Source organism: Paenibacillus rhizovicinus (assembly GCF_010365285.1).
GTDB lineage: Bacteria > Bacillota > Bacilli > Paenibacillales > Paenibacillaceae > Paenibacillus_Z > Paenibacillus_Z rhizovicinus.
The window spans coordinates 1,964,045-2,194,730 of sequence record NZ_CP048286.1 but is presented as its reverse complement, the minus strand read 5'-3'; the positions used below and the strand labels follow the sequence as shown (position 1 = coordinate 2,194,730).

The following is a 230,686-nucleotide window of genomic DNA, read 5'->3' as shown; positions in this document are numbered from 1 at the left end:
CTCGGCTTTGACTGCATTGCGCTGACCGACCACAATACGATGACCGGCTTGAAGGACAGGGAGAGCATCGAGCAAGAGACCGGCATGACGATCATTTCGGGCATGGAATGGACGACGTTCTACGGGCATATGGTCACGATCGGACTGACCGAGTTCGTGGACTGGCGTCCTGCAGGCCCGGGGGATATCGACAGGGGCATCGAACAGGTGCACGCGCACGGCGGGATCGCCGGCATGGCGCATCCGTATCGCATCGGAAGTCCGATGTGCACGGGCTGCTTCTGGGAGTTCGAGATCCAAGATTGGAACAAGCTCGATTATATCGAGGTATGGTCAGGTACGTTTCCGTCGATCAAGACGGACAATGCCCGCGCGTTCCGTCTATGGACCGAGCGGTTGAACGAAGGCTTCCGGATCGCGGCGACATCCGGACGGGATTGGCATGTGCAGGAGCAGACGGAAACTCCGCTGTCCGTTACGTATTTGCTGCTCGACGAAGCGGAAGGCAGCGTGACGGAACAAGCGGTGCGCGCGCTGGCCGCAGGCAGGGCATCGGTGACGATGGGGCCGCTTGTGACAGTGGAGCTGCGATCGGCGTCGGCGGCGTATGGCATTGGAGATTGCGTGCCGGAGCAGGATCGAACCGAGCGTTATGAAGCTGTCGTAAACATTGATTTTCATGTTCGGGCAGGCTTGTGGGAGTATCCGGAAGCAGGTTATACCCTTGTTCTCATGAGCAATTCAGGTAGTATTGGCGAACAGCAGGCAAGCTTGGCGCAGTCGGATTATCGCTTCGCTATTCCCGGCGATGCATGGAGATGGGTTCGAGCGGAGCTTAAGGGAACCGTGCGCGGCGTACGCACGATGATCGCCTTCACGAATGCGATATACGCGTCAGCGGAATAAGAACGGCTGCTCGACTAAACGTTCAGGAGTGTGAATGGAATGACGCGAAGTTTTCCATTGATTACGGCTCACGCCGGAAGCATGAACACCGCGGCGCATACGCTGCGTTCGATTCGAATCGGAATCGAGCTCGGCGCCGATGTGGTGGAAGAGGATATCCGGGTGACCAGGGACGGCGTCCCGGTACTGGCCCATGACGATGAATGTCTAACCGTGGAACGGTTGAATGTGAATATAGCGGACATGACGTATGCGGAATTAAGCGAACTGCGATTCGAAACGGAGCGCGGCGAAACGGCCGGCATCCTCAGGCTGGAAGACATGCTGCCATTCGTGGAAGCTTCCGGCGTCATCGTGAATTTGGACTTGAAGGTCGATGCGGCCATCGAGCCTGCCGCGGCGCTGGTACGCAAATTCGGCTTGTCGAACCAAGCCTTCTTCTCGGGCTGCGATCCGGAACGGGCGCTGCTGGCCGAGCGGCTGCAGCCGGAGATGTCCAAGCTGCTGAACACGGATGTCGAGCCGTTCAAGTCCTTGCCCTACCGGGAGGCGATGATTCAAACATGCGAGGCTGCCCGCGCTGCCTCTTGCTTCGGCATTAATATCTATCATGGCATCCTGCAGCAGGAATTCGTGGCGTATGCCGGGGAGCTCGGGCTGCCCGTCTACGTGTGGACGGTCGAGGAAGAGGCGCTCATGAACCGATACGCCGATTGGGGCGTGCATTCGATCACGTCCCGCAACGTGGCGGCCTTAATGCAAGTGAAGCAGGAACGGGAACGGCTTCGCATAGAGCGTTAACTGGTAATCGGTAAGGCAGACAAGGCAAGAAAGCTAGAAAAGGCAGAAAAGAACCGAATAAACGCAAACGGCCGTCAACGATCTCATCGTCGACGGCCGTTTGCGTTTCGTTTGACGTACTTGTACCCGCTGCCGGGCATCGAACAAACGCATTCGCGGCGAGCCAGGAATTAAAGGATATTTTCGACTCATATCGAAATGTAAACAATGAAAACGCTTGTATGCCGCATCTCCGGTCCGAACGCGAACCGTTCCAATACGGTTCGTAAGGATAAACCTTGATCGAAACGATCATTGACGGTTCATGTTGGATTGTTTATAATTCAAACAAAGTACGAATAGAAACGTTTCGATTGGTTTCGATTCAACAGGTTAAGAAGATAAAAGGTTGGATAATGGAAGATAGGGAGTGAATGAAGTGGCTACGATTAAGGATATTGCTAAACAAGCCGGGGTCTCGATCTCTACTGTCTCTTATGCGCTTAACGGCAGCCCTAAGGTGACTCCCGAGACGACGGAACGAATACTGGCTATCGCGAAAGAATTGAACTATATTCCGAACGCTGCTGCTAGATCGCTCAAGACAAGGGAAACGAAGATCATCGGTATCTTCCTTACGGATTTCAGCGGCGCATTCTATGGCGATCTCCTGCAAGGAACGAAGGAGACATTGACTCGCAAAGGCTACGAGCTCATCGTATGCAGCGGCAAGCAGTCCCATTGGATGCTGCCCGAGCGCATGATAGACGGCGCTATTATCTTGGACGTGACCTTCGACAGCGAGGATCTGATTCGCTACGCGGACCGCGGGCATAAGCTGGTCGTACTGGACCGGGAGCTGGCGCATCCGAACATCAACCAAGTGCTGCTGGACAACAAAGCGGGAGCTACGCTCGCAACCGAATATCTGATCGAAGAAGGACACCGGGAGATTTACGCGGTAACGGGACCGGGCAGCTCCTATGATTCGAAGCAGCGCCTGCAAGCGGTCATGCAAGTCGTAGAGCGGACTGCCGGCGTTCAACTGCACGTTATTGAAGGCGATTTCAACAAGGAAGGCGGAGAACTCGCCGCCAAGGCAATCATGGCAGGCAGACGGGACGGGCAGGCCGCCGCGGCCGTGTTTTGTTTCAATGACGAGATGGCGATCGGCATGATGAATTACATCGCGGAGCATCACTCGGATATACAGGTCGGGGAGCACATACATATCATTGGTTTCGATAATATGGAACTGGCTTCGTATTCCCAGCCGCGTTTATCCACGATCGATTATTCGAAGCGCAAATGGGGCGCGCTTGCCGCGGAACAGCTGGTGAAGCTTATCAATAGCGATGCGGTGGAGAATGAAAGGATCTATGTAACCCTATTGAAGGGGAAATCAGTCGGGACATCCAAGTAGCGCAAGGCGAGGGCGAAAATCCTGGCCTTGATCAGGCATTCCTATGCGCGGAAAAAAGGGCTCAATTCGCCCGAAAATCGAAACGTTTCTCCGGATGATGCGGTTCTTGCTTGTATGCATGGGAATTGATCAGGACCGGGGATTTTTCTGACGCGTTTTTTTCGTGATTTCAAGAAAAAACGCAAAATTTGGGAGCGAATACATCCCAAAAAAAGGATTGATTTCGATGAAATCATGGTGTAATATTCGATTTAGAGAAACGTTTCAACGACGCATTAAACAGTGTAACTGGTAATGATGAGAGTTCTTAACGGTTTTTCTTCGATTTTCCTGTTTCCAAGAGGAAATAGGCAATAAGTATTATCGAAAATCGAAACGTTTCTAGTGTTGTAAGCGCAATCTTAAGCATTAGGAAGAACGTTACCATAATGGAGGTAGGCTGCATGCAGGTCATCAGTAGAGTCAAGCTTCATAGCCGTAATGTACTGCAGGAGATTTGGAAGAACAAAGTGATGTTCCTTATGCTTTTGCCCATCATCGTATACTTTGTTGTTTTTCACTATTTGGTCATGCCGGGGGCTTATGTCGCGTTTGTCGACTTTAATATCCGGAACGGCATCTTCGGCAGCAAATTCGTCGGACTGGACAATTTTCAATTCCTGTTCAAGAACGGCGATCTGTGGAACATCACGAAGAACACGCTGCTTTACAACTTTGTATTTCTCGCGCTGGGCAACGTTATCCAAATCGTCTTTGCCGTAATGCTCGCCGAAATTTCGGGCAAATGGTTCAAGAAGATTACGCAATCCGTTCTCCTGCTTCCATACTTCATCTCGATGGTTATCGTCGGCGTATTTGCCTACAACATGTTCAATTACGACTCCGGCTTCGTCAATACGGTCCTGACCTCGCTCGGCTTCGAGCGCTACGAGTTCTATTCCAACCCTGACATTTGGAAGTACATCATCGTCGCGTTCAAGATTTGGAGCGCAACCGGTTACGGCATGATCGTCTACCTGGCCACGATTACGGGCATCAGCAATGAGCTCTATGAAGCGGCATACATGGATGGGGCCAGCAAATGGCAGCGCATCCGCCACATGACCTTGCCGATGCTGAAACCGACGTTCATTCTGCTGCTGCTGTTCGGACTTGGCGGCATTCTCAAAGGCTCGTTCGATCTGTTCTACAACTTGATCGGCACCAACTCGGTGCTCTATCCGCAAACGGATATCATCGATACGTACGTCTTCCGCAGCCTCGTCGGGCAGTTCAACTTCTCCATGGGCGCGGCAGTCGGATTCTATCAATCGATCTTCGGTTTGGTCATCGTATTGGTCGTTAATTTAATCGTTCGCAAAATCGAGCCGGATAGCGCTTTATTCTAGGAGGAGGTTAAGACAATGGGTACCAAAACGGTGGGGAAAGAGGATTTCAGCAGCTTTCTCATTAAAGCGATCAGTTATGTATGCATCTTTTGCTTCGCTCTGGCTTGTGCGTTTCCGTTCGTCCTGATGATTTCTTCCTCCTTCATGAATGAGCAGGAAATCGTTCGCGAAGGCTACAAGCTCATTCCGAACCATTTTTCCCTGAAGGCTTACGAGCTGCTGTTCCGTAACTCGACGGTATTATCCAAGGCCTACGGCGTCACGATCTTCATTACGGTTATCGGTACCGTTGCCGGATTGCTGATGATGTCGATGGCAGGGTTCGTGCTGAACCGGAAGGACTTCAAGTATCGTCACTTCTTCTCCTTCATGATCTACTTTACGACGCTCTTCGCCGGCGGCTTAATTCCGAGTTATATCCTCATGGTCAAATATTTGCATCTGAAGGACAGCCTGTTCGCGATGATCTTGCCGGGCGTCGTCGGCGCATGGTCGATCTTCCTGATGCGGAATTTCATGAAGTCGATTCCCGATTCCTTGTATGAATCAGCCACCATTGACGGGGCGGGCGATTTCCGGATCTACTGGCAAATCTTCATGCCGCTGGCGATTCCGGCGCTTGCGACCATCGGTCTGTTCTCGGCCCTTGGCTTCTGGAACGAATGGTACAACGGCATGCTGTATATCCAGACGCCGGACAAGTTTCCGTTGCAATACGTCTTGCAGCGCATGATTAATCAGACGAACGTGCAAGCGCTTATAAATCAGGGCGCGGTCATCAATTCGGCGGACTTGCCGTCGCAATCCATTAAGATGGCTACTGCGGTCATGGCTACGGGTCCGATCATCCTGTTGTATCCGTTTGCTCAGCGTTATTTTGTATCGGGTCTTACGATTGGCGCGGTTAAGGGCTAATACATGTTCCTCTCCAAAAAGGACATCTATTATAGAAAGCTTTGCAACCATAATAGGGAGGCGAGAAAATGAGAAACAAGAGCAAGAAAGTTTCAGGCATTTTACTGGCGTTTACGATGATGGGCGGCCTGCTGGCCGGGTGTGGGTCATCCAATGATGACAACAACACTTCGTCCGCGGAGTCCAATGGGTCGAATGCGGCGAATGCGACGAATGCATCCGCGAACACCGCGGGCGGCGTAGACATTTCCAAAGAGGTTAAGCTGGTTTATTATTTGTGGGGTTCTGAAGGCGTTGCCAATAAAGACATTCTAGCTGAGATCAACAAAAAGCTGAAACAAGATATTAATGCGACGATCGAAGTCAAATACATCGATTGGCCGGATGTTGCGACCAAGTATCCGCTGCTGTTCGCTTCCGGCGAGAAGTTCGACATGTCCCACGTATCGCCGGGCGCACCGGTATCGTATTTCTCGCTTGCCAACCAGGGAGCGCTCGTCGATATTACGGATATGCTGGATAAAGTTGCGCCTAAGCTGAAAGCGGAAATTCCTGCGTCCACTTGGGAAGCGACCAAGGTTAACGGCAAAATCTACGGCGTGCCATCGTTGTATAGCGAATTTACGCCGACAGGTTATGCTTACCGCACCGATCTGCTGAAGAAGTACGGCATGGAGAAGATCAGCAGCATTGCGGACATGGAGAAGTACATGGACAACGTCGTGAAGAACGAGTCCTATCCGCCGATCAAAGGCAATGCCGACGATGCTTTCAACATGTTCAGAATGCTGGTCGACACGACGGGCATGTGGCTGAACGCGCCGGGCATCAATACGTCCGAGCTTAATCTCGTGACGAAGAGTCCGGCAGACTACAAGACCGTCTTCCACCCTGCCTTCACGCAAGAGTTTGAGGATTGGGCTGTGAAAATGCGCGAGTGGGCAGACAAAGGCTACTGGTCGAAGGACATCATGTCCTCGAAGGTCGATGCCGGTACGAACTTCAGAGCGGCGAACTCCGCGGGCTACCTGACGCATGCGCAGGACTGGATCGGCAAGTACGGCATGGACACGAAAGCGCAACCGGACGCGAATCTTGATTTCTATACGTTCGCGGAAGCGAATCATAAGATCAAACGTAAACTGGGCGTCGAGAACTCCACGGGCATTAGCACGACTTCCGATAATCCGGAACGTTCGCTGATGGCCATCGAGAAATTCATGACCGATCCGAGCTATTATAACTTGATTCAATACGGTATCGAAGGCCGTCAATATACGATCGAGAACGGCATGAAGAAAACGCCTGCGAACTTCGACGAGAAAAAAGACGGCGGCGGTTTCTCCGCATGGTCCCTGCGGAACGACAAATACAACTTGCCGATGGATACGGAGAATCCGATTCGCGCAAGCCTGTATGAGCAATGGAACAAAGAAGCCATCAATGATCCATACATGGGCTTCAGCTTCGATCCGAAGAACGTGTCGACTGAACTTGCTGCGATCTCCAACGTGAATCAACAGCTGGGCATGCAGCTGATGCTCGGAAAAACGAAAAAAGATCCAAAAGAAGCGGTTGCCGATTACAGAAAACAACTGACGGCGGCAGGAATCGATAAGGTTATCGCCGAAGTAGAAAAACAGCTTGCGAACTTTGTACCTGTTCAATAATTCAAATAAGAACCGATGCGAGAGCTATGTTCATAGGATGACGCCTATGTTCATAGCTCCCTCGTTATAAGGAGAGGATTCAGCAGTGAATACGCCATTATATCGAATCGCTTTTATCGGCTGCGGCCGCCGCGCGCATGAGCATGCGGCAGGGGTGAAGGCCGACGGCAGGTGCGAGGTCGTCGCCTTGTCCGATCTTTCGACCGAATCGTCCGAAAGGCTGAATGCCGAGTTCGGCTTTACGGGGAACATCTACACGGACCATAAGGAAATGCTGGCGAAGGAGAAGCCGGACGTCGTGCTGATCTGTCTGTGGACGCCGCTGCATTTGCCGGTATTCCGCGACTGCGCGGAAGCAGGGGTCAAGGCCGTGCTGTGCGAGAAGCCGATGTCGGCAACCTGGGGCGAATGCCAGGAGATGGGCCGGATTGCGGAAGCGAACGGCTGCCAGCTGACCTTCTCGCTTCAGCGCCGTTTTGCCAAAGGGAATCAAACCGTACGCCGCCTTATTAAGGAAGGAAAAATCGGACAGGTGGTCCGGATGGACCTGTATTCGCCGCCGAACCTGCTGGATTGCGGCATTCATACCTTCGACCAGGCGATCAGTTACATGGATGAAACGCCGGCGAAATGGGTGCTTGGAGCGGTGGATACGACCGAAACGTATAACTGGTTCAATGTTCCGTCCGAGTGCGGCGCCTCCGGGCGAATCGTATTCGCCAACGGCGTGCAAGCCAATCTCGTCTCGGGCGAAATGGATACATGGGACCCGGCTGCGGGGGATGCAACGAAGACCTGGGCCGGCGTTCGCGTGCACGGCACCGAGGGCTTCATCGAGGTCATGTGGGACGGGCAGATCATCAGAGGCGTGAATTATAAGGATCCGTCCTGGACGCCGGAGATGGAATTGTCCTCGATGACCGATCAGATGGAAGGCTATGTCCGCCATGCCATCGATTGCTTAGGGACAGGCGAAGAGCCTGAAGTGTCGCATGCCAAAGCGCTTCGCGCTTCGGAAATTATCTTCGCCGTGTATGAGTCGGTGCGCCGGAACGCGCGCGTGGAGCTGCCGCTTGCGGACGTAACGGACAGTCCGTTTATTACGATGCTGGAGAATGGCCAATTCGCCAAATAGGGAGCGTGAACATGACGATGTCGAGACCGAAATTAGGTTTGATTGGAATCGTTAACGAGGAAGCGAAGCAGGATTTCTGGGGGACGATGCAGCGCGTTGCCGATATTGGCTATGCGGGCGTCGAAGGCGGAGGCGCGCTGCTTGACGGCGATGCCAAGGCCAATGTAGCGCGGTTCCGCGAGATGGGACTCGAAGTCGCGACGCACAGCGTCAGCAAGGAACAGCTGCGCGACCCGAAGGCGCTCGATCAAGTGATTCAAGAGGCGCATCTCTTGCAAACGAAGGATGTCACCTTCTGGTGGGACGTGGTCGACACGCGGGAGCAGCTGCTGCGCGATGCGGAATTGTATAATGCCGCAGGCGCCAGATTGAAGGCGGAAGGTCTGAGATTCTGCTACCACAACCACGCGCATGAGTTCCAGAACGTATTCAACGGCGTGTATTCTTTGGATATTCTAGCCGAGCATACCGATCCCGCGAACCTCTATTTCCGTCTGGACGTCGCTTGGATCACGCTCGGCGGTGCCGACCCGGCACATATCCTGCGCAAGATGGCGGGGCGCGTACCGGCTATTCACTTGAAGGATGTCTACGGAACCGATGAGGTGGGCAAGTGGACAGCGGTCGGTACGGGCGTGGTGAACATCAAGGCATCCATTGAAGCGGCCACGGAAATCGGCGTGGAATGGATGACGGTCGAGCAGGACCAGCTTCGGAATCTTACGGGGCTCGAGACGGCGACGGTCAGCTATCTGAACTTGAAGGAGCAGGGCTTGCTCTAAGCAGCCGCTGCGCGAGCCTGTCATGAAAGCCCAGTCCGGATAAGGACTGGGCTTTTTTGGCGAGCGGGGGATACGATATCGGCGGGCGGCTGGATGCAGCTATGGCGCGCGAAAAATGCTTATACGCGACAATTGGTGGTTGCCTGCTGCGCGTCTATGAGGTTAACTAGTAGGTATATGCAGCGTCTGGTGGAGGCGCGCCGGGAAAGAGTAAGCAAAAGAAAGAGTAAAAGAATAAAAGAGTAAAAGAGATAGAGGAAGGAGCTTGTTCATGTTGCTTGAAGTTATCGCTTTGACGCCCGAAGATGCCCGGGCTGCGGCTGAACACGGCGCCGACCGGATTGAGTTCGTCTCGGTGATCGAGGAAGGCGGGCTTACGCCTTCGCTGGCCTTGATTGAAGAAACGGCAGCGGCGTGCAGCCTTCCCATTCATGTGATGATTCGTCCGCATAGCAAGTCGTTCATGTATGCGGAGGCGGACATGGAGCAGATGATCCGCGACATGGGTTCGCTTCGGAAGGCTGGCGCGAACGCATTCGTGCTGGGCGCGCTGACGCCCGAGCGGACCGTCGACGAGGAGAAGCTGAAGCGGCTGCTCGATGCGGCGGACGGTCTGCCCGTCACCTTCCACCGGGCATTCGACGAAGCCCGTCATCTGGAAGAAGCGTTCGAGACGCTGACGCGCTATCCGCAGGTCCGTACGATTCTGACATCGGGCGGCAAGCCGAGCGTACTGGATGCGGCGGACGAGATCGCCAGGCTGGTAAGCCTGAGCCGCGGGACGGGGATTGAAATCATGGCGGGAAGCGGCCTTACCCCGGCATCGGCGGCCGGCTTCGCGAGCGCGACGGGCGTTCGTTCCGTGCATTTCGGCTCGGGGGTTCGCGTGAACGGTTCGCAGACGGCTCCGATCGATCCTGTTCGGCTGTCGGCCGTGCGGGCAGCGCTGGATGGGGTTTAATCGCACTGCGGCTGAACGGGTGACGGAGTCACAACGGAAGCGGATGAGTCCGACACCGAGCAGTCCCGATTCTGCAAGGCTATGAATGGATTTTAGAAGAACGGCGTCATTCCGTTCCGAATACGCGTGCGGGTCCCTTCGATTGAACCCTCGCAGCGCGTTGCGGAGCTTGAATACGCCGTTTTTTGCGTTTTAACGCGTAGCATAGGGCGATTCGCGTCCCGGACTACGCTTTTTTCGCCATGAGGCGCTGCTGCGAAAATCGCGAAGTGCCTGCGAATGCGGGGAAAAAGGTGTACTATTCGAAAAAATCCCGTTGAGCGCGCCAAACGCCGCGTTTATCCTAAGGATTACGAACGATTCATGGAAGGAGTGGAGATATGGGCGTCTTAACGATAGAAAACGGCATATTCGCGGATGACGGGAAACCCGTTCGCCTGCTCTCCGGGGCGATGCATTATTTTCGAATCGTGCCGGAGTACTGGCGGGATCGCCTGCTGAAGCTGAAAGCTTGCGGGCTGAATACGGTGGAAACCTACGTGGCCTGGAACGTTCACGAGCCGAAGGAAGGCGAATTCCGGTTCGACGGCATGGCCGACGTCTGTTCCTTTATTGCGCTTGCGGGCAGTCTGGGTCTGCATGTCATCGTTCGCCCGAGTCCGTACATATGCGCGGAGTTTGAATTCGGCGGCCTGCCCGCTTGGCTGCTCTCCGATTCCGATATGCAGCTGAGATGCAGCCATCCGGCCTTTCTGCGGAAGGTCGACGCTTATTACGACGAACTTATCCCGCGGTTGAAGCCGCTGTTACGCACGAATGGCGGACCGATTATCGCCGTTCAAATCGAGAACGAATACGGCAGCTACGGCAACGATGCGAATTATCTCGCTTATTTGAAAGAGGCGTTGATCGTGCTCGGTATCGACGTGCAGCTGTTCACGTCCGACGGACCGACCGATGCGCTTCTGCAAGGCGGATCCGTTCCCGGCGTGCTCGCGACGGTCAATTTCGGCTCGCACCCGACTTCGTCCTTCGCCAAGCTCAAGGAGTACCAGCCGAATGCGCCTCTGATGTGCATGGAGTATTGGATCGGCTGGTTCGACCATTGGGGCAAGCCGCATCATATGCGGGACGGGGCCGAGACGGCGGTAATTCTAGAAGAGATGCTGGCGGCAGGCGCGTCGGTGAACTTCTATATGTTCCACGGCGGCACGAATTTCGGCTTCTATAACGGCGCGAACGGCCAAGAGCCGAATCTCTATGAGCCGACGGTCACGAGCTATGATTATGACGCGCTGCTGGACGAAACGGGCGAACCGACGGATAAGTACTACGCCGCGCGCGAAGTGATCGCGCGGTATATAGAGCCGGCGGATCTACCAGTGATCCCGCCCTCCGCGCCTCTGCAGGCATACGGCCGAGTAGAACTGGCGGAGCAAGCAGCGCTGTTCGAGCAGCTGGACGAGCTGTCCGATCCCATTGAACGGATTACGCCGCTTCCGATGGAGAAGCTCGGGCAGCAGTACGGTTTTATTCTATACACGACCCGAGTTTCCGGTCCGAGACCGGAGGAGCGCCTCTTCATCCAGGAGGTTCGCGACAGGGCGATGGTCTTCCTGGACGGCGAGTACAAAGGCACGATTGAACGGGCGCAGACGCTCCAGTCCTTGCCGATCGCCATCCCGGCAGGAGGCGCAAGGCTCGATATTCTGGTGGAGAACATGGGCAGGATCAACTACGGTCCGTATCTCCGGGACGCGAAGGGCATCACCGAAGGCGTGCGGCTCGGCTTCCAGTTCCTGTTCAATTGGACGGTTCGGCCGCTGCCGCTGGACGAGTTATCCAAGCTGATCTATTCCCGCCGTCCTGCGGATGAGGGACCGCGCTTCTACAGAGGGACATTCCAGGCGGCCGCATGCGCCGATACGTTCCTGGACATGCAGGGCTGGACGAAAGGCGCCGTCTTCATCAACGGCTTCAATCTCGGCCGTTATTGGGACCGGGGTCCGCAGCGGACCTTGTACGTACCTGCGCCGCTCCTGCGGGAGGGCGGCAATGAAATCGTCATTTTCGAGCTGCATCGGACGCGGGAAGCCGCGGTCGTCTTTACGGATACGCACATACGAGGAGGAGTTAGCGATGAGTGAGAATACGAACGAGACGCTTATTGAGGTTGAGCATGAGCATGAGCATGAGCATGAGCATGAGCATGAGGTGGAAGTCGAGAATGGCGTCCATAATTACAGCAGCGAATCAGACTGGGTAAAGCCGGACAACCCGATCACGCTGGAGCGGCTGGAATGGTTCAAGGATCAGAAGCTGGCCTTGATGATGCACTGGGGGCCGTATTCGCAGATCGGCATGGTGGAATCGTGGATTCTGAGCGACGATGACGGCGACTGGGCAAGAAACGACGTCGACTGGACGAATGACTATGAAGAGATGAAGCGGGAATATTTCGATCTGGGCAAGACGTTCAACCCGATCCGTTTCGAGCCGGAGAAATGGGCGGAGGCCGCGGCCGAAGGCGGGTTCAAATATTTGATCTTCACGACCAAGCACCATGACGGCTTCTGCATGTGGGATACGCAGACGACGGATTACCGCATCACGGGCAGCGAGACGCCGTTCCGTTCGCACCGCTACGCCGACGTATGCAAGAACCTCTTCGACGCCTTCCGCGACAAAGGACTTGCGATCTCCGCATACTTCTCCAAGGCGGATTGGCATACGCCGACTTACTGGGCGCCGGACATGGAGCGCGGCACCCATACATGGCGCGGGCCGTCGTACGATCCGCAGGTGCATCCGGAGCTGTGGGAGAAATTCGTATCGTTCACGCACGAGCAAATCATGGAGCTGATGACCCGCTACGGCCGCATCGATATTCTATGGCTCGATGCCGGCTGGGTAAGGGAAGGCGGCCGGGTGAGCCAGGATATCCGGCTTGGCGAAGTGGTCGAGCGCGCGCGTCGGACGCAGCCGTGGCTGCTGTCCGCCGACCGCACGGTGGGCGGTCCGTACGAGAACTACGTCACGCCGGAACAAACCATTCCGGATCGTCCGCTGAACGTGCCTTGGGAGAGCTGCATCACGCTCGGCACCTCGTTCTCGTTCGGGTTCGAAGACCGCTACAAATCCGCGCGTCAATTGGTGCAAATCCTGATGGAGGTCGTGGCCAAAGGCGGCAATCTGGCATTGAACGTCGGACCGCAGCCGGACGGCAGACTGCCGAAGGGCGCGCTGAAGAGCATGAAGGCGCTCGGCGCATGGTTGAAGATCCATGGGGAAGCGGTATACGGCACCCGCATCTGCGCACCGTATTACACCGGAGCATGCGCTTTTACGCGCAAAGGCGAGACTGTCTACTGCACCTACTTGTACGAGAGCGAGGATGCGCCGGTCAACGAACGGATCGCCATTCCTTACACGGAAGCGGTCACGGCTATCGAGCTCGTCGGAACCGGCGAAACCGTTGCTTTTACGCGGGACGGGGCAGGACTTACGCTGCAGCTTCCGGCAAGCCAGCTGGGCGGGAAGGCGCCGATCGCGCATGTATTCCGTATTCGTCCATAAGCTTGAGCACGATACGAGGGCGGCCGCAACGGTAGAATTGAATCTATGTATGGTGTAAAATAATAGGCTGAGAAATTAACTACAAGTGACGCCGATGAAACGGCGAACGTCAGGGGAGGCCTCATGAACAGCAGCTGGTTTCGGAAATTGCTCTTATCCTATCTTCCCGTGTTCGTCGTGGTCGTCACGATTCTGTTCCTCGTCTTCTTCCAGTCGCTCAGCGAGCAGAATCGCAAGCAAGCGCTGAAAGCGGACGAGTTCCTTACCGAGCAGGCCGTCCGCATGACGGACAGTTCCTTGAAAGCGCTCGATTATCAAATTTTACGCGATACGCTGTCGTCCGACGATCTGAAGCGTTTCTTCCGCACGGACAGCGAGGACGTGTACGGCAACATCGTAGCCAACCAGCGGATGGACGACTGGAAGCTGAACTACGGCATTATCGACTCCGTTTATCTCATTCGGCTGAAAGATCATTTCGTCCTGGGGGACGGATCGGGCCTGCTGTCGGATTTTCAAGATCAATCGTTTATAGCGCCTTATATCGAGCAGCGCGCTTTAGCCGGCAAATGGTCGGGGAAGCGCGGCTACAAGCCGTATGAATCGTCTGACCCGTCGGACGTCATTACGCTGGTGCAAGGGTACCCGCAATTGACGTCGGTGAAGAGCGGGTATATCGTCGTCAACGTCAGCTTGTCGAAGCTGAAAACAACGATAGCCCCGATGTACAATCCGGATTTGACGTTCATTCGGTTTAGCGACACCCAAGGCGGCATTCTGATGGATGACGGCACCGACAAGCACGAGCAGAGCAGCGTGCTGACCCGTTATGTGTCTCCGTATACCGGCTGGGTGGTCGAGAGCGGTCCGGCCAGCGGCAGCCTATCCCGGATCGTGCTTAATTTCTACAGCATTTGGGTCATCATCGCTCTTGCGGTCGTGCTGCTCGGCGTCGCCTGGGTCGTGCATGTTACGCGCCGCAATTACAAGCCGATCAGCCAGCTCGTCTCGCTCATTCGAACGAGCGCGCTGATCAAGCCCGAAATCGGCCATCTAGGCCAGCCTGGCGGCAATGAATTCGGCTTCATCCAAGGCGCGCTGGAGCATCTGATGGAGGAAACGACGCGAACGAGGCAGAAGGACAAGGAAACGATCATCCTGCAGAAGAAGCACCGGTTCCAAGAAGCGGTCGAGGGAACGGTTTCGGTTCGCGAAACGGAATGGCAGACGGATTTGCTTGCCTTTCACGTGAATCCGGCGGGGCCGCTGGCCTTCATGCTGGAGTTGGAAATCGACCGCTATTCGCAGTTTGCCGACCGTTACCAGCCTCAGGACCAATCGGTGCTGAAGTTCGTCGTCTCGAGCGTCACGCAAGAGATCGCCGGTCTGAGCAGCGCCTCGACATGGGCGGAATGGGTCACGGACCGCAGATTGTCCGCCATCGTGTGGGTGCCGGCCGGCGCGGACGGTCCCTCGCTCAGCCTCGCGATCGGCGGGCAAATCGTAGCGTGGGTGCGCAGCAACTTAAGCTTCACCGTCACGATCGGCGTGCACGGCATGGCGGCGAATCTCGAGGAAATCAGGCGTTCGCACGAAATCGCGCGCAATCTGCTGCAATATAAAGCGGTGCTCGGCATGGGATGTCTGCTCGATGCGGCGAGGCTGGACGGGTCGGAATATCGCGCGCATGATTATTTCGGCACGATCCATGCGCTGGCGCAGGCCATCCGGCTTGCCGAGAGCGGCTGGCGCAGGCATATGGACGAGCTGTTCGAGCAGATTACGGATTCCGTCTCGTCGCGGAAGGAAATCGAAAGCTTCATGCAGTTTCTGCACCAGCAGCTGAACCGGGTCTTCCTGGAATTGTCCAAGGATTATCGCAACGTCTGGAAGGATATAGGCGCGGAATTGCTGGAGCTGCTCGCCGCTTGGGAGTCGCTGGCCGATTTGCAGCAGGGATGCACGCTGATCTTCGAGGCGGCGACCGTCAAGTTGCTCGTCTTGAAGGACTCGCAGCGGACGCGGGCCGTCATCGGCGATATTCGGGCCTATATCGAGGAGAATTATCCGAACCCGGAGCTGTCGCTCGATCATTTAAGCGATAAGTTCGCCATCCATGCCAAGAACATCAGCAAGCTGTTCAAGGAGGAAGCCGGCTGCAATTTCGTCGATTTCCTGATCGGACTGCGGATGGACAAGGCGAAGCAGCTGCTGATCTCGACGAGCAAGTCGCTTCAGGAGATCAGCGCGGAGGTCGGCTATTTCAACTACAATTCCTTTAACCGGGCCTTTAAGAACGTGGCCGGATTCTCGCCGAGCGATTATCGCAAACAGCAAGCGGACCGCTAACCTGAAGAGCCTTGAATTTGCCGACGCACGGCGGATTCAAGGTTTTTTTGCATGCAGGCATGCGGAATCGGATCGTAACGGAATTTAAGCGGATAGCCGCCGAGCTTAAGCGGACCTCAGCAGATCTCATCAGATCCCAGCGGATCTCAGCGTTCACGCGCGTTGCACCGCTTTCGCCGGCGAAAAAAACGCAATGTAGAATAATGGGGAGCACGCATAATTCCACTGCATATCGCGCAAGGATATGCGCTTCGGCGAAAATTGCATCTTTGCGGAATCTTACGAATTGCCGCTGGCCGCGGCAGCGGGCTAGAATCGAGCTATCGAACCGAGCCGGTCTTGGTAGGGAAAGAAGCGGACCGGCGCTTCGGCATCAAGAATCGATTCTGACAGAAGGAGTAATGCGGATGCAACAGACATGGACGAGAGTGAGGCGGAGCTGGGAGCTGTATCTCCTTGTTCTACTTCCGGTGCTATATCTACTTATCTTCCAATATATCCCGATGTTCGGGGTAATCATCGCATTCAAGGATTTCAATATCATTAAAGGGATCTTGGGCAGCCCGTGGGTCGGCTTCAAGCATTTCACCGATCTGTTCCAATCGCCGAACTTCCCGCTGCTGATCAAGAATACGCTGCTGATCAGCCTGTATTCCTTGCTGGCGGGCTTCCCGATTCCGATTCTGCTGGCGCTGGCGCTGAACGAAATCCGGACGGGCTTCTTCAAACGTTCCGTGCAGATGATCACGTACGCGCCCCATTTCATCTCGACCGTCGTCATGGTGTCGATCATCATCCTGATGCTTTCGCCGCATGTCGGCGTCGTGGACCGGTTGTTCTCGTTCCTCGGCTGGTCGGACACGAACTTCATGGGCGAACCGAAGTTGTTCAAATCCATCTACGTCTGGTCCGGTGTCTGGCAGGAGATGGGGTATGCCTCCATTATCTACATCGCCGCATTGTCCGGCGTCGATCCTTCGCTCTACGAAGCGGCGCGCATGGACGGCGCGTCCCGATTGAAGAAGATTCTCTATATTGATTTGCCGTCGCTGCTTCCGATCGCGGTTACGATGCTGATCCTCAGTTTGGGCAGCGTCATGGGAGTCGGGTTTGAAAAAATCTACTTGATGCAAAATTCGCTCAACGTGAGCACGTCAGAGGTTATTTCCACCTACGTCTACAAGGTCGGTCTCCTCGGAGCCAACTTCAGCTTCTCCTCCGCGGTGGGGTTATTCAATTCCATCATCAATTTGGTGCTGCTCGTCAGCGTCAATGCCATTGCTCGCAGAGTTTCAGAAAACAGCTTGTGGTAGAAAGGCGGCCGTCTATGTTGACCAAAACGAAAATCCGGGAACCGTTCGGCGACCGCGTCCTGCTCGTCACGATTTACGTGCTGCTCGGCGCGCTGACGCTGACGGTGCTGTACCCGCTGCTTTATATTCTCAGCTCGTCGCTCAGCTCGCCGAACGCCGTCGTGTCCGGGCAAATATGGCTGTATCCGGTCGAGTTCTCGCTGAAAGCCTACAAGTCGATTTTTCAAAGCTCGCAGCTGATGCGCGGCTACTACAACAGCATCGTATACACGGTGATCGGCACGTTCATCAACGTCGCCTTTACCGTCTTGATGGCATTCCCGCTGTCGCAGCGTGCGATGGCAGGGCGCAAGTACATCATGATTCTGATGATGATCACGATGTTCTTCAGCGGCGGACTTATTCCTACTTACCTGCTGGTCAAAAACCTGCATTTGCTCGATACCCGCTGGGCGTTATGGCTTCCGAGCGCATTCTCCGTCTTCCAGGTCATTATCGCCAGAACCTTCTTCATGTCGTCGATTCCGATGGAACTGCAGGAGGCTTCCCAGATTGACGGCTGCCGGGATACCCGCTATCTATGGAGCATCGTGCTGCCGTTGTCGAAGCCGATTCTCGCCGTAATGACGCTGATGTACGCGGTCGGTCACTGGAACGCTTACTTCGATGCGCTGATATACTTGCGGTCCGAAGCGCTGTTCCCGCTGCAGTACGTCCTTCGCAACATGCTGATCCTGAATGCGGCCGATCCGGAGATGCTGGCGAATACGGCCCAGAAGCTGCGGGACCAAGGCTTCGAGCAAGTGCTCAAATATGCGCTGATCGTCGTGGCCTGCATACCGGTGCTCATCATGTACCCGTTCGTGCAGAAGCATTTTGTCAAAGGCGTCATGATCGGTTCCTTGAAGGGCTAATCCGTTGATCGTTCTTCGTTCGTTAATCTTCGATCGTTCATCTTCGGTTGTCGATCGTCGGTCGTCGGTCGAAGACTACGCTTCGTGAATTATTGCTGGAGGTGAGGCGGCAGTCGATTCCATGCATGGTTAGGAAATAATAGTTGGGGGAACTGCACCGGCAGTCGCAGCGGCGAGGGCAGGAGCAGACAAGAACTTATACGATCCAAGGAGGAATCAGCGTTTTGAAAAAGTCCATTTGGGTATCGCTTATGCTTGTATTGATCAGCAGTGTCGTACTGTCCGCTTGCGGCAGCAGCACGAAGGAAGACAACGCCGGCGCGGCGAACGCGGGAGCCGGGGCGGCGGACGCTTCGTCCAAGCCGGTGAGCATCGGATTCTTCGCTCCGCAGGGCAAGGCGCCGCTCGAAGACAACGACTACACGAAATACATCGAACAGAAATTCAACGTGAACATTAAATGGGATCTGGCGCCGACGGATGCGCTCGTCGACCGCAGACAGCTGCTGCTTGCAAGCGGCGACTACCCGGAAGTGTTCCTGGAAGGCAAATTCACCAACTCGGACCTGATGACGTACGGCAAACAAGGCGTGCTTGTTCCGCTGAACGATCTGATCGATAAATACGCGCCGAACTTGAAGGCGCTGATGGACAAGACGCCGTACCTGAAAGAAGCGATGACGGCGCCGGACGGCAACATTTACGGCATTCCGCGCTACAACGAATGCTACCACTGCACGTTCTCCCAGAAGTATTGGATGAATAAAGAATGGCTCGACAAGGTCGGACTTGGCGTGCCGACGACGACGGACGAGCTGTACAACGTCCTGAAAGCGTTCAAGACGAAGGACCCGAACGGCAACGGCAAAGCGGACGAAATTCCGATGACCGGCGCACCGAACAAATACGTGTGGAACGGCAACATCGATTCGTTCCTGATGAATGCGTTCATTTATAACGATAACGACAAGTACTTGACCGTGACGGACGGCAAAGTCGATTTCGCGGCGAACAAGCCGGAGTGGAAAGAAGGCCTGGCTTACATGCACAAGCTGTACAGCGAAGGCTTGATCGACAAAGCGTCCTTCACGCAGAACGACCAAGCGGTCAGCCAGCTCGGCAACCGCGAAGGCGACGAGATCGTCGGCTCCATCACGACGGCGCTGCTCAGCTATCTGGTCAATACGTACGACGACAAGATCACGCGCAATCAGCATTGGGTGATCGTGCCGCCGCTTAAAGGGCCGGAAGGCGTTCAGCTTGCGGGCATGTCGCAGGGCTTCGGCGAATTCGCGATGGCCATTACGAACAAAGCGAGCGAAGCGCAGCAAATCGCGGCAATCAAAATCGCCGATTATGCATTCACCGAAGAAGGCGCGCTGTTCAGCGAATACGGCGTGAAAGAAGGCATCGGCTGGAAGAAGGCCAATGCGGACGAGAAGAATATCGACGGCAAGCCTGCCAAATACAGCTTCGACAACCTGACGCCGCTCGACCCGAATGTCGTTCGCAACGACAGCTGGTCGCTGCTGGGACCGAAGGATCTCTCGAAAAACTTCCGCGACCTGTTCGCGACGGCCCAAAATCCGCTGACCGCAGCCGGCTACGAGAAGCGCCTTGCGGACGCGACGAGCGCTTACGCGCCTTACGCGCCGAAAGAAACGTACCCGTCCAGCGCATTCGTGCGTCCGGAGGATACGGATACGATGGCGCAATTGGCCACGTCGATCAAAGACTACGTCCAGTCCAACATGTCGCAATTCATCATCGGCGACAAGAACCTCGACAAGGATTGGGATGCTTACGTGAAAGGGTTCGACGGTCTGAACCTGTCGCAGTACATCCAAATCTACCAGTCGGCCATAGAGAAAAAATAATCAGGAAAAATAAGCAGAAAAAATTAAGTAGAAACAATAAGCAGGGCATACAAACGGGAAGTATTCCTTCGGGCATACTTCCCTCTGCTCGTCTTGGAAAAGGAAGGGGGATCGTGGAGCCTTAGAACGACGAGCATGCCGATGCCGTCATCGAAAAAAGGACGTCGGACGGCTTCCGATCTATTATAATGGGAAGCGGAGCCGTTCCAAGCGATAATATTGTCACGATCGGCAGCAATTCGGAAGAAGGAATCGGCGCAGCATGGACTGTGTGGGAAGAGAGGTAACACATGAATCGGATTCATCGATTTATTCGTACGTTGTCGGAGCGCCAATGGGCGGAGACGCAGCCTCTGCGGGACTGGCATATTAGGAAGACCCGCTATGGGTTGCCGGGGGAATACGACACGCTTCCCGGCGGCGAGGGAAGCACGCAAACGGATATTCAGCTCGATGGCGAGTATGGGATTACATACTTCCTGACCAAGCAGATTTCGATCCCGCAGCATTGGGAACCGGGTACGGCCGGCCTGACCGTCAACGGCGGCGGAGAGGGCCTGCTTCGCGTAAACGGAGCGTCCTATCAGGGCGTCGACCGTAATCATAACGTCGTGCCATTATATTTGGAAGGAGCTGGACTCGATCCGCTGCTGGAATTCGAACTGTTCGATCCGATTCCGGAGCCGGTCGATCCGCTGAACAATCAAGCGCCGGTCAACCCGCCCGTGACGAAGCTGGACGTGAAGCTTGTCCGTTTCAATAAACCGGTGCAGCAATTGCTTTACAGCGTGCAGGCCGTCTATGAAACGATACAGCTGCTGCCCGAGCAGGACAGCAACCGCGGTCGTCAGCTCGACGTCTTGTATGAAGCGATGCAGGCTTGCGAACGCTTGACCGAAGAAGAATGGCTGGATGGCGTGCAGGCGACGGATATCGAGCGCCGTCTCGCGGATCGGATCGTATCCCTATTCCCGACTGCTCCAACGCAAGGAAAGATGCACTTGGTCGGCCAATCGCATATCGATATCGCCTGGTTATGGCCCGTGCGCGAGACGGTTCGCAAAGTAAGCCGCACCTTCTCCACGATGACGTCGCTGATGGAGGAATATCCGGACTTCAACTATTCCCAAAGCCAGCCGCTCTTGTACGCCTTCGTGAAGGAACATGATCCCGCGCTGTATGCGAAAATCAAGCAGGCGGTCGCCGATGGCCGTTGGGAGCTCGTCGGCGGCATGTGGGTGGAACCGGATTTGAACATTCCGAGCGGCGAGTCGCTCGTCCGCCAAATCCTCCACGGCCAGCAGTTCTACAGAGACGAATTCGGGAAAGGCTCGGCGATCGAATGGCTGCCCGATACGTTCGGCTATTGCGCCTCGCTGCCGCAGATTCTGAAGCTGGCCGGCGTCGATTACTTCATGACGACCAAGCTGAATTGGAACGATACGAACAAATTCCCGCATGAATTGTTCCGCTGGGTCGGCATCGACGGCACGCCGATCGTCTCCTACCTCAGCTACGCGCTGAACGAGAACACGCGGCCGAAGAACGTGAATACTTCGTGGCAGGCTTACCGGCAGAAGGACAAGCTGAACGAGCTGATGCTGCTGTACGGGCACGGCGACGGCGGCGGCGGCGTGACGCGCGACATGATCGAGTTCGCGCAGCGCAGCGAGCTGATGCCGGGCCTCCCTGCCGGCAGCTTCAGCACGGCTGGCGCCTTCTTCGACGAAGTCGGCAAAGTCGCGCAGACATTGCCGGAATGGCATGGCGATCTGTATCTGGAGCTGCACCGCGGCACCTTGACGACGCATGGGCGGAACAAGCGCAGCAACCGGAAGGCGGAAGTGCTGTATCGCGAAGCGGAAATTTGGGGCTCGCTCGCCCGTGCTTATACGGGCGCGGCCGTGAATGCCGAAGCCATGAACGAAGGCTGGAAGCTGATGCTGCTCAATCAGTTTCATGACATCATTCCGGGTACGGCCATTACGGAGACGTACCAGACGTCGGCTGCGGAATACGAGGACGTATTCACCCTCGGCGGCAGGGAGCTGGATCATGCGCTGCTTGCGCTGGCCGGAGGGATTAATGCGGCTGGCGAGGGCACGCCTTATGTCGTCTTCAACAGTCTCGGCTGGGAGCGGGACGAAACGATCCTCGTTTCGGGAGGAGCGGAGCTGGCGGCGGTCTGCGCTTATGACGAAGCGGGCATCCGGCTGCCAAGCGACTGGCTGGCGGACGATGCGTCCGCGGATAAAGCCGGGCTGACGCAAGGCGGCTTGCTCGTGACGGTTCCGGCGATTCCTGCCTTCGGCTACAAGACGATCTGGCTGAGGAAGCCGGTTGGCGAGGCCGCGCCGAAGAGAGCTGCAGCAGCGGACACGGCTGATCTGGATGCGTGGGAGACGGTGCATTACCGGCTGGAATTCAATGACCGCGGCGAAATCGTCCGCTGGCTGGACAAGGCGGCGCAGCGCGAGCTTCTTCTGCCGGGCGCCAAAGCGAACGAGCTGCAGTTCTTCCATGACAAGCCGACGTACTGGGATGCTTGGGATATCGATCCCAAGTACGAACAGCAGCCGGCAAGCAAGGCCGAATTGATCGGGAAACGGGTCATCTCGTCCGGCGATGCCGCCGATATTATCCGTTTCGAGTGGCGTCTTGGCGAATCGAGCATTACGCAGGATATGATTCTCTATCCGCATCAGAAACGGGTGGATTTCAAAACTCGCGTGGATTGGCGGGAAAGCCATAAATTGTTGAAGGTGGCGTTCCCGATCGACATCGTATCCACCAAAGCGGCGTATGAAATCCCGTTCGGCGCCCTGGAGCGTCCGACCCACCGGAATACGAGCTGGGAGCAAGCGCAGTATGAAGTGTGCGGGCATCGCTGGGCGGATATTTCGGAAGGCAGCTATGGGGTCAGCCTCATGAACGACTGCAAATACGGCTATGACATCAAGGACGGCGTTCTTCGCCTTTCCCTGCTGCGCGCGCCGAAGTGGCCGGATGCGACAGCGGATCAAGGCGAGCATGAATTCACGTATTCGCTGCTTCCGCACGAGCAGGATTGGCGGCATGCCGAGGTCGTTCGCCGGGCGGCGGAATTGAACCAACCGGCTGTCGCTCTTCGGGTGCCGGCTGGAAGCGGGGAAGGCAAGGAGCAGCTGCCGGCGACGAATACCCTCCTGCGATTGGACAGCCGCACGGTCGTGCTGGATACCGTCAAGCCCGCGGAACGCGGCGAAGGCATCGTTCTTCGTTTCTATGAATCGACCGGCAGCCGAGACCGGATCGTATTCCAACTGCCTCCATCCGTGAAGCAGGCGACCGTGGTCAATTTGCTGGAAGACGAACTGGAAGCCTGCAGCGTCGGAGCGGATGGCACAGTAACGCTCGCGTTCAAGCCGTTTGAAATCAAATCGATCCACTTGTCATAATCCCATCATTCCAGAAGAAAAGGCGGTATTCGCGATGAAAATCGGTTTAAGCACATATAGCTTGTTAGGGGCGCTCAAATCCGGAGAAATGACCGTGTTGGATGCCATTACTTGGATTGCGGAGAATGGCGGCGAGCATATGGAAATCGTGCCGTACGGCTTTACGCTCGTCGACAATCCGGAATTGGCCGATGCCGTGCGCGAGAAGGCGAAGGAAGCGGGCATCGAGCTCTCCAACTACTCCATGCCGGCGAATTTCGTGCAGCCGGACGAGGCATCGTTCGAAGCGGAGATGGCTCGCATGAAGGAGCATGTCGATCTCGTTCACAGGCTTGGCATGAAGCATATGCGCCATGACGTGACGGCGTTTACGATCGAGAAGGAGCAAATGACGATCGCCTGGTTCGAGGAGAGCCTGCCGCTCATCGTCAAGGGCAGCCGGATCATTGCCGATTACGCGGCGCAGTACGGCATTACGACGACGATCGAGAATCACGGCTTCAGCGTGCAGGCGAGCGACCGGGTGCAGCGCGTGCTGCAGGCGGTGGACCGTCCGAATTTCAAGACGACGCTCGACGTCGGCAACTTCATGTGCGTGGACGAGAATCCGGTCATCGGCGTGATGAAGAACCTGCCTTACGCTTCCCTGGTTCATTTCAAAGATTTCTATTTCCGTTCGTTCGACGAGAATCCGGGCGGCGGCGACTGGTTCCGCACCAGCAACGGCAACTATCTTCGCGGCGCCATCGTCGGCCACGGCGAGATTCCGCTCCGCCGCATCATCAAGCTGATCAAGGGCTACGGCTACGACGGGAACATTACGGTCGAATTCGAAGGCATGGAAGAGTGCAAGTCGGCGTCGCGGATCGCGATGGACAATCTCCGCGCGCTCTGGCAGGAAGCATAACCAAATCCGTATAACCGGGAAGGCGGGCAAAGGATGCAAACGGACAAGGACGTACAGGCCGCTGAAGGGGCAAAAACGCGCATCGTACCTACGGCTAAGCAGCTGGCTTATCAGGATTGGGAATTTGGCTTGTTTCTGCATTTCGGATTGCGAACATTCTATGAGGGGTATGCCGATTTCGACGAGCGCCCCATGACGCCCGCCGATTTCAATCCGTCCCGGCTCGATTGCGAGCAGTGGATTCGCACGGCCAAGGAAGCAGGGATGGAATATGCGGTTCTGACGGCGAAGCATCACGACGGCTTCTCCAACTGGCCGTCCAAGTACAGCCGCTTCACGGTCGAGCATTCGCCGTGGAAGGACGGCAAAGGCGACGTCGTACGCGAATACGTCGACGCCTGTCGCAAGTACGGCATGAAGGCGGGACTCTATTACTCGCCTTATGACGGTTCGGCCGATTTCTACTCGCAGGACGCCCAGGCGTACGACGATTATTTCGTGAATCAAATTACGGAGCTGCTCGGCGATTACGGCGACATCGACATTCTCTGGTTCGACGGCTGCGGCTCCGAGAACCATACGTACGACTGGAACCGGATCATCGGCACGATTCGCCGGCTGCAGCCGAATATCCTGATCTTCAATATGGGCGATCCGGATTTCCGCTGGATCGGCAACGAGGACGGCATCGCGCCGATTCCTTGCTGGAACGTGGCCGATGCCACCGATTTCTCGATCTTCACCGAGGAGAAGGAACAGCTCGGAGACCGGCTGTGGCTCCCTGCGGAATGCGACGTGCAAATGCGGAAGAACGGCAGCACCTGGTTCTACAGCGACGAAGACGAGCACTTGGTCAAGAGCGTCGACGAGCTGATGGGACTCTATTATCTATCCGTCGGCCGCGGCACCAATCTGCTGCTCAATATCGGCCCGAACCGCGAAGGGCTGCTGCCTGCCAAGGATACGGCGCATCTCACGGCAACCGGGAACGAGATTCGCCGCCGCTTCGGGCAGCCGATCGCGACGCTGGAGGCCTGCAAGCAGGAAGGGCGTACGTGGCGGTATGACGCGAAGGCTTCGCATTTGATCGATCATATCATCCTCCAGGAGGATTTGACGGACGGCGAGCACGTGCATGCATTCACGGTCTCGGTTATATCGGCCAAGTCTCACCGGATCGTTGCCGTCTACGAAGGCAGAAATATCGGCCATAAGGCGATTATCCGCATTCCGGCGGTTCAAGCCGCGGGCGTTATCGTGGAAGTGACCGCGCACAGCGGCGACCGCGAGCCCGTACTTCGCGAGCTGTCGGTTCATTATGCGGGGGATACGGCGAGCGCATCGTAACGGAAAGTTTCATACGAGCTAACAGGCATTATTGAACGGGCCGGTCGGATCATATCATGATCTGGCCGGCTTTTTGCCATGTCGCAAGATTGGTGTGTCGACGATGAAGGCGCGGTGGTATGATGAACGAGTCATCATACACGAATCCTTGTGCGAAGGAGATTGTATCCGAATGAAAGAGATTCAGCAGCATATGCAAGCGTTTCTCGAACGGATGGTGGGCGAGGGACGAGAGCGGGGCGTTCAGCTCGCGGCGTATTACGAAGGCGAGCTGGTCGTTGACGCATGGGCGGGAATCGCGGATAACCGGAGCGGCAGAGCGGTAGACGCATCGACGCTGTTCCCCGTCTTCTCGACGACCAAAGGCATCGCCTCGACGGTGCTCCATCTTGCGGTCGAACGGCTGGGCATCGACTACGATATGCGGATCAGCGAGCTGTGGCCGGAGTTCGGCGCGAACGGCAAAGCGGATGCGACGATCCGTCACGCGCTGTCCCATACGACCGGCATTCCGCATATGCCGGAAGCGGCGGGACCTGCCGAGGTGCTCGATTGGAGCCGGATGCGCGATGAAGTGGCCAAGCTCGTTCCGCAATGGACGCCGGGAACGCGCATGGAATACCATGCCATTACATTCGGCTGGATCATCGGGGAGATCGCCCGGCGTTTGGACGGCAGGTCTTTTGCGCGCATGTTGAAAGAGGATATCTGCGATCCGCTGGGCATCGGGGGTGAACTGTACGTGGGGATTCCTGAGGAAGCCGACGCGCGCGTGGCTTTTCTGGAGGAGCCGGAATTCGACCCGGCGATGTTCCCGGCGACCGGACTGCAGCCTATACCGGCGTGGATCTGTCCGCTCTCGGACTGGATGAACCGCCCCGAAGCGAGACGAGCCTGCGTTCCCGCGAGCAACGGCATCATGACGGCGAAAGGGATTGCCAAACATTACGCGTCCCTGCTGCCGGACGGCGCGGACGGCATTCGCCTGCTGCCGCAGTCCCGCGTGCGGCTGGCGACGGAGCTGCAGGATCTTCTGCATCAGGAGCCGCAATTCAGAGCGCTGGGCTACCAGCTTGGCTCGCCGGGATCCATCATGGGCGGACGCGCAACCGTATTCGGCCATGGCGGATATGGCGGTTCCGTCGGTTTCGCAGATCCGGATCAGCGGCTGGCAGTCGGCTTCGTGAACAACCTCTATTCCGGCGCAAGCGCAGGGTTTGATAGCATTCGGGAGTTGAAGAAGGAACTCGGACTTCGAATGAATTAAGTTAGACAGAGACAGTGACAGTGACAGTGACAGTGACAGTGACAGTGACAGTGACAGTGACAGTGACAGTGACAGTGACAGTGAACAGTGACAGTGACAGTGACAGTGACAGTGACAGTGACAGTGACAGCCAAACGGGCGGCTTTCCAATGCTGGCAACAGCAAAGGAAAGCCGCCCGTTTCGGTTAGCCGGGTCTATGGATGGCTCATATAAGTACGGTCGAAGTGATGAATGATTCGATTATTCTGTCACTGTAGGAGAGGCCGTCACGATCACTTGCAGGCGATCTTGCAGGTTCTCCGTGCATACGCCGCCATGGTAGACGATGGCGGATTCGAGCTCGAGCGCTTGAAATTTCGTGATGGATTGGATCGCCGTTTCTTTGTCCGGCGTGAAAGCCGGATTGAACGAGTGGAGCACGCCGTTATCCGCCGTCAGCGCATCGCCGGAAATCAGCGTTTTGCTCGGAATATGGTACAGGGAAATGTGATCCGGCGTATGGCCCGGCGTGAATACGACTTGAAGGCCGCCAGCGAACGGGAGCACGTCGCCATCCTGCAGGACGACGTCGACTTTCACCGGCGTGGCAAGCGCTTTGCTCTTGACGAGGGGCACTTCTCCTGCCAGGTACGGCACGGCGACTTCATGAGCGAGGACTTGCACCCGATCACCGAATTCCTGCACGATTTCCGGCAAGCCGCCGATATGATCCATATCTTGATGGGTAATGATTATTTTCGTCAGCTTCTCCCAGGGAATCGCTGCCTCTTGGAACGCGGCGCGGAGCACCTCCACTTGTCCGGGGAGGCCGGTGTCCACGAGAATAACGTCCTGGTCGTCCCACAGCAGAGTAGGATGAATCACGAACGTATTGCCTCGCAAATCCATACTTAGTCGAATCGGTTGAATACCTGTTCTCGTTTGAGCCAATACAAACACCGCCTATAGAAAGAATGAATTGCATACGATCTTATTATTCCTCTTCTCCAGTCGGAAAAGCAAGCGCCTTCGGTCGGATACCGCTGCAAGCTGCACAAGACACGCAAGCCGTGCAAGACACGCAAGACACGCAAGACACGCAAGACACGCAAGACACGCAAGACACGCAAGACACGCAAGACACGCCGCAAGAAGAAGACACGCAAGACACGGCATCCGTTTGACATCTCTACGTGGTTAGGCTATACATAAGTTGTATGTACACCGAACACTCATCTCAAGGAGGCTTCAGGATGAATAACCCGATCAACGACGTACCCGCCGATCAGGCCGATGACTCGTTCCTCCGCATGTGCCTGTTCTTCAATGCGAACCGGCTAAGCCGGGCCGTTACGAAAATGGCCGAAGAAGAATTCGCTCAAACCGGCCTGTCGCCGATGTACGGCTATTTGATCCGGATCGTGAACGGCACGCCGGGAATCACTCAGAAGCTGCTCGCGGAGAAGCTCTACATTACGCCTTCGACGCTAACGCGGTTTATCGATAAATTGGAAACGAAGAAGCTCGTGGAACGTAAGGTACAGGGGAAGACGGTGCTAGTGTATCCGACGGAGAAGGGGCTTGTCCTGGAACCGCAAATCCGAGCCGCCTCGAAACAATTCAAGGCGAAATACGAGGAACTGCTGGGCCAAGCGGCCGCGGCGCTGCTGTCCGTGGAGCTGGAGAAGACGAGCTCGCTGTTGGAAGAACAGTAACCGGGGCCGAAATCCGGAGCATGAACGGTGAACGGGTACCAGTAACCGAAGGCAAGAACTGAACCCGTGGACCGGGGCAAGAACCGATGGCCTCAACCGAGGTCAAGTACCGGAAGCCATGAACCGGGGGCATGAAACAAACCTATGAAACAAACCTATGAAACAAACCCATGAACCGAGGGCTTGAACCGAAAACATGAGCCGAGGGCAAGAACCGAACCCATGAACCGAACCTATGAACCGAACCCATGAACCTGCGTGAACAATGCTTAGGACAAGCTGAGAACAAAGCCACCAGGCACCACATCGAAGCCCCGACGCCATGAGAAGCCGCTTTACTACAAACCCGGCGTTTCCTGGAACGCTTGGTTTGTTTATTTATGAAGGCGGCGTAAGTCCTAACGAATCGCACGCACCTTATTTGGATGAAATAAACGCTTTATAATGGTTAACGAATCGTACTTATCTTATTCCGGTGAAAATGGCCTCATACAGCGTTTTTTCGGCCCAATAGCGTCGCTGGGGTTCGTTACGCAGCAATAGGCAGGGAATAAGTCCAAATTGCGTTGACTGAGTTCGTTAGCGTCGATAACTTGCGACTTAGACGCAGTTTGCGCGACGCATTGGTCCGGTCAGCCTTGGTCTTGGTCCCAGCTTCGGTCTTGGTCCCAGCCTTGGTCTAGGTCTCAGCCTTGTCTTGGTCTTGGTCCAGGCCTCAGTCTTTGTCTCAGCCTGTCTCGGTCTTGTAATACAAGGCAGGGAGAAGTCGTACAACTCCCGACTTCCTGCCAATTTAACTCGACTCAACTAAATTCAACTTACTTAACCAACTCGACTCTACTTACTTACTCAACTTAACTTATTTAGGAGGTCTATATGGGCTCTTTTCATTTTATTGGCATTAAAGGCAGCGGCATGAGCGCATTGGCGCAGGTCCTTTTCGATTTAAATCATGAGGTGCAGGGCGAAGACATGGAAGCGGTTCTTTTTACGCAGCAGGCGCTTGAAGCGCGGAATATTCCGCTGTACCCGTTCGGCGAAGCGCCGTTATCCCCGGACATGACGGTCATTGTCTCCAATGCATTCGATGAGCAGCATCCGTCCGTTCTCAAATGCAGGCAGCTGGGGCTCGAGGTACAGCGTTATCACCGCTTCCTTGGCGAGCTGATCCAAGGCTATACCAGCATTGCCGTAACCGGCGCCCACGGAAAAACGACGACGACCGGCATGCTGGTCCATGCGTTCCAAACCGACAATCCGCCTTGCAGTCTCATCGGGGATGGAACGGGTAAGGGGGAGCCGCGGGCGACGCAATTTATCTTTGAAAGCTGCGAATACAAGCGTCATTTCTTAGCGTATCGGCCGAATATCGCCGTCGTTACGAATATCGATTTTGACCATCCGGATTACTTCAAGGATATCGATGACGTTAGACATGCATTCGAGGAAATGGCCGCGTTAACGTCCGGATCGCTCGTGGCCTGCGGTGACGACCCGCAAGTGCGATTGCTGCAAACCGGCACGAATACGCTGTTTTATGGATTTAACGAGAATAATAAGTTGAGAGCTTCGAATATTACCGTAGAGCGCAATGCTACGTTCTTCGACGTTCATTACGGGGATTTGCAGATCGAGCGGTTCAGCATCCCGTCTTTCGGTAAACATAATGTACTGAACGCGCTGGCAGTAATCGGAGTTGCCCTGCTGCTAGATCGTGATTTGGCTGCCGTAAGATCCCAATTGGCGACCTTCTCGGGCGTTAAACGCAGATTCTCGGAAAAGCCATGGGGGAGCAATATCATCATTGATGACTACGCGCACCATCCGTCCGAAATTAAAGCGACGCTGGAAGCGGCAAGAAGCAAATACCCGGAACGGCAAATCGTTGCCGTATTTCAGCCGCACACCTACAGCAGGTTGGAGAAGCTGATCGATGATTTCGCAGACTCATTGACTGGCGCCGACGAGGTCTACCTCTGTCCGATATTCGGGTCGGCAAGAGAAGCGGCCGGAAGCGTCTCGATCCACGATTTAGAGGCGCGCATTCCGAATGCCCATCTAGTAACCGACACTTTTGCAGCTGACATGTCCGCCTATAGCGACGCGATCCTGATCTTCATGGGAGCCGGGGATATTCAGAAGTATCAGGAGCAGCTGATTTGAACCAGTATGCAAAATGTGTGCGGCCGAGTTGAATAGCGCCGGGCTGAATTCATAAGAATCCCGCTTGCCCGCAAAGCCGACAAGCATAAGCGTACGGCTCGCAAGCTCAGAAGCGTTCGCGTTGGTCTTGTCGCAAGCGTCTAGAAATTCCAACAAGCATCGGTCAGGTGACCGATGCTTGTTGCTGTTGGGACTGTCCTCGCGGAGCTGCCGGAAGAGAATGAGGGGTCCCGATAAGGCAGGATCAAGCTTCCCATGCGCAGGAATGAATGCTGTCCGCCTAACTCCGTCCAGTCGAAGCCGGCGGACATCGTGTGCAGATGCTCGAGCGTAATGTCCTGTTTACGGCAATCGCGATCCGAGGACAGCTGCGGATAGTAGGCCGCAAGCGGCGGCGTGGATGCCTAGGTTTATGATGTCCGTCCGCTTGTTAAGATGGATGCTGTGAGCCGGGCAGCAGATGGCGATGAATTATTCTTCGAGATTAAGTATGAACAAGATCTGAGTGACGAAGCTGTAATAAAGCCCAGAATTAAGGGATTTGATACGCGACAAGGCGACACATTCAGTAAAGTATATTCATAAGCAATTTGATACAAAGTGCAAAGAGCTTGGTATTATGCCTAGTCAATATCCTAGAAATACGGCTGACAACGGGAGACGCTCTTTATGAGATATGTAAAAGATTTAAAAGTAAGGCATTTCGGGATTGAGCATGTTTTCGGTCAGACTGCTGCAATGATTGCTAAAACCGTACGTAGAGAGGAAAAAAATCACACAACAAATTTCAGACTGTTCTCAGGCGCAAAAACGGTGACTGATTTCCAAATCTGCCTTAAAGGCTACGATACGATCGAATATCCTGAAGGGAGCGGATGGTCGTATGCAAGATATTATTATCCTGAAGCTTCAGATTAAGTGGATTACTGCTTTCCCTGACCGATTTAAATATACAAGTTCTGATAAGTTCTTTCGACTGCGAAGAGGAGATTGCTAAATTTGCGGGTATATTTACTCTGATTTTCTAAGGGGATATCCCTCAAATAATTTGTTATACTTAGGAACGGCAAAAGGAAAAATGAGAGGAGAGATAAAGATTGTTGAATCCGATCGCTTTTTCAATTGGAGCCCTTTCCGTTCATTGGTATGGCATTATTATTGGCTGCGGAGCCATGCTGGGATTATGGCTTGCAATTAGAGAAGGAAAACGGTTTAACCTACCAACGGATTTCTTTATGGATCTCGTCTTAATTGGAATCCCATCCGCTCTGGTTGGTGCAAGAATGTATTATGTCGCGTTTGAGTGGCATTCGTATCAAGATCACCCTCTGGAAATGATTGCGATCTGGCATGGCGGTATCGCTATCTATGGCGCTTTGATTGGCGCGATCATCGCTGCAGTCATCTATACGAGACGTAAAGAGTACAACTTCTGGCGAATCGCGGATATTTGTGCGCCTGGGCTCATAACGGGGCAAATGATCGGCCGTTGGGGGAATTTCATGAATCAGGAAGCTCATGGAGGCCCTGTAACGGAGCGCTTTCTTCGAGATACGCTTCATTTGCCTGATTGGATCGTTAATCAAATGCATATACAAGGGGTCTATTATCATCCGACGTTCCTGTATGAGTCATTGTGGAGCTTTACCGGACTCATTCTGTTAATCATCATCCGCCGAGCACCTAGATTGAGGTCAGGTGAGTTGTTTATGGGCTATTTAATGTGGTACTCGCTGGGTCGTTTCTTTGTTGAAGGAGTACGTACGGATAGCTTGGCATTCGCAGGTCCCGGTTGGTTGGCGGCTTTTCTCAAAAACCTCTGGACCCCAATGAATTTCTTTGGATGGGGAACGATGGAGGCAGGTAAGAATATTCGCGTATCGCAATTACTTGCTATTACAATCATCGCTGCCGCTTTATTATTGATTATCTACCGTAGAACTCGCTTGAGAGTTTCCGAATATTCGGACCCCATCATACCGAGACTACGGCAATCTGTGAAATTGACTGACCAACACCATGCCAAATAAATGCTTGTTCGAGCTTTGTAGCGTAATCCTTGTTGGACGAAGGAGGAAGCGACCATACTCCAGCCCTCTCGTTTACTCGCCCTTCCTTCGCTTGTCTCTCAGCCCCATGTCTCCATGGCGAAGGTGGAATGGATATGGATCAGGCTGGTTTACCTTTATCCTAGCATCACTGGTTATTCCGTTTGGCAGACTTGCGGATATGCTAGGACGCAAATGGATGTATGCCTCGGGATTAATGGTTTTCTTGATCAGTTCTTTGCATGCGGAATGGCACTAACATTCAACGTCTTGTTGGCGGCTCTTATCTTCTAAGCGGTCGGCGCGGCAATGCTGCAGGCCAACAGCGTGGCCATCATCATATTGGACTTTCGGAAACTGATGCATCGAATATTCAGTGATTGCATGCCGTCATCCAAGACTTAAGTTCCTGGTACACTCAACGGCATTCTAATGCAGTTTCGGATCGATTGCCGAAGAATGGCCACCATTTCGAACTTCGTCAAAGATGGAGTTCGAGGGATTCTGAGGTAGCCGAATGCCGAGGAGACGTTCCAAATCACCTAGCGTCACCGGTCTCGCTTGCGGCGTTAGTTCGTAGCCGATTTGTCCGTTTTGTCCGATGGTGGCACTTTTCACGTCTTCAAACCGAGTGATGCCTTGCTGTCGCAATAAAGCCTCTAATTGATCAACTGTCATTCGAATCGATCTTAATTTTTCAGGTTGAATTTGACCATCCTGGATGACAAGTACGGCTCTGCCTGTAAGTAAGCCCTCTATCCAGTTAAACTTGTATTCGAGTACTTCCACGATGAGCAGTACGACGATGAAGACTGCGGCCGATCCCGTTGCTTTGGACATGTGTTGGTCGGCGATCGGCTGTACGATCGTTGTTCCGATAGAGATCATAATAACGGTCGTGGCGACGGTCATTTGCGAGATGGACTTTCTGCCGGCGATTCGCAACAACACGATTCCGACGAGGACAAGCACAATCGATTTCCAGATCCAATCCATGCTTGCGGCACGCTCCTTTTTCTTAGTTGGCTGATCCAGCAAAAGATCATCGAATCAGTCCAGTGCTCTCGATCTTAATTCTCGTGGTCACGACGAATTTGACGTCAGGATATATCTTCTTCCAATAACTCCAATCCTTATCATCCCCGAAGTATTGCGCCAAATAATGCAATCCAAACCCATATGGATCAATGTTTGCGTCCCGGATTTTAATCAACAACTGTTCCCCAGTTCGATTAACATTCTCCTGCAGAAGAAGTTGTACTTCTTTGAGGGACTGAGGGGTTAATGTTACTGGACTCTGCTCTACGAGACCGGAAATCTTGAGTTTTAAATGAACGGTTGGCACGGCTCCTTTTGTGATCGACACATTCGTTGAAGCTCGTGAAACATAGAAAGCGAGCCGTTTGCCTTTGTAATCGATTGGAATTCCTGATTTAGCAAAAGCATTGGCTGTCAAATTATAGAGTTTGGTTTCTCTCGGGTTCAATACGAGCTTCTCATTCTTCTTGTCCAGAAGAGATAATCGTTGGACGACATAGGAGTCGCCGTCGAAAAAAACAACAGGGAAATAGGGATCAAGCCCTTTCTCGGAAAATCGGCGGAAACTATCAAACAATTGTTCGGTAACTGTATAGGGGGATACGGTACCTTCTTTGCCAAACGTAAGGAAGAACGAATTCCCCGCCAATCGTTCAGAAGCCGGCTTTGCCTTAAGCAGTGTGTTCGCGTTCGGTTTCGCAAGTGCCATATAGGAGATAAGCTGAATGTCTCGCCGTCTGTTAAGCCAGTTTAAAGGTTCCTCAAGTGATTGTTTGACCAGGGAATCGCCAAAAACAAACATTTTGCACTGTCCAAAATCGATTTCCTTGTCGACATGAGATTTTAAAATTCTTACGGCTTCGGCAATGCTCTTTGCTTCGGTTTGCTCGATTTGGCTCTCAGCAAGGCCTTCTCCGATTTTAGAAGTAGGAATCGCCAAGCGGAGTGTGATCAGATAAGGATGATCTTTCTTTCCGGTCCAATCGATCCCCATGGCCACAACGAAGAAGCGTTTGTCGATGTCCTTAAAACCGCACCCGGGTAAAGTGGCACAAATAAAGAGTACTACAATCTTTTTGAAAAGAACTTTTACGCGCATGGTTGCTCCTTTCTGCTTCTCCAGGCAAAATAGAGCATCGAGATCATGATAAGGATCTCGGCAATAAATCTTGAGACGAGCCATATTTCGGAAAACAACTGATTGCGTTCCGTATCAACAAACCTCATGTAAAGAAACGTTAAGGCAGCAGCGACAACCGCCAGCAAAATATTTATGCGAGCGGAAGGGTGTTCGTCAGCCTGATTGAACCGGTTCACGGATTGTCGAATAAACAATATTGACGTATGCCATGCATTGATTACGAAAACGAGCGATAAACCGGAGAACAGCAACAAGAACACGTAAAGCACCCGGTTAATAAAACCGTATTCCATTTGCATGGAGTCGGCTGTCATGCTCCAGAGATAAACATAATCTTGTACGCCGACCGACCCATGGAACCCGATCGGAATGAAGAAGGTTACGATTAGAAAAAAGATACCGAAAAGCGGTATCATCCACTTGTACCGGAATTTAAATCCCTTTGTATACAAGCGGTTGAAAACGACTAAATTCATCGTACCGCTAAATAGAAAAGTCGCCGCGATAAAAGCCATTATGGATGGCGGACGATCTACATAACCTGCAACGTAAAGGATGGAGTCCAGTCGCAATTTATCATTCAAGATCGCCTTCACCAAGAACATAATGAGTAATGGAGAACATAGTATGACGATAATCTCGAGAGAAAACTGAACGGTGCGCGTAGAGCGTGAACAGCCCCAAACAGCAGCAGACGCCATAAGGAGCAAGTTTATATACGGATTCATGTCCGGGTAAAAGAACATCCGAATCGTTTCTGAATACGAGTAGATCACGATCACACCGGCTGGATACCATAACAGCACGCCGGCAATAAAGTTGTTCATCACGGTTATCCATCTTGGCAGATAACGATCGCAAAGCTCCGGAAAGCCAAGTCCGGCAAATCGTTCGAAACACTTCATCGTAATAAGGGTCTGTGTTATGCCGTAACAAATGGCAAGTAGCATACTGGAAATCGCTCCGTTAAAACGATCATTAATGAGTAAAGTAGGCACGAACAGCATAATATTAATCATGCCTACATAGAGCACGTGGTAGAAATTATACCTGTTCATGATTATCGTTCCTCTCTGTGATGGTGAGCGGCGGCTTCATTCTTTGGTATGAATAGTGCCAAGTAAGGCTGTCCGAAGCTGCGGAGATTGCACCAATAAATAATAAGCGCGACGAAACAGATAACGACTCCAATCAGGCCGTAGAATATGGAAATGAATACAAAAATATATTTGATGAATCGGATGGAATTTCCGAAACCGTTGTTTGGGATAACAAAGTTCGAGATGGCTACGGCGGAGGTAACGATAATCATGATAGAGCTGACCAATCCTGCTTGCTGTATGGCTTGGCCCAGAATTAGCCCTCCGACGGTTGTCGCCGTAGAACCGATGTAGCGAGGCAGGCGCAAACTTGCTTCGTATAACGCTTCGATCATGAACATCATGACGAATACCTCAATGAAAGATGGATAAGGCACAACCACTCTGCTGCCAGCAATCGACAGTGTCAATTGAACGCGGAGTACCTCGGGGTTATAGGAAACGAAAGCGATGTAGAGCGACGGCAGCGTCACGGACAGGCACATGGCGAAATAACGCAAGAGGATCAGGAATTTACTCATCCAATACACATCGTAATCATCGTCCATCGCATGCATGAAGTCGAACAGTCTAACAGGCAATATAAGCGCGAAACGACTGCCGTCCATTAGAAGGGCGATTTTGCCTCGTTCAATCATTGTCGCGATCCTATCGGGTCTTTCGGTTTGCAGTATGGTGGGAAACAGCCGATGTTTCCGTTCAGATAGTTCCTGCGAGAGCTGTCCAGCAGCGCGAAGTATTTTGAGCGTTACATGTGGCAGGCGACTATACAGGAGCCGCAGTACGTTCGAGTTCACAAGGTTTTTATCGTAGAGTACGGTAATTCTAGTTTTGGATGCCTGACCGATAATATGCTGTTCTACGCATAGCGTGGGCTCATTGTAACGGAGCCGGCATAGACTAATATTCATATCCAAATCCTCGGTCAGCGCGGATTGCGGACCTTGGAGCGAGGCTTCTATCTGATTGGTGTCCGGCTTATCTTGCCATTTTTTCTGAACCCCATAACGGTAGACCTGGTCATGAATCTTGAAGAGGAGTGTGCCCTTAAGCAATAGCTCTGTCCACAACTCGGGTTGATCCGCCTTGCTGAAGGCGGGGTTAGAATTGATCATCCGTTCAAATTCCACAGGGTCGAACCGATAAGTGAAAGGGACTAGCAGTCCGTCTTTAATCAGTTGCTGATCGCATAAGGATGGAAAATAGCAAAGTTCCATCGTAATCAAGTCGTTATTGAGAGTCTCGCCATATAAGTCAGAAGGATGATTCAACTGTTCACGAATGGATTCGAGCATTTTTGCACCTCCTTGATTTTCCATTTCTTATTAAGATGCCCGTTTACCGCCAAGTACATGCAAGAGCTTATTTATCCATAAGGGAAAGATCTGTTCTTGTAGACAATATGAAAGTGATTTTGTATAATGAGTGTCAAAGAATAGTATCTTCCCGGAGGAGCCTGTCACAATAGGCTCCTTTTTGTCATTTTCTTGTACATTGAGTGGACGATGAAAGGTGCACATTACGATTGAGAAAATAATGGATGTAATTAAACCTTGTATTTCATACGGTTCAAGCACATCCAGTCCGATCGCTGGGCTATCAAGGGAATATGAGGTACGAGCTCATTCGAGAAAAAATGGAGACATGCGATGCACTTCTATTGCTCGGCGGCGTGTATCCGCACTATAACGATTGGATCAGCAAAGAAATCATGGCTTGCAAGAAGGAAGGCGATAAGCCGTTAATTGTCGTCCACAAGGATCAAACACTGCAAATTTCACCTGTCGTTAGAAGATATGCGGATCGTTTCGTACAGTGGAACAAGGATGAGTTAGTTGCCGCTTTTCGCGATCTCTTGCAATAACCGAGCTCTGATGAAGAACGCTTGCATTCGGATAGGATATCCGGAAGCAGGCGTTTTCTTTTTGGTAAGAACAAGATGGCATGTCGCAGAAAGAGCTCGGATATTCGGCCGACAAAGATAAGACTACAATTACGCGCATTATCGATAGCCTGGAACAACGGAATGCGATTAAGCGTCATAAACATCCGTCTGACCGCCGCTCTTTTCGAATCTATTTAACACAGGAAGGAAGAGAGCTGATCCAGGAACTGCAGCCTATTCCGGACAAGGTGAACAAGTCTGCATGCATCGGGCTTTCGGAGAATGAAGTGCTATCATTTAAACAAACACTTCAAACTTTGCAAAACCAAATCATCGATGAAACAGACCGATTTAAGCTGTCGTCAACAGAATGAATTAATGGTTTTGTAATCTTTCCGTCTAACCGGATACGTTATAATCACATCAAGACAGCTATTCATTAGCGACGACGGAGGGCTTGATTTTGTCCATCAAAATATTGATTGCAGATGACGAATCCAATATCAGAGACGTTTGTACCCGATATCTGGAGCGAGAGGGATATGAAGTAATCACAGCGGGTGACGGCGAAGAAGCACTTCGAATCTGGGCGCAATCGTCGCCCGATCTCCTGATTCTTGACGTGATGATGCCGAAAGCAAACGGCTTCCAAGTGTGCGAGGACATTCGCAACAAGCATGATGTACCCATTATTCTGCTTACCGCACGAGGCGAGGAGAACGATCGCATCATTGGGCTTACAATGGGGGCGGACGATTATATAACGAAACCTTTCAGCCCCAGGGAATTGGTGCTTAGGGTCAAGTCCATTCTTCGCAGGCTGCATACCAATAAGTCCACTATGAACGAAGCCCAAATGGAGAAAGAAACGATTTCATTTCCGGGACTCATTATTCATTTGCCCAGCAGAACCGTGGAAACGGATGGGGTTAAGATTGATTTAACCGTGAAAGAGTTCGAGCTGCTTACGTTACTCGCCACGCATCCAGAACAAGCGTTCTCGCGCAGCCAACTGCTGAACAAGGTGTGGGATGTCGATTATTATGGGGATATGACCACGGTAACCGTTCATATACGGCGCCTTCGGGAAAAGATCGAAGCTAATCCTTCCGAGCCGACCTTTATTAAAACGGTTTGGGGCATTGGCTACAAATTCGAAGGGCGTGAATCGAAGTGAAACCGAAACTGCGATTTCGGACTTATTTATTGCTCCTAAACGGGATCAGCATAACGATCATACTCGTTAGCGTGTTTGTCATCTATCGTTACATGCTGTTATCTTGGAACGAATATCGAATTATAACCTGCATCACAATTGGGGCGGCTGCCATTTCGTTCGTTGTACACTTTCTTCTGACACGGCCGCTGGCCCAATGGCTTCGAGTATTGGCGACCGGTACGGAGCGCGTCGCCAGTGGTGATTTCAATATCGACGTGCCGCAAATCGGACCGCAGGAGTTTCAACAATTAGCCGATCAATTTAATCAAATGTCCGGCAGGCTGCGCGACATGTTCGAAAAGCTGCGCGTTTCCGAAGAAGCTCGATCAGAGCTCGTTGCGAACGTGTCACATGACCTGCGTACCCCGATGGCATCCATTCAATCGTTCGTAGAGGCATTGCAGGATGATGTCATTCAAGACCAGGAGACATTCAATCGCTATCTGCAGACCATCCGTCTCGAAACGCGTAAATTGAATGGGTTGATCGAGGACTTGTTTCAGCTGTCTCGGCTTCATGCTGGAGCAATTGAACTTCATCAGCACACCGTTGCGGTGGATAGCCTATTCGTGGAAGTTTTGCATAGCCATTATATGCTGTTGAGGGAGACAGGTCTTGAGGTCGAAGTACGAGTGCCTGACGACATCGGAAGTATATGGATCGATGAATTCGAAATCAAACGGGCGCTTGGCAATTTGCTTCAAAACGCCATTCAGTACGCGCCAGTCGCTTCGACGATTCTGTTTGAGGCCAGACCATCAACCGGTGATTTCGTGGAGCTTTCGTTACGGGATGAAGGACCAGGCATTGATGAGAATGATTTGAAACGCGTGTTTGATCGATTTTATCGTTCAGACCCGTCGCGAGGCAGGGAAGGCGGCGGTGCAGGACTCGGCCTTGCGATCGTTCAATCAATCGTTGAGCGTCATGGCGGGAAAGTCGGCGTAGACAGCCGAATTGGTGAAGGAAGCCGATTTTGGTTTACGGTTCCTCTGAACAGACACGGATTAAGTTAATTCTTTTGTAAGCATTACGTTATTCTTCCTTAAGTGCCTTTCGGTATAGTGAATACCGAAGAAGCAAGTAAACCTAAGGAGGATGTTATCAATGGTAAAAATGAAAAAAGCACTCGCTGTATCCGTTCTTTCCGTGGCACTTCTTATTCCAGGCATTGCCCAAGCCCAGGAAATGGGGTCGATGGAACCAAAGTCGGACACAATGATGGAGCAAAGCGCAATGATGGATATGAAAGAACTCGTGCCTTTGAGGATGTTTGCCGATACCCTTGGCTATTCGATCATGTGGAACAAGGATGATCGATCCATCACGTTAACGTACATGGGCATGAACATGGGGATGAGTAGTATGATGGGAGCGGTCGAAGATATGCAAATGTCCAATCAACCTCAAATGTCGATGGATGATAGGTATACGATTAAATTGATGCTGGATTCCAAAGTAATCATGGTCGGGATGGACAAGAAGATGCTGAAACAGAGTCCAATGCTAATGCACGGAAGCGTGTATATAAGCAAAGACATTGTAACCTCGTATTTGCTTGCTCCCTTTATGATGAAGTAAACCCGTTAGTCTTGTGCCAAATGGGCCGTATGAAATAACATAGAGAAAAACAGCTGCGGAACCCTTGATCGGGTTCCGCTATTTTGTTTGGAGATAAAGCTCCGTTGAGCGTAAGGTGGGCTTTTATTGATTGAAGATACAAAATGAATAGAGCCGAATACAGAATCGAATAATATTAGAAAATCCGAGAGGTGATCAAATTGAAGCAACTGTTCATTTTCGCTTTATTATTTCTTCTCGTCTATGCCCTCGAAACTTGGCTGGATCTTCTTCAAGGGCTCAGCGTTTCCGAAACCTTGCATGCATTAATTAAAATCAGACATAGAGCCGACGTAGAAGACTATTTTTTAAGTGTTGTTTTTTTTCTGCCGCTCCTGATTTCAGCTTGTGCCAAACGTGTGAATCGGAAAAAATCCTAATCAGCCTTGAATCAGTTTATGTCTTTTGTCTGATCCAGCCGATAATCAGTAATAGGACCGGAACTGCGATTTGCAGAGGAAGATGCAAATAGTAGGGCACGATCTTAACCCCTTCGTAGATGTGATGAATATACGTAGGCGCAATGATAAGCGAGCTGATTAGTACCGACACCCCGATTGGATAAATCGTTTTCTTTCGATCTTTCATCTTGAACAATTGAGCTGTGCCGATCATTGCGCAGTAGAAATAGACCGCGATTTTCACGAATCCCAAAATGACCATGCAGATAATCACCACGATATCAAGCCGTTGTACGAAATGAGAAATATCGATGTAGCCTCCAGCGGTCAAGAAAGGGAAAGCCGACCGTTCGATCACGTTGGCGCCTAGAATGGCAATGTTCATAATCGTAAATAATGTCAGGAATAGTCCGCTCAAAGCAATTGCAATCAGGCCCGCCTTCTTGGCCCGATCCTGTTTGTTCAGGGAAGGCAATAGCATCGTAAAGGCTATCAATTCTCCGAACGGAAACGTCAACGTACTTGGAAATACGCTTTTGAAAACGGGGCGCCAGCCATGTTCTAATACCGGGAGAAAATGATGCCATTTCATAATTTGGCTTGCTATTTCAAAAATCACCAAGGAAAGCAGCATGAACACAATGATAAAAAAACAAAGCTCCGCTATGCGGAAAAAAACTTCCAGTCCTTGATAGGCCGCATACATGACACAAATCACCATAATGATGCCGATGGTCAAGAGAGTGCTCGACCGATAATCGGTAATCACGAGCAGTTCCTCGAAGTCGCGCAAGACGCGGGATGCGATGTAAATGAAATAAACGACGTATGCAAGACCGATCAACCAGCCTGGAAACGTACCAAGAATGCTTTGTAGATATTGAATCAAATTCTTTGAGGGGTACATACGTGCCAGCTTCGTATACACCAAATACAGGATACAGCCCAAACCCGTTGCCAATATAACCGACATCCAAGCGTCCTGTTGAGCGTCTGCGGCCAATCCGACCAGAATGGCGCTTCCAAGCTCGAATAAAAATATGACACTAAACAACTGAAACCCATTTATTTTTTCCTGATTCATCTTGCTTATCCGGCCCCTTAATCAATAGGGATATGGCTTGACTCTCATTCCTACCCCTTCGATATCGATACTCGCGTGAACGGTTACATTCGCCTGCGAAAATACCTCATTCCATTGCTCACTGTGGTCGTTCCATTTGCGGAGATGGGAATAGTGCAGGATTTCTCCAAAGCCGAACACGTCACTCTTCATTCTTTGCGCTGCCCTAATGCCTTCTTTGATTTCCAGCTCCAGCTCCTGAGCTGCCTTGTCTTCATATTCCTCAAGCACTTCGCGCTTGCTTATGTCCTTGTTACAAAGCAATTCGCTGATAAATCCGTAAGCCTTGACCTCAACGGAAATTTCGGTATGATTATTCGTGATATCGACACGAGAACGACTGCGAAGCCGATTAATGACAACCGTGTTATAGTGCTTCTTGTCACATGGAATCCTCAGGAATGTTTTCTTTATTTTGTTGCCTATGATTTGCAGCGACTTTGTTTTCTGCCCATCCATCCATCCGACGAGTATTCCCTTTCTAAAGACTCCAATTCCGTTTAGCGCGACGTAGGTCTTCTCCATGCTTTCCAAGTTCTTTTTGGTAATGCCGGTCTTTTTGTTGCCGACGACGGTTATCCCGCTTATGGCCGGTTCGGAGCCCAAGTTCGTCAGGTCCTCAATGACATCGTAGATTTTGGTGTCGCCATGTTCCCCTAGAATGAGGGAAGCGTTCTCCAATTTGCCCTCCAGTGTGCGAACGGGGATTTTATCGATGGAGACAAGGGTATCCAAGAGGGTTTTCACATTCGAATTCCGGGCGACCAAAACCGGAATATTCACTTTCACATTGGCATCCCGCTCAAAGATATCGAATATGAAGTTTAAACTTTCCTTTCTCGCCAATTCCTCGCCAATTACGACGACTTGAACGTGAGAATAAATATTTCTCCTCGAAAAAACATTTGCATGATTAAATGCCGCTTCGGACAACGTCTTTCCGGTCGTTGTAAAATCGATGACGGGCGTAGTTCCAGAGCCCGTACTTTTTGCGGCATTCTCGATCGGATTCACCACCTGGTACGTGACCTCATACATGTCTTTATCGGGAAGATAATCAATTCCTAAACCAAGGACAATGGAAAGTTCATTTAATTCTTTGTAATTCGAGCACCCTGTGATGGTGGCGAACAATACCATCATGATCATGAACCTTAACATTGTTCTCACTCACGTTCACCCGCTTTATTCGTTGTGTTTACTATTAAGGTCAGGTGCCGACAGGCTTTGAATCGGGAAGCGCAGCAGCATGTCCTTCTGTTCGCGAAGTCTGAATGGAGCCATGGGAGCGAGGTAAGGAACGCCGAACGACCGAAGACCGCACATGTGCATGCTCGCGATAAGCGTCACGATCAAGAGACCGTACAGGCCGCAATAGGATGCGACGACTAGAAGCAGGAAACGGAGCATGCGCGCCGTGATGCCGATATTGTAGTAGGGGAGTGCGAAGCTGGCGATGGCGGTGATTGCAACGATGATCACCATCGCCGCTGAAACGAATCCCGCATCTACGGCTGCTTGTCCCAAGATGAGTGCTCCGACAATGGAGAGAGCCGGACCAACGGCTCTCGGCATGCGAATTCCGGCTTCCCGCAACACCTCAAAGGTGACTTCCATAATTAGCGCTTCTACAATCGCCGGAAAAGGCACGGCCTCCTTTTGCGCAGCGATGCTGACCAATAAAACGGTTGGCACGAGCGCCTGGTGAAATGTAATCATGGCGACATATAAAGAAGGTGCGTAAAGCGCGAGAAGGAACGCCACTAGACGTAAAAACCTCAGCATGCTTCCTATATATGGATTCTGGTAATAATCCTCCGGGGACTGAAAGAACTGCGTAAACGTAACGGGTACGATGAGCACGAAAGGCGTACCGCTAATAAAAAGAGCGATGCGTCCTTCAAGCAAATTACCAGCCACGATATCCGGACGCTCCGTATTTAGCACGGTCGGAAAAGGTGATCGTTGTCCGTCTTGGATCATGCTTTCGATGTATGCCGATTCAAGCACGCCGTCGATATTGATTTTTTGAAGCCTCTGCCTGACTTCCTTGACGATGGCTTCGTCCGCAATCTCTTTCACGTACATAATTTCGACGGCCGTCTGCGTCACGTTCCCGATCCTCATCTGTTCAAGCCGAAGTTTCGGACTTTGAATACGCGCCCGCACCAAGGATGTATTGGTCCTGAGATTCTCAGTAAAGCAGTCTTTGGGGCCGCGTATGACCGTTTGCGTGGTCGGTTCGGAGATGCTGCGTGATTCAATTTGTTTGGTATCCAGGATAAGAGCATTTGAATCGCCATCAATCACAATCACAGTTTTTCCGGATACAAGGGAGAAAAGGATTGCCTGTAAAGTATTCGTTTCCTGCATATTCGAAATCGCGATGACCTGCTTCAAATGAAGGTTTAGCGTTTCGGTAGTCGAGTCGGATTTGGATGTGGATGTGGAAAGGGGTTCCAATATATGCTCGTTAATCTGTTGCGATTTCGACATTCCGTCGATATAGATTAATGCCAGCGCACTCGGGAGACCAGAGTGATTAATGATGTGAACGATCAAATCAGAGCTATTGTCTAGAGCCTCTTGGATTTTAGAGACATTGTTATGAAGCTTGGTATCGAGCGGCGCTTCGGGAGGCAAGGAATTAATTTGACTATGATCGGGAGTATCATCTTTTTTTTTCGGCATCTCGACCCACCACCCATTCATCTCTTACATAAAAATCATGGATATTATTTACTATAGAACGGTAAATTATGCAAAATAGAAAGATATCGAAAAAGCTACTTGGTAGGTTCAGACGACAATAAAGCCGATCCTTTATGAACTTTTATTTCGTTACTCAATGAACTTGCTAATTACATTTCGCAAATGAATAATGTGTACGAGAAGGCGAATGGAGTCCGGAAGCATTAATTTGAGGAATAGCATTGACAATGAACAGTTGCAGGTCATATATTTGTTGTACATACAAAATATAAATCCATTAAACGGTTTTCAATCTTTCCTGAAACGGAGCGTGCCCTCATGCAATCATCTGCCCAATCCCCATCCAAGCTCTATTACGGCTGGATCGTCGTACTGGTGGCGTTCGTGACGCTGCTTGTCTCCGCGGGCATCCGGTCCATGCCGAGCATCTTCATGGTCCCGTTCGAAACGGAATTCGGCTGGGAACGCAGCGGAATATCCGGCGTCATCTCGGTCGGCATCTTCCTCTACGGCTTGGTCGGGCCGTTCTCGGCGGCGCTGCTGGCGAAGTTCGGCATCCGCAGGATGATGGTCATCTCGCTGATCATTTTGGCGGGCAGCCTGGCGGTCACGCCGCTGATGACGCAGCTCTGGCAATACCAGCTGCTCTGGGGCGTCGTGTCCGGACTGGCCACGGGCATGATGGCGAACGTGCTCGGCGTCACCGTCGCCAGCCGCTGGTTCGTGCAGCGCAGAGGCTTGGTCGTGGGCGTTCTGACCGCAAGCGCGGCGACCGGCCAGCTGCTCTTCCTGCCGCTGCTGGCTCGGATTACGGTCCATGAAGGCTGGCGCTACGCGGTATACACGGCTGTCGCCGTCGTTCTTGCCTTGGCTGTCGTCGTGGCGATCTTCATGCGCAACCATCCGTATGACGTAGGCGCAGCCGCCTACGGAACGGAGGAGGTCGTGAAGCCGGATCCGTTCCGGGGCAGCATTTTCTTAACGCCGCTCCTGACGCTTCGCGATGCGATGAAGAACAAAACCTTCTGGCTGCTGGCCGGAACGTTCTTCTTCTGCGGGTTCTCGACGAACGGTCTCATCGGCACGCATTTGATCGCCGCCTGCGGCGACCATGGCATCGAAGAAGTGACGGCTGCCGGGTTGCTCGCGTTCATGGGGATCTTCGATTTGTTCGGCACGACGATGTCGGGCTGGTTCACGGACCGTTTCGACTCCCGCAAGCTGCTCTTCTGGTACTACGGGCTGCGCGGTTTATCGCTTATCTTCCTGCCTTACGCGCTCAATGCGACGCCAACGATGCTCATCGTATTCTCGGTGTTCTACGGGTTGGATTGGATCGCGACCGTGCCGCCGACCGTCAAACTCGCGGCTCAGGAATTCGGCAAAGAGCGGGCGGGCATGGTGTTCGGCTGGGTCGTCGTATTCCATCAGATCGGCGCATCGACGGCGGCGTACGGCGCAGGATTGGTCCGGCAAATAACCGGCACGTATTCCACGACGTTCGTGACGGCCGGCTTCATCTGCCTGATCGCCGCGCTCATGGCGCTGCGGATCGCGAAGAAAGCCGCGGTTGTGCGGGCGCAGGCTTGATCCATAACAGGCAAAAACCGGCGAGATACGATCTCGGCCGGTTTTTTTGCGTCGGCTCCGCGAACAGCGAAGATACGAGGCATGGTGCTGGGAAAAGTCCCGACGCATCCGCGCTATATCCGGTTCTGCCTGCGGTATTCGGAGGGGCGGGCGCCATCCAGACTATTGAAAATCCGGCTAAGATAAGAGCCGCTGTCATAGCCGCACAGTCCGGCGATATGATCGAGCGTGTAGTCCGTATGAATGAGCAGCTGCTTGGCCCGGCTTAGCCGCAGCGCATTCACATGCTGCTGCGGCGTCATCCCGTAAGCCGACTTGAACCGCTTGGTCATGACGGTACGGCTCATATTCGCCGCGGCGGCAATGTCCTGCAGCCGGCCATCTTCGAAGGCGCGGGCTTCGATCTCCCGGCGTATGGCCTGCATGGCGGAATCGGGCGGAGCGGCGGCAGCTTGCAGCCGGTCTTCGAGCTCTTCCTGGAGCTGAAGCCACAGATCGCTCAGGCCGTGGCATAGCCGCAGCGCGGACATGCCGTCCCGCCTGCCGGAGACCGCCGCGATACGGCGCAGGTTGGCATAGTGGCGCGAGGTGTCCCGGATTGCGAAGCGATACGGACCGCCGTTGCCATTCAGGTGCAGCGACGGGAACACGGCTTCCTCGGACGTTAATCGCACGCCCGCGTAATGGAGCGCGAGCGGGGCGAGCGCCTCCCGCCTGACGTCGGTGCCCGGCGGACAGACGAGCACATCGCCTGGAACGGCGGTCCCGTCGAAGCCTCCGATCCGATAACGGAAATGCCCGTGGGCGAGGGCGAAGAGCAGCCAATGGTCGTCATCCCGCCCGATCGGCAGAACGAAGCGGGATTTGTTGACCGAGTAATGGTAAAAGCCGACCTGCAGCGGGTAATCCATCGGGATCGCTCCTTGTATGTGGGCCAATTGCGGGCTCGTAATTGAAAGAACCGCAGAATACGCCGTTGAATGCAACATCGCGTCCGGACAACGAAATCCGGCATCAGCTTCAGTATATAACAAGGGGGCGGAGCGGTCACCGAACCATTGGAACAAATGTGCATCGAATGAGCGATTTTCTGCATCGTGACTGGATTTCACAGCGTGTATAATAGGCGCAAACCTTCAGGAGGCGATGAAAAAATGAAATCCGATCCGTATTACGAGATCGTCGTATATGGCGCAACGCCGGGAGGCATCGGTGCTGCCATTGCCGCCGCGCGAAGAGGCAGACGCACGCTGCTGCTTGAACCTTCGCCGTATATCGGCGGCATGATGACGAGCGGGCTCGGCCGCACGGATATCGACTGGCTCGAAGCGTCCGGCGCCATCTACCGCGAGTTCGCCGGGCGCGTGGAAGCCCATTATGCAGGGAAATATGGAACCGCTTCCGCGGAAGCGGAAGCTTGCAACAGGGGCATGTTTTTCGAACCGTCGCTAGCCCGCGCGATTCTGGAGGACATGCTGGCGGAGGAGCGCTTCCTGACCGTGGTGAGGTGCGCGGAGCTGCTGTCTGCGGACGTAGAAGAAGGCCGACTGACCCGGATTTTGATCGAGAAGGAAGCGGGGGACTGGCAGGGGCGGCGTTTCCTGTCTGCGGAAGTGTTCATCGACGGGACGTATGAAGGCGATCTTGCCGCGCTGGCCGGCGTGCCCTATGAGGTCGGACGCGAATCGAGGGACGAGTGGAACGAAGAATTCGCCGGCGTCCTGTATATGAACTTCGATCCGTCCAAAGAGGTGCTTCCGGGGAGCACCGGCGAGGGCGACGACCGCATTCAAGCGTACAATTACCGATTGTGCATCACCGACGTCCCGGAGAACCGCGTTGCGGTGTCCAAGCCTGCAGCGTATAACCGAGAAGAATACGCAAGCCTCGCGATCGATGCGGCGGAAGGCCGAATTCGGTCGATTCGCGACGTGCTGAATATTCTGCCGGTACCCGGAGGGAAGACGGACACGAACAACCATCACTACTGTATGTGCTCGAGCGATCTTCCGGAGGAGAACGGAACGTACCTGGACGGCAGCCGCGAGGAGCGTCAGCGGGTTAGAGACCGGCATCGGCATTATCTGCAGGGGCTGCTTTGGTTTCTGCAGCATGACGAATCGCTGCCGCTTGCTTTCCGCGAAGAGTCGTTGCGCTGGGGCTATGCGGCGGATGAGTTTACGGATACGGAGCATTTTCCGCCGCAGCTGTACGTGCGGGAAGGAAGGCGGATTCTCGGCGAATACCGGTTCACGGAGAATGACGCCCGCTTGGCGCCGGGCTTCGGCCGTACGCCGATTCATGCGGACAGCGTCGCGGTCGGAGCCTACGCGATCGATTCCCATGCCACGCGCAAGCGCGAAGCCGCCGGGCAAAATGCGGCGCTCGAAGGCTTCCTCGGTCTTGGCTGGCTGACGGAAGTGTACCAAATTCCATACGGTGTCATGCTGCCGCTGGGCGTTGAAGGTCTGCTCGTGCCTGTGGCCGTGTCGGCAACGCATATGGGTTTGGGCACGATTCGGATGGAACCGTGCTGGATGCAGCTCGGTTATGCCGCAGGCGCGGCCGCGGATCTGGCGATCCGATCCGCGGCGTCGCCGCGCGGCATCTCCATCGATGCGCTGCAGGATGAGCTGCTCGCCGCCGATCAGCTGATCGGGTTCTACCGCGATACCGATGCCTCCGGATTGATGGGCAAAGCCATTCAATATTTCGGCGCGAAAGGCGCCTTCCGCTCATACGAAGCCGAGCCGGATCAGGCCGTCACGGTCGAGCAGGCTTCGGCGCTTCTTGCGCTGGCCCGCCTGCTGCCCGGCGGGGCCCGATTCCCGGCGCTGCCTGCCGCCGGCACGATCCTGCCCGCGGGAACGGACATGGGGCCGCGCCTGCCGCGGGAAGAACCGTCGCCCGCCGCGTATTGGCAGCAGCATCCGCTGCTGGCGCAAGGGCATGCCGGCCGCTGGCTGCAGGCAGCCGGCAGGGCGCTTGCCGGCGGAGCGGCCCGGAGCGGCGCGGCGCTTGCGAGCCACCCGGCGGCGGCCGATTGGCTCCGCACGGACAGCGCGGCTTCGGCCGAAGACAGGCCGTCCCCGATGGGCAGCCGCACCGGGGAGGCCGCCGCGGCCGTCACGGTCGGAGAGTGGTGCGGCCTCTTGTACGGCTTGCTGCTCGAATCGCGGCGGCAAGCCGGAGCCCGCGCAGGCGGGCGGTAAGCGGAGCAAGCCGGGCCGGCCGCGGAGTGGGCTGCGGTCAGCCAGCTCCGCAAGGCGCGGCTGGCGGCGCGCATGGCTTGCAGCATGCGACCGCTAGCCGCTGTCGCAGCGGGAGCCGCAAGCCTTGGCGCATTGCGCATAGCCGCTTGCAGCGGATTCACCCCAAGAGTTGCACCCAGTACACTACATGGGCGGAAAACCGTCCAATTCGCCGTAAGAGTTGTACCCCGTACACTACATTGGCGGAAACCCGGCGGATTCGCCGCAAGAGTTGTACCCAGTACACTACATTGGCGGAAAACCGGCGGGTTCGCCGCAAGAGTTGTACCCAGTACACTACATTGGCGGAAAACCGGCGGGTTCGCCCCAAGAGTTGTACCCAGTACACTACATGGGCGGAAACCCGCCCAATTCCCCCAAGAGCCGCACCAGGTACCTGCATCCCGATTCTTCCGCCGCCGGGATGTCCCCGAGACAATCCCGGCCCGCCAAGCCGCCCGAATCAAATTCGGGCGGCTTTTTCACGCGGAACTGTTTCAAACTCCGCGCGAACGGGTAATGACCACGGTTAATGCCGCGTAAGCAGCATGCTTGACCTCCGAGCCCGGATATGGTTCACTCGATCCAGGCTTGAATTCCCCCGCGAAAGCCGCAGAGCAGCCTGCTTGCGGCGATGCCGGTTTATCTGGTTGACCTTGGCTAAATTGTGCCAATTCCTTGACCGGGCAGGATCGGGCCTGCCGATCTCGAATAAAGAATACGCCCCATTTTATCAACGGTTCAAAGGAGTGCTGGCATGAGAGAGCAAGAAGACCCCAAGAGCAAGGAAAACCGCAAACGAAATGCGTTCACGCTGCGCTTGAATATGTTTTTCGGCATGACCTTTATCGTATTCAGCATTTTAATCGTACGGCTCGCGATTTTGCAGTTTGTCGACGCCCCTAAATTCCAGGCGGAATTGGACGATAACGGCACAAGGTCGGTGAAGATCCCGCCGATCCGCGGAAATATTTTGGATTCCCAAGGAAAACCGCTGGCGTATTCCACCTCGACGCAATCCCTGTACTACACGATTCAGGCGGGACTGAAGGATGCGGATGCAGACAAGCTGGCACAGAAGCTGTTCGATATTTTCACCAAGATCGGCACGCCGGATCAGAAGCTAACCGTCAAAGAAATCAAGAAACGGATGGACCTTGCGCATATTCAGAATACATATGCGGTCCCGCGCCGAATCAAGATGGGCCTGTCCGAAGCGGAAATCGCCTACTTCTCCGAGAACCGCGAGCAGTACCCGGGATTCGATATCGTGGAGGAGAGCGTCCGCAACTACGACAAGGATGACGTTGCCGTGCAGCTGGTCGGGTACCTGAAGAAGTACCGCGGCGTTCGGGAATCCATGAGCAAATACAAGAACATTGCCGATCAAGAAGACGCCAAGCAGCAATATCTGGACGATGAGGATGTCGGTGTCGACGGTCTCGAATATATGTACCAAGACGTGCTTCGCGGCGAGAACGGACTGAAGGATTATCCCGTCAACGCGAAGGAAACGATCATCGGACCTCCCGTGGTTACGGTGCCAGTCAAAGGAGACAATCTGTTCCTCACGATCGACAAACGCGTTCAACTGCTGACGCAGCAGGCGATCACGGATCATCTCGCGTACATGAAGACAGCCTCGGGCTATTATAAGGACGGCGCGGACGCGACAACGGGTTATGCCGTTGCCATGGAAGTCAATACGGGAAAAGTCGTCGCCATGGCCAGCATGCCGGATTATGATCCGAGCGTTTGGGAAGGCGGTTCGATCAGTCCGGAGGACTGGGACGCAACGACGTATTTCCAAGCGAACGGCACGATCCGCCAAGCGTATCCGCCTTACGCCGACGAGAAGGAACGCAACCGCCATCCGTCCTCGATCGTACCGCTCGGCTCCACGCAGAAGCCGCTTTCCGTGCTCATCGGACTGAACGAGAAATTGTTTACGACGCATGACGTATTTAACGATACAGGCGTGTTCCTCTTCGGTAAATCGAAGCCGCAGGTCGCGATTCACGATTCGCAAGGCCATGCATACGGTCATATCGACGCCGCGGGCGCGATCCAGCATTCGTCCAATACGTTCATGGCCGCGATGGTCGGGAATAAGCTGTACCAGAAGTACAAAGGCGCTAAGGGCGTAGATGTCTGGGATAACTACGTCAAGCAGTTCGGCCTCGGGGTTTCCACCGAAAGCGGACTGCCGGGCGAAAGCAAAGGCGTTATCGATTATTATCACGAATCCGAAACCGCGAGCTCGCAGTCGGCGCTCATTCGGGCGTCCTTCGGCCAGCAGGCCAAATACACGACGCTGCAGCTGGCGCAATACGCGGCGATGCTCGGTAATGAGGGCAAGCGGATGCAGCCGCAGTTCGTCAATAAAGTCGTCGACCAGGACGGCAAAGTCGTGCAGGGCTTCACGCCGAAAGTATTGAATACCGTATCGTTCCCGCAAGAGTATTGGGACGAAATTTACGCTGGCATGAGCAAGGTTTCCGTGCAGGGCTTCGACGACTTCAAGTACAATTTCCTTCGCAAAACGGGTACGTCCGAGCAGGACGTCGGCGACCGGAAGAAGGTCGAGAACTCCGTGTTCATCGCCCTCGCGCCGGCAGAGCACCCTGTTCTCGCCGTGGCGGTCGTCGTGCCGGACGGCGGGTTCGGCGCCTACGGCGCCGCGCCGATCGCGCGTAAAATCTTCGACGCGTACGACGAGTACGTCGGCCTGGACGGCACGCCGCATCCGCCGCCGACGAATACGGCAGCCGGAACAACCAACACGACAGGCGGCACGGCTGCAAACGGACAAACGGCAGCACATTAATGGCAAGTAGCTGCATGCGTTATATGCGTTGAACGAAGCGAGGCTCGAAGGCCTCCGGTTAGATCGAGAAGCAACTACAGTTCAACATATACTCTGACCTCGGGGCAGCCCCCCGGGGTCTTTTTTGCGTTCAGGCGTCCGCTTAACCGGAGATCCAGACAACTGGCTAACAAAAGACGATCGATGTTCAGAGAGTAATATATAACCGCGAAAAGCAATGAATTATGATTTGTACATAAGAGAAAGGCCATGCAGCAGCGCTTGCTTATCGCCGCCGCAAGTCGGCTGGCGCGGGAAATTCGCATGCCGAAGATGCAAACAGCTCGGTTCCCGTCTGCTTTCATCGGATATTATGATCGCGCTTACAACGGGAAAATAGGCTGCATTTTACGAATGCGAATCACCGCATGAGGCGGCTGTCCGGGAAGGATGTGATGAACGACCAAGCGAGTGCCGGCACGAATGCATCGGCAATCAAGAACGATGCGGGCTGCGGACCGCAGACGGAAACGAACGGAAGAAACGGCTGTACCGTAAGGATTCGACGACAATTTAATGTGGGGGAATGACAATGAACCGATCGTTAAAGTTCAAATCGCTCGTGCTTATGGCCAGTATATCCTTGGCAGCCTTGACGGCTTGCAGCAACTCGAATAACGGCGGGGACAACGCAGCCGGCAACGGAAACACGGCAGCGGCCGGTAACGACGGCACGAAAGCGACGAACGGCAATGCGGCAGCAAGCGGCGGCAACGCGGCTAACAACGGCGCGAACAACGCGGAAGACGACGATGTCACGACGATGAGCAAAGTATCGGGCATGACCATTCGGATCGCCGCCAACTGGGACGGCACGCCGACGCCGGATACGCCGATGGGCGCGAAGCGTCTCGAGCTGCAGAAAGCGGTCGAAGCGAAATACAACGTGAAGATCCAATACTTGAACATTCCGAACGAAGAGTTCCAGAACAAAATGAAGGCCTCGATTCTGAACGGCAGCCCTGCCGCCGAAATTTGGTACATGGGCAGTTCGGATGTCGTGCCCGGCCTCGCCAAGGAAGGGCTGTTCCTGCCGATCGACGATTTAATCTCGCTTTCGGACGAGAAGCAAATTCCGGTCGACGATTTCCGCAAGTACACGGGCTATAACGGGAAGATTTACGGCTTCAATACGGAAGCGAGCGTCGATCAAATCGGTATTTTCTATAACCGGGCGCTGTTCGAGAAGAACGGCTTGCCTGATCCGCATACGTGGGTCGAAAGCAAAGAATGGACCTGGGATAAGTTCAGGGAAGTGGCGAAGCAGCTGACCAAGGATACGAACGGGGACGGCAAACCGGATCAATGGGGACTGACGGGCTATGCGGGTGACTGGGTCTGGTTCCAGGCCTTGGCGAACGGCGGCCATCTCTTCGATCTGGAGACGGGCAAGCAGACGCTTGACGATCCGAAGACGCAAGAAGCGATGGACTTCATGGCGAAGCTGTTCACGGAAGACAAAGTGGTCGCGGATTCGACTTGGGGCTTCCTCGATTCGTTCCCGAAAGGAAATATCGGGATGACGCCGAGCTTCTCGTGGACGGGCGGCACTTGGAAAGCGAACATGAAGCAGGACGGCTACGGATTCCTGCCGATGCCGCTCGGACCGGGACAGACGGATTACGTGAACCCGTCCAGACAAACGAACTCGAACTTCATCGCGAAGGGCACGAAATACCCGGAAGCCGTCATGCAAATTTGGAAAGAGCTGCAGGTTTGGGATACCGAAGCGCATGCCGACGAGTATTACAATGCGCAATACGACCACGACGACGATATCGAAGTGGCCAAAATGCTGAGCAAAAACGTCAATTTCGACTTCTTCAACACGATCAACGGCGGCCTCATCGACCAAATCGGCAACGAGCTGGCAACGGGCGCCACGACCGCGGCGCAGGCGGCTCAGAAGTACGGCCCGATGCTCCAGGATAAAGCGGACATCTTGCTGAAGCAATAGCATCCGCATCCGCAATGGAAATCGCGAACAGTCGCACCCGGAATTCCCGCCTGGTCTTCCCTGAAGGCTCAGGCAGGAAACGGAATTCCGGGGCGATTGTTTCCGGCATTGCGGGGACGTTGAAAGGAGGGACGGCGAGTGCCTTACGGACGTTGGAGAAGGCCGGCCATATATGGGCTGTCGGCTATTGTGGCGATAGCTGTCGCCGTGCCGTTGTACAGGGCGGTTCAGCAAGGAAAGTCAGACCGCGTGTTCGCCGCGGGCGATGCCTCCGTCATGGACGAAGCGTTGGCCGGCAAGCCGCAGAAGGGGAGCTACGCAGCCTACCTCGCGGCATTCAAGGATGAACCTAAGCCGGAAGCGGGCGTAACGATTCCCGCCGGCGACTATGCCTCCGCGAACGATATGAAGGCGAAGGTCATGCCGCAGTACGAAGGCGCGCAGGGCGAGGCGGTATGGACGGACGAATCCGGTTCGATCGCCTGGAACGTGGACGTACCGGCAACGGGCTTGTATAACATGGCGGTCGACTACTTTCCGATTGAAGGCAAGAGCGCGGCCATCGAACGACAGATTCTGATCGACGGCCAGGCGCCGTTCACCGAGGCGGGAAGCATCGTCTTCTCCCGCGTATGGGGGAGCGCGTCCGCGATCGCCAAACGCGACGATAACGGCAACGACATCCGGCCGCAGGAAATCGAGAAGCCGGTGTGGCAGCAAGCGATCGTCAAAGATGCGGAAGGCTCTTACGAGCAGCCGTTTTATTTTCACTTATCCGCAGGCAAGCATACCATTACGTTCGTCTCGCTGCGGGAGCCGATGGTCATCGGGGACATCAGGCTGATGCAGCAGCCGGCAACGCCGACGTACGCGGAAGCAAGCCAAGCGTATGCGTCGGAAGGCCTGAAGCCGGTCAAGGACGCGCTCGTCAAAGTGCAGGGGGAGCAAGCGGTCCGCGTCTCCGACCCGACGCTGTATCCTTCGAACGACCGCTCAAGCCCGGCAACGGAGCCGTACGACGTATCGAAAATCCGGATGAACATGATCGGCGGACACAACTGGCGCATGCCCGGCCAATGGATCGAATGGGATGTCGAGGCGCCGGAGGACGGCTTGTACCGGATCGCGTTCAAGAGCCGTCAGAACGAGCTGCGCGGCTTGTACGCCACTCGGAAATTGACGATCGACGGGACGATTCCGTTCCAGGAAGCGAAAGAAATCCGATTTCTGTACGACCGGGACTGGAGCATGGGCATTCTCGGCGGAAGCAAGGACCCGTATCTGTTCAAGCTTGCGAAGGGCAAGCATACGATTCGTTTGGAAGTTTCGCTCGGCGACGTGGCACCGATGATCCGCGCCGTGCAGAACGCAGTGCTGGAGTTGAACGCGCTGTACCGGGACATCATCAAAATTACCGGCTCGACGCCCGACCCGAACCGTGACTATCACCTCGATCGCCAAGTTCCCGGACTGGTATCGAGATTCAATGCGCAGAGCAAGCTGCTGTACGGCATCGGAGACGCACTGGAGCAATTGACCGGCGAGAAGAGCGAACAGGTAGCGGCGCTGTACCGGACGGCTTATCAACTGGAAGACATGGCGAAGCGCCCGGATACGATTCAAGACCGGCTGGATACGTACAAAGTAAACGTCGGCAGCTTAGGCACTTGGCTGCTTACGGTCCGCGAACAGCCGCTCGATATCGATTATTTGCTGCTTGCGGGCACGGACGTTACGCTGCCGAAGGCGAACGCTTCGTGGCTGGCCAAGGTGAAGCACGAGAGCCAGGCATTCTTGTATTCCTTCTTCGAGGATTACAACAGCCTCGGCGACGTGTCCTCCGGCGACGGCAAGCAAGGCGGGACGGTTACGGTATGGATCGGCACGGGCCGCGATCAGGCGCAGGCGCTGAAGTCGATGATCGACGACACGTTCACGCCGGAAACCGGCATCAAAGTCGACCTGAAGCTGGTGCAGATGGGCAATCTGCTGCCTGCGACGCTGGCAGGCGAAGGGCCGGACGTAGCGATGCAGATCGATAACCAGACGCCGGTTAACTTCGCGATGCGCAATGCCGCGCAGGATCTGACCGTATTTAAGGATTTCGCCCAAGTGGCCTCGCGCTTCCGCGACAGCGCCATGGTGCCTTACCGGTACGGCGACAACGTCTACGCGCTGCCGGAGCAGCAATCGTTCGGCATGCTGTTTTACCGGAAGGACGTGCTCGATGAACTGGGGCTGAAGGTGCCGCAAACGTGGGACGATGTGTACGACATGATCCCGGTGCTGCAGAAGAACAATATGCAATTCGAGCTGCCGTTGGAGCAGAACTTTGCCCGGATGCCGTCGATGGCGCCGAACGCGATCTATACGTCGCTGCTGTTCCAGTCGAATGGCCGGCTGTACGCGAATGGCGGCAAGCGGAGCGATCTGGATTCCGAGGCGTCGATGCGTTCGTTCCGGCAGTGGACGGAGTTTTATACGAATTACAGAATGCCGCTTACGTTCGACTTCCCTAACAGGTTCCGGACCGGCGAGATGCCGATCGGGATCGCCGATTACACGCTGTACAACAATTTGACCGTATCCGCGCCTGAAATTCGCGGGTTGTGGGATTTCGCGCCGATTCCGGGCACGAAGGCGGCAAGCGGCGAAATCCGGCGGGACGAGGGCAGCAGCGGCACGTCGGTCATGATGCCCGGCAACGCGGCGCACAAAGATAACGCGTGGTCGTTCATGAAATGGTGGACGAGTACGGATACGCAGGTCCGGTTCGGCCGGGAAATGGAAGGCCTGATGGGGGCCGCGGCGCGTTATCCGACCGCGAATACCGAAGCGCTGGCCGAGCTGCCTTGGCCGGTGAAGGATTACCGCAGTTTGCAGGAGCAGTGGGAGTGGGTGCAGGGGATTCCGGAGGTGCCGGGAGGCTATTACACCGGCCGCCAGATCGACAACGCTTTCCGTAAGGTCGTCAACGAGAACGCCAACGCCCGTGAAACCCTGTACGATTACACGCGTTCCATTAACGACGAAATCAGTTTGAAGCGCAGCGAATTCAAGCTGCCGGACTAGGGGGGAAACCGTTTGTTCGCAAAAGCCGCGGCCGAGTTCAATCGCAGCAAGCATGCCTATGTGATGCTCGCCCCCTATTTGCTGCTGTTCGTTCTGTTTACGGTTGTGCCCGTCGCCATCTCGCTGGTTATCAGCTTCACGTATTTCAACATGCTGGAATTTCCGCGATGGGTCGGCTGGCACAATTACCAGCAGCTGTTCCTGGAGGACGACGTCTTCCTGATCGCGATCAAGAACACGTTCATCTTCGCCGTCATCACAGGCCCTCTCAGCTACATGGCCTGCTTCCTGTTCGCGTGGCTGATTAACGGGCTGCAGCCGAAAGTACGCGCATTGTTCACGCTGCTCTTCTATGCGCCGTCGATTTCCGGAAATATCTACTTCATGTGGCAGCTGCTGTTCTCCGGCGATTCGTACGGCTACATCAATGGCTTCCTGATGAAGCTCGGCGTCATCGTCGAGCCGATTCAGTGGCTGACCGACCCGAAATACATTTTGCCGATCATCATTCTCGTCCAGCTGTGGCTCAGCCTCGGCACCAGCTTTCTCGCTTTTATCGCCGGTCTGCAGAACATCGACAAGACGCTGTTCGAAGCGGGAGCGGTCGACGGCGTCAGCAACCGCTGGCAGGAGCTGTGGTATATCACGCTGCCGGCGATGCGGCCGATGCTGATGTTCGGCGCCGTCATCCAAATCACGAGCTCGTTCGCCGTGGCCGACGTCGCGATCAATCTGGCCGGATTTCCGAGCGTCAACTACGCGGCGCACACGATTGTCACCCATCTGATGGACTATGGAACAGTACGTTTCGAGATGGGCTATTCGTCGGCGATCGCCACGGTGCTGTTCATTATGATGATCACGATGAATGTACTCACGCAGAAACTGCTGCGAAGAATAGGAGAGTGACGCATGAGCGAAACGATGCTGGAGCGGGCGCCGAAGGCCGGAAAAGCCGCTTCCGCGGCAGGCCGGCCCAACCTGTTCAGGCTGTTCAGGCTGCGGCGCGCAAAGAGGGTCAACCATTCCTGGTGGGGCAATGCCATCGCCTTTCTCGTGCTCTGCGCCGTAGCCGCATTCATGGCGTTGCCGCTCGTTTTCTCGATTAACAACGCCTTTAAGCCGCTGGACGAAATCTTCGTCTTTCCGCCGAGATTTCTCGTGCGCAATCCGACGCTGACCAATTTCGGAGATCTGTTCTCCCTGCTCTCCAATTCTTGGGTGCCGTTCTCGCGCTACGTCTTCAATACGGTGTTCATAACGCTGGCCGGTACAGTGGGCCATGTCATTCTGGCCTCGGCGGCCGCGTTCGTGCTTGCCAAGTATCAATTCAAAGGGAAGAACTTGATCTTCACGATGATCGTGCTGTCGCTGATGTTCTCCGGGCAAGTGACGATGATTCCGAACTACATGACGATGGCCTGGCTTGGGTGGATCGACTCGTATGCATCGATTATCGTGCCGGCGTTCGCGTACCCGCTCGGTCTCTACCTGATGAAGCAGTTCATGGAGATGATTCCCGACTCGCTGCTCGAAGCGGCGAAGATCGACGGCGCAAGCGACTACCGCATCTTCTGGCAGATCGTCATGCCGCTCGTCAAGCCGGCCTGGATGACCCTTACGATTCTGTTGTTCCAGATGCTGTGGGGCACCGACGGCGGCAATTTCGTCTACAGCGAGCAGCTCAAGACGCTTCATTACGCGGTGACGCAGATCGTTCTCGGCGGTATCGCCCGTACGGGAGCCGCCGCGGCCGTGTCGCTGCTGCTCATGAGCGTGCCGATTCTATTCTTTCTATTTTCGCAGAGCAAAATTATCCAAACGATGGCCACTTCAGGGATGAAGGATTGAGCGGCCGGCGTCTTCGGAGCGCACGGGATGCGGATGGAACGGCCATCCGCCGCCGCTAAACCGCGCTTTCGAAGAAATCGCTAGGGGGGAGACCGATTGAGAACGATCGTACTGAAGGCCAGGTCCCTGCTTATCGGCATCGGCGCTGCCGCGCTGCTCGTCGCCAGCCCGGCTGCTGCTGCAGCGGACCAGCCGTATGAAGGCTATAACTACTCGTACTGGCAGAAGTCGGTTCCATCGCCCAACGCCTACTTGCCGTCCTCGGTAATCGACGGCGTGTCGCTCGGGGCGGGGGCGCTCAAACTGCCGGGAGATCTGTTCGTCGGCAAGGACAACCGCATTTACGTGCTGGACAGCGGCAACAACCGCATCCTCGTGCTGAACGAGCAGTTCAAGCTCGAGCACGAAATCAAAGGCTTCGCGAACGGCGGAAAGCAGGATACGTTCAACAATCCGCAGGGCATCTTCGTGACGAGCTCCGGCCATATCTATGTCGCGGACACGGACAACGGGCGTATTGTCGAGCTGGACGGGGCTGGCATGCTCGTCCGCGTCATCGGGCCGCCCAAATCCGAAATCCTGCCGGCGGACTTCCGCTATGCGCCGATCAAGGTAGCGCTCGACCGGGCGAATCGGATGTACGTCATCGGCCGCGGCGTGACCGACGGGATGATGGAATTCGATATGACCGGTACCTTCAATGCGTTCATGGGCGCGCCGCGAGTGTCGTTTAATCCGGTGGATTTGTTCTGGAAGGAAGTGTCGACGAAGGCGCAGCGGGACAAAATGATTCAGTTTATTCCGACGGAATTCAACAACCTCGAAATCGACGGGAACGGTTTTATCTACGTGACGACCCAAACCAAGTCGGCCGCGCCGATTCAGAAGCTGAATCCGACGGGCATTAATATTTTGAAAGCGAACGGCGCCGTGCCGCCGATCGGGGACGTCCAGCACCGGGTAGACGAAGAATCGCAATTCACGGACATCTCGGCCGGCGAACATGGCATCTACCATGCGCTGGATACGCGCAAAGGCCGGATTTTCACCTATGACGAGGAAGGGCATCTGCTCTATGTCTTCGGTCAGCGGGGGGAGCAGGCCGGAACGTTCCGGACGCCGGCGGCGATCGATTCCTTGGGCGACGACATTCTGGTGCTGGACCGCGATCAGTCGCTGATTACGCTGTTCAAGCCGACGCCGTTCGGCGAAGCCGTCAATAAGGCGGTCGCGCTGCATGACGACGGCAAGGAGGAAGAAGCGCGCGGCTGGTGGAACCAAGTGCTGCGCGTGGACGGCAACTACGAGCTGGCCTATGACGGCATCGGCAAGTCGTTTCTGCGGGAAGGCAACTATCGGGATGCGATGCGGTATTTCAAGCTCGGCATGGATCGTACCTATTATTCGAAAGCGTTTCAGTTGGAGCGCAAACAGCAGGCCCGCCGCTATTTCACGCCGGTCATGTCGGTTCTCGTTCCGCTGCTCGTCCTGCTCTGGCTCGGGCCGAAGGTGCTGCGCTACGGGAAGAGGAAATGGCGCAGAAGCGACGGGAAAGGGGGTATCGGGTTAGATGGTTAAGGAGCAGCTGGGTTTCGCGTTCTATGTCATCTTCCATCCGTTCAAGGGCTTCTGGGATATGAAATACGAGGGCCAAGGCCGCACGTCGGCCGCACTCTCGGTACTGGCGCTGCTCGTTATCGCCGTGATCGTCAAAATGCAGTTCGCCGGCTTCCTCGTCAACGGGAACAAGCTGGATGAATTGAACAGCATGGATCAGCTGCGGAACGTCGTGCTGCCGTTCTTCCTCTGGTGCGTCGCCAATTGGTCGACGACCACCTTGATGGAAGGCGAGGGCAAGTTCGTCGAGATCATCCGGGCGGTCGGCTACGCGCTGCTGCCGATGGCGCTGCTCTACTTCGTGCAGACGGCGTTCAGCAATATCGTGACGCTGCAGGAGAGCGCCTTTTATTATTTCTTCGACGGCCTGGCCGTCGCTTGGATCGTCTGGCTGCTCTTCATCGGCACGATGACGGTGCATCAGTATTCCGTCAGCAAAACCATCGTGACGATGGGGCTGTCGCTGATCGTCTGCGGCATCATCATCTTCATCGGCATGCTGTTCTTCAACTTGCTGCAGCAAATGTTCGGCTTCGTTTACACGATTTACAGGGAACTCGCGTTTCGGTCGTAAACCGCGCTTGCGGCGGTTGGACGGAACGCTCTCGGGAGGGCGCATATGAGGAAGAAGATACTGTTGCTAGTGTGCGCGTCGCTCGCGATCGCTGCCGTCTCGCTCACGGTTGTCCGCTCGGGCGCGGCGGTTACGCAAGCCGCGGAGACGCAGGCGGCGGAGAAGGCGGACCCCGCTCCGGCCAGAGCGGCAGCCGCAACGACAACCGCAACGACGGCCGCGGCGGACACGGCGGACACGGCGGTTTCGTCCGCGAAGGCCGCGCTGCCGCAGGACGGGAGCGTGCCGGGCATGGAGCTGGCGGCGCAGAACGACCGGCTGTCGTTGTACGTGAATCGGAAGACGACGGAGGTCGCGGTCAAAGTTCGCGACAGCGGCGACATCTGGTATTCGAATCCGCCGGGGAGACAGGAAGATCCGCTCGCCGAGGCATTCGTCAAGGGAAGGCTCGGCTCGCAACTATCCATGAATTATTACACCGGCGACGGGAAGGTCGGCTTTATCGACAATTACAACGAGAGCATCGCCAGGAATCAGTTCGATATTCAGATCGCGGACGGGAAAGTGACCGTCGATTACGTGATCGGCGATGTTTCCGCAGAGCTGGCTGCGCCGAAACGATTCGGGATCAGCCGGTTCGAGAAGGAGATTCTGCCAAAGATCGCCGATGAGGCCGTACGGAAGAAATTCAATGAAGCCTACCGCCTCGTCAAGGAAGCGGGTTATTACGAGCTGTGGAACAACTTGTCTAAGGACCGCGTGAAATCGATGCTCGAGACGCTGGTCGGCATCGGGTACACGGCGGACGACTTTGACCGGGATAACCGCGACAACGGGGTAATCATTCCGCCGAAGGTCGCTTTCAAGGCGACGCTTCAGTATTCGCTCGACGGAGATAATCTGCTCGTGACGATGCCGTTGTCGAAGATGACCCAGACGAAGGAATTCCCGATTCAGAAAGTATCGCTGCTAGAATTCTTCGGCGCCGCAGATTCGAAAGCGCAGGGCTATATGCTGGTGCCGGACGGTTCGGGCGCGCTGATCGATCTGAACAACCGGAAGACGTCCGCCGCTCCGTTCGCGACGCCGATCTACGGCAGCGACATGACGTTCGACGAGCGAAGCGAGGGACCCCACTCGGCGCAGGCGCGGATGCCGGTATTCGGCATGAAGCAGGGCGACATGGCGATGCTCGGCATCGTCGAGCAGGGGGACGCGATGGCGAACGTGGAAGCGGACGTCGGCGGCAGGCAGCATTCCTATAATCAAGTGCATGCCAGCTTCACGGCGATGGCGATGGATGAGATCAGCCTGACCGCAGGCTGGTTCTCGAACAGCATTCCCGTCTTCCAGTCGAAGATGAATCAGGGCGACGTCGTCATCCGCTATGCGTTCATGTCGGGGGCCGACGCGACGTATTCCGGCATGGCCAGCCGGTACCGGCAGTACCTGATCGACCAGGCAGGCATGAAGCCGCTCGCCGATAACGGCCATACGCCGTTCTTCCTGGAGCTGCTCGGCTCGGTGCCGAAGAAGGCCTCGTTCCTCGGCATCCGTTACCGCAAATCGGAGCCGCTCACGACCTTCGATCAGGCGCAGGAGATCGTGCAGAAGCTGAAAGCCGTCAACGTGGACGACATCAAGCTTCGCTATGTCGGCTGGTTTAACGGCGGCATGCTGCAGAAGGCGCCGACCTCGATCAAGCCGGATAAGGCTGCCGGCGGGAAGAGCGGCTTCAATGCGCTGGCCGCGTATTTGAAGGAACAGCATGTCGCGTTCTACCCGGACGTCTCGCTGCTTCATGCATATGGCGACAAGGGCCTGTTCGGCCAGAACCGGAATGCATCCTTGTTCCTGAATCAGAAGACGGCGGAGCGCTATCCGTACGTAAGAGCGACGGGCAGACAGAACGGCAATGCGTCGCCTTATTACATCGTGACGCCTGCGAAGCTGCCTGGCATCGTGACCCGGTTCGCCAATGCTTATGCCGATTACGGGGTGACCGGACTGTCTGCCGGCGATCTGGGCGACTTGATCAACTCCGACTTCCGCAAGTCGAACATGGTCGACCGTCAGGAAGCCGCGACCGTCATCCGGACGCAGGCGCAGACGCTGGCCAAAGAGTTCCCCGATCTGCTGGTCGAAGGCGGCAATGCCGCGCTGGTGCCGTATTTCAAGAGCGTCGTCGGCGCGCCTACGAGCAGCAGCGGCTACCAAATTACCGATCGCAGCGTTCCTTTCTACGAGATGGCGCTGCATGGCTACGTCGATTATGCCGGGGATCCGGCCAACATGACGCTTGGCGGAGATTTGCGCAAGTACGAGCTGAAGCTGCTGGAAACGGGCGCAAACGTCTATTTCCAATGGTCGTATTCGCCGCCGTCGAAAGTGAAGGATACGGAGTTCGATCACTATTACGCGACGCTGTATTCCGATTGGCTGAAGGAGGCGGCGGAGATGTACCGCGAAGTAACGGCGGTGCTGGGCGACGTACGGACGCTTCCGATTACGGACCATCGGCAATTGGCTGAAGGCGTGTTCCGGACGACGTACGGTAACGGAAAGCATGTAACAGTCAACTACAACGATGCGCCGGCGACCGTGGATGGCACGACCATTCCGGCCCAAGGCTACGTGACGGGCGGTGAACGGCCATGATGCGCAAACAGCTGTCCTTCGAGCAGCAGAAGAAATGGTACGGCGTCCTCTTCCTATCGCCGTGGATGCTTGGCTTCCTGCTGCTGTTCGCCATCCCGCTCATCGCCTCCTTCCGGTTCAGCCTCGGGAAACTGGAGATGCTGGCCGCGGGCGGATATAAAGTCATGTACGGCGGCTTCGGCAATTACAAGTACGCGCTGACCGAGCATGCCGAATTTAACCGCGTGCTGACCGAATCGGTCGTGAACATGGCGGTTAACGTGCCGCTCATTCTGTTCTTCAGTCTGTTTGCGGCGACGCTGCTGAACCAGAAGTTTCGCGGCCGGGCGATTGCCAGAGCGGTGTTCTTCCTGCCCGTCATTCTGGCGTCCGGCATTATCCACGACATCTCGACGCAGAGCATCATGTCCACCGTGATGAACGGGATGACGTACGGCACGAATCTCGATCCGGAAGTTACCGGACTGTCCGGCTCCGGGCTGTCGCAAAGCCTCGAGCTGAAGGGCATGCTGGTCGATGCCGGGATGAGCCAGGCGCTCACCGATTATCTATCGAACGCCGTTGACCGCATCTACGAGATTATCAGCTCGTCCGGCGTGCAAATCTTGATTTTCCTGGCCGGCTTGCAGTCCATATCCCCGTCCTTGTACGAAGCGTCGAAGATCGAAGGCGCGACGGGTTACGAGATCTTCTGGAAAGTGACGTTTCCGATGGTGAGCCCGCTGATCCTGACCAATGTCATCTATACGGTCATCGACAGCTTCGCGGACAACAGCCTGACCAAGCTGGCTTATAAAACGGCGTTCACGGACATGAATTTCGGCCTGAGCGCGGCGATGTCCTGGATGTATTTTATCGTGGAGGGCCTCATGCTGCTCCTCATCGCTTATACCGTTTCCAAGCGCGTGTTCTATTACGACTAACGCAAAGGAGTGAAGGCTGCCATGAATGCGCATCGGCTGCAGCTGCTCATGAACCGGCTCAAGGATTGGCTATGGGTCGCCGTTCGCAACGTGCTGATCACCGGACTGTCGTTCGTTATCGTGTATCCGATTTTGCAGAAAGCGAGCGAGCTGTTCAAAGACCCGGTCGACATCTATAACATGAACGTCGTCTGGGTTCCGGAGCATTACACGATGATGAACATCAGAATCGTCATGAACGTGCTCGATTATTGGCATACGCTGCTGAATTCCATCCTGCTGTCGGGGGGCGTAATGGTCATCCAGACCTGTATTTGCGCCCTCGCAGGATATGCCTTCGCGAAGCTGAAGTTCAGAGGGATCAATGTCCTCTTCTCGTTCGTCATCTTCACGATTCTCGTGCCGCCGCAGACGATCATGGTGCCGCTCTACATGCAGTTCAAGAGCTTCGACCTGTTCGGCCTCTTCCATCTGCTGTCCGGGCACAGCGGCATCAACATGCTCGACACCTACTGGCCGCTCATCATCTCTTCGTTTACGGGGATGGGCTTGAAATCCGGCTTGTTCATTTACATCTTCCGCCAGTTCTTCCGCAGCCTGCCGAAGGAACTGGAAGAGGCCGCTTTCGTCGACGGAGCGGGAATCGGCCGTACGTTTCTGCAGATCGGGCTGCCGAACGCGATCCCGGCGCTCATTACCGTCATGCTGTTTACGTTCGTCTGGCAGTGGAACGACACGTTCTTCACGAACATGTACATGGGCAACATGGATCTGCTGTCCATTAAGCTCGGCAGAATCGATCCGTACATCCAGAAGGTGCTGATCGGCGACGCCAACCTGCTCGGCTTCGATCCGTACCAGGTGTCGATGCTGAAGGACGTCGCGGTCTTGTTCGTCATGCTGCCGCTTATCGTCATGTATTTGTTCGTGCAAAAATATTTCGTGGAAAGCGTCGAGCGCACCGGCCTGATCGGCTGACGCCTGCATCGATTTCGGGGAGGAACCATACGAGATGACATATTCCGGTTATTTTACGGTAAGCCAGCAGAACGGCCGTTGGCAGCTTGTCGACGGGAACGGCGCACCGTTCTATTCGCTGGGGGTGAATTGCTTCAATCACGGAATCGGCATCCCGATGGAGGAGAAGCTGAGCGGAAAATACGGCGGAGAGGGCTGGCATGCGCGCTGGGCCGAAGAGAAGCGGGAGGAAGTGTGGGAGCTCGGCTTCAACACGATGGCCGCTTGGCATGACCGGTATTTCTTCGATACAGGGCTGCCGCGCACCTATGAGGTCCGCTGCTCGCGATACGCCAAGATGGCCAATAACGGCTGGGGCGGATACGGGTTTCCCGACGTATTCGATCCGAGCTTCCGCGACTCCTGCGAACGGGCGGCCGCCGAAGCTTTCGGCGACGCAGCGCTGAATCTCGCCGAGGACCGGTCGGTGATCGGCTTGTATACCGATAACGAGCTCCATTGGTGGGGCAGCGGCGGACAATGGGGCATGGACGATCCCGGCCAAGGAACGAACAGGACGAATCTCGTGGAGGATTATATCAAGCTGCCTCCCGACGCTTGCGGCAAACAGGCCTGGATTGCCTTTCTGGAAGAGCGATATAAGACGATTGAATCGTTGAACGAAGGGTGGGGAGCGGAGTACGGCAGTTTCGGGGAGCTGAGCTGGCTGAAGCAGTACCGGGCGGCCGAGGCCGTCTATCTCGCGGATAAGACGGCTTTCCTGGCGATCATCGCCGAGCTGTATTTCAGTACGACGACGGAAGCGCTGCGGAAGTACGACCGGCATCATCTGATCCTCGGCTGCCGCGTCGTCGGCACGAGCACGCCGGATACGGTGCTGAAGGCAATGGGGAAATACGCAGACGTCATGTCGATCAATTTCTATGCCTTCGAGCTGCCGGTCCAATGGCTGCAGCGGGCGCACGAGATGACGGGCAAGCCGATGATGGTGACGGAATTCAGCTTCTGCTGCGGGCAGAGCGCCGGATTCGACCTCGTGACGAACGGCGCGCAGCTCGTCAACGTCCGCGACCAGAAGCGGCGGGGCGAGTGCTACCGCGCCTTCGTTACCCAAGCGGCCGAGCTGCCGTACATGGTCGGCACGCACTGGTTTTCTTTATATGATTTCTGGGACCGTCAAGGCTTGATCGGCAACTACGGCTTATACGATAAGGAAGACCGGCCGTGGACGGAATTTACGGAAGCGGTGCGCGACACGCACCGTGCTATTCTGGCAGAGAAGCTGCAGGGGAAGCTGTAATAGAGGCAGAGACAGCGGAATTCGAATCGGGGAGTGGATAGCGACATGAGTAACGGTATTTTGTTCGGGGCTTGTTATTATCCGGAGCATTGGCCGGAGGAGCGTTGGCCGAAGGATGCGCGGTTGATGCGGGAAGCGCATATCAATATCGTCCGGATGGCGGAGTTTGCCTGGATGCGGCTCGAACCGCGCGAAGGCGAATACGATTTCTCCTGGCTGGACAAAGCAGTCGATCTGATGCAGGCGAACGGCATCCGCGTGATGCTGGGCACGCCGACCGCGGCGCCGCCCAAATGGCTCGTCGACCAATACCCGGATATCTACCAGCGCGATCTGTTCGGGCGGGCGAAGGGCTTCGGCACGCGCAGGCATTACTGCTACGACAACGTCAATTATCAGCGTTACGTCCGGCGGATCGTGACGGCGATGGCGGAGCATTACAAGGACCATCCGAACGTCGTCGCCTGGCAGATCGACAACGAGTTCGGCGTAGCCGATACGACGCGGGGTTATAACGACGAGACGCTGGCCGGCTTCCAACAATGGCTGGAGGCCCGGTACGGGACGATCGACGCGCTGAACGAGGCGTGGGGGACGATCTTCTCCAGCCAAACTTTCCAATCGTGGGAGCAGGTTCATCTGCCGGCCTATTCGACTCACCAGCTGCACAATCCGTCGCTGAAGCTGGATTATTATCGCTACTGCTCGGAGTCGATTCGCGGCTTCCAGAAGCTGCAGGTCGATATCATCCGCGGCATCGCGCCGCATCAGCCGATATCGACGAACGAAATGGGCGAGTTCAACGAGATCGATTATTACGACTTGTCCGCCGACCTCGATTTCGTCTCGCTGGACGTGTATCCGAACTTCCCGCCGGACAACCGGATTACGAGCGCCTATCCGGCGCTGCATTTCGATATTTCGCGCGGAGCCAAAATGCGCAATTTCTGGGTAACGGAGCTGCAGAGCGGCACCCCGGGCGGGAATGTCCTGAAACGGACGCCGAAGCCAGGCGAGCTGCGCAGATGGACGTTCCAGGCGCTGGCGCACGGCGCGGACGCGTTGATCTATTTCCGCTGGCGGACGCTGACGTTCGCGCTGGAGGAATTCTGGCACGGCATTCTGCAGCATCACGGCGAGCCGGGACGGAAATACGCCGAGGTGCGGCAAACGGGCGAGGAGCTGGCGCGGATCGGCTCGCTGCTCGCGGGTACCGTCAACCGGCCGGATGTCGCGATCGTCCGCTGCTACGACAACGACTGGGTGTTCGATATCCAGCCGCAAATGGAAGGGTACAGCTACCTGCAGCATTTGAAAGCCTATTACCGGTTCTTTCACGAGCATTCGATCGAGACGGATCTGATCTCTCCGAACGCGGATTTCTCCCGTTACAAGCTGGTCGTGCTGCCGAATCTGATGATGTCGAACGAGCATGTCCAGGAGAAAATTTACGCCTACGTGCGCTCCGGCGGCCGCGTCGTTATGGACTATCGCGCAGGCGCGAAGCACTGGGACAACCGCATGCTGGCGACGAAGCTGCCCGGCCCGTACAAGGAGCTGCTCGGCATCGAAATCGAGGATTACGGCGTGCTTATGGCGGGCGAAGAGAATCATGTCCGCTTCGTGGAGGCGGCGGGTGTAGGGGCAGGCGTAGGAGCTGGTGCTAGTGCTAGTATAGGTGCGAGTGCAAGCACGGGTGCAGGTGTAGGTGTAGGTGTAGGTGTAGGTGCAAGTGTAAGTGCAGGTGCGAGTGTAGGCGCAAGTGCAGGTGCAAGTGTAAGTGCAGGTGTGGAAGCAGGGGCAGGCTCGAGCGCGGGCGAAGATACAGGAGTGAGAGCGAACGAAAGTGCTGCCGAATATCGTGCCTCCGCCTGGTATGATGTAATCGAATTGAACGAGGCGAAGCCGCTGCTGCTGTTCGAGGACGACTATTACGCCGGCAGCGCCGCGGCGACCGTGAACGATTACGGCAGCGGGCGCGCCTATTACCTCGGCACCGAGCCGGATGCGAACGCGCTCCGCCTGCTGCTGTCGGGCATATGCGAAGACAGCGGCGTACGTGCGCCGTTCGGCATCATCGATGCCGGCGTCGAAGTCGTTACCCGCGGGGGAGAGGCTGGTCAATATCGTTTCGTGATTAATCATAACGCGCATGAAGCCGGGCTGGTGCTGGATGACGCGTACGAGGATCTGCTCTCGGGCGAAGCCAAGCAGGGACGCGTTACGCTGCAGCCTAACGCGGTGCTGGTGCTGAAGTAAAATTACCAGCCGCCTGCAGGCGCAAGAAAGAGGACCTCAATTCCACGGATACGTGGATGAGGTCCTCTTTCAACTGCCGGAAAATATTCTACCTGAATCAGAGGGTGACGCTTCACGATGCGGCCTATGGAGAATGTTATTTTGCCGAGCTATAGAACGTAACGAACTCAGATGGCGTTATTCTGGCGTTTCTGCAGCAGTTCCCAGGCTAACGAATCCAGGAGCGCTTATGGATGCGGAAGAACGTGAAAATAGGCGAGAATCGGTTAGAATGAAGCAGATAGCGTCATTAGGATTCGATAGCGCTCGAAATGACCGTTTTTAACGCGTATAAGGCTGCTGGGATTCGTTACGCTGATAACGCACGCAATAATGCTTCACGATACTCCGGATCCTTCTCGAACCATTCGACTTTCTTGTTAGGGAGATCAATATTGAGGTAGCACTCGGCATAATTCTCTTCAGTTTCATCATTATAGAAAAGTTTAATCTTGGAGGACTTGCTGTTACCTTCGAGAACGACGCTGGTGAACGTAATTTCTTGTTTCATCCTAGAAGAAGTGCCTTCAATTCCATATAATTCGCTTAAAGCATGTACAAAATGATCTGATTCGTTTCCGATGCTCTGGATGATGATTCGATCCGAATTGTTTTGAGGTTCTGTCCCTTAACCTTCACGATTAAGTAGAAAAGAGCGAATAGGCCAATGACGGCAAGAATGCCATAAAAATAAAGTTTACTCATGCAGGGATCCCCGTTTCAACATGAACTACATTGCAATAGAAGCCACAAACTATCGAAATTCCTAGTAGAAGTGTACAGCAAGATCGTCCGATTGGCACCGTGAATTGTAAAAAATATCCTGCGATATGCCCTGGTGACAACCCAGACCCTGTTCATGCGCCTCCACTTAGCCCTTTCTCTAGTAAATATGCCGGCAGGAATAGCATTCGATAGATTTGCTGCATATTTTATAGAGAGTCCAAGACAGGGAGTTGATTGGTATGGCTTGTAACGATTCGCAGGGCAGCAAAGGCTCGCATGGCAGCAAAGGTTCGCGCAGCAGTCACGGCTCGCGTGGTAACCAGGCTGCGTATGGCAACAGCGGATGGTATAACAATAGTGATGGCTGGTGGCAATGGCAAGGCAGCAATGGCTCGAACGGCAGCAACGGCTCGCGCGGCACCGGCGGCGCGCCAGGAAGAACCGACCCGCAAAGCGGCGGCGGCCAGCCAGGAAGAGATGACCCGCAAGGCAGCAACGGCTCGCGCGGCAGCAACGGTTCGCGCGGCAGCAATGGCTCGCGTGGCAGCAACGGCTCGCGCGGCAGCAACGGCTCGCGCGGCAGCAACGGCTCGCGCGGCAGCAATGGTTCACGTGGATAACAAATCGCTCTGAATTATGTTTCTAAGAGGCCTGCTCCGCAGGTCTGTTGACCCTTTTCTATCAGCGGCAACCAGGCGCCGCCCTTGAACTACGCGAAAGAACCTCAGGCATCCGCTGCTTTAGCGGAACCTGAGGTTCTTGTCATTTTAACAGCCGGCACTCGCGTGCGTTGACCGGCAACAAACCGACCGTAACCGCTGCGGAGGCGGCTACTTCTCAATCGTCATCGTCAAGGCGCGGACGCCGTTTCGGCCAGGGGTTCTCTCGGACAGCACGACGCGATAGACCTGTTCGCCCCAGTTGCCCTTCAAGCGATCGTCCTCCAGTACGATGACTTCGCTGCGGGCTTCGAGGGCGGCATCGTACGCGATAACGACGCGTTTATGATCCGCATAGCCAAGCTCGATTCGACCCGGCTCCGACAGATCCGGACGGCAAGGGGTTATCAGGCTGTAGTCGATTCCGCCGGGCTCCTGCTCGAACGCGTAATCATCGATGATTTCCACGCGGGCGCCGGATCCCCGAACGAGCCTGCAAGTACGCCGCCAGGAAGCGATGCCGGCTTCCGCCGGATAAGCGCCGGCAATGTCGAGCGCAAGCTCGGCCGTCTCGTCGGTCAATCTGCTGGAAACGCCGCTTGCGCGGTACGCCTCGCCGGCCCGTTGAACGATCCCGTCGATGGTAGGGAGATTGTGATAGGACGATTTCAAATACCACAATTCATAGCGTTCGGCACTGAAGGTCTGCGCTTTGTAATTCTCCGTGCCCAGATCGATCAAGACGGGCCGCCCGTCCGCATAAACGATAAAATTGCCGACATCGTTATGGTTATGCGGTTCGTGGTTGCTTCCGCCTTTGGCCGCGATGAACAGTCCTTCGGCCGTGCCGTCCGTCTCGCGCGCCGTCAAGACTTGGCTGTACGGCAGCCAAGCTTCCCGCACATGGGATGCCGGTACCGCCGAAGCAGGCGCTGCCGATGCCGGCTTGTCCGCCGGCGTAAACAATTCGGACAAGGCCGGATAGGCGCCGAACCAGTTAAGCAGCCGCGGCACGGCGGGCTCGGCCATGCGGCCAAGGTTCTCCAGGCGGGCATCGCCGATCCGCTGTCCGAAGCCGAGCGGCGCGACGCCGACGGAAACCTTGGCATCGCCGTCCGCGAAATCGACGAAATAATTGCCGTCGATATGCACCTTGTATATAAACCGGCCGATATCCTGCACGAGCGGTTCATCGAAGATGTCAATGGCGCCGCCCGAAGCCATGTACAGCATGTCCAGGCATTGGAACAAGCCGCCTCCGGAAGCTCCCCAATACATAGGTCCTTCTTCGCAGCAGCCGTCCTGCGGATAACGTTTCAGAAACTCGTCGAGGCTGCGCATGATTTTGCGGATTCCCTGGTTTCTCGTCTCGGGATCATCCTCCAGCAGCAGAAACACGGGCAGCATGTTGTTGTTGCACCACGGATTCCAGTTGTTGACGTGGGCGGCTTTCGCAAAACCCATCCACCAGTAATCGTCCCGATCCAGATACGGACGAACGAGCCGTTCGCGCACCTCGCGCCGGATGCGTTCGCCGATGCGCACGCTTATGCCGTCCAGCCGCTCGCCGAGCAGGTACCAGGTCCATGCCAGCAGCGCGCCGGTCTGGGAACTGGCCAGCTCCACTTCATGGTCGGCGTTATCGTGCAATATCTCCTGCTCGTTGTGCCTGATATGCGAATTGTGATGCGGCACGACCCAGGTCGTTTCTTCGCAGATTGCGAATATCCCGTCCAGGATGCGGTCCAGGTAGCGTCCTTGGCCTTCCAAACATTCGGCCAGCACGTAAGCGCCCAGAATGCTTCTGCGCTCCCAGTGCAGGTTCAAGTAGGCGAGCAGATCGCCTTCGCGCTTGAACGCCGCGTATTTGGCCGCCGGCAATGAGGGCCAGCTATAGTCGCCGTGCAAAGCCGCGAATTGGATCCACTTCTCGGATAAGGCTTCCGGAACGCTCGACCATCGCTCCCGGTCCTGCGCCGAAGGAATGGGGCTGAATGCCGCTGGAGCAAGAAGCACGCCCTGCGCAACAAGCCCGTCGAATTTCTGGGATAGCATGAAGCAGCCTCCTTAATTAGGTTTGGAATGAATTATAGCGGAGGAGGAGACGGGGAGATAGACGAATATTTTATCTTCCGTTGTCATTTGATATCCACTTTACGCGGTTGAACGCGGACTGCGCCGGGAGGTGAAAGAAGCTAAGGAAAGACAATAAAGATTGAAATTTTGCAATATGTTGTCCAGGAGGCTTCCTTGATAATGGGGATAATTACATTTTTTTACCTGGCGAATGACGAAGAGAAAGAAGCCCCGGCTCGATTCCAGAGGTTCTTGATTGCAACCATCACCCGCATAATGGAAGGTTACGGTAATTTCGAAGGGGGAACCGAAATGAAGGCTGACTGGAGAAGACCATTCGTGTCCGTGATGCTTGCCCTGCTGCTGACGGGAGCGACCGCGGCTTGCAGCCAGGAAACGGAAGGACCGGGCGGCATCGCAGCGGACGGCGGCGGCAGCAATGCCGAAGACGCGCCTGGGAAGCTCGCGATGAAAGACGGCAAATACAAGCCCGAAGTGACGATGACGGTCGTCAAATCGCTCGACGATTCGGTGAAATTCAAGAACGGCGAAACGATCGAAGATAATGTATTCACCCGATGGGCGAAGGAGCGGCTGGGCATCAACATTCGTTATTTGTGGACGACGCCGACAACGAACGACGCCTACCGGACGAAGCTGATGCTGGCGCTCACGGCTAACGAGCCGCTTCCCGACGTCTTGGAGGTGTCAGGGGAGCTGGCCCAGGATCTGATCGACTCCGGCAAATTCCGGGCGGTAGGCGAATTATTCGATGACTACGCCTCCGACACGTACAAGAAGGCGATGGACGAAGCGCCCGGCGCCTGGCTGCCCTATATTAGGAACGGCAAACCCTACGGCATCCCCAGCATTCAATATACGATGCAGCATGACGACGCGCTCTGGATCCGCCAGGACTGGCTCGATAAGCTGCATTTGCGCGCTCCGTCCACGATCGATGAACTGGAACGGGTGATGGATGCCTTCGTCAATGAGGATCCCGACGGGAACGGTGAGAAAGATACGTACGGTTTAGCGCTATCGCTTCGTTCGAATTATAACGCCTGGATCGGTGCCGGACCGCTGTTCGGCGCCTTCGGGGCCATCCCCCAAACCTGGGAGAGAGACGAGCTTGGCAATATCGTCTACGGCTCCGTACGCCCGGAGATCAAAGGAGCGCTGGCGAAGTTCAAGGAATGGATCGGCAAAGGCTATTTCCATCAAGAAGTGGCGCTCCATGACGAGATGAAGGCCGCGGAGCTGTTCGTCTCCGGCAAGGCGGGGATGGCCATGGGACCGACCTGGCTGTACGACTGGCCGCTTCAGGATGTGAAGAAGCTGTCGCCGAACGCCGTCGTCAAGCCGTACCCGCTGCCGACCGGACCGGGCGGCAAGCTGATGCAGAAGAGCGAAGGCACCCACACGATGGTAACGCTGATCAGCAAGAACATGAAGCATCCCGAAATTTACTTTACAATGGAAAACTATCTCTACGATCAGCTTAACGACCCGAAGGAAGGCGACGAGTTCCAATACGGGTTCGCGAACGGCTACGACTATGCCATGATCGACGGGCAGCCGGTTTACGAGTCGGACCGCATTCCCGGCGGGTATGTGGATCCGCTGAAATATTTCCCGACGATGCCGCCGCGTATCCCATCGGCATTCATTCCGACGCTTGCCGAGCTCTATAACGGCAAGAAACCGACGACGCCGTTCGAGAAATTGCTGAGCCACAGTTCGATGAACCAGATGGAGGCAGCCAGCATCGTCGTCAGCCAGCACGAGCATACGATCGACGAATTGTTTACGGGCGCGCCGACACCTACGATGAAGGACAAGTGGCAGAATCTGGCCAAGATGGAGCAGACCGCGTTCACGAAGATTATGTACGGCGACGTTCCGCTCAGCGCCTTCGACGATTTCGTGAACAACTGGTACGAGTCGGGCGGCGCCCAAATCACGAGCGAAGTCAGACAGTGGTACAAATCCGTCACGGAAACGTCGAGCGGGGACAAATGAATCCGATGCGCCTGACCATCTTCCACAAAATCGCGCTCGTTATCCTGCTGCTGCTCGTGCCCATCCTGATGCTTTACAGCTATTCCAATCGCGTCTCGGAGAACGTCGTCAAGGATGAAATTCGCAAATCGTTGATCAGTCGCCTGACGTACTTGCAAAATCGGCTCAATACGCAAGTGATCCACTTGTCGCTTAGCGCAATGCGCCTCAGCGGCGATCCGTCGCTCGCTACGCTCAACTCGCCGGACAGCTTCAAATCGCATTTCGACATGCTCCAGTTCAAGAGCGAACTGCAGGAGCGGATCGCCGTGCAGAGCAATACGACGGAATGGCCGACCGACCTGGCCGTCTATTTCCCCGCGAGCGGGCAAGTCGTTTCGCCTGGTCCTGAAATCGCTTTCGACGGCCGCTATATTGCGAACCGGGTCGACAAGCTATGGAAAGCGTGGCCGAAGTCGGGAGCAATCGGCAGCGGTTACGATTTCTATTATTACGCCGTCAGTCCTTACTCGGCTTACGCGAATCCGCTGCAGGCGAACAATATCGTGGAAATCCGGTTCTCGAGCTCCAATCTCGTCCGGATGCTGGACGAATACAAGGGAGCGGGAAGAAGCGATCCGTTTCTGTCCGACGGCAAGAACGGGCTCATCGCCAACAGCACGGTGGACCAAGGGCTGGCCTACGATGTCATGCGCGAGCTGTCGAACCGGCCGGCGCAGGATCAGCTCTCGTTCCAATTCGATATCGGCGGCCGCTCGTATCTGGTCAACAGCATCCGCAACGCGGCCCTTGGCTGGACGCTCGTCGATTACGTTCCGATGGAGCAGGTGCTCCGTCCTATCAAGACGAGCAACCGGATGTTCTACATCTCCAGCGGCCTGCTGCTCTTATTGGCTATTGCCGCCGTATTCCTGCTGTACCGCAATGTGCAAATTCCGATGAAGGAGCTGATGCGCAGCTTGCAGCGAATCAAACGCGGCGATTTCTCGGCACGCATCGAAATCCGGTCCGGGACGGAATTCGAGTTTTTGTTCCAACGGTTTAACGAAATGTCGTCTCAGATCGGGGATTTGATCCAGCACGTGTATCGCGAGCAGTTAACCGCCCGGGATGCGCAGTTCAAGCAGCTCCAATCGCAAATCAATCCACATTTTCTCTATAACTGCCTGTATTTTATCGTCAATATGGTCCGGCTGGGCAAGGACGAGGCGGCAGAGCAGATGGCGGTCAGCCTCGGCGATTATTTCAAATACACGACCCGTCTGGAGCGATCGGACGCCACGCTGTCGGAAGAGATCGGCTTGATCGAGAATTACTTGAACATACAGACCTTGCGGATGCGCCGGATTCAATTCGTCATCGATATTCCGGAGGCGATGCACGAGCTGGAAATTCCCCGTCTGCTGCTCCAGCCGATCGTGGAGAACTCCGTCATCCATGGCATCGAGCCGAAGCTCGGCGGCGGCGAGATCCGGATTACGGGCAGTCTGACGGGAAGCACGGCGAGAATTGCCGTTGAAGACAGCGGCGTCGGGCTGACGGCGGAACGGATGGCGGAGCTGACCCGCAGGCTGTCGGAACCGGTCACGAGCGGAACCGGGTACGGCGTTTGGAACGTCAACCAGCGGCTGATGCTTAAATTCGGCGCGGGTGCCGGCGTAACGTATGAACACGCGGAATCGGGCGGCCTGCGGGTCGTGCTGACTTGGAAGTACGCGTAAACGATGTAACGAAATCTAGCACGAGGAGGAATGAGTCATGTTTCAGCTTCTGATCGTGGACGATGAACTATCCGTGCTGGACGGCCTGGAGCTAACGATTCCTTGGCGGGAACTGGATGTGGAGAACATCTACCGGGCGGAGAACGGGTTCGAGGCGCTGGAAATTCTGAAGCGGCATCCGATCGATATCGTCATTTCCGATATTCGCATGCCTGGCATGAGCGGGCTGGAGCTGATTCAGGAAATCAAGCGCCGCTGGAGCGGCGTGAAGACGGTCATTTTGTCCGGACACGGGGAGTTTCAGTATGCGCAGGATGCGATCAGGGCCGAGGCGGAGGATTTTCTGCTGAAGCCGGTTAGCGGAGATACGGTGATGCGGACGGTGCGCAAGATTCAGGAGCGGCTGCGGCAGGAATGGGACGGCGTCAATTCCGCTCAGAAGATGAAGGAGACGCTGCGCGAGCATTTGCCGCTTCTCCGCAACAATGCGCTGTACGATTTGCTGATCGGCAAATATGCGGACCGCAGCCGCCTGGAAGAGAAGCTGAAGCATCTTGAAATTCCGTTCGCGGAAGGGGATGCGTTGTTTCTCATGCTCATCCGCATCGAGGAAGGGTTCGCGGCGTACGACCCCGGCAGCCTCAGTCTGTTCGAATTCGCCATCGGCAATATGACCGCGGAAATCTTCGGCAAGCAATTCTGCACATGGATGACTTCCGATCCGAACGATTATCTCGTGGTGGCGCTGAAACCGCTGCGAACCGGCGAGACCGATATGCCGGCGGCGGTCGCGATTTCGAATGCAGCCGTGCCGAAGCGCTTAACGGACGAACAGCTCGTAATGGAGCGCTTGGCCAACCAACTGCAGAAGAACGTCTTGTCCTACCTGAAAGGAAAAATCTCCATCATCGTCAGCAGGCCCGGCCGGTTTCCCGCGGACATTCGCGGGCTGCACGAGACGAATTTGACGCTCATGCGCCATCGGGCGGGCAGCGACCAAGGCATTCTGTTCGCCATGGGAGGCGGGAGCGACGAGGTGGCGTCGATCGAGACCGGTTCGCTCGATCATTTGTACCGCACGCCGAATCTGATGCAGCTGCTCGAAGCGGGCAAATGGGACGATGCCGAGGAGAAGCTGGCTCTGATCTTCGATGAGGTGCAGCGCCAGTTTGCCGAATCGCGGGAGCATGTCGCGGAGGTGTATCACAGCTTATCCGCCTCGTTCGCATACGTATCGCATAAGAACGGGCGGCTGCTCGCCGGCTTGCTGAGCCGCCATCCGGAGCTGCCGGCCTCGAAGCAGGACGAGTATCCTTCGCTTGCGCAGCTGAAGCATTGGGCGGAAGGCGTGCTGCGCATCATGCGCTCGGACATGGAGAAGCAGATCCGCACCGCGCGGGCTTCCATCATCGCCAAGGTGCATCATTATATTTTCGAACATCTGTCGGATGACGTGTCCTTACAGACGCTTGCCGATCACGTTCATCTTCACCCGGTGTATCTGTCCAAGATCTACAAGCTGGAAACCGACGAGACGCTGACCGAATATTTGCACCGGGTGCGGATGGATAAAGCGGCGGCGATGCTGAAGCAAACCAGCGAGAAAATATACAAAGTCGCGCGTCTGATCGGGTTCGAGAATACGTATTTCACCAAAGTGTTCAAGAAGCACTTTGGCCTGACGCCGCAGGAGTACCGGGATCGCTAGTCGTATGTTAGCGGGTGCGCAGTTTGGTAGGCGACGGCCGTTTCGTGGTATACTAGAGTAGAGAGAGACAGCCCGACGATAGGATAAAGGAGACGATTATTATGACACGCTATCTGTTCGAATACGAAGTACCGTCCACGGGGAAGCAGGCAACGTTCAGTTGGATCGGCAAGAGCGAAGAAGAAGCGCGCGCCGCCGTTCACGCGAAGGTCGCAGATTTTGAATTCATGGAACTGAGCGATATCGTAATCGGCAAGGTGCTTGAAGCGAAGGAAACGACAGGCAATCAATACTACGAATGCGAAGGCTGCAGCGCGTAAGCGAACGGCGCCGTAAGGATTCGACAAGCAAAGCGTCCGGCGATCTGCCGGGCGCTTTGTTTTGTTATTGCCGGGGGCGGAAGCGCGGCTTATTGCACCACAGGGCTGCAACCTTCTTCCTTCGGGTACCGTCAGAGGAAAAGACAAGCCGGACGTTCCAAAGTCTGCCATGTCCAACATGCTGGAGGGAGTGCAATGGATTGATGATAATGAAACGAAAGGCTGTGGCGGGTTTGATTTTGGGAACCGTGCTGGCGGGATGCACGGGAATGACTGCTTTGGCGGAGAGCGCCCCGCCTTCCACCATTGCGGATTTTGCTGCCGAATCATTGATAAAGTCAGACGGAACGTATTGGATATGGGGAGGTAACCATCCAGTGCCGACGCAGGTACCCGGCCTGAGCGACGTGATCGCATCGTTCGACGACGGTATCGTCATGAAGAAGGATTTATCGGTCTGGCATTGGACATTCACGAATACAGCCGTCGCGACATCAGCAGTGATTCCGAAGCTGCGCGAGCTGTCCGCGGTTTTCGATACGGGCCATGAATTGCTAGCCTTGGAGCAGGACGGAGATGTTTACGCCATTCCTCGGACCGATGAAGGTCAATTGGATTGGGAGGCGATTGCGCCTGTGGATAATCTTCGGAATGTCGTCGCCGTGACGTCTTACTACTCCAATTCGGACGGTAATCAGGTGCTGCTCTTCTTGAAGAATGACGGCACGCTGTGGTCAAGCGACCGGGATTTGGAGTCCATCTCCGCCGTGAAGACCGCAGGCAAAGTAAAGTCGGCTGCCGGTAATTACGCGCTGCTGGCAGACGGCACGGTGCAAGTCTTCCCGGCGAGCGAGAATGCAAGCTGGGCGTCGTCCGACCCTGCGGCGGTCACCTTGATGCAGCCGCTGAAGGACATTCAGCTCATTCGGACGGACGGCTATTCGAACGCGGCGGTCGACAAGCGGGGCAGAGTATGGTTTTGGGGGGATACACGGACCGGGTTCTCGGATGGAACGGTGCTGCATGAGCAGAAAACGCCTGTGCTCCTGAATGGCGTCGGCCATGTCAAAGAGGTCTTCTTGGTGGAACGTTCGCTAATCGCGTGGACCGAGAACGGAGAGATTTATGAAACTTCCATCGACCGGGAATCGCTTCCGGCCGATGCCAAATTCAGGCTTCTCGCCGAGAATATCGTCAAGGTCGAAGCCGGCAGCCGGCATATCATCATGCAGCGGAATAACGGCGCGATGCTGGGCTGGGGCATTAATAAGCTGGCCGAACAAGGAACGGGCGGCTACGATTACATGCATGATGCGCCGATCGCGATGCAGCCGCCGGTAACGGTGCAATTGAACGGCCAAACCGTGGCGCTGAGCAATGGGGTCATCATACGAAATGCGCAGGCGTTCATCCCGATGCGATCTATATTCGAGCAATTGGGAGCGAAAGTAACGTGGGATGCGAATATCAAGACAGTCACCATGAAGCGGCAGACCGGTGCAGCAGACGATGCGGCCGCGACGATTGCGGTGGATTTCAACAAAGGGACGACGACCGTGGGAGGAAAAACCGCCCAACTTGAAACGGAGCCATTTATTCTAAGCGATACGGCTTACGTACCGTTGCGCGTCATCAGCGAATCGCTTGGCGCGCATGTCGAATGGATCAAGGAGGATAATCGGATCGCGATTACGAAATAAACGCGGCGGCGGAATTGACGGCTGGCTGGCCCGGAGCAGCCTAAAAGCTGTCGCCGCGACAGGAATTTGGCGCCAAAGCAGCCCGAAGCGGCCGAAAAGCTGTCGCAGCGACAGAAATCTGGCGCCAAGCAGCCCGAGGCGCCTGAAAAGCTGTCGCCGCGACAGGAACCTGGCGCCAACCCAGCCCGAGGCGCCCGAAAACTTGTCGCCAAGACAGAGCAATTAAGCGTCCATCGTCCGAAGGACGCCATAGACAAACGAAGGTCCTGCCGATGCATGTCGGACAGGACCTTCGTTTCATTCACTTCCCAATCGCGCCCGCCGTCAGCGTATAGCGCAAGCTCCAGCTGTTCGGCTGAACGGGCATCACGCTGTATCCGAGCAGCTCGGCCAGCTGCAGCAGCGGGACATGCGTCTTGCCGCCGGCGAGCGTAGGCGGATAGGACAGCTCGATGTTGCCGCTGTCTTTTACGGCCGCCATCGCCTTATTGAGCTGCATGGTGATGCGGGTATTCCCGCGCGCCATGACGAGCGTCTTCGCCTCTTGGTTCCAGTCGAACGTCGCGCCGAGCGCGGCCGCGGCTTCCTTGGCGGGAACGAGCACCTCGCCGTCGCCCGGAATGACGCGGTTGCTGAATTCGGCTTCTTTCGCGACTGCGGCTTCGCCCCCGCTGCCGACGAACACCTGAACGATCTTCGGGTCGCCGTCCGCAGTCATCGTCAGCGTTCGAACTTGCTCGGTCAGTTCATCCGACAACGCCTGCGCGTTCGCCTCGGTCATCCGATAGCGGGGATCGTCCTTGCCGATGGCTTCGGCAATTTGCGTATTTACCGCTTGGTTATGGTGCGAGAGGTCTTTGTACAGATCGAGATTATACGTCCAATCGCCTGCGGTTTGGAAATCGTATACTTTGGCATTCGGCAGCGCATTGAATTGTTGGAACATCCAGACGTCCATGGCCAGCTGATTCCGGTAACGCTCCTCGTTGGTCGCAGACCAAACGGCCTCGCGGAGCACGCTGTACGGCGGGTAGTAGAAAATAAAGTCCACGTCCGGATTGGCCTTCACGAGCGACAGCACCTGGGCATTGAAATGATCCTTGATTACATCGAGCGGTTCCTCGTTCAATCCGAAATACGCTTCCTCATTGGCGGCCTTCCGATAATCCGCCAGCACGAGACGTTTGCCGAATAGCACGCTGTCGTTCCAGTTGTACAGCTTCTCCAGGCTTTGAGGCGCCGTGCCCTCCAGCTGCTTGAAGATCCCTTTGAACAACTGGCCATAGACGCTGTAATTCAGCAAATACCGATAATCGTTCCAGTGGTTGTCGTCATAGAGGTAATCGGGAAAAGGTCCTGCCGCTTCCTGGTCGCCGGTCTTGAGCGCAAAATAATCGAGTCCCCACAGGACCCGCTTCACCTTGCCGGTCTTGATCGCGAGCTGCGCGATCTTGTACTGCTCGTCCGCCGTCGAACCTCGGATCGACAGCTTCAGCGTCTTGCCGCCGAGCGCCTTATCGACTTCGGAAGGCAGGAAGTTCTCCGTCATCGAGGTACCGATGATGATCGTATCGTAATCGTAATGAAGGGCGAGCCCCGGGTTCTGGTAGCGCTGTTCGGACGAGAAAACCGGCTTGTAGCCGAACGGCTTATGATAGAACTGCAGCGGATCCACCGCGTAGGTGATCAGCGATGCCAGCAGCGCGAAGAGGACGGCGAGCAGTGCGGTCCGGGCGAGCATGCGCTTGGCGGCCCGGGCCGTTACCCGGGTTGGCCGCGGCGAAGGCCGGGAAGCCGGGGCGGACGCAGGCTGCGTGCCAGGCGGGCGTTGATTGGGAATGGGAGCAGGAGTCTGCACGGACGTTCACCGGCCTCTCTAAAAGTTGAAATACAGAAACTCGCTGATGCGGTTGAAGTAGAGCAGCGAGAAGACGAAGAGCATCGCGATGGCGGCGGCCGTGCGCCAAGTCGGACGGAAGGCGTCGTTCAGCTGCGACGAATTGTTGAACGCCAGCACGATCGGCAGGAAGAGCGCGAGCAGAAGAAGCGTCGGTGCGAGCGTCTTCAAATCGACGAGCGAAATGCCCTGCAGTCCGGCCATGCCTTTCAGAATGCGCAGCGCCTGTCCCCAGCTGTCGGCGCGGAAGAACACCCACGTGACATTGATGAACATGAACGTGACGAACCAAGCGAGCCAGACCGGCAGCGGTCGGCCGAGCTTGCCCCAGAAGCGGTGAACGACTTGTCCGACTCCATGCAGCAAGCCCCAGAAAATAAACGTCCAGCCCGCCCCGTGCCATAAGCCCCCGAGCAGGAACGTGATGACGAGATTGCGCAGCATGACCGCTTCGCCGCGCCGGTTGCCGCCAAGCGGAATATAGATGTAATCCCGCAGGAAGCGGCTCAGCGTCATATGCCAGCGCCGCCAGAAGTCCTGGATGCTGGTCGCTTTGTACGGCGAATTGAAATTTTGCGGCAGCTTGATGTTGAACAGGAGCGCCGCGCCGATCGCCATGTCGGTATAGCCGCTGAAGTCAAAATACAGCTGGAACGTATACGACAGCGATGCGGTCCAGGTGGCGAAGAAATGCGTCGCGCTCGCGAAGCCGTCGTTCGCCGCTTCGGCGAAGGTGTCGGCGATAACGACCTTCTTGTATAGGCCGATGCAGAAGATGTACACGCCCCGGGATGCATTGCCCCACTGCCAGACTTTGTTGCGCAGCCGGTCGAACTGCGGCATCATCTCGCTGTGATGCAGAATCGGTCCGGCGATGAGATGGGGGTAGAACGTCACGAACAGCATGTAGCTGACGAGGTTGTATTCGCTCGCTTTGCCTCTGTAGGCGTCCACGAGATAAGCGATTTGCGTGAAGGTGAAGAAGCTGATGCCGAGCGGCAGAATGAGATGGAGCACCGGGAAAGCATGTCCGGTCAAGTCCGACAGGCTGCCAAGGAAGAAGTCGGCATACTTGTAGTACCCGAGCAGCAGCAGATTGCCGCCGATGCCGGCGATGAGCAGCGGTTTGCCCCGCTTCGTCCCGGACCGGGCTTGAATAAGCCTGCCGAAGGTGTAGTTGAACGCGATCGAGCCTAGAATGAGCGGCAGATAGAGCGCGTTCCACCAGCTGTAGAAGAAGAGCGAGGAGAGCGTCAGCGAGCATTTGGCGGCCAGGGTGAAGCGGAATCGGTTCAGAAGGAAATAGACGGCCACGGTAACGGGCCAGAAGGCGAATATAAATACGTATGTATTGAACAGCATTGAAACGGCACGCTCCCTGCAACTCGGTTGTAAGACTGCAGAACCTTCTATCTGGCAGTACTAATCCTTAAGAACGCAAAAATTGGATAATAAGTTGCATGCCCGTCCTGCTGCGCACTGCCTAATGCGTACTGCCTACTGCCGATCGACATTGTACAGCCGCTTGCGATATTCGCTCGGCGTCGATCCGGTCCACTTCTTGAACACCTTGCTGAAATATTTCTCGTCCTGGAAGCCCGCCATTTCCGCGATTTTGGTGATTTTGAGATGCGGGCTCGCGAGCAGCATCTTCGCCCGGTCGATCCGGCAGGTCGTCATGTAGTCCGAAACGTTCTGGTTCAGCTCCTGCTTGAATTTGCGCGAAATATATTCGCGGCTCAGGCGGAATCGGTCCGAAATGGATTGCAGCGTCAGATCCTCATGCGCGAACTGGGCGATATAAGCGGCGATGTCGCGGATCGTGCTTCCTTTCCCGCCGCCTTCTTGCAGCCTCTTCGCGGTTTCGATGGCCTCGCGAACGAATGTCTCCTTCCATGCCCCGTAGTCAAAGCCGCCGTTCGCATCGAAGGGAATCGGTTCTTCGGCCTGATCCGGATAGGGCCTTGCCGTATCTGCCAGCTGCGCGGCGCCTTCCCAGATTGCCGTCGCCAGCCGGAATTCCTGCCGCCATAAGAGCAGATGCTCCGGCGTCAGCTTGGCCTTGACGTCCAAGGCGTCGAACCAGAGCTGCAGCGCTTTGCGAATGGCGTCCATGTCGCCGCTCTGCACGGCGAGCCGGATGCGTTCCTCGTACGCGCTGAAGAACAGGGCGGGATCCGCATCCCCGGCGGCTTCCGGGGCGAAGAGGTGGATATGCTTGCCTTTCTGCAGCAGGTTCCGCTTCAGCAGAGCCGTTCTCGCTTGGCGGTAGGAAGCCGCCAGCCCTTGAGGAAAGGGCGCCGGCAGCCCGGCTCCGAAGGCAAAGCGGGCTTTGAACGCCGCATGCAGCGCATCGTTGATTTCGACCAGCAGCCCGCAGACGTCGTCCATTCCGCTCCAGAACAGCAGCGCGATCTCCTGATGGGCGTGGGTGCTGTGGCGGAACGCCTGACCGCAGCCGCGCGCGCCGAGCAGCTCGTTCGCGATGTTCGCCGCGGCGAAGGCGAGCAGGTCGCCGCCGTCTTGGCCGAACTTGGCCGTAAGCGCCGGGGGAGCGGAATCGAGCGCAAGCACCGCGATCCGGATGTCCGCGAGCGGAGCCTCGGCCGCGCGTCCGCGAAGCGAGGCGGCGAATTCCTGCGCCGAGCCCGCGCCTTTCAACAGCGCGCCGAATTGCTGCTCCGCATATACGGGCTTCAGCCGATTCAGCTCCATGTCGATGCCGCGGGAGCGGGAGCGGTCCCGTTCCTCCGCACGCCAGCTGTCCACGGCCCGCGCGACCGCATTGTTCAACTGATCGGGATCGATCGGCTTCAGAATATAGTCCATTCCCCCGTATTGAACGGCCGTTCGCACGTAAGCGAAGTTGTCATGCCCGCTGATGACGATCACCTTGCTGGCGGGCGCATGCTCCGCGACCCACGCCATCAGCTGCTCGCCTCCGAGCACCGGCATCATCATGTCGGTGAACACGAGCGCCGGCCGTTCGTCTTGGATGAGCGAGATGCCGGTCTGTCCGTTGTCGGCCTCCAATACCGTATCGATGCCGTATTCAGACCAGTTGACGAGCAGCGAAACGGCTTCCCTCACATGCCGTTCGTCGTCGATGATGATGGCTTTCATCGTTGTTCCTCCTCCTGGGCGTGCGGAATATGGAGCGTAACCGAGAAACCGTGCGGATGCAGCTGCTGCACGGTCAGCGAAGCATCCTTCCTGAACGATAGGCGAAGCCGCGACAAAATATTGCGCAGGCCGATGCCGGAACCGGTCTCTTCCGCCTCTTCCTCCGCCCGGAATTCCTGCGTAATCGCGGCGTTGAGCGCGGCGATCTCCCGCGGCGCCATGCCGCTGCCATTATCCGAGACCACGATGGTCAGCGCGCCTTCGTCGCTCAGCGAGCTGGCGATGACGAGCCGGGCAGGCCGGTCCCCCGGCGAGAAACCGTGCTTGAAGAAGTTCTCTACGAGCGGCTGCACGATCATCTTCGGCATCCGAATCGACCGCGTCCGTTCATCGATCATCAGGATGACGTCGAGCGAGGCGTCGAACCGTTCTTTCTGCAAATCCAGATACGCCTGCACGTAATCCAGTTCCTGGCTGAGCTCGACCTCGGCGTCCGCCATGTTCATCTGGTAGCGCATCATTTTGCCGAGCGAGGCTATGAGACCGTACACGTTCTTGTTGCCCTGCTGCAGCGCGACGGTACCGACGGATTGCAGCGCGTTGTAGAGGAAATGCGGGTTGACCTGCGCTTGCAGCGCCTTCAGCTGGATGGTCTTGTTGGCGAGCTCGAGCCGGTATTCCTTCAGGATCAGGTTGTTGATCGTCTGCATCATGGAGCGGAACCGTTTCGCCAGCAGCCCGATCTCGTCGTTGCTGCGGATATCGATTTGGACGCCGAGGTTGCCGGAATCGATCTTGTTGACGTAGCCGATCAGCTTCAGCAGCGGTTTCGTGAACCGGTACGAGATAATGAGCGTTGCGATGACCGCGACCGCAAGGCAGAGCGCGCCGACCCACATGTTCAATAAAGCGGTTTCATTTGCGGTCGCGTAGAGATGGCTGTCGGGCGTTTGCTTGATCAGATACCAATTCATATAGTTCGTCTTGACCTGCTGATAGAAAATCATGCCGTTGAAGCCGCCGCCGTTCCATTTGAAGTGGCCCTGTTCCGCGTTGGAGGTTGGAGCTGTGACCGTGTGAAACCAGTCGTTAACTAGACGTTTGCCGATAAAGTCGGGCTCCGACGACAGCACGATCGCGCCGTCGCTGTTCACGATATAGAATTTCTCGTTGCCCGCGTCGTACAGCTGCCTGTTCAAATCGTTCAGCACGCCGACCTTGACGTCGATCGTCAGCTCCGCGAGCTGCGTGTCGCTGGGGGCCAGGAAGATGGGCCGATGGAGCGAGAAGACAGGCTCTTCGTTGACCGGCGATTTGATAGGGAGGCCGTAGTTATGGCTGATATGCGTAGGCTCGATATAGGTTTTGGGCGCCATGGCAATCGTGCCCGGTTCATGCTTGCCGACCTTGATGTCGTCGTTCCAGAGCAGGTAGCTCGTGTTCTGCGAGGCGACGTAGAGGCGGATTTTATAAAATTCCTTCATGCTCTGGTAGATGTTGTACAGGTGGTCCTTCAAGAGATTCCGGTTCTCGATGACGTCGCTGATGCCGTTCGGGAACGCTTCGTCTTCCAGATTGTGCTCCAGCAAGTAGTAAAGCGAGCGCGGCACGTTCATCGAGTTATAGACGGCAAGCGATTTTTGGTTGATGTTGTTCATGTAGTTGACGATGTTCGCGCTGCCGAGCGAGAGCAGGCGATTGTTCTTCGATATGGCTTCTTTCGTAATGGACGAGCGCGTTTCATGATAGGAAATGGCGATGGATGCGGCGATAGGCACGATCGTCGCAATGAGGAAGAGCAGCATCATTTTTTTGCGAATGGTGGCGTTTCGAAAGAGAGTTCGGGCGGTCATCGGTCGCTCCTCCTTCGGCGAATGAGGGATTTCAGCTATAAACATACGTCATGAACGGACAGCTGGTCAATATATTCCACTTTCCTGTTCACGATCTTCTGTCGAAGGGGGAGCGGTTCGCGGCTATACTAGTTCCATGATCGAAGAGAGGGGACATCATCGTGCATAATGCGAGAAGCCGATTGAAATGGAACGACTGGCTGCAGCAGACGGTTTTCGTCGGACCAGGGCTGCTTATTTTTATGATCATCGTCGCCGTGCCTTTCGCGATGGGATTTTATTATACGTTCACGGAGTGGAACGGGCTGGATCTGAACGCCGCCAAGTGGACGGGGATGGACAATCTGAAGCGGATCTTCACGGATGACAGCCGGTTCTGGACGGCGTTCTGGTTTACGGCGCGATTCACCGTCGCCGCCGTCATCGTTACCAACATGCTGGCGCTTGCGCTCGGCATGCTGCTGACCCGGCATCTGAAGGGGAGCAGCCTCTTGCGGGTCATCTTCTTCCTGCCGAATGTGATCGGCGGCTTGCTGCTCGGCTATATCTGGTATTTTATTTACGTTCGCGGGTTCGCGGCCATCGGCGAAGCGACCGGCTGGCATCTGTTCAACCTGCCCTGGCTGGGGACGCCGGGCACGGCGTTCTGGGGCATCGTCGGCGTGTTCGTCTGGCAGACGTCCGGCTATATGATGGTGATTTATATCGCGGCCATCATCGGCGTGCCGAAGGATCTGTCCGAAGCGGCGCGCATCGACGGCGCTTCGGCTTGGCAGACGTTCCGGAGCGTCACGTTCCCGCTCATCATGCCGGCCATTACGATCTGCCTGTTCCTGACGACGTCCAACGCGTTCCGGATGTTCGACTTGAACTTGTCGCTGACCGGCGGCGGTCCGGGATACGCATCGGAATCGATCGCGCTCAACATTTACCGCGAGGCGTTGACCAATAACAGGTACGGTCTCGGCACGGCGAAGGCGATGATCTTCTTCTTTGCCGTCGCGCTCATTACGGTCACCCAGGTTTGGGCGACGAAGAAGAGGGAGGTGGAAGCTTAGGATGGAAACCAAACCGCGCTATACGCCGCTGCTGTTCGGGCTTGAACTGCTTTGCTTCCTGCTCGGCTTGGCGTTCTTGATGCCGTTTTATTTTCTGATCATCAACGCGTTCAAGAAGCTTGGCGCCATTCTGCTGAATGCGGCGTCGCTTCCGGAAAGCTGGGGCTTCGGCAACTTCAAGAAGGCTTGGACGGCGATCGATTTCCCCGTCGTCTTCATGCATTCGTTCGTCGTTACGGCGCTCAGCGTCGGGTGTCTGGTCGTAGCGGCGAGCATGACGGCGTACCGCCTCGTGCGCAAGCCGACGACGTTCAACAAACTGCTGTTCACGGTCTACGTGGCGGCGATGATCATTCCATTCCAGTCCGTCATGCTGCCGCTCATGCGCATTACGTCGCTGTTCGAGCTGCGCGGACATGTGTACGGCATCGTGATTTGCTATATCGGCTTCGGCATCTCGCTGTCGGTGTTTCTGTTCCACGGCTTCATTAAATCGGTCCCGCTCGAGATCGAGGAAGCGGCTGTCGTTGACGGCTGTTCGCCGTATGGTTTATACTGGCGGATCGTATTCCCTCTGCTCAAGCCGATCTCCGTCACGGTCATTATCTTGAACGTGCTCTGGATTTGGAACGATTACCTGCTGCCGGTGCTCGTCATCAACGATGCGTTCACGACGATTCCGCTCGCGGTGCAGAAGTTCTTCGGCCAATATTTGCGCAAATGGGACTTGGCCATGGCGTCGCTGACGCTGAGCACGCTGCCGGTCGTTGTTTTCTTCCTTTTTCTGCAAAAATATATTATCGAAGGTATTACTGCCGGATCCGTGAAGGGATAATTATTTACTTTAAATTCCTTATTCCATTGTTTAATCAAAATATTACACCTTGGAGTTCAATTTATTCGGTGTTTATGACGAAATATTCCCCATATAATCAACCGTGTAAACAACATTAACAGGGAGGTTACCCATGAAGAAGATTCTGGCTCTTACGTTCGCAACGGCATTGATCGCAAGCGGCTGTTCCAGCAAGGGGGATAACGCGAACGACGCGGCGAACGGCACCAACGCCGACACGGGCACCGAGGCAAGCACGAATGCGGATACGACCGCCAACACGACAGCAAACGCAGGCACGAATACTAGTACGGCGACAGATACAAACAAGCCGAAAGAGAACGTGACGATCAAAGTCTTTCAATTCAAAGTCGAAATTTCCAACGCGCTGGCCCAAATGGCCGAAGCGTACGAGAAAGAAACCGGCGTGAAAGTAGAGGTCGAGACGCATGGCGGCGGCGAGGATTACAGCGCGCTGCTCAAGGCGGAGCTGGCTGCCGGCGAAGAGCCGGAGATCATTACGTCCAGCGGCTGGTCGGGCTTCGACCCTTACGTGGACCGGGCGGTGGATCTGTCGAACGAACCGTGGGCGAAGGATCTGGTCGAGGCTTCCCGCGCTCAAATCACCCGCGACGGCAAGCTGCTCGGCATGCCGATGAACCTCGAGGCGTACGGCATTACGTATAACAAAGATCTGTTCGCGAAAGCCGGCATTACGGCATTGCCGCAAACGCTGGATGAGCTGGAAGCGGATTGCAAGAAGCTGAAGGATGCCGGCATCACGCCGTTCGCGCTGACGAACGAATGGTGGTCGCTCGGCATTCATACGCTGAACATCGCGAACGCGACGCAGGCCGATCCCGCCGCCTTCATCGACGCCGTCAAAGCCGGCACGAAAACGTTCAAGGACGATCAGCACACGAAGGACTGGGTCCGCTTGGTGGACATCATGTTCGCGAACGGCCAGAAAGCCGCGCTGACGACGGATTATAACACGCAAGTAGCCGAATTCGCCGCGGGCAAATACGCGATGATCCAGCACGGCAACTGGATCCAAGGCATGGTCGACGAAGTCAATCCCGATCTGAACCTTGGCCTGATGCCGGTGCCGCTGAGCGATGGCAGTCCGAACGTATTCACGGGCGTGCCGAGCAACTGGGTCGTCAACAACAAATCGGCGCATCCGGACGAAGCGAAGGCCTTCCTGAATTGGATGGCGACGTCCGAAACCGGCAAGAAATTCGTGGCGACGGACTTCAAATTCATTCCGTCCATCACCTCGATCCCGGCCGACCCGGCCGCAATCGGTAAAATCGGCGCGGACTTCGCCGCATTCTCCGCCGCGCATCCGGACCAAGTGAAAGGCTGGCAGTGGGACCGCTTCCCTGACGGCATCACGCAGCAATTCGGGGCGGCCATGCAAGAATACATGGGGAAACGGATCAAGGCTGACGAGCTGTTGGGACGATTGGATAAAGCCGTGGCCGATATAATGAAGAAATAAATGCGAAGAGGTAATGAGAAGAGAAAATGAGAAGGGCATGACCTGCGGTCGGTATGGGTCTCCACGCTTATGCTTTCGAAGCAGGTTTTCTCACGAAAACCCTGAGCTGTTGTAGATCGGATATCCTGAATGGTAAAACCTCACAAGGTTGATATCCGACTACAAAGGCGACCGCTGACGCTGTTCCGACTCCATACCGACCTCCGGTCACTCTTACTCTTCGCCTTGATTTGGGGAGAGAACAAAAGCCGCCTGACCCTATCTTGCTTGGGGTCAGGCGGCTTGTTTTGTTGTGAAGCTGTAACAGATTAAGGATTCGAATTATTCGTAGACGAATTCTTATCTTGAGGGACATTTCCCGGTCCGGGCTCCGGGGATTCCGTTTTCTCGAACTCCTTGAGCTTGATGACGTACGCCTCTAATTGGTCTGGCGTCATCTTGTGCGGTTCGAACAGTTTGCCGGAACGCGTTTCTCCGAGCAGCTGCAGGAGCCATTCCCGTTCCGTCTCGCCGAATTTAATGAAGCCTTCGAGCATGAGCGTCGAGCCTCGGGGGATCAAGTCCCCTTTGAGCTCAATGATGGCGTTCATGCGGGCGATTCGGGCTTCGCAGTCCTCCACCTGTTTCAGCACCAGCTCTTCGATGATGTCGCTGTTGCCGTGCCGGACGAACGGCATGGCCAGAAACAACGGATGCTGCGGGTAAGAGGTTAGCTTGAACTGCTCTTGCAGAAGCAGGAGGAACGCTTCGCGCCCGCTCTCCGTGATTCTGTAGATCGTCTTGTCCGGCCGGTTGTCGCCGGGGACCGAGACGACTTCCGCCGCCTCGATCAAGCCGTCCTCGCGAAGCTGGTCGACGGCGTAGTACAGCGACCCGTCCCGGAGCTTGAAGCATTCATTCCAATTGCGCAGCTTGATCGTCTGCCGGATTTCATAGGGATGCCGTTCGCGCTCCATCAACAGCCCTAGAATCAAGAGCCTCATGGACATCGTGGATTATCTCCCTTGGTAGGAAGGATTGGACTTGGCTGCTTCGCCCTGCTGGCCCGGTTTTCCCGGAGCGCCAGGAGCGCCTTGCTGTCCGCCCTTGTTCAATTCCAGACGGGCGCGGCCCATCAGGAGAACGAAGATAACCGCGACAGCCGGAAGGATGACCGCCCATTGGAAAATCGCGATGACGGAATCCGCGAAGTGGCCGAGCAGCTGGTTGACGACATCGGCCGGCAAGCCCATTTGCTTCTGAATATCGGGATCCAGGAGCGCTTGGCCGCCTTTGATTTTCTCGGCTAGCTGCGGGCTCAGGTTCGGCACTTCGGAAATGCTGGATTGGAACGATGACTTCTGAATCGCGCCGAACACGGCAATACCGAGCGCGGAGCCGATCGTCCGGAAGAACGTGATCAGCGACGACGACGTGCCTTTGTATTGCGGCGGCACGGCATTCAGCGTCGAGATGTTAAGCAGCGAGAACGATACGCCCATGCCGAGGCCGACGACGACCGTAAACAGCGAGATGATCAGACGGCTCGAATCGTTCGTCATCGCGAAGCCCAGCAGGGAAGTACCGATGATCAGCATGAGCGCGGATACGATCATGACGTCGCGGTAACGGAATTTGCTGACGACGCGTCCGCCGACTTGGCTGCTGAGCACGACGCCGAGCATCATCGGTATCATGACGGTACTCGTTTGCGTAGCCGTCTTATGGAAGACGCCTTGAATGAAGAGCGGAATATACGATGCGGCCGCGATCATGACGCCGCCGTACAGCAGGCTGATGGCCATGCTGCTCGTAACGATTTTGTTCTTGAACAAGGAGAGCTTGATGATCGGTTCTTTCACTTTGAGTTCGACGTACAGGAACGCGATCAGGAAGAGTGCGGAGGCGACGAACAGCATGATCGTCTTGCCTGCGCTCCACGCCCAGCCATCCGTGCCGCCGAGTTCCAGGCCGAACATAAGGAAGAGCACGAAGCCAGTCAGCATGACGGCGCCAAGCCAGTCGATGACCTGCTTGCGGGTGTTCTTCGTTTCATGGTAAGCCTTCATGATGAACAGCACCGCGACGATTCCGAGCGGTACATTGATGTAGAAAATCCAGCGCCAGCTGATATTGTCCGTGATCAAGCCGCCGAGGATCGGGCCGAACACGCTGGAGATGCCGAACACGGCGCCGAAGAGACCCATCATTTTGCCGCGTTTCTCGGCCGGGAAGAGATCGAAAATAATCGTGAACACGATCGGCATGATCGCGCCGCCGCCTATCCCTTGGATGGCGCGGTAAATGATCAGCTGCTCCATGTTCGTTGCCGTGCCGCAAAGGATGGAACCGAGCATGAAGAGAATGAGGCCGGTGAGGTAAAATTTCTTGCGTCCGTACATGTCGGAGAGCTTGCCGAAAATCGGCGTCGCGACGACCATTGCGATCATGTAAGCGGAATATACCCAGACGAATTTATCCAAGCCGCCGAGTTTCTTGATAATCGTGCCCATTGCAGTGGAAACGATCGTTTGGTCGAGCGCGGCGATGAATAAGCCGAGCAGCAGACCTGCAATGACGAGATTAACGTTGCTGCGTTTTGCGTCCAATATTGTCATCCCTTTCGTTTTGAGACCTTACTCAAATTTGAATACCCTTAGTTATTATACTCAAATTTGAGTGGGCGACAATAGTTATTTTTGTAAAAGCTTGTATGTAGTATTTCCCGGAGTCGTTCCGGCTATGGGATGCCGTGCAAAAAAAACGGCCGATCATCCGCGCAAGGCAGAAGATCGGCCGCTATCGTATATGCGCCCTGGCAAAGTGTTATTCGTTCTCGACGACGCGGGCAACCGGTCTGCCGCAGGTCCGGCACTTGCCGGTCAGCAGCAGCGCGTATTTCTCTTCCTTGATGCTGTAATCGATGATTTCCACCGCTCCGCCGCAATTGCCGCAGAAGACGTTGCGCACCAGCTTGTCCCGGTACTGCTGCGGGATCGCCTTCCATTGCTGAAGCGCTTTGAAGGAGGTCACATTTTCCGGCCGGCTCATCTTCACTCACTCCCCATGCGTCTGAATTTGCTTATTCCCGTGACATTAACCCTCGATTACGGCATGTTCTTGTTAGAACAGCAGCGCAAGCCATTCCTGCCGGTCCACCGGCCCGAAATATACCGTCAAATCGACGTCTTGCAGCGCGGCGGCGATGGCAGCGGCATCGTATTTCACGCCGGCCAGCTTGTCCGTGACGTCGGACACTTCGCCGGTGCCGAAGAAATCGCCGAAGACGGAAGCTTCCGTGATGACGCCGCCTTCCACGAGCAGACGCACGTCGTACGTACCGGCGGACAGCCGCTTCACTTGGCGGACGTTGAATTTCGGCGAGTTGCCATAGTTCCAATCCCAGCTGCGGTAACGTTCGTCCGCGAGCTTCTGAACGGCGGCCAGATCCGCTTCCGTCAACCGGTATTCCGGAACTTCCTCCGCGCTGCCGAAGATCGACTCCAGAATGAAAGCGCGGAATTGCGCCATCGTCATCGGTTCGTTCAAGAATTCCGCAATGTTCGCGACCCGGCTGCGTACGGACTTCGTCGCCTTGGATTCGAACTTCGCCGGATTGACGTTCAGCGCGGAGACGATCGCATCCACCTCGGAGTCGAACAGCAGCGTGCCGTGGCTGAACATGACTCCTTTGGAAGCGAACTGCGCGTTGCCGGAAATTTTGCGTTCGCCGACCTGAAGATCGTTGCGGCCCGACAGTTCGGCATTCACGCCGAGCTTGCGCAGCGCTGCGACGACCGGCTCCGTGAACTTGCGGAAGTTATGGAACGACTTGCCGTCGTCCTTCGTGATGAAGCTGAAGTTGAGGTTTCCGAGGTCATGGTAGACCGCGCCGCCGCCGGATAAACGACGGACGACGTGAATGCCGTTCCGTTCGACGAATTCGGCATTGACCTCCTCGGCGGTATTCTGATTCTTGCCGATGATGATGGAAGGTTCATTAATATAGAAAAGCAGAAAGTCCTGTTCGCCCGCCAAATTGCGCAGCGCGTATTCTTCCAGCGCCAAATTCCAGGAAGGGTCGGTACAGTTGCCGTTATCGATGAATCGCATGGCGATGCCTCCAGTAATTAATGTTCGGCGCCCCAAGCGGACTTGCGAAGCTCCGTCGGAGTACTGCCTGTCTGTTCTTTCACGAGACGCGAGAGATGGAACGCGGATTTGAACCCGCAGCGCGAAGCGATTTCGCCCACGGTCAGGCCGGATAGCGTCAGCAGCTCCGTCGCTTTCACCACGCGGTATTGCCAGAGATAGCGAATCGGCGTCGGATGCTGACCTGCATGGAACAGCCGAACGAGATGCTCCGGCGTTACGCCGGCATGCGCCGCCATTGTTTGCAGCGACACGTCGTTCGCATAATGCTGGCGAATATAGCCGAGCGCGGCCAAGACGCTGGGATGCTCCTGCTGTTTCTTCGCGTGCGAACTCCCCGAAGCGGCGAAGAGGTTCAGAGCGGCGTAGCCGAGACTGCGTACCGGATCGTCCGTCCAACTGAACTCGCCTCGAACGGACAGCATCAGGTCGGTAATAGCATTCAACGATTCCGGAATCGGCATGCGAAAAGGAAGTCCGTCCAGATAAGCGAGTTCCTGTTCCGTCAGCGTTCCCGTCGACAGCGTGATCCAGCGATGCCAGGACTCCTGATGCTTGGCGAAAACGAAATATTCGTTATGCCGCGGCTTCAGCAGGACGGCTTGGCCGGGCTTCACCGCATGCGGAATGCCGTCGATATGGATATCGAGCTCGCCGGAATGCAGCAGCACGAGCTGTACGTCATGCTGCATCCGGGGGCCGTACGTGCCTTTGGGCGGGTAGACGATCGTGCCCGCGTAGGCGGAAGTGATTTTATCGTAGGGCAATGGCTGCCGCATGGTTGTCCAGCTCCTTAGCTTCTATTATAGCGCTGCGGAGCATACAGGAACAGCCCGGCGAAGCCGCCGGGCTGTTTCATCATGAGTGAAAGGATTCACCTTGTATAAGTTCGAGCTGGCACACTGTTTCGTGCGTCTCGCTCTGTACCGAATTAACTTAAAAGCTTTTCCTGTAAGCTTCTTAATAAAGCGGGAATTTCTTCTGCAGATCCTTGCGCGTCGTCGTCGCATCCTCGCGGATGTAGTGGCACACGTAGGAACGGCGCCAGCGGTCCGTGCTGCGGTTGCGGTTCGACGAATGGATGAGCAGCTCGTGGAAGAAGAGGATGTCGCCTTTCTCCATTTCGACGGGAACCTGCGTATGGAGGTCAATACCTTCCGTCTCGTCCGTCCAGGCTTCGTGTTCATCGAGATTCTTGACGGCGCCGTGCGGCAGCAGGCCGAGACGATGCGATTTCGGGATGACCCAGAGGCAGCCGTTCTCCACGTCGATTTTCTCTTCCATCGCGATCCATGCCGCGATCATCGTCATGGGATCGTTCTTGATATAGTAGTAGTCTTGATGGGCGGCTTGTCCCGGCGCACCCGGTTCTTTGTAGAAGAACATGCTTTGGACGCAATTGGCTTCCCGTCCCATCAGCTGGGCGAGTGTGCCGCGAATGATCGGCAGCTTCATCACTTGGCGCGAGAAGCCGTCGTGCAGATGCGGGTTGAACAGACGGATGGAGTATTTCTTGCTCTCGTCTACCGCGGCCCACTCCGGCATCGGATCTTCATTGCGCAGGTCATAAATATGGTTGTTGAATGCATCGATCAGATCCGCCGAGCAGCCGCCTTTAATGAGCAGGTACCCTTGATCATGAAATTGATCGACAAGCGCTTGCGTGATCGGCTTCGTCAGCGCCGGAATCGTGTTCTTCATCGGTCGTTTCCCCTCTCGAATAGCGATGGTTTCATCTTACTTCGAGAGAGGCGCGGGTCCAATGGCTGACATTATCCGTTTCCTATCTGAAATTGATATTTGGATTATCGGACCGGATAATCGACGACGACGACGCTCTCCAGGATGCCGGACAGCCCGCTCACGAAATCTTGATGGAGCGGATGCGGACCGTACGCGCGCAGCGCTTCTTGGCTCTCGAAGGTGACGCGAAGGCCGAGCGTATAGCCATGGATGTTGTCCGTTTCTTCCGTGACGTTGATGCCCGCGGAGATATCGACGATGCCGGGAATGCGTCCTTTGAACGCCAGCAGTTTATTCAGTAATTCCTGCTCGCGCTCGGGTGTAATGGCTGCGTTGAATTTGAAAATGACAAGATGTTCGAACAAAGGGGACACGCTCCTTATGGGATAGTTGGATAAGCTTGCTTTTATTATAGCGCTAACCAGCCCAAATGCGTATAAATCGCCAATGAAAACGGGATATGATCATCCGGGACGATAACTTGACCGATTCGAAAGGGATCGGCCGGCATTAAGGTTTGATCAACGCGTAAACATTCGTATCGTGGGCAACGCCATTTTGAACCATATATTTGCGAAGAACGCCTTCTTGTTCAAAACCGAGTTTCGCCAATAACGCCTGCGATGCGATATTTTCGATGAAAACGACGGCTCCGATACGCGTCAATCCCAGTTCGCCGAAGCCATGCGCAATGACTGCAGTGACCGCTTCCGCGGCATATCCTTGTCTCCAATGATCCGGATGAAGCTCATAGCCGATCTCAGCTCGCTTATGCTTGGCGAACCATGCGTTGAAGCCGATCGTTCCAATAATGCCTTGTCGGCCTTTGATTTCAATTCCCCATCGGATGCCGCGTTTCTCCTGAAGATTCTTCGCGAAAACATCTACGAATTGTTGGGCTTGCCCGATATTCGTAAAAGGCTCCAGCCCATAATACCGGGTCAATTCCGGATTCGAAAAGCAGTCGAATAGATCGCGGGCATCGGCGATCTCGATCTCTCGCAAACGGAGTCTCTCCGTTTCTAATACTGGGAACATGCCGTCACTCTCTTCCTAGCGATTAATGGAATGCTGCTTGTATTTATATACCGTGAACGAAACCAAGCCAAGCATAATAGACCATCGAAATAAATTCGCGGATTGATTATACACGGCGAACAATGCAGCGAATATCATCAGATGATAAAATACTTATTAACTAGACTCGAATTAGTGGAAGAAGTTGTGCGCGGCTTGCTTACTGCGTATTCAATAAAAGGAGGAATCAGGCATGACGTACGATTGCGCGATTATCGGCGGAGGACCGGCAGGCCTCAATGCCGCGCTCGTGCTTGGCCGGGCAAGGAAATCCGTTGCGGTCATTGATGAAGGGCGGCCGCGCAACGGGGTTACGCGGGAGACGCATGGATTTCTGACGAGGGACGGGATCAGTCCAAGCGAATTTCGGCGCATTGCGCAGGAAGAGATCAAGGCCTATCCGTCGGTTGATTTTGCAGCGGATACGGTAGCATCGATTGCGGGGACGGATGGACAGTTTCAAATCACGACCGTTCGCGGCGCGGCTTATCGGAGCAAGAAGCTGCTCTTCGCCTCCGGCAAGAAAGACGTCCTCCCGGCTATTGACGGGCTGACGGCCGTATACGGCAAGAGTGCTTTTGTCTGTCCTTATTGCGATGGCTGGGAGCTCAGAGATCAGCCGCTCGTCTTGATCGGCAAGGGGGCGAGGGTGCTCCATTTGGCCAAAATGATTGCCGGCTGGACAAGCAAGTTTACGATCTGCACCGATGGCCAAGGCGGGCTGCTGGACACGGAACGGGAGGAGCTTGCGCGGCATCGGGTGCCCGTATGCGACTCGGCGATCCGGACGATCGAATCGATCGACGGCATGGTTCGGCGGGTCGTACTGGCGGACGGCACGGCAATCTCGTGCACGGGCATCTTCTTCGGACCGCAGCTGATCGCCGGATCCGATCTGCCGCAAGCGCTCGGCTGCCGGGTTACGGAAGCGGGAACGGTCGTCGCCGACCCGTTCGGCAAGACGAACGTACCGGGAATCTACAGCGCGGGCGATGCAGCAACGGAGCTGTACCAAGCCATTACTGCCGCGTCGCTGGGTTCATTGGCCGCCGTAGGCATCAACAACGAACTCCTCATGGAGGCTTGGAACGGATCTGCTGTCGACTAGCCGGCTGCTGGCGAATGATGCGAATGCGAGGCGCGGCCTGCCCTTTATGACAAAATCTAGAATCCGCCCGGAGATTTTGCGAGATTTCCGTGTATAGGAATAGGCATTGCAGGCATTTAACGGTATAATACCCGTTAGGGAACCTAAAAACTATTTTGTAAGGAGTATACTCATGTCAAAAACATTGATTTTCGGACACAAAAACCCGGATACGGACACAATCTGCTCGGCAATCGCTTACGCGGATCTGAAAACGAAGCTCGGTCAAGAAGTGGAAGCGGTACGTCTGGGCGAAGTGAGCGGCGAAACGCAATTCGCGCTCGATACGTTCAAAGCAGCAGCTCCCCGCTTGGTTGAAACGGTTTCGAACGAAGCCGAGACAGTCATTCTGGTTGACCATAACGAGCGCCAACAAAGCGCCAGCGATATCGATAAAGTACGCGTGCTTGAAGTTATCGACCACCACCGCATCGCGAACTTCGAGACGGCTCACCCGCTGTACTACCGCTGCGAGCCGGTAGGCTGCACGGCAACGATCCTGAACAAAATGTACAAAGAGAACGGCATCGCGATCGAAAGCGGCATCGCAGGCTTGATGCTCTCCGCAATCGTTTCCGATTCCCTGCTGTTCAAATCGCCGACTTGCACGCCGGAAGACGTTGCGGCGGCTCGCGAGCTTGCGGCAATCGCAGGCGTGGACGCAGACAAGTACGGCCTGGACATGCTGAAAGCCGGCGCCGACCTGAGCCAAAAAACGATCGCGCAGCTGATCTCCCTGGATTCCAAAGAATTCTCGATGGGCAGCAGCAAAGTCGAAATCGCTCAAGTGAACGCGGTTGACGTGAACGACGTTCTGTCCCGCCAATCGGAAGTCGAAGCGGCGCTGAACGCGATCATCGCGGACAAAGGTCTCGACCTGTTCGTATTCGTAGTTACGGACATCCTTAACAACGATTCCGTCGCGCTGGCGCTCGGCAACAAAGCCGGTGCCGTAGAGCAAGCGTACAACGTGAAGCTCGACGACAACAAAGCGGTGCTGAAAGGCGTCGTTTCCCGCAAATTGCAAATCGTTCCGGTTCTGACGGAAACGCTGAGCAAATAAGAAATAATTGAATGACGAATACCCCGTACGGCCATTGGCTGTACGGGGTGTTTGTGTTTGTGTTGCTTACCGCATGGGGAACCGCGCTATCGTTTCATACATCGGCCGCTGGTGCATATGGGTGCGATACAAGACGATCTCGTTCACCTGCCAGGCCGGCGGAGCATCGGTTCGAAGGAGCTGGGGCAAGGAGAACGAGGCCGTTCCCGTGCTGCTCCGGGCGATCGTGAGATGCGGACTGTAAGGGCGTTCCTCCGCCTGGAAGCCGAGCGGGGCCGTCGCTTCGACGATCGTTCGCTGCAGGCCGCGCAGCGCATCCAGCTCGCCGCCGATGCCCGCCCAGAGCACTCGCGGCTGCTCGGGTCTGCCGAAGGTGCCCATGCCCTGAAGCACTAGGCGAAAAGGTTCGATCCTGCCGATCGCAGCGGCCAACGCGGCCTGCAATGCAGGTAGCCGGTTCGGCTCCGTATCGCCGAGAAACTGAAGCGTGACATGCAGATCCGCTTCCTCGGTCCATTTGCGGAACGGGGACGAAGCGCGGAGCTCCCGCGACCATGCGCCAAGCGCGCTTTTCAACCTATCCGGCAGCGGTACGGCGACGAACAGGCGCTGTGCTTCCTTCGCGTAATTATTCGTGAACGCGGTCATGAATCGTTGTGTCCTCCTTGCGAGCTCAATGTGCAGACGAATTTCTCTTCTTATTGTAGCCAAGATTTCATGCGGCAGCTTCCTTGTTCCGGGAAAGTCGAAAACCGCTGCGCCTGCGGGAGAGATATAAGTAGCAATAACCGAGCGTCACCAGCATGCATATCACGATGTCGGCGCCGATAAGCGCTTGATAATCGTGAAAATAATCGAAGGAAAGACCGCCGACCAACGAGCCGAGTATGCCGCCTCCTTGATGAAAAAGCAGCAGCCAGCCGGTATGTTTGCCCTTGCCACCGGCATATTCGTTCACGATCAGCAGCCCGCCGGGCACCGCGCTTAAATAGGTGAAGCCGAACGCCATCGCGAAGGACGCGGGAGACCAAGCAAGATGGAGGAAAAGCAGACTGAAGCCGACGACCCGTATGCCGTATAGAAGGGTTAGCATGGCCAGCTTATTGAGGCGGTCCAGCATAAAGCCGACGACGAGCGAGCCCGCGATTTCCATCACGCCGAGCAGGCTCATCGACAGCGCGATCATGCCCGGCGGCACGCTCGCCAGCTGGTGGATGGCAACGAGATTCATCTCGACGGTTCCCATGTTGAAGCCGCAGGCGAATAAAGCGCAGGCAACGATGCCGTAAATGGCGAGATGCGCCGAAATGCTTTGAAATACCCGCTTGCGATTCGGCTTCGGCACATCTGCCGACAGCTCGGGCGTTTCCGCCATCCCCGCGGAAGAGTCGGCAGCTTCGCCTCCGCTTGCCGTCCGCGGCCCCTTGATTCCGAAGAGAATCGTAGGCAAAGTGACGACGAGGCCAAGGGTGAAAGAGACGATGAAGGCGTCGTGCCAGGTCAGCGAACGGAAGGCAACGAAAATCGGCGTGCTGATCGCCAGTCCCAAGGAAGACGCGCTCGCGAGCAGTCCGGTCGCTTTGGCCCGATGATGCCGAAACCAATCGAAGATCAACATGTACGTGGTCGTCGTCCCGATACCGGCAAGCCCGCAGATGACGCCGTAGCCCAGGAAGAAGACGGCCGGATGATGACCGAATACGACGGTGCCCGTTCCCGCGGTGCTCAGCAGCGCGCTGATCAGCAAGACTCGCTTCGGGCCATAGCGGTCAGCGAGCCATCCTCCGAAAGGCGCGCATAACGCAGCAAGCAGCAAATTCGTCGACCAAGCCATGGAAATAAACCCTCTGCCGATCCCCAAATCGTCAGAAATTTGAACTTGAAAGAAAGCCATGATGAACCGCATCAGCGCGCCGACGAAACCGATCGTCCAGAGCGAGCCTAATCCAATCCAGGCATACCTCGGTTCCTTGAACCACGTCTTCTCCAATGAGCATTCCTCCCCTGCATGTGAACCATTGACATAAAAGATACCGATCGGTATCTTTACTTTAACACATCGCGTTGCGCTTCGAAAGCCTAAATGGATTTGCTATAATAAAAAAACCATTACCATCCAAGGGAGCAGTTATCCTCATGCCTAAGGGAGAAAATACCCGCAATCATATTATCGCGAAGTCCGCGGAACTGTTTAACCAGAAAGGGTACGCCGGCTCGTCGTTGTCGGACATTACGGAGTCGACCGGCATCAAGAAGGGCGGCATTTATCGGTATTTTGCCAGCAAGGACGAGATTGCCATGGAAGCCTACCAATACGCGGGCAGTGTCGTAGTCGGGAAGTTGAAGGCGGCGATCGAGCTGGAGGATACGGCGATCGGGAAGCTGCTCGTCTATCTGCGCGTGTACGAGAACGTCGTCGAAGCGCCTCCTTTTATCGGTGGTTGTCCATTGCTCAATTTGGCTACCGAGAGCGATGACGGCAATCCGCAGTTGCGGGAAATCGCCCGGAAGGGGCTCGCGGGGACGCTGGATACGATGAAAGCGATCATCGCGGGGGGAGTGGAATCCGGCGAATTCAAGGCGGACCTCGACATCGAAGCGCTGGCGACATTTACCTTGTCCGTCATGGAGGGCGGCATCATGATCAGCAAGCTGGAAGGCGACAACCGGCATGTCCGGATGAATATCGAGTCGCTTATGGCATATATGAGAACGCTGTGCTTGCGCTGATCGCATGAACCGGGAACGGCGAAGCAAGCACAACGGATAACGGAAGGGATGATCATGCGTGGGAAGCGTTATCGATACCGTGAATTGGATGGATAAGAACGAAAGGCTGGACGAATTACTGGGCCGACAAGACGCCGTAACGGTGCATCCGATGGAACAAGGCTTCGAAGCCGAAGTCATGTTGATTCGCTCGGCCGAAGAGCGCTACGTGCTGAAAGTATGGAACAAGAGCTCCAAGCCCGATATTCGCTTCCAGTATTGTTTGTTGAATGCCCTCTTCGAGAGAGGCATCTCCGTCTCGAGGCCGCTCGGCTGGGGTACAGATCCGAATGGACATCAAGTGCTGCTGACGACCTTCGACGGCAAGTCCGTTAACAAAGCGAACAAGCGGAAAATGACCGATATCGCCCGCCTGTTATCCAGCCTGCATCGAATCGATGTCGAAGACCTTGGAGACATCCGTCTTCCGCGTTTCGATTTCATCGACTACTTCTTCCCGGGAGCGAGCGAACACGCGGACATCGCGGAAGCATTGTCTTCCATCGTTCGCAAGACCCCCATGAAACAAGAGCGGCTGATTCACGGCGATTTTCACCTCAACAATCTTGTAGAAGACGAAAACGGCCGCTGCGCGGTCATCGATTGGACGAACGGACAATTAGGAGATCCGCGATACGATTTTGCATGGTCGGTTACGTTGAAATCCATCTATGTCTCGGACCGTCTTGCCGCTGCCTTCCGTTCCGCGTACCTATCCGCCAACGAGCTCGAGCCCGAGGAGCTTGCGGCCTTCGAAGCGTTGGCTTGTCTCCGTTGGATTCTGCTGTATCGAAGCGGAGGAGCGCCCGGCGGACCCGAACAAGTCGCGAAGGTCAATCGCCTGATGGCGAACAATGCTTGGCTGAACGCCTATCGATTCTCCATTGCATAACACAGAAGGGAGCCTGCGCGCCGCAGGCTCCTTTCGTCTTCATAAAAAACTTTTGCGATAGTAAAAACCGTTTGCGAGTTTGGCGCAGTCTAATCTCATAGAACAGGTAACGGGGGAGGCGCCATGGACGACGAAGAGGAGTATCAAGCGTTGATGAGGCTTGCCCGGGCGGGAGACGGGGAATCGCTGCTTCAGCTGATCGCGGGGCAGCAGGCGAGGCTGTACCGCATCGCGCGCGCTTACTTGAAGGATGACCAGGATGCGCTGGATGCGCTGCAGGAAACGACGTTCCGCGCTTATCAAGGAATCGCCAAGCTGAAGGATGCCGCCTTGTTCCAGACGTGGCTGACGCGGATTCTGCTCAACTGCTGCAATGACGAATATCGGCGCCGCAGCAAGCGGGAGTGGCTGGCGCAATGGAAGCAATGGGGCGCAAGCCAGCCTTCGTTCGCGAGCGGAAGCGATCTGAAGGTGACGCTCGAAGATGCGGTGAGGGACCTGCCGACGCGGCAGAAGGAAATTATTATTTTGAAGTATACGCAGCAATATACGTTGACCGAGATCGCGGTCATCCTGGGCTGTCCCGAAGGAACGGTCAAGACCGGGCTGCACAAAGCGTTAGGGAGATTGCGCGGCTTATTGGGAAGGGAGGTGCTTGCCAGTGAATAACAAGCGGACAGGACAACCGGGCAGTACGGAAGAGACGGCCGGACAGGATTGGCTGGAGGCGGAATTGCAGCGCTGGGGAGATGAAGCGGGCAGACTCGCGGTGCCGGCAGAGGCCGGGCAGGCGCTGCGTTCAGGGCTGGATCCTTCCTCTGCGTCCGCTCGAATCAAGCGGTCGTCAAGGAGACGAAGAAGAAGCGGCTACGCGGCTGCGGTTGCGATGCTGCTTGCCTGCATCTTGATGACGGCAAGCGTCTCGCCTGCGTTCGCTTCGGCGCTGCAGCACATTCCGGGGATGTCGCGCATTCTGAGCTTGATCGGCAGCGACCCCGGGTTGCATGACGCGATCGACCATGATTATATGCAGCCGGTAGGGCTGAGCGATAAGCACGGCGGCAACGAATTCACCGTGGAGGGTATCGTCGTCGACCAGGTTCGGATGAATGTGTTCTTCACGGTCAAGCTGGCTAAACCGAAGGATACTGTCTATTTCGGCGATATGAAAGTGCGGGACGGAGCGACGATGCAGGAGGTTGCGGCCTTGTCCAGCTACAGCATGCAGGCAGAGCAAGATGGCATCTATCGGGGCGTGATCGATCTCCAGATGGGCGATGGCGAGCCGGTGCCGGATTCGTTAAGCATCTCGTTCTCGCCGGACAGCAACGATCAGCAGCTGGTGGTGCAGTTCCCGGTCGACAAGACGAAATCGGCAGGCATGGAGGAAGTGCTCGAGGTTCATCAAACGGTGTCGGTTGGCGGGCAGAAGCTGACGATCGAACGCGCGCATATCTATCCTACCCGGCTGATCGTCGACATCTCGTTCGATGAGGCCAACAGCAAGCAGATCTTCGAGCTCGGCGACCTGAGCATCGTGGGCGAGAAGGGCGAGGTACTTCAGAACAAAGGGGCTTTTCTCGGCGATAAGGAGCAGACGCTGCAATTCGACAGCAGCTTCTTCCATACGCCCAAACATTTGACGCTGAAGGTTGGCCGCATCATGGCGCTCGATAAAGACAAAAGGAACTTGGTCATCGACTTGGGCGCGAAGAAAATCGTGCAGGCGCCCGACGATCAAGTCGGCTTAACGAGCGTCAGCCGGCAGCCGAACGGCAATTACGAGCTTCAGCTGAGCGTCCAGGGGCCGACCATTCCGACGGATCACTTTGGATATACGCTTGGCAGCGAGCTGACGGATGCTAACGGCAAAGCATACCAAGCCAACTTGAAACGTTCTGGATGGGGCGCGAACGAAGACAAAGTAACAATTGACTTTAAAATTCCAGCCGATCAACAGCTGCAAAACCCGGTTTCGCTCAAAATCGACAATTACCCGGCGTGGATCGACGAGCCTTTCGAGGTGAAGCTGAAATAATACGGAGCGCGTTATGATCCTGTAACAGGATTGACATCTGATTTTCAGCTTATCTTAATGATCGGGGACTATACTAAATCTCGACCCCCTTATTAATATACACTTTAGACCCGCAGCCCGTTGCTGCGGGTCTCTTTTTGTAGATTGAAGGCCGACGCATGAAGGACAATTTAGCGCAACGCACAAATGAGCGCAGCAATGAAGAGGCCTTCCTTGACGTCGAAAAGGGCCTGTGCTATAAACAAAGTGAGTGATCACTTACTTCTTGTTCAAGGAGCGTGGGCAGATGGATATTCAGGTGTCGCATGTCAGTAAAAGCTTTGATCGTAAGCAAGTCATCAAAGACGTCGCGTTCACGATCCCTTCCGGAGAAATCTGCTGTTTTCTTGGACCTTCGGGATCGGGGAAAACAACCTTGATCAGACTCATGATCGGGGCTATCGGCGCGGATAGCGGAACCATCCGCTTCGGCGACGTGCAGATGCCTAACTTGGGTATGTTAAGCAAGATCGGTTTCATGCCGCAAAATGATGCGCTGTACGACGACCTTTCCGCGGAATCCAACCTGAGGTTCTTCGGGGGACTTTATCAGATGAATCCGGGGCAACTGAAACAACGCATGAACGAGGTTCTCGCTTTGGTCAACTTATCGGAGCATCGGAAGAAGCTGGTAAGACATTTCTCCGGCGGAATGAAGAAGCGTCTCTCGCTTGCGGCGTCCATCCTGCATCAGCCTGAAGTGCTGTTCTTGGATGAACCGACAGTCGGGATTGATCCGGTTCTGCGCCGCACGATCTGGGATCAATTTCATGAGATCAAGAAGTCCGGCACTACGATAGTCGTCTCCACCCATGTCATGGATGAAGTAACGGAGTGCGATAAAGCCGCTTTGATTTACAACGGCGCTCTAATCGAATACGATGCCGTGGACCGGCTGCTCGAGATAACCGACAACGGCAAGGTGGAAGAGTTATTCATTCTCGCCTCCGGAAGAACGCAAGGCGGTGCCGCCGTATGATCAATTTAGCCAAACGCGTCTTCCTGCAAACCTTGAACGACAAGCGAAGCCTTGCAATGATTTTATTCGCGCCGCTCCTGATCTTGACTTTCATTTACTTGCTGCTCGGAAACAACGATTACGTGCCGACCGTCGGCATCGACAAGGGCGCATTGCCCGCGCCGATCGTCGCGCAATTGGATAAGCAGAAACTGAACGTGGTCGAATTATCGACAGACGAGGCAGCGAACGCGAAGCAATATCTGAAGGACCATCGCGACGTGGACGTCGTCTTCGGCATCTCCCAGGCCTCCGGTGCGAGTATGACGCTTTATGAGCCTTCGAGCAAAGGCACGAAGGCCATGAACGAAATCCAACAAGCGATCGCGGCCTCTAACCCGTCGGCCAAGGTAAACATCGCCTTCGTGTTCGGGCAAGAGGGCCAATCCACGTTCGATTCGCTAGGCTATGTGTTCCTATCTCTATTCTCGTTCTTCTTGGTGTTTATCATTTCAGGCATGTCTCTTGTGAGAGAGCGAAGCGGCGGCACGCTGGAACGATTGCTGATGACCCCGGTCAAGCGCGGGGAAGTCATTCTGGGGTATACGCTCGGATATGGCGTATTCGCAATTATTCAGGCAATTCTCATCGTGCTCTATACGGTTTTCGTGCTGGGTTTAAGCTCGGAAGGATTCATCGGTTGGATTTTGCTGACGATGGTTTTACTGGCCGTCACGGCAGTCTCGTTCGGAGCTATGATCTCCGTGTTCGCGAGTTCGGAATTGCAAGTCGTACAGTTGATTCCGCTGACGATCGTTCCGCAAGTCTTCTTCTCGGGACTCGTGCCGCTCGATACGATTCCTTATCATCTCGGCAACTTATGTTACGTCATGCCGATCTATTATGGCGCAGCGGCCATTAAAGGCGTAATGATTTACGGAAATGGCTTTACGCATATTTGGCCTTATTTGCTCGGGCTAGTCGGGTATAGTCTGATCCTGTACGCATTAAACACGCAAGCGCTGAAAAAATTCAGAAAGCTTTAACACGACGTCCTGTCATGTCGACGTTATGCAGAGGAGAGGTTTCACACGTTATCGACCGACAATTTGTTTAAGGAACTTCTAACGCAAGTCAAGGGAGAACGAACGGTCAAACAACAGAGAATCGTTGAGACGGCGATTCGATTGTTCGCGGAGAAGGGCTATTACAATACGTCGACGGCAGAAATCGCCAAAGCCGCGGAGGTGTCGGAAGGCAGTATTTTCAAAACTTACGGCACGAAAGACAAATTATTGCTGCACCTTCTCGTTCCGAATTTAAAAGCCATGTTTACGTCCAATATCGATGCCGTTTTCCGCGAAATCGGGTCCGGAATTAGCTTTGAAGCGTTCCTGAAAGCTTTGCTTAAGAATCGGAGCGATTTCTTCTCGGAAAACAAGGAGATTTTTCAAATCCTCATCAAAGAAATCATCTATAACGAGGAATTGAAAAACGATCTGCTCCCGTATATTGCCGCGGTTATTACGCCTCGGATATCGGCTTTGATCGAATCGGCCAAGAAGCAAGGCGAGCTCGTCGATCTGCCGACGGAGCGGATCCGGACAACGCTGATGACGTATTTCGGCGGACTATTCGTTTCTCGCTTCGTGCTCTTGAATCGATCCTTCATCAGCGACGAAGAAATCGAAGATTCGGTGCGCATGCTGATGGACGGATTCCGGGAAAGCTCTTCGCCGTCGCCGAACGATGAATAGCACATGTCAGCACGATTCCAAAAGCAAGCAACCGCCATTCGGCAGCTGCTTGCTTTTGTTCATATCGTTAAGAATTTATATGAAAGCAGCAATAACTAGATTTACTTTTTGATTGCCGTCGGGCGATAATGGAAGTGCTTACTTCTCTTTCCATTCTGCTGAATCGGGTGATCACTTGAAGCTTAATTTCCGTATCTCGTTTCTGTATGTGTTCGTGTTCGTAACCGGAGCGTCCGTCATGGCGATGGAACTCGCGGCATCTCGGTTCTTGGCTCCTTATTACGGAACCTCCATGATCGTGTGGGCTAACATCATCGGCCTGATTCTGCTCTCGCTGTCGCTGGGCTATTGGATTGGCGGACGCTGGGCGGACAAGCGGCCGGACGGCAGGCTGCTCATGCTTATCTCCCTCTCCGCCGGCGTGCTCACTTCGCTGCTGCCGATTTGGGGCAAGCTGATTTTCCCATTGCTGTCGGATGGCATTCTCAACACTTCCGTGCTCATCATCGTTTGTTCTTTCTTCGCCATCTTGATCGTTTTTGCGCCGCCGGTGTTTCTGCTGGCCATGGTCAGCCCTTTTGCGATCAGGCTTGTTCCGGCCGATGATGGACAGATCGGCAAAGTGGCCGGCAATTTATATGCATTCTCCACGCTCGGCAGCCTGATCGGCACGTTCGGTACCGCCTTCGGCACCATTCCCTTTCTCGGTACAAGGGAGACGATATTCCTCTGGTCCGCCGCGTTAATCGCCATCAGCGCCTGGGGATTGCGCTCGACCCGGCTGCGCTGGCTGGGCGTTATGCTGCTCGTTCCGTTCCTGCTGTATTTCGCTCCCCATGACCAGTTCAAGGAAGCCGAAGGAGATCCCGTCGTATGGGCCAAAGATACGCTCTATCAATTCGTCAGGGTGACGCATAACGAGAAGGATGAGACGAAGCTCGTCTATAACGAAGGCGGGGGCGTCCAGTCGATACGGCGTCCGAACGATGCGCTGAACAAGAATGACTACTACGACGATTACTTGCTGCTTCCTTATTTGACGGATCATCCCAAGGAATTTCTCGTGCTCGGCTCCGCGGGCGGTACGATTCCTCGCCTGCTGGCGAAATACGTGAAGCCGCAATTCCCGGAACTGCATACGACGGGCGTCGAAATCGACCCCGATGTCATCAAGCTCGATGCGCGCTTCTTCGGTTTGCAGCCGGGCGATGCGACGCTGGTCAATCAGGATGCCAGAGTGTTCATCAGCAATACGGACAAGCGGTACGACATCGTCATCGTCGACGCGTATTCCCAGCAAATCTACATCCCGTTCCATCTATCGACGAAGGAATTCTTCGCGACGATCGGGAAGCGCCTGAACGATAAAGGGATGCTGGCGTTGAATGTCAATGCCGTTTCTCCTGCCTCCAAATTGCTTGTTTCCATGGAAAAAACGTTGAAGGCCGCATTTCCTTACAGCTACGCGATCAAAGCCCGCGGTCATTATAACTATATTTTATTAGGCTCGTTCTCGCCGATTGATCTGCAACCGCTGCAAGCCATCGATGCCCGGAGCCCGCTCGCGGCCATCCGCAGCGAATGGCCAAGCAAGCTCGAGCCGCTCACCGACGACCAGGTTTCCAAAGGCGTGCTGCTCACGGATAATCGTGCGCCGACCGAGATGCTGACCGATTCGATGGTGTTCGGGACGCTTCGTTCGGAATAGAGTTGAATAGAGAAAAATAGTTGAACGGAAATGGAGCAGTTTGCCGATGGCAAGCTGCTCCATTTTTAATGCGCTTCGTTATAGGGTGCTGGAAGGTGCTAGAAGAAAAAATAGGCCAGTCTTATTCCGTGCGGCTTACTTGCTGCCGCTGCCGGTCAGGCCGATGCTGACGATTTTGAAGCCGGCAACCGGTACGGAGGCAGAGCCGCTATCGCTGCCGATTCGCGTATCCGCGCGTTCCTCCAGCACGTTGCTTTCGTACAGTTCATCGTGATAGGCAGAACCGACGGAAAGCTCGGCCGGCTCGCCGGACAGATTGTACCAGCGCGCGATCCAGTCGCCGCGGTCCTCGTTCACTTTCAGGCTGGACAGGGCGAGGCCGGAGCCCGTGCTGCTCCAGTTCAACAGGCTTTGGCGCGGAGCGAGCGGGCCGCCGTGCAAGCCGGTTTGCGCCGTTTGCATCGGCACCTGGAAGCCGTACGCCGCTTGGTAAGCGCGGAAGCGGTCGCTCTCGCCGCCGTGAGGGAGAATCATCCACTCCGCTTCGTTCTTGCCGAGGCACTGCGCGTCCGGCGTCGGAAACACGCCCCAATCGCCAAGCTCGCCCGTGGAGCGAAGGATCGTCACCGCGATCGTGCCGCTGCCGTCGCGCAGGATTTCGTATTCATTCAGTCCTTTGTTGCCGATCGCCAAGCCGCGGCCCGCTTCATGCACGTCTACGAACGCGCTTTGATGCTGGCAGTTGCTCGGATTGACCCATTCTGCCGAAGGCGTAGTCGCGCGCGACGCCACTTCGAAGATGGAATCCGCGTGATGACGCGCAGCCGTAACGCCGGACGGAAGCATGACCCGGAGGCGGTGGTCCTTCGCCGGGTTGTCGAAGCTCGCATGGACGCGCACGCCCCGCTCGGAGCGGCTCAAGCTGACGCGCGTCACGATCGTAAGGGGAACGAGCTTGCCGGAACGCTGCGCCTCCCGATCCAAGAAGGATACCATCGTTGCGATTTCCGTTTGCAGCCGTTCGTCGGCGCACTCGGGAATGAGAATCGTATGGGTGATTTCGTACGTTGCGCGGTAAGACGTATCTTCTACGACGCGAATTTGCGCTTCCAGACCGGCGGTCGTGATGGCTTTATCGCCTTTCGGCTGCTTGAAAATATATTCGTTGCCGACATCGCCGACATTCTCGTAATAGCCGAGGCCGCTGTACGTTTGGCCGCTGGCCTTATCGGTCAGGTTCAGCGTGCCGTCCCGTTGAATGGAGACTTGGAGGAACTCGTTCTCCATCGTGTTCGGCGATGCGATGAGCGAAGCGGCTGCCGCGTTCGCGTTCGCTTCAATAGAAGGAACCCACGCATAAGCGGCATATCCCATGGCCGGAACAGCGTTCGCTTCGAACGTCACGGACACGACGCGGGCAAAATACGGCTGGCGGAATTTATCGTCCGGCAAGTCGTAGCCGAAACGAACGCCGAGATCCGCGCTCGTATAAGCGACCCGCGCGCCGTTCGCATCGACGAGGTAGCCCTCTGCTATTGTGCTGCTGCCGACGAATGCGGCGATTTCGACCGGATTCTCGCTCTGTTTGAAATAGCGGCGGCTCAGTTCGAGTTCCACGGTAACGACGCCGGAATCCTCGTAGCCGCTCGTGCTGAATACCGCGAACGGCACGCTGCCTTCGCCGAAGCCCGACGTGTCGATTTGGCCGCTGAGGTAAGCCGTGCTGTCCGCGATGACGGAAGCGGCGACGCCTTTGCTTTTCTCGAAGCGGGTCTTCATCTCGTGATAGACTTCGTCGACGCTGCAGCCGCAAATGCTGTCATGCGGATGGTTCTGCATGAGCGTGCGCCAAGCGTAGTTGAGCAGGCCGTGCGGATAGGATTGGCCCTGCGCATGGGCGAACGCGGCGAGCGGCTCGGCGATTTTCTCCAGCATCGTTTGGTTCTGCTGGTTCAGCTGCTTGATATAGATCCGCGCCGATGCCGTGTTGACGAGCGAGAACCAGCCGTCCGTCCGTTGTCCGCGCAGCTCGCCCGTAATGGTGCTGAGCGCCGGCGGCAGCTCGGCCTGAACGGCCTGCACGTAATCGTCCCAATTGGAATGGATGAATTCGCAATCCGGATAAAGCTCTCTCGCGGTGCGGAGCGCAGCCGACAGATTCGCTTGCGCGGGCTGGTGATCGCAGCCGTTCATAAGCAGCAGATGCCGCGTCGAGGCATAGCGGGAGGCGCTTGCGATCGCGTTGTCCCAGAACTGCTTGGCCGCTGCGGGCTCCTCGGGAATTTCCATGCCGTTGTTGTACCAGTTCGCGAACAGGATGCCGAGCACGCGGGAGCCGTCCGGCGAATCCCAATTCATCTCCGAATACGGCGACTCGAGGTCCGTGGAATCGGAGACGCTGTTGTTGAAGCCCGTCGCTTTCACGCCGCGCCCGAACACCGCCGTCGTAATGCCGGCCTGCTGCATCAGCTGTGCCGCCTGGCCCATGTTGCCGAACGAGTCGGGGAAATAGCCGAGCTTCGAAACGGGACCGAACGCTTTGGCATCGCGATGGCCGATTTGCAAATTGCGGACGTTCGCTTCGCTGCTCGTCAGGAACTCATCCTGCAAAATATACCAAGGTCCGGCGGATAAGCGGCCTTCCCGAACCAGTTGAACGAGCTTCTCGCGTTTCTCGGGATACACTTGCAGATAATCGTCGAGCACGATCGTCTGTCCGTCGAGATAGAAGCTGCGATATTCGGGATCGCGGTCCATCACGTCGAGCAGATCATCCATCGTGCGAATCAGCTTGGCATGATGGGCTTCGTACGGCATATACCACTCGCGGTCCCAGTGGGTATGGGAGATGACGTGAATGACGGCTTTAGGCTGTGCGGATGACATAAGGAAGTCGGACCCCTTTCGAATGAAATAATAAAATATGTTTTAATAATAGTCCGATCGATCGAGGTTGTAAATAAATTATATAAAAATATCCCGCGAGCCTTAGGCTCACGGGATAAAGGCGGCAGCTATGCCATGTAAGGATGCGATACAAGTATGTGATACAAGTAATGCCATTACAAGATACAAGTAATGCGATACATGGATGCCGTTACAATGGCGCGCTTGCGGATTGCCGGCTGATCAGCCTTGTGGGCAGGATGACTTTGGCGTCACCGCGCTGTTCGGGCGATGCGAGAACCAGCTTCGCCGCTTCGCGGCCGATGCCGTAGAAGTCCTGCTCGACGGTCGTGAGCGGCACTTCCAGATGCTCGGTGAACGAGAGATTGTCGAAGCCGGTAATCGACAGCCGGCCCGGGACGTCGATCCCTCGCTGCAGCGCGGCCTTGAGCAGATGAGTGGCAGACATGTCGTTGACGACGACTGCCGCTGTCGGCGCGGGCGCAATGGCAAGCAGGCGGTCGAGCAGGATGTCGGCGTTCGCGGCATCGTTCATCTCCGACGGGGACTCCGTTCCCTGCGCGGGCGATAGGTCGAGATTGACGAGCCACTCGGGCTTGGGCGCGATGCCTGCCGCGATGAGCGCTTTGCAGTAGCCCTTGTACCGTTCGCTGATGGAAACCGCCTCGTTCCAGGCAGGACAGGCGAAGGCGATCCGTTCATGGCCGAGTCCCAGCAGATGCGACGTCACGCTGCGGCCTGCTTCCATATTGTCGGAGATGACAAGCGGCGCGTCCAAGCCGTCGATGCTCCGGTCGATCAGCGCGAAAGGAACGCCTTCGATCGCCAGGCTGCCGAAGACATCGATGTTCTTGTAGCTGGACACGGGGTAGACGATAATGCCGCTGACGCGGTCCTTCGCCAGCTTCTGAATGATGCCGCGCTCGATCGCGTCGTCGTATTTGGAATTGTGAAACGTAACGTAGAATCCGCGCTTCGCGCATTCCTCTTCCACTCCGCGGAAAATCTCGTAGCCGATCGTTTCGCTGAACGGCATGACGAGCGAGATGACGGGGATTGGCAGGGAAGGCGCGTCCGGCGCAGCGATCGCGGCGGGCTCGTCGAAGCCGGAAGCGGCCAGACGCGGCTCGGCGGCTGGTTCATCCGGTTGGCGGACGGTCACGAACGTGCCGGCCTTCTTGATCCGTTTCACGAACCCCATCGTCTCCAGCTGGCGCATGGCATGGGTGACCGTGATCGCGCTGACGCCGAACTGCGCTGCGATTTCCGGTCCGTTCGGCAGCTTGTCTCCGTCGTTCAGCTGACCGGAGGCAATGTGGTCCATATAATAATCGATGATGATCTGATAGCGCGGCTTATGGTCTGTCACGTTGTTCCTCCCGGTGTTTCCGAAGCATTAATATATAGTTTAATAGTATACGTGAAATGTTCGGATTACGCCATTGCCTGCTTCAGGTCTTCGATGAACGCGTTCGCTTCCTCTTCCGTGAATTGCCCGCTGATCGCCAAGCTGCCGCCCTTGATCGGAGCGGAGACCATAGGGTCGACGAGGAGTTTCTCGTTCAGGTAGATGCCGATCGTTTCTCCGACATGCGCCGCGGTGATGCTTTCCAGCTTGGCCGGGTCTTTGAAGGTCATGCTGATCTGGTAGCTGTTGCCCGAAGGGTCGCCAAGCGCTTGCTGAACAGTTACGGAATCCGGAACGATGTCCTCGTCCTCGGCGAGGATGTTGCCTTTGTTGTCTTTGAAATAGAGATCGAACTTCGTGTATTTCCGAAGCAGTTCGATCGTTTTATCGTAGTTGGCCAGTCTGACGTTTACATCACTAATTTCGAATGGATGATCTCCTTTTTCCAAATATTCTTTCCCTTGAATGGCAAGATCGATCGCTAGGTCACCGGATATCGTGGGCATATTGGCATCCACACCGTGTTCCAGCAAGTAGGAAACAAGTTCATATTGGCCGTTGTAAGCTAACGAATGCAGCAGCGTATAGCCGGAGTCATCCATCAGACCGTTATAGCTGGATTGCCGATAATTGATTGGGAAGCCGGCGTCCAAGAAAGCCTGAATCATCTGAGTGCTATTGGCGAAAGCGTAAGGGCCAATTCCGATAGCGTCGTCTGGAAGCGTTAATTCATGCCAATCGTCCATGATGCTCTTTAATCCTTCGACATCATCGTCCCATATGTAACGAATGAGTTCTTCATGATGACTGGAAGATGCCCACAAGATTAAAGTTGTACGTTTTGTAACGCTTTCTCCAACCGTTAGCTGCTTTGTATTTACCTCGATAATGCGTCCTCCGCTTGCTTCGACAATAAAACGGAGGGGAACATAGCCCACGCCATTAATATTCTGCGCAGGCACGGGCAGGGTAGTGCTTTTGCCGTCTGCTTGAGCAACTTTGGAATTAAGCTTCAGAACGATTCGATGATTGTCATTGGCAACGACCCATGTTTTATCGGCCGGCGCCCATGTCACATCAAGCTTCAGAGCGGAGGAGGCCGCCCGCAGCGCGATCAAACTGACTTTCTGGCCGTCAATTATTTTGGAAATATAGCTTGTCGGCTGGCCGTCAATATATAGGGGGGCCAATTTAGCAGGTGGCTGTGACGCATGTACAGAAGGTGTGAAAATCGTTAAAACGAGCATGATTGCGGATAACAATACCCCTAATTTTCTCAAACCTATTCCTTCTTCCTCTAAAATATGGTTTCTATTGCATTTCAATAGTATAAATTTGTGACTGGAATTTGTATAGAAAATAACCAAACAGGCAGCCAAGGACGAACAATGTCCCGAGCTGCCTATTTGCTGTTTATTGATATTCGGCTGTTACTTACCTCGCGAAGCGTTATACAGCCATGCCCAATCCTCGCGCGTCAGACGGATGGAAGGAGCGTCCTTGCAGGCGAGGATCCGCGCCGGATTGATCGTGCCGATGACCGGCTGAATGCCGGCCGGGTGCATCATGAGCCAAGCCAGCACGATGGCTTCCGGCGTCGTGTTCAGCCGCTCGGCGTAGTCGGCGACGAGCTTCGCCGTCTTCACGACGGCCTCGCTTTGGCCGTCCAGCGAACGGCCGGAGAACAAGCCCTGTGCGAGGGGACCCCAGGATTGCAGCTGAATGTTCTCCAGGCGGCAGTATTCCATCGTGCCTTCCGGGAACACGCTTTCCCGCGATGCTTCTTGATTCACGGTGACGCCCGTATCGACGAAGCTGGTTTTGCTCAAGCTCATTTCCAGCTGATTGACGATGAACGGCTCGTCGCTGTAGGCGGCAAGCAGGCGGATTTGCCCTTGGCTCATATTGGATACGCCGAAATGGCGCACTTTGCCGGACGCTTTCAGCTTGCTGATCGCGCTTGCCACTTCCTCGGGATCGACGAGTGGATCCGGACGGTGAAGCAGCAAAATATCGATATATTCCGTACCCAGTCGTTCCAAGGTGCCGTCGACGCTGCGCAGAATATGCTCTTCCGAGAAATCGAACCGCGCCGGTTCGCCTTCTTCCGCCATGCGGATGCCGCATTTGGACTGCAGAATGATCGACTCCCGCAGCGACGGGCTTTCTTTCAACAATTGGCCGAAGACGCGCTCGGCTTTGCCGCGCGTGTAAATGTCCGCATGATCGAACATGTTGATGCCGATCTCAAGTGCCGCTTCCAACGCTGCGCGGCCTTCATTATAGTGCTCTGCCGTGATCGGGTTTCTGGCGTCCCAGTCGCCGCCGAGGCGCATGCAGCCCAGCACGAGCTGGCTGGCTTGGATGCCCCGTTGTTGAAGCGGAATCAGTTTACTCATATAGCCCTCCATATGGTAGCTTGATTGTCATGCATGTCCCATTATGGGCTAACAATTCCCAGTTGGAAAGTAGGGAAAATAGGGTTAGGTATGGATCGGAAGTATATCTACTGAGGGAAAGTATAGCGTAAATGGCGGTAGAACTAAGAACTATTGAATTTTAGAAAATGAATAAATAATCAGTGCTTCATAAGGGCGGATATTCTATAATTGGGTGCATTCATATTAACTACCTATTATTAGGAGGGGGAAGTATCGTGAAGACGGTGAAGAGTGTTCTTCTTCTCATGCTCGTTCTAATGTTTGCTGCGCAGACCGTTACAGCAGCGTCTACGACGAGCAAAATCAAAATTACTTTTGTCAGCGCGAATTTGACGGAAAACAATCATGTCGGCAACGAATGGTGGACCGGTGGGTTCATCAATGGCAAGGAGGTCGCGGAGGGCGCTTCGGTGACTCTGAACGTCAAGTCAACCGACACGATTAAGCTTAGGGCGGAGGCGCAAGAACAAGACAAATACCCAGACGACGGGCAGGCGAATGCATCCGTTAAAGTTTCCTCCGTCACGAAAGCAGGCAGCAATAAAACAATGACGGTAAACGTCGTTGAAAACCGAGGCCGCTATTCAGGGAACACGGCCAAATGGTCGTTCACGTTCCGAATTCAAAAGATTTCCTAGCGCTGGAACGACAGCGGCGAATGCGGTATGGTATCCACACTTCGGATGGCATGCCGCATTTTCTAATTGCCATTTGGCATTTAAATTCGCATTTCATATAAGCCGATGATAATCAGAAGCAGGCATCCCGCGATGTCCGCATATTTCCCAAACCATGATTTTGCCATCCGATAGCCGAACCTGACCCCGATATCTACGGATAGCAGAGAAAATATTCCGACCGCGAATGCCGTAAACAACGGCGAAACCCCGCTGGCTCCGGCGCCCAAACCGCTCGCGATGCAGTTCACCGACAATGCGAAGCCCAGGGAGATCGCTTCGCTCAAGGAGATAATATGATTATCGTCCGTATCGGTTGCCGCAGCCAAACGGTCGGGCTTCGTATCGGAATCGTTTGGGCCTGAGCCCGACGCAGCATGTGTACGGTTCGCCAAGCTGGAACGAAGTCCCCAGGCGCCAATGGCTGTGATGACAAAGCCGCCCATCAAGTTGCCCCATGAAGGAGAAATCAAATGGGATAGCAGCATCCCGGCCGACATCGACAAGTAAGTGGCAACCATCGATAGCAGCGCAATGACCATATTGGACGCGAGCGGCACTTTGGTTGAGCGCGATCCGAATGAGAAGCCGATTCCTAGATTATCCACATTCGACGCAACCCCGATTAATGCGATGGAAAACCAATGCATAGCTGCACACTCCAATCTTCAATCACCGATCGATCAGACACTTACTCTATGCAGTTAGCCGCCCGGATGCATCTTGAAATTATCAGACGCCTTGACATTCATCGAACTGTAACTTCTTGATTGTAAACAGTATGTTATGCTAGTTAGGAACGATTCTAGCTAGAACCATTAAAGGAGTGAGGCTTACAATGGCAGATATCGGAATGCCCGGTTTCATTTTGATCGCAATCGTTGCTTTGTTGCTTTTTGGCCCTAAGAAGCTCCCTGAGCTCGGCCATGCTTTCGGACGGACGATTAAGGAATTTAAATCCGGCGTCAACGGATTGATGAATGACGAACCGACTAACAACAAGCGAGTGCCGGTGAAAGAATCCGGTGAAAGCATCTCGCGGCAAGAAGAGCAGCTTCCGGAATAACGGGAGGCTGTTTTTTTATATTCGGCGGTTTCTTGGGAGCAGGGGCTGCTGCGGGACGTCCCACCGCGGCGGGCTCTTGTTATTGAATTTCGCCTGATTCAGTTATACACTATACGAATCACTGATACATTTTCGCTGCTGCGACTAGGGGGATTCAAGCGTTGAACGGGAGAGAACAGACAGAGAGGCAAGGAAATCAACGGAAGCAAGGAAAGCAAGACAACCAAGTCCGGCAAGCGAAGCAGGAAAAATTGGTCAAAGGGCCGTTCGCGCTCTATGAACAAATGCGGCTCAAAATCATGGAGCTGATCGAGGAGCGGGAGCTGCGGCCGCATGATCCCGTGCCGTCAGAGGGCGAGCTTGCCGACATGTTCGGAGTCAGCCGCCGGACGAGCAAGGAAGCGCTGCTGGCGCTGGCAAAGGAAGGCGTCGTGTACCGGATGCCGCGACGGGGAACGTTTCTGGCCGAGAACGCGGCAGGCGGCGCTTCGCCGGATCGGCGTCCGGGACGGATGATCGCGATGGTCGTGCCGGCGATCGACGATTTCGTCGGCCAGATCATTACGGCCGCGCTGCCGGCGGCCCAAGGGCTTGGATGCGAGTTGATCATTCGCGTAGCGGGAGACGATCATGAGCAGGAAGAGAGGCTGCTCTCCGAGCTTTCGGAGGATCGGGGGATCGGCGGCATCATTCTGTTCCCGGGCGACCGGCGGGCATGCGGCAATCAGGTGCTGCGCCTGCATGTGGCGAATTATCCGATCGTCATCATCGACCGGGCGTTCCGGGAGCTCAATATTACGAATGTCTGCCATGATCATTACGGCGGCGCCTACGAGCTGACGAAGTACCTCATTGCCGCAGGGCATGCGCAAATCGGGTTCGTGTCCGAGGAGATGGCCGGCGTCATGAGCCGCGAGGAACGGTATCAAGGGTATATTCAAGCGCATCTGGATGCGGAGCTGCCCTTTAACCGGGCGCTGATTTATTCGGATTACAGCAACAAGGAAGCCGACCTTGAAACCTTCATGCGGGGCGCCGCTGCGATGACGGCCGTCTTCTGCTCGAACGATTACGTGGCGCTGGAAGTAATGAAGACCGCGCACCGGATCGGCATCGAGGTGCCGAAGCAGCTGTCCGTCGCAGGGTTTACGGATTCCCGAATGAACGGTTTGCTGCCCGTACCGCTGACGAGCGTCCGTAAGCCGGCCGGCGAGCTGGGGCGGGCGTGCATTGATTTGCTGATCCGCATGCTCGACGCGCCGCCGGGTTCGGACGTTCCGTCCGTGAAGCTGCCGACGAAGCTGATCGTGCGGGATAGCGTCATTGCGAGGGAAATGCAGGGGTAGTAAGGAGTGGTAGGGATCTTGCGATGTGTGCGTTGAGTGGGGTCGGATACAGGATAGGCTGCGCACGGCGTCGCGCATCAAGTGCTGCACGGCATTGCGCATCAAGCGCTGCTGTATGGCGTCGCGGACGAAGTGCCGTGCGGCGTCGAGCCCCAAGCGCTGCTGTATGGCGTCGCGGACGAAGTGCCGTAAGGTGTCGCGGACCAAGAGCTGCACGGCATTGCGCATCAAGTGCGTACGGTGTCGCGCCCCAAGCGCTGCACGGCATTGCGCCCCAAGCGCTGCTGTATGGCGTCGCGGACGAAGTGCCGTACGGCGTCGCGGACCAAGCGTTGTATGGCATTGCGCATCAAGTGCGTGCGGCATTGCGCCCCAAGCGCTGTATGGCGTCGCGGACGAAGCGCCGTGCGGCGTCGCGGACCAAGCGTTGTATGGCATTGCGCTCCAAGCGCTGCACGACATCGGCATCCCAAGCGCCGCACCGGCGCAGCTCGGCGAGTGAAGCTTGTCTTGCGCCGGAGCCGTGAGCGCCTAGCTCGAACGAATGGCTATTTCCAGAACTGCCACCATTTTTTGTTGCTGCCGACTTGTCGTCGTAACGTGTCCAGCGTACCTGCCCAATACCGAAGCCCGCTGGCGGGATCGCCATTGAAATCGATCTCGACCTCGTCGGCGGCCCGCCAGCCGGTTCGCTCATGCAAGGTTTGGATAACCGCGAAGGCGTTCTCGCTGCCGGTTACCGCAACATCCAGCACGCGGACGGCTTCGGATTCCGGCCAAAAAAACGTGACGCCATAGTCTTCCGTCATCAAGTAACCTTCGTGATACGCCTCGAAATGCTCGAATTCTGCTTCAGGGAATATAGTTCTCAATATGGCAGTAACCTCTTCGGCCGTTCCGAGAAGCTCAAGCTGATCCCGGTACGAGGCCTTTCCTTCCTCCTCTTCGTCGCCCAAAAGGTCGATGTCGACCGCTTCATGAACGGCTCGTTTGAAAAACCTCAAATCGTAACTCATCGTTCACGCTCCTTGTACCCGATACGGACAAGTCTATTTTAAACAAATTTCGCATACCCATCCATTATGTGCCTGGCTAGGCGGCCAGGCTATTCGCATTGTTTTGAAAAATGAATTGAATGTATCAGTGATACATAATAGTATTAGATTATGTACTAGAAGTTCACTTGGTTTGCATATAGGGAGAGGATGGCCGGAATGTCCGTGGATCTGAAGTTAGGCATCAATTTGGGGTTTGCCGTCAACAAGTACGTGGAGCCGCATGTGTGGGCCCGTATCGTGGCGGAGGAGCTGGGACTGACGTACGTGCAGTTCGTCGCGGATTTGCTGAATGCGTTTCTGCCGGAAGCGGTCATTCAGCGGCAATTGGAACAAATTCAAGAGAATACGGCCAAATACGGCTTGCAAATCACGAGCACGTTTACGAGCTCTTTTACGCGGGTGAATCATTTCATGCATCCGGACGAGGATACCCGCCGCACATGGCTGGATTGGTTCAAACGGTTCGTCGATATTTCGGTCGCCATGGGCGCGAAGTCGACGGGCAGCCACTTCGGCATCCTGACTTTTGCCGATTACGACAATCCCGCGCGCCGCGAGCTCATCATCAGCGAAGCGTTGAAGCACTGGCAGGAGCTGAGCTGGTATGCCAAAGATAAAGGCATGGAGTATTTGACCTTCGAGCCGATGTCCATTCCGCGCGAAATGGCTAATACGGTTGAAGATACGAAGGAACTGCTGGGACGCCTGAACGAAAATGCGGGCATCCCGTTCAAGCTCGTGCTCGATGTCGGGCATGCGCCGCATCCGAACGACCGCGATCCGTACCGCTGGGTGCGGGAGCTTGGCAGCGTGTCGCCGATCGTCCATATCCAGCAGACGGAAATGAACCACAGCCGCCACTGGCCGTTCACCGAAGAGTACAACGCGCTCGGCATCATCCACGGCGAGCGGCTGATCGAGGCACTGGAAGCTTCGGGAGCGACGGAAGCGGAGCTCGTCTTCGAGCTTTCCCACCGCGAAGCATGGTCGACGGAATTCCGTATCATCGAAGACCACAAAGCCTCCGTCGATTACTGGCGGCAGTTCGTTCAGAAGTAAGGCGGTGAGCGGATGATGAAAGCGAATGTGCTCTACGGACTAGGCGATTTGCGTACCGCGGACATCGACAGGCCCGTTCCGGGAGCGGGAGAAGTGCTGCTTCGCATCGGCGCCTGCGGCGTGTGCGGCTCCGATATTCCCCGCGTATTCACGAAAGGCACGTACCGGTTTCCGACGGTGCCCGGCCACGAATTCGCGGGACGCATCGTCGAGCTCGGCGCAGGCGTAGACCCGGCGCTGCTGAACTGCAAGTCGGCCGTCTTCCCGCTGCTGCCGTGCCGCAATTGCGCGTATTGCGAAATCGGCGAGTTCGCGCTTTGCGACAACTACGACTATATGGGCTCGCGGCGCGACGGAGGGTTCGCCGAGTACATCGTCGTTCCGGTCTGGAACCTCGTGCTCGCGCCGGATTCGCTCAGCTTCGAAGAGCTGGCGATGACTGAGCCCGCGGCGGTAGCCGTCCACGCGCTTCGCCAGGCCGGAATCGATATCGGGGACAGCGTGCTGATCAGCGGCGCGGGCCCGATCGGGCTGATGCTCGCGTACTGGTCCCGCGCATGGGGAGCGTCACGCATCATGCTGGCGGACGTCGATGCGACGAAGCTGGACTTCGCGAACGCGCTCGGCTTCGCGGATACGTTCAACCCGCTCCAAGGCAGCGTCGGCGATTGGGCGAAAAGCCTGACGAACGGCGCCGGAGCGGACGTCGCCATCGAAGGCGCCGGCATCTCGGCGTCTTGGGAGAACTGCCTGCGCGCCGTCCGCAAGCTGGGTCGAGTCGTGCTGATGGGCAACCCGGCGGGCGGCATGGCGCTCACGCAGGACGGCTATTGGGAAATGCTGCGCAAACAGCTGACCGTCCGCGGCACTTGGAATTCCGGCTACGCCGCATCGCCGCGCAACGAATGGAAACTCGCCGTCGACAGCATGGCCTCCGGCAAGCTCGACCTGAAGCCGCTCATCAGCCACCGCTGCTCGCTGGACGAAACCTTCGAAGCGCTCCAAATGATGCGCGACCGATCGCAATTTTTCAATAAAGTACTGATTCTGCCGTCGGGGGATAAGGTTTAGGAGCGTGCCTTGTTTCAGGTCCCTGTGCTTGGCTTGGTGACTCGGCCCCGAGGAAGGCCCGTCGAGGTCCGAGAAGCCAGACCGAGCCACGGGCCAAGTAATGAAGCGAAAGCTTCAAAAAGGAATGTGAGCAGAAGCTGCGCAGCTCTAACGAATCGTACACGTCTTAAACGGCCCAATGGGACCCGTTTAGAAAGCTAACGAATCCAGAAGATCCTATATCGATGCTTTCAGCTCTAATACAGGGCCGAGAAGGCAAATAACGACACTAGGATTCGTTACGTTTCAAAAAGCAGGCAAAAGAGGCGAATAGCGCTACCTCGATTCGTTAGCGCCATCGCCATCGTCCTGCGCCAACACTAGTGCCAACGCCAACGCCAGCGTCGACGGCCCGCGAATGGTTAAGGAGCGTGCCTTGATTCAGGTGCTTGGCTTGGTGGCCCAGCCCCCAAGCAAGGCCCGTCGAGGTCCGCGAAGCCAGACCGAGCATTCGGCTCGGACCGGTTTACGCCGACAGGCCAGCGATTGCAGAGTGGCGCTCTATCAATCTAGCTTTTCAGCGAAGCACACAACAACACGAAATCGAAACCCAATAGATGGAGTTCCCCCAAGTGTTTATAAGGGTTTAAACATCCGGCAAGAAAAATGCCCGCAGGGCATTTTTCCAAAACAGCCGGATGATTAAAAAGGAGGGCTTGGCTAAAATGAAAGCGGCCGTATTACATGCACTCGACCACATGGTCATCGAAGAAGTAGCGCTGCCGTCCATCGACGACGACAGCATTCTCATGAAAGTCGAAGCCGTCGGCATCTGCGGCTCGGACATCCGGATCTACCACCACGGCAACAGCCGCGTAGAGCTGCCGCAAATCCTCGGCCACGAGTCGTCCGGCAGGATCGCGGCCGTCGGCGCCAACGTGACCAAATTCAAAGTCGGCGACCGCATCTCGCTGGGCGCCGACGTGCCTTGCGGCGAATGCGTCTTCTGCGAAGCCGGCATCGGCAACAACTGCCAGATCAACTACGCGATGGGCTACCAGTTCGCGGGCAGCTTCGCGGATTACGTGCTGCTGAACAAAATGATGGTCAACTTCGGGCCGATCCACAAAATCCCGGATCATATTTCCCATGAAGAAGCCGCGCTCGCGGAACCGCTCGCCTGCGTCCTCAACGCGTTGGAGCTCTCGAGCATCAAGCTCGGCGACTCCGTCGTCGTCATCGGCGCGGGGCCGATCGGCTGCATGCTCGTGGAGGTCGCCAAAATGATGGGCGCGACCAAGGTCATCCTCGTGCAGCGTTCGCGTCCGCGCCTTGAGATGGCAAAGCAGTTCGGCGCGCATGCCTACATCTGCTCGAACGAAGAGAACGCGATCGAGCGCGTGTTCGAAGAAACCGGCGGGCTCGGCGCAGACGTCGTCATCACGTCGAACCCGTCGCCGGAAGCGCAGGTCGACGCCATCCATATGGCGAAGAACCGCGCGCGCGTCAACTTCTTCGGCGGCCTGCCGAAAGGCAAGTCGCTCGTGACGCTCGACACGAACATCATCCACTACAAGGAACTGTTCGTGCATGGCGCCCACGGCTCGCTGCCGTCGCATCACCAGAAAGCGATCGATCTCATCGCGTCCGGCGCGATCGACATGAAGAAATACATCTCGCATACGTTCCCGCTGGATTCGATCAACGAAGCCATCCAAACGGCGGAGAGCCACGTGGGCATGCGGGTCATCGTCAAACCTTAAGCCAGAGAGGAGGCGCAGCGGCATGGCAGGCAAAATAGCTCCTTCAATGATGTGCGCGGACTTTCGGCGGCTGGAGCAGACGATCGAGGCGTTCGAGCTGGCCGGCGTCGAATATTTGCACATCGACATCATGGACGGCAGGTTCGTGCCGAACTTCACGCTGGGACCGGATTTCGTCCGGACGCTTCGCGAAATGACGTCCATTCCGATCGACCTTCACCTGATGGTGGAGCGGCCGGAGGACCATCTGCACTTATTCCCGATTCAGCCGGGCGACATCGTATCCGTGCACCAGGAAGCATCCGTTCATTTGCAGCGGACGCTGCAGCAAATCAGGGCGCTCGGCGCTCGTCCGTCGGTGGCGCTCAATCCCGCGACGCCGATCTATACGATCGACGACATCCTCGACGATCTCGACGTCGTGCTCGTCATGACCGTGAACCCCGGCTTCGCCGGACAGAAGCTCGTGCCGGCGACGCTTCGCAAGATCGCCAACATGAAGCGCCATCTGGCGGAAATGGGCTACGGCGGGGTGGAAATCGAAGTCGACGGCAACATCTCCTACGAGAACGCGGTCAAAATGCAGGCGGCCGGCGCGGATATTTTCGTGGCGGGCACGTCGAGCATCTTCAAGAAAGACGCGGACTTGCTGGATATGACGGAACGCTTCCGCGCATCGATTACAAGTATCGCTTAACACTCAACTTTAATTTGAAAGCGGGGAATCATGCATGACGGACAGCGCATACGCCTGGTTCGAGCGGGAGCAGCGGGAACGGGGCATCGATATGACGCAGGTGAAAGCGAGATTGAACGCGCTTAAGATCGAGACGCCTTCTTGGGGCTACGCCGATCAGGGCACGCGATTTCAAACGTTCAAGAAAGCCGGCGCGGCGCGGACCGTGCAGGAGAAGCTGGAAGACGCGGCAATGGTCCACCGCCTGACGGGCGCCTGCCCGAACGTGGCCATCCACATCCCGTGGGATCATACGGAGGATTACGGCAAGCTGGCCGCCGACGCGAAATCGCTCGGCATCGGCATCGGCGCCGTGAATCCGAATCTGTTCCAAGAGCATGACTACATGCTCGGCAGCGTCACGCACCACGAACCTGAAGTTCGCCGCCGGGCGGTGGAGCATCTGCTGGACTGCGTCGACATCGCAAGAGCGACGGGCTCCGATGCCCTCAGCCTATGGTTCGCGGACGGAACGAACTACCCGGGCCAAGGCGATATCCGCCAGCGGAAGGCATGGATGGAAGAATCGCTGCGCGAAATGTATCGCGCGCTCGATCCCGGCATGCGGATGCTGATCGAATACAAATTTTTCGAGCCGGCCTTCTACCATACGGATTTGGCGGATTGGGGCATGGCGTACAACCTGGCGCTCAAGCTCGGCCCGCAAGCGGAAGTGCTGGTGGACACCGGGCATCACCCGCAAGGGACGAACATCGAGCATATCGTGGCGTACCTGCTCGACGAAGGGCGGCTTGGCGGCTTCCACTTCAACGCGCGCAAGTACGCCGACGACGATCTGATCGTCGGCTCCGCGAACCCGTACGAGCTGTTCTTGATCTTCTCTCAGATCGTGCTCGCGGAGAACGATAGCGCGAATCCGCTTGTCCAGCGTACAGCCGGACGAATAGCCTACATGATCGACCAGAGCCACAACATCGAAGCGAAGGTGCCGGCGATGATCCGTTCGGTCATGAACGTGCAGACGCAGTATGCGAAGGCGCTGCTCATCAATTGGAATGCGCTCGCCGAGGCGCAGCAGGCAGGCGACGTGCTGGAAGCGGAAGCTGCCGTGCGCGATGCTTTCGAGCAGAACGTGACGCCGCTGCTGCATGCGGTGCGCGAGGAAGCCGGATTGCCGGCGGATCCGATGCGGGCTTTCAAGACGAGCGGGTACGCGGAACGGATCGTCAGCGCGCGTTCGTCGGCGGTCAATGCCCGGTAATGGCCCTCCTTTACAAAAACAGACACAAAAACGCATGCTTTTACGGATGCGTTTCTTTATTTTCCTGTTATAATAAGAGATAGATGGATGACGGGTGGCAAAGGAGAATCGCGGTGAACGAGGCGCAGTTAGTGATGTTGTCAAGGCAAGGCGACGAGACGGCCTTCAACAAGCTGGTCGAGCTCTATAAGGATAAGTTGTTCCATATGGCCCATCGCATCCTCCGCAGCAAGACGGAATGCGAGGACGTCGTACAGGAAACGTTCCTGAAGGTGTATTTGAATTTAAACCGCTTCGACGAGAACAAACGGTTTTCCACGTGGATTTTCCACATCGGCAAGAATGTTTGCCTGGATCTGCTCCGCCGCCGCAAAGCACCGTCACTGCCGCTGGATCAGCCGGTAACGGCGCACTCCGACCAGCAATTGTCCCTGCATGAAGTCATCCCGCACGCCTCCCTGTCGCCGGAAAGCGAAGTCATCGAACGCGAGCTCGCCTCCACGATGGCCGGCATGATCGAGAAGCTTCCCGAGAAGTACAAGACGGTCGTCTACCAGCGCTACGTGCTTGAAATGACCATGGAGGACATCGGACGGGCGAACAATATTCCCGTCAACACGGTCAAATCCCGCATACACCGCGGCAAAGATTTCATGAAGAAACGGTGGGGCAAGACGCTCCTGATTTATTCCCTGCTGCTGTTCAGCTTCTTTTAAATCCAAGCAGTCTGCTCAAGTTATTGAACTTCTTAGATCCCCAATATACAAGCGTGCAAGCCGGTAGCCGGTTTGACACGCTTTTTTTTGCATCTTGCGGGTGGTTTGGGAAGGGGAGTTGAAATGGAGACGCTCTGACGTGATATAATCAACCTACTTATGATTCAATCTACCTATGTATCAACCTGTCTAAGGATGCAAGGAGCAGCGGAGGGAAGAACAGAGTGAAGTCCGTCATCAAGTTCGATCGGCTTTGGACCAAATTCAGCGATATGCGGATGGAACGCAAACTGCTGCTCGTTTTTTTGCTTCTGATAACGCTTCCACTTACGTTCATCGGAGCCGTGTCCTACCGGAATTACGCCCAGTCCATCGAAGAGAATACGATTGCCTATTCGACGACGACGCTGGGCAATATGCTCGACAATCTCGACGATTACATCGACGACATGAACCGCATATCCTCGATCCCGGCGTACCAGGAAGATATCAAGTCGAATCTTGTCGCTTCGAACAAGTATCACGAACAGCATGCGGAGAACGAGAATTTCGACCTGCTGCTCACGATCCAGCGCGGCATCGAGGGCAATATATCGTTTATCGACAACATCAAACGCGGCGCGACCTCGGTTTATATTTTCGACCAATACGGCAACGGGTATTACTCGGCCAAGTCGGGCGGCATCCGAATGAACGTCAAGGACAGCTATCAGAACTGGATGACGAAGGCCGCCCACAGCAGCGGCGAAGCGCTGCTGATCAGCACGCAGAAATACACGAGCACGCTCAAGAGCACCCGCTACGCCTTCACGGTCGTCCGCAAAATCATCGACAACTCGCTGCATGACATCGGTCTGATCGCGGTGGATGCGAATATCAGCGTCATCGAGGACCAGATCACGAAGCTGGACAAGGTGACGCGCGGCAAGTCGCTTATTTTCGATTCGCAGGGCAACGTTATCTACGACAGCGACAAGCAGCTGCTGGCGACGAACATAAGCGACAGACCGATGGTTCAGCGCGCCGCCGGCGAAGAAGGCAGTTTCTATATGACGGAAGACGGCGTGCAGCATCTGTACATTTATACGAAGTCGCCGAATACGCAGTGGACGGTAATGACGTCCATACCGGTCAAGGAATTGACGCGGAATACGGCCGTGATCCGGAACGTGACTTGGATTCTGACGTTTCTGACGATCGGCATCGCGCTGCTGATCTCGATCTTCTTTTCATTTGCCCTGACGAAGCCGCTGCGCAAAATGATGCGTTTGATGAAACGGGTCCAGGAAGGCGATTTCAGCGTGCAGTTTCAGGTGAAGCGCAGGGACGAGATCGGTCAGCTCGGCAACCAGTTTAACCGGATGATCGTGCGCATCGATGATCTCATTCAAGATATTTACGGCATGGAGACGAAGAAGAAGGAAGCGGAGCTGCATGCGCTGCAAAGCCAGATCAATCCGCATTTCATGTACAACACGCTGGAATCGATCCGGATGGCGGCGGAACTGAACGACGATACGATTGCCGCCGACATGCTGGCGATTCTGGGCAAACTGCTTCGCTACAGCATTAGCGATCTCAATGAGAAAGTCACGCTGGGCAGCGAATTCAATCATATCCGTTATTACGTCGAGCTGCTCAATTACCGGTATCCGGATCGGTTCGAGCTGACCATCGACGTCCCGGAATCGCTGGAGTCGTACGAGCTGCTGAAGCTGGTCCTGCAACCGATCGTAGAGAACACGATCTATCACGGGATGGACGACAATAAACCGCGCATGGTGATCACTGCCTCGGCGCGGGAGACGGAGCACGCCGTCTTCATCCGGTTGACGGACGACGGCATCGGCATGGACGAAGACACGCTGGATCGTTTGCAGCAATCCATCATCGGAGTGAATGCACGGGAAGGCACGAATTATGCGCCATTCAAACGTTCGGGCGTGGGGCTGCGGAATGTCAATGAACGCATTCGGCTTCATTATGGGGCGAACTTCGGCTTGACCGTTGCGAGCGAGCCCGGAGTCGGAACGCAAGTTACGCTAAAGCTGCCTGCACGAGGAGGACAGAACGAATGAGGAACGCGGAACGGAACAGAAGAACACCAAGAATGGCCGGCATTGCCGGGGCGGCGCTGATGAGCTCGCTTCTGCTGGCCGGGTGCAATTCCTCGGGAGACAACCGGCACCAGGCGGGATCGTCGACGAACAACCCGGCGCCGACGGCAGATAAGACGACGACGCTTACCGTGCTGACGAACCGGGTGGACCTCGCGGAGAACGGGGTCCTGCAGAAGTACGCGGATAAGTTCGAGGCGAAGCATCCCGGAACGCATGTGGCGTTCGAAGGCTTGACCAATTATGCCAGCGACATCATGGCCAGGCTGTCGACCCGCAGCATGGGCGACGCGCTGCTGGTGCCGAACAATTTGACGAACGAAGACCTCGTCAACTATTTCGAACCGCTAAAGGACAGCATGTTCGACCATATCCGGTTTGCCGATTTCAAGGCATACCGCGGCGTGAGATACGGCATATCGACAGGCGCTTCGACGGAAGGGCTCGTCTATAACAAGAAAGCATTCCGCGAAGCCGGCATTACGGTACTTCCGCAAACGCTGGACGAGTTCTACGCGGCTTGCGCGAAGCTGAAGCAGGCCGGCATCATTCCGGTCTACGTGAACTACGGCGCGCAGTGGCCGATGTCTTCCTGGGGAGAGAACCTCGTCGGCTTCATGACGGGGAATCCCAACTATTTGAATCAGATGGCGGAGACCGACCAGCCTTGGTCGATCGACAATCCGTGGGGACAGGCGATTACGATTTTGCGGACGCTGATCCAGAAGGGCTATACGGAGAAGGACCTGTTCACGAACAACTGGGAGCTGTCGAAGAGCGAAGTGGCAAGCGGGCATGCCGGCATGTATTTCATCGGCAACTGGGTCATTAACCAGGTCATCGAAGCCGGAGCGAAATCCGACGATGTCGGCTTCATTCCTTTTCCTTATGACAACAAGCGGGGAAAGCGTTACGCGCAGCTCAGCCCGGATTATTTTCTCGGCGTCAGCAAGTTCAGCGAGAATAAACAGCTTGCCGAAGAATGGGTGGACTTCTTCGTCAACGAATCCGGTTACGTGAACGATTCCGGCTTCCTGCCGGTCGACGAAACGAAGACATCCTCTATGCCGCAGATCCAGCAGTTCGAATCGTATAAACCGACCTACGTCGAACGCCAGCCGCCGACCGACGATTTCCTCAATATTTCGGCCAAGGTGCAGATCGCGTTCTGGACGGGGGACGATATCCAGAGGTGGGCGGTCGCGAAGGACCTGAAGACGGAATTCCAAACCTACAACGAACTGTGGAAGCAAGCGCGGCACGAGGTGCTCGGCCTCGATGCCACGGCGAAACGGTAACGATTACCGATCAAGCTTTGTCCGGATGATTAGTCGGGCACGGAGCTGAAGCTGAATAAACCGGCTGCCTCGCAGGCAGACCGGTTTTTTTTGCGGTTTGCTCAATCTGTACAACTTGCGCAACCTGCACAACCAACGCCGCGTTACAATCGTATTACCTTCAATATGGCTGCGATAATTAGGATCGACAAGAGTCGACCGCAAGGCAAATTCCATACATCATTTATTGACAAGCGATTCAACTCTCATTTACTGTAAAATGTGGCATGAACTTCGAGGAGGCAGCGATTGTGGATAATACGATATCGGTCATCGTATATGAGAAAAGCGAGGACGGAAGCTTGCGCGCTATCGATGAGCGGACATGGACGACCGCGATGGTCGTATCGCTTGAACACGTGAATTACATTACGATCGGCAATCAAGAGTATAAAACGTTGGAAGGCCGATTGAATTTGGATACGGGCATGCTTGAAATCTTGGTCGTCGCTATGCGCAACGAATAGGACGCGGGCATTGGGGAGGGGAAACATGTTGAAACGGGAAGAAGAACGGGCGGAGTCTCTGAGGAGCAAGCTGTTTACGAAGGACGGCAAGCCTTTGCGCATTTTGTCCACGTCGCTCGGCTTGGCGTTGCTGGCGAATGCCGCTTTCGGCACGATCGCCCATGCGGAGGGCGAAACGGGGACGGAGCAGCCAAAGCTGGTCGAATGGTCCTCGGATGAAGTGAAGCAGTATTTCGATCCTGCCGTCGATTGGAACATTCCGATGCTGGACGAGGAGGACAACGGCGCTGCTGGCGCCGTAGAGCCGAATTCGAATGCTGGAACGGGCAGCACGGCAGGCACGGGCACCTCGGGGAGCTCCGGCGATACGATTATCATTAATAACGGTTCGACTTCCATTTTCGGCTGGGACGATCTGATGCTTTACCATTTGCTGTTTAACCAAGGTTCGTCGTACTCGACAACGCGCTGGTATTCGTCGCATACGACATACAACGGAACGACGCATCAGCCGTACAAGGCGAAGACCTATACGAGCGACAGCTTCCAGAACAAGCCTGTCGTGGGCTCCACGGTTCGTCCGAAGACGACGTCGAACAGCGGAACCATTACGCGCCGTTCCAAATCGACCTCGTCCAGTCCAGGCGGTATCGGCGGCAATTCAAGTACGCTCAGCACGAAGAACGGCTCTTCGAGTTCCTCTTCCGGCAGTTCCTCCAGCAGCTCGTCTAGAAGCTCGTCCAGCCATTCAAGTGGAGGTTTCGGAGGTTGACGAAGCATGTATTTGAAGTCATCGGACAGCCGCATGCGGATCGCGCCGCCAGAGTCGCGCAATTGCGCGAGCTCGGATTCGGATGGGCGGACATCGAAGACGAACCCTATTGGATCGATCAGCTTGTCCTCATGCCGCGCGCATTATACGGCGAGCTGGAGGCTGCTTCCGCGAAGCTATGGCATATTCTTGATAAGACGGCTCGCCATGTGATGGGAAAGCCGGAATTTTATGAACTGCTCGGCATTCCCGACGTGCTGTGGGATGCGCTCGACCTGCTGCCCGTGCCGCCGAAGGGACTCATCAGCAAGTATGCCAGATTTGATTTTGCCATATCGAATGAAGGCGCGATCAAGCTGCTGGAGCTGAATGCGGACACGCCGACAGGGTATGTGGAGGCGGCCATCGCTACGCCGTGGCTCTGCAGCGAAGCCGGCGTCGCCTCTCCGAATGAAGGCATGGCCGGATATGTTGCCGCAGCCTGGGGCGAGGAACGCCTCGAAGCAGCAGCCTGCGTCGACTACGGCACGCATATCGAGGATTCCGGCACCATTGAAGCGCTGGCGAAGCACAGCGGCTTGCCGATGCGGTGCCTGGACTGCCTGGATCTCTGGGTCGATGAAGGCATCATGAAGGACGGAGAAGGTAACACGATTCGAAGCCTGTTCGCGTTGTATCCGAAGGAATGGATGGCCGTGGACGAAGGGGGAGAAGCGTTCGCGTATGCCGTGGAGAACGGGGAGCTGAAGCTGCATAATCCGATTCACAGCATCGTGCTTCAGTCGAAAGGACTGCTCGCAGCCGTATGGGGACTGTATGAACTCGGCATGCTGTTCGACCCGGAGGAACGGGAAGCGATCGGCCAATACATGCTCCCTGCTTACAACAATCCGGTCTTCGAAGGCAGCTTCGTCTCGAAGTCGATGTTCGGCCGGGAGGGCGGGTCTGTCCGCTTATTCGACGGGGAAGGCGAGCTGGAGCTGGCGGACGAAGACGGTTTCGACACAAGCGAGCTGTTCCCGCTCGTATTTCAGAAGCGGGCCGAGCTTGCCCGCATTCATACCGCGGAAGGCGAACTGCACCTGTTGACGGGCATGTTCGTTATTAATGGAACGCCTTGCGGCATGCTTGGGCGGGCAGGAGGCCCGATTACGGGCAATACAAGCCATTTCGTAGCATTGGGAGTGAGAGACTGATGATGAAACTAATCCGGGCGGGGAAGCCGGCACGGCTGTACAGGCTTGTTCTGCCCGTTGTGCTGGCGGGCTTGCTGCTGAGCGCCTGCAACTCCTCGAATCAGGCATCCGTGTTGTCGACGACGCAAGCATCCGACACGGCCGATAGCGCGCAGGAAGGTAAAATTCCTTGGGATTATCGGATCGTGCAAGGCGACGTCGGCGATTTGGTAGGCGGCGACATGGTGATTCTGCCGGATAACGCGCTGCTGCCGAATGACGGCAACTATGCCACGGGCGATAAAGTATGGACGCTGCAATATATGACGGCCGAGATGACCACGACCGAAACCGGCAGCGACCAGATTCAACTGTCTGCCTGGCAGGCGATCAAGTCCTATCCGGACGAAGCGAAGGCGAAGGCTGACCTGGCCAACGTGAAAGTTGACCTGCAGACGACCGTCCAGCTCGTCGGCGTGTATAAGACGTCGTATCAAGGCAAATCACGCCAGTTTGCCGTTATTACGCTGCCGTCGGGCAATCAGCTCAAGCAGCCGATCGACGAGCAGCGGTATGCAAAGATGAAGAGCTTGAAGCAGGTGCTGATCAAGCTGGAAGAAATCCACGATTACGCCGATTATGATCTGGCATATGCTAAATTCCGGGGGTGGGCCGAATGACGATCGTCATTAATCTTGTAGTCAGCGTCGTCTCGTTTATTGGGCTTCAATTGTTAGGCATGCTCATATTCAGCTGGATGACGCCGTTCCGCGATATGGATGAACTGCGCAAAGGCAATGTCGCCGTCGGTCTGGCTCTCGGAGGCAAATTTCTGGCCACCGCGGTAATTCTCGGCGTGGCCGCGTACACGAACACATCGATTTGGTATGTTATGATGTGGTTTGCGGTCGGCTATGTTTGCCTGATCGCCGCTTATTGGATTTTCGAGCTGGTCACGCCGAACTTGAACGTGGCCGAGCATTTGCAGAAGGGCAATGTGGCCATTGGCACGCTGTTGTTCTGCGTATTTCTCGGAACGAGCTTCGCGGTCAGCAGTCTAATTATTTAATCGCTTCGCTGTTTATCCAGCTGCTGAGCAAGCAGAATGGCTGCGATAGCTGCGAGGTTACCTGGCTATTATCATTAGCGCATAGAATCGACAATACCGGCTGCCTTTATGGGCAGACCGGTTTTTTGTGTGATCAGATAGGTAAATTGAGAACTACAAATCACAATTGAAACCATTTTACCGTTAGGACTAAAGGAGTAAGATTACCTTGTAAGCGCAACCAGTAAGCGCAATCACAATGAAACAGGGGGAAGAGTACATGAAAAAAACAATTGCATACTCGATGGTTTCACTCCTTATGGTTACAACTTTGGCGGCTTGTGGCAGCAACAATGAAAGCGATAACAATAGCAAGGCCAATAACGCTGGCAACGATACGACGGCAAATGCCGGTACAACGAACAATGCCGGAACGACGAACAACGGCGGTACGGCGAATGCCGGCGGCGACGCGGACATCAGCGGCAAAGTCGTATTCCTGACGAACCGTACGGATATGGTAGATAAAGAGTACAAGGACTACGAGAAGCGTTTCGAAGCAAAATATCCGAAGGTGGACCTGCAATTCGAAGCGATCACGGATTATGACAAGAACGAGAAAATCCGCATCGCGTCGGGCAGCTTCCCGGACGTCGTCCTGCTGAGCACGCTGATCCCGAATGCCGATTTCCCGAAATACTTCGCTCCGCTTGACGACGTCAAGTTCGACGGCGACATCTACTTCAAAGATTTCAAATCGTTCGACGGCAAATCGTACGGGATCTCCTCCGGTAACAGCACGGTCGGTATCGTATACAACAAGCAGGCGTTCGCGAAAGCCGGCATCACGGACGTTCCGAAAACGTACGACGAGTTCCTCGCAGCGTGCCAGAAGCTGAAAGACGCCGGCATCGTGCCGCTCGCGTCCAACTTCAAGGACAAATGGCCGCTCGGCGCTTGGTACAACGACGTGCCTGCAGTCATCACGGGCAAAGCCGACACGGCTAACAGCCGTAAAGACACGGACACGCCATACACGCTGGACAACACGTACGGCAAGTCGTTCTCCATCCTGAAGGAGCTGTACACGAAAGGCTTCCTGGAGAAAGACGTGAACTCCACGAACTGGGAACAATCCAAGAAGGACGTAGCGCAAGGCAAATTCGGCATGTACCTGCTCGGCAACTGGGTCATCAACCAAGTCGTTGATGCAGGCGCGAAGACAGAAGACGTAGGCTTCTTCCCATTCCCTGCCGACAACTCCGGCCAAGCGAAAGCGCCTTTGAATCCGGACTGGTTCTACGGCGTGAATAAAGACGGCAACGTAGCGGCAGCCAAAGCGTTCATCCAATGGATGATCGAAGAATCCGGCTACGACGATTTCGCGGGCTTCATTCCGACGCTGAAGAGCAAAGAGCCTAAACTGGCGCAATTGACGGAATTCAACAGCTACAACCCTACGTTCGTCGAAGCGGTTCCGACCGACGATACGGCGCTGAGCATCCAGAACAAAGCGCAAATCGACATGGACGCGCTCGTTCAAGAGTTCGTGCTTGCCAAGGATCCGCAGAAAGTATTCGACAAAGTGAACGGCCAATGGGCGAAAGCGAGAAAAGAATTCGTTAAATAATCCAGCCACTCTCGTCCGATGACCGGTGATGGGCGCTCCTGCTGATAACGGCAGGGGCGCTCGCATCCGTCAGACGCCTGAAAGGAATGATGCACCATGCTCAGCAACCTATCGTTCAAGAAACAGCGATTAATCATCATCCTGGGATTCACGATCATCCCGTTACTATTGCTTCTTACGTTCTCGTATTACCCGACGCTTGAATTGATTCATCTGAGCTTCACCAATTGGGACGGCATGAGTCCAGATAAAAGCTGGATCGGCTGGGACAACTATAAAGAGGTTTTCTCGAACTCCGAGCTCTTCGGTGTCTTCACGCATAACTTCGCTTACTTCGCGGTAGGTATCGTCCAGAACATTGCGGCCATTTACTTTGCAATCGTCTTGAACGGCAAGCTGAAAGGAAAGCTGTTCTTCCGCCTGCTGCTCTTTTTACCATACATCCTGAACGGCGTTGCGGTTTCTTATCTGTTCGGCTACGTCTTCGATACGACGAACGGATCGTTGAACCTGCTGCTCCACTCCATTGGCCTCAGCGGCGATACGAGCTGGCTCGGCAATGAGCATTTCGTCAACTTTACCCTTGCCTCCATCGGATTCTGGAAGTTCATGGGCTTCAATATGGTCATTTACTTAGCGGCGCTGCAGTCCATTCCCGGCGACCTTTACGAGGCGGCGAGCATCGACGGCGCTACGGGCTGGAAGCAGTTCCTGTACATTACGCTGCCGAACATCTATAAGATCATCGAGCTTAACTTCTTCCTGACGGTGACGGGCGCGCTCGAGGTGTTCGACCTGCCATTCGTCTTGACGAACGGCGGTCCGGCGGGCCACAGTGAAACGTACGTCATGAAAATTCTCGAAACGGCGTTCCAATTCAACAACTACGGCCTTGCATCGGCCATGAGCGTCGTCCTGCTCCTATTCGTAGTCGTCGTGCTCTCCATCCAACGGCTTATCTTCAGCAGAAAGGGGGAATAAAGCATGGTCGCGCGAAATCCGGTATGGAATACCGTTAAATATTTGTCGCTGCTCGTCGCTTCGTTTCTCGTCTTATTCCCGCCTTACATCATTGTCGTAAACGCGTTCAAAACAAAGGACGAATTCAATACGAAATCGACGATGTCGCTGCCCGATTCGTTCATCCACTTGGCCAACTTCGGCCATGCGTTCGAACAGGCGAACATGAGCAGGGCGTTCGGCAATACGCTCATTATCGTAGCGGTCACCTTGTTCTTTAATATTTTGCTGGGATCGGCGTTCTGTTATGCGGTCGGCCGTTTTAACTTCAAGGGAAAAGGGCTGCTCCTCGGATTGTTCCTGATGGCGACGGTCATTCCGTCCATTACGACGCAGGTCGTCAACTACAAGACGATTCAGCATCTGCACTTGACGAACACGCTCGGAGGTCCCATCCTTCTATACATCGGGGCGGACATTCTGCAGATCTACATCTACCTGCAGTTCATTCGCAACATCCCTTATGATCTCGACGAATGCGCGATGATCGAGGGCGCGTCGCTGTTCCGGATCTACTGGCAAGTGATTTTCCCATTGCTCGCGCCGGCGACGGCGACGATCATCATCTTGAAGACGATCAGCATCTACAACGATATGTACACGCCATTCCTATACATGCCGAAGCCGGAACTGGTCGTCGTATCGACATCGCTTATGAGGTTCTTCGGCGTGAACAGCGGCGATTGGCAGAGCGTGTCCGCGGCGATCATCATGATTATGATTCCGACGGCAGTCATCTACTTGTTCCTGCAGAAGTATATTTTCGCAGGCGTCACTAGCGGAGCGGTAAAATAAAGCGCAGCGAGGTAAACTACCCATCATGTACGTAATCCGAATCGGCCGGGAGGTGAAGCAGCGCGATGAAAATCATGATCGTCGACGACGAACAGTTTATTCGACTGGGCCTTGAGAAAATCATTACGAAAATGGACCCGGAGCTTCACGTGCTCGGTTCATTCGGTAACGGCCAGGAGGCGCTTGCCTTCCTGACCAAGCACGAAAGCCAGAAGCCGGACGTGCTCATTACGGACATTAAGATGCCGATGATGGATGGGCTGAAGCTCATCGAGATCGTGAAAGAGAAGCACAAGGATATTTCGATCATCGTACTCAGCGGCTTCAGCGATTTCGAATACGCGCGGACGGCGCTCCGGTACGGCGTAAAGGAATATTTGCTCAAACCGGTCGACAAGAGCGCGCTGTTCGATTTGTTGAATCGGCTGCGGCTGGAGCGCGGGCAGGCTTCCGCGGCGACGCCGGAGCCCGAGGAAACCGAGCCGGGCGCGGAGCAAGAGCATTATATTATCGAAGAGATCAAGGTAATCCTGGATCGCGAGTTCGATAAAAACTTCGAGCTGGAGCGGCTTGCCGACACGATCGGAATGAATGCGAGTTACATCAGCCGGCTGTTCAAGCATAAGACGTCGATGACGATCACGGACTATCTCATTCAAACGCGCATCGACAAGGCCAAGCAGTTTCTGACGGATCATCCGCATCTGAAGAATTACGAGATTTCGCATCTTGTCGGCTACAGCGATCCGGTATATTTCAACAAGCTGTTCAAGAAAATCGTCGGCGTGACGCCGAAGGATTATAAGGAAAAGCACGGGTAAGCATCAAGCAGATCAGCTGGTAATAGGAAAGCTTCCTATCCCTTTGAGAGGGGTGGGAAGCTTTTTTTGTTTTTTGCGTGAACAAGGCTTTTTGTTTTTGTTATCGAACACCATAATTTATGAACATAACCTTGTTATTATCGAAGCGTTACAGTAGATTATGACTAAACGCCGCGCTGCTGGAGGAATACATTTATCTTACATTCGAGAAGCATACATACGAGATTCATCATCTTGACGACGATCGTGGTATTCGTCACCATTCTCGCAACGTCGTTATTCATGTGGGCACAGTTCGGCAATGTGACCCGGAAAATTTCGAGCGAGTACGCGCAATTTTATACGGATAAGCTGGTCGGGGATCTGGGAAGCTACATCAACCGCGAGATCGGGATCGCCGTAAGCGCTTCGAGGAATTCCGCGATCGTGGATTGGATGAAGAACGAAGAGGACGGGCAGCGGCGAGCGGCCGCGTTCCAAGAACTTCAAACGGTGCTTCAAGTCCTACATGACAAGAACGGATTTATCGCTCTGGAGGGCTCCAAGCAGTCTTACTATATGAAGGATCGATCCGACGGGATGTACATCGAGGCGCAGGGCGTACTGAATAAGGCCAATACGGCGGATGCGTGGTATTTCAATACGCTGCAGGAGACTCCGCCCTACAATATGAATATCGAGTACAACCGGTTATTGCATGTCACGCGGGTGTGGATCAATGTCAAGGTTCGGGAGGACGGCCGGAATCTAGGCGTATTCGGAACCGGCCTGACGATTGATTCGATCCTTCATAATATCTTCTCCAAGTATCAGCATGATGGCGCCAAATCGGTCATCGTGAACGGTCAAGGTCAAATCGTGGTGGACTCCGACAGCTCGGAAGCGGAATGGGATCGCAAAGAGTTGAATGAAACGCTATTCCAATACAGCGACGATCCGTTGTTCACAGAGCAAGCCAAGGACTATCTGGCCGATGCCGGCAGCCCGACCGTCATTCGAATGGATCATAACCATTATCAGTATGCCGCGTTCGCGCCGATATTGGATTCCAATTGGCATGTCGTCACCTTTTTCAGGAAAAATGCGCTGTACGCACCGGTGAATTTCAAATTTATCGTCGGCATGTTTCTGCTGATCGTACTCGTGTTGTCGATTGCGATCAGCTTGATCGTGCAGAAGATCTTTACGGCCCCGTTTCAGAAATTGAAAGCCAGTCTGCAAGGGAAGGAAGCCTATCAGAATCATAGTATTTACGGCCTTGAACGGAAGGATGAGTTTGGCGTCCTGGCGAACTCGATTCAGAAGATGACGGATCGCATCGTGCAGTCTGTTCCGGTCGGCATCTTCCTGCTCGATCCCAAAGGCCGTCTGCTCTACGGCAATCCTTGCTTCCTCAGCCAGTTTGATTGCGAGACGAAGGAGCAGTTCCAGCAGTGGGCGCAGCAGGAGCGCGCTTCGCTGTTCGCGCGGCAGGAGGATCTTGACCGGGTACAGGCCGTTGTCCGCGAATCGCTGGAGGAATGCTTCATCGAAGCTGAATTATTAAGCCGGAGACAGCAATCCTTCTGGGCCGAAATTCATCTCACCAAGGTTCCGAATCAGCAGGCGGGCTATCACTACGAAGGCATCTTGATTAACGTGCAGGTCAAAAAATATTACGAACAAAACTTGATCGATATGGCTGCGACGGATCGCTTGACCGGCGTGTTTAATCGCCATCATTTCGAACAAACGGCGATGGGCGAGCTCGACCGGCATGAACGTTCTGGCGTCCGGTGCACGTTGATCTTCTTCGACTTGGATCATTTCAAGTGCGTGAACGATAACTGGGGACATGATGCGGGCGACGAGGTACTCGTGAATACCGCGGACATCGTTCGGGAATCCACGAGAAAGTCGGATATCATCCTGCGCTGGGGCGGCGAGGAATTCGCCGTCTTGCTTGTGGATTGCGGCTTGGCGGAAGGCGGCCGCGTCGCGGAGGAAATTCGCTTGAAGCTGGCCAATTGGCAGCATCCGATCGCGGGCGTCGTCACGGCAAGCTTCGGCGTCGTGCAGCGCAGCGGCGCAGAGGCGTACGCCGATTGGTTCAAACGCGGGGATCTTGCGTTGTATAAAGCGAAACAGAGCGGGAGGAACCGGGTTGTAATCGATGAAGCTTAATGGATGCCCGGAATTAGCCGCTAATCATGGGCCCTGGCATCCTCACGGAATCTTGCCGGCGGTATTTTCATAAGACTGCTGAACGTCCGCGTGAAATAATGAACCGAACCGAATCCCGTCGCTTCGGCGATTTCTTTGATGGAGCGCTCGGTGTACCGGAGCATTTCGGCGGCCCGGCGGATGCGCTGCTTGCGCACGTAGACGGTGTACGACTCGTAGACGCCGGATGCGAAGAGGCGCGAGAGATGGCGGGGCGAGACGCTGATCTGCGCCGCGACTTTCTCGAGCGATAGATCGTCGTCGCTCAGATTGTCGGTAATGAACAGCTTCGCCTGCTTCAGCAGGGCGGAAGCGCTGCGCCGCGGCGCGGTCCATTCTTCTTGGCGCGGCTTGCCGAAGACGGACGGGAACGACTGCAGCAGCGAAGCAGCCAGCTGCGTCAGCACGGATTCCGGCAGCGAAGCGTTGTCGCCGGCGCGGCGAAGCATCGCGCGCCACAGCTGCGCCACGGCTAGTTCGTCGCCGTCGTGGACGATGAACGTATCCGTCTCGGCCAGCGCTTGAAAGGCGTCGCGTACGGACTCGGAGCTGTCGCCCTCTTCCAGCTCGAACGCAACGAAGACGATCGCCAGCTCCGGATCGCATTCGATATAGTGCGTAATGCCCGGACGCGAGCAGAACAGGGTTCCTTTGGTTAACGGGAACAGCTTGCCGTCGTCCAGGTACGTACCTTTGCCGCCGAGCACGTAGCAAACCTCGAAGAAGGAATGCTTGTGCAGGAAGTTGGACATCAAATGCTCGCTCACGCCCCAATAATGAACGGTGAACACCGCGTCCTCCGTCTTCAGCCGCAGCGCGTATTGATTGAGCCACGTATCGGTTTCGTTCCATAAGTACATGGCAGGTTCCGACCTCCAATATTGAGAATGTCCTCATAAGACAAAAAGCTGGCTTCTTCGGCTAAAGATCATAAACCCTTGAATCATCTACAATAAAGCCATAGGAAAGCGATTCCGCCAACAGGAGGCTATTACGATGATTAAACCACAGGATGTAGATTTTTACAATGAACAAGGGTATCTGCTCGTGAAAGGCGTTTTCAACAAAGAAGAGGTCGAAGTCATGCGGACGGCAGTCGGTGCGATCATCGATCGCGCGGCGAAAGCGAACCGTGACCATAACGCGCAATGGCAAGGGGATTTCCTGCCGCCGGAAGAATTGAAGAAGCTGGTGCTGAAAGGCTTCCACGACGTGCACTATCATGATTCTTCGTTCCTTCGCGCGCTGATGCATCCGAACATGACATCCGTCTTGTCGCAGCTGATCGGACCGAACGTGCAGCTTCACCATTCCAAAATGCTCGTGAAGCCGCCGGAAAACGGCGCCGCGTTCCCGATGCACCAGGATGCACCTTACTTCCCGCACGAGAAGCACACGATGCTTGCGGCAAGCGTTCATCTGGACGACGCGAACGTCGAGAACGGCTGCCTGCACGTTATGCCGGGCTCCCATAAACAAGGTACGCTGCCGCACGTAGGCAGACATTACCTGAACGCGAAGGAATATCCGGTTTCCGACGGCGTGCCTTGCATCGCGGAAGCGGGCGACGTGTTGTTCTTCAACTATTTGACGATCCACGGTTCTCCGCAGAACCGCAGCGAGCGCAACCGCCGCAACGTGCTGTTCCAATACCGCAGCGCGACGGACTTCCCGGTGACCAAGGAGCATTTTGACTGGGGCATGGGCCTTATGGTTTGCGGCGAAAATCCGAATTTCGATAAAGTGCATCCGGAGTTTACGATTGTTTAAGACGGAAGAGATAACCGGCAGGAGCTTAGGCTTCTGCCGTTTTTTTGCGTGCGCGGCCGAAAAAAATTCCAAGCCGCGAAACCTTGCGCGCGTCTGACGGCTCTAATGAGTAGAAGCATGAGGGGAGCTGTAAGCGAAAGTGGACGATATCGGATGGACCGAACTTGCAAAGGAAGGATCGCGCGAAGCGTTTATTGCGCTTATTCGCCGGAATGAATCGCTGCTGTATTCCATCGCGCACCGGATGCTGACCTCCCAGTCGGATTCGCTCGACGCGATTCAGGAAACGATTCTCCTCGCGTACAAAGAAATCGTTAATCTGAGGGAACCGGCGTATTTCCGCACATGGCTCGTTCGGATTCTGATTAATGAATGCAGACGGGTGAACCGGCATCATCGGAAAGTCATTCCTGTGGAGCAATTTCGCGGCAAGCAGGAAGGCTCGCAGACGTTGGAGTCGGATTTGGAATTGATGGATTTGCTGAATGGGCTGGATATGGAGCATAAGGAGATCGTCGTACTGTTCTATGTGGAGGACTTATCGATTAAAGAGATCGCGGGCATCGTGGAATTAAGCGAGAACGGCGTGAAGTCCAGGCTGCACCGGGCGCGGCAAAAGCTGGCTTCATTAATGACGGAACCGGCGTGGAAGGAGGAGCTGCGATGAACAGAATGGACGGGGACGAGCGATTGGCGGACATGCTGCGAAACAATCGGCCGGCTGTTCCGGCACAGGTGCATGAAGGAATCGAGCGGCGGCTGGCCTCGCTTCCGGAACGAAACGGAATGCCGAAGCGAAGAGGCGAGCCGAAGCGTCGTATCATGCGCACTTGGGTTGCGGCCGCAACGGGAATTATGCTGTTGGCTGGTGCGATGCTCCTCTTCAACGGGACGAGTTCATTCGCCGCAACTTTGAAGGAGAAGCTGCACTCGATCTTCGTCGACAGCGGGGACCCGGCGCTAATGGTGGAAGGGTCGAAAGACGAGCTTGGTATTTTGTTCGAGAAAACGGACCATGATTATACGATTCGCGTTCATGAAGCGATGTTTGACGGGCAGCGTCTGTCGCTCAGTTATTCCCTCTCGCATCCGGGCGGGATACCGAAATCGCTATGGGTGAGACCGGCTTTCCAATTGGATGCCGCGATGAAACAGATGTTTCCGGGCATCGTTGGCACGGATGGCGGAGGGATTCAGGGCGATTCGAAAATCGGCGTCGTCAATTATTATTTCCTCGGCTCAACCCAGGCTCCGGATAAGCTGAAGTTGAACATCGATGTGAAGGGAATTGCCATCTTCGAGGATCCGGCCAAGCAGCGACTGCTCTCCGGGGATTGGAGTTTTCAGCTGCCGGTGGAGAAGAAGGGCGAACCGGTCCGGAATGTAGCTGCAGCGAAACTTCCGGCGGTTATCGACGAGGACGTGCATTTCGCGGTGAAGCAAGTCCGCACCGCTTCGCGTTCGACGCTATGGCGATTTTATTGGACATACCCAAGCAGCCTGCAGCCGAATGTGCCGGGAAAAGGGACGCCGAAATATGATGTGCGTTACCAGATCACCGCGGCGGGCAAAGAGATGACGGCAGCGCTCGATTACAAATCCGGAGGAAGGCTGAAGAAAGACGGGCAGGTCGTGAACGGCATGAGCTACGAGGACGATACGCTCGTAACCGAGCAGCTGCCCGAAGATGCGACGGAAGTGACGATCACGCCGATCTTGCGAACATGGAACGCGAACGGGTCGTCCGGCTATAAGGAGACGCCGTTGAAAGCATTTGTCGTCAGGGTGCCGGTGGAGTAACCATGGACAGTACATTGGAGGAAAACCGACCGGCACGCATACGTGGATAATGAAAAGCATACTAAAAGGTCGAGAGGTCCGGTGGACCTTCTCGACACGCAGGCCGCCCGGGCAGGGCGGCTTATTTATTGTGTTTTCCCGGTTTGGCGGGCTTCTGTTTGGTGAGCTCCCGTTTGTTGAACTACCGTCCACCGTGTCGCGAGTTCTCCCTATTAATGAACTCTTCTTCATTATAGGCGCCGCTTCTTCGTTGCCCGCCGCCCGTTTTGCGACTTGATCGGCTTTGCGAACGGCCATCTTCATATAGAGTTCATTTATGTTTGCTATTGTGGGAAGCGGATAAGACGATACAGAGAGGTGGACTCAGACCTTATGGAACGCTCAAGTATAAAAATGATGGCGGCTGCGATGCTGATTTCGGTCTTGCTTGCCGGTTGCGGCGATAAGAATGACGCGCAATCCGCCAATAGCGGACAAGCTGCGAGCGTGAACGGGCAGCCTACGGCGCAGGATGCGGGCAGCGGCAACGGCACGCAGCAGCCGGATCGGACGGCCGACTATTTTGCCAAAGTGGTAAAGGTGTCCGGCGATTCCATCATCGTGCAGAAATCGACAATGTCGCCGGCCGACATGCCGTCCTTCGGCGGCGGCAGGCAGGGCGGCCGGCGTCCGCAAGGCGGCCAAGGCCAAGGCGCAGGCAATGGCCAGCAGGGCGAAGGAGCGAATGGCGGCGCTGCAACGAACGGCACCGCAGCGAACGGCGGGGCCGGCGCTCAAGCCCCGGTTCAGGGCCAAGCCCAAGGCGGCCAAGGCGCGAACGGCCAGGCTGGCGGTCAAGGCGGTAATCGCCAGGGCGGACGTTTCGGAGGCGGAGGCGGCTTCATGAATCAGATGAAGTTTGCCGACGAGCAAGTAACCGTTCCCGTCAACGCGGATACCGAAATCGTCAAGATGGGCCGCGGGCAGAACGGCATGACGACCGACACCTTGAAGGCGACCGACCTGAAAGAAGGCGACGTTCTCATGGTATGGCTTGGTTCGGACAATACGACGGCGAAGTACATTAGACTGCAATTTAATCCTGCAGATATGAGCAATGGGGGAAAGGCGGGTAACGGACAATGAGAAAATGGTGGCTGCTTGGACTCGGCGTGCTCATCGTTGCGGCGGGAGTCGTTTATTATTTGAAGCGGGATTCGAAGGAAACGGCCGCGGCTCCGATCGTTCAGACGACACAGGTAACGAGGGGCACGATCGAAGTCAGCGTCAGCGGTACGGGAAGCTTGGCGCCGATCGATACGGCGACGGTCAAAGCGACGGCGCAGGGCACGGTCGAGAAAGTGAACGTGGCCGAAGGTTCCGTCGTGAAGAAAGGCGACGTGCTTCTGACAATCGAAGGCGAAGACAACAGCGATAAAATCAAATCCGAACAGCTGAATTTGGAAAGCCAGCTGCTGGATTTGCAAGATACGCAAAACAAGCTGAAATCTGCAGCGGACGAGAGCAGCGTAGACAGCATCAAGCTGAGTTTGAAAAAGGCGCAGCTGCAAATCGATCAGACCCGGGGAGACATCGCCGATCTGCAGGATGCGGAAGCCGGCGATACGATCACGGCGCCGATTGACGGGACGATTACGACATTGAGCGTCGCCGAAGGCGACTCGCTTAATCCGTCCACCGAGCTGATGGCAATTTCTAACTATGCGAAGCTCCAAATGGTCGTCGGCATCGACGAGCTGGACATCTCCAAAGTGAAAAAAGGGCAAGCGGCAACGATTTCCGTCGAGGCACTGTCCGACAAATCGTATACCGGCAAGGTCGTCAAAATCGCGGACGAAGGAACGGCGAGCAACGGCGTCGCATCGTTCGACGTCACGGTAGCGCTGGATAAAGTGGATGGCCTGAAGAGCGGCATGTCGGCAGAGGCCAGCATTGAAGTCGAGAAGAAAGAAAATACGCTGATGCTGCCAATCGATGCGGTACAGTCGCTGGGCAACCGTTACATGGTATTCGTTCCGGCTGCAGCAGGCGGCACGGGTACGGCGGGCGGCGCTGGCGCAGCAGGCGCCCAAGGCCAAGGAGCAACAGGCGCTCAAGGCCAAGGAACAGAAGGCGCCAAAGGCCAAGGAACGGCAGGCGGCCAAGGTCAAGGGGCAGCAGGCGGCTATGGCGGCGGACGCGGCCAAGGCCAAGGCCAAGGAGCGGCAGGCGGCTATGGCGGACGGGGCCAAGGCCAAGGAGCAGCAGGCGGATACGGCGGACGCGGGCAAGGCGGTTACGGCGGCGGCTTCGGCGGCGGTCAAGGCGGATACGCGGGCCGTACGAACGCACGGAGCGGCACCAGCGCTAACAGCCGTTTCGGAAACGGAACGCCGACAGTGATTACGGTCGGCATTCACAATGAAGACTATATCGAGGTGCTTTCGGGACTGTCCGAAGGCGAGCGCGTAATTGTTCCAACGGTTATTGCGGCTTCTTCTACGAATCAACAGAAGCAAGGCTTCGCGGCAGGCGGCTTCGGCGGTCTTGGCGGAGGCGCTGCCTTTGGCGGCGGAGGCGGATTTGGCGGCGGAGGCGGCTTCGGTGGAGGTGCCCAACGTGCAGGCGCAACAACGCGTGCATCCGGCGGAGGCGGCGGTGCTGGCGGCGGAGGTACGAGATAATGGAAGCCAATCGTGAACCGCTGATTCGCATCGAAACGCTGTCGAAGCTGTACAAAATGGGCGGCGAAACCGTTCATGCGCTGAACGAAATTTCGCTCCGCGTCGATCACGGCGATTTCTTGGCCATCATCGGACCGTCGGGCTCCGGCAAATCGACGCTCATGAACGTCATCGGCTGTCTCGACGGCCCGAGTTCGGGCAAGTATTGGCTGGACGGCGAGGAAGTGAGCCGGCTCCGCGAGAGCCGGCTGGCGGAAATACGGAATCGCAAGATCGGGTTTATTTTCCAGGGCTTCAACCTGCTCAACAAGCTGTCGGCGCTCGAGAACGTGGAACTGCCGCTTATCTATCGCGGCGTTCCGGCGAAGCAGCGCAAAGAGCAGGCGATCGAGGCGCTGACGAAGGTCGGCCTCGAAGAACGGGTGCGCCACAAGCCGAGCGAGCTGTCCGGGGGACAGCAGCAGCGGGTGGCCATCGCGCGGGCGCTGGCGGGCAATCCGCCGATCCTGCTTGCCGATGAACCGACCGGAGCGCTGGATACGCGTACGGGCGCCGAGGTTATGCAGCTCATGAAGGAATTGAACGGACAGGGACATACGATCGTGCTGATCACGCATGACATCGCCATCTCCCAACAAGCCAGAAGGGTCATCCGCATTCAGGACGGCCAAATCAGCGAAGAAGGCGGTGAGAGACGTGAACGTCAGTCAAGCCTTCAAAATGGCGGCTAAGAGCATACTCGCGAACAAAATGCGCTCTTTGCTCACGATGCTGGGCATCATTATCGGCGTAGCTGCGGTCATCGCGCTCGTCGGCGTCGGCCAAGGCACGACCAAGCAGGTCACCGACCAGGTCGAGAGCCTTGGCACCAACCTGCTGACCGTCAGCATCACGGGGCGCGGCTCCAAGACGACGCTTGATTATAAAGAAGCGGAAGACATTACGAATACGTCGGACATCGAATTCGCCGCGCCGTACAACCAGTCGAACGCGACGGTGAAGAACGGCAGCGAGAGCACGAGCGTGAGCGTTGTCGGCACGACGGCCGATTACCTCGATGTCAAAGACTACAGCATCGCCGCTGGCCGGTTCGTGGCGCAGATCGATCTGGACTATTACCAGAAGATCGCGGTGCTCGGCTCCACGACGGCGACGGACTTGTTCGGGACGACGAACGCCGTCGGCAATACGTTCCTGATCAACGGCGTCCGCTACAAAGTCGTCGGCGTGCTGGCGTCGAAGGGCAGCTCACTGACGGGCTCCAACGACGAAATCGTCATCATTCCGATTACGACCTCCGAACGGCTGTTCAAGTCCAAAGGGGTCAAGTCGATCAACGTGCAAGTCGCGGAATCCGATAAAATGAACGCGGTCATGACGGAGCTCGAAACCGCGCTCAGCAAGAAATTCCGCGGCGACACGAACAGCTACCGCGTGTTCAACCAACAGGACCTGCTGGATTCGTTCAGCAGCATCTCGGATACGCTGTCGCTCGCGCTCGGCGGCGTGGCGGCGATTTCCCTGCTCGTCGGCGGCATCGGGATCATGAACATCATGCTCGTGTCCGTCACGGAGCGGACGCGTGAGATCGGCATCCGCAAGGCGATCGGCGCGAAGAAGAAGGATATTCTGACCCAATTCCTCATCGAAGCGATCGCGCTCAGCGGATTAGGAGGCGTGCTCGGCGTCGGCATCGGACTCGGGACCGCGCAGCTGCTCCAGAAGTTCGCGGACATGACCGTCGTCGTTTCCTTCCCGATCATGGGTCTTGCGTTCGGCTTCTCCGTCTTCATCGGCGTCGTGTTCGGCCTCTTCCCGGCGAACAAGGCTTCGAGCCTGCGGCCGATCGAAGCACTGCGTTTCGAGTAAGAACAAGAAGCGGCACGATGACTTTTCTAAAGCAGCCGGACAGAGACTCGTTCTCTCGTCCGGCTGTCTGCGTTTTGACGGGAGGGGCTATTTTTAGCTACCTGATCGCCTTTTTTTTATATTTACGCCTTACCGGGGCTCGTATACGCTAATGAGATGAACCCTTATACCGAGATGAAGAGGTGCTTGCTTTGAAATCGAAATTCATTTATTCGCCGCCGGCTAACGGCTATCCGGAATGGAACAACAACCCGGAAATATTCGAGCTTAACCGAATGAAGGCGCACGCGACGCTGATGCCATTCGATTCCGTGGAAGAAGCGATTCGCGGCGACCGCGCCGCATCGCGCAGTTATATGTCGCTGAACGGCATGTGGAAATTCGCATTCGCCGAGAATCCGTCGAAGCGGATCGTGAATTTCTACGAAGACGGCTACGACCACGCGGAGTGGGCGGAAATCAAAGTTCCCGCGCATTGGCAGCTGCAAGGCTACGATTATCCGCAATATACGAATATCCGTTATCCGTGGGAAGCGTCGGAGAATCTCGTGCAGCCATTCGCGCCAACGAAATACAATCCCGTCGGCTCCTACGTCCGCAGCTTCACGGTACCGGACAGCTGGGCGGGACAGCCGGTATTCATCAGCTTCCAGGGCGTTGAATCCGCATTCTACGTCTGGGTAAACGGAGAGCTTGTCGGCTACAGCGAGGATACGTTCACGCCGGCGGAGTTTGACCTGACGCCGTACCTGCGGGCGGGGGAGAACAAGCTAGCCGTTGAAGTGTACCGCTGGTGCGACGCAAGCTGGCTGGAGGATCAGGATTTCTGGCGGATGAGCGGCATCTTCCGCGATGTGTACCTGTACGCGGCGCCGAAAGCGCATGTGTACGATTTCTTCGCGACGACGGAGCTCGATGCGGCGTATCAAGATGCCGAGTTGAAGCTGAGCGCGACGGTGATGAATTATTTCGAGGAGCACCTCGGTACGGTGACGGTCGAGGCTCAGTTGTACGGCTCGGACGGCCAAGCGGTGCTTCCGCAGCCGATCACCGTGCATGCCGCGTTCGGCAGCGGCAGCAGCGAGCTGGAGATCGACGCGGTCGCGAGCGTTGCCGATCCGTTGAAATGGAGCGCCGAGCAGCCGAATCTTTACACCCTCGTCATTTCCTTAAAGGATGAGGAAGGCCGTCTGCTGGAGGCCGTCAGCACCCGGATCGGCTTCCGCAAATTCGAAATCAAGGATAAGCTGATGCTGATCAACGGCAAACGCATCGTCTTCAAAGGCGTCAACCGTCACGAGTTTTCCTGCCATACCGGCCGGGCGCTCGGGTATGAGGATATGCTGATGGACGTGAAGCTGATGAAGAACTACAACATCAATGCCGTACGGACCTCGCATTATCCGAATCATCCGCGCTGGTACGAACTATGCGATGAATACGGCTTGTACGTCATCGATGAAACGAATCTGGAAACGCACGGAAGCTGGGATTACGGGCAGACGGAGCTGCTGCATCGCAACGTGCCCGCGAGCCATCCGACATGGACGGCCAATGTGCTCGACCGTGCCAATTCCATGCTGCAGCGCGACAAGAATCACCCTTCCATTCTGATGTGGTCGCTCGGCAACGAATCGTTCGGCGGCGACAACTTCATCCGAATGCATGATTTTCTTCAAGAGGCGGATCCATCGCGGATCGTGCACTACGAAGGCGTCTCGCTCTGGCGGGAATCGGAAGCCGCATCGGACGTGGAAAGCCAAATGTACACGCCGCCTGCGAAAGTAGCGGAATATGCGGCGGACCCGCGCTCGCGGAAGCCGTTCATTCTATGCGAGTACAGCCATGCCATGGGGAATTCAAGCGGCGGCCTGCACCTCTACACCGAGCTGTTCGACAAGTTCCCGCTTGCGCAGGGCGGGTTTATCTGGGATTGGGTCGACCAGGCGATCTGGACGACGAACGCGGACGGCGTGCCGTATATGGCGTACGGCGGCGATTTCGGCGAGCAGCCGCATGACGGCAATTTCTGCGGCAACGGGCTGATTTTCGCCGACCGAACCGTTTCGCCGAAGCTGCTGGAAGTGAAACAGTGCTACCAGAACGCATCGATCACGGCCGTTGATTTGCGTCAAGGCAGCGTAAGCGTGCTGAACAAATATCTCTTTACCGATTTGGAAGCTTTCACGCTGCAATGGTCCGTTGCGTTGAATGGGAACGAAGCCGCTTCCGGCAGCTTGAACGTATCGGCGGCGCCCGGCGAGAAGGCCGACGTCGCGATCCCGCTTCCGGAACGGCAGCAAGGGGAAGGCGAAGCCGTATTGACGATAAGCCTTCATACGAAAGAAGCTTCCCAGTGGGCGGAAGCCGGCCATGAAGTCGCGTTCCAGCAGTTCGTGCTTCCGGACGCGCCGCAGGCGGCAGGTTCGATCGGTCGTGCAGAGCGCGCGCCTGGCTCCATCGAGGTGGCGGAAGATGGCGGCAAGCTGATCGTTCGCGGCGAAGCGTTCTCCGTCGCGGTGGATCAAGGAGACGGCAGCCTCGTCTCCTATAACGTTGGCGGCACCGAGCTGCTGAAGGGTGCGATGGCGCCGAATTTCTGGCGTGCGTACACGGACAACGACCGCGGCAACAGTCATCTCGCGCGCTGCGCGACCTGGCGTTCCGCGGGCGAGGAACGTTCGCTCCGCTCCTTGGTCTGGGAGCAGCAACCGGATCGCGTCATCGTCCATGCGGAATTTACGCTGCCGACGACAACGGAATCGCAATGCTCCGTCACGTACAGCATCCTGGGCAGCGGCGCTGTCGAGGTCGGTTTGCAGCTGACGCCAGGCGATGATCTGCCCGAAATTCCGGAAATCGGCATGATGCTGTCCATGGACGGCTCGTTCGACCGGCTGGAATGGTACGGCAAAGGACCGCACGAGTCGTATTGGGACCGCCAGCACGGCGCGAAGATCGGCCGCTACAGCAGCACGGTCGCGGAGCAGTTCGTGCCGTATCTCCGTCCGCAGGAATGCGGCAACAAAGTGGCCGTCCGCGATGCTGCGGTCAGCAATGCAGAAGGCGCATCGCTGCGGATCGCAGGCGAACCGCTGATCGAGCTGAACGCACTGCCTTACGCGCCGTTCGAGCTGGAAGCTCATGATCATGTCTATAAGCTGCCGGCAAGCGACAAAACGGTCGTGCGCATCAATCATAAGCAAATGGGCGTCGGCGGAGACAACAGCTGGGGCGCGCAGGCACATCCGCAGTATGTGCTGCATGCGAACCGGACGTATTCATTCCGCTTCACGTTGACTGGCATAACATCCCGTTAACAACAAGAAGCGCCCCGGCGAAGCCGGCATACACGCGCGTGTATGCCGGCCCTCCGGGGCGCTTTTCTATTTCGAGCCTATCGTGATTCGGTAGGTTTAGTATTGCGTTCATATTAATAAATCGATAAGTTCGAATGGTACGATCAGTTAATTGTCGACGACGACGCTTTGCCCTTCTTCAAGGCCTTTGACGATTTCAATGCTGTCGCTCGTACGGAGGCCGATCTCGACATCCACTTCCTTGACGCGGTCATTCTCGATCGTTTCGACGAAATTTCTGCCGAACATCGATTTCAGCGCCGGGCGAGGAATCATCAGCACGTTGTCGCGCTTATCCAGGAACAGCTTGATGTCCGCGTAAGAACCGATCTTCAAAGCCGGCTGCGGCGCGTCCAAGGCAATGACGAGCGACTTGGCGTTGCGGCGGTTGAGCGCGTCGTCGGTGCTCTTCGGTGCGGTTGACGGCGTTTGAATAACTTTGCCGTTGTATGACTTATCGTCCAGGTTCAGCGCAACCTCGGTGCCGTCTTTCACGGCTTTGATCTTGGAGACGTCGGTGGCCTCATAGACGAAATTCACTTTGTTCGGATTCGCGATGACGGCCATTGTGTCGTTGGCCGTTACGGCTTCGCCGGGCTTCAAATCGTTCAAGTACGTAATCATGCCGTCGGCCGGAGAGAACAGCAAAGCCTTGTTATACTCCTTCTGAAGCGCGTCCAGCTGCAGCTTCTCGGCTTCCACGCTGATCTTGGCATTGCGCACGTCATCCGAGTCCGCGCCCTGCATGACGGCGTCTTGATACGAGAGCTCCCGCTGCTCGACCGTTAGTTTCTGCAGCTTGAGCCTGATCGGCAAGTCGCCGGTATCCAGCTCCGCGATCGGCGCGCCGGTTTTGACGTGATCGCCTTCGGCAACGTAAAACTTCTTCAGAATGCCGCCGGATTCCGGAAAGGATACGCTTTCATTTACGTCGGAAACGGCGGTGGCAGAGGAAGTCAGATACAGCTCCATGTTGCCGCGAGTGACGGGAGCGACCTCGTGCTCCTCGGTTTTCGAGGTCAGCTTCGGCGGGTCGAGCGGTTCTTCTTCGTTCGGCAGGACGGAGCAGCCGGTCAGCAGCGTCACCGCGACGCACAAGGCGGCTGCGCGGCGAGGCAGGAAACGGCGAAAGGACGACTTTGCATGAATCATAGCAGGAGAGATTCTCCCTTCATATTTGTGATGGAGTACGGCTTGTACCAAATATGTCATTATATACAAAGCATAACTGCGGCGAATAGTCATGTCAACGTTTTCATAGACGTTCATCCTGCCAAAAATGGTAAAATGAGAGAATGTCAAACTAGATACGAGTATGCGAAAGGTGGTTAGCACGTTGACAACAGCTGCTGCGCGCACGGCTGTACTGCGGACCGGTACAGTGTACGCGATTCTGTTCGCGATCAGCTCCGTTCATCTATTGAACGATACGATGCAGGCGGTCGTAAGTGCCTTGTTTCCGGTCTTCAAAGATTCGCTTCATCTCACCTATGGACAGATGGGCTGGATCGCCTTCACGCTCAATATGACGTCATCCGTCATGCAGCCGATCGTCGGCTACTTCTCGGACAAGCGTCCCATGCCGTGGATGCTGCCGGCCGGGATGGGGATGAGCCTGCTCGGCATGGCCGGACTGGCTTATGCGCCGGGCTTCATCTATGTATTGTTATCGGTCGTATTCGTCGGCCTCGGTTCCGCGGTGTTTCATCCGGAAGGCTCGCGGGTCGTCTATTTCGCTTCGGGCGGCCGCCGGGGGCTTGCGCAGTCCATCTATCAAGTCGGCGGGAATACGGGCAGCTCGTTGGCGCCGCTCATGACGATTTTCATTTTCCTCCCGCTCGGCCAGCCCGGCGCGATCTGGGGAACGTTGCTGGCCGCAGCGGCGATCGCGGTGCTCCTCCGCGTCGTGCCTTGGTACAAGACGCAGCTGAACGAACACGGCAAGCCGGCCAAGAAGGGAAGAGCCGCAGCCGCAGCTCCGAGTGCCGCGCCTGCGACGCGGTCCGTTATCCTGTTCGCGATGTCGGTGCTGGTGATCATGGTGTTCGCGAGATCGTGGTATATGAGCGGCATCTCCAACTTCTACAATTTCTTCGCGGAAGAGAAGTACGGGTTGTCGGTCAAAGCGGCGCAGGTGCCGATCTTCCTGTTCATGGCGGCCGGGGTGCTCGGTACATTCTTCGGCGGCGTGCTGGCGGACAGGATCGGACGGAAGCGGATGATCGTATCCTCGATCGGCGGCGCTGCGCCGTTCGCGCTGCTGCTGCCGCATTTGGCGCTCGGCTGGGTATATCCCGTCAGTTTCGTGCTCGGGTTTATTCTGATGTCGGGCTTCTCGGTCAGCGTCGTCTACGCGCAGGAGCTTATTCCGAACAACGTGGGCATGGCGTCCGGCTTGATCACGGGTTTCGCCTTCGGCATGGGGGCGCTTGGCGCGATCGTGCTTGGCCATGCGGCCGAGGCATGGGGGCTGGACAAGGTGATGAACTACACCAGCATCCTGCCGCTGCTCGGACTGCTGGCCGTCTTGCTTCCGCCTGACCGGCGCGCGGCGTCGTAGCTGCGTGACGCGAGCGGACTGTCCGGATAAGCGGGCGCATATGCAACGTAAAGAACCTTCAATTCCACTCGTAACGTGGAATTGGAGGTTTTTTTGTTAGGCGTCCAACGATGCTGGGATGGCCGGCCGGTATTTTATAAGCCCCATTGCAATATTTTTAGGAGAACTAGAAGGAATTCCCATTAAAAAGGCGAATATATATTCGCATATTCATCTCATTCTTGCGGGAGGCGATTACAGATGGGGAAACAGATCGGCAGTTCGCTCAGCGTGCTGGTCGTGTCGGATATCGCGCGGTCGCGGCGGTATTACAGGGAAGTGCTGGGCTTCGACGTTACGGACTGGTGGGCGGAGCGGGACGGTTTGAACGGCATGGCGCTGAAGCTGCATCAGGCGCCCGAAGGATTCAAGCCGGTGCCGAACCCGGCGGAGACAGGCGCGGATACGGGAATCGACGTGCAAGGCTATACGGAAACATGGGCAGGACTCGACAGCCTGTACGAAGAGTTCAAGAGCAAAGGAGCCAAGTTCGCCCGAGAGCCTGTCGTTTACGAAGACCTCGGTCCGTGGAAAGAGTTCGTCGTCGAGGATCCGGACGGGTACCATCTGGCTTTCGGCGGGATTGACGGAGGCCGGGCGCACAACAGTATCCAGCCGCAAATCAATGCCGGCATCCTATGGGTCCGCGACTTGGACCTTGCCGTGGAACGTTACGGCAAATTAATGGGCCTGCAGGTGCGGGAAGAAGATCGGTACGGCAAACTCCATCTGTTCCACATCGACAACGGCACGCATCTGATGCTGGATTCGCATGGCATGGAGGAAGCGCCGGTAACGGAACGGGGCGCGCCGCTGCTTAAGCTCAGCGCCTATGATATTGAGCGCGCGAAGAGCGAAGCGCTTCAGCATGGATTCGAAGTCGTCTACGACATTCAGCGGCTGCCGACGGTCAGTTATTTCAACATTCGCGACGAAGACGGCAATGTCTTGATGATTACGCAAGATCTCGTTTCATTCTGACCTTTGGAGGCTGAGAATCCATGCGAGTACGAATTGTAGACATGCCGGAAATGAAAGCGGCGGTCATTCGCTCGGAGATGAACGGGAAGTCCACGCGCGACGCCTGGCATCGCAATCGCGAACTGCTCGAGGGCCATTCGGCTGTGAAAAACAAGGATTACGGCTTGGTGTTTATCCCGGAGTGGCAATGGGCGACCGGCGTGCGCGAACTGTGGACCGGCGTCGAAGTGAGCGGATTCGAGGGACTGCCCGCAGACTTGGAGACGATCACGATTCCGGCGCGCACGTATGCGAAGTTGACCGTCCGCGGAGACATCGGCGGGCTGGATGAAGCCTACGGTTTCCTGTCGCAATGGTTTGAACGGGAAGGCATCGAGAGAGATGTATCCGAAGGCTCGTTCGGCTTCGAAGCGAATCGGCTGAAGCCGGTCAATCCGTTCGACATTCCCCGTTCGGAGATCAAATTCGTCGACTATGATATCTACGCGCCCATCAAGAGCGGACAAGCAGTTGAGGCGGATCGTTTCCCGCGTATTGAAAGCTTCGAAATGAAAGCACTCCCGGCAAGGCGCGTCGTCGGCATCGAGCGGTTCGTTCGGCAGCAGGAGGGAGAAAATCCGCAAACCGTCATACCGGCCATATGGGAGGAGTTCCACCGTCTTAGCAACGGTTGGAAGGACATTCGCGCCTGCGGCGAATCCTACGGGCTCTTCACGTACGAGCCGCCTTTCGGTGCCGGCCAGAATTTCTTGTATTTGGCCTGCGTTGAAGCGGCGGAGGATGATCATGCGCCTGTTCCGGAAGGGATGACGGAGCGTTTTATACCCGCGAACGAATTCGCTGTCGTTGCTTATCGAGGGCCGTTGTCTTGCATTCATGAGGCATGGGGCTTCTTTCACGGCAGCTGGCGTTCGCAGCAGAGCGAGTTCGAGGTGGTCGATGCATTCGAGTATGAGCGTTATGACGCGAGATTTATAGGTCCGGACAGCGAGGAATCCGTCATCGAGCTGCATTTTCCGGTCGTTCGTGCCGAACGGGCGGCGCCGCTGACCGACAAGCGTGTTTTCGATGAGAAAGGCGGCTTCGAACTGCAGGATCTGCGGAACGCGAAAGTCCATATGGCCTGCTTCAAAGGTGCCGAGTTCCATGGCGTCGACATGCGGGATGCGTCGCTCGTTCACGTGAATTTCGTCAACTCGGCGTGGGAGCATATCTACTTCTCGAATGTGCATATCCGTCATACGCAGCTTGGCGGAACGGTGTTCGAACACATCGCGCGCCCGCAGGCGGATGTGAGTCGTTTCGAAGAGGAAGCGGGGACGGACGGCTGGGTCAACGTGGAGCCGGTCGTCTTCCGCGACAGCGACTTAAGCCGGGCCGTCTTCGACAACTGCGAACTGAACGGCGTCGACATCCGCGGCTGCCGGCTGGAAGGCATGACGATCGACGGCATTCCGGTGACCGAGCTGTTGGCCGGTTACAGGGCAGCGAAGAAGTCCGAAAGCTGAGGAAAAGTTAGGATGGAGACAGCGGTAGGCGAAGGGACGATGCCGTTGTATGACGCAACTGCTTAGTTGCATTGGGATGATTCCGGTAGACATACCATTCTTAGTAGAGTTCAAGTTAATTCAAAATAACCTATAGGCAACAATAGGGGCGCAAACACGACTATGTGTTTGCGCCTCATATTGTAATCTGAATTTAAAGTAATATTAAAGCAAAGTTTTCAGAAAATCCTTATCTGCTTTTAAAAACGTTTGATGGAAATAGTAATGCGTTATCTACGTACAGCATAAGAAGCTACCTGCGATGTTGGTTTTGGTTCTATAAACAACTTTTTATATCGGGAATTTACAACAAATAAATATATATATGGTAAAATATCTAGGTCTACAGGAGTGCTTATTAATATATATCGAAAGAATTAGGGGGGATGTAAGTGAACGAGGTAGATCTTTACGTGGAGCTAATTGATGACAAAACTGCATCAAGGATACTAAAAGAGTTTTCGGAAACCGTACCAGGCTTTAAAAGTCCCAATTTGCAGCAAAAGAAGGCGCATATTCGGAATATTTTTAAGGGACAGACCACAAATATACGTAAGAAACGAGGCGTCAAGGGAAACCCACTATACAGTCATTTATCTAATTACAAGAGTCAAGAGAATGATGAACTGTTTGGGAAAATGGATGCGAAAACAATGTTTCGTGTTCTATATAGCAATAAAATGATTCCTGATTATATCAAATTTGCATTAGCGCAACTTTATCAGTTAGAGGCTCTTAAAGAGAAGCTTCCGTTGATGGTTCAGAATCTAGAAGAGAATAAACCATTATTTGCTTTTGAAACGGGTTTTGAAACCCAAGAAGAAGCAGAACGTTATTTGCGTGAAAACTCAAGGTTTATCGGAGAGGAGGGCCTTAATCTTTTTCTCATTGACTTAAAAAAGCATTTTGCAAAAGATGAGTTGGAGTGTTTAGTAAATTTAGAAAAAATAATTTCTGAGTTGACTCTTCTTGAATTTGAAAACAAGAAATATGAATTTTATGATGAGCCTGAATATCTATTATACTATGCTTTTCTTGCCACACATCCCGAGTTAACTACGGATATCCGCTTAGGTATGATTTTGCATGTTGCGTATACCTTTGCAAAGGAATACCGATTGAAAGATGACTTGGTTCAGTCACGATTTGAACAGTTGGAACTCGATATCAAGCTACTAACACAGAATTTAGCAGATTACGAAATGATTAAGGAGAAAGCTAAGGAGTATGATAGGGATAAAAGGCTATTTGAAAAAGAGAAAAAGGAATCAAGCGTATTAATTCAAAACTTGAATAATGAAATGACAAGCCTTAGCAACGAATATGTTATGAAAATGGACACACAGAAACAAGAAAATGAACGGGTCATAAAGGAATTGAAGTTAGAATTTCAAGAATTACAAAACCAGCTAAATATTAGTAAACAAAAGGTTGAAAACATAAATTTTGAATTTAGTGGTGAAAGTCCATTTCAGGAGTTTGCTGTTGTTTACACAGGTGAGAATGAGCTCTTTAGACAATTCTTTCCGGAGATCGTCTCTTTTCCGCTCAAAGATTGGAATCAAAAGAAGAACATACTGACAAAGTTCACTAAGGTGTTTTTCCAGCGAGACGGTTTAAATTCTTCTATGATTTACAATATTCAAGAATATTGTGCGAAGAATAAGATTGAACCAAAATACTTTATCGCAAGAAACATGAAAGAGTTGTTTGAACGTATATCTCATGAAAAGTTTCAATTACTGGAGGTTTAAGGGAAATGATTGATATTGATAGGAACTTGAAATTACAACTTCAGGAATGCAGCTCGAACTACTTGTTGGGAGTATTGGCCTCAGATCCTATAGACTTCCCAAACTTGGGTGAAGATCCCAATGAAGCGGTAACGATTACTAAGAATGGATATAAAATATGTTTCTTTGTTAGACCCATCAGTTCCCAACCCGAACCTATTATTGAATTGGATCATTATACCCGTGACACGGGATTCTCCACTCATTATATAGGTTTCGAGGAATCATTCCCGCGTAATCTTATGCCGGGTAATGTTACATATACAACAGATGTGGAAAACAAATTAAAGAAGGTAAGAGAACGCCTTGAAAATAAAATTATTGTCTTTCGCCCGAAAATATCGATTACAAATGAGGGAAAGATTTTTAAGAATCTAGAGATTATTTCTCTTGAAGATGTGGAAGTTGATCTCAATACTGAATACGTACCGGTTCCAGTTACTTCTGATATGCGGAAATTCGAAGAATCACTAAAGGAATCAAGGCTTATACTGTTCAAGGATTTCCATCACAGTATGTTTCAGCCAGATTACGTGATCTGTGATGATTATATTTATGCATTTAAAGAAGGTTGGAAGAAAGACCCGGGAAAAAAGAACGGATGGTTACAATCCTCACCAAGAGAAGTTCTCAAAATAAAAGTGGATGCTTCGAAACTTAGACAACGGCAAGTTATTGCCAGCCCAGATAATTTAGTGTTTATTGATGAAGGATATTTAATAGAGCTTCATGAGAGATTTTCAAGTGAAGGACAAGGCATCTATTCAGTTTCCGAAGAACCACTTGAAGAAGTCGCAATACCGATTGTAGTATTGGCTGATCAAAATCATGAATTTGGTGAACAAGCAGTTAAATCGATATTACCGCAGATTCCTACTGATGCACAAAGGCTAGAACAGCTGTTTCTTTTGGATCTCCAGAACAATGCATTAACAAAAAAACTATGTTATGAGCGAGAAGATCTGATAAACTTCCATATCAGTATTAAGACAAATCCAATAACTATACTTTCTGGAATGAGCGGTACAGGGAAGAGCCAGCTTGCGTTACAATATGCCAAAACGTTGGGGTTGTCCAAACAGGCTGGCACTTTACTTGTTTTACCAATTAGTCCATCCTTTACTGAACCAGAAGACCTAATAGGTTTTCATAATTCGGGTACCGGGTTATATGTACCGTCGGAAACAGGGTTGGTGGATTTTCTGATTCATGCCAAGAACAATAAAACGCAAATGCATATGGTCATCTTTGATGAAATGAATTTATCACAAGTTGAATATTGGTTTGCTCCCTTTATATCTCTGCTTGAACTAGATGAAGACGACAGTTACAGACAACTTAAACTTTGGAGCCAGGATGCCGTTTGTCATAATTCAGCTAAATACCCTGCATCGATTGAGATTGGAGATAATGTAATTTTCATTGGTACAGCAAATATGGATGAAACAACTAAGGACTTTTCAGATCGTTTATTGGACAGAGCCAATATTGTAACACCGAGAAAAATGAAGTTTACTTCTCACAAAAAATCAATAGCAGAAAGTTTTGAGCAAGAGTTCACGAATGATAATTTTATGGAGCTATATCGCAATCGGAATACGTACCGTTCTTGGAATTTTAATCGTAATGCTTGGTCTGCATTTAACGACTCTGAGCTAGAATTCTTTGATCGGTTACATGACACTGTTCAAAGTTTTGATAAACAAAAAGGAGTGTCTTTTCGTGCATTGGAACGGATAGGCTTATTTTTAAATAACATTCCAGTGGACGAAAGTGGTGAGCCCTCTATTAAACGGGAAGATGCGATGGATTTACAGGTCAAACAAAGAATTCTAACTAAAATTAGAGGCTCAGCAGAGCACTTCGGTGATTTAATCGGTTCTCTTACAACACGTGACGGATTGCCTCAAGGAAGCGAGTTATATGAGCATTTCACCTCGGACTTGGCTGCAACAATTAGCCACTTTACCTTGTCGATAGATGAAATCAAGCGTAAGGCGAGGGAGTTGCATATCAATGACTATGCCTCCTAGAGTATTTCTCTCGATAAGGAAGCATAAGCAGGCGGAGTGGTCCCAAGACAAAGAACTTTTACTGCATCCGAAGGGTCAGTTTAGGGGCGAACCTTTGTCGGTAAACGAATTCGAGGGAATCCAGTTTCGCTTTGAATCTTTCGACCCAAATGATAGGATGCTTGTAGAAAAGTTTGATACAGAATCGCTTGAAGAGATAAAGCCCGGGGGGAGTATCCTCATTACAAAGCAAGGTGACTCGGATGAGATGCTTGTTCCGGGTGACTACCCTGTACTGGTTGAAACAGCATCTGGTGGATTTGAATCGCTTTACCGAATAGAACCGAAAAATATGAATTGGAACCAATTATTGAATTTACGTAGTTATTTGGAAATGAAACTTACAGGATTATCATTTGACCTTCTAAAGAGGCGCAGTGGAACATTTGTAGATGAGAATGATCAAATACCTCATGCATTAAAGATATACCAGCATATTCAGAAAAGTTTTAACAAGCTTCGTCACAACCTTAATGGAATTGTAGCTAATCCAATTCGGGATGTACTCCAGGTATATGGACCTCGAAATTTTTCTCGCAAACCAGATGCTAAAAGTCAAAGATGGCTGTCGAAGCGTGGTTCTGCAAAAAATACAAATTTTTTGATGCCAACTTACTTCTACGAGAAACACACTCACCTAACTGAAGATATTTTGGAAAACCAGTGGGTCAAGTACGTACTTAAGAAGACGAAGTTAGCATTAAAGCAATTACAAGTAATGTTTGAACGGAGTCGTTCTGATCAGAAATCAAAAATAAATAAGAAGAGATCAGAAGTTGTTAGTTATCAAGGAAGAAGAGCCCGAATTGGCAGTGCGTTTGGTTATGATTCCAGGAAATGGGAGTTAAACAAATTAATCTCTCAAGGTGAGAAGGATATCTTACATCTGGAAAAAGGACTTGAAAAAATAGATAACAATTTGTTTGAACTAAACAAAATGGTTACTCACTTTTCCCGATATGAGCAAGATGAATGTCTATCTAAAGTGAGTGATCGCCTTATTCACAAAAAACCGACTTTAAGGCTGCTAAAGGATTCGAGATATGCGGGTATTTATCGTTTTTATCAGAGCTTGAATACGCTACAAAAGAAAGACATTTCGGTAAAACAGGTGGTGTTTCCGTATAAAAAAACCTCATTATTATTTGAATACTTTGTACTGTGTCTGATTATCGAAAGCCTTGAAGAAAATAGATTCAGCTGGTCTGGGGGGTGGCTTGCCGATGAGAGCGACCCTGCCACAATGATAGGAGGACTTACCTCTGAAACTGTACTTCGCTTTGAAAGAAATAATGGTGAATTTTATATAGAACTCGCCTATGATACTCAAATTTTGGATCCTATTGATGAAACCATAAGTCATTTCAAGGCCAATATCAATAGAGCTCCTGATTTTCGAATATCGCTTTATAAAAATGATGGAGAGTTTTTGAATACACTTATTGTGGATGCCAAGTACCGTCATTACTCTTATCTTTGGGATGAACACGAAGACAATGATGTGATGAAGCAGTTATCAGACTATCTCCGAATTTGGCATTATGATGTGAATAAGCCTGTCAGATACCGGTTGAATCGCTCGGCAGTGAGTAAAGTGGTCGCAGTTTATCCAAAGCAACAAGGATTTAATCCATTCTTTGAGAAAAACGATAAGACACTCGCATTTGTGCAAGTGGAGCCGACAGACCCTGTTTCGGGGAAGAGATCCTATGGTTTTGATAAGCTTAATGAATTAATTTGCGAATTTTTAGAGTCATCACTAGAAACTGAGGAACTTCATATGGGGGTGACGTGATTGAATAATCAAGAGGACTTTCAAAGACTACTAAAGAAAGAATACCTTTTAGGTCCGGAAGTCATGATGGTCAATCAAGTTGGAATAAACTACTATTCAGGAACCAAAAGCTCCGCTTTCTACGAGTTATGGGGGGAAAAAGAAATTTTTAGACTGCTTATACTTAGGCCATCGTCTAATTTATTTGCCTCCAAATTTGTAGGAAAAAACCATCTTATCTTTCTATTAATCGTTGAGGATGACCAACTAATTGGTGGATTTGTTTCTTTGCAAGAAAACATGTTGGAACAATTAACAAGTGTGTTGCACAATCTTAATGAGAAAAGCTTAAAAGAGCTAGAGGATTTATGGTCTTTATTTGTTAAGGATCACTATGCGCAGTTGCCTACAGACAATATCAGGTGAAGTCAAGTAAATCAAGGTATGTCCATTCACGGTGAAGTCGATCTTCAACCCAAAAGAATTGATTCTACAGAGCTTTAATAATCATTTGTTTTTCAAACATCATTGGAGGGTTAAATTTTGCCCTCCAAGTACAATTATTTAAAATTCCAGGTGAATACTCAATAATACATCAAATTCCAATGGGGAATATTCCAAATCAATAGATTACACTGTCAACCTAACATGACCTTCTAGCACAATAATGTCTAATATGCTTTAATTAATCGTTTCGACTCACACGACTTGAACACATCGGGCTCTATCGCGTACACTGGTAGAGTAGCCGCATCGCAGCGGCGATCACCGAAGGAGCGTGCATAAGCATGGCGAAGAGTTTGGCGCGCAAGCGCATGGAGAAACGAATGCGGCAGGGTAGTTTGGATCCGAGGCAGCAGCGGGGAAATTGGAACGGCGTGAAGCCGGTGACGAGAATCAAACCGGATAAACGGAAATACGCGTATCCCAAGAATGACGATGATCGAGGCTTTAAGCCGGCTATTGCGGTTTAAAGGTTGGATCATCGTCATTCTTTTCGTTAAGGGATGGACTGGCCGGGCTGCGGCAGGCAAAGCGGGCCAGCGATTCGGACTCATTGGACGCGGATCGCATATACGACCGATGTATCGCCCGCGGAATATTTTCCGTCGGCTGACGTCCAATAGGCTGAAATGCCGTAGTAATAGAGCCCTGGCTCCGTCGGCGCATGGTAACGGCCGCCGGTCAGCGGAACGCCGCTTCCGGCGCGATTCTCGAAATATTGCGTGACTTCCACTTTGGCGGGGATTGGTTTGTAGGCGAAAGAAACGTCGATGGGCGCTCCCGCCTTGACGACGGCCGCAGTGGCATTCAGCGATGTGTCATAGCCGCCGGCATAATCGGCGCAGCCCCGGTTGCCCCAGCAATACGTGCTCTGTTTGGTAGGGATGGCATTCCCGTCGGAGACGACGAAGGGCTGCGGGATTTCGTCCTTGTGCGGATCGAAGACCGCGTGCAATTGCCTCGAGGCGAAAGCTTTCAATTTGGCCGCTTCGAAGAAGCCGGCCAAGGCGCATACGGCGATTGCGGCAATCGTTGCCGCGCCGATGATTTGACGAGAATTACGCAATGGAAACAACCTCCTGTCCTAATTACTAGACGACTCCCCTATTAGAAAGGTTCCACTTCGGCAATGCCGTGAAAGCTATTGCTTCATGGTAACAAGATGGGCTATGATCGAGACATTCATTCATCTAAGACGGGAGTTGTGGGTCATATGGAGGTTTCCGAATCCTTGCATGGTGCATCTGTGGCGGAAGTTAAGCGGGGATATACGTATCACGGCGAAACAGATACCTATTATTGCCTCGTCTGCGGCGAATCGTTCGAAGAGGGAATCATCTATAACGTAAACGATCGGCTGATGGAAGCCCATAAAGCGGTGGAGCGGCATATCGGCGCGGTGCACGGCTCGATGCTGGACGTGCTGCTGGAGCTGGACAAGAAGACGACGGGCCTGACTGATCTGCAGAAACAACTGATCGGCTTGTTCGCCTCCGGCAAAACGGATGCCGAGACGCTGGAGCTGACGGGAGGCGGAAGCGCCTCTACGATTCGCAATCACCGGTTCGCGCTGAAGGAGCGGGCGAAGCAGGCCAAGCTGTTCCTAGCGATCATCGAGCTGATGGACGGCGGACTGGATCAAGCGGCGAGAGCCGTTCCGGTACGCCGGAATACCGTGATCGCGGACGAGCGTTACGCGCTGACGCCGGAGGAATACAAGGCGCTGCTCGATAAATATTTGCCGCAAGGGCTGGAAGGTCCTCTCAACGGTCTGCCTCGCAAAGAGAAACGCAGAATCGCGCTGCTTCGCCATATTGCGACCGTATTCAAGAAGGGGCGCAAATACAAGGAAGCGGAGGTCGATGAGCTGCTGCTGCGGTTTTTGCCGGAGGATCACGAGACGCTGCGTCATCAAATGGTGGATTACGGCTTCCTGCTCAGGGAAGAGAGCGGGAACGGATACCGGCTGAATATATAGCGGACGGGTAGGATTGAAAGGAGATTAGCGATGAATCGGCGCAAAGAATTGCAAAACGAGTTCGGCGTGAAACAGCGGACGATGGGCGTGTTCCAAATCGTCAACGGGCGCAACGGGAAGCGCTACGTCGCCTCTTCGCCGACGCTTGATTCCGCTTGGCAGCGGGAGAAGTTCATGCTCGACACGGGCAGTCATATCAACTCCGCGCTGCAGAGCGAATACAAGGAGCAAGCGGGCGCGGCGTTTGATTTTGAAATATTGGAGAAGCTGGAATTCGGCGATGAGGCAGGCAAGGAAGGTTCTGACGGTCAGGACGGCCAGGACGGCCGGGATAGTAATGGGGCAGAGCAGCCGGCAGCCGGCGTTCTGAACCGCAGTACGGTGCTGTCCTATCGGAACGCGCTGAAGAAGCTGGAGCGGAAATGGCTGGACGAGTTGAAACCGTACGAGCCGGCGGGCTACAATCGCCCGCCGGCGGACGTATAACGAAATGGCTGGCGGCCAGATGCGGAGATGAGCGAATCCGATCTGGCTGCCTCTTTTTGCGAAAGAAGTCGAAAAATAATTCTGACAATTTAACCGGATACCTGTTGACACGAAAGGGGCTGGCGGGTATTATCAGATTTAAATCATAGTAAGTCGATAGGAAAAGAGTAATTAAATCTTTTCTTCTTCATCCACCGGATTACCGGAGAGACCAATCATCGAAAGATGAGTGCGTCTCTTTTTTTATCGCCATTTTCTGTGATTGCTACCCATTTCGAAGTTGGAGGTCATGTCTATGCAATCGTTTCATGTCCGTAAACAAGTCAGAAAGATCGCTTTAACCGCCGCCGCCCTGCTGCTTGCTTCATCGCTCGTGCTGTCGGGATGCGCGGAGAAAAAGACCGCCGCCGCGAGCAAGGACGGCAGCGGATTGGAAGTGTCGGAGCTGCGCTATCAAGGCTCGGTCGGCAGCGTCTCGTTCCCGGAATTGGCGGATGACCTCGGTTATCTGGCGCCGCTCAAGCTGAAGTACATCGGGAACACGATCAGCGGCCCGCAGGATATCCAGTCGGTCGTTACCGGGGACACCGACTTCGGCGGCGCCTTCAACGGCGCGGTCGTCAAGCTGCTCGCCGCCAAGGCGCCGATCAAATCGGTTATTTCCTACTATGGCGTGGACGATCAAACGTGGACCGGGTATTACGTGCTGGACGACAGCCCGATCAAGTCGGCGAAGGACCTCATCGGCAAGAAAATCGCGGTGAATACGCTCGGCGCGCATCATGAATTCGTAATCAAGGAGTATTTGCACCGGGCAGGGCTGACGGCGGATGAGATCAAGCAAGTGACGCTCGTCGTCGTGCCTCCCGTGACGACGGAGCAGACGCTGCGCGCCAAGCAAATCGACGTCGCGGCGCTCGGCGGCATTCTTCGGGATTCGGCCCTGGAGCGCGGCGGCATCCATCCGCTGTTCAAGGATCGGGATTTGTTCGGCAATTTCAGCGCCGGCACGTACGTGCTGACCGACAAGTTCATCAAGAAGAATCCGAAGGCCGCCCGCAAATTCGTGGAGGCGACGGCCAAAGCGATCGAATGGGCGCGCACGACGCCGCGGGAAGAGGTCGTCGCCAGGTTTACGAAGATCATCGAGAACCGCGGACGCAAGGAAGACGCCAAGGCCGTGCAGTTCTGGAAGAGCACGGGCGTCGCGGGCAAGGGCGGGCTGATTGCCGATCAGGAGTTTCAGACGTGGATCGATTGGCTCGTGAAGGAAGGCACGTTGAAGGAAGGCCAGCTGCAGGCCAAAGACCTGTACACGAACGAGTTCAACCCGTACGCGGGCGAAGCGAAGTAAAGGAGAGGATTGCCGTGTCCACAGCCAAAATCAGCCTGCAGCATGTGAGCAAGTCGTTCCGCATCAACCGCAATCTGACGCATCTGAAAGAAAACCAGCAGCCGGTATCGGCGCTGCAGGATATTAGCCTGGAAGTCAGACAGGGAGAGTTCATGGTCATCGTCGGACCGAGCGGCTGCGGGAAGTCGACGCTGCTGGATTTGCTCGCGGGGCTCACCAAGCCGAACAACGGCCAAATTTTGCTGGACGGAAGGCCGATCGAAGGACCGGATCTCGACCGGGGAATCGTTTTCCAGCAGTATGCGCTGTTTCCGTGGAAGACGGCGCTCGCCAACGTGGAGTTCGGCTTGGAAACGAAAGGCGTTCCCCGCAGGGAGCGGAAGGAGACGGCACGGGAATTTATCCGGCTCGTGGGATTGGCGGGCTTCGAGCACCGCTATCCGCATGAGCTCTCCGGCGGGATGAAGCAGCGCATCGCGATTGCCCGCAGTTTGGCTTACGACCCCGAGGTGCTGCTCATGGATGAGCCGTTCGCGGCGCTCGATGCCCAGACCCGCGAGACGCTCCAGAGCGAGCTGCTGCGGATCTGGGAAGCGACGAGGAAAACGATTATTTTCATCACGCACGGCATCGAAGAAGCGGTCTATCTCGGACAGCGGGTGGCGGTCATGACGTCCAGGCCGGGCAGAATCAAGGAAATCATCGAGGTGCCCTTCGAGGCCAGAACGTCGGAGGAGGATCTGCGGTCGAATCCCGAATTCGTACGCATCCGCCATCAAATCTGGGATTTGCTCAAGGATGAGGTAACGCTCGCGCAGGAGCAGGAGAAGAGCAAGAGCCTCGGTGCCGGGAACAAGAAAACGCATGGCAAAGGAGTGACAGCGAATGGCTAACGTAAATGCCGGCGCGGGAGAAGCGATTGCCCGCCCCCGGTTGGAGGCGGAGCTCGCGGTACAGAGACGGAGCGGCGCTTGGACGCATGCGGTAACGGCTTTCGCAAGGCAGGCGCTGCGCAAGTCCATCGTCATTATCGCGTTCCTCGCGCTTTGGGAAATCGCGCCGCGCGCGGGCTTCGTGGACCGGACGTTCTTCCCGCCGTTATCGAACGTGCTTGATGCATGGTGGCAGATGCTGCTCTCTGGCGACTTGGCGGCACATACGGAGGCGAGCCTGAAGCGGTCGATCGGCGGATTTCTGCTGGCCGTCGTCATCAGCGTCCCCGTGGGGCTTGCCATCGGATGGTGGAAGCCGGTGGCGGCCTACCTGAACCCGCTGCTGGAGGTGATGCGGAATACGGCTCCGCTGGCGATTCTCCCCGTCTTCATTCTGCTGCTGGGACTAGGCGAACCGTCGAAAATCTCGATCGTCTTCTATGCCTGCTTCTTCCCCTTGCTGCTCAATACGATCAGCGGCGTGAAGAACGTGGACCCGCTGCTTATCAAGTCCGCGCGTTCCATGGGGCTGTCGTCGTTGGCGCTGTTTCGCAAAGTGATCGTGCCCGCGGCGCTCCCGACGATCTTCGTCGGCATTCGGCAATCCGGCGCGGCATCGATTCTCGTGCTCGTGGCAGCCGAGATGGTCGGAGCCAAAGAAGGGCTGGGGTATTTGATCCAATACGCGCAGTTCAGCTTTCAAATTCCGCAAATGTACGCAGGCATTCTGAGCATCTCCGTGATCGGCCTCGTTCTTAATTACACGCTGGTATTCATCGAGCGCCGTTTGACGGCTTGGAAGCAGACGTACGGGGAATGACCGATGCGGAACAGAGCAAAGACAAAGATCCATGGAGAGGCGAGTGAGCGAGGATGAGCAAGCACAATAAGCAAATGAATTTGAACGTATTCATCATGAATGCCGGGCACCATGAGGCATCGTGGCGGTACCCTGGAACGGAGCCGCACAACATTACGGATATCGCATATTTCAAACGCATCGCCCGGATCGCCGAGGACGCGAAATTCGATTCGCTCTTCCTGGCGGACGGCCTGGCCGTAAGCAAAAACATCAAGCACGGCGCCTTCGTCGGACTCGAGCCGTTCACGCTGTTGTCGGCGCTTGCTTCCGTCACGGAACACATCGGCCTGATCGGCACGGTTTCGACGACGTACAACGAGCCTTTTCACGTCGCTCGCAAGTTCGCTTCATTAGATCACATCAGCAAAGGCCGCGCCGGATGGAACATCGTTACGTCGGGGAGCGAGTTCGAAGCGAGCAATTTCAGCCAGGACGCTCACTTGGAGCATCACAAACGCTACGAGCGTGCGCGCGAGTTTCTGGAAGTGGCGACCGGCTTGTGGGACAGCTGGGAAGACGACGCCGTCATCATCGACCGGGAGGCGGGCGTGTTCGCGGAGCCGGGCAAAGTGCGGGCCATCGAGCATGCCGGCGATACGTTCAAAGTGCGCGGGCCGCTGAACATTCCGCGTTCGCCGCAGGGGTACCCCGTTCTCGTGCAGGCCGGTTCGTCCGAGGACGGCAAAGAATTCGCCGCGCAGTACGCGGAGGCGATCTTCACCGCGCAGCAGACGCTGAAGGAAGCGCAGCAATTCTACGCCGACGTGAAGGCGCGGGCGGCCCGGCATGGCCGGAACCCGGATCATTTGAAAATCCTGCCCGGCATCTGCGCGGTAATCGGCGCGACAGAGTCCGAGGCCAAAGAGAAAGAACAGGCGCTGAACGAGCTGACCGTGCCGGAATACGGGCTGAATCAGCTCTCGAACATGCTTGGCGTGGATCTGTTCAAGTATCCGCTCGACGGGCCGCTGCCGGAACTGCCGAACGTCAGCCAAATCAACGGCAATAAGAGCCGGTTCCAGCTCGTGGCCGATCTGGCGCGGCGGGATCAATTGACGATCCGCCAGCTGATTCACCGTCTTGCCGGCGGACGCGGCCACCGGGTATTCGCCGGAACGGCGGTGCAGGTCGCGGACCAGCTGGAAGAATGGTTCAAGCAGGGAGGCAGCGACGGCTTCAACGTCATGCCGCCGTACTTGCCCGCGGGGCTGGAAGAATTCGCGTCGCAGGTCGTGCCGGAGCTGCAGCGCAGGGGCTTGTTCCGTACGGAGTATCAGGAGCGTACGCTGCGCGGGCATTTCGGTCTCGGACGTCCGCTCAATCAGTTCTCGACGGCGGCGCGGCTGTTGGAATACGAGGCGAAATAGACGAAGGCGTGCTTGGATCGGGTATTCGGAGAGAACAGAGCAAAGCAAAGAGCGAAGAATTCAAGCAGCGATCAAGACAGAGATCGAAGCAGTGAATCGAGGAGGAGTAGGAGATGGGCTTGCAGTTGAATGGCAAGACGGCGATCGTAACGGGAGGCAGCGCCGGCATTGGGCTTGCGATCGCAAAGTCGTTTTACGCGGAAGGGAGCAATGTGGTCATTGCGGCGCGGGATAAGGGACGCCTGGAAGCTGCCCGCGAAGCGATACGGTCTCAAGCGGGCGTGAAGGGCGAGCCGCGGATCGTTGCCGTTCAAGTCGATTTGCGCGAGGCGGATGCGGTGCAGCAGGTCGTCGGGACGGCGCTGGAGACGTTCGGCAGCGTCGATATTCTCATTAACAATGCCGGTTCGGCCAAGGCGGGCTCGTTCCTGGATTTGAACGACGGCGCCTTTACCGAGACGTGGAATTTGAAGCTGCTCGGGTATATCCGCGCGGTTCGGGCGGTGCTGCCGCATTTCATCAAACAGGGCGCGGGCAGCATCGTCAATATCGTCGGCGGCGCGGGACGGACGCCGTCCCCGCTGTTTCTGCCCGGCGGCACGACCAATGCCGCGCTGCTTAACTTTGCCAAAGGCATCTCGAAGGAGCTGGCGAAGAGCGGCATCCGCATCAACTCCGTCTCGCCGGGCTTGACGGCGACGGAGCGGGCGGAAGTGCTGGGGCAGCAGCAAGCGGAAGCCAAGGGCATTTCCGTCGCGCAGCACAAAGCCGAGAGCGCCGCGGCGATTCCTCTTGGCCGGATCGTCGAGCCGCAGGAAATCGCGGACATCGTGCTGTTCCTCGCTTCGGCCAAGGCCGCGTCCATTACCGGCGCGGAGATCGTCGTCGACGGCGGCCAGCAGCCCGGCGTTTAAGCCGGCGGTAGAACGCGCTGGCGCAATATAGCGCTAGCGTAATGCTAGCAAACAAACATACTTAGCGGAAGCGAAGCGTTCGCAGCGAGTCCAGGACTCGCGTGGAAGATAAGCAGGTAGTATCGCCAAAAACGAAGCGTATGCTTTCGAAGCGAGTTTTTGACTCGCGTGGAAGATAAGCAGTTAGTATCGCCAAAAACGAAGCGTATGCTTTCGAAGCGAGTTTTTGACTCGCGTGGAAGATAAGCAGTTAGTATCGCCAAAAACTTTTAATAGGAGGTTTTTTCATGAGTCATGTTCACAATGAGGCGGTTGCCGGCAAGTCGTTCGAGGTGCGCAGGGTGTCAGGCAGAATCGGTGCCGAGATTAGAGGCGTGACGCTCTCTTCGCAGCTTGACGGTGAAACGGTCAGCTTCATCCGCGAGGCGCTGCTGAAGCATAAGGTCATTTTCTTCCGCGGCCAGTCGCAGCTGGATGACGAAGGCCAAGAGGCGTTCGCGAAGCTGCTCGGAAACCCTGTCGCCCATCCGACCGTTCCGATCAAACAAGGGACAGACTACGTGCTGGAGCTGAATTCGCAGCATGGCGGCCGTGCCGACTCTTGGCATACGGACGTGACTTTCGTCGACGCGTATCCGGAAGCCTCCATCCTCCGCGCGGTCGTCGTGCCGGAAGCCGGCGGCGATACGGTCTGGGCGAATACGGCGGCTGCCTACGACAATCTGCCGGAAGATCTGCGCAAGCTTGTGGACGGCCTGTGGGCAGTGCATTCCAACGAGTACGATTATGCCGCATATCGCAACAGGGCTTCCGTGTCCGAAGAAGCGGACCGCAGATACCGCGAAGTCTTCGTCTCCACGCTGTACGAGACGGAGCATCCGCTCGTGCGGGTCCATCCGGAAACCGGGGAGCGCACGCTTGTCCTGGGCCATTTCGTGCGGAGGATTCTCGGCCTATCGTCCGCGGATTCCGCGCAATTATTCGCGCTGCTGCAGCGCCATATCACGAGCCTGGAAAATACGGTCCGCTGGCGCTGGGAAGCAGGCGACGTCGTCATCTGGGACAATCGGGCGACGCAGCATTACGCGGTGAACGACTACGGCGATCAGCACCGCATTGTCCGCCGGGTGACGATCGACGGCGACGTGCCGGTCGGCATCGACGGCCGCCGGAGCGTCACGCGCAAGAAAACCGTGAATGCGCCGCAGCCGCAGCAGGTCGCCGAACAAGCATCCGGACAGGCGTCCGAACCTGCGTCGGAATCAGCGCAAGGGCAAGCATCGGCGTAGTAGCAGCGGGAGGATAAGCAAGGACAGGCGCCTACGATAGGCGCCTTTGTTCATGTACTGTACCCGGTACACTACAAGGTAGGAAAACCGGTGAATTCGCGGCATGTAGTGCACCCGGTACGCTGCACAGTAGGAAATAACGCCTTCAAGGGATTCCCCTTCCACCGTCACAGATGGCGGAAGGGGATAAACTTGGAGGTGTTTTTTGGCGTGTCAAGCTCCATTCAGCAATATGAACGGGGGCTCCCTGAAACGAGAACGGTTATGTATAATAATGGAACCGCAGTAAAAGCGAAGGCGCATCTAGGTCGTTCGCAATTAAATTTGGATTTTCGCACAAAGGAACGGAACCATTTTCCGGCCCGATCGTCTACTTTCCGAGGTGAACATGTTGCAGTTCGATTATTTGAAACACGTGACGGACGGCTTGGACCGCGATGCGGTGCTGAATGAGCTTATGACCGCGTACGGCAAGGATGTCTGGAACTTCGCCTATTTCATCACGCACTCCAGAGAGATGGCGGACGATATCGCCCAGGACGTCTTCGTGAAAGTGTATCAGCAGCTTTACGAATTCCGGGGACAATCGTCGATCAAAACATGGCTGCTGGCCATTACCCGCAATACGGCGCGCGACGTGCTGCGGTCGGCCTGGGTGAGACGCGTAGTGCTGTTCGACGTCTTTCATTCGCATACCGAAACTTCGCCTTCGGCGGAGCGGGAGAGCATGGACAAGCTGATGGCCGAGGAAATATGGGCGGTCGTCTTGAAGCTGCCGCGAAAGCTGCGGGAAGTGCTCCTGATGAACAGCCATTACGGCCTCTCCATGAAAGAAATGGCGGACGTGCTTCATGTATCGATCGGCACCGTGAAGTCGAGATTGCACCGCGCGCGAACGGCGGTCAATCGCAGGCTGACCCAGGAGTCGCTGTGGAACGGGGAGGAAGAATGGACATGAAGGAACCGGCCAACGAATGGGAACGCCGCCTTGCCGGCCAACCTCCCGTCAAGAATGGGTTCACCTCGGATCTTGAACGTAAAGTGAGGGAACGCATCCGGATGAGTACAACCAAACGACGCGCGCCGCTTCGGGCAGCCGCCGCGCTGATGAGTATCGTAATCTTGCTAGGCTGCGGCTGGTGGTTCAGGGACGATTGGAAGGATTGGCTGCGCCCGGCCGCGCATTCCGATGTACCGGCTGCGCTGAACAAGGATCCGCTGGCGGATAAGGAATACACGCTGAAGGTGCTTCAATTTAACGGATACGAGAACAACTTTGAATACAGCGTCAAGAAGCCGTTCATCATCCGTCACCCGAGCGTGAAGCTCGAGATGGATTACGCGGCTGCGGATTTGATGCGGGATCCCGCGAAGTTCGAGGACTGGATGGAGCAGGAGCAGCCGGATATCCTGCAGCTGCCGATTGATTTGTATCAGAAGCTTGCCGCCGACGGGAAGCTTAAGCCGCTGGATGTGCTGGCGAAACAAAGCAAGTTTGATTTGGGCGCTTTCCATAAGCCGGTTATTGACTATCTGCGGCTGGAAGGCGGGAATGGCGAGTTGTATGGGCTGGTCTCCGACTTCTCGACGATGGCGCTCTACGTGAACGAAGATTTATTCGCTGCGCACGGCGTCCCGCTGCCGGAAGGTCCGCTGACGATGGAGCAGATTTTGCAGCTGGCCGCGCGTTTCCAAGGTACGGGGGTTGGCGGTCTGCAGACGACCGATAGTACGAATAAATACAGCTTAGTTCAGCTGATCGGACAATCGGAGGGCTTGCAGACCATACAAGGCACGGAAGGGAATCTGAAGGCGACCGTCAACACGGAAGCGTGGAAGAAGGTATGGGAAACGGTTGCCGCTGGATACCGGGATAGATGGATCACGGAGGCGAAGCCGGTTAATTATGGCGGCAAGAGCGAGATCAGCATGAAGGATATCGCCAAGCAGGACCCCTTCGTTCAAAGCCAAGTGGCGATGACGATTCGGCCAAGCTTCTACTCGAGCAATCTGGAATACGACGAGCAGGGCAGTGCCATGAAAGCCAATTGGTCCACGATTCCGATTCAATTGGCTCCTTCCGCCACCAATCAGAATGCCTTCTTGAATATGAATACCGTGTATGCAATCAACGCAACTTCGTCGCAGGCGGATGCGGCGTGGGAGGTGCTTCGGTTCACGGCTAGCGGCGCCTGGGCTCAGAATATGGATCCGGCATCCGTTCTCGGGGACCGCTTGTTCGCGAATAAGAGCTTAATGGACGAAGCGTCCGTCAAGCATTGGCAAGCCTTCTATGAGACGGAAGTCGATCCGGAGCAAGCGGCTGCGAGCGCCAAGTTCGCGTCGGGTAAAGGCGCTTCGCAGGCGGTAGCCGCGCTTTACAAGCTTGGCGGGGCGGAGATGGACAAAATCAGGCAGCAATCCGTATCAGTCGAAGCGGCGCTGGATGACCTTCAACAACAGCTGAATGCTCAGCTCGCCTCGCTTGGCAAGGAGGGACAGCCATGAGGACGAGATTGCAAGGGCGGGATAAGGCGCGGGCTGTCGTCTTCGCCTTCCTGGCGTTGATATTGGCGGCACTTCTGCTCGGCGGCTGCATGAATAACGCCGATGCGAATGCTGATCAATCGGAGCAGAAGACGATCGTCATCGGCATTCATGATAAGGGCGCCTATTACAGCTCGTATGGAGATTTTATCTCGGCGGCATTTCCCGATTTGAAGGTAGAGCTCGTGGAGATGGACCCGGACTACGCCCATCCGATAGCTAAGGCGCAATACGAGCAGAAGCTGAAGGACGAGAAGCCGGATCTGCTGGTCGGGTACGACATTCGCTATAAACAGCTTGCCGCCGATGGCTTATTGACGGATCTGACCACTCGGATGATGGACAGCAAGATGAAGGAGGACGACTTCTATCCCGGCATGTTCGAGAAGCTGAAGCGTGATGGGGATGGCAGCTTGTTCGCGGTATCGCCGATTCTGCAAGCTTCCGTACTCTATTACAACGCGGATTTATTTCGCAAGTACAACATTCCGCTGCCGCAGAACGGCATGACGATGACGGACGTGATGCAGCTCGCCAGCCAGTTCGCGCGAGCCGGCAGCAACAAGGACGGCATCGTCGGTTACCATCAGCCGCTAAGCAGCATGCCGAATAATTTGCTGTATACGCTGTCTTACAAGGAAGGCAACGCGCCATGGCCGTATAACTTCCAGACGGGCAAGGTGACCGTGGATACGCCGGCGTGGCGCAGTATCATCAAGACGGTCATCGACCTCTACAAGAACGGGACCTTCAAGATGCAGGACATCAAAGGAGAAAGCAAGGACGGCGAAGTCTGGTACGGACCGGACGCCGTGAGCGAAGCGGACTTGTTCAAGCAAGGAAAGTCGGCCTTGACGATCGCGAGCTATAATGAAATGAACGGAATGCCGTTCGAGGTCGGCTCCGTTACCCCGCCCGTAAGTCCGGTCGATAATCGTTCCTCGGATATGGGGATTTACAATTACATGGCGATTCCGGCAGGCGCCGAGCATGCGGATACGGCCTGGGAGGTGACGGCTTTCATGTTGAGCGATTACATGGCTAAAGTGAGGTCGGGCCTTCAGGATCAATACGTGCTTCCGACCCGCAAAAGCTATATGAAGTACGATCACAATCCTATCCTGCCGCAGCTCTACGAGATCCTGCCGAGCATCGATCAATCCTATCCGAACGAAGGCTACGATCCTAAATTCATGCCGATGTTCAACGACCTGGAAGATCGCGAAATTACGGCTGCCGTTAATGGCGAGAAGAGCGTCGAAGCGGCTATCGCAACGATGCAGAAGGAAGGACAGGCGCTAATGGATGCGGCAAAACCGAAGAAATAAGCGCCGAATCCGGGCGGCAGCGCTGTTCATTTTCGCCTGGAATATGGTATAGTTAGGAAAGATCAGCCTACAGGCAAAAGGAGCCGGCGGCAACCGACTCCTCGCGCGACTCACCGCTGTTAAGGGCGGAAGGCTCAAGTCAAGATATGAGATTTATAGTAGACCGCATACCTTTGCGAGAGGGCGGTCTATTTTTTTTTGAGATAAGAGAGCAGCGCGAGAATAAACATGCCGAACGTGATCATCAGCGTTATCGCGTCACTTGTCTCCATGGCATCACCTCCCCTCGGGGAGACTAGCCGACCGCCCTTGCAAGCCATTCATCGCTTCTTTATTATAATCGAACAGGTGTTCGTAGTCTATCGTTATTTTGGTATAGGTTTACAGTCGGATGGTTCTAATGTCATTTTTCATTATTTGCTGCAAACGTTTCAATTTAATCTGTAATTATTTTTCAAAACACTATAAGGTTCAAGGCATAGATCAAAAGGAAGTCATGTTACAATATTCAAGTAGGAGTGAAGTGAGATGAGTATTGCAAAGACTATTGTTATGTCTTTATATTCGACTCGAGACTTTGAGGATTCAAATTTGGCAGAATTATTGATTCAGTTAATGAGCAAGTATCCTCAGTTTTATCCTGAATTATATGGAAACTCAAATCCGATAAAAGAGGGATTCTCCAAAGAAAATATGCAAAATATGATTGACTTATGGATGAATACCAAATTAAACGGAAACTCGAAGGACAAAAGGTACAAAGCCGGTGATTTTCTGGCAAAAAGACGAAAGAATTGCAATATTAATTATTTTATATCTTGGGAAAAGAGTCAGAATGCTAACTTTAATTTGGTATCTCTCTATTCTGAATCTACTGAATTAAGCAATGAAAAAACCTTTTCAGAATTCATGATGCTTTGTATTGATTTTATTGAAATAATTAAGCCGGAATTTGGGGAAGTCGGCATATCGGATCTAACTAAAAGTCAACCGATTAATTTAAAAATTAGGTGTCCGGAGCTTAAATGGATGGTGATATTTGGAGAACCGTATATAAAAATGTTCGGAAGACAAAAATTAATATCTGCGCCTGTGTATAAAACACATAATTTCACTGAGCATACAATAGGCTTGCAGCTAGTAGAGTCCATCTATAGTGAGGTTCCAAAAGAAACTCGATATAATGTGAAAAAACACCTGGGTGAAGAAGCATTTGTCGAAGAAAGCAAAAATATTAAGCGTTATAAAGATGGTTTGATTCCAGATTTTAATTTCACCGGTGTGACATAAAATGGCTAACTAGAAATATCTAGCTAGCCATTCCTCGCTTTAAACCCTTTAATTTGTATTAAACACCCTCAGCTCTATGCCACTTTAGATTAAGTAATACCGGAGGAATAAAAATTGGATCTACCCAGAAATAAGTGCCGTCAACGCTCAATTCTCCAATGAGTATATTTCCGTTACTTCCGGCTTGAAGCTTCCATTTTCCACTTACAACTGCCATTCCAGTACTAACGATTTTCATAGCCTCGTCCCAGCTAAATTCTTGTCCTTTGGTTTGTTCTATTTTCTCTAGCAAAGAATCATATTTTTGTTGAGCATGAAGTTCCATCTCCTCGGTTACTTCAGAGTCATATACCTCTACAAATTGAAGCCCCTTTAATTTTGACATAAGTACGAGTTCACGAAACTCATCAGAGACATATATTTCTGTTGATGTTGTTTCTGGCGCTTTAAAGATAGGAACATCTTTCACTCTCTCCGGATAGAACGATATTTTATCAAATCCAGAGAGCCTACCAGTACTTTTAAAATAAGTTGGCTCAGAGCGCTCGTAATCTATACAATCTATTACCGTTATTACGTTACATACCATGATTGCCATTTCATCATTTTCCACATTAAGGAATTCAACATTTTGATTAATTAGCGGCTCAATTTTTTGTAGTGATTTATTTCCCAACAATAATATTCCTGGAATCATTCTTGGAAAGTCTTTATGCCTGCCTTTTCTAAGAACATTTAACTTAATGGATTTCCATTCATTCCTTAATGATTCTCCTTCTGATGCACGAAAAATAAAATCATCCGTCTGATCATTTCGTTTAACTACTATGCTTTCTTCCGAAGGGGTTATTTTCCAAACTTTCATCTAGCATTCACCTCTCAATATAGTTAATTATTGCGCGCGTCCAAGTAGCCACAATATCGATCGGTATAATAACCGTTATGTGTAGCTACTAGGATGATTAACATATCGTCAAAATCAGGCAGTTACTGCAGATCACAGGAAATGGACTGCCGCCCAGCTCAAAGCACCGGGCATCAATTACGCATTTATTGTCTTGAAATATTTGTACACCTTCTCCAGCTTCTTGGCCTGCGTCCCGTTCGGCTGTTCCATGCGGCCGAATTCGAAGAATTTCACCTTCTTGATGCCGACGAAGCGGAACAATGCTTTGCGCATCAGTACCTTGTGCGCGTTGTTCAGCCAAAACAGCGGGTAGAGCGCGGGGCCTTTCATGGTGGACACGCAGACGACGGATTTATTTGTCAGCAGTCCCTCCGGCATCAGGCCCCCCTTGTCACGGTAAGCGAAGCCGGACGCGAACATTTGGTCGATATAACCGAGCAGCATCGCGGGAGGACGGCCCCACCAAATGGGATAGACGAAGACGATCTTGTCGGCCCAAAGCAGCTGCTCCCGATAAACGGCCAACGCCGGATCGCTGTGCATATCCCTCCTGCGTTTGTCCTGATTGAACACGAGAACGGGATTGAAGTCAGCCTCATACAGATCAAGCACCTTCACTTCCGTAACGGCGTCATTCTCGCCGCTGCCTTGAATGACCTGCTGCAAGAATGCATAGCTTAAGCTTTGGTGATTCGGATGGGTGTAAATAACGAGCATGTTCATATCGGTTGGCCACCTCTTTAGTTATCATTTGATAATTAAACCGTAACATATGGACTTGTTAGTTGTCAAATGATAATTGTTAATTGATAAATAATTTGCTATCGTATCGGGTAAGAGGTGATAACAGGTATGGACAAAAAGCAACTTTTCATGCAGGCGGTGTCGTTCATAACCTCCGTTCATCAGGCGACGTACGAAATGACGAAGGATTTTGCGCTCGGGGACATTACGCCGGTCCAATACGGGATACTGGAATATATCGCGGTTTCACAGCCGGTGACGCTAAGCGAGATCAGCGACTGCAAACACATTTCGATGCCCAATACGAGCCGCGAGCTGAAGAAGCTGACCGACAAAGGGCTGTGCGAGAAACTCGATGCCCCCGAAGATAAGCGCAAGCAGTACATTCGGCTGTCCGCAGCCGGACAATCCTTCATGAACGCGGCATTCGCGCATATGGAAACGCAGTTCTTCCGTCAGCTTCGGCATGCGACCGAGGCGGATTTGGGGCGGATCGCGGAGGCCATGGACGTGCTGCAAAAGAGTTTGTTTCAAGAACCCAACGCTTAGAGCGTTGGGTTCTTATCATTCAAGCGAACATGAAAATGCAAACGAGCGGAATGTCGTCCTTCCGGCTGAAATAGTGGTTTTTCGATCGAAACCTGTCTGCTATAATCAGGATATTACCCTTTATTTTCCATGGATAAGAGGCTTGGAAGCGTAAGGGAACAGGTTCGGCAAGGCGCCAAATGCCCTTGATCGGATCTAAAGGCTTGCAGCAATGGTGAAGAGGCTGTAAGCCTTTTTTCGTGGGGAGGTGATCCATAACGACGATTAGCTTGGGAAAGCGGTTATGGCTGTCGCGATCGTAAGCACGAGCAAGAAGAATGTGATCGGCTTGGACGGTACGGTATCTCCTTCCGGGAACGACAAGGAAGTGGGGCTCGTATTGGAAATCACCCGGACCTCGGATGGCAGCAAGGCGCGGACGGGTACCATCGGCGTCGTGGTTCCGGCTAAGCCGAAGAACAAAGACAAGGGTTAAGACAAGAAGATAGGCAACGCACAGCTTTGAAAAACGGCGACCGCTATCGGTTTTAAGCGTTAGGTTTTTATGTTTTCATAACGAGCAGCATTGCAGTCTTCGATTGCTATGCAAAATCCCCCTGCCAGCTAACCCATACGGTTGCTTGAGGGGGATTGTTCTTGTCTATGGGCTGGCTTAAATGATTGAATGAACGCTTATCCCAGCAATTCGATTTCCGCGATTTGCAAGGAGTCCGCCCCATGGTTTTGCTTCACATGCAAACGGTAGAAGGTGAACGCCTCGGCCTGATTCATGGCGAATGCACGCGTGTGCTGTCTCCAGGCGAAGGCTTCGTCCGTTCTCGCATCCAGTACGCTCCAGTGGGTACCATCGTTGGAAGCGAGGAGCTCCCAGCTCTTGGGATCCTGCTGCTGGCCATCATTTGCCGAGGTGATGGTGTACATTTGCACGGCACCTGCTTCCTTCAGCTCGTATTGAATCCAGCCAGTCGCTCCCGATGTCTGCCATTTCGTCGAAGAATTGTTGACGAACGCCTGAGCTGCCGCGTTGCCGGCTGCTTCATTCTCCCCGCTTGCCGTGACCTTGCCTCCGTTAGCCAAGTCTTGCAACGGCTGCGGCGGGAGCTCGCCCGTCGTCAGTGAAGGCGGCACATCGTCTTTCCCTGAGCCCCAGCTTGACGGAGAGGGACCCATATCGAACTCCAGCAAGGCTCCATCTGCAAGATCCCGGTGCAAGAAGTAGTTCTTCGAATGGTCTTGCCCATTCATTTTCAAACCCTGTACATAGATGTTGTCGTCATTCACCTTCGGAGCATGGATGACAATATCCTTGCCATTCTCCAAATGAATCGTCATCTTCTTGAAATAAGGGGCACCGATCGCATATTCAGGACGTCCTACGCTTACAGGGTAAAAGCCCATCGCGGCAAACAGATACCAGGCGGACATTTCGCCGTTATCTTCATCGCCTTGATAGCCGTTGCCTGTCCCTACTCCGGAATCATATAGACGCGTTACGATATCGCGAGCACGCGCTTGCGTCTTCCAAGGCGTACCGGCGTAGTTGTACATGTAGATGGTATGATGAACGGGCTGATTCGAATGTCCGTACTGTCCGCGATCGATATCGTAAGCCTCGACCATCTCATGAATAACGAAGCCGTATCCTCCTTCTTCATAATCCCTGGGCGCGTTGAACACATCGTCGATTTTGTCCGACAGTCCTTCTCTTCCGCCATACAGATTGGCAAGCCCTTGTCCGTCATGCGGAACAGCTACGCAATAGTGCCAGGCATTCCCCTCCGTGTATTCAGAGCCCCAGCGGATCGAGCTGAATTCTTCGTCGGAAGTGCGCCAGGAACCGTCCTCGTTCTTGCCACGGAAGAAGCCGACGGACGGCGAGAAGATATGCACATAATTCAATGCCCGGTTATAGAAGTATTTGGCGTCATCTTCTTTGCCGAGCGCGGTTGCCAGCTGAGCAATACCAAAGTCGTTCAGATAGCTTTCAAGCGACCAGGAGGTCGATTCGCCGACGTGATCCTGCGGGGTATAACCCAAGAACACGGAACGCTCCATTCCTTTGCGTCCTTTGGAGGAATCGCTGCTGTAGGTTGCCGCATTCCTGATCATCGAATCATAGGCAGCTTCCGCGTCGAAGCCCGTAATACCCTTCAAATAAGCATCCGCAAAAATAACGTCAGAATTCGTTCCCACCATGCAATCTACGCAGCCCGGAGCGGACCATCTAGCCATCCAGCCCCCGTCCTTATAGCCCTTAAGGAAGCCTTCCGCCAACTCTCCGGCTTTATCGGGCGTCAGCAGCGCATACATCGGCCATGTTGTCCGGTATGTGTCCCAGAAGCCGTTGTTTACATAAAGTTTGCCTTCCTTGATCGGATTGCCTTTCACATAAGGCGTTGCATATTGCGGCTTGCCTCCAACATGCTCGTAAGCCGAGTTTGGATAGATGAACAGACGATATAAGTTGGAATACAGCGTAATCAACTGCTCCTCGGAGGCGCCTTCCACCTCGATCTTATTCAAGATCGCATCCCAGGCATCCTGCGCGGCCAGCTTCACTTGCTCGAAGGTGCTGCTGCCGATTTCATCCAAGAGATTCGCCTTCGCTTGTTCGACGCTGATAAAGGAAGTCGCGATCTTCATGGTCACTTGACGATCTTGAACCGTATCGAATTCGACCCAAGAAGTGAGGTCACGGTAACCTTCGACTTTACTGGAGCGTACAAAAGGCTTGCTGAACTCGGCATAGACGTACATTCTAGGCACCAGCCTCAAGAATCCATCCGGATAATCGACATGTCCCGTAACGACGCCGTTCCCTTCATCCCATGCAATGGAGGCATCCAGGTTGTCGAACGTATCGAACAGCAAATAGGAACGATCCGTTGGGAAGCTGAATCGAACACAAGCCGCATGGTCAGTCGGAGCCAGCTCGGTTTGGATGCCGTTATCGAACTTCACGCTGTATACGTGTGCCTTGGCTGTTTCGTTCGCGTGATCGAATGAAGCCTCTCGGGCGTCTCGATCCACCGTGACCTGATCGGACATCGGCATGAACTGGAACGTTTGGCGATCGCCGATCCAGGGGCTTGGCATATGGCTGATCGTAAACGCCTGAATGCCGCTTTTGCTGTACTGGTATATCCATCTTGGCTCGCTTGCGTTCGTCATAGGCGTCCAGAAATTGAATCCGAACGGAACGCCCGTGGCTGGAAACGTATTCCCTTTCGAATACGACGGATCCGAGTTACTCCCCCTGCGCGTATTGACATATTCCGAAACGCTTACGGCTGCAGACTCATGGATCATAAAATGCACGCCCCCTTGAGATCGCTCTTCATATTTTGAAAACGCTTCCTTTATTATACTAAATCGACTGATGTTTCATAGACATCTCATGGTGAAAGATATAGGAAAGCCGAATATGAGCTTTATCAATGAAATGGAATAAATTAACGCTGAAAAAGCGATACAAAACCTGCTTTCTGACGGATACAATGATGAAAGTATCGCAAACATGAAGTTAATCATGCTTAAACTAGGACAAGGGAGTTATTTTCTATGGAATTCAACGATGTTATCAACGGCCACAGATCCATAAGAGAATACGAAGATCGGGAAGTCGGTCAAGATCTGCTGGATCAAATCTTGGAAGCCGGCATCCGTGCTTCTTCAAGCGGAAACATGCAGTCGTATTCGATTATCGTTACGAGGGACGCGGAGCTGAAGAACAAGCTGTACACGGCTCACATGGAGCAGTCCATGGTCGTGGATGCCCCCGTGCTGCTGACGTTCTGCGCGGATTTCAACCGCATGCGCAAATGGCTGGCGCTTAACGATGCGCCTGTTCATTTCGATAATTTCATGAGCTTCATGATCGGTGCCATCGACGCCACGCTGGCCGCCCAGAACTGCGCGTTAGCCGCGGAGAATGCCGGGCTTGGCATTTGCTATATGGGATCGACGCTCGCAAACTGCGACCAAATCGGCGAACTGCTGAATTTGCCGCCGAACGTCGTGCCCGTTGTCGGCTATTCGCTGGGGTATCCCGCCGAGAATCCGGCTCCTCGCGATCGGCTGCCGAAGCAGGCGCTCGTGCACCGGGAGCAGTATCGCGATTATTCGGATGCAGACATCCTGGAATTGTACAAGGAACGGAACGACAAGGGATGGAAACGATACATGGATATCCCTGAGCTGAAGGAAATGACGGAACGGTTAGGCTTGACGAATTTAGCTCAAATCTATACCAGAGCCAAGTATACGAAAGAATCCCATCTCGCGTTCTCGCAGACCGTGCTGGATTACTTGGCGTCGCAAAACTTTATGAAGCATACGTAATGGGCCTTGAATGAGCCCCAGACGAATAAACGGAGAAGCTCCCCTTACGGCAGGGGAGCTTTTCTATGTCCGGAGGTACCATGCAAAGCATCTCGTCTATACGATCCCGGATTCACGCCGATCGCGGACTTGAACGTCTTCGAGAAGTGATGCACGTCCGTGAACCCGCAGAAATCGCTCGTTTGCTGGAGGGACACGCCGTCTTGCAGCAGCTCCTGCGCATAGTCGATCCGCAATTTCATTAAATACTGATACGGCGTGATGTTGAAATGCTGCTTGAACAGGACGGTGAAGCGGGATGGGGATAATCCGGCCCTCCTGGCCATGTCCTTGACGTTAATGGGTTCGGAGATCCGGGATGCCAAATACGACGTAATCCAGTTTAAGAAAGGAACGCGGGACAGGGAATCCGGCTGCGGCTTCATGTAGGCTTTGAACAGCGTAACCAGGAATTCATGGGCGAGCTGGTTCGCTTCCATGATGCTCATCTTGGTTCGCGAATGCCAGCAGTCGATGATCTTGAACACCAGCTCGCGCAGTCTGCCCGATGATGGCGTGTCGAGTTTGAACGGGATTCGCAAGTCATCGCAGTCATGCAAGCGCGGCTGCCCGAAGTCGGCATAGGCGGACAAATCGACTTGCCCGGGACGGGTGACGAAGCTGTCGCCGCGCAACGGATTATAGAAGAAGTCCAGATGGACATAAGGGTTGATCGTATCCGTGATTCCACGGATCGTATGGATATCGCCCGGCTGCAGCAGGCACAGGTCCCCTGGCTGCAGGCGATGGACATGGCCGTTGACCTGAAGCTCGAACGTCCCCTCTTGAACGTAAAAAATGATATAGTCCAGCAAGTCGCGTTCGCCAAGAAAAAACGGGGGGCGGATCGCATAATCCGAGTCGCGTATATAAGGGGCGACGGCGTAGTCTTCCAATTTCATCTGCGTGCACCTCAAGGTTTATGGATGGTTCGGCATGGCATAATTTCAATCGTTTTCTACATAAAAAATAAAACGAATATATACAGAAAGAAAGCTTCGCTTTCATTAAGATGGATGTAGATGGCTGCACTAGTATATCACGATCCTAAGCGAGGTTATAAGTATGCGTAACGTGTATAAAGGCGAGAAGACTAGAGAAATCGTATTTCCCCTAGGAGGAATCGGCAGCGGAAGCATCGGTCTGGCAGGTAACGGAAGACTGGTGGACTGGGAGATCTTCAACCGTCCGAATAAGAAAAGCTTCAACGGTTTTAGCCACTTTGCGATTAAAGCGGAGCGGGACGGACAAGTGCTGGATGCGCGCGTATTGAACGGGGACATGCAGGGTCCCTATGTGGGCGAGCATCTACGCGGCGCTCCGCTGCACAGCGGATACGGCTTCGGTCCGGAAAGCCAAACGATGGCGGGCATGCCTCATTTTCGTGACGTCGAATTCAAGGGGGAATTTCCGTTTGCCGGCATGACATTCGCCGAACCCGCGTTTCCCGCACGAGTCGCGCTGACGGCGTTTAATCCGTTCATTCCGTTGCAAGAGGACGATTCAAGCCTTCCGGCGGCTTTCTTCGAATGGGAAATCGAAAATACGGATCAGACGGCGATCTCGTATACGCTGTGCCTATCCGCGGGCAATCCGGTTCCGACCGAGAACGTCTACCATCGTTATGAAGCCGCCGAAGGCGCGCATGGCAGTAACGTGCATACGCTTCAGCTAGGCTCCGATCAGCATGCCGGCGATCACGCGCAGTTCGGCGATATCACGCTCGGCACCGATGCGGCGGATGTCAGCTATCAGGAATTCTGGTACCGCGGCGGCTGGTGCGACAATCTCGAAATGTTTTGGCATGATTTCATGCAGCCCGGACGTCTGCGCAACAGGCAATACCCCGTGACGGAGTCCCCGCGCACCCGGCAGGACACGGCATCGCTTGCCGCGCACGTTGAATTGGCGCCGGGCGAGAAGAAGACCATCCGTTTCGTCATCGGCTGGAACTTCCCGAACGTGGTGAACTACTGGAATGCCAATCCGGCAGGGTCGAACGGCTGGAGAAATTACTACGCTGCCTTGTTCGCGGATTCCCGCGCGGTCGCGAAGCATGCACTCGAGAACTGGACGCGCCTGTACGAGGATACCCTTGCATTCAAGGAAGCCTTGTTCGCATCCACCGTGCCTGATGTAGTCAAAGAAGCGGTATCCGCGAACTTGTCCGTGCTGAAATCGGCGACGGTCCTGCGGCTGACCGACGGTTCCCTATATGGCTTCGAAGGCTGCATCGAAGATACGGGCTGCTGCGAAGGATCGTGCACGCATGTTTGGAATTACGCGTATGCGCTGCCGTTCTTGTTCCCTCGCCTGGAACGCGGCATGCGGGAGCTGGATTTAACCTACAATCAGCGCGAAGACGGCAGAATGTCCTTCCGCCTGATGCTTCCTCTCGGGAGGGAGCGGATGGACTTTCGCTCTTGCGCCGACGGCCAGTTCGGCGGGGTCTTGAACGCCTACCGCGATTGGAAGATCTCGGGCGACACGGCCTGGCTGCGATCCGTTTGGCCGGCCATCAAGAAATCGATCACGTACGCATGGGCAGCCAGCAACGAAGATCAATGGGATCCGGGCAAGACGGGCGTGCTTTCCGGCAGGCAGCATCACACGTTGGATATGGAACTTTTCGGGCCGAATTCCTGGCTGAGCGGGTTTTACTTGGCCGCGCTTAAAGCCGGCGCGGAGATGGCTTCCTTCTTGGGAGAGGACGATACCGCGGACGAATTTGCCTGCTTGTTCCGTCAAGGCAAGCAGTGGGTCGACGAGCATCTGTTCAATGGCGAATTTTACATGCAGCAAGTGGACTTATCGGATCAAGCGGCGTTGGCGCGATTCGACGACCAAACCGTCACCCATTACTGGAATAAGGAACTGGGAGAAATCAAATACCAGATCGCGGAAGGCTGCGCCATCGATCAAGTGATCGCGCAGTGGCATGCCAATCTGATCGGGCTCGGAGAGATTTTGGATACCGATCAAACCCGTACGGCATTACGGTCCTTGTATCGGCACAACTTCAAAGCCAGCATGCGGCATGAAGCGAACACGTGGCGGTTGTACTCGCTGAACGACGAAGGCGGCCTCGTCATCTGCACATGGCCGGAAGGGACCGGCAAGCCGGGAATTCCGCTCACGTACAATTCGGAGACGATGACGGGCTTCGAATACCAAGCGGCTTCGCATATGATTCAAGAAGGGTTGATCGACGAGGGGCTCTCGATCGTGCAGGCGATTCGCGACCGGTACGACGGGGAGAAACGCAATCCGTGGAACGAGATCGAATGCGGCAGCAACTACGCCAGATCGATGGCCAGTTACTCGCTGCTGCAGGCGTTCAGCGGCTTCGAGTACGACATGGTCCAGGGAATGATCGGATTCAAGCCGGTCCGTACGGCGGATAATGGCGTATTCCAGACACTGTGGTCGCTCGACGCGGGCTGGGGCGTATTCGAGCAGACGCCGGACCAGGCCAGCATTCATGTGTTACGCGGAACGCTGAACGTCAAGGCACTCAGGCTGCCGGCGGAGCGATTGGGCGCGATTGCGCATATTACGCTTGACGGCTTGCCGTTGGCGCACAGCATGGTCGGGAACGAGATTCATTTTGCCGAAACGTGCACGCTGATGAAGCAACCGTTGGTCGTTGCGTTCCGTTCTGGCGTATAAGTCCTAGACAAAAAGAACCGTCAAATCCGAAACAAGCGGATTTGACGGTTCTTTGCTTTGCTGCCGGAGCACGCGTTACTCTTCGTGCGATTCCACGGTAATGATCAGGACGTTCGAATGAATCGTAAACCGCTGCAGCGACTCGGCCGGCTGGAAGCTGACCGCGGCTTGGTTCCGGAGCTGTTCGTCGGACAGCGCGGCCGTCTGTTCGGCTTGGAACGAGACTTCCACCGATTGGCCCGGCGCCAAATTTCCGATCGGAATGCCGTGCGCCGGGTCGGCGCCCGGCACGGTTCTGCCGCTGATTTCCACGGTATTCGGCACGAATTGCGTACCTGCCTGAAGCAGGTCGGTCAGCACGGCTGCGTTAATCGCGATCTCGCTGACGTTGGCGGCTTTAACCGTGAACCGGACCGTATCCCCGACGAAGATCACTTTATCGTCCGCGCTCTTCGTCACGACCAGCGGCGGCCCGATGACCTTGAGAGATGCCGATGCGCGCAGCGGCCCTGTCTGGGCCGAATCGACGAACATCGTATTGACGATCGGCACGCCGGGAGCGGCATCGGCCGGGACGGTAAAAGGCAGGATGATCGACAAGGCTTCGCCGACTTCCTGGAACGCGACTGTTCCGATCAACCCGAGCAGCGGGTCGGAGACGCGGACATTCACGAGCGGCACGTTGCCTGTATTGACGCCTTCGAGGCGGAAGAAGACGACTTCGCCCGGGATCGCTACCGGAGGAAAGACCGTCTTGACGATCTCGAGCTTCGGATCTTCGAGCACGGTTACTTGGACGGTGGACGACACGGGTGCGGTTTCGTCGGTGCTGAGTACCGCCGTGTTCGTCAAGATGGTCCCGCCGCGCGCGTCCAGCGGTATCGTGAACGTACGGGACAGCAGAGAGAAGAAGCCGGCCGGAATGAGGTCCACGGTCTTGTCGATGCCGAGCAGGTCGTCTGTAAACCGTAAACCGGTCAGCGGCGCGTTCGAGTCGTTCCGGATTTCGAAGGAGAACGTCACGGTTTCGCCGGGCAGCGCGGCGGACGGATCGACCCGTTTGACGAGACTGAGCCGGAACTGCGGCAGCACCGTAACCGTGGCCGAGGCGGAAGATTCGCCCGTTTCATCGGATGATGCCGTCGCTGTATTCGTCAGCACCGTGCCCGCGGGGACGTTCGGCACCGCGAACGGAAGCGGGAAGACGAGGCTCGCCCCGACGGCCAGCGCCGGAATGACGGAACGGAAGCCCAACGTCGTGTCGGCGACGACCACGTTCGTCAAGTCGACGTTGCCGGTATTGCGTACCGTAATCGTTGCGGTGACCGTTTGGAGCGGCGCAGATTGGGCAGGCGCGATCGTCTTGGTCACCTGCAGCGCGGGACTAGGATCAATGGCAACGGAAGACGTGCTTTCTTCGGGATTGGTCTGATCCGACGATACCACGGCCGTATTGACGATGACGGATCCGGCCGGAGCGTCCGCGGGAACCGCGAAGGGAATCGTCAGCGTCTGGCTGTCGCCAGGGTTCAGCGTGCCGACGACTTGAGCGAAGCCGAGCGTATCGTCTCGCACCTCGACATTCGTCAAGACGACGGTGCCCGGATTCGATACGGTAATCGAATAGGTAACCGTACCTCCCGGGGAGACAACGGCAGGATCCGACGTTTTCAAGATGGTCAGCACGGGCGGCAAAGGATTCACAAGCACGTTAGCCGTTGTTTCCGCCGTATCGGTCTGATCGGAGAAGGCCGTGCTTCGATTGACGATGACGGTACCGACAGGCGTTCCGGCAGGCACGACGAACGTAGGCGTGAAGCTCTGGGATTGACCGATGGCGAGCGTCGGAATCACGGCGTTGAAACCTAACAGATCGTCGCGGACGGTAACGTTCGTCAGCGGCACATTGCCCGTATTGGCGACCGTTATCGTATACGTGATCGTATCCCCGGGCAGCGCATTGTCCACGTCCGGCGTTTTGGTGAGCGCAAGGGCAGGCTGGTCGTTGACCGTCACCGTTGTCGTTCCTTCTTGGGGACCGGTCTCATTCGTCGACGCGGTGACGACGTTTGTGAAGACGGTGCCGGCAGCGGAGCCGACGGGGATGACGAACGGAATCTTTTCGGTCGCGGACGCGCCCGGATCGAGCGATTCGATCGTGTTGACGAACCCGAGCAGCGGATCGGAGATGACGATGTTGGTCAGCGTGACGTTGCCGGTGTTAACGACCGTGATCGTGTAGTTGACCGTATCGCCGGCATTGGCCCGGGACTGGTCGACCGTCTTGGTCAGCGTGAACGAAGGCTGCAGCGGGACGATGATCAGCGAAGCGGTATCCTGTTCCTCCACGGTCACCGTGTCGAACGTGCCCGTAGCCGTCGCGGTGTTTATGAATGGACTCATGCCTAGATTAGGCACGATGAACGGATAATCGACGGTCCGGGATTCTCCGATGGCGAGCGTGCCGATAATGATGTTCAAGCCGATCAAGGGATCGGATAGCCGCACGTTCGCTAACGCCGTATTGCCCGTATTCGTCACCACGAACGTATAGGTGACGACGTCCCCGGGGAATGCCGCTCCCGGCGAGACCGATTTGGATAACGCGATGGCGGGATCGCCGATGACCTTCACGACGGCGTCCGCCTGCTCGGGTCCGGTCTGATCCGTCGTGACTCTCGCGATGTTCACGATCGTCTCGTCTTGCTTGGCGTCCAGCGGAATCACGAACGGTACCGTAATGATAATCGCATCGCCGGGCTTGAGGGCGGCGTACGTTTGGTCCACGCCTAACGTCGGATCCACGATCCGGACATTCGTTATCGTGTCATTGCCGGCGTTCGAGACCGTAATCGTATAGGTGACCGTTTCGCCGGGCGCGGCGACCTGCGGTTCAACGCTCTTGAACAAGAATACCTGCGGGATCGGAGGCACGACGATGGTTGCCGTGTCGGAAGCAGGACCCGTCTCGGTGGAATCGGCCACCGTCAAGTTCGTGAAGACAGTGCCGGCAGCCGCTCCGGCCGGTACTTGGAACGGCACCGTGAAGGTCCGCGTTTCGCCTGGGGCGAGCGATGCAATGAATTGCGATAAGCCGACGAGGTCGTCTTTGACCGTGACGTTCGTGATCGGCGCATTGGACGTATTGGTGACCACGATCGTATAGACGACGGTTTCGCCGGGCGGGACGGAGATGCGATCCGGCGTCTTCGTGACCGCCAGGCTGAAGGCGGGAAGCACGGTGATGATGGCCTGATCCTGAACGGGAAAGGTCTGGTCGGACGTTGCGACGACCGTGTTGAAGATCTGCGATCCGGCCGGCGCATCGAGCGGCACGATGAATTTGGCTTCCAGATCGATCGAGGCAAACGGCGGCAGGAAAGACACGATATCGATCAATCCGAGCAGCGAGTCTTCGATACGAAGATTCGTGAGCGGGAAGGGAGCCGGATTTTTGAGCGTGAAACGATAAGTAACGGTCTCGCCGGGCAGCGCCTCGGCAGGGAACGGCGTCTTCGTGATGAAGATCTCGATGGCTTTGCTGACTTGCAGGATGTAATCTTCAACCTCTCCGTCCGTAGCGGGTCCCAAACTTCTTGTATCCGGCGGCGACCCCGGCGTTGGCGACGCCTGGATCGGATTCGTATTGACCAGCGTATCCGTCGTCAGCCGAAGCCGGACGAACGTATGGTCGATGGCCTGCACGGCACCGGGCAGCGGGAAGAAGTCCAGGAAGAACGTTTGCGTCCCCGGCTGCGAAGGAACCGCTAGAACGGGCGCGGCTTCGTCCGCTTGGAAGATCCCGTCTCCGTTGAAATCGATCCATCCGTACAGATTGGCCGGACTTCCGGTCGCGTTGGTAACCGTGACGGGCAGGGTATAGATGCCGGTGTTGGCGACGAGTACGGGAAGGGGAACGGTTACTGCGTCGTCTTGAATGCCGAGCGGGATATCGTCGCCCGTTGCGTCGAAGTTCTGGTGCGCATCGGCTTCCGCGGTGACCCGGGTGCCAAGGAAGAGGCTGTTCACCAGCCCGTGCCGCGGGCCGTCCGACGACAGGAGCGTCGAATAATCGTCCGGGCCGTTGCCGCTGGACGTATCCGGCGCATCGCCGAAATCGAGGTTGATGGTCGCGAGCGCGCACATGGTCGCGTCGTTGAACGACGAGGTGACCGTGGAGGAGAAGCGCACGGCGGTCGCAGTGTTGCCGGCGATGGTGAAGCGGTAGATATTGCCGTCATTGTTCGAGATCGCATAGATCGTTCCCGTTGAATCGAGGGCCAGCGCGCCGAAAGGCCCCGTCCGAAGCGGGCTTGTCGCGATGTTCGTAATATTGCCCGTCGCCGGGACGATTCGCTGCATAAGACCCGTAGGCGTGATTGCGTACAGATTGCCGTCCTGCGGCCGAAGAACCCAATCGCTGACATTAAGCGCCCGGCTTAAGGCGACGCCGAAATTGCTCGTTTGCTCCAAGAAACCGTTGGCCGGATTGACCAGCTTCAGGAAGGTCGCGGAATTGGGCCGAAGATCGACGACATAGAAGCGCGTTTCGTTGTTGACGAACAGGTATAGGAAACCATTCGAATCGAAGGTGCCCACGTTGTAGATATCCGCCGGAAGTCCGGGCGGCAGCGGAGCCAGGCCGATGACGTTTCCGCTGTTATCGATGCGGACAAGGCGATTGTTCGTCTGATCGTACCCGTAAATGTAATTATCCAGCGGGTTGTATCCGATGGCATTGATGTCTACCGGCGGATTCACGGTGCCTTGCGCAATGGCGGAACCGGTGACGATGTTGATGTTGAACCAGACGCTCGGCCTGCCCGTGAACTGGATCATGCTTGTCGTGCAGCCGAGCGGGTTCGCGACGGTATCGTGACTGAAGTTGTTGTTTGCGAGAATGGCATTGCCCGTGACTTGGGCTCCTGACACGGCCACCGTTAACTTACTCGGACCGTTGGACATGGTGAAGCCCGGCGGCTGCGTAAAGGCGGTCGGCGGACAGGTCGCTCCTGGATTAGCGACCGTCTCGTACACGGTGTACGTTCCCGCCGCGGTAATGGTGAAACTGTAATTCCCGTTGGCGTCCGTTAGAACCGGGGTGCACGTACCTCCGGCGGGGTTGAACAAGACGACGAACACGTTCGGAATTCCCGGTTCACCCGGGTTGAATAGACCGTTGTGATTCAAGTCGTTGAACACGATTCCCGTAATGGTTGCTGGCATCGCGCGTCTGGATGCCTCCCTTCGATCTGGCAAAATGGTCTTCGAACCTATATATCCATCTCTTATGCTTATTCGCGATCGGAGCCGGGTATTAGCGTTTTGTCGTTTGCGCGAATCGCCCTAATAAACGACCAAGGACACCTACCGTCAGGGTGTCCATTTTGTCTTGCGGTGTCAGGAGAACATTTTGGCTGCTGCTAGTGAAATGACTCAATCGTTCCTCCTCTTAGCTGTATACGTTAGTAAGGATGGAAGCTTGGAAGTTTTCAGATGGAAAAGGAGGCTAGAGAGCGATGAAGTTTATCGTAAACGAGAGAGAACTGAAGGAATATTTTGACGGGCTGGCCCGCCTGTTCCGGCAGCCGAACGCAGCGCAGCAGACTGCAGCGGAGCCGCTTAACGTATCCGTGCTCATGGAAGAGCTGCGTCAGACGATTCGGGAGGAATTGGCTTCGATCGCGGCAGAGGAGCCGCGCGATGCGGGTGCATACAGCTTGAATAAGCTTCAGCAGGTTTTTGAACCGTACACAGGCAAGCCGGCCGAACTGTTAACCCCGGCAGGTACAGTCGAAGGGACGATCACGAAGGTGGGCGGCGATTATTTGATCATGCGCGAGCATGGGGGGACAAGCGTCATGGTGCCGCTGGAACAGATGATCGCCTTTCAACTGACCGGAAAGCAGGTGGAACGATGATCGAAGAGCTGCAATCGCTCGTGAACAAAGAGGTTCAGATCGCGAGCGCCTTGGAAACGATCAGCGGTACGCTCGTGTCGGTAGACGGCGCGGCGGTTACGATCCGCACATCGGAGGTATTCGGCTACGAGAGCGGCAGCTATGCGATCATTCAGCTGCGCTTTATTTCGTATATTCGGCTGCTGTAACCATTAGGGAGGTAAGGGAGGAGAGGCAAATTGTCGTTTCAACGCGTACCAGGGCTGGTCAGCATCGTCGTCACCGTCTACAACAAGCTTCCCTATCTGGCGGATTGCTTGACAAGCCTGCTTAATCAGACCTACACGAACTGGGAACTCATTCTCGTCGATGATGCATCCACGGACGGGTCTTATGACTATGTCATGAATTGGCTGAACGGCAACGAGCCTTTACTGCGGGAAGGAAAGGGGATTTATACGCTGCGGCTTCCGCGCAATATCGGCTACGCCGGCACCATTACGGCGGGGATGTTTCTGGCCAAAGGAGAGTTCATCGCTATCCAGGACGCGGATGATCTGTCCCACCCGGAGCGGGTTGCGAAGCAGGTCCGTTATTTGGATCAGCATCCGCAGATCGACCTGCTCGGTACGAACTACGAAGTGTTCGAAGACGGGCAGCCGGACCGGAAGCTGCCGGTGTATTGGCTGAAATACGGCGATCAGATCGGGAAGGTCTACGCGGAAGGCGGGCATTGCATCTGCCACGGCACGGCGATGTTCCGAGGGAAGGTATTCGATCAGATCGGCGGACATACGCGGCGGATCGAAGGCGCGGAGGATTACGAGTTTATCGTGAAAGCGATCAAGCCGGGAGCGAAGAACGTGGACAATTTGCGGGAGGTGCTGTACTACTACCGCAAGCATCAGAAGCAGCGCTCGCGCAAATATTTCGGCAAGTCGCAGCAGGCGCATGACTATGATGCGTAATCGGATTCGGCTGTTGATGGTGATGGACAGTTTAAATGTCGGCGGCACGGAAACCTATGTATTGAGCCTTATAAAAGCGTTCCCCTCGCTCGGCGTCATGCCTGTATATGCAGGCGGAACCGGCGTGATGTATGAAGCCTTTGCCCGTGCGGGGTGCCCGATTCATCGCGTGGAGCTGCGGGCGGAGCAGCTGCTGGACCCGGCGCGCCAGGAGCAAGCGGTACTCGCGCTTACGCAGATCATGCGCAGCCGGAAGATTAATTTGGTGCATATTCACCAAACCCCGTCCGGCCTGTATGCGGCGGAAGCGGCAAGGAAGCTGGGCATTCCGGTCGTGTTCACGGTGCATGGCGCTTATTATCCGCCGGATCAGCTGCAGCTGATGAAGGCGGCCGGATGCACCTTCGTCAGCGTGAGTCCGCCTGTATATGCGTATTTGGAGCGTCAGGGCATTTCGTCGCATCTCATTGGGAACGGCATTGATTTCGAACAGTATCGTTCCGAATCTTCTGCCGAGCTGCGCGCCCGGCTTCGCATTCCGGAGGGGGAGAAGGTGGTGGTCTACGCGTCCCGCCTGGCATGGGACAAGGCGGCGGTATGCGCGATGCTCGTCCGGGCGGCACGCACGATTCGCTTGAGCGGGACGCTTCCCCTCCATGTCGTGATCGCGGGTTCAGGCAATCAGGCCGCCGCGATTGCCGAGCTGGCCGAGACGGTGAATCTCGAATGCGGCGCGACGTTCATTCATCTGGTGGGCAGTCAAATGCAAATGCGCGATTACTACAATCTCGGCGATCTTGTCGTCGGGACGGGAAGAGTGGCGCTGGAGGCGATGGCATGCGGGAAACCGCTGCTGGCGATCGGCAACCACGGCTATTTCGGCTTCGTGAACCCGCCTGTTTATTCCGAGGCGTGGCAGTATTACTTCGGCGATCATGATTCCAAGGAACGTCCTTCCGAGCAGCGGATCGGAGAAGCGATCCGCGAGGCGTTCGCTTCGGCTGGCAAGCTGGAGGAGATGGGCCGGCAGGGGCAAGCATGGGCGCGGGACAATTTTCTTATCCGCGATAAAGCGATTCAGATGAAGCGGCTGTACGACGCCTTGCTGCCGAAGACTTTGATTGGGATGGAGTGATCGGGACGTATGCGAAAAGTATTGTATCTAGCGTGGATCGGCTTCAACAACCTCGGGGACGAGTGGATGTGGGAGATGTTCAAGGCGATGGCGGATGCCCATCTGAGCGAGGATGAATATGTTGTCATTCCATCGCTTCCGAAAGAAGAGTGGAAGAAGGTAAGCCAGTACGATACGATCGTGCTCGGCGGCGGATCGCTGATCGTCCCGGGGTATGTCGATCTGGTGCATGATGCGCTGGAGCTCGGGAAGACCATCGTCATCTGGGGCAGCGGACATGACCGGCTTCATCAATGGGCGCCTTCGCAAGATGGGCAGCTGAAGCCGGAGAAGGCTGTCGAAAGCCCGGCGTATCGGCAGAAGCTGAAGGCGATTATGGAGCAGAGCGCCTATTGCGCGGTGAGAGGGCCGTGGACGCTGGATTATCTGGCATCGCTTGATGCCTTGCCGAAGCATATCGCGATGAGCGGAGATCCCGCGATGCTGATGAACGCGCCGATGCCGGCATCGGCATTGCAGCCAGCGTCGCCGGCATCGCAGCCGGAAGCGGCATCACAAGCGGAATCGGCATCGCAGCCGGCATCGCCGCTTCAGCCGGCCGACAACGTCCAAGGGCAGGTTCGGACGATCGGCATCAACTGGGGGACCACCTATAACCGGCTCTATGGCGGCAGCGAGGAGCGGGTCGAGGACCAGCTTGCAGACACGTGCCGCTCGCTGCTTAGGCTCGGATACAGGCTTCATCTGTATTCGGTCTGGGGGCCGGATCAAGAAGCATTGGCGCGGCTGTACCGCAAGCTCGGCCAAGATGAACGCATAACGTTCGATCCCAAGGTGCATGCCGCAGCGGAATACGTGCGGCTGATGTCTGGTTTCGAAGCGACGATCAACTTCAAGCTGCATGCCAACCTGTTGTCTGCGGCGGCGAACGTCCCGTTCGTCTGCATCGGTTACCGGTTTAAGGGCTTCGATCTGATGCACGGCCTGGATCTAGCCGATTGGATCGTACCTGCGGATGACCCGCGATTGGCCGAGAAGCTGACGGAGAAAGTCCAAGCTGCGGCGGCTTGGCGGGACGGGTATATCGGCAAGCTGGAAGCGGGGCGGGAGGCGGCGTATCAAGCGCTCGTAACGCCGTTTCGGAAGCGATTGTTTTAATGCGATAAGGAGCGAGGGAGAGATTGTCCGGGATCGATGGGACAATCTTTTTTTTATGAACGCCGGCGAAGGGCGAGCACGCAAGCTAGTTGTACGATTTTTCGTACAAAACGCCTGCGACAGGTGCCCGAGCAAGCAGTGTTGTACGCCGCCCGAGCAAGCAGTGTTGTACGATTTTTCGTACAAAACCCCGGCGACAGCCAACCGCACAAGCGACAGCGTCCGTCAACAAGCCGTTCCCGTCCGTTAAAGAGGTCCCCCAATAAACAGGCAGACCTCGCCATACGAACGATTGTGCAGATTCACGGAAACGGATGCGGATACGGGTTAAGCTCCTCTACCGACAGTTTATGGTCGCTGTATCCCAGCTTCATCGGTACTTCCAATAAACGGTCAAGGCCGTGAATTCGCGCGAACCGGTGTCCGAACGTCATCGGCAGCATGCCCGGCACCAGCACTTTGACGCAATGCAGTCCGTTGCGGAGCGTCTCGCTCGTTGACTGGTCGACGACAAGGACATCCAGCTTCAAGCTGTGAAACACCTCCAGAAGCCGTTTCAGGTCATCGGTCAGATCGTCGTTCATCGCGACAGGACCGAATGATTCTTCGAACGTCCGGAGAGGGCGATGTCCGTCCAGCAAGAATGCAAGCCGTTCCTCGGACTGCGGCAGGCCGTATAGCAGGGCATGATCCTCCATTTGCTGCACGAGGGAAGAATCGCGAAACATCGCCTCGGCTTCCTCGCGGCGATCTCGCAAGCGTTCTTCGATCCGCGTAATCGTGACGGCCAGCTCATGCACGGCGCTTGTTGCGGCACGGATGGGATCCAGATGAGCTCCCGCGGCACAGACCAGGTTCAGCGCCTGATCCGCCCCGCCCTTCGCCACGGCCCAGATGCTCGGAATGCCGTTCTCCATCGTCGAGTTGTACAGCTGCACGTCGTATCCCGTCACGGCTCTTAAGCGTTCGATCATCACGAAGAGCTCCTTATCGCCGGACGAACGGTAATCGAGCCGCGGGAGAGGCAGTCTGGCGTACCAGGCCAGCAAGAACGAATCCCGCTCGACCACTTCTAACAACCCGTAGAAGATTGCTTCCTCCAGGCTTCCGCCGATCGCGCAGCCATTAGAGATCTCGTAAACAAAACTGCCTGGTTGGCTGAGGCTGTAATAGGCCAGCCGCTCGGGCACAAGAATCGGACGATTCCGCAGAAACGAATAGCCCCAGACCCATGGCATTTTGGCGGCGGGATCGAAAGGCACGAAGGGGAAATCCGGTTGTTCGAAATTCGCCTGCGCATGGAAACCTGCCTGTGACGGATCCATCGCGATATCCTTTAGACGCAGATAACTGTCATGTACGACCGTTCGTTTGCCCCGTGGCGCGAAGCCGCAATACCGCTCCAATCCTTCCAAAATGGCTGCCAGCTCACTGTCCGCGAACGAATGGGAATGGCCGCCCGTCACTTCGTTCGAGATGTTCATGGGGAGGTTCGCGACGGCGCTGGCGAAGGCGGACAGGAAGTCGTACTGTTTGCCGTTGAGCAGCCCGGTTCGGCTGTCCCAATAGTCTCGGCCCAGCACCTGCCCCAGCTCGTGCATCGAACGGCTGCGGTAACTGTCCCGGTTCAGCTTCTTGCACGGCTTCAGCGCGATTGCGGCTTCTTGCATGGAATCATCCGGCAGTCGGCCGCAAACCCGGCAAATGTGCTCGGGCAGGACGAAGTGGAGGGAGGTGCGCAGCGTGCGGAGGTTAACGAGATAGATGCGGTTCTCCGACTGTGCGTGCTCTCCTTGAAGAACCTTGGCCGCTTCCGCGGAGAGTATGCAAGCGAGATGCCGCAATCCCGAAGGAGGCAGCACGGCGGGAGGAGAAGGAGGAAGTTCGGGGAAGAGCAGCCTCATGAGCTCGTCGTCCATCACTTCGAGGTCGCGCCCCGCGCGGGTTCGCCTTGTTTCCGCGCACTGGATGCAGCCGGTCGTTCCAGGATGGACCAGCGGGCCCACCACGCCTTCTCCCTTGGATACATAGCAGGGCAGCCATGGGATACCAAGGGGTCGCAGCATCTCGTCGGCTTGAAGATGATCGGACGCATTCCCGCCTAGTACGAGAACCAATTCAGCGGAAGCCAGGCCTTCGCCGAAATCCGGTTTGCGCACGGTTCGGAACCCCGACAAATGCTGGCACACCGTATCCGCGAAGACACCTTCTCCAATAATTAAAACCGTGTTCATGGGGACTCCTCCTCGCCGAGCAGGATGCCGACGACCGCAATCGGCCCTTCGCTCAGGAAAGACTCGCATCGCAGGTCAAAGACCTCAAGGCGTTTGCGATGACGCCTCAAGGTATGGATGGCCGATCGGATCCATGATGGTCGCGCTATCGGGTCTTCAGAGGGAATGGCGACGCTTTGCGGCGGATGCAGATGATCGTTCCAAATCACGGAAGCGACCGGCGTGCTGGCCGTTTGCATCAAGGCGTTTTGCAGCGATTGGCGAAGCGCGAGCGTCATGTTGAGGCCAACGCCGCCATGCCATGCAGCGCCTGAACGGACCCACGCGACGGGAAAGCCGAGCAGCGGTTCCCCCGATGCCATGCGGGGCTCGCCTTCGAGAATCGTCAGCGCCCGCAGCAAGTACTGGCATTGGAGATCTTCGACGGGGGCATCGTCCATGCGAGCGAGCTTCAGTCCATGATGAAGGGGCCGCTTGCCCAGCTCTTGGGTCAAATAGGCATGCAGCCCGCGTTCGGCCGCTTCGGCGAAGGTAAGCCCCGCTCCGATCCATACGTCATCCCGCCGGCTTGAAGGCAGCTCCGGAACGAACAGCGGCTTCAAGCGAGAGACGTAGCTTTCCATTCCCGCAAGCGCCGAATCCCGGCGCGCATCCACATGCGTCAAACCGCTGCCGACAATGGCCGGCAATAAGCTTGCAGGCCTTTCCGACAGAGGGTCGGCAGGCTGAACGAGACACTGTGCCAGCGGGAGCTGGCGCAGCGCGCCTTCCTCCCATGCGCGGAAGATGCCCGACACCTCCGACGTCAATCCATTGAACCATTCAAACCATTCTTCCGGAGCAGGCTCTTGTTCGTCTTCGAGGTTCAGCACAACATCCGTCACGATGCGAGCGGGTTGATATCCGGATAGGACCGGATGCGGAAGAATGGGATGCCAGTCGCCTTCCAGCGTGAGCGGATGCAAAACATAACAATGATTGCTGCAATGGATCTCATCCGTTCCCGAATCCGAATCCGAATCCGTGTCCGAATCCGAATCCGAATCCGAAACCGCGTTAAGCCATTCATTCACGGTCAGATTCGTTAAGAGGCTGAGCGCTGCTGCAGAGCAAGGCTGCGATTCGGGGTCGGCAGGAAATACGGAGGCATGCAGGCGCCTCCATGCAGACGCCGGGCAGCTGTCTCCTTCTTGGCGGAGCAGCGGCCCGGCGATGCACATGCCTCCGATGAACATGGCAGGGAGCAGCGGTTTCTTGCACGCGATGCATGCGGACTGGAGCTGCTGGAGTTCGGTTAAGTCGCCATGCTGGGCGGCATACAGGATAAAGGAGAACGGTTGAACCGCGGCCGCCCAATCCACGTCGCTGCTTGCTGCTAAGGCGAGGATATTCAGCTCGGCCTCCGAATCCCGGAGGAGCGCTTGTTCCTTAACTGTCTGAAGCTCATCTGCGATGCTAGACTGCGCGTTTGCGACAAGTACGTTGACTTTGGTCAAGCCCGATGCGTACCAAGCCTTAACAAGGGAGACTAAGATGGCCCCGGAACCCACCGCAAGTACCTCTTCATCCTGAGAAGACATGCTGCTTACCTCCACTCTTGGCATGACTCGAATAAGAAGCGTTTGTGATCCATTCGTCATCCGCGGACCCTGCTTTTATGTTAAAAAATATGTCGCACCTTGTTTGATTAGTACGTCAGCGAAGGGAGGCTTGGGTACGCCTTTATTGGGGGCGGGCCGGGTTGATCCCCAAATGATTAGGATATGAAAATGAACAAAAGCTTGTCTCGACGGATATTCCCCGACATTCACCCATTTTTGAATGCGCCCGACCCATGATGGGGCCGAATTCATACAATACTTCAGAAAGCAGGGAGGGAGGATGCAAAATGAGTCTTTTGGGTGGAGCTGGTAGCTGCAGCTGTAGCTGTGGAGGTGGATTTACTTCCGCGGGAGTAATCCTCGTGCTGTTCATACTGTTGGTCATAATCTCGCGCGCAGTTATCTGTTAATATATCGTACCGAAGCCCGGCTGCTCCTGCAGCCCGGGTTTTTTTAATTTGCCAAGCCCGAGGGAAGTCGTTCGATGAGGATCAAACCGATTTCCCGATGCCGGCGTTACTCTTCTACATAACCCACCTCATCGAAAGGGCGTGTATGCCATGTTCAAGCAAGTCCTGACAACGCTGCTCCTCGCCGGCCTTACCCTTGGCATGTTAACCGCATGTTCATCCGAATCGGAGCCGTCGGCAGCGTCCGGCGCGGCTTCCGCGTCTGAGACTTCGGGATCCCAAACGATCAAATTGACGTTAACGGAGTTCAGCTTCTCGCAAAAGGAGATTACGGTGAAGAAAGGGGAAACCGTCCATTTCGTATTAACGAACGCCGGCGCGTATCCGCACGATATCAACAGCGAAGAGCTGGCGCTGGACAAAGACGTGGATCCCGGACAGACGGCGGAGTTTGACTGGACCGCCCCGGATAAGGCCGGAACCTATCAAGTGATCTGCGATAAACCCGGTCATATGGACAAAGGAATGACGATGTCGCTGATCGTGAACGGATAAGCCCGGCGAATATCGAGCCGGCCGACTCTCTCGAAACGAATGCGTTTGAAAGCGAATCATAGATACGGCTATAATACGAGAGGGGAAGTAGATGCGACCAGGGGAAGAGGAGAACGACGAATGAGAACGAAGGCTTGGAAGGTTTTTCAATGGATCAGTTATTTGGAAGGGACCTCGTTCCTCGTGCTGCTGTGCATCGCGATGCCGCTGAAATACATGGCCGATAAGCCGAACGCTGTCTCGGTCACGGGCGGCATCCATGGATTTTTCTTTGCGCTGTACTTGGTGGCGGTCGCCGTCATGGCCGTTCGTTACCGTTGGAAGGCGCTGCGCGTCGTCGGCGCGGTCATCGCAAGCCTGCTCCCGTTCGGGCCTTTTGTTTTCGAGCGGCGGTTGGCGAAGAAAGCTTAATGGAACTGGAATCAGGCCGTTATAAACCAACGAGAACGGAGCCGCGCGGGGATCGCGGGCTCCGTTCTTTGTTGTGCGGTGCATCCGACATAAGGCGGGTTCATGAGCCATAGAATGGGGAGTCACGGTGTTTCTGTTCCGCGATTTGAACAAGAAGAGGTGATGGCCGCTGAACTTTATTTGCATGGATCTGGAATTCGAGTCCCGGCGTCACTTTATCTATGAGCTTGGATTCGTATCCTATGCCAACAAAATGCTCAAAACGCGCTACAGTACGTATGTGTACGACGAACAAATCGAATCGTGGACCGGCGACAAAATCGGCAAAGCGGCGGTAGCGCGCATCAAAGCTTCGGGGGTTCCCATTGATCGGGCGGCGGGCTCCTTGCTGGCCGAGTGCAAACGCCTGTCCATCAACACGGTCTATACATGGGGGTCGCAAGATAAAAGGGAGCTAGAGATCGTCCTTGGCGGCTCGTCGATACTCGGATCCATGGATTTCGTGGATTATCGGGACGAATTCAAACGGTTCATGGGGGAAGCAGGGGCCAATGCGCTTTCTCTGAAAGCGGCCTTTCAACTCTGTTATCCGAATCACCCCTACCAGGTCGCGCTGCACCGTGCCGCCTATGACGCGTATGTACTCGCCCAGATTGTCTATTTCGTAAGGACGTTCCCCGCCAGCGTCTACCGTACGGAAGATCGTTGAGAGGGAGCATTCACGACCATGCAGACGAGAGAGGGAGGCCGCGAGGTCTCCCTTTGCGCTGAGCCGGATGGATCGGTTTTCAGCAATTCGGATACGGATAGATGTCGTTGATCTGATTGAACGGATAGTGAAAGGTGGCGAATTGGGAGGCGTACATATACTGCAGCACGTAAACCTCGCCATTCTGCACGCTGCACAGCTTGCCGGATACGCCTTGACCGTTGCGCAGGGAAATGCCGACAGGGCTGCCGACGAGATACATCGCTTTCTGCTGCAGCTGCATGCCGCCTTGCTGCTGCGTCATCGGATTAGTCATTGGATTAGGCATGAACATGATGAATCACTCCTTAGGTGCAGAGAATGCCTAGCTGTAGTAAGCGTATGCCCGGGGCGGTGTCCGAGTCACAGCGGATGCCTACCGCAAAGCAAAAACGCTGTCGGCCCGCGTTCTCCGAGCTTGCTGCATGCCGCTTAAGTAGGATTCATGGACTGCACCTCGAGCGGGATCAAATAATAGATATCCTCCTGGCTCCGGCGGTTACGGCGAAATTCGCCCGGTGTCGCGCCTGTCCACTTGGCGAATTGCCGTATGAAGCTTTGGGGGTTGTCGTAGCCGACCCGAAGCGCAATTCGTTCGACGGTATCGCTGCCGCCGAGCAGCAGCTGCATGGCTTCCTGCTGGCGCAAGATCGTCATATACTCGCGGGGCGACATCCCGTACTGCCGCTGGAAGACGCGGTAGCTATGCTTGCGCGTGCTGTTCAGCTTGCGCGAAATCTCCTCCAGCCAATCCGCCGGCCAGGCGGAAATATCGTCCTTCGGCGTAGTGACCATCCGCTCGATGCTCTGGGCAATGCGCAAAGCGAGTGTATTGGCCGGGGAAACCGGCTGCCGTTCGCGCTCCCGGAGCAGATGCTTCTCAAGCTTATCCAGCATGCCGTACAGCTTATGAAAGACGGAGATGCGCGAAGAGCCATCGGACAGCAAGCCCATGATCGATTCAAGCTCGGGCATGAGCAGCAGGTTGACTTCCTCGTCCCCGGCGAAATAAACCTTTCCCGAGTCGTGCAGCAGCTGGAGAAAAGCCGGGTCGTCGAGTTGAACGTGCATGACGAAATAGCGCATGCCGGCCGGGTCGTCGACGTATGCCTCGTGCGGCTGCATGGGCGGAATGAGCAGCAGTTCGCCGCTCCGCTGCTTGTATTCGCGGTTGCCGACGATGACGGTTTGGCTGCCTTCCAGCACGAGATTGAGCTCGAACATCATATGATGCAGATGTCGCTGGCATCGCCAAGGCGGGTAAGCTTCGCCTGCGCAGGCGCCGTACACGTACAGCTCGGATTTGATCGTCGGGAACATCCGCTCGGAGTTCTTTCTTTGCCGGTCCATCATCATCGTCTCCCCGCTTGCCCGGCGGCGTGGCGAGCCTGCGCGGGATGCTGCGTCTGTCGTGATCTTCTGCCTAGCATTCTAGCGTACATCGCGATGCCGGCACAAGTCCGGACGAGCCGATACGGTCTCGTTCTTCTTGCTGCATCTGTCCCATTTGGTGCATTTTGCGTCCGGCAAATGACGGCCTTTCGTTATTCAATCCGCGAACGAAGAACCCTATACTGAGAGTATTGTTGTGCAGCATGCCACTCGAAGGGAATGACTCGGATGAAAATCGTTTTGATCGGAGCGGGCAGTTACGTATTCGCCCCTACGGTATTAGAGGATGCCATCGTCAAACATAAGCTTGCGGATTCGGAAATCGTGCTGGTCGACTTGAACCTGGAGGCTGTCCGCGCGATGGCCGAAGCAGCAAGAAGGGTGAGCGCGGAGCTGAACGTTCCGATCGCGATCTCCTATACCGCCGACCGCGCGGAAGCGCTCCCCGGCGCGGACTACGTCATCGTTTCGGCGTCGCCGCAAGGCGCCAAACGCTGGGCGATGGATTACGAAGTATTGAAGAATTTCGGCCTTGCCGATCAGGCTCGCGAATGCGGCGGCCTCGGCGGCATGCTGAACGCATTCCGTTCGATCACGCTCATCATGGACATTTGCCGGGATATGGAGCGGCTATGCCCGAACGCCCGTCTCCTCGATGTGACCAACCCGATGCCGCGCGTCGTGACGGCGGTCGAGCGTTTCAGCTCCATTCAAGGAATGGGTTTCTGCAATATCGCGCATTTGGGAGAAAACGGCTATACGTTCCTGCCGCAGCTGCTTGGCCGCACGGGGGCGGACGTGGAGATCGTGACGGCGGGCTTGAACCATTTTGCCTGGCTGCTCGAAATGAAGGACAAAGCGACGGGCGAGGATCTGATGCCGGCCATCCGCCAATACGTGCTGGATGGAGACTGGTCCGGCCAGCCTGAACACGCGCAGATTGAGCTCAAGATCATGCGTCGCTGGCTGCTGGAATACGGCGGCATCGCTGCAGGCAGCGTGCATCACCACGCGGAGTATCTGCCCGTGCAGGCGGACGTCCGCTACGCCGATGTTCCGCCGTATCACGGCGACGAGTCGACTCGAAGGGCATGGATGCAAATGCTGCAGGACATCGGCGCCGGACAAGCCGACTGGCGGGGCATGTTCGAGCATAAGAGCTGGGAGCATCCGCTCGACGTCGCGCTGGCGCTGCACGAAGGAAGCGACCGCGAGATCGACATCGTCAACGTGCCGAACCGCGGCTGCCTGCAGGGCATTCCGGAAGGACGCATCGTCGAGGTGCCGCTCTCCATTCAAGGGGGAGTTCCGGTCGGCGTGGCGGTTCCGGCGCTTCCGGAAGGCGTGAGCAGCCTGTGCGCGATCCTCTCGGAGGTGCACGAAATGGTGGCGGAAGCGGCCGTGAAGGGCGACCGTAAGCTCGCCCACCGCACGATCGACTTCGACCCCGCCATTACGGACAAGGCGGCGGCGCATGCTGCTTTCGACCGGATGATCGAGCTGCATCTCGACCTGCTGCCGCAATTCGCCGTCCAGTCGTCTTCCCGCAACTAGACAGACGCACCTCAATCCGTTACTCTATTGGGACACACTAGCAACGGAGGTGTTCGACTATGGCAAAAGATATCCGTTCCCGCATCGAGATCGATCAAATCAACTGCGAGAAAGAGCTGACGCTGGCGCTTATCGGCGGCAAGTGGAAGCTTATCATTCTCTGGCATCTCGGCATCGAGGGAACGAAACGTTTCAGCGAGCTCCAGAAGCTCATCCCCCATATTACGCAGAAAATATTGACCAACCAGCTTCGCGAGCTGGAAGAAGACCGATTGGTCGAACGGACGGTCTATCCCGTCGTCCCGCCGAAGGTCGAATACAAGCTGACCTCCCATGGCGAAAGCCTTGTTCCGATTCTCAGGCTGATGTACGACTGGGGCAAGGATTACGGCGAGCAGGTGCTGGGCAGAGTCTCCCAACCCATGGCGGCGATACCGTTCCAACCGGTCGGTAAATAGTACGAGTTTATAAAATGAATTTCACGAACATCATCGCATTCCAATCGAGCAGATCCCGCGCGGGGTCTGCTTTTGCGCGTGGTACAGTTTCCTGCAGGATACGGACTTACTTGAAAGTGCGTACTTCCGTATTTCTCGGTATCGTCCTAATATGAACTCATCGCCGACAACGACAAACGACAACGGCATCTAAAGGAGAGAGTCTTATTATGGAACTGCAATTGGCATTGGATTTGGTTAACATCCCCGAGGCAAAACAACTGGTGAAAGAAGTAGCGGCCTATATAGATATCGTGGAAATCGGGACGCCTGTCGTCATTAACGAAGGACTGCGCGCCGTCAAAGAAATCAAGGACGAGTTCCCGTCGCTGAAAGTGCTCGCCGACTTGAAAATCATGGATGCCGGCGGTTACGAGGTCATGAAAGCTTCCGAAGCCGGTGCGGATATCATTACGGTGCTCGGCGTTTCCGACGATGCCACGATCAAGGGCGCCGTGGACGAAGCGCGCAAGCAGAACCGGAAAATCATGGTCGACATGATCAACGTGAAGGACATCGCGGGCCGCGCGCAAGAAATCGACAGCCTTGGCGTCGACTATATCTGCGTCCATTCCGGCTATGACCATCAAGCCGCAGGCAAAAACTCGTTCGAGGATTTGGCAACGATCAAGCGCGTCGTGAAACATGCGAAAACGGCGATCGCCGGCGGCATCAAGCTGCAAACGCTGCCTGAAGTCATCAGCGCGCAGCCGGATCTGGTTATCGTCGGCGGCGGCATTACCGGCTCCGAGAACAAGGAAGCGGTAGCCGCTCAGATGCAGCAGCTGATCAAGCAAGGGTAACGCGATGCCTTCACATCCACTGACCGCGGCATCGGCCGTCATTCAAGAGCTGGAGCGGACGCTTCAAGCCGTCGAGCCAGGCGAAATCGAGGCCTTGACCGCGCAGATTGCGAATGCGGCGAGCATCTTCGTTGCGGGAGCGGGGAGATCCGGATTAATGATGCGGGCGTTCGCGATGCGTCTCATGCAAATGGGATTCCGCGCCTACGTGGTAGGCGAGACCGTGACGCCGGGCATTGCCGAAGGCGATCTGCTGCTCATCGGCTCAGGCTCGGGCGAGACCAAGACGCTTGCTGCCATGGCGAGCAAGGCCCAGAGCATCGGCGCGGCGGTCGCCGCGGTGACCATCGTTCCGGAGTCGACGCTGGGCAAGCTGGCTGCCTGCAGCTTGATCATTCCTGCCGCGACCAAGGAAAGCGCGCCCGGTGCGGCCGTAACCAGCCAGCCGATGGGCACCTTGTTCGAACAAGCGCTATTGCTTCTGCTCGATACGATCGTATTGAACCTTATGGATCGCCAAGCGCTGCAGGGCGCGGCCATGTTCAAGAATCACGCGAACTTGGAATAAACCCATAGACGCCTGCAAGGCGAACAAAACACAGCATCCGTTATCCGGTATACAGCCGGAAGCGCGGATGCTGTGTTCGTTGTTGGGTACAGCGGCCGTATTCGCGTTGAGCTTGAACGGGTTCGCGGCCCTTTCTCACGTCAGCCTTATGGCGTGAAGCTTCTGCAGCTTTTTTTTGCTGCGGTGAATTTGCGTTTTCACGGTGCCTATGGATTTATGCTGAAGCGAGGCAAGCTGTTGATACGTCAATCCATGCTCGTACAGGAGCAGCAGCGATTGGCGCTGTTCGGGCTCCAATTGCTCCAGCGCTTCGTAGGCATCCGACTGTTCGAACTCGCGCCCGATTCCGCCGTCGTAAGCATCGGACAGCAGGTCCATGCGTTCGTAGAAAGCTTCGCGGCTTCCTTTCCGCTTCCGGTACAGGTCGATCGCCGTGTTCTTGGCAATCGTGTACAGCCGCCCGTCCAGCACCTCTCCGGCTTTCAGCATGCCGAACTTGCGGAAGATCTTCATGAATGTTTCTTGCACGGCGTCCTGCGCCAGAAAAGGATCCCGCAATATCTTATAGACGCACGCATAGACGCGCTTGCTATGTTCTTTGTAATAAGTGGAGAATCGTTCGTTTGCATTCAGGTTCATGATCGCATTATCCCTTTCCGCTCAGAATTGCTGTCGTGTGTCCCGCCTGTGCTTGGGTGGGCGCCATGTTCGGCTTGGATGGGCTGCCGGCGTGGCTGGCGTCCCAGAAAGCGGCGTACAAGCGAAATACGATAACGCCCAGCAAGCCGCCGGCCGTGTTCAGCAGGAGATCGTCGACGTCGAAAATACCGATTTCAAATACGGCTTCCGCGCTTTCGAGCATCAAGCTGAATACGAAGGAAGCGAGCAGCGTGCGGAAGATCGGCCAGCCGCCTTTCCCGGACAATAGGCCGACGAACGAGCCGAGCGGCATGAAGATCGCCACATTGCCGAGCAGGCAGATCAGCTCGTAGAGCGAGCGAACGCGCAGCGCCCTGTGGATTTCATGGAACGGCTTCAGGTTGCCCGAATGAATTTTCTCGCGCAGATAATCGGTATGATGAAGGGTTTGCATCAGCTGGCGGTAGAGATACGATACATCCATCGAGCCGAATTTGAACACGATGATCTTGATGACCGCGAATAGATAGAGAGCCAGCAGGATGCTAATGATGAAGTAGTTGAATCGTCTGTGCTGGAACATCGCAATCTTGTCCTTTCTATTTCGATCTTGCTGCTAAGCATAATCAGAAGAACTTAAGAAGAGCGTAGCGAAATTCTTAAACTTTTATTAAATCGGGGCGTGAAGCAACCATTTTCGGGCCGCCGTCGTCTTAGGGTGTAATCTAGCATCGGGACTGCCGATCGAAATCGAAGTTACTAGGAGCGTGGGAAAGATGAATAAGAAATTTACGGCCGTCATGGTGGCGGCGTCCGTCATGGCAGGGGCGTTCTTCGTTTCGCCGGGAGCTGGCCGGACATACGCGGATGCGGCATCGCCGGCGATTCGAATCGACGTCATGGGGAAAACGGTTCAAGCGGACGCGGCGCCGCTCGTCGATCATGGGCGGGTGCTCGTGCCGCTGCGCGCGGTCACGGAAGCGTTCGGCGCGAACGTGCAATGGGATGCCAAGACGAATACGGCAACCGTTCGCAAATGGAACGTAACCGTCCGCTTCACGGCTTTCAGCGGCGTTGCCGTCGTCTACCGCGAGCAGCCCGGAGGCGTAAGCCAAGCGACGGATCGGCTGGACTCGCCGATGAAGCTGCACGGCGGCCGCGCCTACGTGCCGCTGCGTTTTCTGGCTACCCAGTTCGGGTATGCCGCCGATTGGCACGACAATGCGGTCTTCATCGCATCGACGCTCGGCAAGCAGAAGATCGATACGCTGTACAACGGAGACCTCGCGGAAGCGCGCATCAATGCGGTCAGCCTCGGTTATGATCCGCAGTATGCGATTAAACCGATGGTCGCACGCAACGTGGGAGAGGCAGACGGCATGACGGTACTGTTCCGCGAGGGAGAAGCGCTTCGCTTCATTCAGATCGAAGGGGATCTAGCGGAACTGGTTGAAATCAAGGATGCTAAGGCGGTCGTGACGTGGGAGGGCCGATTGTCCGGGAACAAGGAGGATCGGCTGCGCAGCTTCATGAAGCGGAGCTGGACCGAAAGCGTAGGGACTGCGCCGAAGCCGAGCGGCGATTACGTGTATTACAACAGCGGCATTTTCGGCGAGACGGGCTGGACGGAATACGGCGTCGTCGATGCCGCGGGGGCGTTCACGCAGACGGGCTACAAGCATTACGGGTTCGGCGAAGTGGATAAAGAAACCGGCACGCTGGCCATCGCCAAGAAAGGCGAGAAGCGGAGCGACGCCGTCGGCGCATAGATGATGTGCGGGGCGCTGCGCTGTTTTCTTGAAAATGGGCGCTCGTTACTGGGAAAGTGCGAGCGCTGGAAATAGCAAAAGAGGTAACGCCAAGAACATGCGGCAAGAGCGAACACACAGAGCTACGCCAAGATCGTGTGCCAAGAGCAAACACAAAGAGCTACGCCAAGACCGTGCGCCAAGAGCAAACACACGGAGCTGCCGCCAAGAACGTGCGAGCCCGCCGGCCTCATAATTTAACGAACCGTACAGCCCTTATTGTTGGTTTTTTCGGCCTGTTGAAATTCTAACGAATCGTCCACGCGCTATTCCGTTCAGACCCAGCCATTTTGCTCGATTTCCTATGGATTACGCTTGATTAAGCTTTCCTCGGTTCGTTAGAACTCAAATGGGCGCTAAAACCGCCAAATAACGCTTGCTGGGTTCGTTACGGTGAATGTGCGAGTCAACAACGCAATGAAACGAAAGTAGGGAGTGTTACTGTGAGGCGGAAGAAGTTAGCGGTTGTGTTGATACTGAGCGCAGCGGTTCTTGTGGGGACGACCACCACGGTAATAGCCGAACGTCATATTCGTCTGATCGTGAACGGGGCAGAGGCGAAAACCGGCAAGGGTCCTGTCCTGGACAACGGAAGCGTGATGATTCCTATCCGCTCGGCGGCGGAATCGCTTGGCAAGGACGTGCAATGGAATGGTCGAACGTCGGAGGTATCCATTACGGATAAAGAAGATCGGTTGACGCAATATTCGAAAGGAAATCAGAAAGCTGTCCTATGGGGAACGAAGGTCAATGGAGACTATTGGGGAATGAGAATGACGTTCGGGAACATGGCACGAAAATTCCCGTTCTGGTACAACGTCGGCAATCCCTCCTACGCCCCGCGGATCATGCTGGAAGACTTGAACAAGGACGGCAAGAATGAACTGCTGGTTATTCTGACCACCGGCTACGGGACAGGGACCAAATTGGAAGAAGCGCATATATTCGACAGTGAGACGTTCTCGGAAATTCCATTAGAAGACTGGCAGACCTATGCGTTAAAACATGTCGTGCCGGGAAAAGTGACGGCTGAGGGTGCCCATATCCAAATCGATCACGCGGATCGGCTGATTCCGCACGGAATCCCGGCCGAGGATTTCGAAAGCAACGGAGCGCAATGGTGGTACGATCGTCCGGCATACGGCCAGGTCATTCAGTACGAAGTCCGTCAGGGAACGCTCTATGCCGTACTGCCGTTGTGGTTTTCGCCTGCGAACTCCGCAGGGCAATTGGAAATTCGCTTTGCGTTTCAGGATGGCTTCTATCAAGGAGAGCGTATCGGTTATAAAGCGTAGTCGTACGCGGGGCATCGCTGTAAACGGTGTTCGAATAAACAATCGGAAGGCTGCTGACCCGGGGGGTTCAGCGGCCTTCCTTGCGTTAACGGTCGTGCGCAGTGAGCAGTGAGCAGTGAGCAGTGAGCAGTGAGCAGTGAACGGTGAACTTGCGGCTTATTGGAATACTCCGGCAAATTACTGAAACACTATATAGAACTGATTCGAGAGGAGCACTGCCGAACGTTGAAGCCGCATCGGATTTTGACCCTAATGGTTCTTGCGGCGATGCTCGCCTGTGCCGATTCCGGACTGGGGCATGCGGAGCCCGCCGCCGAATCCCCGCATGACCTTTACGTTGAACCGCTCTCGAACATGAAGCTAGTGAATGAAGTTCTGTTATTCGAGCTCCACTCGAGAATCGACCAAGCGGTGAGCGGGAAGTTCGGAGCGGTCCAATCCGCGTCCTACGAGGTGGATGGCATTCGAGCGGATGGACACGGAGGCTATAGCGTGAAGATTCATGGACGGATTGCGCATGGGTCCGTCATGGACGAGGTCGACATTTACTTGGATTCCCCGTATTTCGATAGCGGTTTGGCCGTATCGAGGATCGAAATCCTTCACGGAAACGAAGCAAAGCGAAGATGAAGGAGAGTCGAGGAGAAGCGAGTCTTCGAAAGAGAAGCTTCGCGTCATCGAAAAAGGAGCCTCGAGTCGAAGGCTCCTCTTCGCGCGCTGTTCGCGCTGTTCAAGCTAGACGAGATATTGCTTGCGATACCGGAGCGGCGTTATGCCGATGCTGCGTTTGAAACAGGCGGAGAAGTACGGCGAATAGCGGAATCCCACTTCTTCGGCGATGCGATCGATGGACCACTCCGTCGAGACGAGGAGCTGCTTCGCCCGTTCCATTCGGAATTGGAGCAAATAATGGACCGGCGTCATGCCGTATTTCATTTTCATGCAGCGAACCACGTAATTCGGATGGAAGTGGAGCGCCTCGGCCAGCTTCTCGTTCGTCATGTCCTCCCGGTAGTGCTGCTGCAGATAAGCGGCGGCTTTCTCGGCAAGCCGGGCCGGCGGGGAATTCGCTGCGACGGCAGAGCTTACATCTTCCAGCATGGCGAGCAGCCGCGTCAGCAGATGCTGTTTCTCCCAGAAACAGTCGCCTACGGGCAGCTCGATCAGCCGCTGCAGCAGTTCGAATGCCAGCATGGGGTTCGGCAGCGAGGCATGCTTAGGAATGCGAATCGACTTCGGATGATCGAACGGCGATTGCGGCTCGGGCAGGTCCACTAGGGGTGCCGGAGGACCTTGCTGCCAGGCGCTATGCTCGAAATGCACCCAGTAGAAGACCGTTTCACGCTCGCATGGTTTGACCGCGTAATGCTCTCCTTCCGGCAGCAGCAGCAGCGTATCTCCTTCGCCAAGCGACCATTCCTCGCCATTCTCCCCGATGTGAAGCCCGCCGCTCGCGACGAAGAGCAGATCGAAGAGGCCGAATTGTCTGCGATTCGGATGACGGTCCGACGCCTGGAAGACCGTACGGCCGGATTCCCAGTAATAGGGAAGCGGCGGCGTTTTCAATTCCACGCAGGTTTCGATCGTCACCTAATTCCCCTGCTTTCCTGTGTGATTTTGTATAGAAAAAAGCTCATTCCGTTTCTAGTCCAGCTTATAGAAAAAGCATATACTCGACTATATGAAGAGTCAAATATTATCATTTTCGAGGTGTATGCATATGCAAACCAGTAAAATTCATATTCAGGACGAATTCTGGAACCGATACTCGGAGCTTGTCCGCAGTACGGTCATTCCCTATCAGTGGGAAGCGCTCAACGATCGGATCGCGGACGCGGAGCCCAGCTATGCGATCCGGAATTTCCGGATTGCGGCAGGACTGGAAGAAGGCGAGTTCGGCGGCTGGATCTTTCAGGACAGCGATCTGTACAAATGGCTGGAGGCCGTTGCTTATTCGCTTCGCCGCCATCCGGACCCTGAACTCGAGAAGGTCGCGGATGAGGCCATCGCTTTAATCGGCCAAGCGCAGCATGACAACGGTTATTTGAACACGTATTTTACGATTCAAGAACCGGGTAAGCAGTGGACGAATTTATACGAAGCCCATGAACTGTATTGCGCGGGACATCTGATCGAAGCTGCCGTTGCCTATTGCGAGGCGACGGGCAAACGCAGCCTGCTCGATATCGCCTGCCGGTTCGCGGATCTCATCGAACGGACCTTCGGCACCGAGGCTGGTCAAATTCGGGCCTATTGCGGGCATCAGGAGATTGAATTGGCGCTGGTCAAGCTGCACGGAGTCACGGGAGAAGAACGATATTTGGCGCTAAGCCGGTATTTCATCGATGAGCGCGGGAGCAAGCCGAACTATTTCATCGGGGAATGGGAACGCCGCGGCCGGACGGGGATCTGGTCGCAAGGCACGCCTAATCTGGAGGTGTATCAAAGCCATCTTCCCGTACGGGAGCAGTCGGTCGCGGTCGGTCACTCCGTTCGGGCCGTCTATATGTACACGGCGATGGCCGATCTCGCGCGATTGACCGGCGACGACAAGCTGCGCGAAGCCTGCGAGCGATTGTGGGCGAATACGACCGGCAAGCAAATGTATATTACGGGAGGCATCGGCGCGACGCATCTCGGCGAGGCTTTCACGTTCGATTACGATCTGCCTAACGATACCGTCTACGCGGAAACCTGCGCCTCGATCGGCTTGATCTTCTGGGCGCGGCGGATGCTCCGATTGGAAGCCAAGAGCGAATACGCGGATGTCATGGAACGGGCGTTGTACAACAATGTACTTGGCAGCATGTCCACGGACGGCAAGCATTTCTTCTATGTCAATCCGCTCGAAGTATGGCCGGATGCGAGCATCCACAATCCCGACCGGCGCCATGTGAAGCCGGTGAGACAGAAGTGGTTCGGCTGTTCCTGCTGTCCTCCGAACGTTGCCCGCCTGCTCAGCTCGTTGAACGATTACATCTATGACGTGTCGGATGACGGTAAGACCGTCTACGCGCATCTGTATATCGGAAGCGAAGCCTCGTTCGAGCTTGCCTGCGGCACAGTCGCGCTGCGCCAGCATTCGGCGCTCCCTTGGGATGGCCGGGTCGAGTTCACGGTGTCGCTGCCGGAAGCTCGGGAAGGTGCCGCGTTCGAGCTTGGACTGCGTATTCCGGCATGGTTCCAGGACGGACGTCCGGTGCTGAATGTGAACGGCGAGGAACGGGAGTATCGCGTGGAGAAAGGCTATGCGAAAGCGGAACGCCGGTGGGCGGACGGGGATCGCGTGGAATGGCTGCTCCCGATGGAGACGAAGCTCGTCGCCGCCCATCCGCAAATCCGGGCCGATGCAGGCAAGGCGGCCATCCAGCGCGGTCCCTTCGTTTACTGCGTGGAACAAGCGGATAATGGCGCTCCGCTGGCTTCGCTTTCCATGGCCGCGGAACCGAATCTGAGGAGCTATGCGGATGCTGATCTGCTGGGCGGCTGCGTTGTCGTAGAGGGCGACGCTCGGGTAGCGGACGATACCGCATGGGAGGACGGACTGCCTTATCGGCCGCTTGACCAGGAGAAGAAGAGGGCTGCCCGGTTCAAGGCGATCCCTTATTATCTATGGGGGAATCGCGCGCCGGGCGAAATGAGCGTGTGGATGAGGCTGTAACAATAAGAAAAGCGTTGCCGATGCGGCAGCGCTTTTTTTTAACTTTTCGCCGGGCTTGTCCCTAACGAGCAAGGGCGAATTTCCAAATCAGCCAACAGACCAGCACGGACGCCCACGAAACGAACCCGAATACCATGACGATCTTGTTCTCGCTCCAGCCATGCTTCAGGCTGAAATGATAATGAATCGGAGCCATTCTGAATAGGCGCAATTTGGTCCGTTTATAGTACCAGACTTGCAGGATGACCGAGCATTGTTCGGCCAGATAGACGGAGAACAGGATGGGGATCAAGATTTCCACCTTCTCGATGACCGCCAAGATCGAGAGCGATCCGCCAATCGCCAGCGACCCCGTATCTCCCATGAACGCCCGGGCGGGATAGATATTATAGAGAAACAATCCGAGCAGACAGCCGATCATGACGAGGGAGAAGGTCTGCACTTCAGGCTTGTCCGAGATGAGAAAGAAGAAGAAGTAAGTCGGCATGGCAACGTTGATCAACAGCCCGTCCAGGCCATCGGTGAAATTAATCGCATTCGCCGATCCCACGACGAACAGCAGCATGATCAGGATGTAGACGGCAACGGGCAGATGCAGCTGAAATCCATGGAACAACGCGATATCGCTCGTTAGATGGAACGAACGGAACAACGCGAAGAGCAGAATGCCCGTCATTGCAAATTGGAATAGAAGCTTCGTCCGTCCGGAAATGCCTGCGGGGTCCTGCTGCGATGCTTTCTTGAAATCATCCATGAAGCCGATCGAACTGAATAAGAGAAACGCTGCGCACAGAAACACCATGAGCGGGGCAAGGTGGAATCGCAGAGACGTAACCACGCCGATAAGCAAAATAAGCCCGGCCATCAGCGGCGTCCCCCGCTTGGCTTGATGGTCGGGAGGCAGCTCGGAGCGAATGGGCTGCGTGAGCTTCAGACTGCGCAGCCCCCATATGAGCAAGGGCGTGAACGCTGCGACAAGCAAGAAGGAAAGACCGGAAATCCCGAGTACGCCGAACATCATTCCGAATGGCCCCCGATGCATGCAGAATAGGTTTGCTGGGTTCATGACGCGCAAGGCTCGCCGCCTAGTCGCTGTACCAACTTTACCTAATGATTGATATGCATTAAAGAGAAGGATTACATCGGTTTTTTTCATATTTTCGGTAAAAGCGCGAAAGAATACTGGAGTCCGACGGTGTCGTTGACACCTTACAATTGCGCAGGCGCCGAAAGGAAGCGGGAAACAGATGAGATTCCAATCCAAAGTTGTCATTGTCACGGGCGGAGCCAGCGGTATCGGCGAAGTCACGGTCCGGTTATTCGCGCAGGAAGGCGCGAAGGCGGTCATTGCCGATTACTCCGATCAGGGGCAGGCGGTTTCGGATAAGCTGAACGCGGAAGGCTTCGATACCATATACGTCAAGACCGACGTGACGAAAGAAGAGCAGGTCATCCATATGGTGGACGAAACGGTGAGCAAATACGGCCGTTTGGATATTTTGTTCGCGAACGCGGGAATCGCGAAGGACGCCCCTGCCGACAAGCTGGAAGCGGACGCGTGGCAGCGTACGATCGACATCAATCTGACAGGCGTCTTCCTCTGCGATAAGTACGCGATCAAGCAAATGCTGACGCAAAACGGCGGCGGCACGATCGTCAACTGCGGTTCCATTCACAGCCATGTCGGCAAAGCGGGCGTTACGGCCTACGCGGCAGCCAAAGGCGGCGTCAAGCTGCTGACCCAGACGATGGGCGCGGATTACGCGGCCAAAGGCATTCGCGTGAACGCGATCTGCCCGGGCTACATCGATACGCCGCTGATCGGCAACCTGCCCGAAGCCGTCACGCAGCATCTGATCGGCCTTCATCCGATGGGCAGGCTCGGCCGTCCGGAGGAAGTTGCGAAAGCCGTCTTGTTCCTGGCCAGCGACGACGCATCGTTCATTACGGGAACGACGCTGCTCGTAGACGGCGGGTTTACTGCGGTGTAAATGGCTGGTTTTGTAATGGCTGGTTTATAACAAAGAAGAAGCGGCGTCCTCAGACGCCGCTTCCTTTCATTTTCGCCAGAAAGGCGGATATCGCATAATACGCTGCTCCGCGCACGGCGGATTTCTCGCCCTGCTCCGCGAATAGCACGCTCAGCTTGCCGCGGTGATGCTTCAGCGCCCGCCGGGCGACGGTGCGCTGCATGGCGTCGCCGATCCACGCTTCGGCGCGGCGCATAACGTTGCCGACGATGACCACGTCGGGATTGAACACGTTCACGATGTTCGCGATGCCGACGCCGAGCGCTTCCCCGATACCGGCGAACAAGGCGACGACTTCGGCTTCGCCGCCGCGGGCCGCATCGAGCAGGCTGTCGAGGTCGTGATAACCGAGCGGGGCCGCCTGTTCGAGCAGCGCGTTCTCCGAGGCGTACAGCTCCCAGCAGCCTTGATTGCCGCAGCGGCAAGGCTTGCCGTCCGCATGAATGGAGAGATGGCCGAGCTCGCCCGAGAAGCCGCCCGCGCCTTTGTACAGCTCCTTGTTCAAAATCATCCCCGTGCCGATCCCGATGCCGACGCTGACGTAGATCTGATTCGCGATCCCGCGGCCGGCGCCGTAGCGCTGCTCGCCTTGCGCGCCGGCGTTCGCTTCGTTGTCGATCGTGACGGGCACGCCGAAGCGTTCTTCCGCGAGCGCGCGCAGGGGAACCTCCGGCCAGGAGAGGTTCGGCGCGAACAGAATCGTTCCTTCGGCGTTAACGAGCCCGGGCACGCCGATGCCGATGCCCACCATGCCGTACGGGCAGGCCGGGATCTCGCTCCGCAGCGCTTCAATGCAGTCGAACAGCTGGGCGATGACGCTGTCCGCGTCCTGCGTCCGCAGCGTGATCCGGCGTTCGGCAACGACGCTGCCTTCGAGATCCGTCAGAATGCCGCGGATATAATTGACGCCGAGATCGATGCCGACGGCATAGCCCGAGCGCGACCGGAATTCCAGCAGATTCGGCTTCCGTCCGCCGCTCGATTCGCCGGGACCGATGTCGGCCACGAGGTGACTGTCGATCAGATCCTGCACGAGGCTCGACACCGTCGCTTTGTTCAGCCCCGTACGTTCCGAGATTTGAGCCCGTGACAGCGGCGCGTAACGAAGCACGGCGTCCAGCACGATGGCGGTATTCATTTTTTTGACGAGCGTCAAATCTCCGGTTTGCTTCATGATTCTCCCATTTCCTCCGGTGCCTTCAATAGTATGGGTACGATTGTACCACGTGCCAGAGCAGGATTCTATAGCTGGGAGCTGTCAAAAAAAACTTTCTTTGTTTAGTAGACAAACAAAGTCCGGCGATGCTAATATAGAGCCATAAGAACGTTTTCATAAATCAGCCGAACCTGCCGGGGACAAACGGCCCGCATCGCCGGGCACGCGTTTCAAGCTCGCGGCCAAAACCTTTCTGGAGGGATATTATTTCATGACTTACTTCAAAAACATCGGCAAAATCGCATTCGAAGGCAAAGGCTCCGACAATCCGCTCGCATTCAAACACTATAACCCGCAAGAAGTCGTGCTTGGCAAAACGATGGAAGAGCACCTGCGTTTCGCGGTTGCTTACTGGCATACATTCACGGGTACCGGCTCCGATCCGTTCGGCGTAGGTACGGCAGTCCGCGGCTGGGACAGCGCGAACGAAATGGATCAAGCGAAAATGCGCGTTGAAGCGAATTTCGAATTCCTGAGCAAACTCGGCGTCCCTTACTATTGCTTCCATGACCGCGACGTTGCGCCTGAAGGCAGCACGCTTGCCGAAACGAACAAGAACCTCGACGTGATCGCCGATTTGCTTGAGCAAGGCATGAAAGACACCGGCGCGAAGCTGCTGTGGAACACGGCTAACATGTTCACCAACCCGCGCTTCGTACATGGCGCTGGAACGACGTCCAACGCTGACGTATTTGCATATGCCGGCGCACAATTGAAGAAAAGCCTTGAAGTGGGCAAACGCCTTGGTGCCGAGAACTACGTGTTCTGGGGCGGCCGCGAAGGCTACGATACGCTGCTTAACACGGACATGGCGCTTGAACTAGACAACCTGGCCCGCCTGTTCCACATGGCTGTAGCGTATTCCAAAGAAATCGGTTTCGGCGCGCAATTCCTGATCGAGCCTAAGCCGAAAGAGCCAACGAAACACCAATACGATTTCGACGCGGCAACGACGATCTCGTTCCTGCAGAAATATGATCTGAAAGACTACTTCAAGTTGAACCTGGAAGCCAACCATGCAACGCTGGCAGGCCATACGTTCGAACACGAAATCCGCGTAGCTGCCATCAATGGCATGCTTGGCTCGCTCGATGCAAACCAAGGCGACCTGCTGCTCGGCTGGGATACGGACGAATTCCCTACGGATATCGTATCGACGACGCTTACGATGTTCGAAGTGCTTAAAGCCGGCGGTATCGGCAAGGGCGGCATCAACTTCGACGCCAAAGTACGCCGCGCGTCCTTCGAGGACCAAGATTTGTTCCTGGCGCACATCGCCGGTATGGATACGTACGCATGGGGCTTGAAAGCCGCTGCGAAACTGATCGAAGAGAACGTGATCGACGGCTTCGTAAACAACCGCTACCGCAGCTTCAAAGAAGGCATCGGCGCCGAGATCGTTGCCGGCCGCGCAACGCTGGCATCGCTGGAGCAATACGCGCTGCAAAACAACGCGATCACGAACGAGTCCGGACGTCTGGAACGTATCAAATTGCAGCTGAACGAAATTATTTTCAGCGTATAGGAGGCCTTTGATTCATGTCATACGTCATCGGCGTCGACTTAGGCACAAGCGCGGTGAAAGTGCTGCTTCTGGATAGAAGCGGCACGGTCGCTGCCGAAGCATCGCGCGATTATCCGCTGTTTCACGAGCATTCCGGCTGGAGCGAACAGCGTCCGGACGATTGGGTGGACGGCACGATCGAAGCGATCCGCGAATTGACGGCGAATGCCGGCATTTCCGCGGACGCGATCGAAGGCATCAGCTTCTCGGGTCAAATGCACGGTCTCGTGCTGCTGGACGCGGAAGGCAATCCCGTTCGCAACGCGATTCTATGGAACGATACGCGGACGACCGCGGAATGCCGCGAGATCGAAGCGCTGCTCGGCCAAGAGCTGCTGCTAACGATTACGCGCAATCCGGCTTTGGAAGGCTTCACGCTGCCGAAGATCCTCTGGGTGCGCAAGCACGAGCCCGAAGTCTTCGCGAAGGCGGTCTCCTTCTTGCTGCCCAAAGATTACCTCCGTTACCGGCTGACGGGCGGGCTGCATATGGATTACTCCGATGCGGCCGGCACGCTGCTGCTGGACGTGGCGAACAAACGGTGGAGCAGCGAGGTGCTGGAGGCGGTATCGCTGCCGGCATCCTTCGCCCCGCCGCTCGTGGAATCCCACGAGCTGACGGGCACGCTCCTTCCGGAACGCGCGGCTGCTGCCGGTCTGAACGCCAATACGAAAGTATTCGCGGGCGGCGCGGACAATGCTTGCGGCGCGATCGGATCGGGCATTCTGCAGGAAGGACTGACGATGTGCAGCATCGGCACGTCCGGCGTTATTCTCTCGTATGAAGAAACGAGCGCGAACGATTTCCGCGGCAAAGTGCATTTCTTCAACCACGGCAAAGAGAACGCGTTCTATGCCATGGGCGTTACGCTTGCCGCAGGCTACAGCCTTAGCTGGTTCAAGCAGACCTTTGCCAAAGGCGAATCGTTCGACGAGCTGCTGGAAGGCGTCGGCGACGTTCAGCCAGGCGCGAAAGGGCTGCTGTTCACGCCGTACATCGTCGGCGAACGGACGCCGCATGCGGATTCCGTCATTCGCGGCAGCTTCATCGGCATCGACGGCTCGCATGAACGGAAGCATTTTGCCCGCGCGGTTATGGAGGGCATTACGTTCTCGCTGAACGAGTCGGTGGCGATGTTCCGCGAAGCCGGCAAGACGGTCGATACGATCATTTCCATCGGGGGCGGCGCATCCAATCCGGTCTGGCTGCAGATGCAGGCGGATATCTTCGATGCGAATGTCGTTTCCTTGGAGAACGAGCAGGGGCCGGGCCTTGGCGCGGCGATGCTTGCGGCTTACGGCTGCGGCTGGTTCGACAGCTTGGAAGCATGCGCGGAGCTGTTCGTGAAACGCGCTTCCGTGTATAAGCCGAACCCGGCGGCGGTGGACGCTTACAGCGGCCTGTTCCGCATCTATCAAGACGTGTACGCGGCGACGCGGGCATTAAACGAAGGTCTTCAAGCTTACCGTAAGTAGAGAGTTGTAAGTTGTAATTGTTAGTAGCAAGTGTTAAGTAGTAAGTTGTATTAAGCAGTAATTGGGCATCATTCGGCGCATGGACGCCGTACTGGCTATTGCACCGTCCCTCCGCTTGCCGGGGGGACGGTTTTTTGTGCTGCGCACAAAAAACCTCCATATCCGCGCAGCTGCGGCGGAAGTGGAGGTCATAAGTATGTATAAGTATTATTAATATGCAGCCAAGATTAAAACGAAGCGACGGTCGAATGGCTTAATTATAAGGCCCCCAAATATCGAGCGGCGAAACGCCAAGCTGATCGGCGATCAATTGCGCGGTCAGCCGATGCGGTTTTTTGATTTTGCCATTGCGGATGTTGGAGATCGTCGTCAGTGAAATCTTCGTACGCTCGGCAAGCCGAGTGACGGACATTCGTTTCTCCAGCATGAGCAGACGCAGCTTATAAGCCGATTCGGAAGGATCGTCGGAACCGTAAGGAACGTTAATCTGCCAATTCGCCGTCTCCGAATCGGGCGCGCCTACGGCATCCATTGCGAGCACGATGATGGCGTAACATCGGAATGAGCCGTCTCCGTTGAAGAACGGCTTGACGATGGAATGGACATGAAACCGGTCTTGGAACAGCTGCAGAATGAATTTGAACTCGCCGGTTTCCTTGCTGAATTGCAAGTCCCGAAGTCTGTCCCGGACGCGGGCGCGGTCCTGCTCGTCGACGAATTGATCGCTGTTCGTACGCGACAGCTCTAATCGGTCGTACTGGATCGGGCCGCGGTAGCTGCGCATGGAAACGACGGTTCCGGCCTTCGTCAACAGCATGGAAACGATAATGCTGCGTTCATACGCCTGGTCCTCGATCCATTTATGCTCCGACCGGTCGCGAATCGTCACCATGACGAGCGCCTGATCCGAATCGGGCATCCGCTTGGCGTATAACTCGCCGAATAACGGATCCAAACGAGGCAATGAAAAATACGTCTCCGCATGGGCTTCCTGATTAACCGACGTAATGGAAGCGCACAGCCGATCGATGATCGGCCATAAGGGGTTCGCGCCGTATAACGGCAGCGAGCGAAGGTCGAGTCCGACCAATTGTTCGTCGGTATAGCCGCACATCGCACGGAAGGCGGAATTGCACGCATAGATGCAACGACTGTTTTGATCGGATCGAACGATGATTACAGCATCCGGAGATTGAGCGAATAGATCCACCATCATCAGCAGCACCTCAGCATGAGTTGTTGCCCTATTATATCATATTGGATTTATTCAGCTAGAGTTTAAGGGGGTCAGATCCGTAAAATTTTACCTTTTTTTGGCTGCGGTATGATGGACTGGAGATTCGGGCAGGATAATCGGGCATGGAACATTTTAGCGGAAAAGGGTGTGCCCGCAATGCAAAACGATACTGCACTGTTGTTTCAATTCGCTGATTCCCGCACTGCGTCGCTCGCAAGCGGAACGTTCGAAGAGCTCGGCTACGATCCCGTGATTCAGCAAGGGAACGACGTTCATATCCATATGCGCGGCGATGACCTCACGTCGGCATTGGAGATCGCGCAGTCGCACGGCGGCCAGCTGGCCGTGGAATCCTCCATTCCGGATATCGAGCTGACGAACGAAGCGTACCGCATGGAAAATATTACGATTCCCGCACATGTCGTGAACGAGGACTGGATTTCGCAGGAAGAAACGGCGGAGGGTCTCGTTAATTACGACGACGATGCCCCGGGGGAGAACGAGTTCATGCCGGACGATGGATCGTACGGCTACTTCTCCGGCGACGTGCATAGCTGAAGCGCAAGCGCAAGCGCAAGCAAAGAAGGCTGACCGGCGGTGCTCCGCATGGTCAGCCTTCTCATTATGTTCATTCCTTAAGCGCCGCATGGCTGCCGGCCGAATAGCCGGTCGAGAATGCCGCCGTAATGTTATAACCCCCGGTGTACCCGTGAATGTCCAGCACTTCGCCGCAGAAATACAAGCCGCCCATCAGCTTCGATTGCATCGTCTTCGGATCGATTTCCTTCAGATTCACGCCGCCTCCGGTTACGAAAGCGTCCTCCAGCTTCAGCGTCCCGTAAGCCCGCAGTGGAAACGACTTGATCAGCTTCGCGAAAGCAAGCCAGGCTTGCTTCGGGATATTATCGTACGTCAGCTGCTCGTCCAATCCGGCTTCCTTCAATAATAAAGGTATCATGCGCTCCGGCAAATAACTCTTGAGCGTATTCTTGACCGCTTTCTTCGATTCAGTCTGAGCAAGCCGCAGCGTCTCCGCATAAACTTCGTCAGCCGTTTGATCCGGCAGCAGATCGATCGTAAGCAGGGCGTTGCGGGCGTCGCCTTTCTTCAATTCTTTGACGACGAACTGGCTGCACCGGAGCGCGATGGGGCCGGATACGCCGAAGTGAGTGAAGATCATGTCGCCGCGATGCTCCGTTACGCGTTTTCCTTTGGCGTTCCAGACGGACAAGCTGACATCGCGGAGCGACAGCCCCTGCAGCTCCTTGCTCTGGATGAAAGGCTCGCCCGACGTAATCGGCACTTCCGTCGGGAACAGCTCCGTAATGGAATGGCCGGCTCGCTCCGCCCATGGATAGCCATCCCCGGTCGAACCCGTATGAGGAACGGACTTGCCGCCGGTGGCAACGACGACACTTCTACAGGCGATCGTCTCGCCGGATTTCAGCGTCACCGCGCGAACCCGTTCGCTGGCGTGGTCGAAATCGATATGGCTGACCGGGGCGTTGACCCGGATATCCACGCCTTGCTTCCGGACCTGGTGAACGAGTGCGTTCACGACCGTCTTGGCGTTGTCGGTGACCGGAAACATCCGCCCGTTGTCCTCTTCTTTCAAGGCGATGCCGAGTCCTTCGAAGAAAGCGATGATATCCTTGTTGCCGAAGCTCGTTAACGCGCTGTAGAGGAACCGTCCGTTACCCGGGATATGCTTGATCAGCTCGTCCATGTCCTTGTTGTTCGTCACGTTGCAGCGGCCGCCGCCGGAAATGCCCAGCTTGCGCCCTAATTTGTCGCCTTTGTCCAGCAGGAGCGTTCTCGCTCCGTTCTTGCTGGCTGCGATTCCGGCCATGAGACCCGCGGAACCGCCTCCTATTATAATGACGTCATAGATCACGATGTACCCCTCGATTATCAATCTGTTAGCCTGAATAATGCCGTTACTATCATACTATCCAGATTCATAGGCGTCTACTCGCGCATCGGCTTTTCGATGCCGGTATTTGGAAATATCTACCTGAAGCGAGTGTGGATCAATTTGACAGGAATTACATTGTAAAAAGAGTAGACCTATGATTTAATCGGATTAAGTACTTGATACCGATATACATTAACTGGGTTTCTTCTGAAGGGTGGGACTCATTTTTGTGTGGAAGCTTATTCTCCTGCAATTTCTTCTAGCTTTATTCCCAGTCTTTATCTTTCAATTCTGGTACGACTACTCGAAACCCCTCAAGAGAGTTCCTTACTTCCTCATAACGACTTGCGGCGCTTGCGTGATGTTAGGCCTTGCGGTTTGCATCGATGTACAAGGGTTTGACCTGGGCTACTTGTACGCGCAGCTGATTATCGGTTCTTTATACGGCGGTCCGGTGGTAACCATGGGGCTTGCGGTCATCTACGCGATGGCCCAATGGCTCATGATGGACGGCAGCTGGGGATGGATCGAGATGGCGGGGACGCTGCTGTTCGTCATTCCTATTATCTCGCTGTACAATCACGACTTTTTCCGGAAGAATACCAGAACGAAGTATACCGTGGCGCTCGGTTTGACGGCGCTTGTACTGTTGATTCGGTTATGCGCTTTCATTCGGTTCTACGATGTCCGGCATCCCGATTTGCAGACATCGGATTACATAACGATTATCGCTCACCAATTGTCCTATTTGGTCATCGTGAGCATCGGCATTGCCTGCGCGGAGCATTTCATCCGGTTTCGGCAAGTGCATCACCGGTTGGTCAAAGTGTCGGACAAGTTCCGCATCGAGGTGCAGAAGCTGCAGCAATTCATAGAAGAAACGCCGCTCGGCGTCATCTTCGTCGACCAAACGGGCACCATTACGCATATTAACGAGATGGCGATCCATCTGTTGAAGGACAAAGTAGGCGGCAAGACGCGCGACGAGCTGCTCGGACAGCCGTTCACGATCATGTACGACCATATCGAGAAGGATGTCATGGGGCGTCTGATCCATCAAGCTTTGAACGGTCATAAAGTCACGACGGAATACGTGCAGGACCAGGGGAAAATCTATCTCAACTCCGGCATTTGCGTACGCGATATGGCGAATAATGAAATCATCGGCGCGGCGCTGATCGCCCACGATATGACGGAGCTGAGCCGGCTGCGCGACGAGCTCGGACGCATGGAGAGGCTCAGTCTTGTCGGACAGATGGCAGCGAGCATTACGCACGAGATCCGCAACCCGCTGGCGGTTATCCGGGGATTCGTGCAGCTGATGGGCGAGCGCAGTCCCGACAATCAGAAGGAGTATTACCGGATCGTCATCGAAGAGCTGGACCGGGCGAACTGCATCATCAACGACTTCTTGTCGCTGGCACAGAACCGGGTCATCGAGAAAAACAGCCGCTCGCTGCATGATATCATCAACGAAATCTTGCCGCTGCTCTGGGCCGATGCCAATATGCGCGGCCAGTCGCTGGAGCTGAAGCTGGCGGACTACATACCCATGCTGATGCTGAACGAGAAAGAGATGAAGCAGCTTATCCTGAACCTTTCCCGCAACGGGATGGAAGCGATGGATCAGCATGGCATCCTGTCTTTGGAAACGGCCACATTCGAGAATTACGTGGAGCTGCGCGTCACGGATACCGGAAGCGGCATCCCGAAGGAAAAGCTGGAGCATCTGTTCGAGCCGTTCTACACAACGAAGTCCCATGGCACGGGGCTTGGTCTTCCGCTCTGCCTCAGCATCATGGAACGTCATGGCGGCGTGATCCAGGTGGAATCCAAAGAAGGTACCGGCACGACGTTCGTCGTCCGCTTCGACCGCAACCGCAACGCCTACGAAGCGGCCGCTGCACGGAGCCGGGACTGAATACATAATGATTTGCGGTGAATAACCGGTACATACGGACGGATAAGCGGTAATCGCTGCGCGCATACTACCCTCTGGAAGGGGGTGCCAGCAGTGGCAAACAATTCGCAATCGCGCAGCGCTTCCGAACAGGACGCGGCAGAGAGCAAGAAGAAGCAGGGCTCCAAGGCTCCTGAATCGGAAGGCTACGATAAGAAATTAGACGGCCCTAATCGCCCTTCCATCTAAGGAAGGAGAGAACGGGAATGAACGAGGATAACGAACAGCAGTCGAAAGGGCCTAGCGCCGGCGGCGATGATCCGGAGCTGGATCCGTACGAAATCAATTTCCTGCCCCAATTTCGCAGCGGACGCGGTCCGAGAGCGCCATTCGTGAACAGCAGCGGCGTCGTTATTGGCGATCATATGTACGAATCGCCAAACTCGCCGCTCAGCAACTGGACGGCGGAGACCGATCCTGCGATCATGGCGGGCAGCGAATGGGTGCATCCGTTCAAGGACGTCGGATTTCTGACCGGCGAGAACCGGGATTATTTCGAGCAGGGCATCGGGCCGCAGGGCGGCATCTTCACGCATCCCGAACATAATGCGGCGTTCGAAGCGATGAACGAAGGCGTATCCGAGGACGATTCGCAGTGAAGCAGCAGAGCAATCGGGCGCAGGCCCGAAAAATAAGAATGGGTATGAGTGGAAACTTATACCCATTTTTATTTTTCTCCGGAATGAAACTCATTGCGCCGCCATAAGGACGGCATGACACTCGTTTCACCTTGATTGCTTTTTCTTTGCTTTCATATAAGTCGCGGCGTATAATAGAAAGAAAATGAAATCATAAGGAGCGATCACATATGTCGATGTCTTTCGAACGATACATGCTTGATATGGTCCAGCCGATGCGCGACGACCTGACACGTCTGGGAATCGAGGAGCTGCGCACGCCTGAAGCGGTAGAGGAAAAGCTGCCGAACGCGCAAGGAACGACGCTTGTCGTTATTAACTCCGTTTGCGGCTGTGCCGCAGGCCAATGCCGTCCGGGCGTTGCCCAAGCGCTGCAAGGCGAGAAGCTGCCTGACCAATTGTACACGGTATTCGCAGGTCAAGATAAAGAAGCGACTGCGAAAGCACGCGAATATTTCGCTCCATACCCGCCGTCTTCGCCTTCCATCGCGCTGCTCAAAGACGGAGAACTCGTTCATTTCATCGAGCGCCACCAAATCGAGAACCGTTCGGCCGCCGACATCGCAGCAGATTTGACTTCTGCTTTCGAGCGGCACTGCTAATAAGAGGTGATGGCATGAGCTTGCAGGAACAGATCATTCAAGAGCTTGGCGTTAAGCCCGAGATCGATCCGCAGCAGGAGATTCGCAAACGGGTGGATTTCTTGAAAGAATACGTACGCAAATCCGGTACGTCCGGCTTGCTGATCGCAATCAGCGGCGGTATCGACAGCGCGGTCGCAACGGGTTTGTGCAAACAAGCGACCGACGAGCTGAGCGAAGAAACCGGCAAGGAATACATGACCTTGGGCGTGTTCCAGCCTTACGGCGAGCAGTCCGATATTGCCGACAGCTACGCGACGGCGGAAGCGTTCAACCTGAAGTACCGCGTCGAGACGAACATCCAGGAAGCGGTTGATGAAATCGCGCTGGAAGTCGAGCACAGCCTCAAGTCGATCGGCATCTCCAAGCATATCAGCCGGGGCGGCAAGGGCAACGTCAAAGCGCGGACCCGCATGGTCACGCAATACGCGCTCGCGTTCGAACTGAACCTGCTCGTTGTCGGTACGGATCATGCCTCCGAAGCGATTACCGGTTTCTATACCAAGTGGGGCGACGGAGCGGTCGACATTACGCCGCTCAGCACCTTGAACAAGCGTCAAGTCCGCCTCGTGGCGGCAGCGCTTGGCGTTCCGGGCGCCGTCGTCACGAAAGCGCCGACCGCAGGACTGTGGGATGGCCAGACCGACGAGGACGAGCTCGGCATCACGTACGACGAGAACAGTTCCTACCTCGAAGGCAAGGTAATCAGCGACGAGTCCCGCGAGAAGCTGGAGAAGCAGTATCTCAAGACCGCGCATAAACGGAATTCGATTCCTGGCATTTAAGATTCCGCATCATGCATGTACATGTACGCCCTTCGGCTTCGGCCGGAGGGCGTTATTTGTTTGCAATGGTTCATGCTTTCATGAATGAATGGCGATTTGATTACGCGATCATCGCCGGAGCTAGTGACGGGCTTGCCCCCAGGGTGCTATACTTTGGAAGGTTGTTCCACCCTGGAGGAAAGCAGTGAACGAGAACCTATGAATCAGAAGAGACGTCGTGTCCTGCCGGCTGTACTTCTTTCTTTGCTCTTGCCCGGACTGGGGCAGTTATACAATGGCCAGTGGAGAAAGGCGCTCCTAATGCTGGGCTTCATTCTCATCGTCCCGGCCGTGATCATGATTTCATTCAAGCCGTCGTTTTGGGCGATCCCGGCAGCGCTGGCAATCGTACTGCTGACTGAACTGTACGCACTCGCCGATGCCGCCGTCAGCGCCGTTCGGCTCAAATCCATCCTACTTCGCAGTTATAACCGGTGGTACGTATATGCAGCTTCGATTCTCGTACTGCTTGCGGCCACGCAGCTCGTATCCGTGAAGCCGCTGCTCGGAATGAAGAATTACGTGCTCGAAGGTCCCTCCATGGAGGAGACGATTCGCTCGGGCGAGCAAATCATGGTGGATGCGCGGGCAAGCTCCTACGGGAACGGAGATATCATCGTCTTCGATCGGGATGGACGGGAGAACGTGCAGCGCATCGTGGCCATGGGCGGGGATACGATTGCATTCGATGACGACAGCGTCATCCTGAACGGCCAGCCGCTCGCGGAAAGCTATGCGGTGGTGAAAGATTACCGGCAGCATTTGACCACGGTACCGCAGCGGATTCCGGAGGGCAGCTTCTTCGTGCTTGGCGACAATCGGAGCAACAGCGTGGACAGCAGGATTTTCGGCCTGGTACATGCGTATCAGGTCAAAGGCAAAGTGCTCTATATCCTGCTGAGCGATGAACGGAAACGGATCGGCCATAAGCTGTAATGGGCAGCAAGCAGTAAGAGGCAATGAGAAAGCAGGAAGAAACCTACTGACAGCTGGCAGCGGAAGCATACTGCCGGCTGCTTTTTTTTGTTATGATAAGGGCAGTTGTTTCAATATGGGGAGGTAGCCGTACTATGAATCCAGCTGTTTGGCATCATCGCAATCCGCTCATCCATACCTTGCAAGCACTGTCGGAAGGCCA

At 55.2% G+C, this 230,686-nt stretch carries 196 protein-coding genes (2 of these 196 cut by a window edge); 145 read left to right on the top strand and 51 right to left on the bottom strand.

The genetic code is table 11. The features are described 5' to 3' along the window. The 19 genes from GZH47_RS09990 to GZH47_RS09900 form a co-directional block, all read left to right on the top strand. Nucleotides 1–906, top strand: the 3' portion of a protein-coding gene (locus tag GZH47_RS09990) for a CehA/McbA family metallohydrolase (protein WP_162639962.1). 90 nt of this gene lie to the left of the window's left edge; the window shows 906 of its 996 coding nt (coding positions 91–996); its start codon lies beyond the left edge, outside the window; its stop codon occupies nucleotides 904–906. Nucleotides 907–945: 39 nt separating this feature from the next. Further along, a complete protein-coding gene (locus tag GZH47_RS09985) occupies nucleotides 946–1,707 on the top strand; it encodes a glycerophosphodiester phosphodiesterase (RefSeq protein WP_162639961.1) in 762 nt (253 codons plus the stop codon). Between the two features lie 418 nt (nucleotides 1,708–2,125). Further along, the gene (locus GZH47_RS09980; protein ID WP_162639960.1) at nucleotides 2,126–3,109 is read left to right on the top strand and encodes a LacI family DNA-binding transcriptional regulator; all 984 of its coding nucleotides are present in this window, start codon (nucleotides 2,126–2,128) and stop codon (nucleotides 3,107–3,109) included. Nucleotides 3,110–3,552: 443 nt separating this feature from the next. Continuing rightward, entirely contained in the window at nucleotides 3,553–4,497 is a 945-nt protein-coding gene (locus GZH47_RS09975; protein WP_225446427.1) for an ABC transporter permease, read from the top strand. 15 nt (nucleotides 4,498–4,512) lie between these two features. Next, on the top strand, nucleotides 4,513–5,412 hold the full coding sequence (locus GZH47_RS09970) for a carbohydrate ABC transporter permease (RefSeq protein ID WP_162639959.1): 900 nt from the start codon (nucleotides 4,513–4,515) through the stop codon (nucleotides 5,410–5,412). A 68-nt stretch (nucleotides 5,413–5,480) separates the two neighbouring features. Next, the gene (locus GZH47_RS09965; RefSeq protein WP_162639958.1) at nucleotides 5,481–7,082 is read left to right on the top strand and encodes a DUF3502 domain-containing protein; all 1,602 of its coding nucleotides are present in this window, start codon (nucleotides 5,481–5,483) and stop codon (nucleotides 7,080–7,082) included. Between the two features lie 85 nt (nucleotides 7,083–7,167). Next, complete coding sequence (locus tag GZH47_RS09960) at nucleotides 7,168–8,217, top strand: Gfo/Idh/MocA family protein (RefSeq protein ID WP_162639957.1); 1,050 nt, start codon at nucleotides 7,168–7,170, stop codon at nucleotides 8,215–8,217. Nucleotides 8,218–8,228: 11 nt separating this feature from the next. Then, the gene (locus tag GZH47_RS09955; RefSeq protein WP_162639956.1) at nucleotides 8,229–8,999 is read left to right on the top strand and encodes a sugar phosphate isomerase/epimerase family protein; all 771 of its coding nucleotides are present in this window, start codon (nucleotides 8,229–8,231) and stop codon (nucleotides 8,997–8,999) included. Between the two features lie 271 nt (nucleotides 9,000–9,270). Next, nucleotides 9,271–9,960: a copper homeostasis protein CutC gene (locus GZH47_RS09950; RefSeq protein ID WP_162639955.1), complete on the top strand. Its 690-nt coding sequence runs from the start codon at nucleotides 9,271–9,273 to the stop codon at nucleotides 9,958–9,960. A 380-nt stretch (nucleotides 9,961–10,340) separates the two neighbouring features. After that, nucleotides 10,341–12,107 (top strand): glycoside hydrolase family 35 protein, encoded by a 1,767-nt coding sequence (locus tag GZH47_RS09945; RefSeq protein ID WP_162639954.1) that lies wholly within the window; start codon nucleotides 10,341–10,343, stop codon nucleotides 12,105–12,107. Beyond that, nucleotides 12,100–13,536, top strand: coding sequence for an alpha-L-fucosidase (locus tag GZH47_RS09940; RefSeq protein WP_162639953.1), 1,437 nt, complete (start codon nucleotides 12,100–12,102; stop codon nucleotides 13,534–13,536). Before GZH47_RS09945 ends, GZH47_RS09940 begins: the two co-directional genes overlap by 8 nt. Nucleotides 13,537–13,659: 123 nt before the next feature. Further along, entirely contained in the window at nucleotides 13,660–15,885 is a 2,226-nt protein-coding gene (locus GZH47_RS09935; protein ID WP_162639952.1) for a helix-turn-helix domain-containing protein, read from the top strand. 407 nt (nucleotides 15,886–16,292) lie between these two features. Beyond that, nucleotides 16,293–17,198, top strand: a complete 906-nt coding sequence (locus tag GZH47_RS09930; protein WP_225446426.1) for an ABC transporter permease — start codon at nucleotides 16,293–16,295, stop codon at nucleotides 17,196–17,198. Between the two features lie 14 nt (nucleotides 17,199–17,212). Next, complete coding sequence (locus tag GZH47_RS09925) at nucleotides 17,213–18,112, top strand: carbohydrate ABC transporter permease (protein ID WP_162639950.1); 900 nt, start codon at nucleotides 17,213–17,215, stop codon at nucleotides 18,110–18,112. A gap of 224 nt (nucleotides 18,113–18,336) precedes the next feature. Next, on the top strand, nucleotides 18,337–19,989 hold the full coding sequence (locus tag GZH47_RS09920; protein WP_225446425.1) for a type 2 periplasmic-binding domain-containing protein: 1,653 nt from the start codon (nucleotides 18,337–18,339) through the stop codon (nucleotides 19,987–19,989). Between the two features lie 290 nt (nucleotides 19,990–20,279). Further along, nucleotides 20,280–23,426 carry an alpha-mannosidase gene (locus tag GZH47_RS09915; RefSeq protein ID WP_162639949.1) on the top strand — a complete coding sequence of 1,049 codons (3,147 nt, stop codon included), beginning with the start codon at nucleotides 20,280–20,282 and terminating at the stop codon, nucleotides 23,424–23,426. Between the two features lie 34 nt (nucleotides 23,427–23,460). Further along, nucleotides 23,461–24,333, top strand: a complete 873-nt coding sequence (locus GZH47_RS09910; RefSeq protein WP_162639948.1) for a sugar phosphate isomerase/epimerase family protein — start codon at nucleotides 23,461–23,463, stop codon at nucleotides 24,331–24,333. 33 nt (nucleotides 24,334–24,366) lie between these two features. Next, nucleotides 24,367–25,680 carry an alpha-L-fucosidase gene (locus GZH47_RS09905; RefSeq protein WP_162639947.1) on the top strand — a complete coding sequence of 438 codons (1,314 nt, stop codon included), beginning with the start codon at nucleotides 24,367–24,369 and terminating at the stop codon, nucleotides 25,678–25,680. Between the two features lie 172 nt (nucleotides 25,681–25,852). Continuing rightward, nucleotides 25,853–26,947, top strand: coding sequence for a serine hydrolase domain-containing protein (locus GZH47_RS09900; protein WP_162639946.1), 1,095 nt, complete (start codon nucleotides 25,853–25,855; stop codon nucleotides 26,945–26,947). A 241-nt stretch (nucleotides 26,948–27,188) separates the two neighbouring features. Here the strand turns inward: GZH47_RS09900 and GZH47_RS09895 are convergent, their stop codons facing one another. After that, nucleotides 27,189–27,812 (bottom strand): MBL fold metallo-hydrolase, encoded by a 624-nt coding sequence (locus GZH47_RS09895; RefSeq protein ID WP_318653421.1) that lies wholly within the window; start codon nucleotides 27,810–27,812, stop codon nucleotides 27,189–27,191. An 89-nt stretch (nucleotides 27,813–27,901) separates the two neighbouring features. On the opposite strand from GZH47_RS09895, the gene GZH47_RS09890 reads away from it, so the two are divergent. The 5 genes from GZH47_RS09890 (at nucleotide 27,902) to lgt (ending at nucleotide 32,835) form a co-directional block, all read left to right on the top strand. Further along, nucleotides 27,902–28,111, top strand: a complete 210-nt coding sequence (locus GZH47_RS09890) for a hypothetical protein (protein ID WP_162639944.1) — start codon at nucleotides 27,902–27,904, stop codon at nucleotides 28,109–28,111. Nucleotides 28,112–28,180: 69 nt separating this feature from the next. Further along, on the top strand, nucleotides 28,181–28,642 hold the full coding sequence (locus GZH47_RS09885) for a MarR family winged helix-turn-helix transcriptional regulator (protein ID WP_162639943.1): 462 nt from the start codon (nucleotides 28,181–28,183) through the stop codon (nucleotides 28,640–28,642). Between the two features lie 876 nt (nucleotides 28,643–29,518). Next, nucleotides 29,519–30,805, top strand: coding sequence for a UDP-N-acetylmuramate--L-alanine ligase (gene murC, locus GZH47_RS09880; RefSeq protein WP_162639942.1), 1,287 nt, complete (start codon nucleotides 29,519–29,521; stop codon nucleotides 30,803–30,805). Between the two features lie 669 nt (nucleotides 30,806–31,474). Continuing rightward, the gene (locus GZH47_RS09875) at nucleotides 31,475–31,723 is read left to right on the top strand and encodes a hypothetical protein (RefSeq protein WP_162639941.1); all 249 of its coding nucleotides are present in this window, start codon (nucleotides 31,475–31,477) and stop codon (nucleotides 31,721–31,723) included. A 179-nt stretch (nucleotides 31,724–31,902) separates the two neighbouring features. Then, a complete protein-coding gene (gene lgt / locus GZH47_RS09870) occupies nucleotides 31,903–32,835 on the top strand; it encodes a prolipoprotein diacylglyceryl transferase (protein WP_162639940.1) in 933 nt (310 codons plus the stop codon). Nucleotides 32,836–33,282: 447 nt separating this feature from the next. Here the strand turns inward: lgt and GZH47_RS09865 are convergent, their stop codons facing one another. The 4 genes from GZH47_RS09865 to GZH47_RS09850 are packed head-to-tail and all read right to left on the bottom strand — an operon-like array spanning nucleotide 33,283 to nucleotide 37,427. After that, complete coding sequence (locus GZH47_RS09865) at nucleotides 33,283–33,849, bottom strand: DUF421 domain-containing protein (RefSeq protein WP_162639939.1); 567 nt, start codon at nucleotides 33,847–33,849, stop codon at nucleotides 33,283–33,285. A 46-nt stretch (nucleotides 33,850–33,895) separates the two neighbouring features. Continuing rightward, nucleotides 33,896–34,990 (bottom strand): Ger(x)C family spore germination protein, encoded by a 1,095-nt coding sequence (locus tag GZH47_RS09860; RefSeq protein ID WP_162639938.1) that lies wholly within the window; start codon nucleotides 34,988–34,990, stop codon nucleotides 33,896–33,898. After that, complete coding sequence (locus GZH47_RS09855) at nucleotides 34,981–36,090, bottom strand: hypothetical protein (RefSeq protein WP_162639937.1); 1,110 nt, start codon at nucleotides 36,088–36,090, stop codon at nucleotides 34,981–34,983. The genes GZH47_RS09860 and GZH47_RS09855 overlap by 10 nt, the downstream gene beginning before the upstream one ends. A gap of 2 nt (nucleotides 36,091–36,092) precedes the next feature. Then, nucleotides 36,093–37,427 carry a spore germination protein gene (locus GZH47_RS09850; protein WP_162639936.1) on the bottom strand — a complete coding sequence of 445 codons (1,335 nt, stop codon included), beginning with the start codon at nucleotides 37,425–37,427 and terminating at the stop codon, nucleotides 36,093–36,095. A 314-nt stretch (nucleotides 37,428–37,741) separates the two neighbouring features. On the opposite strand from GZH47_RS09850, the gene GZH47_RS09845 reads away from it, so the two are divergent. The 6 genes from GZH47_RS09845 (at nucleotide 37,742) to GZH47_RS09820 (ending at nucleotide 41,236) form a co-directional block, all read left to right on the top strand. Further along, the gene (locus GZH47_RS09845) at nucleotides 37,742–37,996 is read left to right on the top strand and encodes a TIR domain-containing protein (RefSeq protein ID WP_225446424.1); all 255 of its coding nucleotides are present in this window, start codon (nucleotides 37,742–37,744) and stop codon (nucleotides 37,994–37,996) included. 80 nt (nucleotides 37,997–38,076) lie between these two features. Next, complete coding sequence (locus GZH47_RS09840) at nucleotides 38,077–38,391, top strand: MarR family winged helix-turn-helix transcriptional regulator (RefSeq protein ID WP_162639934.1); 315 nt, start codon at nucleotides 38,077–38,079, stop codon at nucleotides 38,389–38,391. An 89-nt stretch (nucleotides 38,392–38,480) separates the two neighbouring features. Next, complete coding sequence (locus GZH47_RS09835) at nucleotides 38,481–39,194, top strand: response regulator transcription factor (protein ID WP_162639933.1); 714 nt, start codon at nucleotides 38,481–38,483, stop codon at nucleotides 39,192–39,194. 71 nt (nucleotides 39,195–39,265) lie between these two features. Then, nucleotides 39,266–40,252, top strand: coding sequence for a HAMP domain-containing sensor histidine kinase (locus tag GZH47_RS09830; protein WP_162639932.1), 987 nt, complete (start codon nucleotides 39,266–39,268; stop codon nucleotides 40,250–40,252). A 91-nt stretch (nucleotides 40,253–40,343) separates the two neighbouring features. Then, the gene (locus tag GZH47_RS09825; RefSeq protein WP_162639931.1) at nucleotides 40,344–40,817 is read left to right on the top strand and encodes a stalk domain-containing protein; all 474 of its coding nucleotides are present in this window, start codon (nucleotides 40,344–40,346) and stop codon (nucleotides 40,815–40,817) included. Nucleotides 40,818–41,017: 200 nt separating this feature from the next. Next, nucleotides 41,018–41,236: a YczF family membrane protein gene (locus GZH47_RS09820; protein WP_162639930.1), complete on the top strand. Its 219-nt coding sequence runs from the start codon at nucleotides 41,018–41,020 to the stop codon at nucleotides 41,234–41,236. Nucleotides 41,237–41,252: 16 nt separating this feature from the next. Here GZH47_RS09820 and GZH47_RS09815 read toward each other — a convergent pair whose 3' ends face one another. The 3 genes from GZH47_RS09815 to GZH47_RS09805 are packed head-to-tail and all read right to left on the bottom strand — an operon-like array spanning nucleotide 41,253 to nucleotide 45,071. Continuing rightward, nucleotides 41,253–42,341, bottom strand: coding sequence for a GerAB/ArcD/ProY family transporter (locus tag GZH47_RS09815; protein WP_162639929.1), 1,089 nt, complete (start codon nucleotides 42,339–42,341; stop codon nucleotides 41,253–41,255). 21 nt (nucleotides 42,342–42,362) lie between these two features. Continuing rightward, complete coding sequence (locus GZH47_RS09810; protein ID WP_225446423.1) at nucleotides 42,363–43,529, bottom strand: Ger(x)C family spore germination protein; 1,167 nt, start codon at nucleotides 43,527–43,529, stop codon at nucleotides 42,363–42,365. 36 nt (nucleotides 43,530–43,565) lie between these two features. Further along, nucleotides 43,566–45,071, bottom strand: a complete 1,506-nt coding sequence (locus tag GZH47_RS09805) for a spore germination protein (RefSeq protein WP_162639927.1) — start codon at nucleotides 45,069–45,071, stop codon at nucleotides 43,566–43,568. 339 nt (nucleotides 45,072–45,410) lie between these two features. On the opposite strand from GZH47_RS09805, the gene GZH47_RS09800 reads away from it, so the two are divergent. Then, nucleotides 45,411–46,682, top strand: a complete 1,272-nt coding sequence (locus GZH47_RS09800; protein WP_162639926.1) for an MFS transporter — start codon at nucleotides 45,411–45,413, stop codon at nucleotides 46,680–46,682. A gap of 113 nt (nucleotides 46,683–46,795) precedes the next feature. On the opposite strand, the gene GZH47_RS09795 is transcribed toward GZH47_RS09800, so the two are convergent. After that, complete coding sequence (locus GZH47_RS09795; RefSeq protein ID WP_162639925.1) at nucleotides 46,796–47,593, bottom strand: helix-turn-helix domain-containing protein; 798 nt, start codon at nucleotides 47,591–47,593, stop codon at nucleotides 46,796–46,798. 243 nt (nucleotides 47,594–47,836) lie between these two features. On the opposite strand from GZH47_RS09795, the gene GZH47_RS09790 reads away from it, so the two are divergent. From GZH47_RS09790 to GZH47_RS09730, 14 genes are all read left to right on the top strand, one after another. Beyond that, complete coding sequence (locus GZH47_RS09790) at nucleotides 47,837–49,894, top strand: FAD-dependent oxidoreductase (RefSeq protein ID WP_162639924.1); 2,058 nt, start codon at nucleotides 47,837–47,839, stop codon at nucleotides 49,892–49,894. Between the two features lie 796 nt (nucleotides 49,895–50,690). Continuing rightward, nucleotides 50,691–52,760 carry a peptidoglycan D,D-transpeptidase FtsI family protein gene (locus tag GZH47_RS09785; protein WP_162639923.1) on the top strand — a complete coding sequence of 690 codons (2,070 nt, stop codon included), beginning with the start codon at nucleotides 50,691–50,693 and terminating at the stop codon, nucleotides 52,758–52,760. Nucleotides 52,761–53,194: 434 nt separating this feature from the next. Further along, nucleotides 53,195–53,329: a hypothetical protein gene (locus tag GZH47_RS34370; protein WP_263866914.1), complete on the top strand. Its 135-nt coding sequence runs from the start codon at nucleotides 53,195–53,197 to the stop codon at nucleotides 53,327–53,329. A gap of 2 nt (nucleotides 53,330–53,331) precedes the next feature. Further along, a complete protein-coding gene (locus GZH47_RS09780) occupies nucleotides 53,332–54,756 on the top strand; it encodes an ABC transporter substrate-binding protein (protein ID WP_162639922.1) in 1,425 nt (474 codons plus the stop codon). 138 nt (nucleotides 54,757–54,894) lie between these two features. Then, complete coding sequence (locus tag GZH47_RS09775) at nucleotides 54,895–57,828, top strand: extracellular solute-binding protein (protein WP_225446422.1); 2,934 nt, start codon at nucleotides 54,895–54,897, stop codon at nucleotides 57,826–57,828. 63 nt (nucleotides 57,829–57,891) lie between these two features. Continuing rightward, nucleotides 57,892–58,737, top strand: coding sequence for a carbohydrate ABC transporter permease (locus tag GZH47_RS09770; protein ID WP_162645161.1), 846 nt, complete (start codon nucleotides 57,892–57,894; stop codon nucleotides 58,735–58,737). Nucleotides 58,738–58,740: 3 nt separating this feature from the next. Beyond that, nucleotides 58,741–59,679 (top strand): carbohydrate ABC transporter permease, encoded by a 939-nt coding sequence (locus GZH47_RS09765; RefSeq protein WP_225446421.1) that lies wholly within the window; start codon nucleotides 58,741–58,743, stop codon nucleotides 59,677–59,679. Nucleotides 59,680–59,775: 96 nt separating this feature from the next. After that, complete coding sequence (locus GZH47_RS09760) at nucleotides 59,776–61,257, top strand: NHL repeat-containing protein (protein ID WP_162639921.1); 1,482 nt, start codon at nucleotides 59,776–59,778, stop codon at nucleotides 61,255–61,257. Next, entirely contained in the window at nucleotides 61,250–61,870 is a 621-nt protein-coding gene (locus GZH47_RS09755) for a Yip1 family protein (protein ID WP_162639920.1), read from the top strand. The genes GZH47_RS09760 and GZH47_RS09755 overlap by 8 nt, the downstream gene beginning before the upstream one ends. A 45-nt stretch (nucleotides 61,871–61,915) precedes the next feature. Next, nucleotides 61,916–64,528, top strand: coding sequence for a DUF5696 domain-containing protein (locus GZH47_RS09750; protein ID WP_162639919.1), 2,613 nt, complete (start codon nucleotides 61,916–61,918; stop codon nucleotides 64,526–64,528). Continuing rightward, nucleotides 64,525–65,451, top strand: coding sequence for a carbohydrate ABC transporter permease (locus GZH47_RS09745; RefSeq protein ID WP_318653420.1), 927 nt, complete (start codon nucleotides 64,525–64,527; stop codon nucleotides 65,449–65,451). Before GZH47_RS09750 ends, GZH47_RS09745 begins: the two co-directional genes overlap by 4 nt. Nucleotides 65,452–65,472: 21 nt before the next feature. Next, nucleotides 65,473–66,429: a carbohydrate ABC transporter permease gene (locus GZH47_RS09740; RefSeq protein ID WP_162639918.1), complete on the top strand. Its 957-nt coding sequence runs from the start codon at nucleotides 65,473–65,475 to the stop codon at nucleotides 66,427–66,429. A gap of 34 nt (nucleotides 66,430–66,463) precedes the next feature. Further along, nucleotides 66,464–67,729: a hypothetical protein gene (locus GZH47_RS09735; RefSeq protein WP_162639917.1), complete on the top strand. Its 1,266-nt coding sequence runs from the start codon at nucleotides 66,464–66,466 to the stop codon at nucleotides 67,727–67,729. 45 nt (nucleotides 67,730–67,774) lie between these two features. Then, on the top strand, nucleotides 67,775–69,988 hold the full coding sequence (locus tag GZH47_RS09730; protein ID WP_162639916.1) for a beta-galactosidase: 2,214 nt from the start codon (nucleotides 67,775–67,777) through the stop codon (nucleotides 69,986–69,988). Between the two features lie 349 nt (nucleotides 69,989–70,337). On the opposite strand, the gene GZH47_RS09725 is transcribed toward GZH47_RS09730, so the two are convergent. Continuing rightward, the gene (locus GZH47_RS09725) at nucleotides 70,338–70,538 is read right to left on the bottom strand and encodes a hypothetical protein (RefSeq protein WP_162639915.1); all 201 of its coding nucleotides are present in this window, start codon (nucleotides 70,536–70,538) and stop codon (nucleotides 70,338–70,340) included. Nucleotides 70,539–70,992: 454 nt separating this feature from the next. On the opposite strand from GZH47_RS09725, the gene GZH47_RS09720 reads away from it, so the two are divergent. Continuing rightward, entirely contained in the window at nucleotides 70,993–71,373 is a 381-nt protein-coding gene (locus GZH47_RS09720; protein ID WP_162639914.1) for a hypothetical protein, read from the top strand. Between the two features lie 210 nt (nucleotides 71,374–71,583). On the opposite strand, the gene GZH47_RS09715 is transcribed toward GZH47_RS09720, so the two are convergent. After that, complete coding sequence (locus GZH47_RS09715) at nucleotides 71,584–73,467, bottom strand: heparinase II/III domain-containing protein (protein WP_162639913.1); 1,884 nt, start codon at nucleotides 73,465–73,467, stop codon at nucleotides 71,584–71,586. Nucleotides 73,468–73,668: 201 nt separating this feature from the next. Here GZH47_RS09715 and GZH47_RS09710 point away from each other — a divergent pair, with 201 nt between their 5' ends. The 5 genes from GZH47_RS09710 to GZH47_RS09690 all read left to right on the top strand — a co-directional run bounded on the left by GZH47_RS09710 (nucleotide 73,669) and on the right by GZH47_RS09690 (nucleotide 80,959). Then, nucleotides 73,669–75,510, top strand: a complete 1,842-nt coding sequence (locus GZH47_RS09710; protein ID WP_162639912.1) for an extracellular solute-binding protein — start codon at nucleotides 73,669–73,671, stop codon at nucleotides 75,508–75,510. Beyond that, nucleotides 75,507–77,231 (top strand): sensor histidine kinase, encoded by a 1,725-nt coding sequence (locus GZH47_RS09705; protein ID WP_162639911.1) that lies wholly within the window; start codon nucleotides 75,507–75,509, stop codon nucleotides 77,229–77,231. Before GZH47_RS09710 ends, GZH47_RS09705 begins: the two co-directional genes overlap by 4 nt. A 37-nt stretch (nucleotides 77,232–77,268) precedes the next feature. Then, nucleotides 77,269–78,939, top strand: coding sequence for a response regulator (locus tag GZH47_RS09700; protein ID WP_162639910.1), 1,671 nt, complete (start codon nucleotides 77,269–77,271; stop codon nucleotides 78,937–78,939). 101 nt (nucleotides 78,940–79,040) lie between these two features. Further along, nucleotides 79,041–79,259, top strand: a complete 219-nt coding sequence (locus GZH47_RS09695) for a hypothetical protein (protein WP_162639909.1) — start codon at nucleotides 79,041–79,043, stop codon at nucleotides 79,257–79,259. 203 nt (nucleotides 79,260–79,462) lie between these two features. Next, complete coding sequence (locus GZH47_RS09690; protein ID WP_162639908.1) at nucleotides 79,463–80,959, top strand: stalk domain-containing protein; 1,497 nt, start codon at nucleotides 79,463–79,465, stop codon at nucleotides 80,957–80,959. A gap of 301 nt (nucleotides 80,960–81,260) precedes the next feature. Here the strand turns inward: GZH47_RS09690 and GZH47_RS09685 are convergent, their stop codons facing one another. The 4 genes from GZH47_RS09685 to GZH47_RS09670 all read right to left on the bottom strand — a co-directional run bounded on the left by GZH47_RS09685 (nucleotide 81,261) and on the right by GZH47_RS09670 (nucleotide 87,832). Then, complete coding sequence (locus GZH47_RS09685; RefSeq protein WP_162639907.1) at nucleotides 81,261–82,817, bottom strand: stalk domain-containing protein; 1,557 nt, start codon at nucleotides 82,815–82,817, stop codon at nucleotides 81,261–81,263. Nucleotides 82,818–82,835: 18 nt separating this feature from the next. Beyond that, nucleotides 82,836–84,218: an MBOAT family O-acyltransferase gene (locus GZH47_RS09680; RefSeq protein WP_162639906.1), complete on the bottom strand. Its 1,383-nt coding sequence runs from the start codon at nucleotides 84,216–84,218 to the stop codon at nucleotides 82,836–82,838. A gap of 135 nt (nucleotides 84,219–84,353) precedes the next feature. Then, nucleotides 84,354–85,979: a response regulator transcription factor gene (locus tag GZH47_RS09675; protein ID WP_162639905.1), complete on the bottom strand. Its 1,626-nt coding sequence runs from the start codon at nucleotides 85,977–85,979 to the stop codon at nucleotides 84,354–84,356. Further along, nucleotides 85,976–87,832: a cache domain-containing sensor histidine kinase gene (locus tag GZH47_RS09670; protein ID WP_162639904.1), complete on the bottom strand. Its 1,857-nt coding sequence runs from the start codon at nucleotides 87,830–87,832 to the stop codon at nucleotides 85,976–85,978. Before GZH47_RS09670 ends, GZH47_RS09675 begins: the two co-directional genes overlap by 4 nt. A 161-nt stretch (nucleotides 87,833–87,993) precedes the next feature. Between GZH47_RS09670 and GZH47_RS09665 the strand changes: the two genes are divergently transcribed. The 3 genes from GZH47_RS09665 to GZH47_RS09655 all read left to right on the top strand — a co-directional run bounded on the left by GZH47_RS09665 (nucleotide 87,994) and on the right by GZH47_RS09655 (nucleotide 91,229). After that, entirely contained in the window at nucleotides 87,994–88,890 is an 897-nt protein-coding gene (locus GZH47_RS09665) for a carbohydrate ABC transporter permease (protein WP_225446420.1), read from the top strand. A 1-nt stretch (nucleotide 88,891) separates the two neighbouring features. Next, nucleotides 88,892–89,725, top strand: a complete 834-nt coding sequence (locus tag GZH47_RS09660) for a carbohydrate ABC transporter permease (protein ID WP_162639903.1) — start codon at nucleotides 88,892–88,894, stop codon at nucleotides 89,723–89,725. A 133-nt stretch (nucleotides 89,726–89,858) separates the two neighbouring features. Continuing rightward, entirely contained in the window at nucleotides 89,859–91,229 is a 1,371-nt protein-coding gene (locus GZH47_RS09655) for an ABC transporter substrate-binding protein (RefSeq protein ID WP_162639902.1), read from the top strand. A 308-nt stretch (nucleotides 91,230–91,537) separates the two neighbouring features. Here the strand turns inward: GZH47_RS09655 and GZH47_RS09650 are convergent, their stop codons facing one another. From GZH47_RS09650 to GZH47_RS09615, 8 genes are all read right to left on the bottom strand, one after another. Beyond that, nucleotides 91,538–92,218: a PadR family transcriptional regulator gene (locus GZH47_RS09650; protein ID WP_162639901.1), complete on the bottom strand. Its 681-nt coding sequence runs from the start codon at nucleotides 92,216–92,218 to the stop codon at nucleotides 91,538–91,540. A gap of 6 nt (nucleotides 92,219–92,224) precedes the next feature. After that, complete coding sequence (locus GZH47_RS09645; RefSeq protein WP_404823767.1) at nucleotides 92,225–93,826, bottom strand: DHA2 family efflux MFS transporter permease subunit; 1,602 nt, start codon at nucleotides 93,824–93,826, stop codon at nucleotides 92,225–92,227. 208 nt (nucleotides 93,827–94,034) lie between these two features. Beyond that, a complete protein-coding gene (locus tag GZH47_RS09640; protein ID WP_162639899.1) occupies nucleotides 94,035–94,259 on the bottom strand; it encodes a hypothetical protein in 225 nt (74 codons plus the stop codon). 72 nt (nucleotides 94,260–94,331) lie between these two features. Next, nucleotides 94,332–95,321, bottom strand: coding sequence for a lipoate--protein ligase (locus tag GZH47_RS09635; RefSeq protein WP_162639898.1), 990 nt, complete (start codon nucleotides 95,319–95,321; stop codon nucleotides 94,332–94,334). Between the two features lie 17 nt (nucleotides 95,322–95,338). Beyond that, nucleotides 95,339–96,139, bottom strand: a complete 801-nt coding sequence (locus GZH47_RS09630) for an AraC family transcriptional regulator (protein ID WP_162639897.1) — start codon at nucleotides 96,137–96,139, stop codon at nucleotides 95,339–95,341. A gap of 181 nt (nucleotides 96,140–96,320) precedes the next feature. Next, nucleotides 96,321–97,061 carry a phytanoyl-CoA dioxygenase family protein gene (locus GZH47_RS09625; protein ID WP_162639896.1) on the bottom strand — a complete coding sequence of 247 codons (741 nt, stop codon included), beginning with the start codon at nucleotides 97,059–97,061 and terminating at the stop codon, nucleotides 96,321–96,323. Between the two features lie 104 nt (nucleotides 97,062–97,165). Beyond that, nucleotides 97,166–97,468, bottom strand: coding sequence for a Dabb family protein (locus tag GZH47_RS09620; protein WP_162639895.1), 303 nt, complete (start codon nucleotides 97,466–97,468; stop codon nucleotides 97,166–97,168). Nucleotides 97,469–97,613: 145 nt separating this feature from the next. Then, nucleotides 97,614–98,141, bottom strand: coding sequence for a GNAT family N-acetyltransferase (locus GZH47_RS09615; RefSeq protein WP_162639894.1), 528 nt, complete (start codon nucleotides 98,139–98,141; stop codon nucleotides 97,614–97,616). Nucleotides 98,142–98,373: 232 nt separating this feature from the next. On the opposite strand from GZH47_RS09615, the gene GZH47_RS09610 reads away from it, so the two are divergent. After that, nucleotides 98,374–99,288 carry an NAD(P)/FAD-dependent oxidoreductase gene (locus GZH47_RS09610; protein ID WP_162639893.1) on the top strand — a complete coding sequence of 305 codons (915 nt, stop codon included), beginning with the start codon at nucleotides 98,374–98,376 and terminating at the stop codon, nucleotides 99,286–99,288. Between the two features lie 172 nt (nucleotides 99,289–99,460). Continuing rightward, a complete protein-coding gene (locus tag GZH47_RS09605; RefSeq protein WP_162639892.1) occupies nucleotides 99,461–100,390 on the top strand; it encodes a manganese-dependent inorganic pyrophosphatase in 930 nt (309 codons plus the stop codon). A gap of 66 nt (nucleotides 100,391–100,456) precedes the next feature. On the opposite strand, the gene thpR is transcribed toward GZH47_RS09605, so the two are convergent. Continuing rightward, nucleotides 100,457–101,038 carry an RNA 2',3'-cyclic phosphodiesterase gene (gene thpR / locus GZH47_RS09600; RefSeq protein WP_162639891.1) on the bottom strand — a complete coding sequence of 194 codons (582 nt, stop codon included), beginning with the start codon at nucleotides 101,036–101,038 and terminating at the stop codon, nucleotides 100,457–100,459. Nucleotides 101,039–101,105: 67 nt separating this feature from the next. Beyond that, the gene (locus tag GZH47_RS09595) at nucleotides 101,106–102,380 is read right to left on the bottom strand and encodes an MFS transporter (protein ID WP_162639890.1); all 1,275 of its coding nucleotides are present in this window, start codon (nucleotides 102,378–102,380) and stop codon (nucleotides 101,106–101,108) included. A gap of 146 nt (nucleotides 102,381–102,526) precedes the next feature. Here GZH47_RS09595 and GZH47_RS09590 point away from each other — a divergent pair, with 146 nt between their 5' ends. The 8 genes from GZH47_RS09590 to GZH47_RS09555 all read left to right on the top strand — a co-directional run bounded on the left by GZH47_RS09590 (nucleotide 102,527) and on the right by GZH47_RS09555 (nucleotide 110,551). Next, the gene (locus GZH47_RS09590; protein ID WP_162639889.1) at nucleotides 102,527–103,120 is read left to right on the top strand and encodes a TetR/AcrR family transcriptional regulator; all 594 of its coding nucleotides are present in this window, start codon (nucleotides 102,527–102,529) and stop codon (nucleotides 103,118–103,120) included. 58 nt (nucleotides 103,121–103,178) lie between these two features. Further along, on the top strand, nucleotides 103,179–104,051 hold the full coding sequence (locus tag GZH47_RS09585) for a phosphotransferase enzyme family protein (RefSeq protein WP_225446418.1): 873 nt from the start codon (nucleotides 103,179–103,181) through the stop codon (nucleotides 104,049–104,051). A 123-nt stretch (nucleotides 104,052–104,174) separates the two neighbouring features. After that, on the top strand, nucleotides 104,175–104,720 hold the full coding sequence (locus GZH47_RS09580; protein WP_162639888.1) for an RNA polymerase sigma factor: 546 nt from the start codon (nucleotides 104,175–104,177) through the stop codon (nucleotides 104,718–104,720). Next, entirely contained in the window at nucleotides 104,713–106,089 is a 1,377-nt protein-coding gene (locus GZH47_RS09575; protein WP_162639887.1) for a DUF4179 domain-containing protein, read from the top strand. The genes GZH47_RS09580 and GZH47_RS09575 overlap by 8 nt, the downstream gene beginning before the upstream one ends. A 286-nt stretch (nucleotides 106,090–106,375) precedes the next feature. Continuing rightward, nucleotides 106,376–107,107, top strand: a complete 732-nt coding sequence (locus GZH47_RS09570; protein WP_162639886.1) for an ABC transporter ATP-binding protein — start codon at nucleotides 106,376–106,378, stop codon at nucleotides 107,105–107,107. Continuing rightward, a complete protein-coding gene (locus tag GZH47_RS09565; RefSeq protein ID WP_162639885.1) occupies nucleotides 107,104–108,132 on the top strand; it encodes an ABC transporter permease in 1,029 nt (342 codons plus the stop codon). Before GZH47_RS09570 ends, GZH47_RS09565 begins: the two co-directional genes overlap by 4 nt. Before the next feature lie 63 nt (nucleotides 108,133–108,195). Continuing rightward, nucleotides 108,196–108,843 carry a TetR/AcrR family transcriptional regulator gene (locus GZH47_RS09560; protein ID WP_225446417.1) on the top strand — a complete coding sequence of 216 codons (648 nt, stop codon included), beginning with the start codon at nucleotides 108,196–108,198 and terminating at the stop codon, nucleotides 108,841–108,843. A gap of 175 nt (nucleotides 108,844–109,018) precedes the next feature. Beyond that, a complete protein-coding gene (locus GZH47_RS09555; RefSeq protein ID WP_162639884.1) occupies nucleotides 109,019–110,551 on the top strand; it encodes a spermidine synthase in 1,533 nt (510 codons plus the stop codon). Nucleotides 110,552–110,686: 135 nt separating this feature from the next. On the opposite strand, the gene GZH47_RS09550 is transcribed toward GZH47_RS09555, so the two are convergent. The 4 genes from GZH47_RS09550 to GZH47_RS09535 all read right to left on the bottom strand — a co-directional run bounded on the left by GZH47_RS09550 (nucleotide 110,687) and on the right by GZH47_RS09535 (nucleotide 117,265). Next, a complete protein-coding gene (locus tag GZH47_RS09550; protein WP_162639883.1) occupies nucleotides 110,687–113,437 on the bottom strand; it encodes an alpha-mannosidase in 2,751 nt (916 codons plus the stop codon). Nucleotides 113,438–113,648: 211 nt separating this feature from the next. Then, entirely contained in the window at nucleotides 113,649–114,827 is a 1,179-nt protein-coding gene (locus GZH47_RS09545) for a LacI family DNA-binding transcriptional regulator (protein WP_162639882.1), read from the bottom strand. A gap of 65 nt (nucleotides 114,828–114,892) precedes the next feature. After that, on the bottom strand, nucleotides 114,893–116,233 hold the full coding sequence (locus GZH47_RS09540; RefSeq protein WP_162639881.1) for a stalk domain-containing protein: 1,341 nt from the start codon (nucleotides 116,231–116,233) through the stop codon (nucleotides 114,893–114,895). Between the two features lie 63 nt (nucleotides 116,234–116,296). Continuing rightward, the gene (locus GZH47_RS09535) at nucleotides 116,297–117,265 is read right to left on the bottom strand and encodes an aldo/keto reductase (protein ID WP_162639880.1); all 969 of its coding nucleotides are present in this window, start codon (nucleotides 117,263–117,265) and stop codon (nucleotides 116,297–116,299) included. A 257-nt stretch (nucleotides 117,266–117,522) separates the two neighbouring features. Here GZH47_RS09535 and GZH47_RS09530 point away from each other — a divergent pair, with 257 nt between their 5' ends. After that, the gene (locus GZH47_RS09530) at nucleotides 117,523–117,945 is read left to right on the top strand and encodes a hypothetical protein (protein WP_225446416.1); all 423 of its coding nucleotides are present in this window, start codon (nucleotides 117,523–117,525) and stop codon (nucleotides 117,943–117,945) included. Between the two features lie 80 nt (nucleotides 117,946–118,025). Here the strand turns inward: GZH47_RS09530 and GZH47_RS09525 are convergent, their stop codons facing one another. Next, nucleotides 118,026–118,634, bottom strand: coding sequence for a manganese efflux pump (locus GZH47_RS09525; protein WP_162639879.1), 609 nt, complete (start codon nucleotides 118,632–118,634; stop codon nucleotides 118,026–118,028). A gap of 188 nt (nucleotides 118,635–118,822) precedes the next feature. Between GZH47_RS09525 and GZH47_RS09520 the strand changes: the two genes are divergently transcribed. Both GZH47_RS09520 and GZH47_RS09515 read left to right on the top strand, forming a co-directional pair. Continuing rightward, the gene (locus GZH47_RS09520; RefSeq protein WP_162639878.1) at nucleotides 118,823–119,050 is read left to right on the top strand and encodes a twin-arginine translocase TatA/TatE family subunit; all 228 of its coding nucleotides are present in this window, start codon (nucleotides 118,823–118,825) and stop codon (nucleotides 119,048–119,050) included. Nucleotides 119,051–119,211: 161 nt separating this feature from the next. Further along, on the top strand, nucleotides 119,212–120,396 hold the full coding sequence (locus GZH47_RS09515; RefSeq protein WP_162639877.1) for a GntR family transcriptional regulator: 1,185 nt from the start codon (nucleotides 119,212–119,214) through the stop codon (nucleotides 120,394–120,396). 548 nt (nucleotides 120,397–120,944) lie between these two features. Here the strand turns inward: GZH47_RS09515 and GZH47_RS09510 are convergent. Then, a complete protein-coding gene (locus tag GZH47_RS09510; protein ID WP_162639876.1) occupies nucleotides 120,945–121,412 on the bottom strand; it encodes a hypothetical protein in 468 nt (155 codons plus the stop codon). Between the two features lie 198 nt (nucleotides 121,413–121,610). Here GZH47_RS09510 and GZH47_RS09505 point away from each other — a divergent pair, with 198 nt between their 5' ends. The 18 genes from GZH47_RS09505 (at nucleotide 121,611) to GZH47_RS09420 (ending at nucleotide 141,345) form a co-directional block, all read left to right on the top strand. Then, complete coding sequence (locus GZH47_RS09505) at nucleotides 121,611–122,513, top strand: sugar phosphate isomerase/epimerase family protein (RefSeq protein ID WP_225446415.1); 903 nt, start codon at nucleotides 121,611–121,613, stop codon at nucleotides 122,511–122,513. A 12-nt stretch (nucleotides 122,514–122,525) separates the two neighbouring features. Continuing rightward, on the top strand, nucleotides 122,526–123,584 hold the full coding sequence (locus GZH47_RS09500) for a galactitol-1-phosphate 5-dehydrogenase (RefSeq protein ID WP_225446414.1): 1,059 nt from the start codon (nucleotides 122,526–122,528) through the stop codon (nucleotides 123,582–123,584). A gap of 704 nt (nucleotides 123,585–124,288) precedes the next feature. Then, nucleotides 124,289–125,326: an alcohol dehydrogenase catalytic domain-containing protein gene (locus GZH47_RS09495; RefSeq protein ID WP_162639875.1), complete on the top strand. Its 1,038-nt coding sequence runs from the start codon at nucleotides 124,289–124,291 to the stop codon at nucleotides 125,324–125,326. A 22-nt stretch (nucleotides 125,327–125,348) separates the two neighbouring features. Next, the gene (gene rpe, locus GZH47_RS09490; RefSeq protein WP_162639874.1) at nucleotides 125,349–126,023 is read left to right on the top strand and encodes a ribulose-phosphate 3-epimerase; all 675 of its coding nucleotides are present in this window, start codon (nucleotides 125,349–125,351) and stop codon (nucleotides 126,021–126,023) included. Nucleotides 126,024–126,057: 34 nt separating this feature from the next. Continuing rightward, the gene (rhaI, locus tag GZH47_RS09485) at nucleotides 126,058–127,284 is read left to right on the top strand and encodes an L-rhamnose isomerase (protein ID WP_162639873.1); all 1,227 of its coding nucleotides are present in this window, start codon (nucleotides 126,058–126,060) and stop codon (nucleotides 127,282–127,284) included. Between the two features lie 113 nt (nucleotides 127,285–127,397). After that, nucleotides 127,398–128,000 (top strand): sigma-70 family RNA polymerase sigma factor, encoded by a 603-nt coding sequence (locus GZH47_RS09480; protein ID WP_162639872.1) that lies wholly within the window; start codon nucleotides 127,398–127,400, stop codon nucleotides 127,998–128,000. A gap of 224 nt (nucleotides 128,001–128,224) precedes the next feature. Beyond that, nucleotides 128,225–130,078 carry a cache domain-containing sensor histidine kinase gene (locus GZH47_RS09475; protein WP_225446413.1) on the top strand — a complete coding sequence of 618 codons (1,854 nt, stop codon included), beginning with the start codon at nucleotides 128,225–128,227 and terminating at the stop codon, nucleotides 130,076–130,078. Next, nucleotides 130,075–131,415 carry an ABC transporter substrate-binding protein gene (locus GZH47_RS09470; RefSeq protein ID WP_225446412.1) on the top strand — a complete coding sequence of 447 codons (1,341 nt, stop codon included), beginning with the start codon at nucleotides 130,075–130,077 and terminating at the stop codon, nucleotides 131,413–131,415. The genes GZH47_RS09475 and GZH47_RS09470 overlap by 4 nt, the downstream gene beginning before the upstream one ends. 290 nt (nucleotides 131,416–131,705) lie before the next feature. Then, complete coding sequence (locus GZH47_RS09465) at nucleotides 131,706–131,921, top strand: hypothetical protein (RefSeq protein ID WP_162639871.1); 216 nt, start codon at nucleotides 131,706–131,708, stop codon at nucleotides 131,919–131,921. A gap of 25 nt (nucleotides 131,922–131,946) precedes the next feature. Continuing rightward, nucleotides 131,947–132,693, top strand: a complete 747-nt coding sequence (locus GZH47_RS09460) for a hypothetical protein (RefSeq protein WP_225446411.1) — start codon at nucleotides 131,947–131,949, stop codon at nucleotides 132,691–132,693. Beyond that, nucleotides 132,690–133,889 carry a glutathionylspermidine synthase family protein gene (locus tag GZH47_RS09455; protein ID WP_162639870.1) on the top strand — a complete coding sequence of 400 codons (1,200 nt, stop codon included), beginning with the start codon at nucleotides 132,690–132,692 and terminating at the stop codon, nucleotides 133,887–133,889. The genes GZH47_RS09460 and GZH47_RS09455 overlap by 4 nt, the downstream gene beginning before the upstream one ends. Next, entirely contained in the window at nucleotides 133,889–134,548 is a 660-nt protein-coding gene (locus GZH47_RS09450; RefSeq protein ID WP_162639869.1) for a hypothetical protein, read from the top strand. The genes GZH47_RS09455 and GZH47_RS09450 overlap by 1 nt, the downstream gene beginning before the upstream one ends. Continuing rightward, complete coding sequence (locus GZH47_RS09445) at nucleotides 134,545–134,937, top strand: DUF350 domain-containing protein (protein ID WP_162639868.1); 393 nt, start codon at nucleotides 134,545–134,547, stop codon at nucleotides 134,935–134,937. The genes GZH47_RS09450 and GZH47_RS09445 overlap by 4 nt, the downstream gene beginning before the upstream one ends. 259 nt (nucleotides 134,938–135,196) lie before the next feature. After that, the gene (locus tag GZH47_RS09440; protein ID WP_162639867.1) at nucleotides 135,197–136,546 is read left to right on the top strand and encodes an ABC transporter substrate-binding protein; all 1,350 of its coding nucleotides are present in this window, start codon (nucleotides 135,197–135,199) and stop codon (nucleotides 136,544–136,546) included. Between the two features lie 96 nt (nucleotides 136,547–136,642). Then, entirely contained in the window at nucleotides 136,643–137,527 is an 885-nt protein-coding gene (locus GZH47_RS09435; protein WP_162639866.1) for a carbohydrate ABC transporter permease, read from the top strand. A 3-nt stretch (nucleotides 137,528–137,530) separates the two neighbouring features. After that, nucleotides 137,531–138,361, top strand: coding sequence for a carbohydrate ABC transporter permease (locus GZH47_RS09430; protein ID WP_162639865.1), 831 nt, complete (start codon nucleotides 137,531–137,533; stop codon nucleotides 138,359–138,361). Between the two features lie 65 nt (nucleotides 138,362–138,426). Next, entirely contained in the window at nucleotides 138,427–139,182 is a 756-nt protein-coding gene (locus GZH47_RS09425) for a response regulator transcription factor (protein WP_162639864.1), read from the top strand. A 234-nt stretch (nucleotides 139,183–139,416) separates the two neighbouring features. Beyond that, nucleotides 139,417–141,345 carry a sensor domain-containing diguanylate cyclase gene (locus GZH47_RS09420; protein WP_162639863.1) on the top strand — a complete coding sequence of 643 codons (1,929 nt, stop codon included), beginning with the start codon at nucleotides 139,417–139,419 and terminating at the stop codon, nucleotides 141,343–141,345. Between the two features lie 20 nt (nucleotides 141,346–141,365). Here the strand turns inward: GZH47_RS09420 and GZH47_RS09415 are convergent, their stop codons facing one another. Next, nucleotides 141,366–142,244: a helix-turn-helix domain-containing protein gene (locus GZH47_RS09415; protein WP_162639862.1), complete on the bottom strand. Its 879-nt coding sequence runs from the start codon at nucleotides 142,242–142,244 to the stop codon at nucleotides 141,366–141,368. A gap of 136 nt (nucleotides 142,245–142,380) precedes the next feature. On the opposite strand from GZH47_RS09415, the gene GZH47_RS09410 reads away from it, so the two are divergent. From GZH47_RS09410 to GZH47_RS09375, 8 genes are all read left to right on the top strand, one after another. After that, nucleotides 142,381–143,154: a phytanoyl-CoA dioxygenase family protein gene (locus GZH47_RS09410; protein ID WP_162639861.1), complete on the top strand. Its 774-nt coding sequence runs from the start codon at nucleotides 142,381–142,383 to the stop codon at nucleotides 143,152–143,154. Nucleotides 143,155–143,293: 139 nt separating this feature from the next. Then, the gene (locus tag GZH47_RS09405) at nucleotides 143,294–143,821 is read left to right on the top strand and encodes a sigma-70 family RNA polymerase sigma factor (RefSeq protein ID WP_162639860.1); all 528 of its coding nucleotides are present in this window, start codon (nucleotides 143,294–143,296) and stop codon (nucleotides 143,819–143,821) included. After that, nucleotides 143,818–144,954, top strand: coding sequence for a DUF4179 domain-containing protein (locus tag GZH47_RS09400; protein ID WP_162639859.1), 1,137 nt, complete (start codon nucleotides 143,818–143,820; stop codon nucleotides 144,952–144,954). Before GZH47_RS09405 ends, GZH47_RS09400 begins: the two co-directional genes overlap by 4 nt. A 372-nt stretch (nucleotides 144,955–145,326) precedes the next feature. Continuing rightward, nucleotides 145,327–146,079, top strand: a complete 753-nt coding sequence (locus tag GZH47_RS09395; RefSeq protein WP_162639858.1) for a hypothetical protein — start codon at nucleotides 145,327–145,329, stop codon at nucleotides 146,077–146,079. Continuing rightward, the gene (locus GZH47_RS09390; protein ID WP_162639857.1) at nucleotides 146,076–147,617 is read left to right on the top strand and encodes an efflux RND transporter periplasmic adaptor subunit; all 1,542 of its coding nucleotides are present in this window, start codon (nucleotides 146,076–146,078) and stop codon (nucleotides 147,615–147,617) included. The genes GZH47_RS09395 and GZH47_RS09390 overlap by 4 nt, the downstream gene beginning before the upstream one ends. After that, complete coding sequence (locus tag GZH47_RS09385) at nucleotides 147,617–148,348, top strand: ABC transporter ATP-binding protein (protein WP_162639856.1); 732 nt, start codon at nucleotides 147,617–147,619, stop codon at nucleotides 148,346–148,348. The genes GZH47_RS09390 and GZH47_RS09385 overlap by 1 nt, the downstream gene beginning before the upstream one ends. Then, entirely contained in the window at nucleotides 148,314–149,486 is a 1,173-nt protein-coding gene (locus tag GZH47_RS09380) for an ABC transporter permease (RefSeq protein WP_162639855.1), read from the top strand. Before GZH47_RS09385 ends, GZH47_RS09380 begins: the two co-directional genes overlap by 35 nt. Nucleotides 149,487–149,677: 191 nt before the next feature. Continuing rightward, nucleotides 149,678–152,806 (top strand): beta-galactosidase, LacZ type, encoded by a 3,129-nt coding sequence (locus GZH47_RS09375; protein ID WP_192043599.1) that lies wholly within the window; start codon nucleotides 149,678–149,680, stop codon nucleotides 152,804–152,806. A 147-nt stretch (nucleotides 152,807–152,953) separates the two neighbouring features. On the opposite strand, the gene GZH47_RS09370 is transcribed toward GZH47_RS09375, so the two are convergent. Beyond that, nucleotides 152,954–153,997, bottom strand: coding sequence for an efflux RND transporter periplasmic adaptor subunit (locus tag GZH47_RS09370; RefSeq protein WP_162639854.1), 1,044 nt, complete (start codon nucleotides 153,995–153,997; stop codon nucleotides 152,954–152,956). Between the two features lie 163 nt (nucleotides 153,998–154,160). Between GZH47_RS09370 and GZH47_RS09365 the strand changes: the two genes are divergently transcribed. From GZH47_RS09365 to GZH47_RS09330, 8 genes are all read left to right on the top strand, one after another. After that, nucleotides 154,161–155,405 (top strand): MFS transporter, encoded by a 1,245-nt coding sequence (locus tag GZH47_RS09365; protein ID WP_162639853.1) that lies wholly within the window; start codon nucleotides 154,161–154,163, stop codon nucleotides 155,403–155,405. Between the two features lie 240 nt (nucleotides 155,406–155,645). Then, complete coding sequence (locus GZH47_RS09360) at nucleotides 155,646–156,425, top strand: VOC family protein (RefSeq protein WP_162639852.1); 780 nt, start codon at nucleotides 155,646–155,648, stop codon at nucleotides 156,423–156,425. Between the two features lie 20 nt (nucleotides 156,426–156,445). Then, the gene (locus GZH47_RS09355; protein ID WP_162639851.1) at nucleotides 156,446–157,933 is read left to right on the top strand and encodes an effector binding domain-containing protein; all 1,488 of its coding nucleotides are present in this window, start codon (nucleotides 156,446–156,448) and stop codon (nucleotides 157,931–157,933) included. 431 nt (nucleotides 157,934–158,364) lie between these two features. Next, nucleotides 158,365–159,726: a hypothetical protein gene (locus GZH47_RS09350; RefSeq protein WP_162639850.1), complete on the top strand. Its 1,362-nt coding sequence runs from the start codon at nucleotides 158,365–158,367 to the stop codon at nucleotides 159,724–159,726. Between the two features lie 5 nt (nucleotides 159,727–159,731). Beyond that, on the top strand, nucleotides 159,732–161,798 hold the full coding sequence (locus GZH47_RS09345) for an McrB family protein (protein WP_162639849.1): 2,067 nt from the start codon (nucleotides 159,732–159,734) through the stop codon (nucleotides 161,796–161,798). Continuing rightward, a complete protein-coding gene (locus tag GZH47_RS09340; protein ID WP_162639848.1) occupies nucleotides 161,782–163,632 on the top strand; it encodes a DUF2357 domain-containing protein in 1,851 nt (616 codons plus the stop codon). Before GZH47_RS09345 ends, GZH47_RS09340 begins: the two co-directional genes overlap by 17 nt. Next, complete coding sequence (locus GZH47_RS09335; protein ID WP_162639847.1) at nucleotides 163,633–164,037, top strand: hypothetical protein; 405 nt, start codon at nucleotides 163,633–163,635, stop codon at nucleotides 164,035–164,037. 362 nt (nucleotides 164,038–164,399) lie between these two features. Continuing rightward, nucleotides 164,400–164,585 carry a hypothetical protein gene (locus GZH47_RS09330; protein ID WP_162639846.1) on the top strand — a complete coding sequence of 62 codons (186 nt, stop codon included), beginning with the start codon at nucleotides 164,400–164,402 and terminating at the stop codon, nucleotides 164,583–164,585. Between the two features lie 80 nt (nucleotides 164,586–164,665). Here the strand turns inward: GZH47_RS09330 and GZH47_RS09325 are convergent, their stop codons facing one another. Beyond that, nucleotides 164,666–165,181: a hypothetical protein gene (locus tag GZH47_RS09325; RefSeq protein WP_162639845.1), complete on the bottom strand. Its 516-nt coding sequence runs from the start codon at nucleotides 165,179–165,181 to the stop codon at nucleotides 164,666–164,668. Nucleotides 165,182–165,346: 165 nt separating this feature from the next. Between GZH47_RS09325 and GZH47_RS09320 the strand changes: the two genes are divergently transcribed. The 11 genes from GZH47_RS09320 (at nucleotide 165,347) to GZH47_RS09270 (ending at nucleotide 177,172) form a co-directional block, all read left to right on the top strand. After that, nucleotides 165,347–166,093: a DUF2087 domain-containing protein gene (locus GZH47_RS09320; protein ID WP_225446409.1), complete on the top strand. Its 747-nt coding sequence runs from the start codon at nucleotides 165,347–165,349 to the stop codon at nucleotides 166,091–166,093. 30 nt (nucleotides 166,094–166,123) lie between these two features. Continuing rightward, on the top strand, nucleotides 166,124–166,579 hold the full coding sequence (locus GZH47_RS09315) for a GIY-YIG nuclease family protein (protein WP_162639843.1): 456 nt from the start codon (nucleotides 166,124–166,126) through the stop codon (nucleotides 166,577–166,579). A gap of 295 nt (nucleotides 166,580–166,874) precedes the next feature. Next, a complete protein-coding gene (locus tag GZH47_RS09310) occupies nucleotides 166,875–167,933 on the top strand; it encodes an ABC transporter substrate-binding protein (RefSeq protein WP_162639842.1) in 1,059 nt (352 codons plus the stop codon). A gap of 14 nt (nucleotides 167,934–167,947) precedes the next feature. Continuing rightward, nucleotides 167,948–168,826, top strand: coding sequence for an ABC transporter ATP-binding protein (locus tag GZH47_RS09305; RefSeq protein ID WP_162639841.1), 879 nt, complete (start codon nucleotides 167,948–167,950; stop codon nucleotides 168,824–168,826). Further along, nucleotides 168,819–169,685 (top strand): ABC transporter permease, encoded by an 867-nt coding sequence (locus tag GZH47_RS09300; RefSeq protein WP_162639840.1) that lies wholly within the window; start codon nucleotides 168,819–168,821, stop codon nucleotides 169,683–169,685. The genes GZH47_RS09305 and GZH47_RS09300 overlap by 8 nt, the downstream gene beginning before the upstream one ends. Before the next feature lie 53 nt (nucleotides 169,686–169,738). Next, nucleotides 169,739–171,094, top strand: coding sequence for an LLM class flavin-dependent oxidoreductase (locus GZH47_RS09295; RefSeq protein WP_162639839.1), 1,356 nt, complete (start codon nucleotides 169,739–169,741; stop codon nucleotides 171,092–171,094). A 113-nt stretch (nucleotides 171,095–171,207) separates the two neighbouring features. Beyond that, nucleotides 171,208–172,008, top strand: a complete 801-nt coding sequence (locus GZH47_RS09290) for an SDR family oxidoreductase (RefSeq protein ID WP_162639838.1) — start codon at nucleotides 171,208–171,210, stop codon at nucleotides 172,006–172,008. Between the two features lie 287 nt (nucleotides 172,009–172,295). Then, nucleotides 172,296–173,297 (top strand): TauD/TfdA dioxygenase family protein, encoded by a 1,002-nt coding sequence (locus GZH47_RS09285; RefSeq protein WP_162639837.1) that lies wholly within the window; start codon nucleotides 172,296–172,298, stop codon nucleotides 173,295–173,297. A gap of 388 nt (nucleotides 173,298–173,685) precedes the next feature. Further along, nucleotides 173,686–174,255 carry an RNA polymerase sigma factor gene (locus GZH47_RS09280; protein ID WP_162639836.1) on the top strand — a complete coding sequence of 190 codons (570 nt, stop codon included), beginning with the start codon at nucleotides 173,686–173,688 and terminating at the stop codon, nucleotides 174,253–174,255. Next, nucleotides 174,252–175,805 carry an ABC transporter substrate-binding protein gene (locus tag GZH47_RS09275; protein WP_162639835.1) on the top strand — a complete coding sequence of 518 codons (1,554 nt, stop codon included), beginning with the start codon at nucleotides 174,252–174,254 and terminating at the stop codon, nucleotides 175,803–175,805. The genes GZH47_RS09280 and GZH47_RS09275 overlap by 4 nt, the downstream gene beginning before the upstream one ends. After that, entirely contained in the window at nucleotides 175,802–177,172 is a 1,371-nt protein-coding gene (locus GZH47_RS09270) for an extracellular solute-binding protein (protein WP_162639834.1), read from the top strand. Before GZH47_RS09275 ends, GZH47_RS09270 begins: the two co-directional genes overlap by 4 nt. A 188-nt stretch (nucleotides 177,173–177,360) precedes the next feature. On the opposite strand, the gene GZH47_RS34050 is transcribed toward GZH47_RS09270, so the two are convergent. Next, entirely contained in the window at nucleotides 177,361–177,444 is an 84-nt protein-coding gene (locus tag GZH47_RS34050) for a putative holin-like toxin (RefSeq protein ID WP_225446527.1), read from the bottom strand. Between the two features lie 256 nt (nucleotides 177,445–177,700). On the opposite strand from GZH47_RS34050, the gene GZH47_RS09265 reads away from it, so the two are divergent. Further along, nucleotides 177,701–178,462 (top strand): hypothetical protein, encoded by a 762-nt coding sequence (locus tag GZH47_RS09265; protein WP_162639833.1) that lies wholly within the window; start codon nucleotides 177,701–177,703, stop codon nucleotides 178,460–178,462. A 58-nt stretch (nucleotides 178,463–178,520) separates the two neighbouring features. On the opposite strand, the gene GZH47_RS09260 is transcribed toward GZH47_RS09265, so the two are convergent. Together GZH47_RS09260 and GZH47_RS09255 are read right to left on the bottom strand one after the other, a co-directional pair. Then, complete coding sequence (locus tag GZH47_RS09260; protein ID WP_162639832.1) at nucleotides 178,521–179,327, bottom strand: imm11 family protein; 807 nt, start codon at nucleotides 179,325–179,327, stop codon at nucleotides 178,521–178,523. Between the two features lie 177 nt (nucleotides 179,328–179,504). Next, nucleotides 179,505–180,092: an NAD(P)H-dependent oxidoreductase gene (locus GZH47_RS09255; protein ID WP_162639831.1), complete on the bottom strand. Its 588-nt coding sequence runs from the start codon at nucleotides 180,090–180,092 to the stop codon at nucleotides 179,505–179,507. Between the two features lie 129 nt (nucleotides 180,093–180,221). Here GZH47_RS09255 and GZH47_RS09250 point away from each other — a divergent pair, with 129 nt between their 5' ends. Further along, nucleotides 180,222–180,662, top strand: coding sequence for a MarR family winged helix-turn-helix transcriptional regulator (locus GZH47_RS09250; protein WP_162639830.1), 441 nt, complete (start codon nucleotides 180,222–180,224; stop codon nucleotides 180,660–180,662). A 283-nt stretch (nucleotides 180,663–180,945) separates the two neighbouring features. Then, nucleotides 180,946–181,137 carry a hypothetical protein gene (locus GZH47_RS09245; protein ID WP_162639829.1) on the top strand — a complete coding sequence of 64 codons (192 nt, stop codon included), beginning with the start codon at nucleotides 180,946–180,948 and terminating at the stop codon, nucleotides 181,135–181,137. A gap of 197 nt (nucleotides 181,138–181,334) precedes the next feature. Here GZH47_RS09245 and GZH47_RS09240 read toward each other — a convergent pair whose 3' ends face one another. Continuing rightward, on the bottom strand, nucleotides 181,335–183,971 hold the full coding sequence (locus GZH47_RS09240) for a GH92 family glycosyl hydrolase (protein ID WP_162639828.1): 2,637 nt from the start codon (nucleotides 183,969–183,971) through the stop codon (nucleotides 181,335–181,337). Between the two features lie 252 nt (nucleotides 183,972–184,223). Between GZH47_RS09240 and GZH47_RS09235 the strand changes: the two genes are divergently transcribed. Then, entirely contained in the window at nucleotides 184,224–185,003 is a 780-nt protein-coding gene (locus GZH47_RS09235) for a nitroreductase family protein (RefSeq protein WP_162639827.1), read from the top strand. 44 nt (nucleotides 185,004–185,047) lie between these two features. Here the strand turns inward: GZH47_RS09235 and GZH47_RS09230 are convergent, their stop codons facing one another. Further along, nucleotides 185,048–185,944, bottom strand: coding sequence for an AraC family transcriptional regulator (locus GZH47_RS09230; RefSeq protein ID WP_162639826.1), 897 nt, complete (start codon nucleotides 185,942–185,944; stop codon nucleotides 185,048–185,050). A gap of 163 nt (nucleotides 185,945–186,107) precedes the next feature. Between GZH47_RS09230 and GZH47_RS09225 the strand changes: the two genes are divergently transcribed. Further along, nucleotides 186,108–188,711, top strand: a complete 2,604-nt coding sequence (locus GZH47_RS09225) for a GH116 family glycosyl-hydrolase (protein WP_162639825.1) — start codon at nucleotides 186,108–186,110, stop codon at nucleotides 188,709–188,711. Between the two features lie 75 nt (nucleotides 188,712–188,786). Here GZH47_RS09225 and GZH47_RS09220 read toward each other — a convergent pair whose 3' ends face one another. Further along, nucleotides 188,787–193,937, bottom strand: a complete 5,151-nt coding sequence (locus GZH47_RS09220) for a DUF7507 domain-containing protein (RefSeq protein WP_162639824.1) — start codon at nucleotides 193,935–193,937, stop codon at nucleotides 188,787–188,789. A 293-nt stretch (nucleotides 193,938–194,230) separates the two neighbouring features. Between GZH47_RS09220 and GZH47_RS09215 the strand changes: the two genes are divergently transcribed. From GZH47_RS09215 to GZH47_RS09195, 5 genes are read left to right on the top strand one after another with little or no spacing between them, the layout of a single operon-like run. Next, the gene (locus GZH47_RS09215; RefSeq protein ID WP_162639823.1) at nucleotides 194,231–194,632 is read left to right on the top strand and encodes a peptidylprolyl isomerase; all 402 of its coding nucleotides are present in this window, start codon (nucleotides 194,231–194,233) and stop codon (nucleotides 194,630–194,632) included. Then, on the top strand, nucleotides 194,629–194,820 hold the full coding sequence (locus tag GZH47_RS09210) for a hypothetical protein (protein WP_162639822.1): 192 nt from the start codon (nucleotides 194,629–194,631) through the stop codon (nucleotides 194,818–194,820). The genes GZH47_RS09215 and GZH47_RS09210 overlap by 4 nt, the downstream gene beginning before the upstream one ends. A gap of 30 nt (nucleotides 194,821–194,850) precedes the next feature. Beyond that, the gene (locus GZH47_RS09205) at nucleotides 194,851–195,579 is read left to right on the top strand and encodes a glycosyltransferase family 2 protein (RefSeq protein ID WP_162639821.1); all 729 of its coding nucleotides are present in this window, start codon (nucleotides 194,851–194,853) and stop codon (nucleotides 195,577–195,579) included. Beyond that, nucleotides 195,569–196,714, top strand: a complete 1,146-nt coding sequence (locus GZH47_RS09200; protein ID WP_162639820.1) for a glycosyltransferase — start codon at nucleotides 195,569–195,571, stop codon at nucleotides 196,712–196,714. Before GZH47_RS09205 ends, GZH47_RS09200 begins: the two co-directional genes overlap by 11 nt. Nucleotides 196,715–196,723: 9 nt before the next feature. Beyond that, nucleotides 196,724–197,872 (top strand): polysaccharide pyruvyl transferase family protein, encoded by a 1,149-nt coding sequence (locus GZH47_RS09195; protein ID WP_162639819.1) that lies wholly within the window; start codon nucleotides 196,724–196,726, stop codon nucleotides 197,870–197,872. 302 nt (nucleotides 197,873–198,174) lie between these two features. On the opposite strand, the gene GZH47_RS09190 is transcribed toward GZH47_RS09195, so the two are convergent. Both GZH47_RS09190 and GZH47_RS09185 read right to left on the bottom strand, forming a co-directional pair. Then, nucleotides 198,175–200,106, bottom strand: a complete 1,932-nt coding sequence (locus GZH47_RS09190; RefSeq protein WP_162639818.1) for a TOMM precursor leader peptide-binding protein — start codon at nucleotides 200,104–200,106, stop codon at nucleotides 198,175–198,177. Further along, a complete protein-coding gene (locus GZH47_RS09185) occupies nucleotides 200,103–201,686 on the bottom strand; it encodes a hypothetical protein (RefSeq protein ID WP_162639817.1) in 1,584 nt (527 codons plus the stop codon). Before GZH47_RS09185 ends, GZH47_RS09190 begins: the two co-directional genes overlap by 4 nt. A gap of 308 nt (nucleotides 201,687–201,994) precedes the next feature. Here GZH47_RS09185 and GZH47_RS34045 point away from each other — a divergent pair, with 308 nt between their 5' ends. From GZH47_RS34045 to GZH47_RS09165, 4 genes are all read left to right on the top strand, one after another. Next, the gene (locus tag GZH47_RS34045; RefSeq protein WP_162639816.1) at nucleotides 201,995–202,117 is read left to right on the top strand and encodes a sporulation protein YjcZ; all 123 of its coding nucleotides are present in this window, start codon (nucleotides 201,995–201,997) and stop codon (nucleotides 202,115–202,117) included. 150 nt (nucleotides 202,118–202,267) lie between these two features. Next, a complete protein-coding gene (locus GZH47_RS09175) occupies nucleotides 202,268–202,672 on the top strand; it encodes a cupredoxin domain-containing protein (protein ID WP_162639815.1) in 405 nt (134 codons plus the stop codon). Between the two features lie 120 nt (nucleotides 202,673–202,792). Beyond that, a complete protein-coding gene (locus GZH47_RS09170; RefSeq protein WP_162639814.1) occupies nucleotides 202,793–203,083 on the top strand; it encodes a DUF3817 domain-containing protein in 291 nt (96 codons plus the stop codon). A 184-nt stretch (nucleotides 203,084–203,267) separates the two neighbouring features. Further along, the gene (locus tag GZH47_RS09165) at nucleotides 203,268–203,792 is read left to right on the top strand and encodes a 3'-5' exonuclease family protein (RefSeq protein ID WP_162639813.1); all 525 of its coding nucleotides are present in this window, start codon (nucleotides 203,268–203,270) and stop codon (nucleotides 203,790–203,792) included. Between the two features lie 79 nt (nucleotides 203,793–203,871). On the opposite strand, the gene GZH47_RS09160 is transcribed toward GZH47_RS09165, so the two are convergent. Together GZH47_RS09160 and GZH47_RS09155 are read right to left on the bottom strand one after the other, a co-directional pair. Further along, a complete protein-coding gene (locus GZH47_RS09160) occupies nucleotides 203,872–204,075 on the bottom strand; it encodes a hypothetical protein (RefSeq protein ID WP_162645148.1) in 204 nt (67 codons plus the stop codon). 188 nt (nucleotides 204,076–204,263) lie between these two features. Continuing rightward, a complete protein-coding gene (locus tag GZH47_RS09155; protein ID WP_162639812.1) occupies nucleotides 204,264–205,181 on the bottom strand; it encodes a helix-turn-helix domain-containing protein in 918 nt (305 codons plus the stop codon). 270 nt (nucleotides 205,182–205,451) lie between these two features. Here GZH47_RS09155 and GZH47_RS09150 point away from each other — a divergent pair, with 270 nt between their 5' ends. The 4 genes from GZH47_RS09150 (at nucleotide 205,452) to hxlB (ending at nucleotide 208,645) form a co-directional block, all read left to right on the top strand. After that, nucleotides 205,452–206,777: a family 4 glycosyl hydrolase gene (locus GZH47_RS09150; RefSeq protein WP_162639811.1), complete on the top strand. Its 1,326-nt coding sequence runs from the start codon at nucleotides 205,452–205,454 to the stop codon at nucleotides 206,775–206,777. 59 nt (nucleotides 206,778–206,836) lie between these two features. Next, nucleotides 206,837–207,235 carry a winged helix-turn-helix transcriptional regulator gene (locus GZH47_RS09145; protein WP_162639810.1) on the top strand — a complete coding sequence of 133 codons (399 nt, stop codon included), beginning with the start codon at nucleotides 206,837–206,839 and terminating at the stop codon, nucleotides 207,233–207,235. 209 nt (nucleotides 207,236–207,444) lie between these two features. Further along, on the top strand, nucleotides 207,445–208,077 hold the full coding sequence (gene hxlA, locus GZH47_RS09140; RefSeq protein ID WP_162639809.1) for a 3-hexulose-6-phosphate synthase: 633 nt from the start codon (nucleotides 207,445–207,447) through the stop codon (nucleotides 208,075–208,077). Between the two features lie 4 nt (nucleotides 208,078–208,081). Beyond that, complete coding sequence (gene hxlB, locus GZH47_RS09135) at nucleotides 208,082–208,645, top strand: 6-phospho-3-hexuloisomerase (RefSeq protein WP_162639808.1); 564 nt, start codon at nucleotides 208,082–208,084, stop codon at nucleotides 208,643–208,645. A 135-nt stretch (nucleotides 208,646–208,780) separates the two neighbouring features. Here hxlB and GZH47_RS09130 read toward each other — a convergent pair whose 3' ends face one another. Both GZH47_RS09130 and GZH47_RS09125 read right to left on the bottom strand, forming a co-directional pair. Then, a complete protein-coding gene (locus GZH47_RS09130) occupies nucleotides 208,781–209,284 on the bottom strand; it encodes an RNA polymerase sigma factor (protein WP_162639807.1) in 504 nt (167 codons plus the stop codon). Between the two features lie 7 nt (nucleotides 209,285–209,291). Next, entirely contained in the window at nucleotides 209,292–209,867 is a 576-nt protein-coding gene (locus GZH47_RS09125; protein WP_162639806.1) for a VanZ family protein, read from the bottom strand. 193 nt (nucleotides 209,868–210,060) lie between these two features. On the opposite strand from GZH47_RS09125, the gene GZH47_RS09120 reads away from it, so the two are divergent. The 3 genes from GZH47_RS09120 (at nucleotide 210,061) to GZH47_RS09110 (ending at nucleotide 213,017) form a co-directional block, all read left to right on the top strand. Next, on the top strand, nucleotides 210,061–211,053 hold the full coding sequence (locus GZH47_RS09120; protein ID WP_162639805.1) for a stalk domain-containing protein: 993 nt from the start codon (nucleotides 210,061–210,063) through the stop codon (nucleotides 211,051–211,053). Nucleotides 211,054–211,559: 506 nt separating this feature from the next. After that, on the top strand, nucleotides 211,560–212,387 hold the full coding sequence (locus tag GZH47_RS09115; RefSeq protein ID WP_162639804.1) for a stalk domain-containing protein: 828 nt from the start codon (nucleotides 211,560–211,562) through the stop codon (nucleotides 212,385–212,387). Nucleotides 212,388–212,612: 225 nt separating this feature from the next. Beyond that, on the top strand, nucleotides 212,613–213,017 hold the full coding sequence (locus tag GZH47_RS09110) for a hypothetical protein (protein WP_162639803.1): 405 nt from the start codon (nucleotides 212,613–212,615) through the stop codon (nucleotides 213,015–213,017). A 105-nt stretch (nucleotides 213,018–213,122) separates the two neighbouring features. Here GZH47_RS09110 and GZH47_RS09105 read toward each other — a convergent pair whose 3' ends face one another. Continuing rightward, nucleotides 213,123–213,977 carry a helix-turn-helix domain-containing protein gene (locus GZH47_RS09105; protein ID WP_162639802.1) on the bottom strand — a complete coding sequence of 285 codons (855 nt, stop codon included), beginning with the start codon at nucleotides 213,975–213,977 and terminating at the stop codon, nucleotides 213,123–213,125. A gap of 130 nt (nucleotides 213,978–214,107) precedes the next feature. On the opposite strand from GZH47_RS09105, the gene GZH47_RS09100 reads away from it, so the two are divergent. Then, a complete protein-coding gene (locus tag GZH47_RS09100; RefSeq protein WP_162639801.1) occupies nucleotides 214,108–216,048 on the top strand; it encodes a glycoside hydrolase family 127 protein in 1,941 nt (646 codons plus the stop codon). 61 nt (nucleotides 216,049–216,109) lie between these two features. Here GZH47_RS09100 and mraY read toward each other — a convergent pair whose 3' ends face one another. After that, on the bottom strand, nucleotides 216,110–217,069 hold the full coding sequence (gene mraY, locus GZH47_RS09095) for a phospho-N-acetylmuramoyl-pentapeptide-transferase (protein WP_192043598.1): 960 nt from the start codon (nucleotides 217,067–217,069) through the stop codon (nucleotides 216,110–216,112). 226 nt (nucleotides 217,070–217,295) lie between these two features. On the opposite strand from mraY, the gene GZH47_RS09090 reads away from it, so the two are divergent. After that, complete coding sequence (locus tag GZH47_RS09090) at nucleotides 217,296–218,039, top strand: SDR family NAD(P)-dependent oxidoreductase (RefSeq protein ID WP_162639800.1); 744 nt, start codon at nucleotides 217,296–217,298, stop codon at nucleotides 218,037–218,039. A 49-nt stretch (nucleotides 218,040–218,088) separates the two neighbouring features. Here the strand turns inward: GZH47_RS09090 and GZH47_RS09085 are convergent, their stop codons facing one another. Further along, nucleotides 218,089–219,252 carry an ROK family transcriptional regulator gene (locus GZH47_RS09085; RefSeq protein WP_192043597.1) on the bottom strand — a complete coding sequence of 388 codons (1,164 nt, stop codon included), beginning with the start codon at nucleotides 219,250–219,252 and terminating at the stop codon, nucleotides 218,089–218,091. Between the two features lie 253 nt (nucleotides 219,253–219,505). Between GZH47_RS09085 and xylA the strand changes: the two genes are divergently transcribed. Continuing rightward, nucleotides 219,506–220,819, top strand: a complete 1,314-nt coding sequence (gene xylA / locus GZH47_RS09080) for a xylose isomerase (RefSeq protein WP_162639799.1) — start codon at nucleotides 219,506–219,508, stop codon at nucleotides 220,817–220,819. A gap of 14 nt (nucleotides 220,820–220,833) precedes the next feature. Then, complete coding sequence (gene xylB, locus GZH47_RS09075) at nucleotides 220,834–222,333, top strand: xylulokinase (RefSeq protein ID WP_162639798.1); 1,500 nt, start codon at nucleotides 220,834–220,836, stop codon at nucleotides 222,331–222,333. Nucleotides 222,334–222,586: 253 nt separating this feature from the next. On the opposite strand, the gene GZH47_RS09070 is transcribed toward xylB, so the two are convergent. Beyond that, nucleotides 222,587–223,549, bottom strand: coding sequence for a helix-turn-helix domain-containing protein (locus GZH47_RS09070; protein WP_162639797.1), 963 nt, complete (start codon nucleotides 223,547–223,549; stop codon nucleotides 222,587–222,589). A 177-nt stretch (nucleotides 223,550–223,726) separates the two neighbouring features. Here GZH47_RS09070 and GZH47_RS09065 point away from each other — a divergent pair, with 177 nt between their 5' ends. After that, on the top strand, nucleotides 223,727–224,128 hold the full coding sequence (locus tag GZH47_RS09065) for a hypothetical protein (RefSeq protein ID WP_162639796.1): 402 nt from the start codon (nucleotides 223,727–223,729) through the stop codon (nucleotides 224,126–224,128). A 70-nt stretch (nucleotides 224,129–224,198) separates the two neighbouring features. On the opposite strand, the gene GZH47_RS09060 is transcribed toward GZH47_RS09065, so the two are convergent. Then, nucleotides 224,199–225,464, bottom strand: coding sequence for a BaiN/RdsA family NAD(P)/FAD-dependent oxidoreductase (locus GZH47_RS09060; RefSeq protein WP_162639795.1), 1,266 nt, complete (start codon nucleotides 225,462–225,464; stop codon nucleotides 224,199–224,201). Nucleotides 225,465–225,846: 382 nt separating this feature from the next. On the opposite strand from GZH47_RS09060, the gene GZH47_RS09055 reads away from it, so the two are divergent. From GZH47_RS09055 to GZH47_RS09030, 7 genes are all read left to right on the top strand, one after another. Continuing rightward, entirely contained in the window at nucleotides 225,847–227,406 is a 1,560-nt protein-coding gene (locus tag GZH47_RS09055; protein ID WP_162639794.1) for an ATP-binding protein, read from the top strand. Between the two features lie 93 nt (nucleotides 227,407–227,499). Further along, nucleotides 227,500–227,634, top strand: a complete 135-nt coding sequence (locus GZH47_RS34365) for a hypothetical protein (protein ID WP_263866912.1) — start codon at nucleotides 227,500–227,502, stop codon at nucleotides 227,632–227,634. Nucleotides 227,635–227,651: 17 nt separating this feature from the next. Beyond that, entirely contained in the window at nucleotides 227,652–228,044 is a 393-nt protein-coding gene (locus tag GZH47_RS09050; RefSeq protein ID WP_162639793.1) for a DUF3905 domain-containing protein, read from the top strand. Nucleotides 228,045–228,253: 209 nt separating this feature from the next. Continuing rightward, complete coding sequence (locus GZH47_RS09045; protein ID WP_162639792.1) at nucleotides 228,254–228,685, top strand: BrxA/BrxB family bacilliredoxin; 432 nt, start codon at nucleotides 228,254–228,256, stop codon at nucleotides 228,683–228,685. A gap of 14 nt (nucleotides 228,686–228,699) precedes the next feature. Beyond that, nucleotides 228,700–229,509, top strand: coding sequence for an ammonia-dependent NAD(+) synthetase (gene nadE, locus GZH47_RS09040; protein ID WP_162639791.1), 810 nt, complete (start codon nucleotides 228,700–228,702; stop codon nucleotides 229,507–229,509). A 300-nt stretch (nucleotides 229,510–229,809) separates the two neighbouring features. Then, the gene (gene lepB / locus GZH47_RS09035; RefSeq protein WP_162639790.1) at nucleotides 229,810–230,484 is read left to right on the top strand and encodes a signal peptidase I; all 675 of its coding nucleotides are present in this window, start codon (nucleotides 229,810–229,812) and stop codon (nucleotides 230,482–230,484) included. A gap of 134 nt (nucleotides 230,485–230,618) precedes the next feature. Further along, a protein-coding gene (locus GZH47_RS09030; RefSeq protein WP_162639789.1) for an SGNH/GDSL hydrolase family protein crosses the window boundary here: on the top strand, nucleotides 230,619–230,686 show its 5' end (the start). The gene runs 1,051 nt beyond the window's last position; the window shows 68 of its 1,119 coding nt (coding positions 1–68); it begins with the start codon at nucleotides 230,619–230,621; its stop codon lies beyond the right edge, outside the window.

Coding starts and splice junctions, on each gene's coding strand:
- GZH47_RS09410 (WP_162639861.1), top strand. CDS start 142,381: ATGATTAAACCACAGGATGTAGATTTTTACAATGAACAAGGGTATCTG.
- GZH47_RS09915 (WP_162639949.1), top strand. CDS start 20,280: ATGAATCGGATTCATCGATTTATTCGTACGTTGTCGGAGCGCCAATGG.
- thpR (WP_162639891.1), bottom strand. CDS start 101,038: ATGACCGCGTTCACGAATAATTACGCGAAGGAAGCACAGCGCCTGTTC.
- GZH47_RS09675 (WP_162639905.1), bottom strand. CDS start 85,979: ATGAAAGCCATCATCATCGACGACGAACGGCATGTGAGGGAAGCCGTT.
- GZH47_RS09790 (WP_162639924.1), top strand. CDS start 47,837: ATGAAATCCGATCCGTATTACGAGATCGTCGTATATGGCGCAACGCCG.
- GZH47_RS09755 (WP_162639920.1), top strand. CDS start 61,250: ATGGTTAAGGAGCAGCTGGGTTTCGCGTTCTATGTCATCTTCCATCCG.
- GZH47_RS09930 (WP_225446426.1), top strand. CDS start 16,293: ATGCAACAGACATGGACGAGAGTGAGGCGGAGCTGGGAGCTGTATCTC.
- lepB (WP_162639790.1), top strand. CDS start 229,810: ATGCTGGGCTTCATTCTCATCGTCCCGGCCGTGATCATGATTTCATTC.
- GZH47_RS09310 (WP_162639842.1), top strand. CDS start 166,875: ATGCAATCGTTTCATGTCCGTAAACAAGTCAGAAAGATCGCTTTAACC.
- GZH47_RS09970 (WP_162639959.1), top strand. CDS start 4,513: ATGGGTACCAAAACGGTGGGGAAAGAGGATTTCAGCAGCTTTCTCATT.
- GZH47_RS09285 (WP_162639837.1), top strand. CDS start 172,296: ATGAGTCATGTTCACAATGAGGCGGTTGCCGGCAAGTCGTTCGAGGTG.
- GZH47_RS09315 (WP_162639843.1), top strand. CDS start 166,124: ATGAATCGGCGCAAAGAATTGCAAAACGAGTTCGGCGTGAAACAGCGG.
- GZH47_RS09130 (WP_162639807.1), bottom strand. CDS start 209,284: ATGAACCTGAATGCAAACGAACGATTCTCCACTTATTACAAAGAACAT.
- rpe (WP_162639874.1), top strand. CDS start 125,349: ATGGCAGGCAAAATAGCTCCTTCAATGATGTGCGCGGACTTTCGGCGG.
- GZH47_RS09745 (WP_318653420.1), top strand. CDS start 64,525: ATGATGCGCAAACAGCTGTCCTTCGAGCAGCAGAAGAAATGGTACGGC.
- nadE (WP_162639791.1), top strand. CDS start 228,700: ATGAGCTTGCAGGAACAGATCATTCAAGAGCTTGGCGTTAAGCCCGAG.
- GZH47_RS09795 (WP_162639925.1), bottom strand. CDS start 47,593: ATGGATTACCCGCTGCAGGTCGGCTTTTACCATTACTCGGTCAACAAA.
- GZH47_RS09740 (WP_162639918.1), top strand. CDS start 65,473: ATGAATGCGCATCGGCTGCAGCTGCTCATGAACCGGCTCAAGGATTGG.
- GZH47_RS09550 (WP_162639883.1), bottom strand. CDS start 113,437: ATGTCATCCGCACAGCCTAAAGCCGTCATTCACGTCATCTCCCATACC.
- GZH47_RS09045 (WP_162639792.1), top strand. CDS start 228,254: ATGTCGATGTCTTTCGAACGATACATGCTTGATATGGTCCAGCCGATG.
- GZH47_RS09735 (WP_162639917.1), top strand. CDS start 66,464: ATGACATATTCCGGTTATTTTACGGTAAGCCAGCAGAACGGCCGTTGG.
- GZH47_RS09215 (WP_162639823.1), top strand. CDS start 194,231: ATGAAGTTTATCGTAAACGAGAGAGAACTGAAGGAATATTTTGACGGG.
- GZH47_RS09610 (WP_162639893.1), top strand. CDS start 98,374: ATGACGTACGATTGCGCGATTATCGGCGGAGGACCGGCAGGCCTCAAT.
- GZH47_RS09175 (WP_162639815.1), top strand. CDS start 202,268: ATGTTCAAGCAAGTCCTGACAACGCTGCTCCTCGCCGGCCTTACCCTT.
- GZH47_RS09445 (WP_162639868.1), top strand. CDS start 134,545: ATGACGATCGTCATTAATCTTGTAGTCAGCGTCGTCTCGTTTATTGGG.
- GZH47_RS34050 (WP_225446527.1), bottom strand. CDS start 177,444: ATGGAGACAAGTGACGCGATAACGCTGATGATCACGTTCGGCATGTTT.
- GZH47_RS09825 (WP_162639931.1), top strand. CDS start 40,344: ATGGTAAAAATGAAAAAAGCACTCGCTGTATCCGTTCTTTCCGTGGCA.
- GZH47_RS09730 (WP_162639916.1), top strand. CDS start 67,775: ATGAGTAACGGTATTTTGTTCGGGGCTTGTTATTATCCGGAGCATTGG.
- GZH47_RS09210 (WP_162639822.1), top strand. CDS start 194,629: ATGATCGAAGAGCTGCAATCGCTCGTGAACAAAGAGGTTCAGATCGCG.
- GZH47_RS09055 (WP_162639794.1), top strand. CDS start 225,847: ATGTTAGGCCTTGCGGTTTGCATCGATGTACAAGGGTTTGACCTGGGC.
- GZH47_RS09840 (WP_162639934.1), top strand. CDS start 38,077: ATGTCGCAGAAAGAGCTCGGATATTCGGCCGACAAAGATAAGACTACA.
- GZH47_RS09425 (WP_162639864.1), top strand. CDS start 138,427: ATGAAAATCATGATCGTCGACGACGAACAGTTTATTCGACTGGGCCTT.
- GZH47_RS09260 (WP_162639832.1), bottom strand. CDS start 179,327: ATGAAAGTTTGGAAAATAACCCCTTCGGAAGAAAGCATAGTAGTTAAA.
- GZH47_RS09510 (WP_162639876.1), bottom strand. CDS start 121,412: ATGAGTTACGATTTGAGGTTTTTCAAACGAGCCGTTCATGAAGCGGTC.
- GZH47_RS09670 (WP_162639904.1), bottom strand. CDS start 87,832: ATGACCGCCCGAACTCTCTTTCGAAACGCCACCATTCGCAAAAAAATG.
- GZH47_RS09695 (WP_162639909.1), top strand. CDS start 79,041: ATGACACGCTATCTGTTCGAATACGAAGTACCGTCCACGGGGAAGCAG.
- GZH47_RS09925 (WP_162639950.1), top strand. CDS start 17,213: ATGTTGACCAAAACGAAAATCCGGGAACCGTTCGGCGACCGCGTCCTG.
- GZH47_RS09985 (WP_162639961.1), top strand. CDS start 946: ATGACGCGAAGTTTTCCATTGATTACGGCTCACGCCGGAAGCATGAAC.
- GZH47_RS09120 (WP_162639805.1), top strand. CDS start 210,061: ATGAATAAGAAATTTACGGCCGTCATGGTGGCGGCGTCCGTCATGGCA.
- GZH47_RS09615 (WP_162639894.1), bottom strand. CDS start 98,141: ATGTTCCCAGTATTAGAAACGGAGAGACTCCGTTTGCGAGAGATCGAG.
- GZH47_RS09505 (WP_225446415.1), top strand. CDS start 121,611: ATGTCCGTGGATCTGAAGTTAGGCATCAATTTGGGGTTTGCCGTCAAC.
- rhaI (WP_162639873.1), top strand. CDS start 126,058: ATGACGGACAGCGCATACGCCTGGTTCGAGCGGGAGCAGCGGGAACGG.
- GZH47_RS09525 (WP_162639879.1), bottom strand. CDS start 118,634: ATGCATTGGTTTTCCATCGCATTAATCGGGGTTGCGTCGAATGTGGAT.
- GZH47_RS09065 (WP_162639796.1), top strand. CDS start 223,727: ATGCAAAACGATACTGCACTGTTGTTTCAATTCGCTGATTCCCGCACT.
- GZH47_RS09635 (WP_162639898.1), bottom strand. CDS start 95,321: ATGCGATTCATCGATAACGGCAACTGTACCGACCCTTCCTGGAATTTG.
- GZH47_RS09715 (WP_162639913.1), bottom strand. CDS start 73,467: ATGCTATCCCAGAAATTCGACGGGCTTGTTGCGCAGGGCGTGCTTCTT.
- GZH47_RS09855 (WP_162639937.1), bottom strand. CDS start 36,090: ATGAACAGGTATAATTTCTACCACGTGCTCTATGTAGGCATGATTAAT.
- GZH47_RS09330 (WP_162639846.1), top strand. CDS start 164,400: ATGGCGAAGAGTTTGGCGCGCAAGCGCATGGAGAAACGAATGCGGCAG.
- GZH47_RS09570 (WP_162639886.1), top strand. CDS start 106,376: ATGGATATTCAGGTGTCGCATGTCAGTAAAAGCTTTGATCGTAAGCAA.
- GZH47_RS09905 (WP_162639947.1), top strand. CDS start 24,367: ATGCAAACGGACAAGGACGTACAGGCCGCTGAAGGGGCAAAAACGCGC.
- GZH47_RS09220 (WP_162639824.1), bottom strand. CDS start 193,937: ATGCCAGCAACCATTACGGGAATCGTGTTCAACGACTTGAATCACAAC.
- GZH47_RS09245 (WP_162639829.1), top strand. CDS start 180,946: ATGGCTGTCGCGATCGTAAGCACGAGCAAGAAGAATGTGATCGGCTTG.
- GZH47_RS09450 (WP_162639869.1), top strand. CDS start 133,889: ATGATGAAACTAATCCGGGCGGGGAAGCCGGCACGGCTGTACAGGCTT.
- GZH47_RS09400 (WP_162639859.1), top strand. CDS start 143,818: ATGAACAGAATGGACGGGGACGAGCGATTGGCGGACATGCTGCGAAAC.
- GZH47_RS09700 (WP_162639910.1), top strand. CDS start 77,269: ATGTTTCAGCTTCTGATCGTGGACGATGAACTATCCGTGCTGGACGGC.
- GZH47_RS09520 (WP_162639878.1), top strand. CDS start 118,823: ATGGCAGATATCGGAATGCCCGGTTTCATTTTGATCGCAATCGTTGCT.
- GZH47_RS09865 (WP_162639939.1), bottom strand. CDS start 33,849: ATGGATTGGATCTGGAAATCGATTGTGCTTGTCCTCGTCGGAATCGTG.
- GZH47_RS09290 (WP_162639838.1), top strand. CDS start 171,208: ATGGGCTTGCAGTTGAATGGCAAGACGGCGATCGTAACGGGAGGCAGC.
- GZH47_RS09680 (WP_162639906.1), bottom strand. CDS start 84,218: ATGCTGTTCAATACATACGTATTTATATTCGCCTTCTGGCCCGTTACC.
- GZH47_RS09100 (WP_162639801.1), top strand. CDS start 214,108: ATGCAAACCAGTAAAATTCATATTCAGGACGAATTCTGGAACCGATAC.
- GZH47_RS09225 (WP_162639825.1), top strand. CDS start 186,108: ATGCGTAACGTGTATAAAGGCGAGAAGACTAGAGAAATCGTATTTCCC.
- GZH47_RS09265 (WP_162639833.1), top strand. CDS start 177,701: ATGAGTATTGCAAAGACTATTGTTATGTCTTTATATTCGACTCGAGAC.
- GZH47_RS09860 (WP_162639938.1), bottom strand. CDS start 34,990: ATGCGCGTAAAAGTTCTTTTCAAAAAGATTGTAGTACTCTTTATTTGT.
- GZH47_RS09805 (WP_162639927.1), bottom strand. CDS start 45,071: ATGCCGAAAAAAAAAGATGATACTCCCGATCATAGTCAAATTAATTCC.
- GZH47_RS09070 (WP_162639797.1), bottom strand. CDS start 223,549: ATGATGGTGGATCTATTCGCTCAATCTCCGGATGCTGTAATCATCGTT.
- GZH47_RS09815 (WP_162639929.1), bottom strand. CDS start 42,341: ATGAATCAGGAAAAAATAAATGGGTTTCAGTTGTTTAGTGTCATATTT.
- GZH47_RS09295 (WP_162639839.1), top strand. CDS start 169,739: ATGAGCAAGCACAATAAGCAAATGAATTTGAACGTATTCATCATGAAT.
- GZH47_RS09780 (WP_162639922.1), top strand. CDS start 53,332: ATGAACCGATCGTTAAAGTTCAAATCGCTCGTGCTTATGGCCAGTATA.
- GZH47_RS09705 (WP_162639911.1), top strand. CDS start 75,507: ATGAATCCGATGCGCCTGACCATCTTCCACAAAATCGCGCTCGTTATC.
- GZH47_RS09720 (WP_162639914.1), top strand. CDS start 70,993: ATGGCTTGTAACGATTCGCAGGGCAGCAAAGGCTCGCATGGCAGCAAA.
- GZH47_RS09845 (WP_225446424.1), top strand. CDS start 37,742: ATGAGGTACGAGCTCATTCGAGAAAAAATGGAGACATGCGATGCACTT.
- GZH47_RS09155 (WP_162639812.1), bottom strand. CDS start 205,181: ATGGACCGGCAAAGAAAGAACTCCGAGCGGATGTTCCCGACGATCAAA.
- GZH47_RS09725 (WP_162639915.1), bottom strand. CDS start 70,538: ATGAAACAAGAAATTACGTTCACCAGCGTCGTTCTCGAAGGTAACAGC.
- mraY (WP_192043598.1), bottom strand. CDS start 217,069: ATGATGTTCGGCGTACTCGGGATTTCCGGTCTTTCCTTCTTGCTTGTC.
- GZH47_RS09935 (WP_162639952.1), top strand. CDS start 13,660: ATGAACAGCAGCTGGTTTCGGAAATTGCTCTTATCCTATCTTCCCGTG.
- GZH47_RS09170 (WP_162639814.1), top strand. CDS start 202,793: ATGAGAACGAAGGCTTGGAAGGTTTTTCAATGGATCAGTTATTTGGAA.
- GZH47_RS09910 (WP_162639948.1), top strand. CDS start 23,461: ATGAAAATCGGTTTAAGCACATATAGCTTGTTAGGGGCGCTCAAATCC.
- GZH47_RS09625 (WP_162639896.1), bottom strand. CDS start 97,061: ATGAAGAACACGATTCCGGCGCTGACGAAGCCGATCACGCAAGCGCTT.
- GZH47_RS09945 (WP_162639954.1), top strand. CDS start 10,341: ATGGGCGTCTTAACGATAGAAAACGGCATATTCGCGGATGACGGGAAA.
- GZH47_RS09770 (WP_162645161.1), top strand. CDS start 57,892: ATGCTCGCCCCCTATTTGCTGCTGTTCGTTCTGTTTACGGTTGTGCCC.
- hxlB (WP_162639808.1), top strand. CDS start 208,082: ATGCCTTCACATCCACTGACCGCGGCATCGGCCGTCATTCAAGAGCTG.
- GZH47_RS09710 (WP_162639912.1), top strand. CDS start 73,669: ATGGGGATAATTACATTTTTTTACCTGGCGAATGACGAAGAGAAAGAA.
- GZH47_RS09605 (WP_162639892.1), top strand. CDS start 99,461: ATGTCAAAAACATTGATTTTCGGACACAAAAACCCGGATACGGACACA.
- GZH47_RS09650 (WP_162639901.1), bottom strand. CDS start 92,218: ATGTCCATGAGGCTCTTGATTCTAGGGCTGTTGATGGAGCGCGAACGG.
- GZH47_RS09125 (WP_162639806.1), bottom strand. CDS start 209,867: ATGTTCCAGCACAGACGATTCAACTACTTCATCATTAGCATCCTGCTG.
- GZH47_RS09535 (WP_162639880.1), bottom strand. CDS start 117,265: ATGAGTAAACTGATTCCGCTTCAACAACGGGGCATCCAAGCCAGCCAG.
- GZH47_RS09460 (WP_225446411.1), top strand. CDS start 131,947: ATGTTGAAACGGGAAGAAGAACGGGCGGAGTCTCTGAGGAGCAAGCTG.
- GZH47_RS09340 (WP_162639848.1), top strand. CDS start 161,782: ATGACTATGCCTCCTAGAGTATTTCTCTCGATAAGGAAGCATAAGCAG.
- GZH47_RS09940 (WP_162639953.1), top strand. CDS start 12,100: ATGAGTGAGAATACGAACGAGACGCTTATTGAGGTTGAGCATGAGCAT.
- GZH47_RS09785 (WP_162639923.1), top strand. CDS start 50,691: ATGAGAGAGCAAGAAGACCCCAAGAGCAAGGAAAACCGCAAACGAAAT.
- GZH47_RS09370 (WP_162639854.1), bottom strand. CDS start 153,997: ATGATTCATGCAAAGTCGTCCTTTCGCCGTTTCCTGCCTCGCCGCGCA.
- GZH47_RS09890 (WP_162639944.1), top strand. CDS start 27,902: ATGAATTGCATACGATCTTATTATTCCTCTTCTCCAGTCGGAAAAGCA.
- GZH47_RS09050 (WP_162639793.1), top strand. CDS start 227,652: ATGAACGAGGATAACGAACAGCAGTCGAAAGGGCCTAGCGCCGGCGGC.
- GZH47_RS09300 (WP_162639840.1), top strand. CDS start 168,819: ATGGCTAACGTAAATGCCGGCGCGGGAGAAGCGATTGCCCGCCCCCGG.
- GZH47_RS09900 (WP_162639946.1), top strand. CDS start 25,853: ATGAAAGAGATTCAGCAGCATATGCAAGCGTTTCTCGAACGGATGGTG.
- xylB (WP_162639798.1), top strand. CDS start 220,834: ATGTCATACGTCATCGGCGTCGACTTAGGCACAAGCGCGGTGAAAGTG.
- GZH47_RS09415 (WP_162639862.1), bottom strand. CDS start 142,244: ATGTACTTATGGAACGAAACCGATACGTGGCTCAATCAATACGCGCTG.
- GZH47_RS09850 (WP_162639936.1), bottom strand. CDS start 37,427: ATGCTCGAATCCATTCGTGAACAGTTGAATCATCCTTCTGACTTATAT.
- GZH47_RS09200 (WP_162639820.1), top strand. CDS start 195,569: ATGATGCGTAATCGGATTCGGCTGTTGATGGTGATGGACAGTTTAAAT.
- GZH47_RS09950 (WP_162639955.1), top strand. CDS start 9,271: ATGTTGCTTGAAGTTATCGCTTTGACGCCCGAAGATGCCCGGGCTGCG.
- GZH47_RS09385 (WP_162639856.1), top strand. CDS start 147,617: ATGGAAGCCAATCGTGAACCGCTGATTCGCATCGAAACGCTGTCGAAG.
- GZH47_RS09165 (WP_162639813.1), top strand. CDS start 203,268: ATGGATCTGGAATTCGAGTCCCGGCGTCACTTTATCTATGAGCTTGGA.
- GZH47_RS09390 (WP_162639857.1), top strand. CDS start 146,076: ATGAGAAAATGGTGGCTGCTTGGACTCGGCGTGCTCATCGTTGCGGCG.
- GZH47_RS09875 (WP_162639941.1), top strand. CDS start 31,475: ATGAGATATGTAAAAGATTTAAAAGTAAGGCATTTCGGGATTGAGCAT.
- GZH47_RS34045 (WP_162639816.1), top strand. CDS start 201,995: ATGAGTCTTTTGGGTGGAGCTGGTAGCTGCAGCTGTAGCTGTGGAGGT.
- GZH47_RS09590 (WP_162639889.1), top strand. CDS start 102,527: ATGCCTAAGGGAGAAAATACCCGCAATCATATTATCGCGAAGTCCGCG.
- GZH47_RS09965 (WP_162639958.1), top strand. CDS start 5,481: ATGAGAAACAAGAGCAAGAAAGTTTCAGGCATTTTACTGGCGTTTACG.
- GZH47_RS09975 (WP_225446427.1), top strand. CDS start 3,553: ATGCAGGTCATCAGTAGAGTCAAGCTTCATAGCCGTAATGTACTGCAG.
- hxlA (WP_162639809.1), top strand. CDS start 207,445: ATGGAACTGCAATTGGCATTGGATTTGGTTAACATCCCCGAGGCAAAA.
- GZH47_RS09195 (WP_162639819.1), top strand. CDS start 196,724: ATGCGAAAAGTATTGTATCTAGCGTGGATCGGCTTCAACAACCTCGGG.
- GZH47_RS09565 (WP_162639885.1), top strand. CDS start 107,104: ATGATCAATTTAGCCAAACGCGTCTTCCTGCAAACCTTGAACGACAAG.
- GZH47_RS09150 (WP_162639811.1), top strand. CDS start 205,452: ATGAAAATCGTTTTGATCGGAGCGGGCAGTTACGTATTCGCCCCTACG.
- GZH47_RS09440 (WP_162639867.1), top strand. CDS start 135,197: ATGAAAAAAACAATTGCATACTCGATGGTTTCACTCCTTATGGTTACA.
- GZH47_RS09495 (WP_162639875.1), top strand. CDS start 124,289: ATGAAAGCGGCCGTATTACATGCACTCGACCACATGGTCATCGAAGAA.
- GZH47_RS09250 (WP_162639830.1), top strand. CDS start 180,222: ATGGACAAAAAGCAACTTTTCATGCAGGCGGTGTCGTTCATAACCTCC.
- GZH47_RS34370 (WP_263866914.1), top strand. CDS start 53,195: ATGAACGACCAAGCGAGTGCCGGCACGAATGCATCGGCAATCAAGAAC.
- GZH47_RS09500 (WP_225446414.1), top strand. CDS start 122,526: ATGATGAAAGCGAATGTGCTCTACGGACTAGGCGATTTGCGTACCGCG.
- GZH47_RS09580 (WP_162639888.1), top strand. CDS start 104,175: ATGGACGACGAAGAGGAGTATCAAGCGTTGATGAGGCTTGCCCGGGCG.
- GZH47_RS09750 (WP_162639919.1), top strand. CDS start 61,916: ATGAGGAAGAAGATACTGTTGCTAGTGTGCGCGTCGCTCGCGATCGCT.
- GZH47_RS09800 (WP_162639926.1), top strand. CDS start 45,411: ATGCAATCATCTGCCCAATCCCCATCCAAGCTCTATTACGGCTGGATC.
- GZH47_RS09280 (WP_162639836.1), top strand. CDS start 173,686: ATGTTGCAGTTCGATTATTTGAAACACGTGACGGACGGCTTGGACCGC.
- GZH47_RS09090 (WP_162639800.1), top strand. CDS start 217,296: ATGAGATTCCAATCCAAAGTTGTCATTGTCACGGGCGGAGCCAGCGGT.
- GZH47_RS09275 (WP_162639835.1), top strand. CDS start 174,252: ATGAAGGAACCGGCCAACGAATGGGAACGCCGCCTTGCCGGCCAACCT.
- GZH47_RS09365 (WP_162639853.1), top strand. CDS start 154,161: ATGCGAAAGGTGGTTAGCACGTTGACAACAGCTGCTGCGCGCACGGCT.
- GZH47_RS09810 (WP_225446423.1), bottom strand. CDS start 43,529: ATGATCATGATGGTATTGTTCGCCACCATCACAGGGTGCTCGAATTAC.
- GZH47_RS09955 (WP_162639956.1), top strand. CDS start 8,229: ATGACGATGTCGAGACCGAAATTAGGTTTGATTGGAATCGTTAACGAG.
- GZH47_RS09470 (WP_225446412.1), top strand. CDS start 130,075: ATGAGGAACGCGGAACGGAACAGAAGAACACCAAGAATGGCCGGCATT.
- GZH47_RS09640 (WP_162639899.1), bottom strand. CDS start 94,259: ATGAGCCGGCCGGAAAATGTGACCTCCTTCAAAGCGCTTCAGCAATGG.
- GZH47_RS09240 (WP_162639828.1), bottom strand. CDS start 183,971: ATGATCCATGAGTCTGCAGCCGTAAGCGTTTCGGAATATGTCAATACG.
- GZH47_RS09230 (WP_162639826.1), bottom strand. CDS start 185,944: ATGAAATTGGAAGACTACGCCGTCGCCCCTTATATACGCGACTCGGAT.
- GZH47_RS09430 (WP_162639865.1), top strand. CDS start 137,531: ATGGTCGCGCGAAATCCGGTATGGAATACCGTTAAATATTTGTCGCTG.
- GZH47_RS09235 (WP_162639827.1), top strand. CDS start 184,224: ATGGAATTCAACGATGTTATCAACGGCCACAGATCCATAAGAGAATAC.
- murC (WP_162639942.1), top strand. CDS start 29,519: ATGGGCTCTTTTCATTTTATTGGCATTAAAGGCAGCGGCATGAGCGCA.
- GZH47_RS09655 (WP_162639902.1), top strand. CDS start 89,859: ATGAAGAAGATTCTGGCTCTTACGTTCGCAACGGCATTGATCGCAAGC.
- GZH47_RS09255 (WP_162639831.1), bottom strand. CDS start 180,092: ATGAACATGCTCGTTATTTACACCCATCCGAATCACCAAAGCTTAAGC.
- GZH47_RS09145 (WP_162639810.1), top strand. CDS start 206,837: ATGGCAAAAGATATCCGTTCCCGCATCGAGATCGATCAAATCAACTGC.
- GZH47_RS09270 (WP_162639834.1), top strand. CDS start 175,802: ATGAGGACGAGATTGCAAGGGCGGGATAAGGCGCGGGCTGTCGTCTTC.
- GZH47_RS09765 (WP_225446421.1), top strand. CDS start 58,741: ATGAGCGAAACGATGCTGGAGCGGGCGCCGAAGGCCGGAAAAGCCGCT.
- GZH47_RS09690 (WP_162639908.1), top strand. CDS start 79,463: ATGATAATGAAACGAAAGGCTGTGGCGGGTTTGATTTTGGGAACCGTG.
- xylA (WP_162639799.1), top strand. CDS start 219,506: ATGACTTACTTCAAAAACATCGGCAAAATCGCATTCGAAGGCAAAGGC.
- GZH47_RS09630 (WP_162639897.1), bottom strand. CDS start 96,139: ATGCGGCAGCCATTGCCCTACGATAAAATCACTTCCGCCTACGCGGGC.
- GZH47_RS09395 (WP_162639858.1), top strand. CDS start 145,327: ATGGAACGCTCAAGTATAAAAATGATGGCGGCTGCGATGCTGATTTCG.
- GZH47_RS09645 (WP_404823767.1), bottom strand. CDS start 93,826: ATGACAATATTGGACGCAAAACGCAGCAACGTTAATCTCGTCATTGCA.
- GZH47_RS09185 (WP_162639817.1), bottom strand. CDS start 201,686: ATGTCTTCTCAGGATGAAGAGGTACTTGCGGTGGGTTCCGGGGCCATC.
- GZH47_RS09190 (WP_162639818.1), bottom strand. CDS start 200,106: ATGAACACGGTTTTAATTATTGGAGAAGGTGTCTTCGCGGATACGGTG.
- GZH47_RS09885 (WP_162639943.1), top strand. CDS start 28,181: ATGAATAACCCGATCAACGACGTACCCGCCGATCAGGCCGATGACTCG.
- GZH47_RS09355 (WP_162639851.1), top strand. CDS start 156,446: ATGCGAGTACGAATTGTAGACATGCCGGAAATGAAAGCGGCGGTCATT.
- GZH47_RS09160 (WP_162645148.1), bottom strand. CDS start 204,075: ATGCAGCTGCAGCAGAAAGCGATGTATCTCGTCGGCAGCCCTGTCGGC.
- GZH47_RS09360 (WP_162639852.1), top strand. CDS start 155,646: ATGGGGAAACAGATCGGCAGTTCGCTCAGCGTGCTGGTCGTGTCGGAT.
- GZH47_RS09085 (WP_192043597.1), bottom strand. CDS start 219,252: ATGAAGCAAACCGGAGATTTGACGCTCGTCAAAAAAATGAATACCGCC.
- GZH47_RS09660 (WP_162639903.1), top strand. CDS start 88,892: ATGGAAACCAAACCGCGCTATACGCCGCTGCTGTTCGGGCTTGAACTG.
- GZH47_RS09435 (WP_162639866.1), top strand. CDS start 136,643: ATGCTCAGCAACCTATCGTTCAAGAAACAGCGATTAATCATCATCCTG.
- GZH47_RS09345 (WP_162639849.1), top strand. CDS start 159,732: ATGATTGATATTGATAGGAACTTGAAATTACAACTTCAGGAATGCAGC.